The organism is Pseudomonas sp. MYb13 (assembly GCF_002980075.1).
Classification (GTDB): Bacteria; Pseudomonadota; Gammaproteobacteria; order Pseudomonadales; family Pseudomonadaceae; genus Aquipseudomonas; species Aquipseudomonas lurida.
This window is the reverse complement of sequence record NZ_PCQI01000005.1, coordinates 1-230,686: the sequence shown is the minus strand read 5'-3', so window position 1 is coordinate 230,686 and position 230,686 is coordinate 1. Positions and strand designations below refer to the sequence as shown.

General features: G+C 61.8%; 198 protein-coding genes, 2 tRNA genes and 1 riboswitch (1 of these 201 cut by a window edge). Of the genes, 103 read left to right on the top strand and 97 right to left on the bottom strand.

Annotated elements, in window-relative coordinates; genetic code table 11:
• On the top strand, positions 1-43 hold the end of the coding sequence (locus CQ002_RS12545; RefSeq protein ID WP_105161550.1) for a lipopolysaccharide kinase InaA family protein. It extends 1,394 nt beyond the left edge of the window; the window shows 43 of its 1,437 coding nt (coding positions 1,395-1,437); its start codon lies beyond the left edge, outside the window; the stop codon is at positions 41-43.
• A gap of 727 nt (positions 44-770) precedes the next feature.
• Here CQ002_RS12545 and CQ002_RS12530 read toward each other — a convergent pair.
• Together CQ002_RS12530 and CQ002_RS12525 are read right to left on the bottom strand one after the other, a co-directional pair.
• On the bottom strand, positions 771-2,159 hold the full coding sequence (locus CQ002_RS12530; protein ID WP_098465645.1) for a surface-adhesin E family protein: 1,389 nt from the start codon (positions 2,157-2,159) through the stop codon (positions 771-773).
• Positions 2,160-2,233: 74 nt separating this feature from the next.
• Positions 2,234-4,327, bottom strand: a complete 2,094-nt coding sequence (locus tag CQ002_RS12525) for a TonB-dependent receptor (RefSeq protein ID WP_105161552.1) — start codon at positions 4,325-4,327, stop codon at positions 2,234-2,236.
• Positions 4,328-4,474: 147 nt separating this feature from the next.
• Between CQ002_RS12525 and CQ002_RS12520 the strand changes: the two genes are divergently transcribed.
• The 6 genes from CQ002_RS12520 to CQ002_RS12495 all read left to right on the top strand — a co-directional run bounded on the left by CQ002_RS12520 (position 4,475) and on the right by CQ002_RS12495 (position 11,107).
• Positions 4,475-4,816, top strand: coding sequence for a YceK/YidQ family lipoprotein (locus CQ002_RS12520; RefSeq protein ID WP_034105790.1), 342 nt, complete (start codon positions 4,475-4,477; stop codon positions 4,814-4,816).
• Positions 4,817-4,969: 153 nt separating this feature from the next.
• Complete coding sequence (locus tag CQ002_RS12515; RefSeq protein WP_034095562.1) at positions 4,970-6,727, top strand: carbamoyltransferase; 1,758 nt, start codon at positions 4,970-4,972, stop codon at positions 6,725-6,727.
• Complete coding sequence (locus CQ002_RS12510) at positions 6,728-7,624, top strand: antimicrobial resistance protein Mig-14 (RefSeq protein ID WP_105161553.1); 897 nt, start codon at positions 6,728-6,730, stop codon at positions 7,622-7,624.
• A complete protein-coding gene (locus tag CQ002_RS12505; protein ID WP_034105785.1) occupies positions 7,621-9,021 on the top strand; it encodes a PIG-L deacetylase family protein in 1,401 nt (466 codons plus the stop codon). The genes CQ002_RS12510 and CQ002_RS12505 overlap by 4 nt, the downstream gene beginning before the upstream one ends.
• Positions 9,022-9,080: 59 nt before the next feature.
• The gene (locus tag CQ002_RS12500; RefSeq protein ID WP_034105783.1) at positions 9,081-10,229 is read left to right on the top strand and encodes a glycosyltransferase; all 1,149 of its coding nucleotides are present in this window, start codon (positions 9,081-9,083) and stop codon (positions 10,227-10,229) included.
• The gene (locus CQ002_RS12495) at positions 10,226-11,107 is read left to right on the top strand and encodes a glycosyltransferase (protein WP_105161554.1); all 882 of its coding nucleotides are present in this window, start codon (positions 10,226-10,228) and stop codon (positions 11,105-11,107) included. The genes CQ002_RS12500 and CQ002_RS12495 overlap by 4 nt, the downstream gene beginning before the upstream one ends.
• 54 nt (positions 11,108-11,161) lie before the next feature.
• On the opposite strand, the gene CQ002_RS12490 is transcribed toward CQ002_RS12495, so the two are convergent.
• Positions 11,162-13,024, bottom strand: a complete 1,863-nt coding sequence (locus tag CQ002_RS12490; RefSeq protein ID WP_105161555.1) for a bifunctional O-antigen ligase/aminoglycoside phosphotransferase family protein — start codon at positions 13,022-13,024, stop codon at positions 11,162-11,164.
• Between the two features lie 158 nt (positions 13,025-13,182).
• Here CQ002_RS12490 and msbA point away from each other — a divergent pair, with 158 nt between their 5' ends.
• From msbA to CQ002_RS12475, 3 genes are all read left to right on the top strand, one after another.
• Positions 13,183-14,988, top strand: coding sequence for a lipid A export permease/ATP-binding protein MsbA (gene msbA, locus CQ002_RS12485; protein WP_034105777.1), 1,806 nt, complete (start codon positions 13,183-13,185; stop codon positions 14,986-14,988).
• Between the two features lie 113 nt (positions 14,989-15,101).
• On the top strand, positions 15,102-16,526 hold the full coding sequence (gene hldE / locus CQ002_RS12480) for a bifunctional D-glycero-beta-D-manno-heptose-7-phosphate kinase/D-glycero-beta-D-manno-heptose 1-phosphate adenylyltransferase HldE (RefSeq protein WP_105163095.1): 1,425 nt from the start codon (positions 15,102-15,104) through the stop codon (positions 16,524-16,526).
• Positions 16,519-17,454 carry an NAD-dependent epimerase/dehydratase family protein gene (locus tag CQ002_RS12475; RefSeq protein ID WP_034105773.1) on the top strand — a complete coding sequence of 312 codons (936 nt, stop codon included), beginning with the start codon at positions 16,519-16,521 and terminating at the stop codon, positions 17,452-17,454. Before hldE ends, CQ002_RS12475 begins: the two co-directional genes overlap by 8 nt.
• A gap of 128 nt (positions 17,455-17,582) precedes the next feature.
• Here CQ002_RS12475 and CQ002_RS12470 read toward each other — a convergent pair whose 3' ends face one another.
• From CQ002_RS12470 to CQ002_RS12455, 4 genes are all read right to left on the bottom strand, one after another.
• Entirely contained in the window at positions 17,583-18,542 is a 960-nt protein-coding gene (locus tag CQ002_RS12470; RefSeq protein ID WP_034105771.1) for a hypothetical protein, read from the bottom strand.
• 41 nt (positions 18,543-18,583) lie between these two features.
• Positions 18,584-19,396 (bottom strand): aldo/keto reductase, encoded by an 813-nt coding sequence (locus CQ002_RS12465; protein ID WP_034105769.1) that lies wholly within the window; start codon positions 19,394-19,396, stop codon positions 18,584-18,586.
• The gene (locus CQ002_RS12460; protein WP_034105767.1) at positions 19,393-20,562 is read right to left on the bottom strand and encodes an FAD-binding oxidoreductase; all 1,170 of its coding nucleotides are present in this window, start codon (positions 20,560-20,562) and stop codon (positions 19,393-19,395) included. Before CQ002_RS12460 ends, CQ002_RS12465 begins: the two co-directional genes overlap by 4 nt.
• A 142-nt stretch (positions 20,563-20,704) precedes the next feature.
• Positions 20,705-21,040, bottom strand: a complete 336-nt coding sequence (locus CQ002_RS12455; protein ID WP_105161556.1) for a multidrug efflux SMR transporter — start codon at positions 21,038-21,040, stop codon at positions 20,705-20,707.
• A 102-nt stretch (positions 21,041-21,142) separates the two neighbouring features.
• Here CQ002_RS12455 and CQ002_RS12450 point away from each other — a divergent pair, with 102 nt between their 5' ends.
• Both CQ002_RS12450 and waaA read left to right on the top strand, forming a co-directional pair.
• Positions 21,143-22,033 carry a LysR family transcriptional regulator gene (locus CQ002_RS12450; protein WP_034105763.1) on the top strand — a complete coding sequence of 297 codons (891 nt, stop codon included), beginning with the start codon at positions 21,143-21,145 and terminating at the stop codon, positions 22,031-22,033.
• Positions 22,034-22,056: 23 nt separating this feature from the next.
• Positions 22,057-23,334 (top strand): lipid IV(A) 3-deoxy-D-manno-octulosonic acid transferase, encoded by a 1,278-nt coding sequence (waaA, locus tag CQ002_RS12445; protein WP_105161557.1) that lies wholly within the window; start codon positions 22,057-22,059, stop codon positions 23,332-23,334.
• Positions 23,335-23,392: 58 nt separating this feature from the next.
• On the opposite strand, the gene CQ002_RS12440 is transcribed toward waaA, so the two are convergent.
• Positions 23,393-24,832 (bottom strand): TolC family outer membrane protein, encoded by a 1,440-nt coding sequence (locus CQ002_RS12440; RefSeq protein WP_105161558.1) that lies wholly within the window; start codon positions 24,830-24,832, stop codon positions 23,393-23,395.
• Between the two features lie 196 nt (positions 24,833-25,028).
• Positions 25,029-25,134: riboswitch (TPP riboswitch) on the top strand.
• 148 nt (positions 25,135-25,282) lie between these two features.
• Between CQ002_RS12440 and thiC the strand changes: the two genes are divergently transcribed.
• Together thiC and cytX are read left to right on the top strand one after the other, a co-directional pair.
• The gene (gene thiC / locus CQ002_RS12435) at positions 25,283-27,187 is read left to right on the top strand and encodes a phosphomethylpyrimidine synthase ThiC (protein ID WP_105161559.1); all 1,905 of its coding nucleotides are present in this window, start codon (positions 25,283-25,285) and stop codon (positions 27,185-27,187) included.
• Between the two features lie 165 nt (positions 27,188-27,352).
• Positions 27,353-28,642, top strand: coding sequence for a putative hydroxymethylpyrimidine transporter CytX (gene cytX, locus CQ002_RS12430; protein WP_105161560.1), 1,290 nt, complete (start codon positions 27,353-27,355; stop codon positions 28,640-28,642).
• Here the strand turns inward: cytX and CQ002_RS12425 are convergent.
• Positions 28,611-29,357: an RsiV family protein gene (locus tag CQ002_RS12425; protein ID WP_034105755.1), complete on the bottom strand. Its 747-nt coding sequence runs from the start codon at positions 29,355-29,357 to the stop codon at positions 28,611-28,613. The genes cytX and CQ002_RS12425 overlap by 32 nt on opposite strands.
• Before the next feature lie 193 nt (positions 29,358-29,550).
• On the opposite strand from CQ002_RS12425, the gene CQ002_RS12420 reads away from it, so the two are divergent.
• The 8 genes from CQ002_RS12420 to CQ002_RS12385 all read left to right on the top strand — a co-directional run bounded on the left by CQ002_RS12420 (position 29,551) and on the right by CQ002_RS12385 (position 38,633).
• Positions 29,551-30,168, top strand: coding sequence for an NUDIX domain-containing protein (locus tag CQ002_RS12420; RefSeq protein ID WP_034105753.1), 618 nt, complete (start codon positions 29,551-29,553; stop codon positions 30,166-30,168).
• Positions 30,159-30,608, top strand: a complete 450-nt coding sequence (locus CQ002_RS12415; protein ID WP_012721893.1) for a DUF1249 domain-containing protein — start codon at positions 30,159-30,161, stop codon at positions 30,606-30,608. Before CQ002_RS12420 ends, CQ002_RS12415 begins: the two co-directional genes overlap by 10 nt.
• A gap of 97 nt (positions 30,609-30,705) precedes the next feature.
• Positions 30,706-31,521, top strand: coding sequence for a 3',5'-cyclic-AMP phosphodiesterase (gene cpdA, locus CQ002_RS12410; RefSeq protein WP_034105750.1), 816 nt, complete (start codon positions 30,706-30,708; stop codon positions 31,519-31,521).
• Between the two features lie 204 nt (positions 31,522-31,725).
• Positions 31,726-32,334, top strand: a complete 609-nt coding sequence (locus CQ002_RS12405) for a YqiA/YcfP family alpha/beta fold hydrolase (RefSeq protein WP_105161561.1) — start codon at positions 31,726-31,728, stop codon at positions 32,332-32,334.
• Between the two features lie 45 nt (positions 32,335-32,379).
• Positions 32,380-34,287: a DNA topoisomerase IV subunit B gene (gene parE / locus CQ002_RS12400; RefSeq protein WP_034105746.1), complete on the top strand. Its 1,908-nt coding sequence runs from the start codon at positions 32,380-32,382 to the stop codon at positions 34,285-34,287.
• Complete coding sequence (locus tag CQ002_RS12395; protein WP_105161562.1) at positions 34,287-35,282, top strand: esterase-like activity of phytase family protein; 996 nt, start codon at positions 34,287-34,289, stop codon at positions 35,280-35,282. The genes parE and CQ002_RS12395 overlap by 1 nt, the downstream gene beginning before the upstream one ends.
• A gap of 73 nt (positions 35,283-35,355) precedes the next feature.
• Entirely contained in the window at positions 35,356-37,620 is a 2,265-nt protein-coding gene (gene parC / locus CQ002_RS12390) for a DNA topoisomerase IV subunit A (protein WP_034105742.1), read from the top strand.
• Positions 37,621-37,922: 302 nt separating this feature from the next.
• Positions 37,923-38,633, top strand: a complete 711-nt coding sequence (locus tag CQ002_RS12385) for a membrane integrity-associated transporter subunit PqiC (protein ID WP_034105740.1) — start codon at positions 37,923-37,925, stop codon at positions 38,631-38,633.
• 184 nt (positions 38,634-38,817) lie between these two features.
• Here the strand turns inward: CQ002_RS12385 and CQ002_RS12380 are convergent, their stop codons facing one another.
• On the bottom strand, positions 38,818-40,320 hold the full coding sequence (locus tag CQ002_RS12380) for an AhpA/YtjB family protein (protein ID WP_034105738.1): 1,503 nt from the start codon (positions 40,318-40,320) through the stop codon (positions 38,818-38,820).
• A gap of 133 nt (positions 40,321-40,453) precedes the next feature.
• Between CQ002_RS12380 and serB the strand changes: the two genes are divergently transcribed.
• Entirely contained in the window at positions 40,454-41,668 is a 1,215-nt protein-coding gene (gene serB, locus CQ002_RS12375; protein WP_034105736.1) for a phosphoserine phosphatase SerB, read from the top strand.
• Positions 41,669-41,729: 61 nt separating this feature from the next.
• Here serB and asd read toward each other — a convergent pair whose 3' ends face one another.
• The 3 genes from asd to CQ002_RS12360 are packed head-to-tail and all read right to left on the bottom strand — an operon-like array spanning position 41,730 to position 45,014.
• Positions 41,730-42,590 carry an archaetidylserine decarboxylase gene (gene asd / locus CQ002_RS12370; protein WP_034105734.1) on the bottom strand — a complete coding sequence of 287 codons (861 nt, stop codon included), beginning with the start codon at positions 42,588-42,590 and terminating at the stop codon, positions 41,730-41,732.
• A gap of 15 nt (positions 42,591-42,605) precedes the next feature.
• On the bottom strand, positions 42,606-43,421 hold the full coding sequence (locus CQ002_RS12365; protein WP_034105732.1) for a rhodanese-like domain-containing protein: 816 nt from the start codon (positions 43,419-43,421) through the stop codon (positions 42,606-42,608).
• Positions 43,422-43,478: 57 nt separating this feature from the next.
• Entirely contained in the window at positions 43,479-45,014 is a 1,536-nt protein-coding gene (locus CQ002_RS12360; protein ID WP_034105730.1) for an HDOD domain-containing protein, read from the bottom strand.
• 166 nt (positions 45,015-45,180) lie between these two features.
• Here CQ002_RS12360 and motA point away from each other — a divergent pair, with 166 nt between their 5' ends.
• Together motA and motB are read left to right on the top strand one after the other, a co-directional pair.
• The gene (gene motA, locus CQ002_RS12355) at positions 45,181-46,032 is read left to right on the top strand and encodes a flagellar motor stator protein MotA (protein WP_034105728.1); all 852 of its coding nucleotides are present in this window, start codon (positions 45,181-45,183) and stop codon (positions 46,030-46,032) included.
• 3 nt (positions 46,033-46,035) lie between these two features.
• The gene (motB, locus tag CQ002_RS12350) at positions 46,036-47,055 is read left to right on the top strand and encodes a flagellar motor protein MotB (protein ID WP_034105726.1); all 1,020 of its coding nucleotides are present in this window, start codon (positions 46,036-46,038) and stop codon (positions 47,053-47,055) included.
• Between the two features lie 60 nt (positions 47,056-47,115).
• Here motB and rsgA read toward each other — a convergent pair whose 3' ends face one another.
• On the bottom strand, positions 47,116-48,147 hold the full coding sequence (gene rsgA / locus CQ002_RS12345; RefSeq protein ID WP_105161563.1) for a small ribosomal subunit biogenesis GTPase RsgA: 1,032 nt from the start codon (positions 48,145-48,147) through the stop codon (positions 47,116-47,118).
• Between the two features lie 108 nt (positions 48,148-48,255).
• On the opposite strand from rsgA, the gene orn reads away from it, so the two are divergent.
• Both orn and CQ002_RS12335 read left to right on the top strand, forming a co-directional pair.
• Entirely contained in the window at positions 48,256-48,798 is a 543-nt protein-coding gene (gene orn, locus CQ002_RS12340; RefSeq protein ID WP_034105723.1) for an oligoribonuclease, read from the top strand.
• Positions 48,799-48,977: 179 nt separating this feature from the next.
• Positions 48,978-49,595: a trimeric intracellular cation channel family protein gene (locus CQ002_RS12335; protein ID WP_174555870.1), complete on the top strand. Its 618-nt coding sequence runs from the start codon at positions 48,978-48,980 to the stop codon at positions 49,593-49,595.
• Here CQ002_RS12335 and queG read toward each other — a convergent pair.
• Positions 49,592-50,656, bottom strand: a complete 1,065-nt coding sequence (queG, locus tag CQ002_RS12330; RefSeq protein ID WP_034105718.1) for a tRNA epoxyqueuosine(34) reductase QueG — start codon at positions 50,654-50,656, stop codon at positions 49,592-49,594. The genes CQ002_RS12335 and queG overlap by 4 nt on opposite strands.
• A gap of 63 nt (positions 50,657-50,719) precedes the next feature.
• On the opposite strand from queG, the gene CQ002_RS12325 reads away from it, so the two are divergent.
• The 12 genes from CQ002_RS12325 to CQ002_RS12270 all read left to right on the top strand — a co-directional run bounded on the left by CQ002_RS12325 (position 50,720) and on the right by CQ002_RS12270 (position 65,069).
• The gene (locus CQ002_RS12325; protein WP_069021530.1) at positions 50,720-51,580 is read left to right on the top strand and encodes an NAD(P)H-hydrate dehydratase; all 861 of its coding nucleotides are present in this window, start codon (positions 50,720-50,722) and stop codon (positions 51,578-51,580) included.
• Entirely contained in the window at positions 51,568-52,038 is a 471-nt protein-coding gene (tsaE, locus tag CQ002_RS12320) for a tRNA (adenosine(37)-N6)-threonylcarbamoyltransferase complex ATPase subunit type 1 TsaE (RefSeq protein WP_034105714.1), read from the top strand. Before CQ002_RS12325 ends, tsaE begins: the two co-directional genes overlap by 13 nt.
• A gap of 15 nt (positions 52,039-52,053) precedes the next feature.
• Positions 52,054-53,475, top strand: a complete 1,422-nt coding sequence (locus CQ002_RS12315) for an N-acetylmuramoyl-L-alanine amidase (RefSeq protein ID WP_098465660.1) — start codon at positions 52,054-52,056, stop codon at positions 53,473-53,475.
• Positions 53,475-55,391 carry a DNA mismatch repair endonuclease MutL gene (gene mutL / locus CQ002_RS12310; protein WP_034105710.1) on the top strand — a complete coding sequence of 639 codons (1,917 nt, stop codon included), beginning with the start codon at positions 53,475-53,477 and terminating at the stop codon, positions 55,389-55,391. The genes CQ002_RS12315 and mutL overlap by 1 nt, the downstream gene beginning before the upstream one ends.
• Complete coding sequence (miaA, locus tag CQ002_RS12305; RefSeq protein WP_098465662.1) at positions 55,391-56,362, top strand: tRNA (adenosine(37)-N6)-dimethylallyltransferase MiaA; 972 nt, start codon at positions 55,391-55,393, stop codon at positions 56,360-56,362. Before mutL ends, miaA begins: the two co-directional genes overlap by 1 nt.
• A 94-nt stretch (positions 56,363-56,456) precedes the next feature.
• On the top strand, positions 56,457-56,717 hold the full coding sequence (gene hfq, locus CQ002_RS12300; protein WP_034105706.1) for an RNA chaperone Hfq: 261 nt from the start codon (positions 56,457-56,459) through the stop codon (positions 56,715-56,717).
• 12 nt (positions 56,718-56,729) lie between these two features.
• Entirely contained in the window at positions 56,730-58,031 is a 1,302-nt protein-coding gene (hflX, locus tag CQ002_RS12295) for a ribosome rescue GTPase HflX (protein WP_034105704.1), read from the top strand.
• A 96-nt stretch (positions 58,032-58,127) separates the two neighbouring features.
• A complete protein-coding gene (gene hflK, locus CQ002_RS12290) occupies positions 58,128-59,303 on the top strand; it encodes an FtsH protease activity modulator HflK (protein ID WP_028615515.1) in 1,176 nt (391 codons plus the stop codon).
• Positions 59,303-60,169 carry a protease modulator HflC gene (gene hflC, locus CQ002_RS12285; protein WP_010213607.1) on the top strand — a complete coding sequence of 289 codons (867 nt, stop codon included), beginning with the start codon at positions 59,303-59,305 and terminating at the stop codon, positions 60,167-60,169. Before hflK ends, hflC begins: the two co-directional genes overlap by 1 nt.
• Before the next feature lie 294 nt (positions 60,170-60,463).
• Positions 60,464-61,651 (top strand): ATP phosphoribosyltransferase regulatory subunit, encoded by a 1,188-nt coding sequence (locus CQ002_RS12280; protein WP_105161564.1) that lies wholly within the window; start codon positions 60,464-60,466, stop codon positions 61,649-61,651.
• Positions 61,652-61,705: 54 nt separating this feature from the next.
• On the top strand, positions 61,706-62,995 hold the full coding sequence (locus CQ002_RS12275; protein WP_034105699.1) for an adenylosuccinate synthase: 1,290 nt from the start codon (positions 61,706-61,708) through the stop codon (positions 62,993-62,995).
• A gap of 139 nt (positions 62,996-63,134) precedes the next feature.
• Entirely contained in the window at positions 63,135-65,069 is a 1,935-nt protein-coding gene (locus CQ002_RS12270; protein ID WP_034105697.1) for a methyl-accepting chemotaxis protein, read from the top strand.
• 90 nt (positions 65,070-65,159) lie between these two features.
• Here CQ002_RS12270 and CQ002_RS12265 read toward each other — a convergent pair whose 3' ends face one another.
• The 4 genes from CQ002_RS12265 to CQ002_RS12250 all read right to left on the bottom strand — a co-directional run bounded on the left by CQ002_RS12265 (position 65,160) and on the right by CQ002_RS12250 (position 68,249).
• Positions 65,160-66,725, bottom strand: coding sequence for an iron ABC transporter permease (locus tag CQ002_RS12265; RefSeq protein ID WP_034105695.1), 1,566 nt, complete (start codon positions 66,723-66,725; stop codon positions 65,160-65,162).
• On the bottom strand, positions 66,725-67,750 hold the full coding sequence (locus CQ002_RS12260; RefSeq protein ID WP_034105693.1) for an iron ABC transporter substrate-binding protein: 1,026 nt from the start codon (positions 67,748-67,750) through the stop codon (positions 66,725-66,727). The genes CQ002_RS12265 and CQ002_RS12260 overlap by 1 nt, the downstream gene beginning before the upstream one ends.
• Positions 67,751-67,923: 173 nt before the next feature.
• Positions 67,924-68,010 (bottom strand) — tRNA-Leu (locus tag CQ002_RS12255).
• Between the two features lie 152 nt (positions 68,011-68,162).
• Positions 68,163-68,249, bottom strand: a tRNA-Leu gene (locus tag CQ002_RS12250).
• A 225-nt stretch (positions 68,250-68,474) separates the two neighbouring features.
• On the opposite strand from CQ002_RS12250, the gene rnr reads away from it, so the two are divergent.
• The 14 genes from rnr to CQ002_RS12180 all read left to right on the top strand — a co-directional run bounded on the left by rnr (position 68,475) and on the right by CQ002_RS12180 (position 87,508).
• Positions 68,475-71,111 (top strand): ribonuclease R, encoded by a 2,637-nt coding sequence (gene rnr / locus CQ002_RS12245; protein WP_034105691.1) that lies wholly within the window; start codon positions 68,475-68,477, stop codon positions 71,109-71,111.
• On the top strand, positions 71,108-71,866 hold the full coding sequence (rlmB, locus tag CQ002_RS12240; protein ID WP_034105689.1) for a 23S rRNA (guanosine(2251)-2'-O)-methyltransferase RlmB: 759 nt from the start codon (positions 71,108-71,110) through the stop codon (positions 71,864-71,866). Before rnr ends, rlmB begins: the two co-directional genes overlap by 4 nt.
• Positions 71,867-72,170: 304 nt before the next feature.
• Entirely contained in the window at positions 72,171-72,593 is a 423-nt protein-coding gene (gene rpsF, locus CQ002_RS12235) for a 30S ribosomal protein S6 (RefSeq protein WP_003236224.1), read from the top strand.
• A 28-nt stretch (positions 72,594-72,621) separates the two neighbouring features.
• Entirely contained in the window at positions 72,622-72,852 is a 231-nt protein-coding gene (gene rpsR, locus CQ002_RS12230) for a 30S ribosomal protein S18 (protein ID WP_002551829.1), read from the top strand.
• 36 nt (positions 72,853-72,888) lie between these two features.
• Positions 72,889-73,782, top strand: coding sequence for a hypothetical protein (locus CQ002_RS12225; protein ID WP_034105687.1), 894 nt, complete (start codon positions 72,889-72,891; stop codon positions 73,780-73,782).
• Positions 73,783-73,800: 18 nt separating this feature from the next.
• Positions 73,801-74,247, top strand: coding sequence for a 50S ribosomal protein L9 (rplI, locus tag CQ002_RS12220; RefSeq protein WP_003171376.1), 447 nt, complete (start codon positions 73,801-73,803; stop codon positions 74,245-74,247).
• 110 nt (positions 74,248-74,357) lie between these two features.
• The gene (gene dnaB / locus CQ002_RS12215; protein WP_105161565.1) at positions 74,358-75,752 is read left to right on the top strand and encodes a replicative DNA helicase; all 1,395 of its coding nucleotides are present in this window, start codon (positions 74,358-74,360) and stop codon (positions 75,750-75,752) included.
• A gap of 184 nt (positions 75,753-75,936) precedes the next feature.
• Positions 75,937-78,246 carry a YgiQ family radical SAM protein gene (locus CQ002_RS12210; protein ID WP_105161566.1) on the top strand — a complete coding sequence of 770 codons (2,310 nt, stop codon included), beginning with the start codon at positions 75,937-75,939 and terminating at the stop codon, positions 78,244-78,246.
• 211 nt (positions 78,247-78,457) lie between these two features.
• Complete coding sequence (locus CQ002_RS12205; protein ID WP_034105683.1) at positions 78,458-79,378, top strand: hypothetical protein; 921 nt, start codon at positions 78,458-78,460, stop codon at positions 79,376-79,378.
• The gene (locus CQ002_RS12200; protein ID WP_105161567.1) at positions 79,375-79,824 is read left to right on the top strand and encodes a hypothetical protein; all 450 of its coding nucleotides are present in this window, start codon (positions 79,375-79,377) and stop codon (positions 79,822-79,824) included. The genes CQ002_RS12205 and CQ002_RS12200 overlap by 4 nt, the downstream gene beginning before the upstream one ends.
• Before the next feature lie 218 nt (positions 79,825-80,042).
• Positions 80,043-80,492 carry a hypothetical protein gene (locus tag CQ002_RS12195; RefSeq protein ID WP_105161568.1) on the top strand — a complete coding sequence of 150 codons (450 nt, stop codon included), beginning with the start codon at positions 80,043-80,045 and terminating at the stop codon, positions 80,490-80,492.
• A 187-nt stretch (positions 80,493-80,679) separates the two neighbouring features.
• Entirely contained in the window at positions 80,680-83,970 is a 3,291-nt protein-coding gene (locus tag CQ002_RS12190) for a DUF2126 domain-containing protein (protein ID WP_105161569.1), read from the top strand.
• Positions 83,971-84,131: 161 nt separating this feature from the next.
• Positions 84,132-86,618, top strand: a complete 2,487-nt coding sequence (locus CQ002_RS12185) for a circularly permuted type 2 ATP-grasp protein (RefSeq protein ID WP_105161570.1) — start codon at positions 84,132-84,134, stop codon at positions 86,616-86,618.
• Entirely contained in the window at positions 86,618-87,508 is an 891-nt protein-coding gene (locus tag CQ002_RS12180; RefSeq protein WP_105161571.1) for a transglutaminase family protein, read from the top strand. Before CQ002_RS12185 ends, CQ002_RS12180 begins: the two co-directional genes overlap by 1 nt.
• Positions 87,509-87,554: 46 nt before the next feature.
• Here the strand turns inward: CQ002_RS12180 and CQ002_RS12175 are convergent, their stop codons facing one another.
• The gene (locus CQ002_RS12175) at positions 87,555-87,737 is read right to left on the bottom strand and encodes a hypothetical protein (protein ID WP_034105670.1); all 183 of its coding nucleotides are present in this window, start codon (positions 87,735-87,737) and stop codon (positions 87,555-87,557) included.
• A 333-nt stretch (positions 87,738-88,070) separates the two neighbouring features.
• Here CQ002_RS12175 and azu point away from each other — a divergent pair, with 333 nt between their 5' ends.
• Positions 88,071-88,517: an azurin gene (gene azu, locus CQ002_RS12170; protein WP_010213586.1), complete on the top strand. Its 447-nt coding sequence runs from the start codon at positions 88,071-88,073 to the stop codon at positions 88,515-88,517.
• A 136-nt stretch (positions 88,518-88,653) separates the two neighbouring features.
• On the opposite strand, the gene nadE is transcribed toward azu, so the two are convergent.
• The 3 genes from nadE to CQ002_RS12155 form a co-directional block, all read right to left on the bottom strand.
• Positions 88,654-89,481 carry an ammonia-dependent NAD(+) synthetase gene (gene nadE / locus CQ002_RS12165; protein ID WP_034105668.1) on the bottom strand — a complete coding sequence of 276 codons (828 nt, stop codon included), beginning with the start codon at positions 89,479-89,481 and terminating at the stop codon, positions 88,654-88,656.
• 3 nt (positions 89,482-89,484) lie between these two features.
• Positions 89,485-90,699 carry a nicotinate phosphoribosyltransferase gene (gene pncB / locus CQ002_RS12160; protein ID WP_034105666.1) on the bottom strand — a complete coding sequence of 405 codons (1,215 nt, stop codon included), beginning with the start codon at positions 90,697-90,699 and terminating at the stop codon, positions 89,485-89,487.
• Between the two features lie 213 nt (positions 90,700-90,912).
• Positions 90,913-91,800 (bottom strand): LysR family transcriptional regulator, encoded by an 888-nt coding sequence (locus CQ002_RS12155; RefSeq protein ID WP_034105664.1) that lies wholly within the window; start codon positions 91,798-91,800, stop codon positions 90,913-90,915.
• Between the two features lie 154 nt (positions 91,801-91,954).
• Between CQ002_RS12155 and CQ002_RS12150 the strand changes: the two genes are divergently transcribed.
• The 9 genes from CQ002_RS12150 (at position 91,955) to CQ002_RS12105 (ending at position 103,093) form a co-directional block, all read left to right on the top strand.
• Positions 91,955-93,445 carry an aldehyde dehydrogenase family protein gene (locus tag CQ002_RS12150; protein ID WP_069021513.1) on the top strand — a complete coding sequence of 497 codons (1,491 nt, stop codon included), beginning with the start codon at positions 91,955-91,957 and terminating at the stop codon, positions 93,443-93,445.
• Between the two features lie 173 nt (positions 93,446-93,618).
• Entirely contained in the window at positions 93,619-94,902 is a 1,284-nt protein-coding gene (locus CQ002_RS12145; protein ID WP_105161572.1) for an FAD-binding oxidoreductase, read from the top strand.
• Positions 94,903-95,276: 374 nt separating this feature from the next.
• Positions 95,277-96,413, top strand: a complete 1,137-nt coding sequence (locus tag CQ002_RS12140; RefSeq protein ID WP_025857342.1) for a branched-chain amino acid ABC transporter substrate-binding protein — start codon at positions 95,277-95,279, stop codon at positions 96,411-96,413.
• A 231-nt stretch (positions 96,414-96,644) separates the two neighbouring features.
• Positions 96,645-97,559: a branched-chain amino acid ABC transporter permease gene (locus CQ002_RS12135; protein ID WP_034105661.1), complete on the top strand. Its 915-nt coding sequence runs from the start codon at positions 96,645-96,647 to the stop codon at positions 97,557-97,559.
• A gap of 2 nt (positions 97,560-97,561) precedes the next feature.
• On the top strand, positions 97,562-98,839 hold the full coding sequence (gene livM, locus CQ002_RS12130) for a high-affinity branched-chain amino acid ABC transporter permease LivM (protein ID WP_025857341.1): 1,278 nt from the start codon (positions 97,562-97,564) through the stop codon (positions 98,837-98,839).
• Complete coding sequence (locus tag CQ002_RS12125; RefSeq protein ID WP_034105658.1) at positions 98,836-99,711, top strand: ABC transporter ATP-binding protein; 876 nt, start codon at positions 98,836-98,838, stop codon at positions 99,709-99,711. Before livM ends, CQ002_RS12125 begins: the two co-directional genes overlap by 4 nt.
• Positions 99,708-100,424 (top strand): ABC transporter ATP-binding protein, encoded by a 717-nt coding sequence (locus CQ002_RS12120; RefSeq protein ID WP_025857339.1) that lies wholly within the window; start codon positions 99,708-99,710, stop codon positions 100,422-100,424. The genes CQ002_RS12125 and CQ002_RS12120 overlap by 4 nt, the downstream gene beginning before the upstream one ends.
• An 804-nt stretch (positions 100,425-101,228) precedes the next feature.
• Positions 101,229-101,996, top strand: a complete 768-nt coding sequence (locus tag CQ002_RS12110; RefSeq protein ID WP_105161574.1) for an SDR family oxidoreductase — start codon at positions 101,229-101,231, stop codon at positions 101,994-101,996.
• 191 nt (positions 101,997-102,187) lie between these two features.
• On the top strand, positions 102,188-103,093 hold the full coding sequence (locus CQ002_RS12105; protein WP_105161575.1) for a cation diffusion facilitator family transporter: 906 nt from the start codon (positions 102,188-102,190) through the stop codon (positions 103,091-103,093).
• 119 nt (positions 103,094-103,212) lie between these two features.
• Here the strand turns inward: CQ002_RS12105 and CQ002_RS12100 are convergent, their stop codons facing one another.
• The 5 genes from CQ002_RS12100 to ureE all read right to left on the bottom strand — a co-directional run bounded on the left by CQ002_RS12100 (position 103,213) and on the right by ureE (position 106,901).
• Positions 103,213-104,322, bottom strand: coding sequence for an AGE family epimerase/isomerase (locus CQ002_RS12100; protein WP_034105652.1), 1,110 nt, complete (start codon positions 104,320-104,322; stop codon positions 103,213-103,215).
• 174 nt (positions 104,323-104,496) lie between these two features.
• Positions 104,497-105,069 carry a HupE/UreJ family protein gene (locus CQ002_RS12095; protein WP_105161576.1) on the bottom strand — a complete coding sequence of 191 codons (573 nt, stop codon included), beginning with the start codon at positions 105,067-105,069 and terminating at the stop codon, positions 104,497-104,499.
• Positions 105,070-105,091: 22 nt separating this feature from the next.
• Positions 105,092-105,706 carry an urease accessory protein UreG gene (gene ureG, locus CQ002_RS12090; RefSeq protein ID WP_065874333.1) on the bottom strand — a complete coding sequence of 205 codons (615 nt, stop codon included), beginning with the start codon at positions 105,704-105,706 and terminating at the stop codon, positions 105,092-105,094.
• Between the two features lie 23 nt (positions 105,707-105,729).
• Positions 105,730-106,404, bottom strand: coding sequence for an urease accessory protein UreF (locus CQ002_RS12085; RefSeq protein ID WP_105161577.1), 675 nt, complete (start codon positions 106,402-106,404; stop codon positions 105,730-105,732).
• Positions 106,401-106,901, bottom strand: a complete 501-nt coding sequence (ureE, locus tag CQ002_RS12080; RefSeq protein WP_034105644.1) for an urease accessory protein UreE — start codon at positions 106,899-106,901, stop codon at positions 106,401-106,403. The genes CQ002_RS12085 and ureE overlap by 4 nt, the downstream gene beginning before the upstream one ends.
• A 277-nt stretch (positions 106,902-107,178) precedes the next feature.
• Between ureE and CQ002_RS12075 the strand changes: the two genes are divergently transcribed.
• A complete protein-coding gene (locus CQ002_RS12075) occupies positions 107,179-107,676 on the top strand; it encodes a C40 family peptidase (RefSeq protein ID WP_034105643.1) in 498 nt (165 codons plus the stop codon).
• 5 nt (positions 107,677-107,681) lie between these two features.
• Here the strand turns inward: CQ002_RS12075 and CQ002_RS12070 are convergent, their stop codons facing one another.
• Both CQ002_RS12070 and CQ002_RS12065 read right to left on the bottom strand, forming a co-directional pair.
• Complete coding sequence (locus tag CQ002_RS12070; protein ID WP_012721951.1) at positions 107,682-108,314, bottom strand: TetR family transcriptional regulator; 633 nt, start codon at positions 108,312-108,314, stop codon at positions 107,682-107,684.
• Positions 108,315-108,467: 153 nt separating this feature from the next.
• A complete protein-coding gene (locus CQ002_RS12065; protein ID WP_069021499.1) occupies positions 108,468-108,917 on the bottom strand; it encodes a hypothetical protein in 450 nt (149 codons plus the stop codon).
• A gap of 359 nt (positions 108,918-109,276) precedes the next feature.
• Here CQ002_RS12065 and CQ002_RS12060 point away from each other — a divergent pair, with 359 nt between their 5' ends.
• On the top strand, positions 109,277-111,346 hold the full coding sequence (locus CQ002_RS12060; protein ID WP_069021497.1) for an AsmA family protein: 2,070 nt from the start codon (positions 109,277-109,279) through the stop codon (positions 111,344-111,346).
• 132 nt (positions 111,347-111,478) lie between these two features.
• Here CQ002_RS12060 and CQ002_RS12055 read toward each other — a convergent pair whose 3' ends face one another.
• Positions 111,479-112,009: a bacterioferritin gene (locus CQ002_RS12055; RefSeq protein ID WP_034105637.1), complete on the bottom strand. Its 531-nt coding sequence runs from the start codon at positions 112,007-112,009 to the stop codon at positions 111,479-111,481.
• Between the two features lie 171 nt (positions 112,010-112,180).
• Between CQ002_RS12055 and CQ002_RS12050 the strand changes: the two genes are divergently transcribed.
• Entirely contained in the window at positions 112,181-113,071 is an 891-nt protein-coding gene (locus CQ002_RS12050) for a triacylglycerol lipase (protein ID WP_034105635.1), read from the top strand.
• Between the two features lie 113 nt (positions 113,072-113,184).
• On the opposite strand, the gene CQ002_RS12045 is transcribed toward CQ002_RS12050, so the two are convergent.
• Positions 113,185-114,072 carry a DMT family transporter gene (locus CQ002_RS12045; RefSeq protein ID WP_034105633.1) on the bottom strand — a complete coding sequence of 296 codons (888 nt, stop codon included), beginning with the start codon at positions 114,070-114,072 and terminating at the stop codon, positions 113,185-113,187.
• Between the two features lie 97 nt (positions 114,073-114,169).
• Between CQ002_RS12045 and CQ002_RS12040 the strand changes: the two genes are divergently transcribed.
• The 5 genes from CQ002_RS12040 to CQ002_RS12020 all read left to right on the top strand — a co-directional run bounded on the left by CQ002_RS12040 (position 114,170) and on the right by CQ002_RS12020 (position 117,810).
• Positions 114,170-114,958 carry a helix-turn-helix transcriptional regulator gene (locus CQ002_RS12040; protein WP_034106009.1) on the top strand — a complete coding sequence of 263 codons (789 nt, stop codon included), beginning with the start codon at positions 114,170-114,172 and terminating at the stop codon, positions 114,956-114,958.
• 71 nt (positions 114,959-115,029) lie between these two features.
• Entirely contained in the window at positions 115,030-115,329 is a 300-nt protein-coding gene (locus tag CQ002_RS12035; RefSeq protein WP_017849707.1) for a PsiF family protein, read from the top strand.
• A 205-nt stretch (positions 115,330-115,534) separates the two neighbouring features.
• Complete coding sequence (locus tag CQ002_RS12030; protein ID WP_034105630.1) at positions 115,535-116,548, top strand: AI-2E family transporter; 1,014 nt, start codon at positions 115,535-115,537, stop codon at positions 116,546-116,548.
• Positions 116,549-116,608: 60 nt separating this feature from the next.
• Positions 116,609-117,187: a hypothetical protein gene (locus CQ002_RS12025; RefSeq protein ID WP_034105628.1), complete on the top strand. Its 579-nt coding sequence runs from the start codon at positions 116,609-116,611 to the stop codon at positions 117,185-117,187.
• A 23-nt stretch (positions 117,188-117,210) separates the two neighbouring features.
• On the top strand, positions 117,211-117,810 hold the full coding sequence (locus tag CQ002_RS12020) for a hypothetical protein (protein WP_069021491.1): 600 nt from the start codon (positions 117,211-117,213) through the stop codon (positions 117,808-117,810).
• Positions 117,811-117,871: 61 nt separating this feature from the next.
• On the opposite strand, the gene CQ002_RS12015 is transcribed toward CQ002_RS12020, so the two are convergent.
• Positions 117,872-119,140 carry an Hsp70 family protein gene (locus CQ002_RS12015; protein ID WP_034105624.1) on the bottom strand — a complete coding sequence of 423 codons (1,269 nt, stop codon included), beginning with the start codon at positions 119,138-119,140 and terminating at the stop codon, positions 117,872-117,874.
• A gap of 238 nt (positions 119,141-119,378) precedes the next feature.
• Between CQ002_RS12015 and CQ002_RS12010 the strand changes: the two genes are divergently transcribed.
• Positions 119,379-120,317, top strand: a complete 939-nt coding sequence (locus CQ002_RS12010; RefSeq protein ID WP_034105623.1) for a DnaJ C-terminal domain-containing protein — start codon at positions 119,379-119,381, stop codon at positions 120,315-120,317.
• A gap of 55 nt (positions 120,318-120,372) precedes the next feature.
• On the opposite strand, the gene ureC is transcribed toward CQ002_RS12010, so the two are convergent.
• The 11 genes from ureC to urtA form a co-directional block, all read right to left on the bottom strand.
• Positions 120,373-122,073, bottom strand: coding sequence for an urease subunit alpha (gene ureC / locus CQ002_RS12005; RefSeq protein WP_034105621.1), 1,701 nt, complete (start codon positions 122,071-122,073; stop codon positions 120,373-120,375).
• A gap of 112 nt (positions 122,074-122,185) precedes the next feature.
• Positions 122,186-122,491 carry an urease subunit beta gene (locus tag CQ002_RS12000; protein WP_012721964.1) on the bottom strand — a complete coding sequence of 102 codons (306 nt, stop codon included), beginning with the start codon at positions 122,489-122,491 and terminating at the stop codon, positions 122,186-122,188.
• A complete protein-coding gene (locus CQ002_RS11995; protein ID WP_069021489.1) occupies positions 122,488-123,021 on the bottom strand; it encodes a GNAT family N-acetyltransferase in 534 nt (177 codons plus the stop codon). Before CQ002_RS11995 ends, CQ002_RS12000 begins: the two co-directional genes overlap by 4 nt.
• A gap of 4 nt (positions 123,022-123,025) precedes the next feature.
• A complete protein-coding gene (locus tag CQ002_RS11990; protein ID WP_034105617.1) occupies positions 123,026-123,538 on the bottom strand; it encodes a GNAT family N-acetyltransferase in 513 nt (170 codons plus the stop codon).
• 9 nt (positions 123,539-123,547) lie between these two features.
• Positions 123,548-123,850, bottom strand: coding sequence for an urease subunit gamma (gene ureA, locus CQ002_RS11985; protein WP_003171437.1), 303 nt, complete (start codon positions 123,848-123,850; stop codon positions 123,548-123,550).
• Between the two features lie 3 nt (positions 123,851-123,853).
• Complete coding sequence (locus CQ002_RS11980) at positions 123,854-124,693, bottom strand: urease accessory protein UreD (protein WP_034105616.1); 840 nt, start codon at positions 124,691-124,693, stop codon at positions 123,854-123,856.
• A gap of 30 nt (positions 124,694-124,723) precedes the next feature.
• Positions 124,724-125,422, bottom strand: a complete 699-nt coding sequence (gene urtE / locus CQ002_RS11975; protein ID WP_027607728.1) for an urea ABC transporter ATP-binding subunit UrtE — start codon at positions 125,420-125,422, stop codon at positions 124,724-124,726.
• 140 nt (positions 125,423-125,562) lie between these two features.
• Complete coding sequence (urtD, locus tag CQ002_RS11970; protein WP_177431169.1) at positions 125,563-126,396, bottom strand: urea ABC transporter ATP-binding protein UrtD; 834 nt, start codon at positions 126,394-126,396, stop codon at positions 125,563-125,565.
• Positions 126,393-127,460 (bottom strand): urea ABC transporter permease subunit UrtC, encoded by a 1,068-nt coding sequence (urtC, locus tag CQ002_RS11965; RefSeq protein ID WP_034105610.1) that lies wholly within the window; start codon positions 127,458-127,460, stop codon positions 126,393-126,395. Before urtC ends, urtD begins: the two co-directional genes overlap by 4 nt.
• The gene (gene urtB / locus CQ002_RS11960; protein ID WP_034105608.1) at positions 127,460-128,962 is read right to left on the bottom strand and encodes an urea ABC transporter permease subunit UrtB; all 1,503 of its coding nucleotides are present in this window, start codon (positions 128,960-128,962) and stop codon (positions 127,460-127,462) included. Before urtB ends, urtC begins: the two co-directional genes overlap by 1 nt.
• 141 nt (positions 128,963-129,103) lie before the next feature.
• Positions 129,104-130,369: an urea ABC transporter substrate-binding protein gene (urtA, locus tag CQ002_RS11955; protein WP_025857306.1), complete on the bottom strand. Its 1,266-nt coding sequence runs from the start codon at positions 130,367-130,369 to the stop codon at positions 129,104-129,106.
• Between the two features lie 259 nt (positions 130,370-130,628).
• On the opposite strand from urtA, the gene CQ002_RS11950 reads away from it, so the two are divergent.
• On the top strand, positions 130,629-135,218 hold the full coding sequence (locus CQ002_RS11950) for a DUF4329 domain-containing protein (protein WP_105161579.1): 4,590 nt from the start codon (positions 130,629-130,631) through the stop codon (positions 135,216-135,218).
• Positions 135,219-135,229: 11 nt separating this feature from the next.
• On the opposite strand, the gene CQ002_RS11945 is transcribed toward CQ002_RS11950, so the two are convergent.
• The 11 genes from CQ002_RS11945 to cbiE all read right to left on the bottom strand — a co-directional run bounded on the left by CQ002_RS11945 (position 135,230) and on the right by cbiE (position 147,345).
• Positions 135,230-136,240: an iron ABC transporter permease gene (locus CQ002_RS11945; protein ID WP_034105604.1), complete on the bottom strand. Its 1,011-nt coding sequence runs from the start codon at positions 136,238-136,240 to the stop codon at positions 135,230-135,232.
• Positions 136,237-137,184 (bottom strand): ABC transporter substrate-binding protein, encoded by a 948-nt coding sequence (locus CQ002_RS11940; protein ID WP_105161580.1) that lies wholly within the window; start codon positions 137,182-137,184, stop codon positions 136,237-136,239. Before CQ002_RS11940 ends, CQ002_RS11945 begins: the two co-directional genes overlap by 4 nt.
• Positions 137,181-137,969: an ABC transporter ATP-binding protein gene (locus tag CQ002_RS11935; RefSeq protein ID WP_034105600.1), complete on the bottom strand. Its 789-nt coding sequence runs from the start codon at positions 137,967-137,969 to the stop codon at positions 137,181-137,183. The genes CQ002_RS11940 and CQ002_RS11935 overlap by 4 nt, the downstream gene beginning before the upstream one ends.
• Entirely contained in the window at positions 137,969-140,077 is a 2,109-nt protein-coding gene (locus CQ002_RS11930; protein WP_034105598.1) for a TonB-dependent siderophore receptor, read from the bottom strand. Before CQ002_RS11930 ends, CQ002_RS11935 begins: the two co-directional genes overlap by 1 nt.
• Positions 140,078-140,231: 154 nt before the next feature.
• Entirely contained in the window at positions 140,232-141,614 is a 1,383-nt protein-coding gene (locus CQ002_RS11925; RefSeq protein WP_105161581.1) for a PepSY domain-containing protein, read from the bottom strand.
• Between the two features lie 115 nt (positions 141,615-141,729).
• Entirely contained in the window at positions 141,730-143,799 is a 2,070-nt protein-coding gene (locus CQ002_RS11920; RefSeq protein ID WP_034105596.1) for a TonB-dependent copper receptor, read from the bottom strand.
• Between the two features lie 93 nt (positions 143,800-143,892).
• Positions 143,893-144,309 (bottom strand): DUF2946 domain-containing protein, encoded by a 417-nt coding sequence (locus tag CQ002_RS11915; RefSeq protein WP_034105594.1) that lies wholly within the window; start codon positions 144,307-144,309, stop codon positions 143,893-143,895.
• A gap of 11 nt (positions 144,310-144,320) precedes the next feature.
• A complete protein-coding gene (locus CQ002_RS11910) occupies positions 144,321-144,803 on the bottom strand; it encodes a copper chaperone PCu(A)C (protein WP_034105592.1) in 483 nt (160 codons plus the stop codon).
• A 47-nt stretch (positions 144,804-144,850) separates the two neighbouring features.
• Positions 144,851-145,246, bottom strand: a complete 396-nt coding sequence (locus tag CQ002_RS11905) for a DUF2946 domain-containing protein (protein ID WP_105161582.1) — start codon at positions 145,244-145,246, stop codon at positions 144,851-144,853.
• A gap of 177 nt (positions 145,247-145,423) precedes the next feature.
• Positions 145,424-146,143: a cobalt-precorrin-6A reductase gene (locus tag CQ002_RS11895; RefSeq protein WP_105161583.1), complete on the bottom strand. Its 720-nt coding sequence runs from the start codon at positions 146,141-146,143 to the stop codon at positions 145,424-145,426.
• The gene (cbiE, locus tag CQ002_RS11890; RefSeq protein ID WP_105161584.1) at positions 146,140-147,345 is read right to left on the bottom strand and encodes a precorrin-6y C5,15-methyltransferase (decarboxylating) subunit CbiE; all 1,206 of its coding nucleotides are present in this window, start codon (positions 147,343-147,345) and stop codon (positions 146,140-146,142) included. Before cbiE ends, CQ002_RS11895 begins: the two co-directional genes overlap by 4 nt.
• Positions 147,346-147,440: 95 nt before the next feature.
• Between cbiE and cobG the strand changes: the two genes are divergently transcribed.
• The 5 genes from cobG to CQ002_RS11865 all read left to right on the top strand — a co-directional run bounded on the left by cobG (position 147,441) and on the right by CQ002_RS11865 (position 152,733).
• Positions 147,441-148,730 (top strand): precorrin-3B synthase, encoded by a 1,290-nt coding sequence (gene cobG, locus CQ002_RS11885; protein ID WP_280523401.1) that lies wholly within the window; start codon positions 147,441-147,443, stop codon positions 148,728-148,730.
• Positions 148,723-149,349 (top strand): precorrin-8X methylmutase, encoded by a 627-nt coding sequence (locus tag CQ002_RS11880; protein ID WP_034105581.1) that lies wholly within the window; start codon positions 148,723-148,725, stop codon positions 149,347-149,349. The genes cobG and CQ002_RS11880 overlap by 8 nt, the downstream gene beginning before the upstream one ends.
• Positions 149,349-150,080, top strand: coding sequence for a precorrin-2 C(20)-methyltransferase (locus tag CQ002_RS11875; protein ID WP_034105579.1), 732 nt, complete (start codon positions 149,349-149,351; stop codon positions 150,078-150,080). The genes CQ002_RS11880 and CQ002_RS11875 overlap by 1 nt, the downstream gene beginning before the upstream one ends.
• Entirely contained in the window at positions 150,080-151,717 is a 1,638-nt protein-coding gene (cobJ, locus tag CQ002_RS11870; protein WP_105161585.1) for a precorrin-3B C(17)-methyltransferase, read from the top strand. Before CQ002_RS11875 ends, cobJ begins: the two co-directional genes overlap by 1 nt.
• Positions 151,718-151,953: 236 nt before the next feature.
• Entirely contained in the window at positions 151,954-152,733 is a 780-nt protein-coding gene (locus tag CQ002_RS11865; RefSeq protein WP_034105575.1) for a hypothetical protein, read from the top strand.
• Here the strand turns inward: CQ002_RS11865 and CQ002_RS11860 are convergent.
• The 13 genes from CQ002_RS11860 to CQ002_RS11795 form a co-directional block, all read right to left on the bottom strand.
• On the bottom strand, positions 152,730-153,326 hold the full coding sequence (locus CQ002_RS11860; protein ID WP_034105573.1) for a MarC family protein: 597 nt from the start codon (positions 153,324-153,326) through the stop codon (positions 152,730-152,732). The two genes, CQ002_RS11865 and CQ002_RS11860, sit on opposite strands and share 4 nt — an antisense overlap.
• A 165-nt stretch (positions 153,327-153,491) precedes the next feature.
• Positions 153,492-156,263 (bottom strand): hybrid sensor histidine kinase/response regulator, encoded by a 2,772-nt coding sequence (locus CQ002_RS11855; RefSeq protein WP_034105570.1) that lies wholly within the window; start codon positions 156,261-156,263, stop codon positions 153,492-153,494.
• Between the two features lie 114 nt (positions 156,264-156,377).
• Positions 156,378-157,670, bottom strand: coding sequence for a phosphoribosylamine--glycine ligase (gene purD / locus CQ002_RS11850; protein ID WP_034105567.1), 1,293 nt, complete (start codon positions 157,668-157,670; stop codon positions 156,378-156,380).
• 168 nt (positions 157,671-157,838) lie between these two features.
• Positions 157,839-159,446: a bifunctional phosphoribosylaminoimidazolecarboxamide formyltransferase/IMP cyclohydrolase gene (purH, locus tag CQ002_RS11840; protein ID WP_034105566.1), complete on the bottom strand. Its 1,608-nt coding sequence runs from the start codon at positions 159,444-159,446 to the stop codon at positions 157,839-157,841.
• 81 nt (positions 159,447-159,527) lie between these two features.
• Positions 159,528-159,848, bottom strand: coding sequence for a DNA-binding transcriptional regulator Fis (gene fis, locus CQ002_RS11835; protein WP_002555375.1), 321 nt, complete (start codon positions 159,846-159,848; stop codon positions 159,528-159,530).
• Positions 159,845-160,858 (bottom strand): tRNA dihydrouridine synthase DusB, encoded by a 1,014-nt coding sequence (gene dusB / locus CQ002_RS11830; protein WP_034105564.1) that lies wholly within the window; start codon positions 160,856-160,858, stop codon positions 159,845-159,847. The genes fis and dusB overlap by 4 nt, the downstream gene beginning before the upstream one ends.
• 185 nt (positions 160,859-161,043) lie before the next feature.
• Entirely contained in the window at positions 161,044-162,276 is a 1,233-nt protein-coding gene (locus CQ002_RS11825; protein WP_034105563.1) for a DUF3426 domain-containing protein, read from the bottom strand.
• 30 nt (positions 162,277-162,306) lie between these two features.
• Positions 162,307-163,185, bottom strand: coding sequence for a 50S ribosomal protein L11 methyltransferase (prmA, locus tag CQ002_RS11820; protein ID WP_034105562.1), 879 nt, complete (start codon positions 163,183-163,185; stop codon positions 162,307-162,309).
• 277 nt (positions 163,186-163,462) lie between these two features.
• On the bottom strand, positions 163,463-164,824 hold the full coding sequence (accC, locus tag CQ002_RS11815; RefSeq protein ID WP_105161586.1) for an acetyl-CoA carboxylase biotin carboxylase subunit: 1,362 nt from the start codon (positions 164,822-164,824) through the stop codon (positions 163,463-163,465).
• Positions 164,825-164,841: 17 nt separating this feature from the next.
• Positions 164,842-165,303 carry an acetyl-CoA carboxylase biotin carboxyl carrier protein gene (accB, locus tag CQ002_RS11810; RefSeq protein ID WP_017136744.1) on the bottom strand — a complete coding sequence of 154 codons (462 nt, stop codon included), beginning with the start codon at positions 165,301-165,303 and terminating at the stop codon, positions 164,842-164,844.
• Positions 165,304-165,327: 24 nt separating this feature from the next.
• Positions 165,328-165,783, bottom strand: a complete 456-nt coding sequence (gene aroQ, locus CQ002_RS11805; protein ID WP_003171482.1) for a type II 3-dehydroquinate dehydratase — start codon at positions 165,781-165,783, stop codon at positions 165,328-165,330.
• A 273-nt stretch (positions 165,784-166,056) separates the two neighbouring features.
• Entirely contained in the window at positions 166,057-166,605 is a 549-nt protein-coding gene (locus CQ002_RS28825; RefSeq protein WP_371919450.1) for a methyl-accepting chemotaxis protein, read from the bottom strand.
• 1,466 nt (positions 166,606-168,071) lie between these two features.
• Complete coding sequence (locus tag CQ002_RS11795) at positions 168,072-169,742, bottom strand: PleD family two-component system response regulator (protein WP_069021453.1); 1,671 nt, start codon at positions 169,740-169,742, stop codon at positions 168,072-168,074.
• 388 nt (positions 169,743-170,130) lie between these two features.
• Here CQ002_RS11795 and CQ002_RS11790 point away from each other — a divergent pair, with 388 nt between their 5' ends.
• The 5 genes from CQ002_RS11790 to CQ002_RS11770 all read left to right on the top strand — a co-directional run bounded on the left by CQ002_RS11790 (position 170,131) and on the right by CQ002_RS11770 (position 175,318).
• Positions 170,131-171,108 (top strand): DUF2333 family protein, encoded by a 978-nt coding sequence (locus CQ002_RS11790; protein ID WP_370636181.1) that lies wholly within the window; start codon positions 170,131-170,133, stop codon positions 171,106-171,108.
• A 2-nt stretch (positions 171,109-171,110) separates the two neighbouring features.
• Positions 171,111-171,647, top strand: a complete 537-nt coding sequence (locus tag CQ002_RS11785) for an NUDIX hydrolase (protein ID WP_034103234.1) — start codon at positions 171,111-171,113, stop codon at positions 171,645-171,647.
• 193 nt (positions 171,648-171,840) lie between these two features.
• A complete protein-coding gene (locus CQ002_RS11780) occupies positions 171,841-172,212 on the top strand; it encodes a translation initiation factor Sui1 (RefSeq protein WP_025857628.1) in 372 nt (123 codons plus the stop codon).
• A 144-nt stretch (positions 172,213-172,356) separates the two neighbouring features.
• A complete protein-coding gene (gene speA / locus CQ002_RS11775; protein WP_016977003.1) occupies positions 172,357-174,270 on the top strand; it encodes an arginine decarboxylase in 1,914 nt (637 codons plus the stop codon).
• 154 nt (positions 174,271-174,424) lie between these two features.
• Positions 174,425-175,318 (top strand): alpha/beta hydrolase, encoded by an 894-nt coding sequence (locus CQ002_RS11770; protein ID WP_034103230.1) that lies wholly within the window; start codon positions 174,425-174,427, stop codon positions 175,316-175,318.
• Here the strand turns inward: CQ002_RS11770 and CQ002_RS11765 are convergent.
• Positions 175,263-176,600 (bottom strand): MATE family efflux transporter, encoded by a 1,338-nt coding sequence (locus tag CQ002_RS11765; RefSeq protein ID WP_105161588.1) that lies wholly within the window; start codon positions 176,598-176,600, stop codon positions 175,263-175,265. The genes CQ002_RS11770 and CQ002_RS11765 overlap by 56 nt on opposite strands.
• 214 nt (positions 176,601-176,814) lie before the next feature.
• Here CQ002_RS11765 and CQ002_RS11760 point away from each other — a divergent pair, with 214 nt between their 5' ends.
• Positions 176,815-181,713: an alpha-2-macroglobulin gene (locus CQ002_RS11760; protein WP_105161589.1), complete on the top strand. Its 4,899-nt coding sequence runs from the start codon at positions 176,815-176,817 to the stop codon at positions 181,711-181,713.
• A gap of 140 nt (positions 181,714-181,853) precedes the next feature.
• Here the strand turns inward: CQ002_RS11760 and CQ002_RS11755 are convergent, their stop codons facing one another.
• Positions 181,854-182,147 carry a hypothetical protein gene (locus CQ002_RS11755; protein WP_029297627.1) on the bottom strand — a complete coding sequence of 98 codons (294 nt, stop codon included), beginning with the start codon at positions 182,145-182,147 and terminating at the stop codon, positions 181,854-181,856.
• A gap of 188 nt (positions 182,148-182,335) precedes the next feature.
• Between CQ002_RS11755 and pbpC the strand changes: the two genes are divergently transcribed.
• The 6 genes from pbpC to CQ002_RS11725 all read left to right on the top strand — a co-directional run bounded on the left by pbpC (position 182,336) and on the right by CQ002_RS11725 (position 189,182).
• Positions 182,336-184,696 (top strand): peptidoglycan glycosyltransferase PbpC, encoded by a 2,361-nt coding sequence (gene pbpC, locus CQ002_RS11750; RefSeq protein WP_371919449.1) that lies wholly within the window; start codon positions 182,336-182,338, stop codon positions 184,694-184,696.
• A 93-nt stretch (positions 184,697-184,789) separates the two neighbouring features.
• The gene (locus tag CQ002_RS11745) at positions 184,790-185,098 is read left to right on the top strand and encodes a MazG-like family protein (protein ID WP_016977009.1); all 309 of its coding nucleotides are present in this window, start codon (positions 184,790-184,792) and stop codon (positions 185,096-185,098) included.
• Positions 185,091-185,840, top strand: coding sequence for a methyltransferase (locus CQ002_RS11740; RefSeq protein WP_069021445.1), 750 nt, complete (start codon positions 185,091-185,093; stop codon positions 185,838-185,840). The genes CQ002_RS11745 and CQ002_RS11740 overlap by 8 nt, the downstream gene beginning before the upstream one ends.
• A gap of 24 nt (positions 185,841-185,864) precedes the next feature.
• The gene (locus CQ002_RS11735; protein WP_105161591.1) at positions 185,865-186,467 is read left to right on the top strand and encodes a DUF4136 domain-containing protein; all 603 of its coding nucleotides are present in this window, start codon (positions 185,865-185,867) and stop codon (positions 186,465-186,467) included.
• 45 nt (positions 186,468-186,512) lie between these two features.
• Positions 186,513-187,070, top strand: coding sequence for a DUF4136 domain-containing protein (locus CQ002_RS11730; RefSeq protein WP_069021441.1), 558 nt, complete (start codon positions 186,513-186,515; stop codon positions 187,068-187,070).
• A gap of 165 nt (positions 187,071-187,235) precedes the next feature.
• Complete coding sequence (locus CQ002_RS11725; RefSeq protein WP_098465694.1) at positions 187,236-189,182, top strand: pilus assembly protein TadG-related protein; 1,947 nt, start codon at positions 187,236-187,238, stop codon at positions 189,180-189,182.
• Here CQ002_RS11725 and CQ002_RS11720 read toward each other — a convergent pair.
• Both CQ002_RS11720 and CQ002_RS11715 read right to left on the bottom strand, forming a co-directional pair.
• A complete protein-coding gene (locus CQ002_RS11720; protein ID WP_105161592.1) occupies positions 189,167-191,905 on the bottom strand; it encodes a PAS domain-containing protein in 2,739 nt (912 codons plus the stop codon). The genes CQ002_RS11725 and CQ002_RS11720 overlap by 16 nt on opposite strands.
• Complete coding sequence (locus tag CQ002_RS11715; protein WP_098465696.1) at positions 191,902-192,345, bottom strand: TadE/TadG family type IV pilus assembly protein; 444 nt, start codon at positions 192,343-192,345, stop codon at positions 191,902-191,904. The genes CQ002_RS11720 and CQ002_RS11715 overlap by 4 nt, the downstream gene beginning before the upstream one ends.
• A gap of 72 nt (positions 192,346-192,417) precedes the next feature.
• On the opposite strand from CQ002_RS11715, the gene CQ002_RS11710 reads away from it, so the two are divergent.
• Positions 192,418-192,867: a prepilin peptidase gene (locus CQ002_RS11710; protein WP_069021436.1), complete on the top strand. Its 450-nt coding sequence runs from the start codon at positions 192,418-192,420 to the stop codon at positions 192,865-192,867.
• A 126-nt stretch (positions 192,868-192,993) separates the two neighbouring features.
• On the top strand, positions 192,994-193,782 hold the full coding sequence (locus CQ002_RS11705; RefSeq protein WP_034103210.1) for a response regulator transcription factor: 789 nt from the start codon (positions 192,994-192,996) through the stop codon (positions 193,780-193,782).
• Between the two features lie 11 nt (positions 193,783-193,793).
• On the opposite strand, the gene CQ002_RS11700 is transcribed toward CQ002_RS11705, so the two are convergent.
• Genes CQ002_RS11700 through cpaB form a run of 8 tightly spaced genes read right to left on the bottom strand, consistent with a single transcriptional unit; the run spans position 193,794 to position 201,212 of the window.
• Entirely contained in the window at positions 193,794-194,063 is a 270-nt protein-coding gene (locus CQ002_RS11700; protein WP_034103208.1) for a DUF3613 domain-containing protein, read from the bottom strand.
• A gap of 10 nt (positions 194,064-194,073) precedes the next feature.
• Complete coding sequence (locus CQ002_RS11695) at positions 194,074-194,784, bottom strand: tetratricopeptide repeat protein (protein ID WP_105161593.1); 711 nt, start codon at positions 194,782-194,784, stop codon at positions 194,074-194,076.
• Between the two features lie 10 nt (positions 194,785-194,794).
• Positions 194,795-195,682: a type II secretion system F family protein gene (locus CQ002_RS11690; RefSeq protein ID WP_034103204.1), complete on the bottom strand. Its 888-nt coding sequence runs from the start codon at positions 195,680-195,682 to the stop codon at positions 194,795-194,797.
• A gap of 1 nt (position 195,683) precedes the next feature.
• A complete protein-coding gene (locus CQ002_RS11685) occupies positions 195,684-196,565 on the bottom strand; it encodes a type II secretion system F family protein (RefSeq protein WP_105161594.1) in 882 nt (293 codons plus the stop codon).
• A 10-nt stretch (positions 196,566-196,575) separates the two neighbouring features.
• On the bottom strand, positions 196,576-197,847 hold the full coding sequence (locus CQ002_RS11680) for a CpaF family protein (protein WP_034103202.1): 1,272 nt from the start codon (positions 197,845-197,847) through the stop codon (positions 196,576-196,578).
• Positions 197,844-199,037, bottom strand: coding sequence for a pilus assembly protein (locus tag CQ002_RS11675; RefSeq protein WP_034103201.1), 1,194 nt, complete (start codon positions 199,035-199,037; stop codon positions 197,844-197,846). The genes CQ002_RS11680 and CQ002_RS11675 overlap by 4 nt, the downstream gene beginning before the upstream one ends.
• The gene (locus CQ002_RS11670) at positions 199,034-200,251 is read right to left on the bottom strand and encodes a type II and III secretion system protein family protein (RefSeq protein WP_034103200.1); all 1,218 of its coding nucleotides are present in this window, start codon (positions 200,249-200,251) and stop codon (positions 199,034-199,036) included. The genes CQ002_RS11675 and CQ002_RS11670 overlap by 4 nt, the downstream gene beginning before the upstream one ends.
• A gap of 19 nt (positions 200,252-200,270) precedes the next feature.
• Positions 200,271-201,212 carry a Flp pilus assembly protein CpaB gene (gene cpaB / locus CQ002_RS11665; protein ID WP_105161595.1) on the bottom strand — a complete coding sequence of 314 codons (942 nt, stop codon included), beginning with the start codon at positions 201,210-201,212 and terminating at the stop codon, positions 200,271-200,273.
• Between the two features lie 331 nt (positions 201,213-201,543).
• On the opposite strand from cpaB, the gene CQ002_RS11660 reads away from it, so the two are divergent.
• A complete protein-coding gene (locus CQ002_RS11660; RefSeq protein ID WP_034103197.1) occupies positions 201,544-201,735 on the top strand; it encodes a Flp family type IVb pilin in 192 nt (63 codons plus the stop codon).
• Between the two features lie 58 nt (positions 201,736-201,793).
• Entirely contained in the window at positions 201,794-202,198 is a 405-nt protein-coding gene (locus CQ002_RS11655) for a response regulator (RefSeq protein ID WP_034103195.1), read from the top strand.
• An 80-nt stretch (positions 202,199-202,278) separates the two neighbouring features.
• On the opposite strand, the gene CQ002_RS11650 is transcribed toward CQ002_RS11655, so the two are convergent.
• The 4 genes from CQ002_RS11650 to CQ002_RS11635 form a co-directional block, all read right to left on the bottom strand.
• Positions 202,279-203,961, bottom strand: a complete 1,683-nt coding sequence (locus CQ002_RS11650) for a ShlB/FhaC/HecB family hemolysin secretion/activation protein (protein ID WP_098465699.1) — start codon at positions 203,959-203,961, stop codon at positions 202,279-202,281.
• A gap of 185 nt (positions 203,962-204,146) precedes the next feature.
• Positions 204,147-205,646, bottom strand: coding sequence for a collagen-like triple helix repeat-containing protein (locus CQ002_RS11645; RefSeq protein WP_105161596.1), 1,500 nt, complete (start codon positions 205,644-205,646; stop codon positions 204,147-204,149).
• 301 nt (positions 205,647-205,947) lie between these two features.
• A complete protein-coding gene (locus CQ002_RS11640) occupies positions 205,948-206,796 on the bottom strand; it encodes a MaoC family dehydratase (protein WP_105161597.1) in 849 nt (282 codons plus the stop codon).
• A gap of 2 nt (positions 206,797-206,798) precedes the next feature.
• Positions 206,799-208,142, bottom strand: a complete 1,344-nt coding sequence (locus tag CQ002_RS11635; RefSeq protein ID WP_105161598.1) for a 3-oxoacyl-ACP reductase — start codon at positions 208,140-208,142, stop codon at positions 206,799-206,801.
• Positions 208,143-208,256: 114 nt separating this feature from the next.
• Here CQ002_RS11635 and CQ002_RS11630 point away from each other — a divergent pair, with 114 nt between their 5' ends.
• Both CQ002_RS11630 and CQ002_RS11625 read left to right on the top strand, forming a co-directional pair.
• Entirely contained in the window at positions 208,257-209,534 is a 1,278-nt protein-coding gene (locus tag CQ002_RS11630) for an acetyl-CoA C-acetyltransferase (RefSeq protein ID WP_105161599.1), read from the top strand.
• A gap of 134 nt (positions 209,535-209,668) precedes the next feature.
• Positions 209,669-210,568, top strand: coding sequence for a PA4780 family RIO1-like protein kinase (locus tag CQ002_RS11625; RefSeq protein WP_014716761.1), 900 nt, complete (start codon positions 209,669-209,671; stop codon positions 210,566-210,568).
• Between the two features lie 144 nt (positions 210,569-210,712).
• Here the strand turns inward: CQ002_RS11625 and cueR are convergent, their stop codons facing one another.
• From cueR to CQ002_RS11605, 3 genes are all read right to left on the bottom strand, one after another.
• Positions 210,713-211,114 (bottom strand): Cu(I)-responsive transcriptional regulator, encoded by a 402-nt coding sequence (gene cueR / locus CQ002_RS11615; protein WP_034103183.1) that lies wholly within the window; start codon positions 211,112-211,114, stop codon positions 210,713-210,715.
• Positions 211,111-213,312 carry a cation-translocating P-type ATPase gene (locus tag CQ002_RS11610; protein ID WP_105161601.1) on the bottom strand — a complete coding sequence of 734 codons (2,202 nt, stop codon included), beginning with the start codon at positions 213,310-213,312 and terminating at the stop codon, positions 211,111-211,113. The genes cueR and CQ002_RS11610 overlap by 4 nt, the downstream gene beginning before the upstream one ends.
• Before the next feature lie 110 nt (positions 213,313-213,422).
• Positions 213,423-213,803, bottom strand: coding sequence for a hypothetical protein (locus tag CQ002_RS11605; RefSeq protein ID WP_034103178.1), 381 nt, complete (start codon positions 213,801-213,803; stop codon positions 213,423-213,425).
• Between the two features lie 147 nt (positions 213,804-213,950).
• Between CQ002_RS11605 and CQ002_RS11600 the strand changes: the two genes are divergently transcribed.
• Both CQ002_RS11600 and CQ002_RS11595 read left to right on the top strand, forming a co-directional pair.
• Positions 213,951-214,148 (top strand): heavy-metal-associated domain-containing protein, encoded by a 198-nt coding sequence (locus CQ002_RS11600; protein WP_034103176.1) that lies wholly within the window; start codon positions 213,951-213,953, stop codon positions 214,146-214,148.
• A gap of 85 nt (positions 214,149-214,233) precedes the next feature.
• A complete protein-coding gene (locus tag CQ002_RS11595; protein WP_034103174.1) occupies positions 214,234-215,427 on the top strand; it encodes a Bcr/CflA family multidrug efflux MFS transporter in 1,194 nt (397 codons plus the stop codon).
• 8 nt (positions 215,428-215,435) lie between these two features.
• Here the strand turns inward: CQ002_RS11595 and CQ002_RS11590 are convergent, their stop codons facing one another.
• From CQ002_RS11590 to CQ002_RS11580, 3 genes are all read right to left on the bottom strand, one after another.
• Positions 215,436-215,618 (bottom strand): hypothetical protein, encoded by a 183-nt coding sequence (locus tag CQ002_RS11590; RefSeq protein ID WP_010213424.1) that lies wholly within the window; start codon positions 215,616-215,618, stop codon positions 215,436-215,438.
• A 145-nt stretch (positions 215,619-215,763) separates the two neighbouring features.
• Positions 215,764-216,777 carry a zinc-binding alcohol dehydrogenase family protein gene (locus tag CQ002_RS11585; protein ID WP_034103172.1) on the bottom strand — a complete coding sequence of 338 codons (1,014 nt, stop codon included), beginning with the start codon at positions 216,775-216,777 and terminating at the stop codon, positions 215,764-215,766.
• A gap of 23 nt (positions 216,778-216,800) precedes the next feature.
• Positions 216,801-217,094, bottom strand: a complete 294-nt coding sequence (locus CQ002_RS11580) for a putative quinol monooxygenase (RefSeq protein WP_032887109.1) — start codon at positions 217,092-217,094, stop codon at positions 216,801-216,803.
• 118 nt (positions 217,095-217,212) lie between these two features.
• On the opposite strand from CQ002_RS11580, the gene CQ002_RS11575 reads away from it, so the two are divergent.
• A complete protein-coding gene (locus CQ002_RS11575) occupies positions 217,213-218,139 on the top strand; it encodes a LysR family transcriptional regulator (protein ID WP_105161602.1) in 927 nt (308 codons plus the stop codon).
• 136 nt (positions 218,140-218,275) lie between these two features.
• Positions 218,276-218,983: a helix-turn-helix transcriptional regulator gene (locus tag CQ002_RS11570; protein WP_105161603.1), complete on the top strand. Its 708-nt coding sequence runs from the start codon at positions 218,276-218,278 to the stop codon at positions 218,981-218,983.
• Positions 218,984-219,120: 137 nt separating this feature from the next.
• On the opposite strand, the gene CQ002_RS11565 is transcribed toward CQ002_RS11570, so the two are convergent.
• Positions 219,121-220,074 (bottom strand): adenosine deaminase, encoded by a 954-nt coding sequence (locus CQ002_RS11565; protein WP_027607950.1) that lies wholly within the window; start codon positions 220,072-220,074, stop codon positions 219,121-219,123.
• Positions 220,075-220,268: 194 nt separating this feature from the next.
• On the opposite strand from CQ002_RS11565, the gene CQ002_RS11560 reads away from it, so the two are divergent.
• Entirely contained in the window at positions 220,269-221,360 is a 1,092-nt protein-coding gene (locus CQ002_RS11560; protein ID WP_034103162.1) for a calcium:proton antiporter, read from the top strand.
• 74 nt (positions 221,361-221,434) lie between these two features.
• On the opposite strand, the gene CQ002_RS11555 is transcribed toward CQ002_RS11560, so the two are convergent.
• The 6 genes from CQ002_RS11555 to CQ002_RS11530 form a co-directional block, all read right to left on the bottom strand.
• On the bottom strand, positions 221,435-222,793 hold the full coding sequence (locus CQ002_RS11555; RefSeq protein ID WP_034103160.1) for an 8-oxoguanine deaminase: 1,359 nt from the start codon (positions 222,791-222,793) through the stop codon (positions 221,435-221,437).
• A 183-nt stretch (positions 222,794-222,976) separates the two neighbouring features.
• Complete coding sequence (locus CQ002_RS11550) at positions 222,977-223,663, bottom strand: SDR family oxidoreductase (protein WP_034103158.1); 687 nt, start codon at positions 223,661-223,663, stop codon at positions 222,977-222,979.
• A gap of 50 nt (positions 223,664-223,713) precedes the next feature.
• Entirely contained in the window at positions 223,714-224,295 is a 582-nt protein-coding gene (locus tag CQ002_RS11545; protein WP_034103155.1) for a YigZ family protein, read from the bottom strand.
• 12 nt (positions 224,296-224,307) lie between these two features.
• Complete coding sequence (locus CQ002_RS11540) at positions 224,308-224,967, bottom strand: TetR/AcrR family transcriptional regulator (protein ID WP_034103153.1); 660 nt, start codon at positions 224,965-224,967, stop codon at positions 224,308-224,310.
• 87 nt (positions 224,968-225,054) lie between these two features.
• The gene (locus CQ002_RS11535; RefSeq protein WP_034103151.1) at positions 225,055-226,449 is read right to left on the bottom strand and encodes a uracil-xanthine permease family protein; all 1,395 of its coding nucleotides are present in this window, start codon (positions 226,447-226,449) and stop codon (positions 225,055-225,057) included.
• Between the two features lie 88 nt (positions 226,450-226,537).
• A complete protein-coding gene (locus CQ002_RS11530; RefSeq protein WP_034103149.1) occupies positions 226,538-227,458 on the bottom strand; it encodes a LysR family transcriptional regulator in 921 nt (306 codons plus the stop codon).
• Between the two features lie 125 nt (positions 227,459-227,583).
• Here CQ002_RS11530 and CQ002_RS11525 point away from each other — a divergent pair, with 125 nt between their 5' ends.
• Together CQ002_RS11525 and CQ002_RS11520 are read left to right on the top strand one after the other, a co-directional pair.
• The gene (locus CQ002_RS11525; protein ID WP_098465708.1) at positions 227,584-228,933 is read left to right on the top strand and encodes an aspartate aminotransferase family protein; all 1,350 of its coding nucleotides are present in this window, start codon (positions 227,584-227,586) and stop codon (positions 228,931-228,933) included.
• A 39-nt stretch (positions 228,934-228,972) separates the two neighbouring features.
• Entirely contained in the window at positions 228,973-230,466 is a 1,494-nt protein-coding gene (locus CQ002_RS11520; protein WP_034103145.1) for a CoA-acylating methylmalonate-semialdehyde dehydrogenase, read from the top strand.
• Positions 230,467-230,686 lie beyond the last annotated feature (220 nt).

Here is a 230,686-nt window from a genome sequence, read left to right as displayed (position 1 = left end):
CGCACTCTACCAACTGATCGATCAGCGGCTGCCAACACTGTAGGCGCCGGCTCGCCGGCGATAGTCGTCTCACCGTCAACGCCATAGAGGCTGCACAACCGCTATCGCCGCACAGGCACCAAAAAGCGCTACCCACGATGCGAAGCGAGCCGGTCTCGATCCTGTTTTTGATCCTGTTTTTGATCCTGTTTTTGATCCTGTTTTTGATCTTGATCTTGATCTTGATCTTGATCGTGCTTTTGATTTCAGGCGCCCCATCAAACACGCTGGCCGGAATTCGACAGGGATTTGGGGGGTAAACCGGCAGGGATGCCGGTTTAGCCGCCCTGCGCCATGGAGGGCGCGTGGCGGCGGCCCCCCAAATCCCTGTCGGATTACGGGCACACCGAGCGTGAGCGAGGTGCCGAGTGTTGGGGCAAGAGCCTTTTGGTTACTTTGGGGCTCTTTTCCAAAGTGACCCGCTGTAAGAGCGGAACCCATAGCAGCCGTTGCCTAGATAACGGATATGTACTCAGTCTGATCCAACACCCAGGTCGGCTGTCAGGCCGCCTTCGCGGGCAAGCCCGCTCCCACATTTTTGGATCGCGGGGTGACAGTTAGAGAGTGGTCGGCTGTCGGGACGCTTTCGCGGGCAAGCCCGCTCCCACATTTTTGGATCGTGGGGTGACAGTTAGATAGCGGGCGGCTGTCGGGGCGCCTTCGCGGGCAAGCCCGCTCCCACAGTTTTGGATCGCGGGGTTGCAGTTAGAGAGTGGTTGGCTGTCAGGGCGTTATTGCGCGTTGATCAGCGTCGTACGGGTTTTGTATTTGCCCTGGATGACGTCCTCGCTGGCGAAGAAATACCCGTAGTCCTGCAGGTACATGACGGTGCTGGTCGCCTGGTAGTTATCCCCCGTGGCCGTGCAATTGAGCGCCTTCGCATTGCCACTCAGCGTCGAGTTGATGTTGCTGGCCGGCAGTTCGCGGGTTACGACACAGGTCGAATCGCGAGACAGCACGCGATCCTCTTCAGCGGTGTTTCGATTGAGCTCCTTGAGCTTGAACCCCAGCGTGGCGCCGATCGGCATCTGCTTCCAGTCGCCGGTGAAACTGAGTTGCTCGACGTTACTTGCCGCCGACACCTTCATTCCGCGTAAGTCGAAATCGCCTTGGAAGGTCAGGCTGAACAAGCCTCGGAATGTCGTGATGTTGCTGCTTGAGAATTGCGTCGCCCGGCGGATTTTAAGCGGGGTGTTTCCAGCGTCGGGCTCGATGAACACGTCAGTGCGCAAACTGGATGAACCCAGGTCGCGTTTCTCCATAAGATGGCGCAGGGGCTTGGTTGCAGCAGGCATTCCCAGTGCGGTGATGGCCTTCGTCACTGCTGCCGGGACCGGTTCGGGTGTCAGGGTTTGCTGGAGCTTGGTACGCGCAACGGCTACCGGCAACTGCGCAGTCGTCGGCGAGCACGCGGCCTTGAGCAGGGCCTGGGTGTCTGCCTCGGCGGCGCTGAAGGGCTGGTCTACGGGGACGGCGACCACATCGCCGAAGGTCACCGTATTTTTCGGCGTGAGGCTGAACGTAGCCAGCGTGCGATAGGTCTGGTGGCTGCAACTGACTTCCCAGTGCATGCGCGTCTGGGCGTAGGGCATCTTCTTGAGTTTGTTGGTCAGGATGAGCGGCTCATCGTAGGCGCCCCAGAGCTCCACTTTCTCGCCTACTTTCTTGAGGCTGGCATGGTCGATCAGCAACTGGCGTTGGGTGTCTGTCGTGCTGACGAGGCGCCAATCCGGGCGCGGCGTGCGGGCGCAAGCCTCGGTGAAGCTGGCGTTCTGTTGCAGTTCGCCAATCACCTCCGGCGTCAGGTTGCGCATGACGGTAATGCGCGTGGGTTGGCCGTCAGGGCCTGGGGTCCCGGGAGCCTCCATATACAACAGGCTCCCGCTCGGGGTGGCACAGGACGCCTGAAGCTGCGCGATATCCGGCACGGAGACGTTGTTGGTCAGCGTGACGTGAACCTGGTAACTGAGGTCGTCGCCGTCACGCATGATCGAGTCGGCCAGCAATGGCTTCTTGAGCATGTCTTTATACGGGGCATCGGCCGTGCCGCCGTTCTTCATGCCTTGCGCACCGCAACCACTGAGCAGGCCCAGGGCGACGAAAACCGCGATATGTTTCATGAGCGTTCCTTGCAGGGAGGCGAGGTGATCAGGGGATTTCGACCGCCCGCAGCGTTTTTTGTGCGGGGGGCTGATCAGAATTGGTACTCCGCGCCTGCCCCTGCATACCATGAGCGCCCGGGTGCTGCTTCGTAGTAGCGGTTGTTGCCGTCGCCGACGATCACCGAGCCGACGTACTGACGGTCGAGCAGGTTATCCAGGCGCAGGGTCTGGTGGAAGGTCCAGTGCTCGACTTTCTGCTCGAAGCGGGCGCGCCAGTTGAACACGCTGTAGCCCGGCGCGGCATGTTGGCTGTTGGTGTCCTCGACGTAGACCTTGCTGCGGTACAGGCCTTCGATTGCGGTACTGACCCAGTCGCGGGGTTTCCAGTTCAGCTCGGCGAACAGCGTGGTCTGCGGCACGCCGGGCAGGTAGTTGCCCTTGTCGACGGCGGTGCTGCCGCCGCTGATGAAGTCGCTGTCGTAGGTGGCTTGCAAGCGGGTGTAGGCGAGATGGGTGCTCCACTGTTCGCTGAGTTGGCTCTCGATGCCCAGTTCGAAGCCTCGGCGCAGGGTGCGGCCGGCATTTTGGTAACTGGTGCGGCCACCCAGGGATTGATAAACCACCAATTCATCCTCGGTGGTGATCTGGAAGACGGCGGCGTTGATCCGCGTGTTGTTGAGCTGGGCTTTCAATCCCACCTCGTATTGGGTGCTCTGCGACGGCTTCAGGCCGAAGTTGAACCCTTCGACGCTGCCCGGCGCGTAGGCCAATTCGGCCTGGGTCGGTGTTTCGAAACCTTTGCCGGCGCTGATATAACCGTGCAACTGCGGGGTGAAGGCGTACATCACGCTCATCGACGGCGTGTTCTTTTGATAGGTTTTGTTGCCGCTGGAATCGCCGTTGCTGAGGAATTGGTCGTCGACGTCCAGCTCCATCGTGCTGTGCCGGACGCCGGCTTGCAGGGTCCAGCGGTCGAGGGCCCAGTTAGCCTGAATGTACGGGTCCAGGCTGCGGGCGGTGTCGATTTCATCGCGGCGCAGCTCACCCTTTACCCCCAGGGCGCTGCCACTGTAGTTCTGATAACCGTGGCGACTGTCTTCGCTCTGGTCGAAGTCCAGGCCGGTGATGATCATCAAATCACCCGGGGCGCTCTCGATGGGTTGCATCCAGCGCACGCTGCCGCCGTAGAACTTGCGGTCAAATTGCACCACGCCACCGCCACGTTCGTTAGCGGGAGTGCCCCTGGGTATCGACAAGTACTGAATCACACTCCGCCGCCCCGTATACGCATTCACCTGCAGTGTCGCATCGCCGATATAGCGCTCGTAATTCATCCCCAGCTGCTGATGGTCGATGCTTTTTCGCGTGTTGTAGGTCAGTGCATTGGCGCTCACCGAGCGCGGATCGGCCTTGTACGCCGCCCACGTCTGCCCCAGTGGGTCCTGCGTGCCGTTCTGCTCCAGGCTGCTGTAGATCAGCGCCAGCTTGCTGTCGTCATCCGGCTGGAAGTTGAGCTTGGCAAAGGTCTGGTCGCGACGGGCGCTGCTGTGGTCGCGATAGCCGTTGGTGTCCATGCGCGAGGCATCGAGTACAAAACCCGCACCATTGGCGGCGCCCTCGGCGGTCAGGTGGTTCTTGTTCAGGCCGTCGCTGCCTACCAGGGTCTCGGCGCCGATGCGCGGTGGGCCTTCGCCGTCGCGGGAGAACATCTGGATCACGCCGCCGGCATTACTGCCATACAAGGTAGCGGCAGGGCCGCGCAGCACCTCGATGCGCTCGGCAGTATCGAGGTTGAACGTGGCCGCCTGGCCCTGGCCGTCCGGCGTGCTGGCGGGAATGCCATCGGCGATCAGCTTGATGCCGCGCACGCCAAAGGCCGAGCGGGCGCCGAAACCTCGGGAAGAAATCTGCAGGTCCTGGGCATAGTTCTGACGGTTCTGCACCACCAGGCTGGGCACGCGGGACAAGGCTTCGGAAGCATTGATGCCCAGTTGGCCATCGCTGATCTGCTCGCGGCGGATGCCATCCACCGAGTACGGCAGGTCGAACGCCGGGCTGGCGCTGCGCGAACCGGTGACCACGCTGGGGTCGAGCACCAGCGGTGCCTCGTCGGCGTGGGCGCCGTTGTACAGCCCCAAAATACCGGGGAGCAACAACATTAAACGAGTAGGGGCAACAGCTTTCATGAGCAAACCAACATCCATAGAGCGCGCAAAAGCGCGCGAGTTTAACGATTCAGCGGCCCTTTGCCGAATCTTCCCGCCGTTTGCCGACGCCTGTGTGTGTGATAGCCCTGGGTTAAGCTATTTCGCTTCTGCCAAAGGGAATTGCCCGTGAATCCTACAAAGAATCTTCTGCTCGCCGCCATTGTCCTTTCGACCGCAGGCTGCGGCACCATCAATACGGTATTTAGAGAAGACGCGGTGGCGAGCCAAAACCTCAAGGACTTGCGCAGCCATTGTGAGAACGTGCCGCGTGTTTACAGCGGCGTGGTGTATGACTTCTGCTTGCTCAATGGCGAACCCAACCCCAGAAAAAGCCTGAAGGACCAAGAGATCGCCACGCTTCCTTTCGTGTTCATCGATTTTGCGCTGTCGGGCGTGCTCGATACGTTGGTGCTGCCCTACACGGTCTATCGGCAGAACCAGGACGGCAGCATCGAGATTTTCCGTTAGTCTGCAGTGACAACCGGTCACCACATTCCCTAGATCATCCCGCTGCGTGTTTACGCTATAATCCCGCCCTTTAGCTGTTTCCTGCCCAGGCAGGAGGCACACTTTTTTCAGGCGCGACCCGCCTGCATGCAGACTAAAAGAGGCTAGACCCCTGTGGCATTGACGATTCTTGGCCTGTCCGGCGCCCTTAGCCATGATCCTTCCGCAGCCCTGTATATCGACGGCAAGCTGATCGCGGCCGCCGAAGAAGAGCGCTTCGTACGCGACAAACATGCAAAGAACCGCATGCCCTACGAGTCGGCGAAGTTCTGCCTGGAACAGGCTGGCATCAAGCCTTCCGACGTTGATGTGGTAGCGATCCCGTTCGCCCCGATCAGCCTGTTCGGTGAGGCGCGCTGGCACTACGCCAAGCGTTACTGGTACGCCCCGGACCGCGCCCTTGACGCGATCCTGATGGGCAACCGTCGCTACAAGCGCTATCGCAACAAGATCGTCTGGTGCCTGGAGCAACTGGGCTTCGATCCGAAGAAAATCAAGATCGAGCCGGTGGAACACCACCTGGCGCACGCTTCCAGTGCCTACCACTGCTCCGGCTTCCAGGAGAAAACCGCGATCCTCGGTATCGACGGTAAAGGTGAGTACGCCACCACGTTCTTCGGCTACGGCGAAAACGGCAAGATCCACAAGATCAAGGAATTCTACGATCCGGACTCCCTGGGCGGCCTGTACGGCGCAATCACCGAGTTCCTCGGTTTCGAGATGCTCGACGGTGAGTTCAAGGTCATGGGCATGGCGCCGTACGGCGATGCCAGCAAGTACGATTTCTCGCGCCTGGCTTCTTTCGAGAACGGTGAGCTGGTGATCAACACCGACTACGCCAACGTCATTGGCCTGCGCCGCTATAAAGAGAAAGGCAAGGGGTTCTACTTCTCGCCAAAACTGATCGAGTGGCTGGGCCCCAAGCGCGAAGGCGATATCGCCGACGAGCCTTACATCCACTACGCCGCCAGCATGCAGGCACTGTTCGAGAAACTGGCCCTGCAGATGATCGACCACTACCTGGGCGACATCCTGAAAGACACCGGCAAGCTGGCCTTCGCCGGCGGCTGTGCACTGAACGTCAAGCTCAACCAGAAGATCATCGCGCGTGACGACGTGAAGGAGCTGTTCGTACAGCCCGCGTCCGGCGATGCCGGCACCGCGGTGGGCGCGGCGGCCTACGTATCCCACGCCCGTGGTGTACCGGTCGAGAAGATGGAACACGTCTACCTCGGCCCGTCCTACAGCAACGAAGACGTGATTGCCGCGTGTGCCAAGCACGAGAGCAAGCCGAACTGGCGCAAGATCGAAAACATGCCCCAGCGCATCGCCAAGATCATGGTCGATGGCAACCCGGTGGCCTGGTTCCAGGGCCGCATGGAGTTTGGCCCGCGTGCCTTGGGCGGTCGTTCGATCATCGGTTGCCCTAGTGCGACCGGCGTGGCGGACCGCATCAACCACCAGATCAAGTTCCGTGAGCGCTGGAGGCCTTTCTGCCCGTCGATGCTCGACACCGTGGCGCCACAGATGATCAAGGTCGACCACCCCGCGCCGTTCATGACCTTCACCTTTGAAGTGGCGGAAGAATGGAAAACCCGCGTGCCGGAAGTGGTCCATGAAGATGGCACCTCCCGGGCCCAGGTGCTCAAGCGCGAATACAACCCGCGCTACTACGACATGATGAAAGAGCTGGAAGTGCTGACCGGCAACGGTGTGTCCCTGAACACCTCGCTCAACCGTCGTGGCGAAGCGATGATCTGTTCGCCGACCGACGCGTTGAACATGTTCTTTGGCTCCGACCTGCAGTACCTGATCATGGAAGACATCCTGGTCGTCAAGGACGGCGTGGACCCTTATGACGCCGTGGTCTAAATGCTGAACCGCTTCCAGGGTTGGCGTGAGCGTGGCTGGACGCCTGTCGAGGCCGAGGTTTACGCCCAGGCCTGGCAGCGGTTTGGCGGCAGCGTGGCGACCCATCCGCAGATTGTCGAGCGGTTGGCGCACCTGGCGCAGATTCCCGTGCGTTACCTGGGTTGGGAACAGGACGGCGAACTCAAGGGGGCGATTGCCACTTGGGGGCGCGACCTGGCCCTGTCCAAGGACGTGCTCAAACGCAGCGGCAAGAAAGGCCTGTTTGACTTGGGCAATGCCGAGATCATCCTGCCGATCGTCGCCGCTGCGCAGCTGCCCGTACGCCACCGTGGCCGCTACCTGTCAGCGTTGAACGAGGGCCGCATCAGCACCCTCAAGCCCCAGGCCGAGCAATTGGCCATGGCGCGTACCCCCGAAGAGCTGTCGAAGAAGTTTCGCTACAACCAGCGCCGCGAATTGCGCCTGCTGGAAGAAGCGGGCGGTGTGGTGCAGGCGGTGGGCGAGTTTTCCAGCGTGGAACTGGCGGCGATCTACTGTGATCTGTTCCAGCGCCGCTGGGGTTTTCCGGCCACGGGTGCCGAGCGCCTGGCCGAGGTGCTGGCCCTGCTCAAGGAGTTCCTGATCGGCTCGGTGCTGTTTCTCAACGACGCCCCGATTGCGGTACAGCTGGTGTACCGCGTCGAGGCGCCCGAGTGGATCAGCATCGAGTACGTCAACGGCGGTGTCGACCCTGAAACCCGTGCGTTCAGCCCCGGTAGCGTGCTGAGTTTCCTCAACACGCAAAGCGCCTGGGAACAAGCGCGGGCCGTGGACAAACCGCTGCGGTTCTCCTTCGGTCGTGCCGACCGCGAGTACAAGGAGCGCTGGTGCAACCCAGTGCCGGTGTTCAGCGTATGAGCCGCAAGCAGCAACTGCTCAAGCGCCACCGGCGCAATAAACGCATTGCGCTGCTGGTGGGTCTGCTGCTGTTGGTCGCGGCCGGTGTGCTGGTGGCCTGGTGGCTGCCACTGATCCTGGCGGTGGTGTTGTGGGTGGCCCACGAGGCCTGGTTTGCTGACCACCTGTTTTATTCGCCCAAGGATGACTACCAGTACAGTTTCTCGCCGAGTGGCCAGCAGGTCGGGTTGCGTCTGGAAGGCGGCAGGTTGCTGGCCGATACGCCGCTTGAACTGGCGGGCGATGAAACGCTGATCGTCGAGGTACAGCTCAAAAGCAACCTGTGGGGTCGTTTCTTTGATCCTGCGGTTGAGTGCCTGGACGATCGCCAGGCGTTCGAGCGCGGTGTGGCCGGCAAGCGTTACCTGAACCTCACAGGCTCGGCGCCAGCATTGGCTGCGGGTGAGCTGCGCCTGCGCGGTCGTTTTTGCCGCGTGATCGGCCAGCCTGTGTTGTGGGTATTTCGCCAGCCAGACGCTGCCCGCCAGCGGGTGATGGTGATCGCGCCCCATGCCGACGATGCCGAGTTAGCCGCCTTCGGCCTGTATGGCCAGGCGGATGAGAGCTGGATCGTGACCCTGACGGCAGGTGAAATCGAGGCCGAGCACTATCAAAAGATGGGCATGGCCAAGGCTGAAGCGGCGCGGATCAAAGGGCGCCTGCGCGCCTGGGACAGCATTGCCGTGCCGCGATGGGCCGGTGTGCCCGAGGCACAATGTGTGCAACTGGGCTACTTCTGCCTGCAACTGCCGGCCATGCGTGACGCTCCCGATCAACCCCAGGCATCCCGCGAAGCGCAGCTGGACGATACGCGGCTGTTCCGTCAGTTCAATGCCTTGGCGCTGCCAGGCGATGCGGACGGCGCTCCGACCTGGCACAACCTGATTGCCGACCTGCGCACGCTGCTGCTCAAGGCGCGCCCCGAGGTGATTGTGTTGCCGACGCCGGTGCTCGATCCGCACCCGGACCATATCTGCGCGCACACCGCCGTGGTGCAAGCATTGCAGGGGTTGGAGTGGCAGCCGACCACCTTGCTCGGCTATGCCAATCATCTGCATGATAACGACCGTTGGCCCATGGGGGATTCAGGCACCGGTGTTGCCTTGCCGCCGCAGTTCGATGCCGCTCAGGTACTTGAGCCCTATTGCCGCGTGCTGAGTCTGGGGCAGCAGCAGGACAAGGCCATGGCGCTGGGCATGATGCATGACTTGCAGCCCCGTGCACCGTTCAAGCGCCGGGTACGTCGCCTGTTGCAGCAATGGCTGGCCGGCCGTGGTCCATCGCCTTACGGCGAGAACGAATTTTTCCGCAAGGCCGTGCGCCGTCACGAGCTGCTTTGGGTGCTGAAGCAGGACTGAAATTGACTTTTTTCGTCGGGCTGCCCGCGTGTAGCAGCCCGATTGCCTCATGGAGTGATATGAAGCCTCGTTTCAAGGTTTTGCAGTTGCAGCCTGACTACAACGTCAAGCTCAATGATTTCGCCGATCTCGGCGAGCAGATCGTCAAGGCGTTGCCGACCGAGCGGTTCGAGGTGACGTCGGCCTTTCTCAGCGGGCGACCGCAGCCTGGCCAGCCGTTGAGCGTGGCCGATCATTCCAAATATTTCGAATTTCCCGAAAAGGCCCTCAAGGGCATTCGCCTGGGCGCCATGTGGGAAATCTACAAATATTGCCGCGAGCAGAAGTTCGACGTGGTCATCTGTAACCGCTTCAAGTCGGTGAACATGATGCTGTCGCTCAACCGCTGGTTGAAGATCCCGTTGTGCATCGGTATCTCCCACGGTTTCGGCGAGTACGAGCGCGCGTATCGCCGGCGCCAGACGCGTCGTTTGGTCAGCCCGGCCTGGCGCTTTGTCGGGGTGTCGGCGGCGGTCAGGGATTACTTGGTCGGCCTCAACTGCGGTTTTACGCCCCAGAACACCACCTTCGTCACCAACGCCATCGATATTCCGCAGGCCGAGGCCTTGCAATTGCCACGCGAGCAGGCGCGCCAGGCGCTCGGGTTGCCGCTCGACGCGCGGATCATCGGCGCATTGGGGCGCCTGGTGCCGATCAAGGGCCATACGCACCTGTTGCAAGCGTTCGCCCGCCTCAAGGACAAATACCCCAACGCCCAGGTCGGCATTATCGGCTCCGGCCGTGCCGAGGCGGATTTGCGCGCGGACATCGAGCGCCTTGGTCTCACCGGCCGGGCCCATCTGCTGGGTTTTCGCGAGGATGGCCTCAAATATGTGCGTGCCTTCGATATCTGGACCATGCCTTCCTTGCTTGAAGGCCTGGGCCTGGCGCTGCTGGAAGGCATGAGCGGACGCTTGCCGGTGATTGCCTCCAACGGGCCGGCCATGCTGCCGCTGGTTGAAGGGGCGGGCGGTTTGTCCCACGAGCCCGGTAATGTCGAGCAACTGACAGCGGCCCTGGACACGTACCTGGCCATGAGCGATGAGCAATTGCGCGCCAAGGGTGAACAGGTGTTCCGTTACCTGGAAGAAAACCACGCACTGGCTGAATTCCAGCAGAAGTACCTGAACCTCATCGAAACCGGTTTGAAAGAAGTAGGTAGAGCATGATAGCGCAACAACCCCTGGTCTCGGTGATTATCGCGTCCTACAACCACGGCCGTTACATCGAAGAGAGCATCCTCAGCGTGCTCGGCCAGACGTACCCGAATATCGAGCTGCTGGTGGTGGACGACGGCTCCAAGGATGACAGCGTCGAGCGCATCCAACGTCTGCAGGCCGAGCACGGCTTTGATTTCCAGGTACAGCAGAACCAGGGCCTGACCGCCACGCTCAACGGTGCTATCGCCCGCGCCAAGGGCAGCCTGATCGCACCGTTCGGTTCCGATGACATCATGCTGCCGGACCGTATCGCGACCCAGGTGGCCTATATGGTAGACAAGCCGAAGGTGGGCATGTGCGCCGGCAACATCGAACTGATCGATGGTGACGGCAACCTGCACCCGGAGAAAAAGCAGCGCCGCGACGTACCGTTTCGCAGCCTGGACTTCGACGACATGTTCATGGATCGCAAGCCTTTCCCGCCGGCACCGACCATGCTGATCCGCCGCGAAGTGCTGGAGCAGGTTGGCGGCTTCGACCCGTTGATTCCCCTGGAAGACCTGCTGATCCAACTGAAGATCACTGCTGCCGGCTACACGATCGACGCCCTCGGCGTGGTGATGGCGCAGTACCGGCAGCACGCGAATAACACCTACAAGAACCACCGCTACATGATCCAGAATATTCTCAAGACCTATGCCCAGTTCAGCGACCACCCGGCCTATGACGCGGTGCGCTACAACTTCCTGAACTCGATGTTCCTCAAGACGGCCGACCGTGATCGGCCACTGGCGCGGGAAATCCTCAAGCAGATCCCGCTGAAGTTCTGGGGGCGCAAGACCCTGCGCGGCTTGGTGCGGTTGTATCTGGCGCCTCTGAGGAAGTGAGGCGTTAGCAGAAATGAAAAAGGCGACTATCAGCAGTGATAGTCGCCTTTTTTATCAGGTGGCGGGGTTGGCCAGCGCCAGCACGTGCTCGCGGAGTTTTGCCGTGGCGCCTTGGCTGGCAACGGACGCATAGCCTTTGGCCAACTGCTCGAAATGGGTCTCGAACAACCAGGCGCGGTCCTGCGGGTAACGCTGCATATGGCGCAGGTTGCGCTGGCGCAAGGCGTTGCGCAGCGGTGACGGGAAGATGCGCAGGTCGGCGATATCGATCAGGCCGAACTCGCCGTCATCCATCAGCAGCACATTGCCCAAGTGCAGCGAGCGGAAGTACACGCCGCGCTCATGCAACTGGGCCATGAACTGGCCGAAACGCTCGATCAGTGACTCGCGCAGGCTGTTGTCCAGGCTTTGCAGCGCCTGGCGCAGGGTCAGGCCGGGCAGTGGCGTATAGCTGACGGCGCTGCTGGCGTCGTGCAGGCGGTAGAGGTCCAGAATCTGCGGTGTGGGGATGCCCAGGGCGCGCAATTGCTCGGCGTTGCTGGCAAACCGTTCGGCGTAGGGGTTGAAGCTGCCCGAGGTGTACCAGCGGCGCGCGCGGAAAACCTTGAGGAAGCGGCCGTCGGCCAGGCGCAGGACTTTGGGGCCGAGGCCGTCGGCTTCGATCACCTGGGCGTTGCTGCACAGTTGGTCGAACGCCTCGGGCTTGATCATGTGCACCGGCTTGCGCAGCACGCTGCGACGGCGCTGGGCAATGCTCAGGCCGGCAATGATGGCCAGCGGGATCCACAGCAGGAACCAGTGTTCCTTGGGCCGCGACAGGATGCCGCCACCTTCGGTCAGCCCGGCGCCGATACCGTAGGTGAGCAGCGACGAGGCCAGGATAAACAGTGGTTGCGCGCGTTCTTTCAGGCCTTTGTACAGTCCCCAGCCGATCATGAAGATCCACGGGATAAAGCCGATGATACCGACGTAATACAGTACGCCCAGGGCAAAGCTGTGCGGCTCGCGCAGCTCATAGCCGTCGGCCAGGGTCAGGTACAACTCGGAGTCGTAGCTGTGGCCGATCCATGGGTGTTCGGCGATGCGTTGCAGCGACATGCCCCACAGCTCAAAGCGGAACGAGCTGCCACGGTTGGTGATCAGTTCCGGATAGAACAGCAGGAGCCCCGCGCCGCCCAGGACCATGCCCGCTATCAACAAGGCCGAGCGGCGGTTGCGGCTGACGAAGGTCATCCAGAGGATCGTCAGGGTCAACGCTACCAAGGGCGTGCGCGAACCGGTGGCCAGCACCGTCAGGGTCATGATTGCCAGGGCCGGGATGCTGAACCACAACACCTGCAGGCGCTGGGTCGTCATGCAGATATACAGCCAGTAGACGCAGAAAAAGCCGAACACGTGGGAGCTCAGCAGCGGGTTGTCGAGGGCGCCTCGACCGCCAATCATGCGCATGCCCGTGCCGGGTTCAAAACCCTTGGAAAACGCCACGAGGTTACACACGCACACCACCAGCGCAATCACCGCCGCGCTGAAGAACACCGGCTTGAACAGGTCGTTGCGGTAATGCAGCAACAGTCCGCAACCCGCAAACAGCATGAAGGTGTGCAGGGGGCGCTTGAACAGGTCAGTGTCCGGGTGATGCTCGGGGCTCCAGAGCAGGCTGGTCAGCGCCCAGGCGGAAAATACCAGGAACGCGATCGCCAGGGGCTCGCGCAGCAGTTCCTTGATTTCCCTGGGGCGCAGGCACAGCAACAGCAACGTCGGGGCGCTGAAAAGGCCGTAGTAGAACTTGTGCAGCACATTGCGATTGGTAACAAAGAACAGCGAGCTCAGCAGCAACAACAAGCCGATGGGCAAAATCCACAGGACCAGGAAGTCGAAAACGCGATTTGAGCCATAGATCAGGCGCTTGGAGTGCATACAGTAAAGCCATTCCATTTTGAGAAAGCCGACCATCTTAAAGTAGTGGCTATATAATGTCGCTGGTTGGATCCAACCAGGCTGTGGGTCATGCAGGGTGCAAGTACAACAGAGAAGCTGTGCTAAAGTCAGCCTCCTTTTTCAAAACGCCGCGTGATATGACCGACTCCAGTCCGAGCGCAAGCCCTTCGAGCTTGAAAATATACTTCCGCCTGCTCAGTTACGTTAAGCCCTACGCCGGCTTGTTCGCGATGAGTATCGTCGGATTTCTGATTTTCGCGTCGACCCAGCCGATGCTGGGGTACATCCTCAAGTACTTCGTCGACGGTCTTTCCAACCCTGAAGCCGTGCTGTTCCCGACTGTGCCATTTCTTCGGGACCTGCAATTGCTGCAAGCCGTGCCGTTGCTGATCATCCTGATCGCCGCCTGGCAGGGCCTGGGTTCGTTCCTGGGCAACTACCTGCTGGCCAAGGTGTCCCTGGGCCTGGTCCATGACCTGCGCGTGCAGTTGTTCAACAACTTGCTGACGCTGCCCAACCGCTATTTTGACAATCACAACTCCGGGCACCTGATTTCACGCATCACCTTCAACGTGACGATGGTCACGGGGGCGGCGACCGATGCGATCAAGGTCGTGATCCGTGAAGGCATGACGGTGATCTTCCTGTTCGCCTCGCTGCTGTACATGAACTGGCGCCTGACGCTGGTGATGATCGCCATCCTGCCGTTGATCGCAGTGATGGTGAGCACGGCCAGCAAGAAATTCCGCAAGCAGAGCAAGAAGATCCAGGTGGCCATGGGCGACGTGACGCACGTGGCCTCGGAAACCATCCAGGGCTATCGCGTGGTGCGCAGCTTCGGTGGTGAAGTCTACGAGGAAAAACGCTTCCTCAAGGCCAGCCAGAGCAACACCGACAAGCAACTGCGCATGACCCGCACCGGGGCGATCTACACGCCAGCCCTGCAGTTGGTGATCTACACCGCCATGGCGGTGCTGATGTTCCTGGTTCTTTATCTGCGCGGCGATGCATCGGCCGGCGACATGGTGGCCTACATCACCCTGGCCGGCCTGTTGCCCAAGCCGATTCGCCAACTGTCGGAAGTCAGCTCGACGATCCAGAAGGGCGTGGCGGGCGCCGAGAGCATTTTCGAACAGCTGGACGAAGAGGTCGAAGTCGACAACGGCACCGTTGAGCGCGACAAGGTCAGCGGTCGCCTCGATGTACGCAACCTGAACTTCACCTACCCCGGCACCGAACGCCACGTGCTCAAGGACATCAGCTTTACTGCCGAGCCGGGGCAGATGATCGCCCTGGTTGGGCGCTCGGGCAGCGGCAAGTCAACCCTGGCCAGCCTGATCCCGCGTTTCTACCACCATGAAAGCGGCGAAATCCTGCTGGATGGTGTCGAGATCGAAGACTACAAATTGCTCAACCTGCGCAAGCACATCGCCCAGGTGACCCAGCACGTGACCCTGTTCAGCGACACCGTGACCAACAACATCGCCTACGGTGACCTGTCCGGTGCGCCACGGGCAGACGTTGAAGCGGCTGCGGCGGATGCCAATGCCAAGGACTTCATCGACCAGTTGCCCAAGGGCTTCGATACCCAGGTCGGCGAGAACGGTGTGCTGCTGTCCGGCGGCCAACGCCAGCGCCTGGCGATTGCCCGTGCCCTGCTGAAGAACGCACCGTTGCTGATTCTCGACGAGGCCACCTCGGCCCTCGACACCGAATCCGAGCGTCACATCCAGGCGGCGCTGGACAAGGTCATGCAAGGTCGCACCACCCTAGTGATCGCCCACCGGTTGTCCACCATCGAAAAGGCCGACTTGATCCTGGTGATGGACGATGGCCGGATTGTCGAGCGGGGCACCCACAGTGAGCTGCTGGCACAGAACGGCTATTACGCTCGCCTGCATGCCATGGGCCTGGATGCGCCGATTTCCGCCGACATTACCTGAACCTCCCTGTAGGAGCCGGCAAGCCGGCTCCTACATTGCAAAACCCTCCCGCAAACCTCCCACAACCCTGTGCTAATATCGCGCCCCTGTTCATTTTGTATGTGGGTTGCTCCATGAAGTTGTCCATGCCGCGATTCGATCAAGCCCCTGTCTTGGTGGTCGGCGATGTCATGCTCGACCGTTACTGGCATGGCGGTACCTCACGGATTTCCCCTGAGGCGCCGGTACCGGTAGTCAAGGTCGAGCAAATCGAAGACCGTCCAGGCGGCGCTGCCAACGTTGCGCTCAATATTGCCGCCCTGGGCGCCCCGGCGTCCCTGGTCGGTGTGACCGGCGATGACGAAGCCGCCAACAGCCTGGCCAACAGCCTGCGCGGTGCTGGCGTGCGCGCGCTGTTCCAGCGCATTGCCCATCAGCCAACCATCGTCAAGCTGCGGGTCATGAGCCGTCACCAGCAACTGCTGCGTATCGATTTCGAAGAACCCTTCGCCACCGACGCCCTGGCCCTGAGCGGCCAGGTCGACGCGCTGCTCGAAGGCATCAAGGTGCTGGTGTTGTCCGACTACGGCAAAGGCGCCTTGAAGAACCACCAGGAATTGATCCAGGCCGCCAAGGCCAAGGGTATCCCGGTATTGGCCGACCCCAAGGGCAAGAACTTCTCGATTTACCGCGGAGCCAGCCTGATCACGCCTAATCTCAGCGAGTTCGAAGCCATCGTCGGCGGTTGTGCCGATGAGCACGACCTGGTGACCAAGGGCGCGGCGCTGATGGCCGATCTCGACCTGGGCGCCTTGCTGGTGACCCGTGGCGAGCATGGCATGACTTTGCTGCGTCCTGGCCACCCGGCGATGCACCTGCCGGCACGCGCCCGTGAAGTGTTCGACGTCACCGGCGCCGGCGACACGGTGATTTCCACCCTGGCCGCCTCGATTGCAGCGGGTGAAGAGCTGCCCCATGCCGTGGCCCTCGCCAACTTGGCGGCGGGCATCGTGGTGGGCAAGTTGGGTACTGCGGCCATCAGCGCGCCTGAATTGCGCCGTGCGATCCAGCGTTCCGAAGGTTCGGAACGCGGAGTGCTGAGCATCGAGCAGTTGCTGCTGGCGATTGACGATGCCCGTGCCCACAACGAAAGCATTGTGTTCACCAACGGTTGCTTCGACATCCTGCACGCCGGTCATGTGACCTACCTGGAGCAGGCGCGTGCCCAAGGCGATCGCCTGATCGTTGCGGTCAACGACGACGCCTCGGTAAGCCGACTGAAAGGCCCGGGTCGTCCGATCAACAGTGTCGACCGTCGCATGGCGGTACTGGCTGGCCTGGGCGCGGTGGACTGGGTGATCAGCTTCCCTGAAGCGACCCCGGAAAACCTGCTGGCCCAGGTCAAGCCGGACGTGTTGGTCAAGGGCGGCGACTATTCCGTCGACCAGGTCGTGGGAGCGGATATCGTCAGCGCCTACGGTGGCACGGTCAAGGTGCTGGGCCTGGTCGAGAACAGCTCGACCACCGCCATTGTCGAGAAGATCCGCAACAATGAGTAACGCTGATAAGTGGGTCCTGATCACCGGCGGTGCCGGTTTTATCGGCTCGCACTTGGTCGATGCGCTGCTTGCCAAAGGCTACGGCGTGCGCGTGCTGGATAACCTGTCCACCGGCAAACGCAGCAACTTGCCGCTGGACAACTCGCGTGTCGAACTGCTGGAAGGTGATGTGGCCGATGCCGAGCAGGTAGCCCGCGCCGCCGTCGGTGTAGCCGCGGTGGTGCACCTGGCGGCGGTGGCCTCGGTGCAGGCCTCGGTGGACGACCCGGTCAGCACGCACCAGAGCAATTTTGTGGGCACCTTGAATGTCTGCGAAGCCATGCGCACGGCTGGCGTCAAACGTGTGGTGTATGCCTCCAGTGCCGCGGTGTATGGCAACAATGGCGAAGGTGCTTCGATCGACGAGGAAACCACCAAGGCGCCGTTGACGCCCTACGCGTCCGACAAATTGGCCAGTGAGTACTACTTCGATTTTTATCGCCGCCAGCATGGCCTGGAGCCGGTGATCTTCCGTTTCTTCAATATCTTCGGGCCACGCCAGGATCCGTCATCGCCGTACTCCGGCGTGATCAGTATCTTCAGCGAGCGCGTGCAGCAGGGCGTGCCGATTGCCGTGTTTGGTGATGGCGAGCAAACCCGTGACTTCATGTACGTGGAAGACCTGGTAGACGTGCTGGTGCAGGCCATTGAAGCGCCGGCCGCGCCGCTGGGTGCGATCAATGTGGGTTGGAACCGCACCACCACGCTCAAGCAAGTGCTGCAGGCGTTGGAGGAAGTGGTGGGTCAGTTGCCGGCTATTACCTACGGGCCGGCACGCTCCGGGGACATCCGGCATTCGCGGGCGAACAACCAGCGCTTGCTGGCAAGCTTCACGCTGCCCGAGCCGACACCGTTGAAGGTTGGGCTGGAGCGCTTGCTCGAAGGCTGAATGCAATCAAATGTGGGCGTTGGCTTGCCTGCGATAGGGGCTCCTCGGTCTACATGATGCACCAAGGTCCCCGCATCGCAGGCAAGCCAGCTCCCACAAAAGCCAGCCCCCCCCACATCAGTTTTGTTTCAAGCCTTTGCCTTCTTCTTCGGCACAATCTTGCGCAACACTCGCTGTGCCAGGCGCTTCAATTTCGATTCTTTCTCCGGCGCTGCCAGGCCCTGCTGGCGTAGCCAGTCCTTCCAGCGGATCCGCTCCTCACGCACCAGCCACCCTTCCTGCTGGGCGAAGCTTTCCGCCAGGTACAAGCCCCGTGTGCTCGCGGGGTACAACTGGTCTTTCTTGACGGTGTACAACTCGGCCTGCGGCTGGCCGTCTTTGAGCGGCATCAGGTACAGGTCCGGGCGCTGGCGGTCGAGGCGGGCGACCAGTTGGTCGCCTTCCAGGCGTTCATCCACATGGAACAGGCTGAGGGATTTGGCTTCCTTGGGTACTTCCAGGCGCAGGTCGTAAATCAATTGCAGCGATGCGGTGGGCAGGTGCACATAGGCGCGCGGGCGTTCGATCAGTTGGGTAGTGGCGCACCGCACCGGGCGGGCGGCGCCGGACAGCGGGCTGAGACGGAAGGGCAGGGCTTCGCGGTAATGCAACGCGGCAGAGTAGGGCGCCGGCAACCAGGTGTCATTGAAGCGGCCGCCGAGCCAGCCTTCCGGCGTCTCCAGCAGGCATTCTTCGGCAATTTCCTGGATGGCGGTGTGCAGCGGCAGGTTCAGTTCATGGGCGGGCACATAGCCGGAGATCAACTTGAGCACCACGTCGCCACGGTCCTGGCGGCGCTGGCGTACCAGCACCCAGTAATCCTTGTTTTGCCAATGCAGGGTCAGTCGTACCGACACGCCGAGGTTGGCCAGTTCCAGTGCGAAACGTTCGGGGTCGGACACCTCCACTGGCTTGCGCCGTTGCAGGGTCTGGGCAAAATTGAGCGGCATGCCGACGCTCTGGTAGCTCAGGCCCTCGGGGGTGGCTTCGACGTGCAGCGGCAGTGTTTTAAAGTTGCTGGGGTTCTTTCTTATGAGCGTTCGCGGCATGTCGGCTCCTTCTTGCGACGGGGTCGGCCGCGTCGGCGGCATCAGAGTTGACGAATGACCTGGGCAGCGGTCGCCACGTTATGGGCCAGGTGCAGCGGATTAATGGTCCCGACAATAGCACTGGCGACGCCCGTTTGCGCAAACAACAACGTGAAACTGGCCCGAATTGGATCCATTCCCGGCTCCAGGCACACATGGCCGCTGGCCAGGGCTTTTTTCACCAGGATGCCCTTGCCGTGTGCCGCTGCATAATCAATGACGGCTTTCTCGGCCTGTTCGTTCAGATTGTAAGTGACCATGGCGCAATCACCTTGTTCCAGAGCCTTCACGCCGCCCTCCACGGTTTTGCCGGAGAAGCCGAAACCGCGGATCTTGCCTTCCTGTTTCAGCGCCGCCAGGGTCTGGTAGACCTCGCAGTCGTTGAGGATGTGCAGGTCGTTGCCGTCGGAATGCACCAGCACCAGGTCGATAAAATCAGTTTCAAGTCGTTTCAAGCTGCGCTCGATGGACATTCGCGTGTGCGCTGCGCTGAAGTCGTGGCTGGACGCGCCATTTTCGAACTCTTCGCCGACCTTGCTCACGATCACCCAGTCCTTGCGCTGGTCACGCAGCAGCGGCCCCAGGCGCTCCTCACTCATGCCATAGGCCGGTGCGGTATCGATCAGGTTGATCCCCAGCTCGCGGGCCTGGCGCAACAGCATGCGCGCTTCGTCGTCACCGGGGATCTGGAAGCCGCTGGGGTATTTGACCCCTTGGTCGCGACCCAGCTTGACGGTGCCCAGGCCCAGCGGTGACACCATCAGGCCGGTGCTGCCCAGGGGGCGATGCAGGTCGTGCAGGGTGGGCAGGCTCATGGCAACAGTTGCTCCCAGGCAGGTACGCCGATGGCGGGTTTTGGCAGGTCGGGCAGGGGCTCACTGGCGCTTGGGCGGATGCCATCACGCTCTAGATGGGTGATGACTCGGTCGGCGAAGTCCGGCGCCAGCGCCAGTTTGGTCGGCCAGCCCACCAGCAGGCGGCCCTCCTCGGCGATGAAGGCGTTATCGGGACGGGTGAGGCCCGATTGCAGTGGCTCGGCACGGTCGACGCGCAGGGTGGCCCATTGGGTCTGGCTCATGTCGATCCACGGCAGCAATTGCGCCAGCTCTTTCTGGGCCGTGGCGATCTGTTCCTGGGGTGTGCGCGCCACGCCATCGGCTTCGGCAATGTCGCCGCCCATGTACCACACCCAGTTGCCATCGGCCGCCGGGTGGGTGGTGACGGTAATGCGCGGCTTGGTGCCGCCGCCCAGGCAGTGCGCATACAGCGGCTTCAGGCCGGGGCCCTTGGCGATGATCATGTGCAAGGGACGCTTCTGCATGGCCGGCTGGCTCAGGCCCAGCGCGGCGAGCAGTTCAGCCGTGCCTGCGCCGGCACTCAACACGATGCGCTGGGCGCGAATCTCGCGACCGTCGACCTTCAGGCCCACCAGTGTGTCGCCGTCGTGCAACGGTTCGATCTGTTGCCCGGCGAGCAAGCCGTCGCCGGCCAGTTGCGCCAGGCGAGCGATCAGGCTCGGTACATCGATGACCAATTCCGCCAGGCGATAGACCTTGCCCTTGAAGCGGCGGTCTTGCAGCGCTGGGGGCAGGTCGTCGCCCTTGACCTGATCCACGCGACCGCGCACAGCCTTGCTGGCGAAAAAGCTGGTGAGGTTGCCTGCGAGAGTGCCGGGGGACCACAGGTAATGCGCTTCGGACAGCAAGCGCACGCCAGACAGGTCCAGCTCGCCGTTACCCGCCAGCGCTTCACGCCAGCGGCGCGGCATATCGGCAATGGCTTCGGAGGCGCCGGTGAGGGCGCCGTGCAGGGCGTATTTCGCACCGCCGTGGATGATGCCCTGGGACTTCACGCTTTGCCCGCCACCCAAGGTGGCGCTTTCCACCACCACGGTGGAAAACCCCTGGCGGCGCAGGCGCGCATTCAGCCAGAGGCCGGCAACTCCGGCGCCGACAATTAGAACGTCGGTGGAAATAGGCATGCGCGCTGGACCTCATGGGTAGAAAAGGGGGCCTAGTATAGCGCGCAGCGACAAGGTGTTAGCTGCAAGTGCCACGTTGGAGGCGAGTCGTGTTGCTTTTTTCGTGTGGCATGTAGCGTGAGGCTCGAGGCTGGCAATTGCCTCAATGTCCTACTGTTTTCGAGAAAAGCTGTATCACCACGACCCCAAGCACAATGAGGCCCATCCCCAGCATCGCCGGAATATCCAGCTTCTGCCCGTAGATAAACAGCGCCGCGATGCTCACCATGACAATGCCCATCCCGGCCCACACCGCGTAGGCGACGCCCACCGGCACGGTGCGCACCACCAGGGTCAACATCCAGAACGCCACGCTGTAGCCGACGATCACCAGCAGCAGCGGGATCGGTGTGCTCCAGCCCTTGATGGCTTTCATGGAAACGGTGGCGATCACTTCCGAGCAGATGGCAATGGCCAGGTAGCAGTAAGCGGCGTTCATGGGGCAATCCTCGGGGTAGGGCAATCAGTCAAGGCTGGCATTCTAGAGTTTACTCAGATGGGGTAAAGTCATTACCTATCCGAATTAGAGATGGGTTAAGCCATGAGCGTGCAGTGGGATCTGGAGCAGATGCGCCTGTTTGTCAGCGTCGCCGAGCAGCGTTCGTTCTCCGCGGTGGCGCGCCAGCAGCGCAAGGCCCAATCGGCGGTCAGCAACGCGATTGCCATGCTGGAGGCGGACCTGGGCGTGAGCCTGTTCGAGCGTAGCAGCGGCCGCCAGCCGCGACTGACCGAGGCCGGCAGCGTGCTGCTGGAGGAGGCGCGCGAAGTGTTGCGCCAGTGTGAACGGCTCAATGGCCGGGCGCTGTCATTGACGCGCGGCGAGGAGGCTTGCCTGCGCCTGGCCCAGGATGAAGCCATGTTGTTCCAGCCGGTGCTCGACAGCCTGGAGGCACTGGCGGGGCAATACCCATTGTTGGAGGTGCAGTTATCCAGCGCGGCCCAGGGCGATGTGGCCCGCAAGTTGGTGGAGCGCAAGGCTGACCTGGGCTTGCTGTTCTATCACGATCAGATCCCCGAAGCCCTGGAGCGGCGCGTGGTCGGCAGCGTCGAGATGGTCACGGTGTGCGGTGTGAACCACCCGCTGGCCCGGGAAAAGTACGTGGATTGCCAACGGCTGGCGCAGTTCCGCCAGTTGCTGATGTCGACCCAGACCAGCGTCTACCCCGGCAGCGAAGCGGCAAGCCCGTTGGTGTGGCGCGCCGACAGTTTCTACGTGTTGGCCGAATGGCTGATGAGTGGCTTGGGCTGGGCCTGGCTGCCCCGGCATATCGTGCAGTATCCGACCTATCAGCAACAGATGGTGGAGCTGGACAGCGAATGGACGCCGCCGGCCCTGGTGGTCGAGTTGGTCTGGCGGCGCGATGAGCACCTGGGGCCCGCCGCACGCTTCCTGGCCAAACGATTTGCCGAGTGCTTGCAGGCGATCGACTGAAAAAGCCGATAAACTCCGCCGCCATGAATAGAACTCTCTACAGCTGTCTGTTTTACCTGGCGCTGCCGTTGGTGGCTTTACGTCTGTGGCTGCGTGCACGCAAGTCGCCGGCCTATGCCAAGCGCGTCAGCGAGCGCTTCTCCTATGGCTTGCCGGTGATGCAGCCGGGCGGGATCTGGGTGCATGCCGTGTCGGTGGGCGAAAGCATTGCCGCCGCGCCGATGGTGCGCGGGTTGCTGGCGCGTTATCCGACGTTGCCGATCACCATCACCTGCATGACGCCGACCGGTTCCGAGCGTATCCAGGCGTTGTTTGCCAATGAGCCACGTATCCAGCACTGCTACCTGCCGTATGACTTGCCGTGCGCCGCCAAGCGTTTCCTCGATCGCGTGCAGCCGAAACTGGCGGTGATCATGGAAACCGAACTGTGGCCCAACCATATTCATGCCTGCGCCCAGCGCGGGATCCCGGTGGCGCTGGCGAATGCGCGCTTGTCCGCGCGCTCGGCCAAGGGCTACGCGCGCTTTGCCAAGCTGACCGCGCCGATGCTGTCGCAAATGAGCCTGTTCGCCGTACAGACGCAGGCCGAAGCCCAACGATTCCTGAGCCTCGGTGCTCGACCGGAAACCGTCGAAGTCACCGGCTCGATCAAGTTCGACCTGACCATTGACCCAGGGTTAACGGCGCGTGCTGCTGCGTTGCGTGAGCAATGGGGTGCCAGCGAGCGTCCGGTGTGGATCGCCGCGAGCACCCATGAGGGTGAAGATGAGGTGGTGCTGGCGGCCCACCGTCGGTTGCTCGAGAGCTACCCCAACGGGCTGTTGATCCTGGTGCCGCGTCACCAGGAACGCTTCGGCCCGATGTTCGACCTGTGTGAGCAGCAAGGCTTTGCCACGGTGCGTCGCTCCACTGGCGAGCCCGTCACTGCGAACACGTCGGTATTGCTCGGCGACACCATGGGTGAGTTGCTGTTTCTGTACGCGTTGGCCGACAGCGCCTTCGTGGGTGGCAGCCTGGTGGCGACCGGTGGGCATAATCCGCTGGAGCCGGCAGCGCTGGCCCTGCCCGTGATCATGGGGCCGCACGTGTTCAACTTCCTCGAGATCACCGCGATGATGCGTGAAGCGGGTGCGTTGCGAGAGGTGGACGACGCTGAAGGGTTGGCCGAAGCCGTACGGCAATTGTTCGAGCTGCCGCAGGATGCGCGCACGATGGCGCAGGCAGGTCTCAAGGTGATGCAGGCCAACCAGGGCGCGTTGCAGCGTTTGCTGGAGGGCTTGGGAAAACTTCTCAATCACTGACATCAGGCATCAAATGAGGGAGCGAGCAAGCCCGCTCCCCTATGGGTGTGCAGTGTGCTCAGTAACCTGGGCGGGCCTTGAGTTGTTCGGCGGCTGCTTTGGCCAGGTCCGGCGGCAGGAAGTCGCGGTCCGGGTTGTAGTCAGCCTTGAGATAGCGCGCCAGGTCCTGCAGATCGCCTGGGTTCAGGGTGCCTGCCGCTTGCTTCAAGCGCAGGTTGTCGAGGATATAGTCGTAGCGGCTGTTGTTGTAGTTGCGCACCGACGCATAGAGCTGGCGTTGTGAGTCCAGCACGTCGACGATATTGCGCGTCCCCACCTGGTAACCGATTTCCGTGGCTTCCACCGCGCTCTGGTTGGAGATGATCGACTGGCGGCGTGCCTGTACCTGTTCCACATCGGTGTTCACCGCGCGGTGCAGGTTGCGGGTGTTTTCCACCACCTGGCGCCGCAGGCCTTCGCGCTGCTGCTCGGTCTGGCCCAGACGCGAGTAGGATTCGCGCACTTGTGAGCTGGTCAGCCCGCCGCTGTAGATCGGGATGTTCAGGCGCAGGCCAATGGTGCGTTGTTCCACATCGCCGCGATAGGGCGTGCCGAAGGCATTCGGGTTGCTGAACCCGAGGGCGTCGTTATCGCCATTCTCATATTGCGCCACCGCATCAAGCGTCGGGGCATGCCCGGCCTTGCGTTGCTTGAGGGTTTCTTCGGCGGCGGTGACGGCGTAGTTGCTGGCGAGCAGGTTCAGGTTCTGGCGGCCGGCGGTTTCAACCCAGGCCTTGGCGTCGTTCGGCAGCGGCGGCAACACCGGCAATGTGTGGACAATGCCCTGGATCGAGTTGTACTGGCGATTGGTCAGGGTGATCAACGCTTCGAAGGCGTCTTCCACCTGGCGCTGGGCCAGGATCCGGTTGGCGCGCGCGGTGTCGTAGCTGGCCTGGGACTGCAGTACGTCGGTCTTGTCCGACAGGCCCACGTCGAAGCGCTCGTTGGACTGGTCCAGCTGGCGCTTGAAGGCGTTTTCTTCGGCCTTGGTCGAGGCCAGGTTGTCCTGGGCGCGCAGCACGGCGAAGTAGCTTTCGGCGCTTTGCAGGATCAGGTTCTGCTCGGTGGCCGACAGTTGCAGCGCAGCCTGCTCGTTGGTGGCCTCGGCCGCCTGCAACTGGAACCAGCGATCGGCGCGGAACAGCGGCTGGCTCAAGGTCGCGCGCCAGGAGTGGGCGTCGCGGTTGGCGGTGGCGGCCGGCGTGTCGATCTGGGTGCGCACGTTGTTGATATCGGCACCGCCCGACAGGTTGGGCAACAAGCCGGCGCGGGCCTGGGGCACCACTTCCTTTTGCGCGCCATACTGGGCGCGGGCAGCCGCCAGGTCGGCGTTGTTGTCCACCGCTTCCTGGTAGACGCTGACCAAGTCAGTCTTGGCGGACAAGGGCGCTTCAGCTGCCCAGACCATTCCGTTGGTCGCACAAGACACGGCAAGAGCCAGTGAAAGTTTGCGCAGCATGAGGCGATCCCTAGTTTGAATATTACGGTGATAATTTAGCGCCCAAGGCTAAGGCTGGCCATTCCTGGCGTCAAGCATTGTGGCGGCAACCGAGTGTAGTGGCGCTGACCCGGCGCAACAATCCCGCAATCACGCCATTCATCACGCTGAATGCACCGGTATTGGCAATTTGCCCGCGGCATGGTCTAGACTGGCTCCGTTCTTGTCGGGGTGCCTTGTTGGAAGGCTGAGATCGGTAAATACCGGATCCCGTTGAACCTGATCAGGTTAGCGCCTGCGTAGGGAACAAGATTTCTCGTCACCCGGCGAGTCCTCTTGTGCTTCGTCCGGGATGTTGTTCGACAATTGAACAACCCTCGTGCGCCAAGCACAGCACTGCTTTCAGTGCGTCCATCCGTCACAGGTTCGCTCCGACAAAAATCCACCGCCTGGATAGTTGGAGAGCCCGTGATGAGCACCGAATTAAAAAGCCAAAAATCAAAAAATACCGTGCACCTGAGTGAATCGGCCAAGGTCGACTCCGGCTCTGTACAGCCGTTTACCCGTTCGCAGAAGATCTACGTAGAAGGCACCCGTCCGGACATTCGTGTACCGATGCGACAAATCAGCCTGGACGTAACGCCTACCGATTTCGGCGGTGAATTCAACGCGCCAGTCACCGTGTACGACACTTCCGGCCCCTATACCGACCCCGATGTGATCATCGACGTGCGCAAAGGCTTGGGCGATGTGCGCTCGCCGTGGATCGAGGTGCGTGGCGACACCGAGCGCCTTACGGGGCTCAGCTCGCACTTCGGCCAGCAGCGCCTCAGCGATGCCGAACTGACCGCGTTGCGCTTCGCCCACGTGAAAAACCCGCGTCGTGCCAAGGCCGGTGCCAACGTCACGCAGATGCACTACGCGCGCAAAGGCATCATCACCGCCGAGATGGAATACGTCGCCATCCGCGAAAACATGAAGCTCGAAGAAGCCCGCGCCAGTGGCCTGCTCGACCAGCAACACGCCGGCCACAGCTTCGGCGCCAGCGTGCCGAAGATCATCACCCCGGAATTCGTGCGCGAAGAAATCGCCCGAGGCCGCGCCATTATCCCGGCCAACATCAACCACACCGAACTGGAACCGATGATCATCGGCCGTAACTTCCTGGTGAAGATCAACGGCAACATCGGCAACAGCGCCCTGGGTTCGTCCATCGAAGAAGAAGTGGCGAAACTCACGTGGGGCATTCGCTGGGGTTCAGACACGGTCATGGACCTGTCCACCGGCAAGCACATCCATGAAACCCGCGAGTGGATCATCCGCAACTCGCCCGTGCCGATCGGCACCGTGCCGATCTACCAGGCCCTGGAAAAAGTTGGCGGTGCCGCAGAAGACCTGACCTGGGAGCTGTTCCGCGACACCCTGGTCGAACAGGCGGAGCAGGGCGTTGACTACTTCACCATTCACGCCGGCGTGTTGCTGCGCTACGTGCCGCTGACTGCCAAGCGCGTCACTGGCATCGTGTCCCGTGGCGGCTCGATCATGGCCAAGTGGTGCCTGGCGCACCACAAAGAGAACTTCACCTACACGCATTTCGACGAAATCTGCGAAATCATGAAGGCCTACGACGTCAGCTTCTCCCTCGGTGATGGCCTGCGCCCTGGCTCGATTGCCGACGCCAACGACGCGGCACAATTCGGCGAGCTGGAAACCCTCGGCGAACTCACCAAGACCGCCTGGAAGCACGACGTGCAAACCATGATCGAAGGCCCGGGCCACGTGCCGATGCAGTTGATCAAGGAGAACATGGACAAGCAGCTCGAGTGCTGCGACGAAGCACCGTTCTACACCCTCGGCCCGTTGACCACCGACATCGCACCGGGCTATGACCACATCACCTCCGGCATCGGCGCGGCAATGATCGGCTGGTTCGGTTGCGCCATGCTTTGCTACGTCACGCCCAAGGAACACCTGGGCCTGCCGAACAAGGATGACGTGAAGACCGGCATCATCACCTACAAGATCGCTGCGCACGCGGCGGACCTCGCCAAAGGCCATCCGGGCGCGCAGATTCGCGATAACGCCTTGAGCAAGGCGCGCTTCGAGTTCCGTTGGGAAGACCAGTTCAACCTCGGCCTGGACCCGGACACCGCGCGCTCGTACCACGATGAAACCCTGCCGAAGGACTCGGCGAAGGTCGCGCACTTCTGCTCGATGTGCGGGCCGAAGTTCTGCTCGATGAAGATCACCCAGGAAGTGCGTGAGTACGCGGCCAACCAGCGAATTGAAGCCGTGGACGTGGACGTGGCCAAGGGGTTGGCCGAGCAGGCGCAGCGGTTCAAGCAGGAAGGTAGCCAGCTCTACAAGAAGGTCTGATTCGAGGCGGCGGTGCCTGCACCGCCGTCATCGCGGGCAAGCCCGGCTCCCACCGTTGATCAAGTTGTCCGCCGCTTTTGTGTCCACAGCTTGTCCCCTGTGGGAGCCGGGCTTGCCCGCGATAGCGATCTCCCAAACAAAAAATGTTCCTCAGAGATAACACCCTTGAGCATTCAACCGAGCACTTACTCCCCCGATATCGCCGTGCCGAGAGACAAACGAGTCTTCGGCGCCCGCGACCTCTTTTCCCTGTGGTTTTCCCTCGGCATCGGGCTGATGGTCCTGCAAACCGGCGCACTGCTCGCGCCGGGCCTGGGTTTGTCCGGGTCTCTACTGGCGATCTTCCTCGGCACCCTGGTTGGCGTCTTGTTGTTGGCCGCCGTCGGCGTGATCGGTAGCGACACCGGCCTGTCCGCCATGGCCGCCCTCAAACTCAGCCTGGGCGCCAAGGGCGCGAGCCTGCCGGCGCTGCTCAACCTGCTGCAGCTGATCGGCTGGGGCTCTTTTGAAATCATCGTGATGCGCGACGCGGCCAGCCTGTTGGGCACGCGGGCATTCAACGACGGCAGCCTGTTGGCCAGCCCACTGTTGTGGACCCTGTTCTTTGGTGGCCTGGCCACTTTGCTCGCCGTCAGTGGCCCACTGACCTTCGTGCGCCAGATCCTGCGCAAATGGGGGATCTGGCTGTTGCTCGCCGCGTGCCTGTGGCTGACCTGGAATCTGTTCGCCAAGGCTGACCTCGCGGCACTCTGGGCCCGGCCCGGTGACGGCTCGATGCCGTTTGCGGTGGGCTTCGATATCGCCATTGCCATGCCGCTGTCGTGGCTGCCGCTGATTGCCGATTATTCACGCTTTGGCAAACGCGCGAAAAACGTGTTCGGCGGCACCGCCCTGGGCTTTTTTATGGGTAACTTCTGGCTGATGAGCCTGGGCGTGGCCTACACCCTGGCGTTTGCGCCGAGCGCAGAGGTGAATGCGCTGTTGCTGGCCTTGGCCGGCGCGGGCCTGGGCATTCCGCTGTTGCTGATCCTGTTGGACGAGTCGGAAAACGCCTTCGCCGATATCCACTCGGCGGCGGTGTCCAGCGGGATACTGTTGCGCTTGAAGGTCGAGCACCTGGCCCTGGCCATCGGTGTGATCTGCACCCTGATCGCCTGTTTTGCACCGTTGGCCCAGTACCAGAACTTCCTGCTGCTGATCGGTTCGGTGTTTGCGCCGTTGTTCGGCGTGGTGCTGGTGGATCACTTCATTGTGCGTCGCCGAGGCCAGGGCGCGATCGCCAGTCTGCGTTGGCCGGCGTTATTGGCCTGGCTGGGTGGGATTGCGACTTACCACCTGCTGGCCAACCTGTACCCGGACATCGGCGCGACCCTGCCGGCACTGGTGCTGGCAGGGCTGTTGCAGTTCATCCTGGGGCGGCGCTTCAGCGGCGCGTCGGCACCAGCTCAGGCTTGAGGATGCCTTCCAGGCGTGAGTACGGGATCTGCAGCTCGACGTGGCCCAGGGCGTACGGCGCGATGGTGCTGGTGGGGTACTTGAGGATGACGCCACCATAGGTCAGTGCCACGTTCGGGGTTTTCTGGAAGGGGTAGGTCTTCACGTACTCCGGCTCCAGGCTCAGGCGGGTGCTGATCAGCCAGCTGTTGTGGGCCACCTGGGCGGCTTTCCAGAACGCGTCTTCCTTGCCGGGCAACAACATGTCGGTGAGGGTCAGGGCTTTTTGCTGCTGGCGCGAATAGTTGATGAACGCACGCCCTGGCTCACCATGAGTAGCGCCCTGGTCCAGGTAACTCGACAATTCGATGATCACCAAGCCGTCATGCTGCTCGCGTACCTTGGCCTGCAAGTACATGCTGTTACGCGGGGCGGCGGTTTGCAGGAACTGCTCGCGGTAGGTTTCCAGGCTTGTCGGCAGCGGCGCGCTTGGGGAAGTGCGGGTCATTTCCAGCAGGCGCTGTTCGATCAGGGCGTCGAGCTTGGGTTCCTTGGCAAAGTGCACGGTGTCGATGTTCACCAGTGGGCAGTCGGCGCTGGCGCAGTCGGGCTTGCTTTGCTCAGTGGCGTCGCGAGTGGCTTCCAGCGGCGCGCGATAGCTCGGTTGAAACAGGCTTTGGCAGGCACCCAGGGTCAATGCGATGCAGGCCACAGAGGCGATTTTTAAGAGCGACATGGATGTCCTTCGTCTAGCGATAAGAGCGAAATTTGTGCAGCTTCGACTACCGGCAAGGCAGTCAGTTCGCCGCTAAGCTGATTAGAGAGAGTTTGACGCCCGCCGTCTATCCCGGCAACTGGAAAGGGGCTGCATCTAGAGGCTTGAGCGCGTTAGGATGGCGCCCATTGCGCAGGCTTAACGAGGATGGGACATGACGGACTTAGCTAAATCGACGCCGAGCAAGATCGAGATTGTTCAGCGCGATAATGCCTACCAGGGTTTCTACAAGCTTGACCGCGTGCAACTGCGCCATGAGAAATTCGAGGGGGGCATGAGCCGGGTGATCAATCGTGAAGTCTTCGTTCGTCACGATGCCGTGTGCGTGCTGCCCTATGACCCGCAGCGTGATGAAGTGGTGTTGATCGAACAGTTTCGCGTGGGTGCCATGGGCCGTACCGACAACCCATGGCTGGTGGAAATGGTCGCCGGCCTGATCGACAAGGATGAGGAACCGGAGGAGGTTGCACACCGCGAAGCCGAGGAGGAAGCTGGGCTGACGTTCTCCGCGCTGTGGCCGATCACCCAGTATTTTCCGTCACCCGGTGGCAGTACCGAATTCGTACACTTGTACCTGGGCCGTTGCGACAGCTCGGGCGCGGGTGGCGTCCATGGATTGGAAGAAGAAGCTGAAGATATCCGCGTCACCGCATGGGCGTTCGAAGACGCCCTGCAAGCGGTGCGTGACGGCAAAATTTCCAATGCAGCCAGCATCATCGCCCTGCAATGGCTTGCGCTTAATCGCGCGGAAGTGAGGGGGTTATGGCAGTAAAGGCACGGGAACGTTATCGAGTCGACCTGATCGGGCTGCAAGCGGCTTGCGAGGCCAACTATGCGCGGTTGATGCGCCTGCTCCCCGACATGCGTCACGCCCCCGAGGCGCGGCGCATCGGCGTGACCCACGGCGACCAGATGCTCGGCGTGCTCGCCCTGGAAGTCATCGTCAACTGCCCCTATACCACGACCCTGCGCGTGCGCCAGGAGCACAGCCTGCCGTGGCTGCCGGTGCCGCAACTGGAAGTGCAGGTGTACCACGACGCGCGCATGGCCGAAGTGATCAGCGCCGAACATGCGCGCCGCTTTCGCAGCATCTATCCTTACCCGAACGTGTTCATGCACCAGCCCGATGAGAAAGCACAGCTCAATGTGTTCCTCGGTGAATGGTTGAGCCACTGCCTGGCCCTCGGCCACGAGTTCGAAGCTGTGCGGTAGATGTGAACTGTGTCTGCTTCCCGGGTTTCCTCTTTGTGTCCTGCCCAGCATAATCACGCCGAACGACCATTTCCTGTGATTGCCTTGGGAGAGCGCCTTGTCGAGCGTATCCACCGTAAGTCCCGATGCACCGGCATTGCTGGTGCAATTGTCCGACAGCCACCTGTTTGCAGAAGCTGAAGGCACGCTGCTGGGCATGAACACACGTGAGAGCCTGCAGGGCGTCATCGAGTTGGTGCGCACGCAGCAGCCCCGGATCGACCTGGTCTTGGCCACGGGGGATCTGTCCCAGGACGGCACACTGGCGTCGTACCAGCAATTTCGCGACATGACCGCGCCCATTGGTGCCCCGACGCGCTGGATCCCCGGTAATCACGATGAACCGCAGATCATGGCCCACGCCGCCGTGCACAGTGATCTGCTGGAGCCGGTGGTCGATATCGGCAACTGGCGCGTCACCCTGCTGGACTCCGCTGTACCCGGCTCTGTGCCCGGTTACCTGCAGGATAGCCAGTTGCAACTGCTGGCCCAAGCCTTGAGCGAGGCGCCAGGCCGCCATCACCTGGTGTGCTTTCACCATCACCCGGTGTCCATTGGCTGCGCGTGGATGGAGCCTATTGGGCTGCGCAATCCGGAAGCCTTGTTTGCCGTGCTCGACCGCTTTCCACAGGTCAGGGCCGTACTGTGGGGCCACGTGCACCAGGAAATCGACCGCGAGCGCAATGGCGTGCGCTTGCTGGCGTCGCCGTCCACCTGCATCCAGTTCGCGCCGGGCAGCGAAGCGTTCAAGGTCAGTGACCAGGCGCCGGGTTACCGTTGGCTGCGCCTGCATGCCGACGGACGGTTGGAGACTGGGGTAGAGCGGCTCCAGGGCTTCACCTTCACCGTCGATTACGGCAGCAACGGCTATTAACGGCTGTACACCCTGACCTGAATGTGAGCGCTGGCGTGCCTGCGATAGCGGTGTGCCAGTCTGTACGTGTGTCATGGAGCCACCGCCATCGCAGGCAAGCCAGCCCCCACGGTGGATCTTGTATGTCCTTCAGATAGAGGGCGTCACACACCTCTCCGATCCCTGTAAACTGCGCGTTTTTGGCGCAAGCATGGAGAGCCCGGCATGTCCGCTTCGATCCTGTATATCCACGGTTTCAACAGTGCGCCGGCGTCGAACAAGGCCAGCCAGGTGATGACGGTGATGGACACCCTCGGCCTAGCCGATCAACTGCGCGTTCCGGCCTTGCATCACCATCCCCGCCAGGCGATTCCCCAGCTCGAGGCGGCAATCGCTGAACTGGGGCGGCCACTGCTGGTCGGCAGCTCACTCGGCGGCTACTATGCAACCCATCTTGCCGAACGCCATGGCCTCAAGGCGCTGCTGGTGAACCCGGCGGTCAGCCCTCACCGGATGTTCGACGGTTACCTGGGCACCCAGAAGAACCTCTACACCGATGAAACCTGGGAACTGACCCACGACCACGTCGCGGCGCTGGCCGAGCTGGAAGTACCGGCTCCCCAGGATGCCGCGCGGTACCAGGTGTGGTTGCAGACCGGGGATGAAACCCTGGATTATCGCCTCGCCCAACAGTATTACCGGGCCTGTGCCTTGCGCATCCAGGCCGGTGGCGACCATGGTTACCAGGGGTTCGCCCAGCAATTGCCGGCGTTGTTGAGCTTTGCCGGCATTGGCGCAGATCAGTATCAATCCTTCGATTTTTGCTCATTGTAAAAATCGCAGGTCACTTTTTAATCGAACGACTCACGACGAGACCCCATGGCCACTCCCAGCGCTAGCTCTTATAACGCCGACGCCATCGAAGTCCTCTCGGGCCTCGACCCGGTGCGCAAACGCCCCGGCATGTACACCGATACCAGTCGGCCGAACCACCTTGCCCAAGAAGTCATCGACAACAGCGTCGACGAAGCCTTGGCCGGGCACGCCAAGTCGGTGCATGTCATTCTTCACGCAGACCACTCCCTGGAAGTGTCCGACGATGGTCGCGGCATGCCGGTGGATATCCACCCGGAAGAAGGTGTGCCGGGTGTCGAGCTGATCCTCACCAAGCTGCACGCCGGCGGGAAGTTCTCCAACAAGAACTACCAGTTCTCCGGTGGCCTGCACGGTGTGGGTATTTCCGTGGTCAACGCCCTGTCCACGCTGGTACGGGTGAAGGTCAAGCGCGACGGCAACGAGTACCAGATGACCTTTGCCGATGGCTACAAGGCCACGGACCTGGAAGTGATCGGCACCGTTGGCAAGCGCAACACCGGCACCAGCGTGTACTTCGCCCCGGACCCGAAATACTTCGATTCGCCAAAATTCTCCATCAGCCGCCTCAAGCACGTGCTCAAGGCCAAGGCCGTGTTGTGCCCGGGCCTGCTGGTGACCTTTGAAGACAAAGGCACCGGCGAGAAAGTCGAGTGGCACTACGAAGACGGCCTGCGCTCGTACCTGGAAGATTCCGTCAGTGAATTCGAGCGCCTGCCCAACGAGCCGTTCTGCGGCAGCCTGGCCGGTAATAAAGAAGCTGTGGACTGGGCGCTGCTGTGGTTGCCGGAAGGCGGCGATAGCGTGCAGGAAAGTTACGTCAACCTGATCCCGACGGCCCAGGGCGGCACCCACGTCAACGGTTTGCGCCAAGGCTTGCTGGATGCCATGCGCGAATTCTGCGAATACCGCAGCCTGCTTCCGCGTGGCGTGAAGCTGGCGCCGGAAGACGTGTGGGAGCGTATCGCCTTCGTGCTGTCGATGAAAATGCAGGAGCCGCAGTTCTCCGGCCAGACCAAGGAGCGCCTGTCGTCCCGTGAAGCGGCGGCGTTTGTCTCCGGTGTGGTCAAGGATGCCTTCAGCCTGTGGCTCAACGAGCACCCTGAACTGGGCCTGGCCCTGGCGGAGCTGGCGATCAACAACGCCGGCCGACGCCTGAAGGCCAGCAAGAAGGTCGAACGCAAGCGCATCACCCAGGGCCCGGCATTGCCCGGCAAACTGGCGGATTGCGCTGGCCAGGACCCGATGCGCTCCGAGCTGTTCCTGGTGGAGGGTGACTCCGCCGGCGGTTCCGCCAAACAAGCGCGGGACAAGGAGTTCCAGGCGATCCTGCCGTTGCGCGGCAAGATTCTCAACACCTGGGAAGTCGATGGCAGCGAAGTCCTGGCCAGCCAGGAAGTGCACAACATCGCCGTGGCCATTGGCGTTGACCCAGGCGCGGCGGACATGAGCCAGCTGCGCTACGGCAAGATCTGCATCCTCGCCGACGCCGACTCCGATGGCCTGCACATCGCCACGCTGCTGTGTGCGCTGTTCGTCCAGCACTTCCGCCCGCTGGTGGACGCCGGTCATGTCTATGTCGCCATGCCGCCGCTGTACCGTATTGACTTGGGCAAGGAGATTTTCTACGCCCTGGACGACGCCGAGCGCGATGGCATCCTTGATCGCCTGGTGGCCGAGAAGAAGCGTGGCAAGCCACAGGTCACGCGATTCAAAGGCCTGGGTGAAATGAACCCGCCGCAACTGCGCGAAACCACCATGGACCCGAACACTCGGCGCCTGGTGCAATTGACGTTGGGCGAAGACTTCGCCGAAACCTCGGAAATGATGGACATGCTGCTGGCGAAGAAACGCGCGCCCGACCGTAAGTCCTGGTTGGAATCCAAAGGCAACCTGGCCGAGGTTCTGGGCTGATGCGCACAGGTTTCGCCCTGGCGATCCTGATGTTGAGCGGGTTGGTGACCACCGAAGTGGTCGCCGTGCCCGTGGCTGAGCTCAAGCGGGTGTCCGAACACCCGGTGGACGGCATGCGCGGCGGCAACCTGTCGGGCCTGGCACTGTGTGGCAAGGAATTGTGGACGGTCTCCGACCGTGATGACGACCAGATCTATCGCCTGGATGTGAGTGCACCGACCTGGCAGGCCGAAGCGGTGCAGATCGAGGTGCCGCCGGTGCCGGAGTCGGGGTTGCCATGGGGTTTGCGTTCGCGCACCAAGGCGGCCTCGTTCATTCGCGGTGGCGACCTGGATTTTGAAGGCATCACCTGCGATGCCGCCGGTAATCGCTACCTTGTCAGCGAAGCCCATGCGGCGGTGCTTCAAGTGCCAGTCACAGGGGCGCCTGAGTGGTTGAAGATCGCGCCGGGCATGGTGCGAGAGGCTCGGGCCAGCGGCATGTTGCTGCACTTCAATGCTTTGTTTGAAGGCCTGGCGATCAACCCTGAGGGCAATCAGATCTGGCTGGCGGCCGAACGCGAGCGACGCGGGTTGATTTCGATCAAGCGTCCGCAGAGCCTGTGGGACTGTGAGGGCCCCTGCGTACTGCTGAGTGAGGCGGGCCAGGAGATGCAGCCGGCCAAGTTCACCAATCCCAAGGCCGTGTCCAAGGATTTTGCCGACCTGTCGTTGTTCAACGGCAAGCTGTTTACCCTTGAACGCAATGCGTTCCAGATTTGCCGGCGTGATGCGGTCACGGCCAAGGTCGAGCTGTGTTGGTCGTTTGCCGATGAAACGCTGACGCCCGAGCGGCGTTACCCCCAGGCTTATGGCCTGGCCGAAGCCCTGGTAGTGGACGCCGACGGTGCCTGGCTGGGCATCGACAACAATTTCGGCCCGCGTGCCGATGGTGAAAAGCGCCCCGTGGTCTACCGTTTCGCCGCCCCTGCTGGCGGCTGGAGCGCCCAGCCATGAGCCATCCCTTTTTTGAATTGACCCGGTGCAGCGGCAGTCCCGTTGCGCCTTACCCGACAATGATGAGGCCCGCATGAGTGACATCCTCGCAGACAGCTTAGATGGCGTAGAACGCCGGTCGCTGGCTGACTTCACCGAAAATGCCTACCTCAACTACTCCATGTACGTGATCATGGACCGTGCCTTGCCGCATATCGGCGACGGCCTGAAGCCCGTGCAACGGCGCATCATTTACGCCATGAGTGAGTTGGGCCTGGACGCCGATTCCAAGCACAAGAAATCGGCCCGTACCGTCGGTGACGTGCTCGGTAAGTTCCACCCCCACGGCGACTCGGCGTGCTACGAAGCCATGGTGCTGATGGCCCAGCCTTTCAGCTACCGCTACACATTGGTAGACGGCCAGGGTAACTGGGGTGCGCCGGATGATCCCAAATCCTTCGCCGCCATGCGCTACACCGAAGCCCGCCTGTCGCGGTACTCGGAAGTGCTGCTTAGCGAGCTGGGCCAAGGCACTGCGAACTGGGGGCCGAACTTTGACGGCACCCTCGAGGAACCGCTGGTGTTGCCGGCACGTTTGCCGAATATCCTGCTCAATGGCACCACCGGCATTGCAGTCGGCATGGCCACCGACGTGCCGCCGCACAACCTGCGGGAAGTCGCCAGCGCCTGCGTACGCTTGCTGGATGAGCCCAAAGCCACGGTCGAGCAGCTCTGCGAGCATATCCAGGGCCCGGATTACCCGACCGAAGCAGAAATCATCACGCCGCGTGCCGACCTGCTGAAGATGTACGAAACCGGCAAGGGCTCGGTGCGCATGCGTGCCGTGTACCACATCGAAGACGGCGACATTATTGTCACCGCGTTGCCGCACCAGGTGTCGGGCGCCAAGGTGCTGGAGCAGATCGCCGCGCTGATGCAGGCCAAGCCGTCGAAACTGCCGCAGGTTGCCGACCTGCGTGACGAGTCCGACCACGAAAACCCATGCCGCATCGTGATCATCCCGACCAACAGCCGGGTCGACCACGAAGTGCTGATGCAGCACCTGTTCGCCAGCACGGACCTTGAGTCCAGCTACCGGGTCAACGTCAATATCATCGGCCTGGATGGCAAGCCGCAGCTGAAAAACCTGCGCAACCTGCTCGTGGAGTGGCTGGAGTTCCGCGTGCAGACCGTGCGTCGCCGCCTGCAATTCCGCCTCGACAAGGTCGAGCGCCGCCTACACCTGTTGGACGGTTTGCTGATCGCCTACCTCAACCTGGATGAAGTGATCCACATCATCCGTACCGCCGAGCACCCGAAAGCCGAGCTGATCGCGCGTTTCGAGCTGAGCGAGATCCAGGCCGACTACATCCTCGACACCCGCTTGCGCCAGTTGGCGCGACTGGAAGAAATGAAGCTGCGCGATGAACAGGACGCGTTGCTCAAGGAGCAAGCCAAGCTGCAAGCCTTGTTGGGCAGCGAAGCCAAGCTCAAGAAGCTGGTGCGCAGCGAACTGATCAAAGACGCCGAAACCTACGGCGATGACCGTCGGTCGCCTATCGTCGAGCGTGCCGAAGCTAAAGCGCTGACTGAAACGGAGCTGCTGCCAAACGAGAAAATTACCGTCGTTCTGTCGGAAAAGGGTTGGGTTCGCTCCGCCAAAGGGCATGATATTGACGCCACTGGTTTGTCATACAAGGCCGGCGATGGGTTCAAGACTGCCGCGGCCGGGCGTTCCAACCAGTTTGCGGTGTTCATCGACTCCACAGGGCGCAGTTATTCGGTGCCGGCCCACACCTTGCCTTCGGCGCGAGGTCAGGGCGAGCCGTTGACCGGGCGCCTGACGCCGCCGCCAGGGGCGAATTTCGAGTGCGTGCTGCTGCCGGATGATGACGCGCTGTACGTGATTGCGTCCGACGCGGGTTACGGTTTCGTGGTCAAGGGTGAAGACCTGCAGGCCAAGAACAAGGCGGGCAAGGCTCTGTTGAGCTTGCCTAACAACGCCAAGGTGATCCTGCCGCGGCCGGTGGACGACCGTGAGAGCAACTGGCTGGCATCGGTAACCACCGAAGGGCGCTTGCTGGTGTTCAAGATCAGCGACCTGCCGCAGCTGGGTAAAGGTAAGGGCAACAAGATCATCGGTATTCCCGGCGAGCGGGTGGCCAGTCGCGAAGAGTACGTGACCGACATCGCGGTGATCCCGGAAGGCGCGACCCTGGTGCTTCAAGCCGGTAAACGCACGTTGTCGCTGCGTCCTGACGACCTTGAGCACTACAAGGGCGAGCGCGGTCGGCGTGGTAACAAATTGCCACGTGGTTTCCAGCGAGTGGATGCTTTGTTGGTCGAAACGCCGGTTTAAGGCTAACAGGGGGCGTCTCAGTGTGCTGCGTTGCAGGTCGTGGAAAGGGAAAAACCATTCCCGGCGGCCTGCGCCTTGCCTGGCCCGCTTTAGGGTGACAACGCGGTGAGGAAACTCACTGAGAACGCCTCCTGGAGCCCTCGATCTACGATTTAACCCGTAGATCGACGCTTTGGCGCTGGAGTCATGGCGCATATTCACGGATGATATGGCCTTTCCAGCGCCGGCGTGGCCGAGCGTGTTTAGGTTATTTTTAAGTATTACATTGTGGTTCGCCTTGTGGCAGCCACCTGGATGGGATGATGACTGCTCCACGCCTTCCTTTTATTTTCATGCTCGCTGGCCTTTTGGGGCTGGCGGGTTGCAGCACACATCAGCCGGTGTCGCTGTACCAGCTGGACAGCGGAAGTCCGGCTCAGCCAGCACAGACCGCCGGCATGGCCGTCTTGTTGGGCCCGGTGGTCGTCGCAGACTACCTGCAACGCGAAACGCTGCTGCAACGTCAGAACGACGGCAGCCTGCAAGGTTCCACCGATGGTCGCTGGGCGGGCAGCTTGTCCTCTGACATCAACCAGTTGATGTTGCGGCAGGTGGCCGGCCAATTGGACAGCCAGCGCGTGGTGCTTGCGCCCGCACCTACCGGCTTCACCCCGGATGTGCAGGTTTTGCTGACCATTACCCGGCTCGACTCCGGGACCTCGCAGCCGGCGATCCTCGATGCGCAATGGCGCTTGATCGACCGTCGTGGCCAGGTTCGCGATAACCGTATCGTGCACCTGCAGGAGCAACACTCCGGCACCACCGCGTCCCAGGTCCAGGCCCAGGGCGTGTTGTTGCAGCATTTGGCGCAACAGTTGTCGGTGGCGCTCAAGCCATTGGCCAACCAGCCGCCGATTGCCGAGGCACCCCGCAAGCAGACCGCTCCGGCACAGGCCAAGCCGGCAGAGCCGCAGAAGCCGAAAATGCCGATGGCCACGCCGATCCGTACGGATATGGAAGTGTTCAGGTTCTAATCTGAATGGCAGACAAAAAAAGGCCCGCTTACTCAGCGGGCCTTTTGTTTGGCCATGCCTTGGGGCCTGGCACCTTTCCACTGTAGGAGGGGGCTTGCCCCCGATAGCGGTGGTTCAGTCAGCGATGTGCTAACTGATACTCCGCTATCGCGGGCGAGCCCGCTCCCAGATGGGTCGCGCCGTGTTATTTGGCGCGGGTCTCGTGCATCCGTGCCAACTGCCGTTCCAGCATCGATGGGTACGGTTCCATCAACCGTTCCACGCAACTGGCGCCCTCAGGGCTGGCAATCGGGCGGATCCGCGCGCGTTGGCGGATCAGCGTGTCTTCACTGATCTTGCGCTCGACCAGCAGCAGGTTGCGGCTGTGTTGGGACAAGGCGAGGGCATCCTGGGCGATCTCGGTGAGCAGCAGGTCGATCTGGCTCATGCCGAACAGATCGTCGCCGACCGTCAGGCCAAGCTGCAATTGCAGGGTGATGCCGCTGTCCGCCACTTCGATTTGCAATTCATGGCCCAGGGCGCGCAGCAACTCGCCGCAGCAGATAGCGTTGGTCAGGTAGTCTTCGCCGCTGTCTTCGCTGTGGAACAGCATCAGCGTGCTGCCATCGTTCAGGGTGTGCAGTTCGCTCTGGTACAGCGATGCGGCCTGGTCGAGGCAGTCACGGTAGCGTTCCAGCAACTCGGTCAGGCGCGCGCGCGGCAGGCGACGCAGTTGGTCCTGGGCACCCAATTGCACCGCCAGTACGGCGCTGTACTGGGGCTCGGCGCTCTTCACCGGGGCCGGTTTGGCGGCAACGGCCGGGGCGCTGGCCGAGGTGTCGCGCAGGTCGGCGAACGGGTCTTCGTCGTCCAGTTCGTCTTCTTCGGCCTTGAACGCCTGGCGGGTGGCCGGCTTCAGGCCCGCCACCGGAGCGTCTCGCACTTCAAACTCGGGCTCGTCGTCGTAGTCGGTGTCGTCGAACTCAGGCTCGGGTTCCACTTCGCGCACGACTGGTTCTGGGGCGAAGCTGGCGTGAAGCTGGCGCGCGAGGTCGCCAATTTCATCCTGGCGGTCCGTCGCCGGGGTGTGCTCGTCGATGTCCCGCAGCCAGATACGCAGTTGCATCAGTGGCGTGGAGATATGTCGGCCCAGGCGCAAGCTCAGGGCCAGGGCCAATGCCAGCAGGATCGCGCTGAGGATGCCCATGCTTTGCAGGCTGATGGTCATCGGCTGCTGGAATTGCTGCATATCGAGGCTGATACGCAGTTGGCCTGCCTTCACATCCTGAAACGTGATATTGCTCTGATAAAGCCCTTCGGCTTCACCCAGCAGGCCGTTTTTCGGGCGCTGCCCGGCCTCGGCCATGATCCGGTTGTCCACGCTGTAGATGGCGGCGTGGGCCACCAGCGGGTTCTTGGTCAGGTTGTTGAGCAGCACGTTGAGGCTGAGGATGTCGTTGGACACCAACAGCTCAGTCGCCGAGGTGGCGGTCTGGGTAGTCAGGCTCTCGCCCAGGGCGTCGGCTTGCTCGTGCATGGCCTGCTTGAACTGCAATCCCATCACGCAGGCGTAGATCACCAGGGCCAGGGCGACCAGGATCACGTTATGGCTGGCGATGCGTAATGCGATCGGTACACGGCGGTGGCGCAGTGCCCGGAAGATCAGCAGGAAGAAATTATCGGTTTTTACTGGCGTGGGCCGGTTCACTTGCGCTCGGCTCTTGGTCCGTGAAGTTGACGCGCAGTATAGCGACAGCCCTAGGACCGGCAAAGCGCTGGCTGTGCCCGATGGTCACTGAAAGTGGGTAGAATGCGGTTTTTTTCCAGCCTGGGGGTGCGCCTTGCGCGAAATTGTCCTGATTAACATCACTGGGGAAGACCGCCCAGGTCTTACCGCTGCCATTACCGGTGTTCTGGCCCAGGGTGGTGTGAACATTCTCGACATCGGCCAGGCGGTGATCCACGACACCCTGTCGTTCGGCATCCTGGTCGAGATCCCGAGCACTGAACAGGCGTCTTCGGTACTCAAGGACATCCTGTTTACGGCGTACAAGCTGGATCAACAAGTACGTTTCACCCCTGTGTCCGAAGAGGACTACCAGCATTGGGTGTCCGGGCAGGGCAAGAAACGCCACATCGTGACACTGCTGACCCGCAAGGTCACCGCCGAGCAGCTGCAGCGCGTCAGCTCCATCACCGCTCACTATGGCTTGAATATCGATCACATTGACCGCCTGTCGGGTCGTATGCCGCTGGACACGCCGGCCGATAAAGGCAAGGGCTGCATCGAGTTCTCCGTGCGCGGCGAACCGGCCGACCCGCAAGCCTTGCGTGCCGAGTTCCTCAGCGTGGCCCAGGAGCTGAACGTCGATATCGCCTTCCAGGAAGATTCGCTGTTCCGTCGTAACCGCCGCCTGGCGGTGTTCGACATGGATTCCACGCTGATCGAAGCCGAGGTCATCGATGAGTTGGCCAAGGCGGCGGGTGTCGGCGAGCAGGTTTCCGAAATTACCGAGCGTGCCATGGCCGGTGAGCTCGACTTCCGCGCCAGCTTCAAGGAGCGTCTGGCGTTGCTCAAGGGCCTGGACGTGAGTGTGCTGGACTCCATTGGCGCCTCCCTGCGCCTGACCGAAGGCGCCGAAACCCTGTTCGCCGAACTCAAGCGCCTGGGCTACAAGACGGCGATTCTGTCCGGCGGCTTCACTTACTTCGCCAAGCAATTGCAGGCCAAGCTGGGCATCGACTACGTGTTCGCCAACGAACTGGAAGTGGTAGATGGCAAGGTGACTGGCGTGGCGGTAGAGCCGATTGTCGATGCACAGCGCAAGGCGGATCTGCTGAAGGAGTTGGCGCACAAGGAAGGTTTGCGTCTGGAGCAAACCATCGCGGTCGGCGACGGTGCGAATGACCTGCCGATGCTGGCGATTGCCGGTTTGGGCGTGGCGTTTCGCGCCAAGCCGTTGGTGAAGCAGTCGGCCAAGCAGGCAATTTCGACACTGGGGTTGGACGGCGTGTTGTATCTGCTCGGCTTTCGCGATCGCGATGGGCAGCTGTAACTGACGAAATGCGCTAAAAAATGTGGGAGCGGGCAAGCCCGCTCCCACATTGGGTTCTGCGTCAGGCTTTTGGCAGTGCGATGCCCTGGCCCATCTGTACCGGCGAACCTGCCACCAGTTCTTCTGCCCACTTCACCTGGTCCGGCCCGAACAGCACGATCGCGGTCGAACCGAGCTTGAAGCGACCCAGCTCGGCACCCTTTTCCAGGTGGATCGGCGCACGTGCGGCTTCGTCGTAGCGGACCGTTTTCAGTTCGCGCTTCGGCGGCGTCACCAGCCCGGCCCACACGGTTTCAATCGAAGCCACGATCATCGCGCCTACCAACACAACGGCCATTGGGCCGCGTTCGGTGTCAAACAGGCAGACAACACGCTCGTTACGCGCGAACAGCTCCGGCACGTTTTCAGCCGTGGTCTGGTTGACCGAGAAAATCCGGCCCGGCACGTACACCATCTCCCGCAGGGTGCCCGCCAGCGGCATGTGCACGCGGTGGTAGTCCTTTGGCGACAGGTAAATGGTGGCGAAATCGCCGCCCATGAACGGCGCGGCTACGGCCGCATCGCCCCCCAGCAGTTCCAGCACGCTGAAGCTGTGCCCCTTGGCCTGGAATACACGGCCGTGCTCGATCGGGCCAAGCTGGCTGACCGCGCCATCGGCTGGGCTCAATACTGCGCCGGGGGTTGGATCCAGCGGGCGAGCGCCGTCTTTCAATGCGCGGGTGAAGAAGGCGTTGAAGTGCTCGTAAGCGGTCACGTCTTCAACCAGGGCCTGGGACATGTCCACTTGATAGCGCTTGGCGAACCAGGTGGTGAAGGCATTCTTGAACCAGCGCACGCGGCACTCCGCAATGCAGCCGGCCAGGCGCGACAGCAAGTGGTGGGGCAGCAAGTACTGGCTGAGTATAAACAACTGCTTTTTCATAACTGTCCTTAAACCTTAAATCTCGACGGGGGTGTCGGGGTGGTTGCCCCATTCGCCCCAGGAACCGGCATAACCTTTGACTCGCGGATAACCGAGCGCCTTGGCCACCAGGTAGGTGAAGCCAGAGCGGTGATGAGTCTGGCAGTGAGTGATGATTTCTTTGTCTTTGGTCAGCCCGAGGTCTTCGAGGATCTGCGGCATGTCACGACGGATGCGCAGGTGGCGCGCCTTGTCCATGCCGGCCGTCCATTCGAAGTTCACCGCGCCGGGAATATGTCCGCCTTTGGCCGCGAGCACTTTTTCGCCGGAATACTCCAGCGGCCCGCGTGCGTCCCAGATGCCCAGGTCGGCCGCACCGAGGCGGCTTTGCAGGTATTCGCGGGTAGCGGTGGGGCCGTCGTGCAGGGTGAGGCTGACCGGGCCGCCGACGGGCGCGGGCACGTCGGTGGCGACGGGGTGTTTTTCTCCCAGCCAGGCCAGCAGTCCACCGTCAAGGTAGTGGTATTTCTGGTGGCCGATCACGTCGAGTATCCAGATAAAGCGCCCGGCCCAGCCGCCGCCTTCGTCGTCATAGACCACGTAGGTCGCATCCGGGGTGTGGCCCAGTTCGCCGAACAGTTTTTCCAGGTCGGCCTTGCTGGGCAGCAGGCCGGGAGCCGGTGGCTGGCCCAGTTGGGTGCGCTTGGGGTCAACGAAGTGCGCGCCGGGGATATGCCCTTCGGCGTAGCGGGCGGCACTGGTGAGGTCCACCAGGATCAGGTGTTCGGCATCAAGGCGGCCGACCAGGTCGCTGGATTCGATCACCAGCGGCAAGCCAGAGAAGTCAGGCATGTGAGGTCTCCTGGGCACAAATGTTGGTGATAAAAGAGGGCGATTGTAGCGCAAGCATCAGGCGCTGCGGTTGGTAAAGCTGTGCAGGGCTTTCTCGATGCATTGGGCCGTTTTGCCGAAGGCTTGCACGGTCGTTTCCGAGAACGGCCCGCCGCCCTGGTCCGCCACCATCAGCATCACCACCTTGCCATTGCAACTCAGGGAACGCAGTAGCAAGTGTTCGCCGGTGAACAGGCGGCGCAGGACCGGTGGCAGCAGCGCCGAGAACTGGGCGTGGTTGTCCGGCGTAAGGCGCACCTGGGCCGACTTCTCCAGCAGGCGCTGCAGCAATGTGCTGTTGACCACGTCCAGGCTCAGGTTGGCGGCGTCCTTCGGCAGGCCATCGACCTGGTGCACTCGCAAGGTGCTCAGCGCCCGATCGGCCATCAACAGCATGACCCGCTGCATGCCGCTGGCGACCAGGGCCTCCTTGGCGCAGGTGGTCAGGTGCATGGCGTTGGCAAAGCGGCTCGGCTCCACCAGCAGTTCGGTGCAGCGCTTGCGCCACACGGCCAGGGCCTCGGCGGTAGGCGGCGGCGCTGGCAGCAGGCCGCGATGAATTTTTTGTACGTGCCACGGCCAGATCAGCGACAGCGCCGGGTGCCAGAGGTCCGGCATCAGGGTGGTGCGGGCGCTGGTGACGGCTTGCTGGTGGGCCTGTTGCTGCACCTCGCCCAGGGGCTGTTGCAGGTAGAGCGCTGTAAGGCGCTGCCAGCGTTCGGTGTGCGGGCAGGTCCAGGACTCCTGGGCCGACATCGCTAGGCCGTTGGCCAGCAATACGGTATTGGCCGGCTGGTTGAGCCAGCGGCGCAGGTTGGGTTCGGCGTCGAGCAATTGCTGGTGACGCAGTGGGTCGTCTTCGCGGCCGATATGCAGAGCCTTGACCAGCAGGCGCTGCTCGCTCAGCAGCAGCTTGTAGCCCTGGGATACCCAGATCGGCAGGTGCCAGGCCTCGGTCAGGCCAACGCACAGGTCCAGCAGGCGTATGCCGAACAGTTCCTGCTCGACCTCGCGGGCTGATTGACCTTTGTGGATTACCCGCAGCTCCCATTCTTCCAGGAGCTTGGGGTAGGCGACCGCCATCGGCCACAGCGGCGACAGAAACAGCAGGCTGCCCCAGTGGATGTCCTGCCACAGGCGCGCCAGGCGGCTGCCGAACAAACCGTTGGCTTGCTGCGAAGCGTGCTGGCTGACGAGCAACAGCTGGCGCAACGCCACCGGTATTTCATTGGCCGGCACCGAGGGCAGGCGCGCCAGCAGTTCCTCGGCGCGCTTGAGGCCCAGGCGGTTGAGCGCCACTTCGAGGTTTTCCGCCGGTTCTGCCAGGCTGCCATGGGTGTGGCTGTTGGCCTCACGCATGACACTGAGCACGAGGGCCGGGCTGTTTTGCATCAGCTCGGCAATATCTCGCAACGAACTGCGGTTATCGCGGATGCCTTTGCACACACGGTCGTGGCTGGCCTGGGGGACAGGCAGCAGTACATCGTCCAGGCGCTTGATCCAAGCGGCGAGAGAGTTGGGTTTTGCAGTTGGGACTGTCGTTTCATTAGCCATGATTGGGGCGCGATCATCACTTGCGGTCTACACGCCCGGAGCGGGCCGAACTGGCTTTTCGCCTTAACGGCCTATAGTCTGGCGCAGTTTTGCCGATAAGTAGAACAAGAGTTTTCTGCTACACCCAATATGTCCATGAACCCGACGGCGCAAGTACTCATCTCCTATGGCTAAAATTATCGGCATCATCGTCGTCTTCGCAAGCGTGCTCGGCGGGTACGTCCTGTCCCACGGTAAAATTGCTGCGCTGATCCAGCCTTTCGAGGTGATGATTATCGGCGGTGCGGCACTGGGTGCATTCCTGCAAGCGAACCCCGGCTACATGACCATGCACGTGATCAAGAAGTCGTTGAGCATGTTCGGTTCGCGCTTCACCCACACCTTCTACCTGGAGGTGCTGGGCCTGGTCTACGAGATCCTCAACAAGAGCCGCCGCGAAGGCATGATGGCCATCGAGGCCGACATCGAAGACGCTGCGGCCAGCCCGATTTTCGCCAAGTACCCGGCCGTGCTCAAAGATGAGCGCATGACCGCCTATATCTGTGACTACCTGCGCATCATGTCCTCCGGCAACATGGCCCCCCACGAGCTGGAAGGCCTGTTCGACATGGAGTTGTTCAGCCTCAAAGAAGAGCTGGAGCACCCGTCCCACGCCGTGACCGGCATCGCTGACGGTATGCCGGGTTTCGGTATCGTCGCGGCGGTACTGGGTATCGTGGTGACCATGGCGTCCCTGGGTGAGGGCGACCAGGCCGCGATCGGTATGCACGTTGGCGCGGCACTGGTGGGTACCTTCTTCGGTATTCTCGCGGCCTATGGTTTCTTTGGCCCGCTGGCCACCTCCCTGGCCCATGACGCCAAGGAAGAAATCAACCTGTACGAGTCGATCAAGGCCAGTCTGGTAGCCTCCGCGTCCGGCATGCCGCCGTCGCTGGCGGTGGAATTCGGTCGCAAAGTGCTGTACCCCAAGCACCGCCCTAGCTTCGCCGAGCTGGAACAAGCGGTCCGTGGTCGCTAAGCCATGGAAAACAACCAGCCGATAATCATCAAGCGCGTCAAGCGCTTCGCTGCGGGGCACCATGGTGGCGCCTGGAAAATCGCCTTCGCTGACTTTGCGACGGCGATGATGGCGTTCTTCCTGGTGCTGTGGCTGATGTCCACCGCCACGCCCGAACAGAAGATCGCCATCGCCGGCTACTTCAAAGACCCGATTGGCTTTTCGGAGAGCGGTACGCCTTTTGTGATCGACCTGGGTGGCTCGCCGCAATTGGCGCCTGAGCGCACCATCAACCCGGAAGTCAAAACCGAGGCGCCCCAGGAGAAAATCCCGATCGAGCGCGATACCGTCGAGGCCATGGCTGACCAGGTCGAGCAGGAGCGCCTGGAGCTGTTGCTGCAAGAGTTGCAGACCAAGGTCGAGGAAAACCCGCAGCTGTTGAAGTTCAAGGACCAGATTTCGTTCGAGATTACCCCGGACGGCTTGCGCATCCAGATCACTGACGCGGCCAACCGGCCGATGTTCGACTCCGGCAGTGCGCGCCTCAAGCCCTACTTCGAAGACATCCTGCTGGCCATGGCCGACACCATCAAGGCGGTGCCGAACAAGATCAGCATCAGCGGCCACACCGATGCCAAGCCGTATGCGGGGCAGGGCGACTTCGGCAACTGGGAGCTCTCGGCCAACCGTGCCAACGCGGCACGTCGTGCGCTGGTGGCCGGCAGCTACCCGGACCCGCAAGTGGCGCGCGTGGTGGGGTTTGCGTCGTCGCAGCTGTTTGACCACAAGGATCCGTTCAACCCGATCAACCGCCGCATCGATATCGTGGTGCTGACCAAAAAGGCCCAGCGTGCGATCGAAGGTGACCAGCCGCCTGCGCCGCAGCCCACTCCGGGGGCAGGCGCGCCGGGTGAAGTACCGGCCGATCCGAACGCTATCCCGCCAGGACAGGAACCGTTGCCGGCGCATGAACTGCGCCAGAAGCTGAACCTGTTTGATGACGGTGGGGTGAAAGATCCTACGGTGCCTGGTACAGGATCGTAGACACCCAGGGACTTCGTGGTGAGTGGGTTTGCCCACTCACCACACTATTGTCTACGCGACTCAATAACTGCTTTCGGGCAAGCTCGCGATAATCGACCGATAGCTGTTCATCCGCTGCTGCTGCACGCGGCCGTCTTCCAGCGCCTTGAGTAATGCACAGCCCGGCTCGCGGTCGTGTTTGCAGTCGCGGAAGCGGCAGGTGCCGATCAGGTCGTTGAATTCGATAAAGCCCGCTTCCACATCGCTGCGGCTGACGTGACCGAGGCCGAATTCGCGAATGCCTGGGGAGTCGATCAACTCACCGCCACCTGGGAAGTGGAACAGTCGCGCGGTGGTGGTGGTGTGGGTACCCTGGCCGGACAGCTCCGACAGCGGGCCCACGCGAGTGTCGACTTCCGGCAGCAGGCTGTTGACCAGCGACGATTTACCCACGCCCGACTGGCCGACGAACACACTGATGCGCCCGTCCAACTGCTGTTGCAGCTGTTCCATGCCATTGCCGTGATGTGCCGACACTTCCAGCACCGGGTAACCAAGGGTGCGATACACCGCCAGCAAGGCATTGAGCGCCGGGGCGTTCTTTTCGTCGATCAGGTCGAATTTGTTCAACAGTAGCAACGGACGGATGCCGGCATGCTCGGCCGCCACCAGGTAGCGGTCGATCAGGTTGGCATGGGGCTCAGGCAGTGGCGCGAAGACGATGACGATCATGTCGACGTTGGCTGCCACCGGCTTGAGCTGGCCGCGGCTGTCGGGGCGGCGCAGTTCGGTGGTGCGCGGCAGTTGGGCGACGATGACGCCGATGCCCTGGTTGCCGGCACGCCATACCACTTTGTCGCCAGTGACCAGCGCAGGCAGATTGGCGCGCAAGTGGCAACGGGACACCGAACCTGCAAGTTCGCCTTCCAGTGCCTCGACTTCGACCTGCACACCAAAGTGCGCGATCACCAGGCCCGTTTGTTCGGGCCCCAGGTCGCCGCCCTCAAGTGCTTCCACTGCGGAGGATTCACGTTTGGCGGCGCGCGCGGCGCGTTCACCTTGAATCTTTTCGATGCGCCAGTTTTGGCGACGGTTGAGCTGGCGTTTGGCCATTGGTGTTCCGTGTCGATAATGCAAAGGTTAGGTAAAACGGTCGCGAGTCTAGCACGGCCCTGCCTGCTAAACTGCGCAGCTAAGCCAAGGTGCCAAGAGAATCAAGCCATGCAAAACCCACAGAACCTGATTTGGATCGATCTGGAAATGACCGGTCTGAACCCCGACACCGACGTCATCATCGAGATGGCGACCATTGTCACCGACAGCAACCTCAACACCTTGGCCGAAGGTCCGGTGATCGCCATCCACCACAGCGACGCCGTGCTCGCCACCATGGACGAGTGGAACACCCGCACCCACGGCAACTCCGGCCTGACCCAGCGTGTACGCGACAGTCGCATCAGCATGGCCGAGGCCGAAGCGCAAACCATCGCCTTCCTGGAAAAATGGGTGCCCAAGGGCAAGTCGCCGATCTGCGGCAACAGCATCTGCCAGGACCGTCGTTTCCTTTATACGCACATGAAGGCGTTGGAGAGCTATTTCCACTACCGCAACCTGGATGTGTCCACGCTCAAGGAGTTGGCCGCACGCTGGGCGCCGGAAGTGAAGGACAGCTTCCACAAAGGCAGCACGCACCTGGCGCTGGATGATATTCGCGAGTCGATCGCCGAGTTGCAGCATTACCGCAAGCATTTCATCAAGGCCTGAAGGTGTAGCGCCTGGTCCGGCGCTTTCGCGAGCAAGCCCGCTCCCACTTGCGTCATGACAGCGCGGTCAAGTGTGGGCGCCGGCGGGCTCGCGAAGGGGCGACTTGGTCTTTCGCCAAGCGCCCCCTTTTGGTGCCATCAGCAAATGATTAGACTGCCGGCCTCTTTGCAAGGATCGCCATCATGTTGCTGATGCTCTACCTCATCGCCATCACTGCCGAAGCCATGACCGGCGCGCTGTCCGCCGGCCGGCGTGGCATGGATTGGTTTGGTGTAGTGCTGATCGCCTGTGTGACAGCGTTGGGCGGTGGTTCGGTGCGCGACGTCCTGCTGGGGCATTACCCGCTGACTTGGGTCAAGCACCCGGAATACCTGGTGCTGACCTCCGTCGCGGCGCTGGTGACGATCTTCATCGCCCCGTTGATGCGCCACCTGCGCTCGCTGTTCCTGGCGCTGGACGCCGTGGGCCTGGTGGCGTTCACCCTGATCGGCTGCATGACCGCCCTTGAGATGGGCCACGGTATGCTGGTGGCCTCGGTCAGTGGCGTGATCACGGGGGTCTTCGGCGGGATCCTGCGGGACATTTTCTGCAACGACATCCCACTGATCTTCCGCCGTGAGCTGTACGCCAGCGTGTCGTTCCTCGCTGCCTGGTTCTACATGCTGTGCCTTTATCTGGAGTTGCCCAGCGAGCAGGCGATCCTGCTGACCCTGTTCAGTGGCTTCCTACTGCGCCTGTTGGCGATCCGTTTTCACTGGGAAATGCCCAAGTTCGTCTATAACGACGACGTGCACTAGCGTGTAGCGTGCTGGTTGAGTGCCCATTCCACATGCTCGCGCACCAGCTCGGACGGGTAATCCCGGCGTGCCTTCAAGGCTTCCAGCACGGGAATGCTTGACGGCGCGTTGCCCAGGCCTACCGCGAGGTTGCGCAGCCAGCGCTCATAGCCGGCGCGGCGCAGGGGCGAGCCTTCGGTGCTGCTGAGGAATGTATCCTCGTCCCACATAAACAGCTCGGCCAGTTCGGCGTTATCCAGGTTGTGGCGTGGCTTGAAATCACTTTCGGCGGTGGCGCGCGCGAAACGATTCCACGGGCAAACGATCTGACAGTCATCGCAGCCGAACACGCGGTTGCCGATCAATGGGCGCAGGTCTTCGGGGATGGCGGTCTTGAGCTCGATGGTCAGGTAGGAAATGCAGCGGCGGGCGTCCAGTACGTAAGGGCCGACGAAGGCATTGGTGGGGCAGATGTCCAGGCACGCAGTGCAGCGTCCGCAATGTTCGGTGCTGTGGGGCGCGTCGATCGGCAGCGGTAAGTCGACAAACAGTTCGCTCAGGAAGAAGTAACTGCCGGCCTTGCGATTGAGTACCAGGGTGTTTTTACCGATCCAGCCCAGCCCGGCTTTTTCGGCAATGGCTTTTTCCAGCACTGGCGCGCTGTCGACGAAGGCACGGAAACCGAATGGGCCGATCTGCGCTTGAATGCGGTCAGCCAATTGCTGCACGCGCTTGCGGATCAGCTTGTGGTAGTCGCGGCCCAAGGCGTAGCGCGAAATATAGGCTTTTTCCGGCTTGGCCAGCAGTTGCGCCATTTGCGTGTCGCCGGGCAGGTAATCCATGCGCAGCGAGACCACGCGCAATGTGCCTGGCACCAGCTCATCGGGATGGGAGCGTTTGCTGCCATGGGCGCCCATGTATTCCATCTCGCCGTGGTAGCCCGCGTCGAGCCAGCGTTGCAGGTGCTGTTCATGCTCGGCCAGGTCCAGGCCGCTGATGCCGACTTGTTGAAAGCCCAGTTCGCGGCCCCAGTCTTTGATCGATTGGGCGAGGGCGGGCAGATCGGTGGTGATGGCAGGCATGAGACAAGGGAAACCGCAGGTTAGATAGGTATAATTCTGCCAGACATCGGAGCTTGAAGACGCATGCCGCAGACAAAACACGCAATAACCGACGTACAGCCCCTGTTGCACGGCCATTTGCCGCAACTGGCCGCACGTTCCCCGGACGCCCATAAAGGCCAGTTCGGCCACCTGCTGGTCATCGGTGGTGACCGTGGCTTCGGCGGCGCAGCCCTGCTGAGCGCCGAAAGCGCCTTGCGCAGTGGTGCTGGCATGGTTTCCCTGGCGACGCGCCTGGAGCATGTGCCTGCTGCCCTGGCTCGCCTGCCGGAAGTCATGACTGTCGGCGTCAGCTCGGCCAATCAGCTGATGGGGCTGCTGGAAAAGATCTCGGTCATTGTGATCGGGCCCGGGCTCGGTGACGCGTCCTGGGGCAAAAGCCTGCTTTCTGTGGCCGCCAACGCCGGCCTGCCGCAGGTATGGGACGCCGACGCCTTGAATCAACTCGCCACCGGCAGCGTCAGTTTGCCGGCCGACTGCGTGATCACCCCGCATCCGGGTGAGGCGGCGCGCCTGTTGGGTATTTCGACAGCCGAAGTTCAGGCCGATCGGCTTAAGGTAGCGCGCGCGTTGAGCCACAAATTCAACGCAGTGGCTATCCTCAAGGGTGCTGGCAGTTTGATTGCCAGCCCGGACGGTCGTGTTTCGCGATGTGACCAGGGCCATCCGGCCATGGCGACGGCTGGACTGGGTGATGTACTCGCCGGCCTGGTTGGCGCGCTGATGGCCCAGGGTATGCCGGCCTATGAGGCAAGCTGCCTGGCCGTGTGGTTGCACGCCACTGCCGGGGATCGCCAGGGCACCTTTGGTCGCGGGCTGGCGGCGAGCGACCTGATACCCGCCATTCGTCAATTGCTGGAGGAACAGTCGCCGTGTCTGAAGTAATCCTTTTCCTGGCCGATGAAGAGTCCATGGTCAGCTTCGGCCAGCGCATTGCCCAGGTCACCGCCGGGGCAGGGTTGATCTTCCTGGAAGGCGACCTGGGGGCAGGCAAGACCACGCTGTCTCGAGGCATCATTCGCGGATTGGGCCACACCGGGGCGGTAAAAAGTCCGACGTTTACGTTGGTAGAACCCTATGAAATCGGCGGCGTGCGAGCGTTCCATTTCGACCTCTATCGCCTGGTGGACCCCGAAGAGCTGGAATACATGGGTATCCGGGATTACTTCGATGAAGAGGTGTTGTGCCTGATCGAGTGGCCAGATAAAGGCACAGGCTTTTTGCCAAAGCCGGACCTGACCATTACCATTACGCCGCATGAGCACGGACGTCAGCTGAAGTTGTTGCCCCAGAGCGCGCGTGGCCAGTCGTGGTGCGCCGCTTTGGCATTGGAATTCAAATAATTGGTGGGGTTAGGTATGCGCTTTCGCGCGTTGGTTGCTGTCGTGGGGGTGTTGCTTGCGGCAATGACTGTCAATGCTCTGGCTGCTTCACAGGTGAAAAGTGTTCGCCTGTGGCGAGCGCCGGATAACACGCGACTGGTGTTCGACCTGTCTGGCCCGGTCCAGCACAGCGTCTTTACCCTGACGGCACCTGATCGCCTGGTGATCGACATCAATGGCGCGACCTTGGCCGCGCCGTTGAAAGTCTCCACCGCCAATACCCCGATTACCGCCATGCGCTCGGCCCAGCGTACGCCGACCGATCTGCGCGTGGTGATCGACCTGAAAAAGGTCGTGACCCCGAAAAGCTTCTCCCTGGCGCCAAACGCCCAGTACGGCAACCGGCTGGTGGTCGACCTGTTCGATAACGCCGCCGATGCCGCGCCGCCGCCTGCGCCAACCCCGAGCGTGGCAACGGTGCCTGCGGTGCCGGTCAACCCATCGCAACCGCAGGTCAAGCTGCCACCTCCGCCACCGGCCCCGGCCGGCAAGCGCGACATCATCGTGGTGATCGACGCCGGTCACGGTGGCGAGGACCCGGGGGCTTCGGGTTCGCGCGGCCAGCATGAAAAAGACGTGGTACTGGCCATCGCTCGCGAATTGCAGCGCCAGGTCAATGGGATGAAAGGCTACCGTGCCGAGCTGACCCGTACCGGCGACTATTTCATTCCCTTGCGCGGCCGTACCGAGATCGCTCGCAAGAAAGGCGCCGACCTGTTTGTGTCGATCCACGCCGACGCCGCGCCTTCGGCCGCTGCCTTCGGCGCCTCGGTGTTCGCCTTGTCGGATCGCGGTGCTACGTCCGAGACCGCGCGTTGGCTGGCCGACAGTGAAAACCGGTCCGACTTGATCGGTGGGGCCGGCAACGTGTCCCTCGATGACAAAGACAAAATGCTCGCCGGCGTATTGCTCGACCTGTCGATGACGGCCTCGCTGACCTCCAGCCTGAACGTGGGCCAGAAGGTCCTGAGCAACATCGGCCGGGTCACCTCATTGCACAAGCAGCGGGTGGAGCAGGCCGGGTTCATGGTGCTGAAATCGCCGGATATCCCATCGATCCTGGTGGAAACCGGGTTCATCTCCAACGCCAACGAAGCTTCGAAGCTGGCCAGCGCCAGCCACCAGCAGGCGCTGGCGCGGTCCATCAGTGCCGGTGTTCGCCAGTTCTTCCAGCAGAACCCACCGCCTGGCACCTACATCGCCTGGCTGCGTGACTCGGGGAAAATCGCCCAGGGCCCGCGTGACCATCGTGTGCAACCGGGTGACACCCTGGCCATGCTGGCGGTGCGTTTCCAGGTGTCGGCCGCTACATTGCGCAGCGCGAATAACCTGAAGACGGATGAACTGAAAGTCGGCCAGGTGTTGACCATCCCTGGTACTGAATTGGCGGCGCAGTAATGAGTGAATCACTGCTGAACAGCGGATCCCGCATCGAGCTGCTGAGCCCTCGCCTTGCCAACCAGATTGCGGCGGGCGAGGTGGTCGAGCGCCCGGCATCGGTGATCAAGGAACTGCTGGAGAACAGCATCGACTCCGGTGCCAAACGCATCGATGTCGATGTGGAGCAGGGCGGCGTCAAGCTGTTGCGCGTGCGTGACGACGGCAGCGGCATTTCCTCGGATGATCTGCCGCTGGCCCTCGCGCGTCACGCCACCAGCAAGATTCGCGACCTGGAAGACCTTGAGCGGGTGATGAGCCTGGGCTTTCGCGGTGAGGCCCTGGCCTCCATCAGCTCCGTGGCGCGCCTGACCCTGACGTCCCGTACCCGCAGCGCCGAGCAGGCCTGGCAAGTAGAAACCGAGGGTCGCGACATGGCGCCTCGGGTCCAGCCGGCGGCACATCCCGTCGGTACGTCGGTGGAAGTGCGCGACCTGTTCTTCAACACCCCGGCGCGGCGCAAATTCCTCAAGGCCGAAAAGACCGAATTCGATCACCTTCAAGAAGTCATCAAGCGCCTGGCGTTGGCCCGCTTCGACGTGGCTTTCCACCTGCGCCACAACGGCAAGACCATTCTCAGCCTGCATGAAGCCAATGATGATGCCGCGCGTGCTCGCCGTGTGTCGGCAATTTGCGGCGCGGGCTTCCTGGAGCAGGCGCTGCCGATTGAAATCGAACGCAATGGCCTGCGGCTGTGGGGGTGGGTGGGGTTGCCGACCTTTTCCCGTAGCCAGGCTGACTTGCAGTATTTCTTCGTCAATGGCCGTGCGGTGCGCGATAAGCTGGTGGCTCACGCGGTGCGCCAGGCGTATCGCGATGTGCTGTTCAACGGGCGCCACCCGACGTTTGTGCTGTTCTTCGAGGTCGACCCGTCGGTGGTAGACGTCAACGTGCACCCCACCAAGCACGAAGTGCGCTTCCGTGATGGGCGCATGGTGCATGACTTCCTCTATGGCACCTTGCACCGCACCTTGGGCGATGTGCGTCCGGATGATCAGTTATCTGCACCGATTGTGACGGCGGTGGTTCGGCCAAGCGGCCCGGAAGCCGGCGAGTTCGGCCCTCAGGGCGAAATGAGCCTGGCGGCCAACCTGCTGCAATCGCCGCAGCCGCAGCCTTCGTACACCGCGCCGAATTCGGGCTCCGGTTCCGGTTATCAGTACTCATACACCCCGCGCCCGCAGTCGGCGGTGCCTGTGGCCGAGGCCCAGGCTGCGTATCGCGAATTTTTTGCACCGCTGCCGGGGGCCGAGTCGGGTGCACCTGTCGCCTTGCCCGAAGGCGGGGGGGATATTCCGCCACTGGGTTACGCGTTGGCGCAGCTCAAGGGCATCTACATCCTGGCGGAAAACGCCCATGGCCTGGTGCTGGTGGACATGCACGCCGCCCATGAGCGGATCATGTACGAGCGCCTCAAGATTGCCATGGCCAGTGAAGGCCTCAGCGGCCAGCCGCTGCTGGTGCCGGAGTCCCTGGCAGTGAGCCAGCGTGAGGCCGACTGTGCCGAAGAACACCACAGTGTGTTCCAGAAGCTGGGCTTCGAACTGCAGCGCCTGGGCCCGGAAACCCTGGCCATCCGCCAGATTCCCGCGCTGCTCAAGCAGGCCGAGGCCAACCGGCTGGTGGCCGACGTGCTGGCGGACCTGATGGAATACGGCACCAGTGACCGTATCCAGGCCCACATCAACGAACTGCTCGGCACCATGGCCTGCCACGGCGCCATCCGCGCCAATCGCCGCCTGGCCCTGCCGGAAATGAACGGCTTGCTGCGCGACATGGAGAACACCGAGCGCAGCGGGCAATGCAACCATGGCCGACCGACCTGGACCCAGATGGGCCTGGACGATCTGGACAAACTGTTCCTGCGCGGCCGTTGATGAGTGCCTTGCCCCCTGCGATCTTCCTGATGGGCCCCACGGCCGCCGGCAAGACCGACCTCGCCATCGAGCTGACCAAGGTATTGCCATGCGAGCTGATCAGTGTCGACTCTGCCCTGGTTTACCGGGACATGGACATCGGCACCGCCAAGCCTTCGAAAGAGCTACTGGCCCAATATCCGCACCGTTTGATCGACATCATCGACCCGGCGCAGAGCTACTCGGCAGCAGATTTCCGTGCCGATGCCCTGGCCGCCATGGCCGACATCACCGCACGGGGCAATATTCCGCTGCTGGTGGGCGGCACGATGCTCTATTACAAGGCTTTGCAGGAAGGCCTGGCGGACATGCCGCCGGCCGACGCCCAGGTGCGCGCCGAGCTTGAGGAAGAGGCTGCACGCCTTGGCTGGCAAGCCCTGCACGACCAGTTGGCGGCGGTAGACCCGGTATCCGCCGCGCGCATTCACCCCAATGACCCCCAGCGGCTCACTCGCGCCCTGGAAGTCTGGCGCGTAAGTGGGCAGACCATGACTGAACATCGGCTGAAACAAAGTGCGCAAAGTGCTGACGCAGGCGCATCTGGACAGTCACAATTGCCCTATACTGTGGCGAATCTGGCCATCGCTCCGGCAAGCCGCCAGGTGCTGCATGAACGAATTGCACAAAGATTCACAATTATGTTGGAACAGGGGTTTGTGGACGAGGTCGTAGCTCTGCGTTCCAGAGGTGACCTGCATCCAGGGTTACCTTCGATACGTGCTGTAGGCTATCGCCAAGTCTGGGATCATCTGGATGGCAAGCTGACGTCAGCCGAAATGCAGGAGCGCGGCATCATTGCCACGCGCCAATTGGCGAAACGCCAGTTCACCTGGTTGCGCAGCTGGAGCGATTTGCACTGGCTGGACAGCCTGGACAGCGACAATCTGTCACGCGCCTTGAAATACTTGGGAACGGTCTCCATATTGAGCTGAGTCCTTGCAATTGCCGTCTATCCTTGGGGGTGTGACGGCCATAAGCTATCTATTTTCCGATTTTTTATTATTGATCCTTAAAGGAGTGCGGCACATGTCAAAAGGGCATTCGCTACAAGACCCTTACTTGAATACTTTACGTAAAGAGAAAGTGGGGGTTTCCATCTACCTGGTCAACGGTATCAAGCTGCAAGGCACGATCGAGTCGTTCGACCAGTTCGTGATCCTGCTGAAAAACACCGTCAGCCAGATGGTCTACAAGCACGCTATCTCGACAGTCGTTCCAGTTCGTCCAATCCGTCTGCCTAGCGCAGCGGGTGATGATGTAGCTGACGCTGAGCCAGGTAACGCCTGATAGGAGTCTCCTTTGTTCTTTGAGCGCCACGGTGGTGGTGAGCGAGTGATCCTCGTTCACTTGGATGGACAGGACCCTGAGGCGCGCGAAGATCCGCAGGAGTTTCAGGAGTTGGCAAATTCGGCCGGCGCCGAGACCGTTGCGTTTTTTAACGTACCGCGTCATCGGCCAACCGCCAAATTCCTGATTGGCAGCGGCAAGGTCGAGGAACTGCGCGACCTGGTCCACGCCGAAGAAGCCGATCTGGTGATCTTCAATCACGTCCTCACGCCCAGTCAGGAACGTAACCTCGAACGTGTTTTCGAGTGTCGCGTGATCGACCGTACCGGTCTGATTCTCGATATTTTCGCCCAGCGCGCCCGTACCCATGAAGGCAAGCTCCAGGTCGAACTGGCCCAGCTTGACCACATGAGCACGCGCCTGGTCCGCGGCTGGACTCACCTTGAACGCCAGGGTGGCGGTATCGGCATGCGTGGCCCGGGTGAAACCCAGCTCGAAACCGACCGACGTCTGCTGCGGGTTCGCCTGCGCCAGATCAAGGGTCGCCTCGAGAAAGTCCGCAGCCAGCGCGAGCAATCGCGTCGAGGCCGTTCACGTGCGGATATCCCTACCGTGTCCCTGGTGGGCTATACCAACGCCGGCAAATCCACACTCTTCAACAACGTGACGAAATCGGACGTGTACGCGGCCGATCAGCTGTTCGCCACCCTCGACCCGACCCTGCGCCGCCTGGACCTGAACGACCTGGGTCCAATTGTCCTGGCCGATACAGTGGGTTTCATTCGGCACTTGCCGCACAAGCTGGTCGAGGCATTTCGGTCTACGCTCGAAGAGTCGAGCAATTCCGACCTGCTGTTGCATGTGATCGATGCGGCAGAACCGGATCGCATGCTGCAGATTGAGCAGGTGATGCTGGTGCTGGGCGAGATTGGCGCCCAGGACTTGCCGATCCTCGAGGTCTATAACAAACTCGATCTGCTTGAAGGCGTAGAGCCACAAATACAGCGCGATGAGAACGGCAAGCCCCAGCGGGTCTGGCTGTCGGCGCGTGATGGCAGTGGTCTTGAGTTGCTTGAACAAGCCATTGCCGAGTTGCTTGGCAGCGATTTGTTCGTCGGCACCTTGCGATTGCCCCAGCGTTTTGCTCGACTGCGTGCACAGTTTTTCGAGTTGGGCGCGGTACAGAAAGAAGAACATGACGAAGAAGGTGTCAGCTTGCTGGCCGTTCGATTGCCGCGCTCGGAGCTGAATCGGCTGGTTAGCCGTGAAGGCGTTGTACCGACAGAGTTCATCGAACAACACACTTTGCAATAAAAGCCTCCTAAAGCGGTTGTGCCGCAGTGGCAGGCATTCTGTAGCATTGGTCGGCGCGCCGTGGGTGCGTCTTTGCTTTATCAGATGGAGAGCGCTATGGCTTGGAATGAGCCGGGTGGCAACTCGAATAATCAGGATCCTTGGGGTGGTAAACGCCGCAATAATGGCGACCGCAAGGGGCCACCAGATCTCGACGAGGCCTTCCGAAAGCTGCAGGAAAGCCTGAATGGGTTGTTCGGTGGTGGAAAAAAACGTGGTGGTGACGACGGCGGTCGCACAAGCAAGGGCGGTGGCTATGGCCTGCTGGGCCTGGGTCTTGTCGTGCTGGCGGCCGTATGGCTGTACAGCGCCGTTTACGTGGTGGACGAGCAGGAGCAGGCCGTGGTGCTGCGCTTCGGCAAGTACTACGAAACCGTAGGCCCGGGCTTGAACATCTATTTCCCGCCGATCGACAAGAAGTACATGGAAAACGTCACGCGTGAGCGTGCCTACACCAAGCAGGGCCAGATGCTGACCGAAGACGAGAACATCGTCGAAGTGCCGCTGACCGTGCAGTACAAGATCAGCAACCTGCAGGACTTCGTGTTGAACGTCGACCAGCCGGAAATCAGCCTGCAACACGCTACTGAAAGTGCCCTGCGCCATGTCGTCGGTTCTACCGCGATGGACCAGGTGCTGACCGAAGGTCGTGAGTTGATGGCCAGCGAGATCAAGGAGCGCCTGCAGCGGTTCCTCGATACCTACCGCACCGGTATCACCGTCACCCAGGTGAACGTACAGAGCGCTGCCGCACCGCGTGAAGTACAGGAAGCCTTCGACGACGTGATCCGTGCCCGTGAAGACGAGCAGCGTTCGCGCAACCAGGCTGAAACCTACGCCAACGGCGTCGTGCCGGAAGCCCGTGGTCAGGCCCAGCGCATCCTCGAGGATGCTAACGGTTACCGCGACGAAGTGGTCTCGCGCGCCAAGGGTGAGGCAGATCGCTTTACCAAGCTGGTCGCCGAGTACCGCAAGGCGCCGGAAGTCACGCGTGAGCGTCTGTACCTGGACACCATGCAGGAAGTCTTCAGCAACACCAGCAAGGTTCTCGTGACTGGCAGCAAAGGTGGGCAGAACAACCTGCTGTACCTGCCGCTGGACAAGATGATCGAAGGTGGTCGTAGCAGCACCAGCGCACCGTCCACCGGTTCCAATGCCGCTGCCAACGAAGCGAGCGCCCGCGCGGCCGCTGACTTGCTGCAACAGCAAACACGTACCAGGGAGAGTCGTTGATGAGCAATAAATCGCTGACCGCCCTGATTGTGGGCGTCGTCGTGGTCATCGCTGCCTGGAACTGCTTCTACATCGTGGCTCAGACCGAGCGCGCGGTGCTGCTGCAATTCGGTCGTGTGGTCCAGGCGGATGTCCAGCCGGGCCTGCATGTGAAAGTCCCCTACGTCAACCAGGTGCGCAAGTTCGACGCCCGCCTGATGACCCTGGATGCACCGACACAGCGCTTCCTGACCCTGGAAAAGAAAGCCGTGATGGTTGACGCCTACGCCAAGTGGCGCGTCAAGGATGCCGAGCGCTTCTACACTGCGACCTCCGGCCTCAAGCAGATTGCTGACGAGCGCTTATCGCGCCGTCTGGAATCGGGCCTGCGTGACCAGTTTGGTAAGCGCACCCTGCACGAGGTGGTATCCGGTGAGCGTGACGCGCTGATGGCTGACATCACGCGTTCGCTGAACACGATGGCGGAGAAAGAGCTGGGCATCGAAGTGGTCGATGTTCGGGTCAAGGCCATCGACCTGCCGAAAGAAGTGAACCGCAGCGTGTTCGAGCGCATGAGCACCGAGCGTGAGCGTGAAGCCCGTGAGCACCGTGCCAAGGGTAACGAGTTGGCTGAAGGTATCCGTGCGGATGCCGACCGTCAGCGCCGTGTATTGCTGGCCGAAGCCTATCGCGAGTCTGAAGAGGCCCGTGGTGATGGCGACGCTCAAGCCGCGGCGATCTACGCCAAGGCCTACGGTCAGGACCAGGAGTTCTACGCGTTCTACCGCAGCCTGCGTGCCTACCGTGAAAGCTTCGCGAACAAAACCGACGTCATGGTGCTGGACCCAAGCAGCGACTTCTTCCGCTATCTGGAAAAGTCCAAGTAACCAGCCTGTGATTCTGTAGGTGTCACTCCCGTCGGGCGGCTAAAACGCCTGGCGGGGTGATCCTTTCGGAAAACGGGTGTATGATGCGGCAGCCGGGAAATTCCCGGCTTTTTTGCGTCTGCATGTTTGATTCGGCAGACGTGACAGGTTTTTCGAGGAAAGTGCCCGACGAGGCCGTTTGCAGGCCGTTCGTCACGTCGCTCTTGCGCGTGGTTTATGCAGGGGGCGGGTATTTTCTGCTTCACTCAAGGCTCGGCCGAGGGCTGGCCGCCCGGATCAAAGGGGAATGGCGTAATGGCAACGGTAGACCGCTGGCTGCTGCCAGATGGCATCGAAGAAGTACTGCCACCAGAAGCTGCGCGCATTGAAGTAGCGCGTCGCCAGGTGTTGGATCTGTTCCAGAGCTGGGGTTACGAGTTTGTCGTGACCCCTCATATCGAGTACCTGGAATCCCTGCTGACCGGCGCGGGCCAGGACCTGGATCTGCGCACCTTCAAGGTCATCGACCCGCAATCGGGCCGGCAAATGGGTTTCCGTGCCGACATCACGCCGCAAGTGGCGCGCATCGATGCGCACACCCTGCGCCGCGAAGGTCCTAGCCGCCTGTGCTACGCCGGCAGCGTGCTGCATGCACAGCCGCGTGCGTTGTCGTCATCCCGTAGCCCGATCCAGTTGGGCGCCGAGTTGTACGGCGATGCCAGCCCGAGCAGTGACGTCGAAGTGATCAGCTTGATGCTGGCCATGCTGCAACTGGCCGATGTGCCAGATGTCCACATGGACCTGGGTCACGTCGGTATCTACCGTGGCCTGGCCCGTGCGGCCGGTTTGTCCGGTGAAGTGGAGCAGCAGTTGTTCGATGCCCTGCAACGCAAGGCCATTGACGAAGTCATCGCCCTGACCGCTGGCGTGCCCGCCGATCTGGCCGACATGCTGCGTGCGCTGGTGAGCCTGTGTGGCGGTCGCGAAGTGCTGGTCGCTGCCCGTGAGCGCCTGGCCAATGCGCCGGCGCCGGTGCTGGCCGCACTGGACGACGTGCTGGCGATTGCCGAACAGTTGTCGGCGCGCTTCCCGGAGTTGCCGTTGTACTTTGACCTGGGTGAGTTGCGTGGCTACCACTACCACACCGGTGTGGTATTTGCCGTGTTTGTACCGGGTGTTGGCCAAGCCATCGCCCAAGGCGGTCGTTATGACGATATCGGCGCCGACTTCGGTCGTGCGCGTCCGGCCACCGGCTTTTCCACCGATTTGAAAACCCTGGTGACCCTGGGGCGTGCTGAGGTCGAGCTACCGTCTGGTGGCATCTGGATGCCCGACAGTACGGACGCAGCACTCTGGCAGCAGGTTTGCCAGTTGCGCAGTGAGGGTCAGCGTGTTGTCCAGGCCTTGCCCGGACAACCATTGGCCGCCGCCCGTGAAGCGGACTGCGACCAACAATTGATTCTGCAGAACGGGCTTTGGCAAGTATCGCCACTGGCTTCTTGAGTTTTCCTGCCGGCCATCGCCGGCACCAAGTTTGCGCGAATGAGGACAAGTGTTATGGGTAAGAATGTCGTAGTCCTGGGCACCCAATGGGGTGATGAGGGCAAAGGCAAGATCGTTGATCTGCTGACCGAACATGCTGCCGCCGTAGTGCGCTACCAAGGTGGCCACAACGCTGGCCACACCCTGGTCATCGATGGCGAAAAAACCGTCTTGCACCTGATCCCGTCGGGTGTGCTGCGCGAAGGCGTGCAGTGCCTGATCGGCAACGGCGTCGTAGTTGCACCTGATGCCCTGCTGCGCGAGATCACCAAGCTGGAAGAGAAAGGCGTACCCGTGCGTGAGCGCCTGCGTATCAGCCCGTCCTGCCCGCTGATCCTGTCCTTCCACGTTGCGCTGGACCAGGCCCGTGAAAAGGCGCGTGGCGAGCTGAAGATCGGTACGACCGGTCGCGGCATCGGCCCTGCCTACGAAGACAAGGTTGCACGCCGTGGCCTGCGTGTCGGCGACCTGCTCAACATGCCGCGCTTTGAAGACAAGCTGCGTGAACTGGTGGACTACCACAACTTCATGCTGGTGGGTTACTACAAAGAGCCAGCCATCGAGTTCGAAAAGACCCTGGCCGAGTGCAAGGAATACGCTGAGCTGCTCAAGCCGCTGATGCTGGATGTGACTGCCGAGCTGCACGACCTGCGTCGCGCCGGCAAAGACATCATGTTCGAAGGCGCCCAAGGTTCGCTGCTGGACATCGACCACGGCACTTACCCGTACGTGACCAGCTCCAACACCACCGCGGGTGGTGTTGCGACCGGTTCGGGTGTCGGCCCGATGTTCCTGGACTACATCCTGGGCATCACCAAGGCTTACACCACCCGCGTTGGCTCGGGTCCGTTCCCGACTGAGCTGTTCGATGACGTCGGTGCACACCTGGCCAAGCAAGGTCACGAGTTCGGCGCAACCACCGGCCGTGCTCGTCGTTGTGGCTGGTTCGACGCGGTCATCCTGCGTCGTGCTATCGATGTGAACAGCATCTCGGGTATCTGCCTGACCAAGCTGGACGTACTCGACGGTCTGGAAACCATCAACATCTGCATCGGCTACAAAGACGCAGAAGGCCAGGACGTTGCCCCAACGGACGCAGACAGCTACGTGGGCCTGCAGCCTGTGTACGAAGAAGTGCCGGGCTGGACCGAATCGACCGTGGGCGCCAAGACCCTGGAAGAGCTGCCGGCCAACGCCCGTGCCTACATCAAGCGTGTTGAAGAGCTGATCGGTGCGCCGATTGACATTATTTCGACAGGTCCGGACCGCAACGAAACCATCGTTCTGCGTCATCCGTTCGCTTAATAAGCTGTTGATGTAAAAAGCAAAGGGCTCCTTCGAGAGCCCTTTGTCGTTTCTGCCGCCCGAGCGGCACGACCCTTGCTTCGGTTCTCTCTTTCGCGGTGCTATCAAATTAATGGCACCCGTGGTGGAGGGATTACCGATGTCTGCCGTTCTCTCATTGTTACAAAGTCGTCTGTTGCGGCCGGTGTTCGTTACCCTAGGTATCGCTCTTTTGGTGCAAGTGCTGGTGGCGGTTGCCCTCACACGCAGCACGGTCACAGCGCTGGAAGCTGATTTGGGCAATCGCCTGGGTATCGATAGCCAGAAACTGTCTGGCGAACTGGCGCAGGCTGGCAAGGAAGTCACGTCCAGTCTCGATAGCTTGTCTACGAGCACCCGTCAGCGCCTGACAGCCGGTCTTTCGACCCGCTTGCAGGAAGAGCAGAAGCAACTGCGTGCGACCCTGGAAAAAGACCTGCAGGACTCCGCCAATGATATGGCGCAACTGCTGGCCTCGGTGGCACCCCGCGCCATGTGGGACAGCGACGTGCCGACGCTGTCGGAGTTCGCCCGGCGCGCGCAACGCAATCCCAATGTGCTGTTTGTGGTCTATGACGACGCGGCGGGTGAGCACCTGACCCGCTACCTGAATCGGGAAAACCCGATCAACCAGGCGCTGCTGGCAAAGGGCGCGGGTGACCGTGCCCTGGATAAAGTGCTGGACGCGGCCAAGAGCGATCCTGCTGTGTACTACGTCGAAGCCTCCATCAGCCCTAATGGAGTAGAGATCGGCAAGGTCCGCATGGGGGTTTCGACAGCGTCGGTTGAAGCCGACCTGCAAGCGCTCGACAAGCGTTTCGCCGCGCTGATCGCCAGCGGCGACCAACTGGTCGGCGACAGCCTCAAAGGTGCAGCGGCCGATAGCGCTGCCGCCATGGGCGCCCGTCTGCAATCTGCACAGGCCACCGCAACCCAGATGACGGCCAACACCACCAGCGCCGTCCAGGACGCGGCTGGCACCTTGCGCTGGCGCATTGGCATGGGGCTCGCGCTGGTCGGTCTAGGCGTTTTGCTGTTGATAGCCATCGTGCTGGGGCGCCGGGTCGTCAACCGCCTGAAGCTGCTGATTGCGGCCATGGATGACTTGGCGGCGGGCGAGGGCGACCTCACTAAACGCGTGCAGATCAGCAGCAAGGACGAAATTGGCGACATGGCTTCGGCCGTCAATCGCTTTGTGGATAAGTTGCAGCCGATTGTGCGTGAGGCGGGGGATGTGGCCCAGCGTACCGGCGTGGAAATCGGTGCCATGACCTTGCGCAATGCCGGTGCTGACGCGGCGGCTGGGTTGCAGCGCGATGAAGTGGCCGAAAGCTTGCGCGCACTGTCGCAAATGGCCGACGAGGCGCAGGCCGAAAGCCATGCGATGCAAGCGGCGTTGCAGCAGGTGGTGGATATTCGTCAGGCCACGGATGAGAACTCGCGCACTTCAGCCGAAGTGGGCAGCCTGATCGAGGCATTGGCCGGCCAGGTGCAGGCAGGCTCACAGGTCATCGAGCGCCTGGCCCAGCAAAGCGAGCAGATCGAGGTGGTGCTGACTGTGATTCACGGCATCGCCGAGCAAACCAACCTGCTGGCGCTCAATGCGGCCATCGAAGCGGCGCGTGCCGGCGAAACCGGGCGCGGCTTTGCCGTGGTGGCAGACGAAGTGCGGGCGCTGGCGAGCAAGACGCAAAGCTCCACGGGGGATATCCAGGCGCATATCGTGGCGTTGCAGCAAGGTGCGCGGGAGGCGGTGGAAACCATCGGCAAGGCCGGGCGCCAGGCCAGCGAAGGCTTGCTGGTTCTGCGCGATAGCGTGCGTTTGCAGCAGACGGTGCAGGCTTCGGTGGAGCAAGTGCATGCGGCGATAGGCTTGGCCACGCGCGCGGCCGAGCACCAGGCCCAGGGCGCGCATGCGGTGCGTGGGCGGGTGGAGGTGATCCACGCCCAGGCCGAGCGTGCGGCGCAGGCGGTGGTGGAGACTACCGCCAGTGGCAAGGTGCTGGATGGGTTGGCGGCGCAGTTGAAGGCGAGCCTGGGGCAGTTCCGGGCATAGTGTTGCCTGCCAAGGCCTCTTCGCAGGCACGCCAGCTGCCCCATTGGATGCATTCCAAATGGGCTGGCTGGCGTGCCTGCGATAGCGGTTTCAGCGGCTCAGGTACATCCGCGTTGTCAGCAAATACACCGGTAACCCCGACACCAGAATCAATAGCGCCGCATAGGGCGCCGCCGCCGCGAATTCCACATTCGAGGTATGTGCCCACACCGCGGTTGCCAAGGTGTTCAGCCCCGTCGGGCTCAGCAGCAGCGTGGCGGTCAATTCCTTCATCGCATCCAGGAACACCAGCGCAAACGCCGCGCCCAATGCTGGAAAGATGATCGGCAGCGTCACCCGGCAAAACGCGCTGAACGAGGAGGCCCCCAGCGTGCGTGCGGCTTCTTCCAATTGTGGGGCGGCCTTGTTCAGCGCTGTGCGAATCGGCGCCTGGGCCAGAGGCAGGAACAGCAACGCATAGGCAATCAACAGCAGCGCCGAGGTCTGGTACAGCGCCGGCACGTAATGCAGCGCGAAGTAGACCAATGTCAGCGCAATCACCAGGCCGGGCAGTGCATGCAGCAGGTACGGCAAGCGTTCAGCCCAGAGTGCCAGTTGGCCTTTGTAGCGCACCACCAGCAGTCCCACCGGCACCGCCAGTACCAGGCACAGTGCGGCGCCACCCAGCGACAGTGCCAGCGAAGACAGCAGCGCCTCCCCGATCTCGGCCACCGGGAACGCAGCCGACGAACCGACTGCCAGCCAATACCCGAGCATGCCCAGGGGGATGCCGCTGCCGATGATCGCGAGTGCCAGGCAGTACACTTGGCCCAGTGGAGTCCATTTGCCCAGTCGTACCTGCTCGGCGTGGCGGGCCGCGCCCTGGCCGATGCGTACATGCCGGCCCTTGCCGCGCACGCGCAACTCCAGCCACAGCAATGTCAGGCACATCACCAGCAGTACCGCCGACAGCATCGCGGCGTTGGCATTGCTGAATTCCAGTTCGAATTGCTGGTAGATCGCAGTGGTAAACGTCTGCAGGCCGATGATCGACAGTGCGCCGAATTCCACCAGCATGTGCAGGGCGATCAATAGTGCCCCGGCCAATAGCGACGGCCACAGCAGCGGCAATGTAATGCGAAAGAATACGCCCCAGCGGTTCAGGCCCAGGGTGCGGGCCGACTCTTCCAGGGACGGGTCGAGATTGCGCAGTGTCGCCGCGACCGGCAAAAACACCAGCGGGTATTTGGACAGGCTCATCACCAGGATGGCGCCGCCAAGCCCTTCGAAACTGGCGCTCAGCGACACCCAGGTAAAGCTGCTGACAAACGCGGGTACCGCAAACGGCAGGCACAGGATCACACCCCAGATGCGCCGCCCCGGCAGGTTGCTGCGTTCCAGCAACCAGGCCAGCGACAAGCCAATCACGCCACACGCCACCGTCACCCCGACCATCAACGCCAAGGTGTTGCGCAGCAACCCGAACACATAGGGCCGCCACAGCAGGTGCACCGCCTCTGCCCAGCCGGCTTGCCAGGCCTTGAGCCCGACATACGCCAGTGGCAGCAGGCTCAAGCCCACCAGCAACACTACGGGAAGCAACAGCCAGATCGAAGGGCGCTTGCGCCTTGGGCTCAAACCCCTGCGCAAGGCGGGGGCGGGTAGCGGAGGGTTCATCAGTTCAGGCCAACATCACGTTCCAGGTCCAGGGCTTCTTCGGCGTTGCCAAGGTCCGCTGGGGTGACTTTCGGCGGCTGCAGCTCGTTGAAAGGCTTGAGGCCGCGGTTGGATTCCATGCCTTTGCGCAACGGGTATTCGGCCGAGGTGTTGGTGATCACGCGCTGGCCCTCTTCACTGGCCATGAATGCCAGCAGTTGCTGGGCTTCCTTGGGGTGCTTGCTGGATTTGAGCGCTGCAGCCGAAGACACTGTGATCAAGCCGCCGGCGTCGCCGTTGGTGAAGTAGTGCAGCTGGGAATCCAGGTTGGTTTTTTCTTTCTTCAGGGCGAACCAGTAGTAATTGTTCACCAGTACAGTGGCGACCTCGCCGTTTTCCACGGCTTTTAGGGCGACCATGTTGTTGCTGTATACCTTGCCGAAAGCGCGCAGGCCGGTCAGCCATTCTTCGGCGGCTTCGCGGCCGTGCAGCTTGATGATCGCCACGGCCTGTTCCTGGAACGCGCCACTGGTAGGCACGAAGCCCACTTTGCCTTGCCACTCGGGGCCGGCGAAATCCAGCACTGATTTCGGCAGGTCTTTTTCAGCAATCAGCTTCGGGTTGAACGCCACGACGCGGGTACGTGCGGTCACGCCCATCCAGTCGCCATTGGCGCCCACGTAGTCCTTGGGCAATACATCGAGGGTGCTGGCGTCGATCTTGGCCAGCAGCCCTTGCTCGCCGAGCTTGTTAAGCGGTGGCGATTCTTCGGTGTAGATCACATCGGCAGGGGAGCGGTCACCTTCTTCGACGACCTGGCTGGCCAACTGGTTGCTGCTGCCTTTGCGCACGTTGACGTGGATGCCGGTCTTGGCTTCGAAGGCCTTGGCGAGTTCATCGCCGACTTCCTTGTGCTGGCCGTTGTACAGGGTCAGGGAAACCTTGTCGGCGCAATAGGCGCTGGGAGAGATCAGGGTCAGGCCGAGCAGAGTGATGGTCAGGCCACGCAGAAGGGATGTCTTGAGACGAGTATCGCGGATCATCATCCGGGGTTTTCCTCACTTGAGTGCAACAAATCATTGCAAGGATAAACGATAAAGTTTCTCAGGTGCGGACGCGGGGTCAAATCGACAGGAAAGTTTCCAGGCCAAACTTCCCAGGCGAGGTTTTTTAAACCCCGGAAACGAAAAAACCCGCTTTCGCGGGTTTGATCTGAATTTGGTGCCCAGGAGAAGACTCGAACTTCCACGACCTTGCGATCACCAGCACCTGAAGCTGGCGTGTCTACCAATTTCACCACCTGGGCATTATCAACAACGCTTGCGCTGTTGATGGAGCGAACTATACGGAGGGCTTTTTGATCTGTAAACCCCTGATTCGAAAAAATAAATCAAGATTTACGTTAAAAATCAGAGGCCTGAAACGAAAAAACCCGCTTTCGCGGGTTTAATCTGAATTTGGTGCCCAGGAGAAGACTCGAACTTCCACGACCTTGCGATCACCAGCACCTGAAGCTGGCGTGTCTACCAATTTCACCACCTGGGCATTATCCGACAACGTTGCCGTCGTCGATGGCGCGCACTATACGGAGGGGATTTTGAGCTGTAAAGCCCTGCTATGAAAAAAGCCTGGAAAATTTCGCCAATGGTCGTGCAAGGTGCTCGCCGGGGGCTGCAAAGGGCTTTAAAAGGCTTGTTGACGTCTGAAATTTCCCGTTTCAATACGCGTATGCCAAACTAACCCGCATATAGACAAGGTGAAAACTCTCTAATGGCCGATTGGCAGTCCCTCGATCCCGAGGCCGCTCGTGAAGCGGAAAAATATGAAAACCCTATTCCTAGCCGTGAACTGATCCTGGCGCATCTCGCCGATCGGGGTTCGCCTGCTAGCCGCGAGCAGCTGGTTGAAGAGTTCGGTCTGACCACCGAAGACCAGCTCGAAGCCCTGCGCCGCCGCCTGCGCGCCATGGAGCGCGATGCTCAGTTGATCTACACCCGCCGTGGCACGTATGCGCCGGTAGACAAGCTCGACCTGATCCTGGGCCGCATTGCCGGTCACCGTGACGGGTTTGGCTTCCTTATCCCGGACGACGGCAGCGACGACCTGTTCATGAGCCCGGCGCAAATGCGCCTGGTGTTCGACGGCGACCGTGCCCTGGCCCGTGTTTCCGGCCTGGACCGTCGTGGTCGCCGTGAAGGCGTGATCGTCGAAGTGGTTTCCCGTGGTCACGAGACCATCGTGGGCCGCTACTTCGAAGAAGGCGGCATCGGCTTTGTCGTACCGGATAATCCCAAGGTGCAGCAGGAAGTGCTGATCACCCCGGGCCGCAACGCCAACGCCAAGGTCGGTCAGTTCGTCGAGGTGAAAATCACCCACTGGCCAACCCCGCGCTTCCAGCCGCAGGGCGATGTGATCGAAGTGGTCGGCAACTACATGGCGCCGGGCATGGAAATCGATGTCGCGCTGCGGACCTACGACATTCCTCACGTATGGCCTGAAGCTGTCGTGAAAGAAGCGCGCAAGCTCAAGCCCGAAGTCGAAGAGAAGGACAAAGAGAAGCGCATCGACCTGCGCCATCTGCCGTTCGTCACCATCGACGGCGAAGACGCGCGCGACTTCGACGACGCGGTCTACTGCGAAGCCAAGCCGGGCAAGCTGCGCCTGTTCTCCGGTGGCTGGAAGTTGTTCGTGGCGATTGCCGACGTCTCCAGCTACGTGAAGATCGGTTCGGCCCTCGACAACGAAGCCCAGGTGCGTGGCAACTCGGTGTACTTCCCTGAGCGCGTGATTCCGATGCTGCCGGAAGAGTTGTCCAATGGCTTGTGCTCGTTGAACCCGAAAGTCGACCGTTTGGCCATGGTGTGCGAGATGACTATCTCGAAAACCGGCGAGATGACCGACTACCAGTTCTACGAAGCGGTGATCCACTCCCAGGCGCGCCTGACCTACAACAAGGTCAGTACCATCCTGGAACAGCCGAAAACCAGCGAAGCGAAAGCCTTGCGCGGTGAGTACGGCCACGTCGTACCGCACCTCAAGCAGCTTTACGCGTTGTACAAGGTGCTGTTGGGCGCTCGTCACGTACGTGGCGCGATCGATTTTGAAACTCAGGAAACCCGGATTGTGTTCGGCTCCGAGCGCAAGATCGCGGCGATCACGCCGACCACTCGCAACGATGCGCACAAGCTGATCGAGGAATGCATGCTGGCGGCCAACGTGGCCACTGCTGAATTCCTGAAGAAGCACGAGATTCCTGCGCTCTACCGTGTGCACGATGGCCCGCCGCCGGAGCGCCTGGAGAAACTGCGCGCGTTCCTCGGTGAGCTCGGCCTGTCCCTGCACAAAGGCAAGGACGGCCCGACGCCGAAGGACTACCAGGCTCTGCTCGCCAGCATCAAGGACCGTCCGGATTACCACGTGATCCAGACCGTGATGCTGCGCTCCCTGAGCCAGGCGGTGTACAGCGCTGACAACCAGGGTCACTTCGGCCTGAATTACGAGGCGTACACCCACTTCACCTCGCCGATTCGCCGTTACCCGGACCTGCTCACGCACCGCGCGATCCGCAGCGTCATCCATTCCAAGCAGAACACCCCGCACGTCAAGCGCGCCGGCGCCATGACCATTCCGAAGGCACGGATCTATCCGTACGACGAAGCGGCCCTGGAACAGCTGGGCGAGCAGTGCTCCATGAGCGAGCGCCGCGCCGACGAAGCCACCCGTGACGTGGTGAACTGGCTCAAGTGCGAGTTCATGAAGGATCGCGTGGGCGAGTCGTTCCCGGGTGTGATCACTGCCGTGACCGGCTTTGGTCTGTTTGTGGAGCTGACCGACATCTACGTCGAAGGCCTGGTGCACGTCACGGCCTTGCCGGGTGACTACTACCACTTCGACCCTGTGCATCACCGCCTGGCGGGTGAGCGCACCGGTCGCAGCTTCCGCCTGGGTGACACCGTGGAAGTGCAGGTCATGCGCGTCGATCTCGACGAGCGCAAGATCGACTTCGGCATGCCCGACAAACCCGCAGAAGCGCCGGGCAGCCGCAAAAAGCGCGGCAGCGAAACCACAGCGCCGGCCTCGAAGGGCAAGGGCGCGCCTGCGAAAGCAGCGGTCGCCGAGCCTGCACCGGCCAAGGCCGGTCGCCGTTCGTCTGCCAAGGACAAGGCGCCTGAAGCCTACCGCCCAAGCGACGCAGCGGCGAAAAACGCCGAACTGCGCAAGAGCCGCGAGTTGAAGCAGCAGTTGCTCAACGAAGCCAAGAGCGGTGGTAAAGCGGCGTCTGGGGGAAAGTCCCAAGGGGCGGAAAAACCGTCGAGCAAGCCAAGTAAACACCGTAAAGGCCCGCCGAAAGCGGGTTCGGCTCCCGCGAAAAGCGGCGGGTCGCGCAAACCTAAGGCCAAGTCATGAGTCTGGAAAAAATCTACGGCGTCCACGCCGTAGAAGCATTGCTGCGTCACCACCCTAAACGCGTCAAGCAGGTGTGGTTGGCCGAAGGCCGTAGCGAGCCCCGCGTGCAGGCGCTGGTCGAGCTGGCCACCCAAAACAAGGTTGCCATCGGCCAGGCCGAGCGTCGTGAAATGGACGTGTGGGTGGAAGGTGTCCACCAGGGCGTGGTCGCGGACGTCAGCCCGAGCCAGGTCTGGGGCGAGGCGATGCTCGATGAATTGCTCGATCGTACCGAGGGCGCACCGCTGTTGCTGGTGCTGGACGGCGTGACCGACCCGCACAACCTCGGCGCTTGCCTGCGTTCGGCGGATGCTGCCGGTGCGCTGGCGGTGATCGTGCCTAAAGACAAATCGGCGACCTTGACGCCGGTCGTGCGTAAAGTCGCCTGTGGCGCGGCGGAAGTGATTCCACTGGTGGCCGTGACCAACCTGGCACGCACCCTGGAGAAACTCCAGCAGCGCGGCCTGTGGGTCGTGGGCACGGCGGGGGAGGCGGAGGTCAGCATTTATGACCAGGACCTCACCGGCCCGACCATCCTGATCATGGGGGCCGAAGGCAAGGGCATGCGCCGCCTCACTCGTGAGCACTGCGATTACCTGGTGCACCTGCCGATGGCCGGTAGCGTCAGCAGCCTCAACGTGTCGGTGGCAACGGGCGTCTGCCTGTTCGAAGCCCAGCGCCAGCGTGGCGCCAAAAAGGGCGTGAAGAAAGGCTGATAACACCGCAGTACCCGGTGGGAGCCGGGCTCGCCCGCGATGACGGTGTGTCAGTCGGCAGCGATGTGGCCGACGCCGCCATTGCAGGCAAGCCAGCTCCCACGGTTGTTTGGCGTCTGTGCGGGTGCTGCGCTGTTCAAATAATCACCAATCACCTTGCACGCTTCCTCCCCCTTCTCTACAATTGCGCCCCTTGCCTTCCTGGCAGGCACCGATGTGCCTCCCTGCGGCAAGATCCATAAGTGTCATTCACTCCTTGTCTGACCGTTTTTGAGCGGCAGGCTACAACCCGTAAGGAGCATTCATGCGTCATTACGAAATCATCTTTTTGGTCCACCCGGATCAAAGCGAGCAAGTCGGCGGCATGGTTGAGCGTTACACCAAGCTGATCGAAGAAGACGGCGGCAAAATCCACCGTCTGGAAGATTGGGGCCGTCGTCAACTGGCCTACGCAATCAACAATGTTCACAAGGCTCACTACGTGATGCTGAACGTTGAGTGCACTGGCAAGGCCCTGGCCGAGCTGGAAGACAACTTCCGCTACAACGATGCAGTGATCCGTAACCTGGTCATCCGTCGCGAAGAAGCCGTTACCGGCCAATCCGAGATGCTCAAGGCTGAAGAAAACCGCAGTGAGCGCCGTGAGCGTCGCGACCGTCCTGAGCACGAAGGCGCTGATAGCGCTGATAGTGATGACAGCGACAACAGCGATAACGCTGACGAGTAATCCACGGACCTTTTAAGGAGCCTATCAAATGGCACGTTTCTTCCGTCGTCGTAAATTCTGCCGCTTCACCGCTGAAGACGTGAAAGAGATCGATTACAAAGATCTCAACACTCTGAAAGCCTACGTATCCGAGACCGGCAAAATCGTTCCAAGCCGTATCACCGGTACCAAAGCACGTTATCAGCGTCAGCTGGCCACCGCTATCAAGCGCGCCCGCTTCCTGGCCCTGCTGGCCTACACCGACAGCCACGGCCGCTGAGACCGGGCAGTCGACAAGTAGTAAGGGATTGAATGCATGCGCGCCTTAGCTGAGTTCATCATGCGCGGTCGCGTGCAGGCCACTCTGGTAGTGGCTGGATGTGCAGCATTGCCGTTGTTGTATTGGTTGGGTGCTGCCGCTGGATGCCTTGTGCTCCTGCGGCGCGGTTTACAGGATGCCGTTGGTGTCCTGGCCCTGGGAGTGCTGGCTGCCTTGATCTGGTGGCTGCAACTGGGCGAACCCAAGGTACTTCTGGTACTGCTGGGGTCGTCGAGCCTTGCGTTGGTTTTGCGCGCAAGTGAGTCCTGGGCCCGTACGCTGCTAGTCAGCGTGGCATTGGGGTTGGTGTTTTCGGTGTTGATTGACGCGGCTTTCCGCCCGCAAATCGAGGCGCTGTCGCAGGAGATCGTCAAGATCCTGCCGATGGCCCTCGGGGAACTCTACCAGCAGCTGTCGGTAGAAGAGCGAGCGCGACTGGCAACACTGATTGCACCGGCCCTGATCGGCCTGATGGCGGTAATGATGCAGATCGTCAGCGTGCTGAGCCTGATGCTTGGGCGATATTGGCAGGCGTTGTTGTACAACCCGGGTGGTTTTGGTCGCGAGTTTCGCAGTATCAGAATCCCCGTGGGCCCGGCGATGTTGCTGCTGGCACTCATGGTGGTCGGACCGTACTTCGGTTCACAGGCGACCTTGCTCGTGCTGTTTTGCAGCGTACCGCTGGTGTTTTCCGGGCTGGCCCTGATTCACGGGCTGGTCGCGCAGAAGCGCCTGGCCAGGTTTTGGCTGGTGGGGATGTACGTAACGATGTTGGTGTTCATGCAGCTGATCTATCCGTTACTCGTGGTTTTGGCCATTGTCGACGGCCTGATTGATTTTCGCGGTCGTCTGGCGCCGAAAGACGCCGATAACGCGAACGGTGAAGGTTAAAAGTTAGAGGATTTTCACATGCAACTGATCCTTCTGGAAAAAGTCGCCAACCTGGGCAACCTGGGCGACAAAGTGAACGTTAAGGCCGGCTACGGTCGTAACTACCTGCTGCCATACGGCAAAGCCACCGCTGCAACCGCTGCCAACCTGGCTGCGTTTGAAGAGCGTCGTGCTGAGCTGGAAAAAGCAGCAGCAGACAAAAAAGCTTCGGCCGAAACTCGCGCTGCCCAACTGGCTGAGCTGGAAGTGACTATCACTGCCACCGCCGGTGACGAAGGCAAGCTGTTCGGTTCGATCGGCACCCACGACATCGCTGATGCACTGACCGCCTCCGGCGTTGAAGTGCAGAAGAGCGAAGTTCGTCTGCCGAACGGCACCATCCGCAACGTAGGCGAATTCGACGTAGCCGTGCACCTGCACGCCGAAGTTGAAGCCACCGTACGCGTTGTCGTGGTAGCAGCTTAAGCAATACCTAACTGACTGGCACCTCGCGTGCCAGGCAGTTAACATCGGGCACGATCCTGTTTACAGGTCGTGCCTTTTGTTTTTCTACACACCCCTAATTTCAAGTGGCCATGAACGATATTTCAGCTCCTGAGCAATACGATCTGCAAACCGCTGCCCTGAAGGTGCCGCCGCATTCCATCGAGGCCGAACAGGCCGTGCTCGGTGGTTTGATGCTGGACAACAACGCCTGGGAACGCGTGCTGGATCAAGTCTCGGACGGTGACTTCTATCGCCATGACCACCGCCTGATCTTCCGCGCCATCGCCAAGCTGGCCGACCAGAACTCGCCGATCGACGTGGTGACCCTGGCCGAGCAACTGGACAAGGAAGGCCAGACCTCCCAGGTCGGCGGCCTGGGCTACCTGGGTGAGCTGGCGAAAAACACGCCGTCGGTCGCCAACATCAAGGCCTATGCCCAGATCGTTCGCCAGCGGGCCACGCTGCGCCAATTGATCGGCATCAGCACCGAGATCGCCGACAGCGCCTTCAACCCGGAAGGGCGCACGGCCGAAGAGATCCTCGACGAGGCTGAGCGCCAGATCTTCCAGATTGCCGAAGCGCGGCCGAAAACCGGCGGCCCAGTGGGCGTCAACGAGCTGTTGACCAAGGCCATCGACCGCATCGATACCCTGTTCAACACCGATGCGGCCATTACCGGTATTTCCACCGGTTATGCCGACCTCGACGAGAAAACCAGTGGCCTTCAGCCCTCCGACCTGATCATCGTCGCCGGTCGTCCGTCCATGGGTAAGACCACCTTTGCGATGAACCTGGTTGAAAACGCCGTGTTGCGCAGCGACAAGACGGTATTGGTGTACTCCCTCGAGATGCCTGGTGAGTCGCTGATCATGCGTATGCTCTCGTCCCTGGGTCGTATCGACCAGACCAAGGTGCGTTCCGGCCAACTGGAAGACGACGACTGGCCGCGCCTGACCTCGGCGGTCAACCTGCTCAACGACCGCAAGCTGTTCATCGATGACACGGCGGGCATCAGTCCTTCGGAGATGCGCGCGCGGACTCGTCGCCTGGTGCGTGAGCACGGCGACATCGCCTTGATCATGATCGACTACTTGCAGTTGATGCAGATCCCAGGCTCCAGCGGTGACAGCCGTACCAACGAGATTTCCGAAATCTCCCGGTCCCTCAAGGCCCTGGCCAAAGAATTCAATTGCCCGGTGGTGGCGCTGTCCCAGCTCAACCGTTCCCTGGAGCAACGCCCCAACAAGCGCCCAGTGAACTCCGACTTGCGCGAATCCGGAGCGATCGAGCAGGACGCCGACGTCATCATGTTCGTGTACCGCGACGAGGTGTATCACCCCGAGACCGAGCACAAAGGCATTGCCGAAATCATCATCGGTAAGCAGCGTAACGGTCCCATCGGCTTTATCCGCCTGGCGTTCATCGGTAAGTACACGCGCTTCGAAAACCTTGCGCCAGGCAGCTACAACTTCGACGACGAGTAGTTTCAAGCGCCTGTAAGGGCGTCATCGCAGGCAAGCCAGCTCCCACCTTTGGAATGCGTTCCCCTGTGGGAGCTGGCTTGCCTGCGATGGCGTCACCACAATTCCGACTACTGCCGTCGGAATTGGTCAAAATTTGTGCTATATTCCGCGCCCGCGATTTTTCATCTCAACACCGGTCACCGTCATGCAAACAGCCAAGCCGTTATTTGACTATCCCAAGTACTGGGCCGAATGTTTCGGCCCTGCGCCATTCCTGCCGATGAGCAGGGAGGAGATGGATCAGCTTGGCTGGGATTCCTGCGACATCATCATCGTCACCGGTGATGCCTACGTTGACCATCCGTCGTTCGGCATGGCGATCATCGGCCGGCTGCTGGAGTCCCAGGGCTTCCGCGTCGGGATCATTGCCCAGCCGAACTGGCAGTCCAAAGACGACTTCATGAAGCTCGGTGAGCCGAACCTGTTCTTCGGTGTCGCGGCCGGCAACATGGACTCGATGATCAACCGCTACACCGCCGACAAGAAAATCCGTTCCGACGACGCCTATACCCCCGGCGGCATGGCTGGCAAACGCCCGGACCGCGCGAGCCTGGTCTACAGCCAGCGTTGCAAGGAAGCCTACAAGAACGTGCCGATCGTACTCGGCGGCATCGAGGCCTCCCTGCGCCGCATTGCCCACTACGACTATTGGCAGGACCGCGTGCGCAACTCGATCCTGATCGACGCCACCGCCGATATCCTGCTGTACGGCAATGCCGAGCGGGCCATCGTCGAAGTTGCCCAGCGCCTGTCGTGGGGGCACAAGATCGAAGACATCACTGACGTGCGCGGCACTGCGTTCATCCGTCGCGACACGCCGGCGGGCTGGTACGAAGTCGACTCCACGCGCATCGACCGTCCGGGCAAGATCGACAAGATCATCAACCCGTACGTGAATACCCAGGACACCCAGGCTTGCGCCATCGAGCAGGAAAAAGGCCCGCAGGACGATCCGGAAGAAGCCAAGGTCGTACAGATCCTGGCGAGCCCGAAGATGACCCGCGACAAGACCGTGATCCGCCTGCCTTCGGTGGAAAAAGTCCGTGGCGATGCAGTGCTCTATGCCCACGCCAACCGCGTGTTGCACCTGGAGACCAACCCAGGTAACGCCCGCGCACTGGTGCAGAAACACGGTGAAGTGGACGTGTGGTTCAACCCGCCGCCCATTCCCATGACCACCGAAGAAATGGACTACGTGTTCGGCATGCCGTACGCCCGTGTGCCGCACCCGGCGTACGGCAAGGAAAAAATCCCGGCCTACGACATGATCCGCTTCTCGGTGAACATCATGCGTGGCTGCTTCGGCGGCTGCACCTTCTGCTCGATCACCGAGCACGAAGGCCGCATCATCCAGAACCGTTCCGAAGAGTCGATCATTCGCGAGATCGAAGAGATCCGCGACAAGGTGCCAGGCTTTACCGGCGTGATCTCCGACCTTGGCGGCCCGACCGCGAACATGTACCGCATCGCCTGCAAGAGCCCGGAAATCGAATCCGCCTGCCGCAAGCCGTCGTGCGTGTTCCCTGGCATCTGCCCGAACCTGAACACCGACCACTCGTCGTTGATCCAGCTGTACCGCAGCGCCCGTGCCTTGCCGGGTGTGAAGAAGATCCTGATCGCTTCCGGCCTGCGCTATGACCTGGCTGTCGAGTCGCCGGAATACGTGAAAGAGCTGGTGACCCACCACGTCGGTGGCTACCTCAAGATCGCCCCGGAACACACCGAGGAAGGTCCGCTCAACCAGATGATGAAGCCGGGCATTGGCAGCTATGACAAGTTCAAGCGCATGTTCGAGAAGTACACCAAGGAAGCGGGCAAGGAGCAGTACCTGATTCCTTACTTCATCGCCGCCCACCCGGGCACCACCGATGAAGACATGATGAACCTGGCCCTGTGGCTCAAGGGCAATGGCTTCCGCGCCGACCAGGTGCAGGCGTTCTACCCGTCGCCGATGGCCACTGCCACCGCGATGTACCACTCGAGCAAGAACCCGCTGCGCAAGGTCACCTACAAGAGCGACGCGGTGACCATCGTCAAGAGCGAAGAACAGCGCCGTCTGCACAAGGCCTTCTTGCGCTACCACGACCCGAAAGGCTGGCCGATGCTGCGTGAAGCGTTGACCCGCATGGGCCGTGCCGACCTGATCGGGCCGGGCAAGGACCAACTGATTCCGCTGCACCAGCCGAGCACTGACAGCTACCAGAGCGCGCGTCGCAAGAACTCGACGCCGGCCGGCAGCCATAAGGTCGCCAAGGAAACCACCACGAAGATCCTCACCCAGCATACCGGCCTGCCGCCCCGTGGCAGCGACGGCAGCAACCCATGGGACAAGCGTGAGCAAGCCAAGGCCGCGGCCCAGGCGCGCAATAAACAGGCAGCCAAGGACCGCGCTGATGCGGCCAAGGGCAAGGGCAAGGGCGGCAAGCCTGCGCGCAAGCCGGTCGTGCCGCGTTGAAGGCAGCCTGAACATGTAAAACGCCAGCCGTGTGCTGGCGTTTTGCTTTCTATTCGGTGGCGAGCCTGTTTGTTAAGGTAGCGACCATTAAATCGCCTTCGCGAGCAAGCCCGCTCCCACACTTGAATGTATTCGCAAATCAAAATGTGGGCGGGGGCTTGCTCGCGAAGGCGTCAGTTCAGTCACCACCCATTTCAAGGAAGAACACCCCATGGGTAGCCCCCTGGCCGGCATCGGCATGGACTCCAACCGCTCGCAGTTCATGGCGCGCCAGCGCATCGAAAGCCAGATCAACCTGCCGCGCCTGTTTGCGGCCATCGACGCCGATCCAGGTATCGTTGGCGCAGGCGTCGTATACATCGACGCCGACTTCAACGTCATTACCCTGCGCGAATTCAAGCCCATCTGCAGCATCAAGCCCAAGCGCATCATTTTGCGTGAAGCGCAGAAGTACATTGCGCCAACGCAGTTTGCTCAACATGTCGTGAGCAATCCTCGAGAGTCGCGACTGATTGGCGAAGCCGTGAACACCGGAATCTCCTGCTTGGGGGCGGTCATCAGTTGGGCTGCGATCGCCAGTGGAACCATTCTGGTGCCTTTCAGCGCTGGCGCCAGTTCCGTCATCGTTGTAGTGGGGTATGCGGCTGCCGGCGCGAGTACGCTTCAGTGCTTTAACGGCATTGCCCGAACAGCGCTGGAAGTCGCCAAACCTGAGGTCAAGGATTCGCTCGACAGTGAAGGCTGGTACCAGAATGCGTCCATTGTGCTGGACGCCGTATCACTGGCAGGCGTGGGCGCTTCGGCCCTGACGACGGTCAAGCTGGTCAGGGCCGCCAAAGCATCGACGGGCAAGAGCCTGCGTGATGTGCTTCGCGGTTTGAATCGCCAGGAAAGAGCCAAGCTGACGAAAGAGCTGCTGAGCATCAACCATCCCAGCTTGACCGCGAAGATGATCAAATTGAGGCAGGCGTCGGGCGAGCTCACCAAGCGTTTCACCCCTACGCAGCTCAAGCACAGCACCACTACCCAGATCAAAGACGTCCTGGGCGCAAGCGTTGGGTTTGGCGGGAGTGCCTACTCCGGAAACGTCAACACCATCGCGATTGGACTCTACGAGGAGGTAAACGAATGAGCGAATTGATGACGCTACGCGACTTTTTCAGGCAATACTTTCTGACGTTTATGGGCGGCGTATTTGCCGCATGTTTTTCTTTGGCATTGGCTGTGGCGTTGGCGTTCATTACCTACTTTCGTGATGCGCCCCTTGCCCAAGTGGGGCTCAAGATTATGTCTGTCGGGGCGCTGCTGGTTCTGTTGACGGTCCACAGCAACTTTATGATTTTGCGAGGCCGACCCTCCTGGGTTTGGGTGATGGTGGGAATCTACGTCGGCTGCCTGCTGTTTGTGTTTCCAATGGTTCAATACCAGCCTCAAAAGGTTCTCTTTGGGTTGGCTCTGTTATTCCCATTGCTCGGATTATTGACACTTAACAGCAAGGTTCAACGAGAGATGCGCCAAAAACTGCTGGAGATCCGCTATCTGCGCCAGGCCGTTATAGCGGCGGATAAAAAGCGTTAGCTCCACTGGTCCGTGCCAGCACCAACCCTGTGGTAGTTTTTTAGTTGTATTCAGTGGCGAGTCCGATGGTTAAAGCTGTGCTCCTTAAGTCGCTTTCGCAGGCAAGCCAGCTCCCACAGTTGACCGCGTTCTTACTTTGAACTCCGGCCAACTGTGGGAGCCGGGCTTGCCCGCGAAGGGGCCAGGTTGGTCAGTAGGACTGTATGAGGAAATCAGCGATGAGTGAGCTACCTGGCATTCGCAGTTTCCTGGCGCAGTATTTTCCGGTCTTCATGGGCGCGATTTTCGCGGCGGTGTTCAGCCTTGTGTTTGCGGTGCCGCTGATTTTCGACAGTTACTTCCCACGCTTGCCGATGGACGACAACCTCAAGTGTTCCTTCCTGGGTGGCCTCGCGCTGACATGGGGCGTCGTGCAGTGCAATTTCATGATCGCGCGCGGGCGGCCGCAGTGGGTCTGGCCGCTGGCGGCGCTGCTCGCATTTTGTGTGGTGGCGGTACTGCCCACTGTCGCCTTTGGTCCGCATCCGCTGTCCTATGGATTGAGCCTGCTGTTCCCGCTGCTGGGGTTGCTGCTGCTCAACAGCAAGCGCCACCGCGAAATGCGTCAGAAACTGGTCGAAGTCCGCCGCCTGCGCCAGGCGATGATTGCCCAGCACAAACACCGTTGACTGGGTAGATTCACCACCCACCCTCATGCACGCGCCACAAATATGTGCGTCACTTGCACCACGGCACCCCCGCTGGCGCCGTTTTGGTGCTGTACTGCACCGGGTCTTACGATAAAGCGCAATGACTGCCGCTCTGGCATAAGTCTTGCGCGCTTTGTGCCCATGCCCTGGCTCGCAGGAGGCCGCCGTGTCGATTCATGTCGCGTTGCACCACGTTACGCATTACCGCTACGACCGCGCTGTCGAACTCGGCCCACAGATCGTGCGGTTGCGTCCGGCTGCCCATAGTCGGACGCGGATTCTGTCCTACGCACTGAAAGTGCTGCCCGAACAGCACTTCATCAATTGGCAGCAGGACCCCCAGGGCAATTACCTGGCGCGGTTGGTGTTTCCGGAAAAGACCGATCAACTGCGTATCGAGGTCGACCTGGTCGCCGAGATGGCGGTGTTCAACCCGTTCGACTTTTTCCTCGAGCCTTACGCCGAAAAAATCCCTTTCAGCTACGCCGCCGATGAACAGCGCGAGCTGGCGCCGTATCTGGAAACCCTGCCGCTGACGCCGAAGTTCGCCGCGTACCTGGCGGGTATCGACCGCACGCCGTTGCCGGCCGTGGACTTTCTGGTGGGCCTCAACCAGCGTTTGGCGGCCGATATCGGCTACCTGATCCGCATGGAACCGGGGGTACAGACCCCGGAATTCACCCTGGAAAACGCCTCCGGCTCCTGCCGCGATTCAGCCTGGCTGCTGGTGCAATTGCTGCGCAACCTGGGTTTGGCGGCGCGGTTTGTGTCCGGCTACCTGATCCAGTTGACCGCCGACGTCAAGGCCCTTGATGGTCCATCCGGCACTGAAGTGGACTTCACCGACCTGCACGCCTGGTGCGAAGTGTATTTGCCCGGTGCCGGCTGGATCGGCCTGGATGCAACCTCCGGGCTGTTCGCCGGTGAAGGCCATATCCCGTTGGCCTGCAGTCCGGATCCATCTTCCGCCGCCCCTATCAGTGGGCTGGTGGAGCCGTGCGAGTGCGAATTCACCCACGAAATGTCGGTAGAGCGGATTTGGGAAGCCCCAAGGGTTACGAAGCCCTACACCGAAGAGCAATGGCTGGCGATCCAGGCACTGGGTCGGCAGATCGACGGCGACCTGCTCAAGGATGACGTACGCCTGACCATGGGCGGTGAGCCGACCTTCGTCTCCATCGATGACCCCGACGGCGCCGAGTGGAACACCGCCGCGCTTGGGCCGGATAAGCGCCGCCTGTCCGCCGAGCTGTTCCAGCGCATGCGCAAGCACTACGCGCCCAAGGGCCTGGTGCACTTCGGCCAGGGCAAGTGGTACCCCGGCGAGCAACTGCCACGCTGGTCGCTCAATTGCTATCGGCGCCGCGACGGCGTGCCGATCTGGCACAACAGCGCGTTGATCGCCGATGAGCAGCAAGACTATGGCGCGGACGGCGCCCTGGCCGGGCGTTTTCTGGCCAGCGTCGCTGAACGCCTGAAACTGCCGGCCCGCTTTGTGTTCCCGGCCTTCGAAGACAATTTCTACTACCTGTGGCGCGAAGGGGCGTTGCCGCAAAACGTCACTGCCCAGGACCCACGCCTGAGCGACGACCTGGAGCGTGAGCGCCTGCGCAAGGTATTCGCCCAGGGCCTGGACAAGATCATCGGCCAAGTGCTGCCCCTGGCACGCACGGCGGCCAATGACCGCTGGCAAAGCGGGCGCTGGTACCTGCGCGACAACCATTGCCGCCTGGTGCCGGGTGATTCGCCGCTGGGCTATCGCTTGCCATTGGCCTCGCAGCCTTGGGTGACGGCGGCGGAGTATCCGTTTGTGCACCCGACTGACCCTAACCAGGACCAGCCGGAGCTGCCGACGACCGCCCAATTGCAAAGCCACGGTGAACCCGCGCCAAGTGATGAGCGCGTGCCGAAGGTGGACGAGTCCGCCGATTGGTTGACCCGCACCGCCCTGTGCGCCGAAGCGCGTGAAGGCCGCCTCTATCTGTTCATGCCGCCCCTGGAGCGCGTCGAAGACTACCTGGAACTGGTGGCTGCCATTGAGGCGACTGCCGAGGAACTGCACTGTCCGGTATTACTGGAAGGCTACGAGCCGCCGGCGGATATGCGCCTGAGTAATTTTCGCGTCACGCCGGACCCTGGCGTGATCGAGGTCAATGTGCAGCCGTCCGCCACCTGGGACGAGTTGGTGGAACGCACCGAATTCCTCTATGAGCAAGCACGACAAACCCGCCTGACCACCGAAAAATTCATGATCGACGGACGCCACACCGGCACCGGTGGCGGTAACCACTTTGTGCTCGGTGGCGCGACACCCAAGGACTCGCCGTTCCTGCGTCGGCCGGATCTGCTGCGTAGCTTGATCAGCTACTGGCACAATCACCCCTCGTTGTCCTACCTGTTCTCCGGCCTGTTCATCGGTCCGACTTCACAGGCACCCCGGGTGGACGAGGCACGCAACGATGCGCTGTACGAGCTGGAAATCGCTTTTGCGCAAATGCCCGAACCCGGCGAAGAATGCCCGCCATGGCTGGTGGACCGTCTGCTGCGCAACCTGCTGATCGACGTGACCGGCAATACTCATCGCGCCGAATTCTGCATCGACAAACTCTACTCACCGGATGGCGCCACCGGCCGCCTTGGCCTGCTGGAGCTGCGCGCGTTTGAAATGCCACCCCATGCACGCATGAGCCTGACTCAGCAACTGCTGCTGCGGGCGCTGGTTGCGCGCTTCTGGCGTGAACCCTACGCGCCGCCGAAGCTGGCGCGCTGGGGCACCGAACTGCATGACCGTTTCCTGTTGCCGCACTTCATCGCGCAAGACTTCGCCGACGTGATCGTCGAACTCAACGCGGCCGGCTACCCGCTGCGCGCCGAATGGTTCGCCGCGCACCTGGAGTTCCGTTTTCCCAAGGTGGGCGACTACGCCGTCAGCGGTATCGAGCTGGAACTGCGCCAGGCCCTGGAGCCCTGGCACGTATTGGGCGAAGAGGGCGCGGTAGGTGGCACGGTGCGCTATGTGGACTCATCACTGGAACGCTTGCAGGTGAAGGTGAGCGGCCTGGCGCCACAACGCTATCTGCTGACCTGCAACGGCATTGCGGTGCCGTTGCAGCCCACTGGGCGCGTCGGTGAGTTCGTTGCCGGCGTGCGCTACCGCGCGTGGCAACCCGCCAATTGCCTGCAACCGACGATCGCGGTGCATGCGCCGTTGGTGTTCGACTTGCTGGATACCTGGATGCAACGCTCGTTGGGCGGCTGTCAGTACCACGTCGCCCATCCGGGTGGACGCAATTACGACAGTTTGCCGGTGAATGCCAATGAAGCCGAAAGCCGGCGCATGGCACGGTTTTTCCGCTTGGGGCATAGTCCTGGCAAGCTCCCCGTGCCAAGCCTGGTCATCAACGACGAGTTACCGATGACCCTGGATTTACGGCGCCACCCCAATAAAAATGACTGAACGCAATCCAATGTGTGGGCGCGGGATGGCTCGCGAATACGGTGAATTGGTCGATACATCAGTCGACTGATCCGCCGCCTTCGCGAGCAAGCCCGCTCCCACAGGGGATTTGCCGTGTTTGTTAGGTTAATCTGAGCCCCCTTGCCCCTGCCGAGCGTTCCATGTCCGACTTGCTCGACCGTTACCCGCTGACCGCGGGCACCTATCACGAACTGCTGGACGACAGTGGCGCGGTACGTGCCCATTGGCGGCGCCTGCTCGACCATCTGCAACGCAGCACACCCGCGCAATTGGCCCAGCGCCAGGCGCTGCTGACCCGGCAGATCCAGGAAAACGGCGTGACCTATAACGTCTACGCCGACCCCAAGGGCGCGGACCGTCCCTGGGAGCTGGACCTGCTACCCCATGTGCTGGCCGCCAATGAATGGCAGCAGCTGTCGGCGGGTATCGCCCAGCGTGCGCGCCTGCTCAATGCCGTGTTGGCCGACCTGTACGGCCCGCAACGCCTAATCAAGGAAGGCTTGCTGCCGGCCGAGCTGGTGTTCGGGCATAACAACTTCCTGTGGCCGTGCCAGGGCATTCAGCTGCCGGACAGTGCGTTCCTGCACCTGTACGCCGTGGACCTGGCGCGCACGCCGGATGGCCGTTGGTGGGTCACCGCCGACCGTACCCAGGCGCCATCCGGTGCCGGTTATGCGTTGGAAAACCGTACCATCGTGTCGCGGGCGTTCCCGGATCTTTACCGGGACCTGCAAGTTCAGCACCTCACCGGTTTCTTCCGCACCTTGCAGGAAACCCTGGCCCGCCAGGCGCCCGCTGATAACCAGCCCCCGCTGATCGTGTTGCTCACGCCAGGCCGCTTCAACGAAAGCTATTTCGAGCACCTGTACCTCGCTCGCCAACTCGGCTACCCGCTGGTGGAAGGCGGCGACCTCACCGTGCGCGACAGCACCGTATTCCTGAAGACCCTCAGCGGCCTACGCCGGGTGCACGCGATCATGCGCCGCCTGGATGACGACTTCTGCGACCCGCTGGAACTGCGCACCGACTCGGCCCTCGGCGTGCCCGGCCTGCTGGACGCCGTGCGCCAAGGCAATGTGCTGGTGGCCAATGCCTTGGGCAGCGGCGTGCTGGAGTCCCCCGGCTTGCTGGGCTTCCTGCCCAAGATCAATGAGTTCCTGTTTGGCGAAGAACTGATCCTGCCGTCCATTGCCACGTGGTGGTGCGGTGAAGCGCCGGTGCTCGCTGAAGCCCTGGAGAAACTGCCGGAACTGCTGATCAAGCCGGCGTTTCCGTCGCAGAGTTTTGCGCCGGTATTCGGCCGTGACCTGGACGACGAACAACGCCAGGCCCTGGCCGAGCGCATGCGCGCCCGGCCCTACGCCTATGTCGCGCAGGAGCTGGCGCAACTGTCCCAGGCGCCGGTGTGGCACACCGTGGATGACCACCTGCAACACCGCGCCATCGGCATGCGCGTGTACGCGGTGGCCAGCGACGACGGCTACCGCGTGCTGCCCGGCGGCCTGACGCGGGTGGCCGCCGAAGCCGATGCCGAAGTGGTGTCGATGCAACGTGGCGGCGCCAGCAAGGACACCTGGGTGCTGGGCGAACGCGCCGCCGGTAGCGAGCACTGGCGTGCCCAGCGGGCGATTGGCGCCCATGACTTGGTGCGCCGCGATCCTTATCTACCGTCCCGCGTGGTGGAAAACCTGTTCTGGTTCGGGCGTTACTGCGAGCGCTGCGATGACAGTGCACGCTGGCTGCGCATCGTGCTGGCGCGCTACGTGGACGGTGACGACCCGCTGGCCTTGCAGGCGGCGGTCGAGCTGGGCGAAAACCTGCGGCTGTTGCCGGAGGAGGGCGAGTTGCCCGAACGCCTGCTGGCGGCGCTGCTCGGTGATGACTGGCCTTCGAGTCTGCGCGCCAACCTGCAACGCTTGCAGTGGGCGGCGTCTCAGGTGCGCGGCAAGTTGTCCCGGGAGAACTGGCAAGCCCTGGTGGAGCTGCAACGCGAGGCCATTGAGCTGGAAAGCGACACCCCGGATTTTGGCGAGTTGCTGGATTTTCTCAACCGCCTGGTGATGTCCTTGGCGGCACTGTCCGGGTTTGCCCTGGACGACATGACCCGCGACGAAGGTTGGCGCTTCTTGATGATGGGCCGGCGCATCGAGCGCCTGCAATTTCTGAGCAGCAGCCTGGCGGCGTTCCTGCGAGGCGTGGCGGTGTTCGACCAGGCGGGGTTGGAGTGGTTGCTGGAGCTGGGCAACAGCAGCATCACCTATCGCTCACGCTACCTGGCGGTGCCACAGTTGATCCCCGTCCTCGACCTGCTGCTGCTGGACGAGCAGAACCCCCATGCGGTGCTGTTCCAGCTCAAATTGGTGAGCCGCACCCTGCGGCGTCTCAACGACGATTTCGGCGTGGCGCGGGAAACCGGCCTGGCCCCATTGGTCGAGCGCCTGGCGCGATTCGACCTGGGCTGCCTGGAGAACCCGTTGTTTGGCGAAGCCAGCGTGCGTGCCGCGCTGGATGGCTTGGCTGACCTGCTGCAAGCCGTCGCCGATGAGAGTGGGCAAGTGTCGGACCGCCTGGCCTTGCGCCACTTTGCACATGTGGATGATGTCAGCCAGCAAACGGTGTCGGTGTGATGAGCGCGCGCTATCAGATTTTCCACGATACTCATTACCACTACGACAGCCCGGTGTCCCTGGCCCAGCAGTTGGCGCACTTGTGGCCACGGCCGTGCGCCTGGCAGCGTTGCAGCTCGCAACAACTGGATATCAGCCCGGAGCCGACGTCGCGCCGCGATGAGCTGGACGTGTTTGGCAATCCCATCACTCGCCTGGCGTTCGAGCGGCCCCATGATGAGCTGCTGGTGAATGCCGGGTTGACCGTGGAAGTGCTGGCGCGGCCGGCGCTGGACTTCCAGCAATCGCCGGCCTGGGACCAGACCCGCGACAGCCTGACCTACAGCAGCCAGGCCATGCCGCCAGAGCTGATCGAAGCCTGCCGCTACCGTTTCGAATCGCCCTATGTGCACCTGAAGAAAACCTTCGTCGAGTTCTCCGAAAGCTGCTTTCCTCCTGGCGAGGCGCTGTTGTTGGGCGTGCAGGCATTGATGGAGAAGATCTTCAGCGAGTTCACTTTCGATGCCGAAGCCACCCAGGTCGCCACACCGCTGGTGGAAGTGCTGGAGCGCCGACGCGGCGTGTGCCAGGACTTTGCTCACCTGATGCTGGCCTGCCTGCGCTCGCGGGGGCTGGCGGCGCGTTACATCAGCGGTTACCTGCTCACCCAGCCACCGCCCGGCCAACCACGGCTGATCGGCGCGGATGCGTCCCATGCGTGGGTGTCGGTGTATTGCCCGGTATCGGGCTGGGTGGACTTCGATCCGACGAACAATGTGCAGCCGGCACTGGAGCACATCACCCTGGCCTGGGGCCGGGACTTTTCCGATGTGTCGCCGTTGCGAGGGGTGATCCTGGGGGGAGGGAGCCATGACCCTGAGGTGCGGGTGACGGTGATGCCGCTGGAATAACGGTTGATTGTGCCGAGCCGGAGGGGCCGGCTCAGCACAAAGGAAATTATTCAGCCGGATCTTTTGGTGTTTCGGTCTCGTCGCTCGTTACTTCAGCATCGGCATCCGGGTTCAGTGCACCGGCCTCTTCATCGGCAGCGGCTTTCTTGCGCTGCAGTTTTTCCTCTTTCTTCTGTTCCTTGGCCAAGTCTCTCTGACGTTTGGCGAAGGAGTAATTAGGTTTGGCCATGGGCGATCCTCTAGGGTCGAAGGTGAGGGTGGCGGCGCGCAGCTGCCTTGGGACGACATGGTAGCAGCTTCGAGGTGCGCTTGGCCTTCACTTACCGCAGGCGTAGGCAGCCAGCAGGCCGTTGAACAGTTGATTAAGGTGCATGGCTCGGACTCCGGTGGGTGATGAGCCGATCATAGGCAGGTCGCAGTACTTTGGCTGGTAGATTGTGTTGATCAGTCTGATAGCCTAAAGTTGTATACAATCTGTTGATTCAGATCATAAGAATTTCTGCCTGCTTCAGGCACCCTTTGTCGCAATACGCGTTTTCTAAACCCTGCCTTGGAGATTCACATGTTTGCCAAACTCGTTGCTGTTTCCCTGCTGACTCTGGCGAGCGGCCAGTTGCTTGCTGCAGAGTGCAAGGTCACCGTCGACTCCACTGACCAGATGTCCTTCAACACCAAAGCCATTGAAATCGACAAGAGCTGCAAGACATTCACCGTCGAGCTGACTCACTCCGGCAACCTGCCGAAAAACGTCATGGGCCATAACTGGGTGCTGACCAGCGCCGCCAACATGCAGCCTGTTGCCACTGACGGCATGGCCGCGGGTATCGACAAGGACTACCTGAAACCAGGTGACGATCGGATCATCGCCCACACCAAAATCATCGGTGCTGGCGAGAAAGACTCGGTGACCTTCGACGTGTCGAAGCTGGCGGCCGGTACTGACTATGCATTCTTCTGCTCGTTCCCAGGCCACATCTCGATGATGAAAGGCACTGTGACCGTCAAGTAAGACCGCGTCATCGTTCATCGCAGGCAAGCCAGCGCCCACACTCGACCGCGTTCTCATGTTGGACATCGGTCAACAGTGGGAGCTGGCTTGCCTGCGATGGCAATCTAACGATCAATACAACACGCTCCGGCTCACCTCACGGCGCAAACGGCATGACCCGCTTGTGTTCGGTCTTGCGGTACGTGTCGCAGATAATCCTGAACGCTTCCTCGCGCACCGGCTCGCCATGCAGGAACGCATCGATCTCGGCGTAGGTCACGCCATGTGACGCTTCGTCCGGCTTACCTGGCGACAGGTCTTCCAGGTCGGCAGTCGGAATCTTCTCCACCAACGACTCCGGCGCACCAAAGTGCCGCGCAATCGCGCGTACCTGGTTCTTCACCAGCCCGCTCAACGGCGCCAGGTCGCAGGCGCCGTCACCGAACTTGGTGAAAAAGCCCATCACCGCTTCCGCTGCGTGGTCGGTGCCGATCACCAGGCCACCGGCCGCGCCGGCGATGGTGTACTGGGCGACCATGCGCATGCGCGCCTTGGTGTTGCCCAACACGAAATCGCGGGACACCGCGGCCTTGCCTTCAAATGCCGCCACTTCATTGGCCAGGGATTTAACCGCCGGGCCGATGTTCACTGTGTGGCGTTCGTCCGGTTCGATAAAGTCCACCGACGCCTGGGCATCAATCTCATCGAACTGGGTTTCGTAGGGTAGGCGCACGGCGATAAAACGGTAGGCTTCATCGCCGGTGCTGGCGCGCAGCTCCTGCATCGCGCGTTGGGCCAACAGGCCAGCGGTCAGGGAGTCGACACCGCCGCTGATGCCCAGCACCAACGCTTTGAGCCCGGAATTGCGCAGGCAGTCCTGGATAAAAGTCACGCGGCGGGCGACTTCGGCCTCAAGGGCGGCCTGGTCTTTGAACGGCGCTTGGACCTTGAGCTGTTCAGCAATCTCACGCTGTACGGCTTGCATGATTCACTCCTTGCTAGAAATGGCAGGTACTTTGAAAACATGACGCAAATAGGCGACGAAATTCGGGTCGGTGCAGTGGGTCTTGCCCGCTTCATCGGAGATCTTCGCGACGGGCTGGCCATTGCAGGCGGTCATTTTAAGCACGATGCTCATCGGCTCGACACCTGGAATGTCGCAGGTCAGGTTGGTGCCAATGCCAAAGCTCACGTTGATTCGACCACGCAACGCGCGGAATATTTGCAGGGCCTTGGGCAGCGACAGGCTGTCGGAGAACACCAGGGTCTTGCTCATGGGTTCGATGCCGAGCTTGTGGTAGTGGGCGATGGCTTTCTCCGCCCACTGCACCGGGTCCCCGGAGTCATGGCGCAGGCCGTCGAAGAGCTTGGCGAAATACAGGTCAAAATCACCCAGGAACGCGTCGGTGGTGATGCAGTCGGTCAGGGCAATACCCAGCAGGCCGCGGTATTCGCGGACCCAGCAGTCCAGTGCGGCGATCTGGCTGTCGATCAGGCGCGGGCCAAGTTGTTGATGGGCCATGATCCATTCGTGGGCCATGGTGCCCAGCGGCTTCATATCGAACTCGCGGGCCAGGTGTACGTTGCTGGTGCCGACAAAGCGCCCGGGGAAGTCATGCTTGAGCACGCTGACCACTTCTTCCTGCACGCGGTACGAGAAGCGCCGACGCGTGCCGAAGTCGGCGACTTGCAGCTCGGCCAACTCGTCGCTGCTGGCGTTGGCGGTCAGCCAGTCGAACTTGCGGTACAGCTGCTCGCGGGCCTGCTCGAGGATCACGGTCTGGTAGCGGTAGCGGTTACGCACCTCGCTGACGATGGCCAGCATCGGCACTTCAAACAGGATCACATGCAACCACGGCCCGCGCAGGCGGATGAACAGCTCGCCGTTCTCGATGCCAGTCTGCACGTAGCGCAGGTTGAAGCGGAACAGCCCGAGGAAGCGCAGGAAGTCTGGCTTCATGAAACTGATGCGTTCCAGGAAACCCAGTTGGTCCGGGCTCAGGCTCAGCTCGGCGAGGCGCTCGATCTGGTAGCGGATCTCAGCCAGGTACGGGCGCAGGTCTTCGCTGTTACGGCAACGAAACTCCCATTCAACTTCCACGTTGGGGTAGTTGTGCAGCACCGCCTGCATCATGGTCAGCTTGTAGAAGTCGGTGTCGAGCAAGTTCTGCACGATGCGATCGGCAAACACACTCTCGCTCATAACGGGAATCTCCAGACGGGTCGGCGATGGGCGCCGACCTTTACGCACAATTAAGGAAGGGGGCTAGTGGCGCATAGACCCGTGGGGTTTTGCCAGTGATTTTTTTGGAATGGCTGCAGACGCCGTCGCGGGCAAGCCTGGCACTCACAGGTGAATGCATTCCAAATGTGGGAGTTGGCTGGCCTGCGATGACGGTAGTGCAGTCAAAAAGCGCTAAACCTGTTCCATCATCCACTTCACGAAATCGCGCACCTTTGGCACCTCCGCCGAATGCTCCGGGTAGGCCAGGTAATACGCGTCCTGGCTGGGCATCGCATGCTGCCAGGGGATGACCAGCTTGCCGTCGGCCAGTTCTTCTTCCACCAGGAACCGTGGCAGCAGCGCCACGCCACAGCCCACTTGCGCGGCTCGGATGCACATATAGAAGGTGTCGAAGCGCGGCCCGTGATAGCTGTGCTCGGTGTGGAAGCCCTGGCTGGCAAACCAGTCGTGCCAGCCCTGGGGCCGCGAGGCGTTTTGCAGCAGCACCAGGTCGCTCAATTGTGTGGGGTCGGTGAACGGCTGCGCCGGCAGGCTTTCCGGCGCACAGACAGGGACGAGCTCTTCGCTGAACAATTTCAGGCTCTCGGTGCCGGGGCGTGAGCCCTGGCCGAAGTAGAAGGCCATGTCGGCCTTGCCTTGCAACAACTCGTCCGGCTCCTGCTCGTTGCACAGGTCCAGGTGGATCTGCGGGTGACGCAGGCGCCAGCCCTTGAGGCGCGGCACCAGCCAGCGCGCGCCGAAGGTGTAGGGCGTGGACACGCGCAGCACTTCGGTCTCGCCGCCGTAGGAGCGCAAGTAGTGGGTGGACATCTCCACCTGGGTGAGGATCTTGCGCACTTCCACCAGGTACAGGTCGCCTGCCGGGGTCATCTGCAAGCGACGGCGCACCCGGCGAAACAGCAGGTGTTGCAGCAGCTCTTCCAACTGCGCCACCTGTTTGCTCACCGCGCTTTGCGTGAGGTTCAGCTCCTCGGCTGCACGGGTGAAGCTCAGGTGGCGGGTGGCGGCTTCGAAACACTGCAGGGCAGTGATCGAGGGCAAATGTCTTTTGTTCAGCACGGCACGCCTCTTTTTATTCTTTGCATGAATAAACGGAATGATATCTCGCCTAATCGTCGTTTGTTGGCAAGTCTTGGGCCAGCTACAAATAAGGTCTGGATCGCCGTGCGGGCCGCGGCGCAATTTTTCTGTCTGTAGATTGAAGGAGTGACCCATGGTTGCCGCATTGCTTGATCGTCTCGGGGTAGACCCGGCGCTGTACCAGTCGGGTAAACAGCCTGTGCATTCGCCGATTGATGGCAGCCGCATCGGCAGCGTGCACTGGGAAGGTGCCGCCGAGGTGGAGCAACAGGTCAGTCGCGCCGAGCATGCATTCGAGGCCTGGCGCAAGGTGCCGGCACCGCGCCGTGGCGAGCTGGTGCGTCAATTTGGCGATGTATTACGCGAATACAAGGCTGACCTGGGCGAACTGGTGTCCTGGGAAGCCGGCAAGATCACCCAGGAAGGCCTGGGTGAAGTGCAGGAAATGATCGACATCTGCGACTTCGCCGTCGGCCTGTCGCGCCAGCTGTACGGTTTGACCATCGCTTCCGAGCGTCCGGGCCACCACATGCGTGAAACCTGGCACCCGCTGGGCGTGGTCGGCGTGATCAGCGCGTTCAATTTCCCGGTGGCGGTGTGGGCGTGGAACACCACGCTGGCGCTGGTGTGCGGCAACGCCGTGATCTGGAAACCGTCGGAAAAGACCCCGCTCACCGCCCTGGCCTGCCAGGCGTTGTTTGAGCGCGTACTGAAGAAGTTCGACGGCGCTCCCGAGTACCTGAGCCAGGTGATTATCGGCGGTCGTGATGCGGGTGCCGCGCTGGTGGATGACCCGCGCGTGGCCCTGATCAGTGCCACTGGCAGCACGCGCATGGGCCGCGAAGTGGCCCCTAAAGTCGCCGCGCGCTTTGCCCGCAGCATCCTTGAGCTGGGCGGCAATAACGCGATGATCCTCGGCCCAAGCGCCGACCTGGACATGGCCGTGCGCGCCATCCTGTTCAGCGCCGTCGGCACCGCCGGCCAGCGTTGCACTACGCTGCGCCGCCTGATCGCGCACGAATCGGTCAAGGAAGAAATCGTCACCCGCCTCAAGGCGGCCTATTCCAAAGTGCGCATCGGCCACCCCCTGGAAGGCAACCTGATTGGCCCGCTGATCGACAAGCACGGCTTCGAGAATATGCAGGATGCGCTGGAGCAAGCCTTGAGCGAAGGCGGCAAGGTGTTCGGCGGCAAGCGCCAGTTGGAAGACAAATTCCCCAACGCCTACTACGTATCGCCGGCGATCGTGGAAATGCCCGAGCAGAGCGACGTGGTATGCACCGAGACCTTTGCGCCGATTCTCTACGTGGTCGGCTACACCGATTTCGCCGAGGCCCTGCGCCTGAACAACGCCGTGCCGCAAGGGTTGTCGTCGTGCATCTTCACCACCGACGTACGTGAAGCCGAGCAGTTCATGTCGGCCGTGGGCAGCGACTGCGGCATCGCCAACGTCAACATCGGCCCGAGTGGCGCGGAAATCGGCGGTGCGTTTGGCGGTGAGAAAGAGACCGGCGGCGGGCGTGAATCGGGCTCGGATGCGTGGCGCGGGTACATGCGTCGCCAGACCAATACCGTGAACTACTCGCTGGAGTTGCCGCTGGCCCAGGGCATTACCTTCGACTGATCCCGCCCGTCGCAGCGCGGCCAATGTGGGAGCTGGCTTGCCCGCGATAGCATCACCGCGGTGTAAACGATGCACCGCGGTGCCTGCATCGCAGGCAAGCCAGCTCCCACGGTTGATTGGGCTTGCACATCAAAACAATAGTTGTTTGTTAGGTTTCATCCCGGAGTCTGGCAATGGCACTACGTGAAACATGTTTGTGGGAACACCTCACTCCCGGCCGGCCGGAGCACGCTGCGCTCAAGGGCGAGGTCAAGGTCGATGTGTGTGTGATCGGCGCCGGGATCACCGGGCTGTCGGCGGCTGTTCATTTGCTGGAACAGGGTAAAAGCGTCGCCGTGCTGGAGGCTCACCGCACCGGCCATGGCGGTTCGGGGCGCAACGTCGGGCTGGTCAACGCCGGCATGTGGATCCCGCCGGACGAGATCGAAGCCGGTTTTGGCGAGGCAGTCGGCAGCCAGCTCAACCGCATGTTGGGCGCGGCGCCGTCGCTGGTGTTCAGCCTGGTCGACAAATACAACATCGATTGCCAATTGCGCCGCGAGGGCACCTTGCACATGGCGCACAATGCCCGTGGCGAGGCGGATTTGCGCAGTCGCGAAGAACAATGGAAGCGCCGTGGAGCGCCGGTGGAGTTGCTCACCGGCCTGGCTTGCGAGCAAGCCACCGGTACCAAAAAGATTGCGGCCGCCTTGCTGGACCGGCGTGCTGGCACACTGAATCCGATGGCCTACACCAGTGGTTTGGCCAACGCGGCAGTCGGTCTGGGCGGGCAGTTGTTCGACCATTCTCCCGTCACCCAGCTCGAGCGCCAAGGCTCGCACTGGTCGGTGCAAACCGCGCAGGGTTCAGTGCAGGCTGCACAGGTGGTGATCGCCTCCAACGCCTACACCGAAGGCGAGTGGACCGAACTGCGACGCAATTTTTTCCCTGGTTACTACTACCAGGTCGCGTCGGCCCCGCTGACGGACGAGGCTGCCAAACAGATCTTGCCCGGTGGCCAAGGCTCCTGGGACACACGCCAGGTTCTGAGCAGTATCCGCCGCGACGCCGATGGCCGCTTGTTGCTCGGCAGCCTGGGCAATGGCAACCAAAAACCGACATGGTTCCTCAAGGCGTGGGCCGATCGGGTGCAGCAACATTACTTCCCCTACCTCAAATCGGTGCAGTGGGAATTCACCTGGACCGGCTGTATCGCGTTCACGCCGGACCACTTGATGCGGCTGTTCGAGCCTGCCCCCGGGTTGGTGGCAGTCACGGGCTATAACGGCCGTGGCGTGACCACTGGCAGTGTGGTCGGCAAAGCGTTTGCCGACTACCTGTGTAACCAGAATGCCCAGGCGTTGCCGATTCCGTTTGCGCCCATGCAACCGTTGGCCGGGGTGGGCCTGCGCAGTTGCCTGTATGAAGCTGGCTTCTCGCTGTATCACGCAGGGCAATGCTTGCGGATCGTGATCTGATCAGCGAAATACCGCTCAGAACCCTGCATTTTCTTAGCAGGCTACTAATCTGTATTGGTGCAAGTTGTAGCAATCACGCACTGTAAATGTGCAGTTCCGTTACGCAGTCTGTTACAGGTTCAACAACTGTCGTTTATAGCGTTGGTTGCAGGTGCGACCTGCCAAGGTTGTACTTTTTGGGTTCATCGGTTGCACCTTCTGATGCTAGAGGGTTGCACGTCCTGGCGAATGGAGGCGAAACGCCTGCAATAACAATGACACCGTGTCTTTTTGAAGAATAAAAACGTAATGGCACGCGCCTTGCTCTGGGCTTTCAGTGAAAAGTTTGAACGCAAGTTGTCGTGCCAAAAATCAAAAATATCGGAGCACCACTCATGTCCCAGACGTTTTACAAGAAAGGTTTTCTGGCCCTCGCCGTTGCAGCGGCGCTGGGTGTTTCTGCGTTTGTTCAAGCTGATGTGAAGATTGGCGTAGCGGGGCCGATGACCGGTGCCAACGCCGCTTTCGGTGAGCAGTACATGAAGGGTGCCCAGGCGGCAGCCGATGTGATCAACAAGGCCGGCGGCATCAACGGCGAGAAAATCGTGCTGGTTGCCGGCGACGATGCCTGCGAACCCAAACAGGCCGTTGCCGTGGCCAACCGCCTGGCGGACCAGGACAAGGTGATCGGTGTGGTCGGTCACTTCTGCTCCTCCAACACCATCCCGGCGTCCGAGGTGTATGACGAAGCAGGCATCATCGCAATCACGCCAGGTTCCACCAACCCTCAAGTGACCGAGCGCGGCCTGGGCGCCATGTTCCGTATGTGCGGGCGTGACGACCAGCAAGGCATCGTGGCCGGCGACTACATCGTCGACGTACTCAAGGGCAAGAAAGTCGCCGTCATCAACGACAAGGACACCTACGGCAAAGGCCTGGCTGATGCCACCGCGGCCCAGTTGACCAAGCGCGGCGTCAAGCCGGTGCTGGAAGAAGGCCTGACCCGTGGCGAGAAAGACTTCAGCGCCCTGGTCACCAAGATCCGCTCCACCGGTGCCGACGTCGTTTACTTCGGCGGCCTGCACCCGGAAGCCGGCCCACTGGTTCGCCAGATCCGCGAAGCCGGCCTCAAGGACGTCAAGTTCATGTCCGATGACGGTGTGGTTACCGACGAACTGGTTGCCACGGCTGGCGGTGCGCAGTACGTCGATGGCGTGTACATGACCTTCGGCGCTGACCCGCGCCTGCTGCCAGACAGCAAGGCCGTGGTGGAAGAGTTCCGCAAGAACGGCACCGAGCCTGAAGGCTACACCCTGTACGCCTACGCTTCGGTCCAGGCCCTGGCCGCCGGCTTCAACGGTGCCAAGTCCAACAAAGGCGAAGACGCTGCCAAGTGGCTGAAGGCTCACCCGGTGAAAACCGTCATGGGCGAGAAAGCCTGGGACTCCAAGGGCGACCTGAAGATCTCCGACTACGTGGTTTACCAGTGGGATAAAGACGGCAAATACCACCAGCTGGAAAAGCAGAAGTAAGACTTAGCACCCCAAGACCTTGTGGGAGCAGGGCTTGTGTGGGAGCTGGCTTGCCTGCGATTGCATCACCTCTGTAGTGCTGAAGTACCGAGGCGTCTGCATCGCAGGCAAGTCAGCGCCCACCCAAGCCCGCTCTCACAGGGAAGTGGTGTCGTGATGAATATCTGTTTTTTCCTCCAGAAGCGCCGCACACCCACCGGTGTGCAGGTGCTCACCGCGTGAGATTGCGTTATGGATGGTATTTTCCTGCAGCAACTGGTCAACGGCCTGACCCTCGGGTCGGTCTATGGCCTGATCGCCATCGGCTACACAATGGTCTATGGCATCATTGGCATGATCAACTTCGCCCACGGCGAGGTTTATATGATTTCCGCTTACCTCGCGGCGATCAGTCTGGCACTGCTGGCTTACTTCGGCATCGAATCCTTCCCGCTGCTCATTCTCGGCACCTTGATCTTCACCGTGGTCGTCACTGGCGTGTACGGGTGGGTCATCGAGCGTGTTGCCTACAAACCGCTGCGCAACTCCACCCGCCTGGCACCGCTGATCAGCGCCATCGGGATCTCCCTGATCCTGCAGAACTACGCGCAGATCGCCCAGGGCGCCAAGCAACAAGGTATCCCCACCCTGCTGGCCGGGGCCTGGCGTGTCGACATCGGCACCGGGTTCGTCCAGCTCACGTATACCAAGGTCTTCATCCTGGTCGCCGCCTTCGCCGGCATGGCCCTGCTGACCTACGTGATCAAGTACACCAAGCTGGGCCGCATGTGCCGCGCGACCCAGCAAGACCGCAAGATGGCGTCGATCCTCGGTATCAACACCGACCGGGTGATCTCCTATGTGTTCGTCATCGGTGCCGCCATGGCTGCATTGGCCGGCGTGCTCATTACCCTCAACTACGGCACCTTCGACTTCTATGCCGGCTTCATCATCGGCATCAAGGCATTTACCGCAGCGGTACTCGGCGGCATCGGCTCCCTGCCTGGGGCGATGCTGGGCGGGATCATCCTCGGTATCTCCGAGTCGCTGTTCTCGGGGTTGATCAACTCTGACTACAAAGACGTGTTCAGTTTCTCCCTGCTGGTGGTGATTCTGATTTTCCGTCCCCAGGGCCTGCTTGGTCGCCCACTCGTGGCGAAGGTGTAAACATGTCTGCTGCCAAACCCATCGATATCAAGAAAAGTGTGGTCGATACGGTCCTCGCCGGGCTGATCTCCCTGATCGTGTTCGGTCCGATCGTCGGCGTTGTACTCGACGGCTACAGCTTCAACCTGGAACCGGCCCGCGTGGGCCTGCTGGTGGCCATCGTGATGGTCGGCCGCTTTGCCATGAGCCTGTTCCTGCAAACCCCCAAGGGCCTGAAGATCCTGCAGGGCTTCGAGAGCAGTGGCTCTGGTGTGCATGTGCTGGCACCGGACTACAAGTCGCGGCTGCGCTGGATCATCCCGGCGCTGATCGTGATCGCCATCGTGTTCCCGATCTTCGCCAACAAGTACCTGCTGACGGTGGTGATCCTCGGGCTGATCTACGTGCTGCTGGGCCTGGGCCTCAACATCGTGGTGGGCCTGGCCGGCTTGCTCGACCTCGGTTACGTGGCGTTCTACGCCATCGGCGCCTATGGCCTGGCACTGGGTTATCAATACCTCGGCCTGGGCTTCTGGACCGTGCTGCCCCTGGCGGCCATCGCCGCGGCCCTGGCGGGGTGCATACTCGGGTTCCCGGTGCTGCGAATGCACGGTGACTATTTGGCCATCGTGACGTTGGGCTTTGGTGAAATCATTCGCCTGGTGCTCAACAACTGGCTGTCGTTCACGGGCGGTCCGAATGGTATGCCGGTGCCATCGCCGACCTTCCTCGGCCTGGAGTTCGGCAAGCGCGCGAAGGATGGCGGGATTCCGTTCCATGAATTCTTCGGCATCGACTACAACCCCAACATCAAATTCCTGTTCATCTACATCGTGCTGTTCCTGGTGGTGCTGGCTGTGCTGTATATCAAGCACCGCCTGACCCGCATGCCGGTCGGCCGCGCCTGGGAAGCCCTGCGCGAAGATGAAATCGCCTGCCGTTCCATGGGCCTGAACCATGTGCTGGTCAAGCTCTCGGCGTTCACCATCGGTGCATCGACTGCCGGTTTGGCCGGTGTGTTCTTCGCCAGCTACCAGGGCTTCGTCAACCCGTCGTCGTTCACCTTCTTCGAGTCGGCGCTGATCCTGGCCATCGTGGTGTTGGGCGGCATGGGCTCGACGGTGGGCGTGGTGATCGCAGCCTTCGTATTGACCGTCGCGCCAGAATTGCTGCGCAGCTTCTCCGAATACCGCGTCCTGCTGTTTGGCGTGTTGATGGTGGTGATGATGATCTGGCGACCGCGCGGGCTGATCCGCATCAGCCGTACCGGTGTGACCCCACGTAAAGGAGTGGCGCCATGAGCAAGGAAGTCGTGCTCTCCGTGGAACACCTGATGATGCACTTCGGTGGCATCAAGGCCCTGAGCGATGTGAGCCTCAAGGTCGAACGCAACTCGATCTTCGCCCTGATCGGCCCCAACGGCGCCGGCAAGACCACGGTGTTCAACTGCCTGACCGGCTTCTACAAAGCCAGTGGCGGCAAGATCGAACTGAACATCCGTGGCCAGCAGACCAACGTGATCCAGCTGCTGGGTGAGCGCTTCAAGGCCACGGACTTCGTGTCGCCCAAAAGCTTTTTCAGCCGCGTGTACTACAAGATGTTCGGCGGCACCCACCTGGTCAACCGGGCCGGGTTGGCGCGGACTTTCCAGAACATTCGCCTGTTCAAGGAAATGTCGGTGCTGGAAAACCTGCTGGTCGCCCAGCACATGTGGGTCAACCGCAACATGCTGGCCGGCATCCTCAACACCAAGGGGTACCGCAAGGCCGAAAGCGATGCCCTCGACCACGCCTTCTACTGGCTGGAAGTGGTGGACCTGGTGGACTGCGCCAACCGCCTGGCCGGTGAACTCTCCTACGGCCAGCAACGCCGCCTGGAAATCGCCCGCGCCATGTGCACCCGGCCGCAGATCATCTGCCTGGACGAACCCGCTGCGGGCCTCAACCCGCAGGAAACCGAAGCCCTCAGCGCGATGATTCGCCTGTTGCGCGACGAACACGACCTGACGGTGGTGCTGATCGAACACGACATGGGCATGGTGATGAGTATTTCCGACCACATCGTGGTGCTGGACCACGGCAACGTGATCGCCGAGGGCGGGCCGGACGCGATCCGCAACGACCCGAAAGTGATTGCCGCCTACCTGGGCGCGGACGAAGAGGAGCTGGTATGAGTGCACCTATCCTCGAAATGAAGGACCTGGATGTGTTCTACGGCCCCATCCAGGCCTTGAAGAAAGTCTCGCTGCACATCAACGAAGGCGAAACCGTCAGCCTGATCGGCTCCAACGGCGCCGGTAAATCCACGTTGCTGATGTCGATCTTCGGCCAGCCACGGGCCGAGTCGGGGCAGATCATCTACAACGGCGTCGACATTACCCACAAGTCGTCGCACTACATCGCCTCCAACGGCATTGCGCAATCGCCGGAAGGGCGGCGGGTGTTCCCCGACATGACCGTCGAGGAAAATCTGCTGATGGGCACCATCCCGATTGGCGACAAGTTTGCCCAGGAAGATATGCAGCGCATGTTCGAGCTGTTCCCGCGGCTCAAGGAGCGCCGTAACCAGCGCGCCATGACCATGTCGGGTGGCGAGCAGCAAATGCTCGCCATCGCCCGCGCGCTGATGAGCCGGCCCAAGCTGTTGCTGTTGGACGAGCCGAGCCTGGGCCTGGCGCCGATCGTGGTGAAGCAGATCTTCTCGACCCTGCGCGAGCTGGCGTCTACCGGGATGACTATCTTCCTGGTCGAGCAGAACGCCAACCACGCGCTGCGCCTGTCGGACCGGGCGTATGTGATGGTCAACGGCGAGATTCGCCTGACGGGTACCGGTAAGGAGCTGCTGGTCAACGAGGAAGTGCGCAACGCCTACCTCGGCGGTCACTGATGTAAAACGCAATGCAGGCCCTCCTGTAGGTGCCTGCTTTATGTGGGAGCGGGCTTGCCTGCGGTGCAGACGCCTCGGTCGATCAGTTGGACCGAGCAGATGCCATCGCAGGCAAGCCCGCTCCCACCTGTGTTTTTGTGCTGGCCACAAGGCCGATGCCAAATTGTGGAAAACAAATCCAGCCTGCCTCCAAAGCGCGACATATAGCCGCCGCAAATCCCTGTTTTGTCACAGTTTTGACTTGTCCCCATCCGCTGTGGAACCGGCTGTGGGTAACGTGGGAGTAGCTGGCTGAACGTCAATAAATACGTGGCCTGCAGCGTGATGAGTGTTTTTTGACCAGCGGGTTTTTGCGACCCGGCGGCGCCTTTTGTCAACCTGTTTAAAGACACAGGTATATGACCAAAATATGTCTCGCCAGCCTGTGGATAAGTCTGTGACTAAACTCTGGAAAGACGGCCGCAAAGGCCGGAATGACTGGCCTGGAGCCATCGTTCTGGTTTTCCGTTTGTCCTGGGGCCTACATACGCTTCGGCCAAGGTCAAGCAAAAAACTTTCTAAAATCGTCTGTAACCCTTGTGTATAAAGGCCTGGCGCATTTTGCACTTGCCCCCAAAGACTGTGGGCGCAACTGTGGATAACCTGCGCGCATATAGCTGCAAGCCACGGTGTATATGGCTTTGCTCCTAGTGGTTAATAAATGATCAGCTGTGTGGGGCGTTGCATGCTTAGCGGTTGCCGCCACCGCGGCGTAAGGGCATTCTGCTGGCTGATTTTTTCCCCGATGCCCGCAAGGAGACCACCATGTCCAACACGCTGTTTATTACTGGCGCAACCTCAGGTTTTGGCGAGGCCTGCGCTCGTCGTTTTGCAGAAGCCGGCTGGAAACTGGTGCTCACCGGCCGTCGCGCCGACCGCCTGAATGCGCTGGTCGAAGCGCTTTCCCAGCAGACCGAGGTGCATGGCCTGGTCGTGGACGTGCGTGAACGCAAGGGTATGGAGGACGCCATCGCCAACCTGCCGCCATCGTTCGCCACGTTGCGCGGGCTGATCAACAACGCCGGCCTCGCCGTGGGCACCGACCCCGCGCCCAAGTGCAACCTCGACGATTGGGAAACCATGGTCGACACCAACATCAAGGGCCTGCTGACCACGACCAGCCTGCTGCTGCCGCGCTTGATCGCCCACGGCCGTGGCGCCGGCATCATCAACCTCGGCTCCATCGCCGGCAGCTACCCTTACCCGGGCAGCCACGTGTATGGCGGCTCCAAGGCGTTCGTGAAGCAGTTCTCGCTGAACCTGCGCTGCGACCTGCAAGGCACTGGCGTGCGCGTCACCAACATCGAACCAGGCCTGTGCGAGAGCGAGTTCTCGCTGGTGCGGTTCGGCGGTGACCAGGCGCGTTATGACGCGACTTACGCGGGGGCCGAGCCGATTCAGCCGCAGGACATCGCCGATACGATTTTCTGGGTGTTGAACACGCCGGCGCACGTCAACATCAACCGGTTGGAATTGATGCCGGTGAGCCAGACCTGGGCCGGGTTTGCGATCGAGCGTGGCGCCAAGGGCTGACACCGCGTTGCCTTCTTCGCGGGTAAGCCCGCTCCCACACTTGACCCTGTTACAGCCTGACAAAGGCGTCGAGTGTGGAAGCGGACCTGCTCGTGAAGGCGGCAAAATGGCCAAAAACAGGCCATAAGGTACACTCCCTCCCTGAAAAACCCTCCGCATTGTGCGGTTTAAAGGTTTTGACAGGAGGAAATGTGAGTAACCGAGGTGAGCAGGCACTGCTCAAACAATCGACCATCCTGATGTTCGCCGTGGCGATCGCCGGGATTGTCACGGGTGTGGTATCTGGCGCCCAATCCATTCTGTTCGACGGCTTTTTCTCGCTGATCGCCACCGCCATCAAGGTGTTGATGCTGATCACGGCCAAGCTGATCGCCAAGAAAAGCAACGAGCGCTTCCAGTTTGGCTACTGGCACCTGGAGCCCATGGTGCTGCTGATCGAAGGCAGTTTCCTGTTGCTGATCGCTATCTATGCGTTCCTCAATGGTGTGTTCGGCATTATCAATGGCGGGCGCGAGATCGAGTTGGGGCTGGTGATCATTTATGCGGCGGTGTTTACCGTCGTCGAGTTCGCCTATTTCTTCTATGTGCGCTACCGCAATCGCACGCTGAAATCATCGCTGATCCAGTTCGACAACATCAGCTGGCTGGTGGACGCGATGCTCTCCGTGGGCTTGCTCATCAGCTTTTTGGCGGCACTGTTGCTCAAGTCCCAGGGCTACGGCGAGTGGGCCGTGTACGTCGACCCGTTGATCCTGATCCTGCTGGCCCTGAGCATGCTGGCTCCGGCGTTCAAGATCCTGCGCCCGGCGTTGCGCGAGGTGCTGGGGATTGCGCCGGACCACCTGGACGACAAGGTGCGTGAAGTGATGGACGCGGCACAGGCCAGGCATGGATTCGACGATTATGTGCCCTACGTGCAAAAGCACGGGCGGGCGCGATTTATCGAGATTCATGTGGTGCTGCCGGCGAATTACCCGCTGGATAATGTCGCCACCCTCGACGGGCTGCGCGAAGAAATATCCACAGGGCTCGGCACCCCAGATGCGGCGCGCTGGTTGACGATCAGCTTTACCGGGGACCGCAAGTGGATTGCGTGAGGGCAGTTGCACCGAGGTGACGCTTTCGCGAGCAAGCCCGCTCCCACATTTATCCGTGTCCTGCCTTTGGAATGCGGTCGAATGTAGCAGCGGGCTTGCGCGCGAAGAGGCCCTGAATGTCAGCCAAGATGCTGGGCGAGCCCCTGGTAACACGTCGCCAAATGGTACGGCGTGGTCGATGGCATATCCCGTCGACTCACCACGCCTTGGGCATCCAGGCATTCATTCCAGCCTTTTGCATGCAAGAAGTGCTGCTGCAGCGCCAGCAACTGGCGCTGCAGCACGGCTTCGCTGTCTGGCCGCAAGGTCAGTGCCCGCAGGTACTCGGCCTGGGCCCAGATTCGTTGTGTGCCGTCGCGCACGGTGCCATCCAGCGCCAGCATGCCACTGACGGCACCGCTGGTGTTATCCACACCCTTGAGCTCGGCGTAGGCGAAAGCCCGCGTCAGCGACCCATGCAGCGGCGTACCGCGCAGAACATCCGAGGACTCCAGCAAAAAGAACCATTCGAACTGGTGACCCGGCTCGAACCAGTTATCCACAGCCCCCAGCGGTTTTTCCATCATCACGCCGCTCTGGTGGTCAATGAAACGCTGCTGCATGGCCTTCGCCAAGGCCAGCAGGGCCGCCTGTACCTGCGCGTCTTCACGCACGGCGAGGGTGGCGAGAAAACCTTCGGCCAAGTGCATCAATGGGTTTTGCAGCGGGCCGGAATTAAGCGATGACCAGTTGCGCTCCAGTACCGCTTCATACAGACCGTTGCCCGTGGCGAACCGCTTGGCGACCACTTCCAGTGCCGCATTGAGCACCGACTCCACCAGCGGCTCATGCACCTTGGCCCAGTAGTGGGCACAGGCGAAGATGATGAACGCGTGGGTGTAGAGGTCTTTGCGTGTGTCCAGCGGCTGGCCGGCCGGGTCGATGCTGTAGAACCAGCCACCATGCTCTGCGTCGTGGAAGTGCCGTTGCAGGGAGCGGAACAATGCCGCAGCGCGTTCTTCTGCAAACGCTGCACCGGGCTCGCCGATCAGGCTTGCGAACAGGTACAGCTGCCGGGCGCAGGCCATGGCGCGGTAGCGTTGTGGGGGCAGCGGTTGGTGATCGGCGTCCAGCGCCTCATAGGGCAATGCCAGGTCGGCATTCCAGCCTGGGCCCTGCCAGAGTGGCACGATCAGGCTGTTGAAGTGCGTGAGCACGGTGTTGAAGGCGGGTTGGGAAGCGCTGGGCATTGGCTGGCGTCGTCACGGCAGGGGTGTAGGCGCGCATGGTATCAGGCTTGAGGTGGGTGGTGGCTTTGAGTCCGCCATCGCGGGCAAGCCCGGCTCCCACATTTTTGACGGGCAAACCCGATCAAATGTGGGAGCTGGCTTGCCTGCGATGAGGCCTTACACGCTCGACAAAACTCAGCCCGCGAGCAACCAGGCCCCGGTCGCCGCCGAAGCCGCCCCGGCAATCCGCACCAACGGCGCGGCCGCGGCCGGCAGGAAGCGCACCACCGCGTAACCGGCCGCATGCAGCGCCGCCGTTGCCCCGACAAACCCTGCCGCGTAGGCCCAAGGGCTGGACATGTCTGGCAGCTCCAGGCCATGGGCCACGCCGTGGAACAGCGCAAACAAGGCCGTCGCCCCGACCGCCACGAACAACGGTGGACGCACCGCCAGCGCCACCGCCAAGCCCAAGGCCAGCACCGACGCCGCAATCCCGCTTTCCAGTGCCGGCAACGCCAGGCCTTCAAAGCCCAGCATGCCGCCGATCAACATGGTGCCCAGGAAGGTGCACGGCAGTGCCCAGCGCGCGGCGCCTTTTTGTTGGGCGGCCCACAAGCCGACCGCGACCATGGCCAACAGGTGGTCGATGCCGCCCAAGGGATGGCTGATGCCGGCAGCCAGGCCGTTATCGCCGTGGCCCGGGTGAGCGAAGGCCAGCGCAGGGGCCAGCAGCAGGGCCGCAGCAGTGAAGAGTTTCTTGAGGCTCATGGACAGGTTCCTTATGGGTTGATCAGGCGGCGGTCAGCAGGCCTTGGCGTTCGATGAAGGCAACAATGTCGTCCAGGCCGACACCGGTTTTCTGGTTGCTGAACACAAAGGGTTTACCGTTGCGCATGCGTTGGGTGTCGCTGTTCATCAGCTCCAGCGAAGCACCGACCAGCGGTGCCAGGTCGATTTTGTTGATCACCAGCAGGTCGGATTTGCAAATACCAGGCCCGCCCTTGCGCGGCAGCTTGTCACCGGCGGACACGTCGATCACGTAGATGGTCAAGTCGGACAACTCCGGGCTGAAGGTCGCCGAAAGGTTGTCGCCGCCGGATTCCACCAGGATCAGGTCCAGGCCGGGGAAACGGCGGTTGAGTTGATCCACGGCTTCCAGGTTGATCGAGGCGTCTTCACGAATCGCCGTGTGCGGGCAGCCGCCGGTTTCGACGCCGATGATGCGCTCCGGTGCCAGGGCCTGGTTGCGTACCAGGAAGTCGGCGTCTTCACGGGTGTAGATATCATTGGTGACCACTGCCAGGTTGTAGCGATCGCGCAGCGCGAGGCACAGGGCCAGGGTCAGGGCGGTCTTGCCGGAGCCCACCGGGCCGCCGATGCCGACGCGCAGGGGTTGTGAGTTCATGTGCTTCTCCAAAATTAAGAGCCCTAGGAACGGAACAGGCGGCTGTACTGGCGCTCATGGGCCATGCACGCCAGGGACAGGCCAAACGCGGCGCTGCCGAAATGGTTGGGGTCGATGCGGCTGGCATCCTGCTGGGCTTGCTGCAGCAGGGGCAGCAGTTCGCTGGTCAGGCGTTGGGCAGCTTGCTGGCCCAGGGGCAGGGTTTTCATCAACACGGCCAATTGGTTTTCCAGCCAGCTCCACAGCCAGGCGGCGAGGGCGTCGGCGGGACTGATGCGCCAGGCGCGGGCGGCGAGGGCCCAGCCCAGGGCGAGATGGGGTTCATCACGCTGTTGAAGAAATGCGCGGGCGTCATCGTCGAGTTCGGGCAGGCCATTGAGCAGTTGTTGCAGGGAGTAGCCCATCTGCCGGCTCTCCTGGTACAGCTCGCGAGTCTCGCGGCTGGCACGGTGTTCTTCACACAGCTGCGCCAGGCGTGACCAATCCGCATCCAGTGCGGCCTGGCAATGCGCGAGCAGCACCGGCGCCTCGAAACGCGCAAGGTTGAGCAGCAACTGATCGCTGATCCAGCGTCGCGCACTGGCCGCGTCAACGACGCGGCCGTTCTCCACCGCCATTTCCAGGCCTTGGGAATAGCTGTAGCCGCCAATCGGCAATTGCGGACTGGCCAGACGCAGCAGCGCCCAGGCTGGGTTCATAGACGCACGCCGAACTGGTGCAGCTTGGGCGGATAGTTGAAGTCTTCGTCGCCATGGCGCGAGTGATGGTGCCCGCCACCGTAGGCACCATGCTCCGGCTGGAACGGCGCCTCGATGGTCTCGGTCTGCGCCCCCAACTGTTCGAGCATGGCCTTGAGCACGTAGTCATCGAGCAGCCGCAACCAGCCGTCTCCCACTTGCAACGCGACGTGGCGGTTGCCCAGGTGATAGGCCGCGCGGGTCAGTTCGAACGCACTGCTGCACGTCACGTGTAAGAGTTGTTCAGGTCGAGCGCATACGCGTACGACGCGTCCGTCTTCGGCTTGCAGGAATTCGCCATCGTGCAGCGGTGGCTGGCCACGCTCCAGGAAAAGGCCGACGTCTTCACCGTCGGCACTGAAACAGCGCAGGCGGCTTTTGCTGCGTGCTTCGAAATTCAGCAGCAGCTCGGCGGCCCAGAGGGCTTGTGGGGCGATTCGGCGGTGGATCACCAGCATCAGGAAGCTTCCAGCTATGAGCGATGAAACAGCTAGAGCAAGGGGCTTGCCAACCTGGTTGGGGAGTAGGAATCGCCTGTAGTCATGTGGGATGGCGCCACTAAATAGGGCGAGAGGAAATGACGTGGGTGCGCCAAAGTGGTGCGAAGTGTTGCTTGTTGCACACGTGGTGTGCGTTTTCGGATTTTCCCTACAGGGTGTCAGGAAAAGGCGTTCATCGGGTTACCTGCCAGATCATTAGTCTGTGCGCCGTGTTTAACCCACTGCGACGTTCATCATGTTCAAGCCACTTTGCTATCTGATTATTGCCTGCCTGTCTTTTGTGTGTTCATCGGCCTCTGCCAATCTTCAGCCCCAGGCCTCGTTTTCCGCCTCACTGAAACAAGCGTCCATCGATGATGTGATCGACCGCGCCCACGAGCTGCTGGGTACGCCTTACAAGTGGGGCGGCACCTCGGCGGACCAGGGCTTTGATTGCAGCAGCTTCCTGGTCTATCTGTTCAAGACCGAAGCCAATATCCAGATACCGCGCACCACGGCCGCCATGCACCGTTCAACCGCCGCGACCATCAAACGCACGGCGCTCAAGCCCGGCGATGCAGTATTTTTCAAAGGCAATGGACGCGGCCAGGTCAGCCATGTGGGGCTTTATATCGGTGAGGGCAAGTTCATTCATTCGCCACGTACGGGAAAGAGCGTGCGCATCGACTCGTTGAGCAACCGTTACTGGAACAAGCACTACACCACGGCCAAGCGTTTCCACTCGGCTGGGTGATGCCGTTATTCGGTGCTGCCCAGGCCTTGCCAGTGCTTCAAGCCGATGAAGATAAAACGCAATTGCTGGGTGATTTTTGCCTGGGGCGTGAGGTGGTCAGGCAGGGCCTGGGCAGGCGGATCGATAATATCGGGAAGGGTGGCGAACACACTTTTGACGATCAGGTCGGCCATCACATGCAAGCCTTCGGGATCCAGGTGCTGCAGCTTTGGCATCAGCGTCAGGTCGGCGGCCAAGTCGCGGGTGATGTCTTCGCGCAAGGCGCCGATCGCTTGGCGCACGGCCAGGCAGCCACCATATTGCTCGCGGGCCAGGAACAGGAATTGTGAACGGTTGGCCGACACCACATCGAGAAAGATCCGTACGGAGGCATCGATAATGCCGCCCATCACGAATTCGTTATGGCGCACCAGGCGAATCGTCGCGCGGAAGGTCTGGCCCACTTCACTCACCAGGACGAGGCCAAGCTGGTCCATGTCGGCAAAATGACGATAGAAACCGGTGGGCACGATGCCGGCGGTCTTCGCCACTTCGCGCAGGCTCAGGCTGCCAAACCCACGGCCACACTCCATCAGATGGCGGGCTGCATCCATCAGGGCGAGGCGGGTCTGTTGCTTCTGTTCGGCGCGGGGCAGCATTGGCGGGCGGGCTTTGTCGGCAAGTACAGCGATGCACTCTAGCAAAACAGCTTTGCTGGCGTCGAACTTGGCGGGGAGGGCATGCGTGATAGGGTCTACAGAAAGTCAAAAGCCCGATCGGCGGATCGGGCTTTTTTATGGGCCACCACGGGGTTAGCTCTGTGCTTGATGCAGTTCTTGCAGACGGTCTGCACCGCCTTCGGCAACACCTTCGGCGTAGGCGCGTTTGTTGGCTTGCTCAGCACCGCCTTCAACCAGGCCTTTCTGTTCCAGACGATCACGGCCACCTTCGGCCACCGCGTTGCGTTCCAGCAGGCGATCAGCACCGCCTTCAACCAGACCTTTTTGTTCCAGGCGGTTGCGACCGTTTTCGGTCAGGCCTTCGGTGTAGGCGCGTTTGTTGGCTTGTTCCGAACCGTTTTCAGCGACGCCCTTGGCGTAGTCACGGTTCTCTTCTTCTTGCGAACCGCTACGAGCGACGGTCTGGCTGAAGTGAACGGCGTCGGCTTTGACTTGTGGGGTGGCCTGTTCGGAGGCTGGCAGGGCAAAGGCACTGGAAGCCAGGATGGATAACAGGACGGTAGCGAGTACTTGGCGTTTCATGATGGGTTGCTCCTTGGGAGGGCGATAAAGTGGGTACAGGGATAATGCTACTCTCGATAAGTCGATATAAAAGTTCATAAACACAATGGTAATAATCAACAGAATTGATTGTTCTAGGCGGAGGCTCTAGAACGGGCCTCTCAAGCACGCGGTTTTGCACCGGTGTGGGTATTTTCGACACGCGCATGGGTAACATTGGTGCGCCATCGCCGTGGGAATCTGTCGGAGTGGTCAGCAATCGAGGTTTTTCCGGGCAAATCCGGGATTGGGTTAAACCCCCGAGCCGTTTGCCAGTCGTAGTTCTATAAGCTGTCCTTAAAGGCTGTCACCCAGCCAGTCGTATTCAGGAGTCCTGTGCAATGACGCGCACTCGTAAAATCATCGCTTGGAGCTGCGCCAGCTTCGTTCTGTTAATCGCCATCGTGGTGGTGGTCCTGGTGTTCTTTGACTGGAACCGCATCAAGCCGCCGCTCAATGCCAAGGTTTCCGAAGAACTGCATCGACCCTTCGCCATCAACGGCAACCTGGCGGTGGTGTGGGCGCGTGAGCCCGATGAAGGCGGGTGGCGCGCCTGGGTGCCGTGGCCCCACGTGATTGCCGAAGACCTGACCCTGGGTAACCCCGATTGGTCGAAAAACCCGCAAATGGTCACGCTCAAAAAGGTCGAATTGCGCATTTCACTCCTGGCGCTGCTGGTGCAGCGCGTGGTGATTCCGCGCATCGACCTCACCGAGCCGAGTGCTCAATTGCAGCGCCTGGCAGACGGGCGCGCCAACTGGACGTTCAAGTTCGACCCCAAGGACCCTAGCGCCGAGCCTTCCAACTGGGTGGTGGACATCGGTGCCATCGGCTTCGACAAGGGGCACGTGACCCTCGACGACCAAACCCTCAAGACTCAGCTCGATGTGATCATCGATCCGCTGGGCAAGCCTATTCCGTTCGGCGAAATCGTCGGCGACGCCGATGCCAAGAAGGCGTTGGAAAAAGGCTCGGCACCCCAGGACTACGCGTTCGGCCTCAAGGTCAAAGGCCAGTACCACGGCCAGAAACTCGATGGCAGCGGCAAGATCGGCGGCCTGCTGGCCCTGCAGGACGCGGCCAAGCCGTTCCCGTTGCAAGCCCAGGTCAAGATCGCTGACACCAGCATCGCCCTCGCCGGCACCCTCACGGATCCACTCAACCTGGGGGCCCTCGACCTGCGCCTGAAACTCGCCGGTTCCAGCCTGGGCAACCTTTACCCACTGACCGGCGTGACCTTGCCTGATTCGCCGGCCTACTCCACCGATGGTCACTTGATCGCCAAGCTGCACGAAGCCAACGGTGCGTCGTTCCGCTATGAGAATTTCAACGGCAAGATCGGTAACAGCGATATCCACGGCAACCTCGCCTACGTCGCCAGCCAGCCACGGCCCAAGCTCAGCGGTGCGCTGGTGTCCAACCAACTACTGATGACCGACCTTGCGCCGCTGATCGGCGCCGACTCCAATGCCAAGCAAAAAGCCCGGGGCGGAGACAGCAAACAGCCAGCCACCAAGGTGTTGCCGGTGGAGGAGTTCCGCACCGAACGCTGGCGTGTCATGGATGCTGACGTGGAGTTCACCGGCAAGCGCATCGTGCACAGTGCCGAGCTGCCGTTCACCGACCTCTACACCCACTTGGTGCTCAACGACGGCGAGCTGAGCCTCGAGCCCCTGCGCTTCGGCGTGGCCGGTGGCAAGCTAGACGCGCAGATTCGCCTGAACGGCCGCACCGTTCCGATGGAAGGCCGCGCCAAACTCACCGCGCGTAACTTCAAGCTCAAGCAGCTGTTCCCGACCTTCGAACCGATGAAGACCAGCTTCGGTGAGCTCAACGGCGATGCCGACATTTCCGGGCGCGGTAATTCCGTGGCGGCGCTACTGGGCTCCTCCAATGGTGACCTGAAGATGCTGATCAACGACGGCGCCATCAGCCGTGGCCTGATGGAAATCGCCGGGCTCAACGTGGGCAACTACGTGGTGGGTCGCCTGTTTGGTGACAAGGAAGTGAAGATCAACTGCGCGGCGGCGGACTTCGGTATCAAGACTGGCCTGGCGACGTCGCGGTTGTTCGTGTTCGATACCGAGAACGCCATCATCTACATCGATGGCACCGCGAACATGGCCACGGAGCAGTTGGACCTGACCATCACCCCGGAATCGAAAGGCTTCCGCCTGTTCTCCCTGCGCTCACCGTTGTACGTCAACGGGCCGTTCATCAAACCGAACGCCGGGGTCAAAGCCATTCCCCTGGCGCTGCGCGGCGCCGGCATGGTGGCATTGGGTGTGATCGCCGGGCCGGCTGCCGGGCTGCTGGCACTGGTTGCTCCGAGCGGCGGCGAGCCGAACGAGTGCGCACCGTTGCTGCAACAGATGAAGGAAGGCAAGGCGCCGAAAACCGTGAAAGGTTAAGCGACCTTTTATACAGACAAATAGGGGAGGGGGCTTGCTCCCGATAGCGCCGGATCAGTCAATTGAGAGGTCGACTGATTTACCGCTATCGGGGGCAAGCCCCCTCCCACATGGGCAGTGCGTGTAGCAGGCTTACAGGCTTTCTAGAATGTCGGCCATATCGTCGGCATGCTCTTCTTCCTGGGCCAGGATTTCTTCGAAGAGGCGGCGAGTGGTCGGGTCTTTGTCACCGATGTACTGAATGATTTCGCGGTAGCTGTCCACCGCAATGCGCTCGGCCACCAGGTCTTCGTAAACCATCTCCTTCAACGAGTTGCCTGCCACGTACTGAGCGTGGGAGTTCTTCGACAGCAGGTCCGGGTTGAACTCCGGCTCACCGCCCAATTGCACGATACGCTCGGCGAGTTTGTCGGCGTGTTCGGCTTCCTGGGTGGCGTGCTCCAGGAATTCCTCGGCGGCGATCTGCGCCTTGACGCCGCTGGCCATGAAGTAGTGGCGCTTGTAGCGCAGTACGCAGACCAGTTCGGTGGCCAGCGAGGCGTTAAGCAGGCGAATGATCTCTTCGCGGTCGGCATCGTAGCCTTCGGTCACTGCACCGTTTTCGACGTTCTGGCGGGCGCGGCTGCGCAGGGTCGCAACGTCAGTTAAGTTTGCTTCAGTCATCTCAATCTCCTGGGGCTAATCCGGTTTTGCGCCACGCTCTGCCGGCGTGATCGCTCCTAGTTGTGAGTCCCGGGCAGCGCAAAAAGTTTTATCGGATTTTCCAGCGGCGTCATGAGCCGGACTTGAGGCTGGGCTAGGCTTTAGGGATCAGATTGAGAGGATGCCCGGTTCATGCCGCAGTCGTTGGTCACGCGTTACCCCCTGGTTTTAGTGCCCGGCATGCTCGGTTTCGTGCGCCTGGGAGTGTTCCCGTACTGGTATGGCATCGTCCCGGCGCTGCGGGCGGGTGGGGCACAGGTGTTTCCCGTGCAGGTGGCGCCACTGGACTCCAGTGAGGTGCGGGGGGAGCAATTGCTGGTGCAGATCGAACGCATTCGCCGCGAAACCGGGGCCGACAAGGTCAACTTGATCGGTCATAGCCAGGGCGCGCTCACCGCGCGGTATGCGGCGGCCAAGCGCCCGGACTGGGTGGCGTCGGTGACCTCGGTGGCCGGGCCGAACCATGGGTCCGAACTGGCCGACCATATACACCTGCATTACCCCGTCGACGGTGCCAAGGGCCGGATCATGAGCGCGCTGTTTCATCTGGTCGCCTGGGTCATGGGCGTGATGGAAACCGGTTATCGCGGGCCGCGCTTCAAGGCGGATTTGCAGGCATCCCACCATTCGCTGACCAGCGCCGGTGTGGCGCTGTTCAATCAGCACTATCCACAGGGTTTGCCGCAGACATGGGGCGGGCACGGCGCGGAAGTGGTCAACGGCGTGCGCTATTACTCGTGGTCCGGCACCTTGCAGCCGGGCATCACCGACCGTGGCCGCAACCTCTTCGACGGCACGAATCGCAGCTGCCGCGTGTTCGCCCGCCGCTTCGTGCGGGAAAAGGGCCAGTGCGACGGCATGGTCGGGCGCTACAGCTCACACCTGGGGGTGGTGATTGGCGATGACTACGCCCTGGATCACTTCGATATCGTCAACCAGTCCATGGGCCTGGTGGGCAAGGGGGCCGAGCCGATCAGGCTGTTTGTCGAGCATGCGCAGCGGCTAAAGGCTGCCGGGGTGTAGTCGGGAGGCCGCGTTATCGTTTTTCGCAGGCAACCCAGCTCCCACAGTTGACCGAGTTCGTCCTGACGGCTGGGTCCCCTGTGGGAGTCGGGCTTGCCCGCGATGGCGGTTGTTCAGGCGACGCTGGCTTTCCGACTAAATGGGGTGGTCCAGCGCTCCGACAAGACCACCCCGCCCAAGGTCAGGAGGCCGCCCACCAGGTGATACAGCGCCAGTTTTTCCTTCAACACCACGGCAGCAATCAGCGCGGTGATCAGTGGCAGCAGGTTGAAAAACAACGTGGTGCGGCTCGGGCCCAAGGTCTTTACCGAATGCATCCACGCCAGCGGCGCCAACATCGAAGCCAGCAGGCACGCATACAGCACCAGCGGGACGTTGGCCCAGCCCAGGCCAGCCTTCGCCGAGAACAGGAACAGCGGAAACAGCACCACCACGGCCACCAGCACCTGCAAGTACAGCAGCACCAGCGGCGGCAGGCGCAACTGCCATTTTTTCAGCAAGGTGCTGTAGACCGCATACGCCAGGGTCGCGACCAGCATCATGCCGTCACCCAGGTTGACCCCATGTTGCAGCAGCGCGCCGAGGCTGCCGGCCGACACCACCACGACCACGCCGGCGAACGACAGCACCGCGCCGGTCAGGGCACCGTAGGTCAGGCGCTGGCCGAGGCTGATGATGGCCGCCGTCAACGCCATCAACGGCATCAGCGACAGGATGATGCCCATGTTGGTGGCGCTGGTCAGTGTCGCGGCGTAGTACGCCAGGCTCTGGTAGACCGCCATGCCCAGCACGCCGAGGATGAACACCTTGCCCAGGTTCGGGCGGATCAACGCCCAGTTGGCGATCACCGGCTTGATCATGAACGGCGTGAACAGCAGCGCCGCCAGCAGCCAGCGGTAAAAGCCGATCTCCGCCGGGAAGATCGAGCCCACGGCCAGCTTGTTGACGACGGTGTTGCCGGCCCAGATAAAAATGGCCAGCAAGGGATAAGCGTATTGCATCGAAAGTAACCAGATGTGTTGATGAGGCAGGATTATCCATTGTCTGGATCGAAGCTTATACTGCGATCCAGACAAACGACCTTTGTATCCAGACAACATGGCCAAGCACAACGTACGCCTTGCGGATTTCCCCCGGCTGCCGAGCCCGGTGTATTTTCGCTACTCGGATTTCGCACCGGACACCGAGTGCACGCCGCACCAGCATTGCTGGGGCTCACTGGATTACTCAGCCAGCGGCGTGATGCGCATGGAAGTGGCCGGCAACCGCTTCATGTCACCGCCGCAATACGCGGTGTGGGTGCCGCCCCATACCGAGCACAGCTCCTACAATGCCGAGGCGATCGTCTACCACTCGGTCGGGTTGGCGCCGGAACTCTGCGAGCAACTGCCGCAGCGGCCTTGCACGCTGGCCATCAGCGACATCCTCAAGGCCATTCTCAGCGATTTCGCCCAGCGCGACGTGAACAGGCCGCAGACCGAGCCTGATATTCGCCTGGCCCAGGTGCTGGTGGACCAACTGAGGCAGGCGCCGATCCACGAGTGCTTCCTCCCCTACGCCCGTCACCCGGGCCTGCTCGGTGTGCTGGAGGGCATGCAGGCCGACCCCGGCGACAACCGTCCGCTGGCGCACTGGGCCGAGCAGGTGCATGTGAGCGAACGCACCCTGGCGCGCCAGTTTGTCCGGGAATTGGGCATGAGCTTCGGAGAATGGCGCCAGCGCCTGCGCTACCTGGCGGCCATCGAAGCCCTCGACAGCGAGCGCAGCGTGCAACATGTGGCGTTCGACCTGGGCTACAGCACCGCCTCGGCGTTCATTGCCATGTTCCAGCGTCAAGCGGGCTGTACCCCCGAGCAGTACCGTCGAACACATATCCGTGGTCGATGAAGATGTAACAAGCTTTGACTACACTGCTGGGTAGGCCGTGCCCCCCGGTACGGTAACAGGGAGAAAACTCCATGAAGATGCTGCGCATTCCGCTGTTGATGATGGGCCTGCTGTTGTGTTCCCAAGGTTTTGCCGCCACCGCCCAGCAAAACAAAATGACCACCTGCAATGCCGAAGCCACTACCAAGACGCTCAAGGGGGACGAGCGCAAGGCCTTCATGAAGACCTGCCTGTCGGCCCCGGCGGCCAATGACGCCAAGACCCTGACACCCCAGCAGCAGAAAATGAAGGATTGCAATGCGTCAGCGAAAACCAAGGCGCTGACCGGTGATGCGCGCAAAACCTTCATGAGCACCTGCCTGAAAGGTTAACCACGAATTCACGGGCACTGAAGATCAAATGTGGGAGCCGGCTTGCCTGCCAATGCATCACCTCGGTTTGACTGATACACCGGGGCGCCTGCATTGCAGGCACGCCAGGTCCCCCACTTGATCGTATTAGCACCCTGGCCTCTCGCTTGATTCCCTCAAGGCTGGCAGACTGCCCATCCTTTAACGCCGTTCGTTTTGAGGCTGTATGCCAACGTTTTCTCAACGTCACGTGATATTGCTGGCCAGCTACATCATCATTTTCGGCGGGTTGCTGCTGGTACTGCCGCTGAAATTGCTGCCCAGCCTGCTGGCCGGCTTGTTGGTCTTTGAACTGGTCAACATGCTCACCCCCCAACTGCAGCGATTGATCGAAGGCCGGCGTGCGCGTTGGCTGGCGGTGGCGTTGCTCGGCACCCTGATCGTCAGCGTGCTGACCCTGATCTTTGCCGGTGCCATCAGCTTCCTGTTGCACGAAGCGGAAAACCCCGGGGCGTCCCTCGACAAATTCATGGGCGTGGTCGACCGCGCGCGCGGCCAATTGCCGCCGTTCCTCGACGCCTACCTGCCCGCCAGCGCCGCGGAGTTTCGCGTGGCCATCGGCGACTGGCTGAGCAAGCACCTGAGCGAACTGCAGCTTGTGGGTAAGGATGCTGCCCACATGTTCGTCACTTTGCTGATCGGCATGGTGCTCGGTGCGATCATCGCCCTGCAGCGCGTGCCCGACCTGACCAAACGCAAGCCCCTGGCCGCCGCGCTGTTCGACCGCTTGCACCTGCTGGTCCAGGCGTTTCGAAACATCGTCTTCGCGCAAATCAAGATCGCCGCGCTCAATACCGCCTTCACTGCCATATTCCTTGCCGTGGTGCTGCCGCTGTGTGGCATTCACCTGCCGCTGACCAAAACCCTGATCGTGCTGACCTTCCTGCTCGGCTTGCTGCCGGTCATCGGCAACCTGATGTCCAACACCCTGATCACCATCGTCGCGCTGTCGTTGTCGATCTGGGTCGCAGTGGCGGCGCTGGGTTACCTGATTGTGATCCACAAGGTCGAGTACTTCCTCAACGCGCGGATCGTCGGCGGGCAGATCAGTGCCAAGTCGTGGGAATTGCTGCTGGCGATGCTGGTGTTTGAAGCCGCCTTCGGCTTGCCGGGCGTGGTGGCGGGGCCGATTTACTATGCGTACCTGAAAAGCGAGTTGAAGCTCGGCGGGATGGTTTGACGCAATAACTGAAGTGCTGTTGCTTCGTGGACTTTAAAGGGACTTAGAGGGATACAAGCTGTGAGCGACAATATCTATGCTCCGCCAACGGCAGAGTTGTCTGAGGCGGTAAAGCCCGCTGCCGAGTTTTATGTCATTTCCCAGAAAAAGCTGCTGATTCTGAGCCTGCTCAGTTTTGGGCTGTACACCTATGTCTGGGCGTATAAAAACTGGAGCCTGTACAAGAAAGCCAACCAAGCCGATATCTTGCCGTTGGCGCGTGCGTTCTTTTTTATCTTCTTTGTGCACAAGCTTTACCGCCTTGCCTACCGGCGGGTGGTCGAGAGCGGCCGAAAATTCGATTTCGATTTTGAGCAATGGGCGACGGTGTTTGTGGTGGTGACTGTGGGCGCCAACGTGTTCGACGCCGTGGCTGCGCGCGTCGAGGCGTTGTTTGCCTATAAAAGCCTGACGCTCCTGGCGCTGCCTCTTTGTGCCTACATCCTTCAACAATCCCAGGCCCTGATCAATTTTGCCGCCGGCGACCCGGAAGGTCAGAGCAACGCTCGGTTCAATCCGTGGAACTACTTGGTGATCGTGCCCGGTATTGTCATGTGGGGCCTGACATTTCTTGGGCTGTGGGCGATCTATTTTCGCTAGCCCCCCGCAAAAAGGACTGCTCCATGAACAAGGAATTAAGCGTCGTACTCCTCGCCATCGGCTTTTCGGCACTGGTCGGCTGTTCCGCAGCCGGTGTCGTGGCCAGTTCCGATCCCCAGCAAAAGTTGGCTGACGCCGACGCGTTACTGGATCAGGGGCGGCCACTGCCGGCCGAGCGCTTGATTGCCGAGGCCGTGCAACGGTGCACGGCGGCCGGGGATCAGTTGTGCCTGGCGGACGCTTATCGCGGGTATGGATTGTTTTTCATGTCGTCGGCGTTGGCCAGCCAGAAGGACCGCTATACGACCCAGGGCTTTCGTGACACCACGGCGACCTACGAACAGCGCTACGTGAAAGCCAATGAGTACCTGGAGAAGTCTCGGGCGATCTATGCCCATGCCGGGCGGTTTGAGGTGGTGACCAATCTCAATTTGAACCGAGGCTTTGCCTACGAGATGGCGGGGGATAAGTCGGCGGCTTGCCAGGCCTATGTTGATAGCCTGGCGGCAAGTCGGGAGAACGCGCGGCTTAAGCCGGGCGCCGTGATCCAGGTGCCGGCCAAGTACGGGACATTTGAGCAGTACATCGGCGTGCAAAAAGCGCGGGTGGGGTGTGGCGTTTAGCGTCTTGGGGCGAACTGAGTCTTTGTGGTGAGCGGGGTAAGCCCACTCACCACTCGACAGATCAGTTTCCGTAACGCTTGCTGGCCTCAATCGCCAAGCCGCTGCCGATACTGCCAAAGATATTGCCTTCCACATGCCGCGCGTTCGGCAACATCGCCGAGATGCTGTGGCGCAGTGCCGGAATGCCGCTGGAGCCGCCGGTAAAGAACACCGTATCGACCTGCGCCACGCTCACCGACGCATCGTTGAGCAACTGCGTGACGCTATTGCGCACGCGCTCCAGCAAGCCATCGATGGCTGATTCGAACAACGCCCGGCTCAGTTCCACGCTCAAGCCCGGTTCAACCCGGTCCAGCAGCACGTGGCGGCTGTCTTCGTGGGTCAGTTGGATCTTGGTTTCTTCTACTTCCATCGCCAGCCAGTGGCCCGCGCGCTGTTCGATCAACTTGAACAGGCGGTCGATGCCACCGGTGTCTTCGATGTCGTAGCGCATGCTGCCCAACGCCAGCTGGGATTTCTGCGAGTACACCGAGTTGATGGTGTGCCAGGTGGCGAGGTTCATGTGGTGGCTGGTGGGCATATAGGCGCCGCTTTTCATGCGGCTGCCATAGCCGAACAGCGGCATCATGCCTTGCAGGCTCAGCTGTTTATCGAAGTCGGTACCGCCGATGTGCACGCCGCCGGTGGCGAGGATGTCGCTCTGGCGGTTGTCGTTGTGACGGCGGTCCGGGGACAGGCGCACCAGGGAGAAGTCAGACGTACCCCCGCCGATGTCGACGATCAGTACCAACTCTTCTTTTTCGATGGTGGACTCGTAGTCGAACGCGGCCGCAATCGGCTCGTACTGGAACGAGATGTCCTTGAAGCCGATCTTGCGTGCCACGTCGACCAGGGTGTTCTCGGCTTCCTGGTCGGCCATCGGGTCGTCATCGACGAAGAACACCGGGCGGCCCAGCACCACTTCTTCGAACTCGCGGCCGGCGTTGGCTTCGGCACGGCTCTTGAGTTGGCCGATGAACAGCGCCAGCAAGTCGGTGAAAGGCATCGCGGTGCCCAGCACGCTGGTGTCGTGCTTGATCAACTTGGAACCGAGCAGGCTCTTGAGCGAGCGCATCAGCCGGCCTTCGTAGTTTTCCAGGTATTCGTGCAGGGCCAGGCGACCGTACACCGGGCGGCGCTCCTCGAAGTTGAAGAACACCACCGATGGCAACGTGATCTTGTCGTCCTCCAGCGCGATGAGCGTCTCCTCGCCGGGACGGATCCAGCCGACGGTGGAGTTGGACGTGCCAAAGTCGATGCCGCAGGCACGGGCTGGGGATGGGTTTTTCATGTCTATCGGGTTCCGGTTGAAAAACGGCCGCGCAGTGTATGCCAGTCGAAGGCGGATGCGTAGGCCGACTATCCGCTAAATCGTGCTTGAAAGTTGGGTATTTGCCCCCACATCTGTTGCATACGGCTAGTGCCGATAACACTTTGACGCACCCCCAGGCCACAAGACTCAACAAGTGCAAAGCAGCGCACGTTGTGCCCTGGGCTGTGCGATCTCGATTAAGGATGGTGAACCGCCGATGGATTTCAAAGACTACTACAAGATATTGGGTGTCGAGCCGAGCGCCGATGACAAGGAAATCAAGGCTGCCTACCGCAAGCTCGCACGCAAATATCACCCGGATGTAAGCAAGGAAAAAGACGCCGAAGAGAAGTTCAAGGACGCGTCCGAAGCCTATGAAGCGCTTAAAAGTGCCGATAAGCGTGCTGAATACGACGAACTGCGCAAATACGGCCAGCATGGCCAGCCGTTCCAGGGGCCGCCGGGCTGGCAGAGCCGTGGCGGTTTTGGCGGGGGTGGCGGTGGCGAGGACTTCTCGGACTTCTTCAGCTCGATCTTCGGCTCGCGTGGCGATGCCTTTGGTGGCGGCCAGCGCCGTCCGGCCGGGCGTAAGGGGCAGGATGTGGAGATGCAGCTGTCGGTGTTCCTCGAAGAGACACTGTCCACCGAGTCCAAGCAGATCAGCTTCCAGGTGCCGCAATACGACGCCTCGGGCCGCCACGTCAGCAACACTACCAAGAGCCTGAACGTGAAGATCCCCGCCGGTGTGACCGACGGCGAGCGCATCCGCCTCAAAGGCCAGGGCGCGCCGGGTATTGGCGGTGGAGCCAATGGCGATCTGTACCTGATCATCAAGTTTGCACCGCACCCCAAGTTTGAAGTCGAAGGCGAAAACCTGGTGATCACCCTGCCGCTGGCGCCGTGGGAGTTGGCGTTGGGCGCTGAAATCGCCGTGCCGACGTTGACCGGCAAGATCAACCTCAAGGTGCCAGCCGGCAGCCAGAACGGCCAGCGCATGCGCGCCAAGGGCCATGGTTTGCTGAATAAGGCCGGGCAGCGTGGCTTCCTGTACGTGCAGCTCAAGGCGGTGATGCCACCGGCGGGCGACGATGACGTGAAAGCGTTGTGGCAGGAGCTGGCGCAGAAAGCTGCGTTTAACCCGCGCGAGCAGTTCTGAGGCAAATACTTTCCCTGCGGTGAGGGAGCCACGCTCCCTCGCCACCGGTTTTCAGCTAGAACAGGAAATACCGCTGCGCCATCGGCAACACCTCGGCCGGCTCACACCACAGCAACACACCGTCGGCCTTGACCTGATAGGTCTGTGGGTCAACCTCGATGTCCGGCAGGTAATCGTTGTGGATCAGGTCGGTTTTCTGCACGTTGCGACAGCCCTTTACCACGCCAATCTGTTTCTTCAGGCCCAGCGCTTCCGGCAAGCCTGCGTCCATGGCTGCCTGGCTGATAAAGGTCAGGCTGGTAGCGTGCAGCGAGCTGCCGAAGCTGGCGAACATCGGCCGGTAGTGCACCGGCTGCGGCGTGGGGATCGAAGCGTTCGCGTCGCCCATCAGGCTTGAGGCAATCGCCCCGCCCTTGAGAATCAAGGTAGGTTTTATGCCGAAAAACGCCGGGCGCCACAGCACCAGGTCGGCCCACTTGCCCACTTCGATGGAGCCGACGATGTGACTCACGCCGTGGGTGATCGCCGGGTTGATGGTGTACTTGGCGATGTAGCGTTTGGCGCGGAAGTTGTCGTTGCCAGGGCCATCGCCGGGCAGCGGGCCGCGTTGCTTTTTCATCTTGTCGGCGGTCTGCCAGGTGCGTGTGATCACCTCGCCCACTCGGCCCATGGCCTGGCTATCCGAGCTGATCATCGAGAACGCGCCGAGGTCGTGCAGGATGTCTTCGGCGGCTATGGTCTCGCGGCGGATACGGCTTTCGGCGAAGGCCACGTCTTCGGCAATGCTGGGGTCCAGGTGATGGCAGACCATCAGCATGTCCAGGTGCTCGTCGATGGTGTTGCGCGTGAACGGCCGGGTCGGGTTGGTCGAGCTGGGCAGCACGTTGGGGAAGCCGCAGGCCTTGATGATATCTGGCGCGTGACCGCCCCCTGCACCTTCGGTGTGGTAGGTGTGGATGGTGCGGCCCTTGAGCGCGGCCAGCGTGGTTTCGACAAAGCCGGATTCGTTGAGGGTGTCGCTGTGGATCGCCACCTGCACGTCGTACTGGTCGGCAACGCTCAGGCAGTTATCGATACTCGCCGGTGTGGTGCCCCAGTCCTCATGCAGCTTGAGGCCAATGGCACCGGCCTTGACTTGCTCGATCAGCGGCTCGGGCAGGCTGGCGTTGCCCTTGCCGGTAAAACCGATGTTCATCGGAAAAGAATCGCTGGCCTGGAGCATCCGCGCCAGGTGCCAGGGACCTGAGGTGCAGGTGGTAGCGTTGGTGCCCGTGGCCGGGCCGGTGCCGCCGCCGATCATGGTGGTGACGCCGCTGGTCAGCGCCTCTTCGATCTGCTGCGGGCAGATGAAGTGCACATGGGAGTCGATGCCGCCGGCGGTGAGGATCATGCCTTCGCCGGCAATCACTTCGGTGCTGGCACCGATGGCCATCGTCACGCCGGGTTGGATATCCGGGTTGCCGGCTTTGCCGATCGCGTGGATGCGGCCGTTTTTCAGGCCGACGTCAGCCTTGACGATGCCCCAGTGGTCGATGATCAGCGCGTTGGTAATCAGCGTGTCGACCACTTCATGGGCGAGCAACTGGCTCTGGCCCTGGCCATCGCGGATCACCTTGCCGCCGCCGAATTTCACCTCCTCGCCGTAGACGGTGAAGTCTTTTTCGACCTCGACGAACAACTCGGTGTCGGCCAGGCGGACCTTGTCACCGACGGTGGGGCCGTACATGTCGGCGTAGGCTTGGCGGCTGATTTTCATGTGTGTGAGCCCTGAAAAAGTAAGTTGAATGTGAGATCGCTATCGCGGGCAAGCCCGCTCCCACAGATGGAATGCGTTCCCGTGTGGGAGCGGGCTTTCCCGCGATGAGGCCTTAAAGGTCACCCATGATCCGTCCGGCAAACCCGAACACCCGCCGTCCACCGCTCAAATCCACCAACTCGATTTCACGACTCTGCCCCGGCTCGAAGCGCACCGCCGTCCCCGCTGGAATATTCAGGCGCATGCCACGGCTCGCCGCGCGATCAAAGGTCAGCGCGTCATTGGTCTCGAAAAAATGGTAATGCGAGCCCACCTGGATCGGCCGGTCGCCGCTGTTGGCCACGCTGAGTGTGACGGTGCGGCGACCCACGTTGAGTTCGATGTCGCCAGGCTGGATCTGATATTCACCAGGAATCATGCAGGTTGCCCCAGGGTCTTGAAGTAGATGGCGGTCGGGCTGTAGCGCCCGTCCGGGCTTTGGCAGTAGTCGGGCAACTCACCGATCTTGGTGTAGCGCAGCGACTGGTAGAAGGCCTCGGCCGGGGAGCCGGCTTCGGTGTCCAGGTACAACAGGCCGCGCTTGTGCTGGCGCGCGGCGAGTTCCAGGGTGTTCATCAACTGTTGGCCCAGGCCGTGACGTCGGGCGCTGCTGTGCACCAGCAGCTTTTGCACTTCGGCGCGGTTGAGGCCGTTGGCTTTCTGGCACAGCGCCAGTTGCACGCTGGCAATCACCTGTTCGTCGCGCACCACGACCCACAGCAGCAGGCTGGCGTCTTCGACGCTGGCTTGCACCCCCTTCAGGTAAGCGCGGGCCTGGGCTTCGTCGAAGTCAGCCATGAAGCCGACCGATGCACCGTGCTTCACCGCGTCCAGCAACAGCTCGATCAAGCCCAGGCGGTAGTGGGCAAAACTTTCTGCATTCACTCGACGCAGTTGCGAAGCGCTCATCGACTCACTCCTTGGGCGGTTCGGCGCCCGGGTTCAGGTTCAGTTGCATAAACGTCAGGTCCAGCCAGCGGCCAAACTTGATGCCCACTTGGGGCATCTGGCCGGTGGTAATGAAGCCCAGGCGCTCATGCAGGTGGATCGAAGCGTGGTTGCCGCTTTCGATGGCGGCGACCATCACATGTTTGCCGCCGGTGCGGGCGCGTTCGATCAGCGCCTCCATCAGGCGCGGGCCGAGGCCTTTGCCGCGTTGGTCGTTGCGCACGTACACCGAGTGCTCGACGCTGTAGCGGAAACCTTCGAACGGTCGCCAGTCGCCGAACGAGGCGTAGCCGGTGACTTCACCGTTTTCCACGCAGACCAGGACCGGATAGCCCTGGGCATGCCGCGCACTGAACCAGGCCTGGCGATTGCCCAGGTCCACCGGTTGTTCGTTCCAGATCGCCGTCGTGTTGAGTACCGCGTCGTTGTAGATATCGCGGATCGCCGGCAAATCGTTTTGAGTTGCGTCACGAATCATGGCCGGGCCTCAGGCGATGGGTTGGTGGACGGTGACCAGCTTGGTGCCGTCGGGGAAGGTGGCTTCCACCTGGATGTCCGGGATCATCTCCGGGATGCCTTCCATCACCTGTTCACGGCTGAGCAGGGTGGTGCCGTAGTGCATCAGGTCAGCGACCGTGCGGCCATCGCGGGCCCCTTCCATCAGTGCGGCGGAGATGTAGGCGATGGTTTCCGGGTAGTTGAGCTTCACGCCGCGCGCCAGGCGCCGCTCGGCCACCAGGCCTGCAGTGAAGATCAGCAGTTTGTCTTTTTCCCGTGGGGTCAGATCCATGGTTCAGGTGCTCCAGATTCGCGGTGAAACGGCTTCACGGCCCAGCACCGCCGGGCGCAGCAACCGCCATAAATCAATCAACCATGCCCGCGCCAGCAGCGCTTCGCTGGCCAGGCAGCGCGCGACCAGCAGGCCAGGCAGTTGAGTCAGGTCGCCGCGCACCGCGTGGGGCAGGGCACGGCAGGTTTCGAGTAATTCAGGGGCGATGTCGGCGGTCAGCAGCAACGTCGCAAACACCGGCTGACCGTCCAGGCCTATGGGCGAGTCCAGCAAGCCGTCGGCGCCGACAATGCGTTGGCGCTCGTGCCAGAGCAACTGGCCGTCGCGGCGAATGTCCAGGTGTGACTGAAAGTGGCCGAGGTCGAAACGTTCAGCGCTGGCCGGGCGACCCAGGGCGACCACATCCCAGTAGAACAGCCGCGCATCGCCTTGCAGCGCGATGCGCGTAGTGAGCTCGGCCTGGGCGGCACTGAATACGATGGTTTCCTGGGGCAGCCATTCCAGGGTGGCGCCGGCTTCCACGGTGAGGTCCACCTGCTGAAAGGCGGGGCCGCTGGCGCGATACCATTTGGCCGCGCCGGGGCTGGTCAATTGCGCCCAGGCACCCGCGCCGACATGGGCGCTGATGTCCAGGCGATCACCACCGGCAATCCCGCCGGGCGGGTGCACGATAATGTGCTGGCACACCTCGGGGCCTTCGGCGTACAGGTGCTTTTGCACCCGCAGCGGGCCAAGGTGGCGGCGCATCACCGGGCGCGTGGTGTCACCGAAACGCGCATAGCCGAGTTCCAGCTCGGCGTGCCAGCTGGGGGTGAACAAGGCGGGGGGAACGGGCAGGTTCATGGCGTGTGCTTATCGTTAGGAGGCTACAGATTAGATGGTTACGAGACCACGCACACCTTCACTTTCCATATTTTCACCTCGGCCTTGCTGCACGATTTCACCACGGGACATCACCAGGTATTGGTCGGCCAACTCGGCCGCGAAGTCGTAGAACTGCTCCACCAGCAGGATCGCCATATCACCGCGTGCCGCGAGTTTCTTGATCACCGCGCCGATCTCCTTGATGACCGAGGGCTGGATGCCTTCGGTGGGCTCGTCGAGGATCAGCAGGCGCGGGCGGCTGGCCAGCGCACGACCAATCGCCAGTTGCTGTTGCTGGCCGCCGGACAAATCGCCGCCACGCCGGTGTTTCATTTGCAGCAACACCGGGAACAGTTCGTAGATGAAGGCGGGCACTTCCTTGGCCTCGGAACCCGGAAAGCGCGAAAGCCCCATCAACAGGTTTTCTTCCACCGTCAGCCGTCCAAAAATCTCCCGGCCCTGCGGCACATAGGCAATCCCCGCATGCACACGCTGGTGCGGCTTGAACCCGGTGATCGCCTTGCCTTCCCAATTCACCGCGCCCTCTTTGGCCGGCAGCAGGCCCATCAGGCATTTGAGCAGGGTGGTCTTGCCCACGCCGTTACGGCCGAGCAGGCAGGTGACCTCACCGATCTTCACGTCAAAGGACAGCCCGCGCAGGATATGGCTACCGCCGTAGTACTGGTGCAGCTTGTCGACTTGCAGCATTCTCAAAACCTCCACGATTCCCCTGTGGGAACCGGATCAAATGTGGGCGCTGGCGTGCCGGCGATAGCGCTGTACCCGCTACACCGAGTTGCCTGCATCGCCGGCAAGCCAGTGCCCACATGAAGCAGTCCTTGTCAGGCTCAGCGACCGAGGTAAACCTCGATCACCCGCTCATTTTCCTGCACCTGTTCCAGTGAGCCTTCGGCCAGTACGCTGCCCTGGTGCAACACCGTCACGTGGTCGGCAATCGAACCGACAAACCCCATGTCGTGTTCCACCACCATCAGCGAGTGCTTGCCCGCCAGGCGCTTGAACAGTTCGGCGGTGAACTCGGTTTCGGCGTCGGTCATGCCCGCCACCGGTTCGTCCAGCAGCAACAGTTGCGGGTCCTGCATCAGCAGCATGCCGATCTCCAGGAACTGCTTCTGGCCGTGGGACAGCAGGCCTGCCTGGAGATGCTCCGAGGCGGTGAGGCGGATGGTATCGAGCACTTCATCGATTCGGTCCTTCTGCTCGCCGCTCAAGCGTGCGCGCAGGCTGGCCCACACCGACTTGTCGGTCTTCTGCGCCAGCTCCAGGTTTTCGAACACGCTCAAGGCTTCGAACACCGTGGGTTTCTGGAATTTGCGGCCGATGCCAGCCTGGGCGATCTGCACTTCGCTCATGCTGGTCAGGTCCAGGGTTTCGCCGAACCAGGCCTTGCCGTGACTGGGCCGGGTCTTGCCGGTGATCACGTCCATCAAGGTGGTCTTGCCCGCGCCATTGGGGCCGATGATGCAACGCAGTTCGCCGACGCCGATGTAGAGGTTCAGGTTGTTGAGGGCCTTGAAACCATCGAAGCTGACGCTGATGTCTTCCAGGGTCAGGATGGTGCCGTGGCGAGTATTCAGGCCCTTGCCCGCGGCTTGGCCAATGCCGATCGCATCACGGCCGCTGCCTGCATCGAAAATAGGTTCAAGCATGACGTTCCTCATTTCTTCAGCAGGCCGATGACGCCCTTGGGCAGGTACAGGGTGACGATGATGAACAGCGCCCCGAGGAAGAACAGCCAGTATTCCGGGAAGGCCACGGTGAACCAGCTCTTCATGCCATTGACCACACCAGCGCCCAGCAGCGGGCCGATCAGCGTGCCGCGCCCACCCAGGGCGACCCATACGGCGGCCTCGATGGAGTTGGTCGGCGACATTTCGCTGGGGTTGATAATGCCCACCTGCGGCACATACAACGCTCCCGCCAGCCCGCACAACACGGCGCTCAAGACCCAAACGAAGAGCTTGAAGCCACGCGGGTCGTAGCCGCAGAACATCAGGCGGTTCTCGGCATCACGCAGCGCCGTGAGCACGCGGCCGAACTTGCTTTGCGCCAGGCGCCAGCCGATGTAGAGGCTGGCGACCAGCAACAGCACCGTGGCCACGAACAACACCGCGCGCGTGCCCGGCTCGGTAATGCCAAAGCCCAGGATGCTGCGAAAATTGGTGAAACCGTTATTGCCGCCGAATCCGGTCTCGTTGCGGAAAAACAACAGCATCCCCGCAAACGTCAGGGCCTGGGTCATGATCGAGAAATACACGCCCTTGATCCGCGAGCGGAAGGCGAAGAACCCAAACACCAACGCCAGCAGACCTGGCGCCAATACCACCAGGCACAGGGCCCAGAGGAAGTGGTCGGTGCCCACCCAGTACCACGGCAGTTCGGTCCACGACAGGAATGTCATGAACGCTGGCAGTTCATCCCCCGAGGCCTGGCGCATCAGGTACATGCCCATCGCATAGCCCCCGAGGGCGAAGAACAGGCCGTGGCCTAGGGACAACATCCCGGCGTAGCCCCACACCAGGTCCAGTGCCAGGGCGACGATGGCGTAGCAGAGGATCTTGCCCACCAGCGTCAGGGTGTAGGCCGATACATGAAAGGTGTTTTCCGGCGGCAGCAGCGACAGCAACGGCAGCGCCAGCAACACGACAAGGATCAGCGCGCCGACGGCAATCGTCACCTTGGGGCCGGCCTTTTGCGCGGCCGTGAGCATCAATGGCTGGTTCATCAGTCGATCACCCGTCCTTTCAGTGCGAAGAGTCCCTGCGGGCGTTTCTGGATAAACAGAATGATCAGCGCGAGGATCAGGATCTTGCCGAGCACGGCGCCGATCTGGGGCTCCAGGATCTTGTTGGCGATACCCAGCCCGAAGGCGGCCATGACGCTACCGGCCAACTGGCCGACGCCGCCGAGTACCACCACCAGGAACGAGTCGATGATGTAGCTCTGGCCCAGGTCCGGGCCGACGTTGCCGATCTGGCTCAACGCCACGCCGCCAAGGCCAGCGATGCCTGAGCCGAGGCCGAACGCGAGCATGTCCACGCGGCCGGTAGGCACGCCGCAGCAGGCGGCCATGTTGCGGTTCTGGGTGACCGCGCGCACGTTGAGGCCCAGGCGCGTCTTGTTCAGCAGCAGCCAGGTCAGCACCACCACGAACAGTGCGAAGGCGATGATGACAATGCGGTTGTAGGGCAGTACCAGGTTGGGCAGCACCTGGATGCCGCCGGACAGCCAGGCGGGGTTGGACACCTCGACGTTCTGCGCGCCGAACACCAGGCGCACCAACTGGATCAGCATCAGGCTGATGCCCCAGGTGGCGAGCAGGGTCTCCAGCGGCCGGCCGTACAGGTGACGAATCACGGTACGCTCCAGGGCCATGCCGATGGCGGCGGTGACAAAAAATGCCACCGGCAGCGCGATCAGCGGGTAGAACTCGATGGCCGCGGGCACGTAGCGCTGCATCAGCAGTTGCACCACGTAGGTGGAGTACGCGCCGAGCATCAGCATCTCGCCGTGGGCCATGTTGATCACGCCGAGCAGGCCGAAAGTGATCGCCAGGCCCAGGGCTGCGAGCAGCAGGATCGACCCAAGGGACATGCCGCTGAACGCCTGGCCGAGGACCTCGCCGACCATCAATTTGCGTTTGACCTGGGCCAGGCTTGTCTCGGCGGCGGTGTGCACGGCAGCGTCGGTTTCGACGCCGGGCGCGAGCAGGGCTTCTAGGCGCGTGCGGGCCAGCGGGTCGCCGGTGCTGCCGAGCAAACGCACGGCGGCCAGGCGCACCACCGGATCGTTATCGACCAGCTGCAGGTTGGCCAGGGCCAGGCTGAGGGCGGTGTGCACGTCCTCGTTGGTCTCGGCGGCGACCCGCTGGTCGAGGAATGCGAGCTGCGCAGGTTGGGCGGTTTTTTGCAGGGTCTGCGCGGCGGCCAGGCGTACCTTGGGGTCGGCGGCGAGCAGTTGCTGGCTGGCCTGCACGTTGTCGATCAGGCCACGCAGACGGTTGTTCAAGCGTACGGTCTTGGTCTCACCGTTGACGGTGAGTTGGCCTTGTTGCAGGGCGTCTACCAGCTCGATGCGCGCCGGGTCGGGCTGGGCAGCCCAGTCTTGCAGGAGCTTGGCTTGTTGGGTCGGGTTGGCAGACAGGAAGTCTTCGGCGTCGCTGGCGTGTGCGGCGAAAGGCAGCAACAGCAGCGTAGCCAGGATGAAGCGGTAGAAGGCAGTGGGCATATTCGTGGGCCTTGCTCGAACTAATGTGGGAGCTGGCTTGCCTGCGATAGCGGTGCATCAGACACACCGAGTCGTCTGCATCGCAGGCAAGCCAGCTCCCACAGGGTGTGTGTCGGCACTCAAGTGCCGACACCCCTCGGATCAGTTGCTCTTCACGGCATAGTCCGGCTTCTTGTCATTGCCAGGAATGTACGGGCTCCATGGCTGGGCGCGGATCGGCTCTTGGGTCTGCCACACCACCGAGAACTGCCCGTCGGCCTGGATCTCGCCGATCATCACCGGCTTGTGCAGGTGGTGGTTGGTCTTGTCCATGGTCAGGGTGAAGCCCGACGGTGCAGCGAAGGTCTGGCCGGCCAGTGCTTCGCGCACTTTGTCGACGTCGGTGGACTTGGCTTTTTCCGCCGCCTGGGCCCACATATGGATGCCCACGTAGGTGGCTTCCATCGGGTCGTTGGTCACGGCTTTATCCGCGCCCGGCAGGTTGTGTTTCTTGGCGTAGGCTTTCCAGTCCGCGACGAACTTCTGGTTCACCGGGTTCTCCACCGACTGGAAGTAGTTCCAGGCCGCGAGGTTGCCCACCAACGGCTTGGTGTCGATGCCGCGCAATTCTTCTTCACCCACCGAGAACGCCACCACCGGTACGTCGGTGGCTTTCAGTCCCTGGTTGGCCAGCTCCTTGTAGAACGGCACGTTGGAGTCGCCGTTCACGGTGGAGATCACTGCAGTCTTGCCGCCCGCGGAGAACTTCTTGATGTTGGCAACGATGGTCTGGTAGTCGGCGTGGCCGAACGGGGTATAGACCTCTTCGATGTCTTTGTCCGCGACGCCTTTGGAGTGCAGGAACGAACGCAGGATCTTGTTGGTGGTGCGCGGGTACACATAGTCGGTGCCGAGCAGGAAGAAGCGCTTGGCACTGCCGCCTTCTTCGCTCATCAGGTATTCCACCGCCGGGATCGCCTGCTGGTTCGGCGCTGCACCGGTATAGAACACGTTAGGTGACATCTCTTCGCCTTCGTATTGCACCGGGTAGAACAGCAGGCCGTTGAGCTCTTCGAACACCGGCAGCACCGATTTACGCGACACCGAGGTCCAGCAGCCGAACACGACTGCGACCTTGTCCTGGGTCAGCAACTGGCGGCCTTTTTCAGCGAACAGCGGCCAGTTCGATGCGGGGTCAACCACCACCGGCTCAAGCATCTTGCCGTTCACACCGCCTTTGGCGTTGATCTCGTCGATGGTCATCAGCGCCATGTCTTTGAGCGAGGTCTCGGAGATCGCCATGGTCCCGGACAACGAGTGCAGGATGCCGACCTTGATGGTCTCGGCGGCCTGCACGGTCCAGGTCAGACCCATGGCGGCAATGGATGCCGAGAGAGTGAAAGCCTTGATCAAGCTGCGACGCTTCATGGTGCGGTCTCCAGGAACTCGATGTTGTTATGTGGGCGTTGCACTGGCTTTTGCAAAGGCTGTGCCGAGGTGCGCGGCGGCGCTTGTCTGCGGTGCAGGCGGGGGGCTGGCGTAAACGGTTGCGCACCAGATCGGCGCGTTGACGGGGCGTCGGTGCATCGGCTGCGCTGAAGTGGTGCCTGGCCGACAACTATCTAGCGCCCGTGCGTGCCGGGTTGACGTGACAGTAGGCATTCCCCACTTTTCCAGGAGTCCCTGTATGTCTCGCACGCCACGAGCCGCTAACGCCACGCCCATCCTGCCGGCCTTGAGCCCGCCCTTTATCACCGCCGACGATGCTGCCCGTTGGGCTCACGACCAAATCGATCACCCCGTGGCTGACAAGGAATACGGCGGGGCTATTCTCAAACAGGGCAATCGCTACTTTGCTACGACGCCCCTTGCAGACCAACAGGTCTCGTTCGATCATCGAATCCTGCTGGCGACCGACGCCGACGATAATTTCATCGCCCCCGGTGGCTATATCTGCGAGGCGCTCTACCATTCGCACCCGCTGAACACGGCCCAGGTGAAAGCCCACAACCCAGGCATGAGCGATGAGCAGGCTTCGGTATTCGTCAGCTTTTTTTCCCCCGCCGACCTGAGTTTCATCATTGAGCACCGGCGTTCGGTGAAGGCCCATTATTTGTGCGGCCCAGAGGGCTCCTTGCTCAAGTACACGAGCAGTGGCTCGGCGCTGGAGAGCCTGCTTAGAAAACGCATTCTCGGCGAAGAGCCATTTGCGCCTTCCTCCGATTTCGAATCATTGATCTGGCAGGCCGTGCAGGCCGGTGACTTGCGGGTGGTGGTGGCCAACGCTCACTGGGGGGGCGTGCGCGGTCGGGTCAAGCAAGGCTGGCGCATCAATACGGCCGTCGCTCAGGTGACAGAGGAGCAGCCGTTCTTCACACAGATCTTCGAGCAGGCTGATGCGGCGGTGCTGGCGGCGCGGGCGTTGTTCCCGGCAGGCGCGGCCCAGGGTTTTGTGCTCAAGCACACGCGGGACGAAAGCTATGTGGCGACCTACCCCGAAGCGCTGAGCGCGCCGTTGTTCTCTCCAGTGGCACGGTTCCCTACGCGCGCCGACGGCCAGTTACGGCTGCCGTCGAATGTTAGGCTGGAGGCGATCTACTACCGCTCCTCGCCCGCGGCCCTCGACCTGCCTGCGCACGAACCCTGGCTGTATTCCACATTCTTTACGCCGACTGAAGTGGCGGCGGCCATCGCTCAAGCCAGGACCACCGCGTCACTGCAGGACAAGGCCCGTGGACTCCGCTTGTACCTGCAGGCATCGGATGGTGCGTTGCTCGAACTTGATGTGCCGGGCGCCACGACCGCCCTGGCCAGTGAGCCCGCGGCGGGCACCATTGAGGATAATGGCGCCCAGGCCGCACTGCTGGCCGGTACCCTGAGCCCGCGCAACTATGTGCGCCGGGTCATCGCCTCGACGAGCGTGTCGGTGGTGGAGGCGGGCTTGCTGTGGCGAGACGTCGGCCCGGTGGATGAGCGTTCGACGGTGTTGGGCGGTCCCTCGCGGGCAGTATTGAGTCGTTTCTTCATTTCTGCCCACGACGCGGCCGTTTATGCCCACGAGCAAATTGGCCGCAAGCGCCAGCATGCCTACGGCGGGTACGTGCTCAAGGACGACGAAGGAGGCTTCTTGATCACCGAGCCGCAGGCGAGCAACGCCAACCCGTTCGCCCATCTGCTGTTCATGCCTGCAGATGGAAAGGGCCCGTCGATTCCGCCCGAGCCATACCAGATACATGCGCGCTACGGTTCTCACGTGGCCTTGTCGATGGTTGACCCGAGTTGGGTCGAGCAGCGGCGCTGGACGCGGGAAGAGGCAGAAATCAATCTGCAGGTGTTCTCTGCCGAGGAAATCCATGACGTGATCCTGCACAAGCGCCCGGCTTATTTGTCGGGGAGCGAAGACTGTCTACTGGTCTACACACCGAGCGAGTCCGATTCGCAGACGCGGCTTTTGCGCCTCACCGCGCCGCAGGCGGGTGGCAGTGAGGCGCAGAAGCAACTGGGCAGCGGGCAGAGGAAGCCAGCGCAGTGGGTGGTCAGGTTGGCCGAGGCCGGTGACTTGCAGGTTATCCAGGGTAATCCACTGTGGGGGCCGCGCTCGCCAATCTATACCGATTGGACACCCAACTTTGACTACGCGCCGAGGTTTGGGCCGCCCAACTATGTCACCTACGGCGCCGTGTACTACAGTGCCGATGACGCCGCCCGCGACCTTCATGCTCGGGTTCATGGACGCAACCTTGCTGAGCAGGCGTACTTCGGTTTTATTCTCCGGCACAAGGACAAGCCGCATTACCTCGCCACCGAAGTAGTGGGCGTTGATGAACGCAACGCTCTGTTCAGCCTGAGCAGTTTGTTCGAAGCGACGGATGACCGTGATTATCGTTTTCCTGCGGGGTTCGTGCCCTGTGGGCTGTTCCGTTCACAGCAATGGCAGCCCATGGGGCTGGCGACGCAAAGCGCCTGGTTAACCCGCTATTTCGTGCGGCCTGCGTTGCTATATGGCGCGATTTACGACAGCAAGCGTGGCGGTGACAAATACGCTAACGGCAAGTACCTCCCGGTTTATTTTTCAACTGAAGACGGCGCTCTATTGAGGTATGTATCGCTGCCTTACAACGTGGAAAGCGGCGGCCCGCTGGACAGGCTGTTGGCAGCCGATGATGAGGCAGTGGTGTCCGGTAAAAAGACGCCGCAGACCTTTGTCGGTGAGTGCGCCAACCGGGGCGGGCTCTATGTCGTGCGTACCAGCCAGTGCTGGGACAAGCAAGGGGGTGTGCCGCGTACCTGGTCCGGCTACGAGCGCCCTACCCGGCGACGCCTCAGCCCGGTGTTTGCCAACCCGGACGATGCGGCGCGCTACGTCGCTGCGATAGTGGGCAAGGGGCGTCAACGGGCCTACGGCGGTGTGGTGCTCAGGATGACCGATGACAGGTTCGTGGCGACTCTGCCGCTGGTGGTGCCTCCTCGAGGCTTTACCATTGACTGGATTTACCCCAATTCGGTGATTGCGCGGGGGTTATACCCGCAGGGGGCCACGATCGTCGCGCGTTATCGTTCGGTGGTCGGGCATGAAGTACGGATGCTGTTGTCGGCCACTCAAAAAGCGATCTACCAAAGCATGCTGCCCACCGGAGTAATGGCGAGCCTGTTGCAGCGCGAGGTCAACATTTTGCGTGAATACCTGATCGGGCCCCAAGGCTCGGTCCTGAGTTACCAACTGACGGGCTCTACGGACGAGGAGGCGCTCAAGCAGAAACTGCAGCCGTTGGATTCGCGCAAGGGCGACCTTTGGGACAATGACATCGAGCGCCAGTTACGCAACGGAACCCTGCTCCCCGGTGACTTTGTCACGCAGGTGGCCAAGGCCGGTAATCTGCAGGTGGTCCAAGGCAATTCACTGTGGGGGGACGCGCGCGCCCTGCGTGGACCCTTCGTTGCGAACATGGTGTCGCCGGCACCTCTGGAGATCAATCAGGTGTTTGCCGATGCGCCGTGCAGCCCTCTTTTTACCCAAGCCTACGATGCTGTGCGTCATGCACAGCTGCGCTCATCGCCACAGGCGCAGGTGCAATTCGGTTATGTGCTCAAGTCCGTAAAAAAGACGCTGTACATGACGACCTTGCCGTTGGTACGTGCCAATTATTCCGACTTCAGGCAGGTCTTTCTCGATGGCCAGTTGCCTCAGGGCTATACGTTGGCGGCCTTGTACTTGTGCGCCTCCACGCAGGCGGTTGCGCCCACGCGCGATAGCATGGCGGCCAGCTTCTTCGCGCCCGGGGCATTGGCCAATGGTGTCGCGTTTGTCAGCAACCTGGCCAAAAACGGCGTTCTGCCGCTTTACCTGCTGTGTGCCGACGGTGCCCTGCTCAGGTATTCATTCAGGAAAGACGGGCCTGAGGCCCTGTATGCGTTGATCTCCCAGGCCTCTGTCGCCGAACGGCAATTGCTGGAAGGCACCTTGCGTGTCGTCGACTATGTGCGCGGGCTCGCGACCCAGGGCGAGTTGTATGTGCGCGTGAGGAGCACGGTGTGGGGAAGGGAACAAGTCGTGACTGCGCAATGGTTGCCCCATGCTGCTGCCTGGCCGGTGGAAGACAACCCGCACTTTCTTTCCTTTTGCGGGCCGCTGTTCAGTCATGCCGATGATGCCGCGCTGTGGGCCGGCGCGCTGTTGGCCGGCTACAAGGGCCGTGAATACCTCGGGGCGGTGTTGGCCGCTCCGGGTAATGTGGGATTTGTGTCACTGGACCCTGTGGAAGACCACCACGCCTGGTTGCAGGACACGATTGCGCAACTATTTCAGTTTGAGCATTTCGGCTTCGACATCAAACCTGACCATCCCCTGTTCCTCTACACCATTCACGCGGTCCAGGCTTTTTACAAAGTCATCGCCTCGACCATTAGCTCGCGGCCACTGGACCGAGCGCTACTGGAAAATTTTGTATCGAGGGACGATTTGAGCCTGTATCAGGACATTGTGAAAATCAACCGCCCGACCGCCCAGAGTGTGTACTTGACCTGTCGAGGCGGCGCGTTGCTCAAGTATGTGCCCAGTTTCTCGGCAGAGGAGGTACGACTGCTGAGTATCGGCCCTGTGCTTACGCCCAGCGTGCTGGTCAGCCGCTTGCGGGAGAACGGCCAATTGTCTGTGCTGCAAATCGATGCCTTCTGGACGCGCCTGGGGCTACTGGGTAACGAGTGGGAACTCAAGGATGTGCAGGCCGCACCCGATCCGCAGGCCGTACAGTACGGTCGAGACAAGGACGAACTGTAATCTGCTGGAGGTCAGCGCTTGCGCATCAGGCCGATAAAAAACAACCCGCCAATTGCCGCCGTTGCCACGCCTATGGGCAGGTCTTCGGGGGCGATCAGGGTGCGTGCAGCAACATCTACCCACACCAGGAACAGGCTGCCCAGCAGCACGCACACCGGCAGTAACCGTCGGTGCTCGGCGCCCACCAGGCGCCGGGCAATGTGCGGCACCATCAGCCCGACAAAGCCGATGGAGCCGCTGATCGACACCAGTACGCCGGTCATCAGGGACGCGACCAGGAACACCTTCAGCCGCACGTTGCGCGCATTCAGGCCCAAGGTCACGGCGGTCTGCTCGCCGGCCATCAAGGCGTTGAGCGGGCGCGCCATGCCCAATAGCAAGACCAACCCCAGCAGTACCGTGGCGGCGGGGATGGCCAACAACTCCCAGCGCGCGAGCCCCAGCCCGCCGAGCATCCAGAACATCACCGCCGAGGCCGCGCGATGGTCGCCCATGAACAGCAACAGGTTGGCCGCCGCCATCATCACAAACGACACGGCTACCCCGCACAGCAGCAGGCGATCACTCTCCAGCCGGCCGTTGCGGCTGGCCACTGCCAGCACCACCAACATGCTCAGCAACGCGCCGATGAACGCGGCGGCGGGCAGCGTGAGCAGGCCGATGATCTCACCAACGTGCAGCACCACGATGACTGCGCCGAGTGTCGCGCCGGAGGTCACGCCGAGCAGGTGCGGGTCGGCCAGCGGGTTGCGCGTCACCGCTTGCAATACCGCGCCGATCAGGGCCAGCCCGGCGCCTACCAATGCACCGAGCAGCATGCGCGGCACACGGATCAGCCACACAATGTGTGCCTGCCCGGTGCTCCAGTTCACCTCACCCAGGCCGAACACCTTGTTCAGCAAGATCCGCCACACCACGTCCACCGGCACCCGCGCCGAGCCGAACCCCAGCGAGAGCACGCAGGAGACCAGCAACAGCGCGCCAAGGGCGACCAGCAGCAAGGCGTAGCGACGGGTGATCATTCGCCGTGGAACCCTTTGGCCAACGTTTCCACCGCGAGCACGTTATCGATGCCCGGCGTCGCCTGCACGTAGGGAATCACGATAAAGCGCTGGTTCTTGATGGCGTCTACCGATTGCAGGGCCGGGTTGTCGAGCAGGAATTGCACTTTTTGATCGGCAGTGATTTCGCTGTAGTCGACGATCACGATCACCTGGGGGTTGCGCTCCACCACGGTCTCCCAATTGACCCGGGTCCAGCTGGCATCGATGTCATCGAGAATATTGCGCCCGCCGGCGGCATCGATCAGCGCCTGCGGCATGCCCAGCCGGCCAGAAGTCATGGCGCGGTCTTCGCCGCTGTCGTAGAGAAATACCCGTGGTTTGTCGGCGGGCAGGTCTTTCTGCACCTCGGCGACCTGGGCCTGCATCTGTGCGATCAACGCATTGGCGCGGTCCTGCACGTCGAAGATCCTGCCCAGGTTGCGCAGGTCGTTGTAGGTGTCTTCCAGGGTGGCGGCGGGGCGTTTCATCACGAATGCGCACGACTCGGTCAGCTCATACACGTTGATACCCAGCGGCTGCAGGGTGTTCGGCGTGAGGTCGCCGCCCACGCGCATGCCGTAGTCCCAGCCGGCAAAGAAAAAGTCGACGTTGGCGTCCAACAGGGTTTCCACCGACGGGTACTTGCTTGCCAGCTCCGGCAGGCCGTCGAGCAGGTGCGCCATCTCAGGCGTCACGGACTTCCAGCCGGTGACGCCGCTGTAGCCGGCCATGCGTGACTTGAGCCCCAGCGCGAGCATCATCTGCGTCATGTTGATGTCATGGCTGACCGCGTGTTGCGGGGCTTGCTGGAAGGTCACGTCGCGGTTGCAGCTTTTGACGGTCACCGGGTAATGGGTCGCTTCGGCGAACGCAGACGTCGCAGCGAGGAGCAGAGCAACAGCGGAGCAGGCGCGCAGGATCATGGTTGGGTTATCCAAGTGATTCGGGGGTAGCCGGACAGGGGATGGGTGTCGATCAAGGCGTCGACGCCAAAGACGTCGCGCAGCAGCTCGGCGGTCAGTACTTCATGGGGCGTGCCGCTGGCAACGATGCGGCCATGGTCGATCACATAGAGACGATCACAAAAGGCGGCAGCCAGGTTCAGGTCATGAATACTGGCCAGGGTGCCGATGTTCAGGCGCTTGACCAGCCGCAACAGCTCCAGCTGATAGCGCGGGTCGAGGTGGTTGGTCGGCTCGTCGAGGATCAGCAGTTGCGGTTCCTGGGCCAGTGCACGGGCAAGAATCACGCGCTGTTTTTCACCGCCGGACAGGTTCGCGAACGCATGGTCTTCGAAGCCCTGCATGCCGACCGCCGCCAGCATGTTGTGAACGCGCTGCTGGTCCTGCAGTGTGTCGCCATCGAACAAACCCTTGTGGGGCGTGCGGCCCATGGCGACCACTTCATCCACGCGCAGTCCGAACGCATCGGGGAACTCCTGCAGCACCACGGCAATGCGTTGTGCGCACCATTTCGCGCTGTGTTTCCACACGTTCTGATGCGCCAGTTGCACGGTTCCCTGAGCGGGTTTGCTGAACCGGTAGGCACAGCGCAACAGGCTGGTCTTGCCGCTGCCATTGGGGCCGATCAGCCCGACAAACTCTCCTGCGCCGACCTGCAGGCTGGCGTCACGCAGTTGGAACTGGTGATGGCAGTGGCCGTGACCCGATGGGCTCCAGGCCAGGTCGTTGAGGGTGAGTGAGGTCATCAGAAGGTGTAGTCCGCCGTGACGAAGAACGAGCGCGGCTCCCCGAGAATCCATTGCTGGCCGTCGTTGTACTGGCTGACGGCGTACGTGCGGTCGAACAGGTTGTTCAGTTGCAGGCCCAGGGTGGTGTTGCGCAGGGCCTTCCATGACACGTTGGCATCGACCACGGTGTAGCTTGGCAGCTCGTTCTGGTTGGCCATGTCGGCATAACGTGCATCGACATAACGCACGCCGGCACCGGCGCGGATGTCGTCGGTCACGGCCTTGCTCAACCACAGGTTGGCGGTGCGGCGTGGTACGTCCACCGGGCGGTTACCGTCACGGGACACCTGCACGCCGCCGACGTCCTGCTTGAAGTCGTCGTACTGCGCGTGCACCCACGCCGCGTTGGCTTGCAACTGCCAGGCATTCGGCAGTTGCAGATCAAGGCTAGCTTCCAGGCCACGCGAGGATTGCTGGCCGACTTGCTGCTTGAGTTCCGGGTCGCCCGGCACATCGGTGAGCAGTTTCTTCTTGACGATGTGGTAGGCCGCCAACGTCCACTCACCGCGTTGGTCCCAGAACGCCTGCTTGATGCCGATTTCGGTCTGCTTGGCAGTGGACAGGTCAAACTGTTGCTGGCTCGGGCTCAGGGAAATCAGGCCGCCGACGCCGTCGGTGCTAGTGGAATACTGGCCGTAAACCGACGTGTCCGGTGTGATGGCGTAGACCAGGCCGGCCTTCCAGTTGTTGCCGGTGAGGGTCTTGCCGGTTCGGCTGCCATTGCGCAAATCATCCCGCTCGACCTGGGCATAGTCACGGCGGATGCCGGTGATCAGCGACAACTGGTCGGTAAGTTGCAGGCGGTTTTCCGCGAAGCCGGCGACGGTTTTGGTGGTGGTGGCGAACAGCGGCTTGAACGGGTCATTACTGGCGAACTGGCCGGGCGCCGGGTGGTGGATGTCGATGGGTTGGCCACCGGTAAAGGTGTCCCCGAACGGCGAGTTGCTGGCCAGGCGGAAGCGGATACGGTTGTATTCCACCCCGGCCACGGTCTGGCTGTCGAGGCCGAACAGCGTGTGCTTGAAGGTGAAGGTCTGGCGGTCGCCCACTTGTTCTTGATTGTGCTTGATGCCGAAGTTGCCGCTGCGGGTCAGTTGGCCGTTGGTGAAGTTGTAGTTCTCGGCGTTCTGCCAGCGGCGCTGGTTTTTCAGGTAGAACAATTCGTTGGTGGCACTGACGCTGTCGTTGATCTGCCACTCGCTGGTCAGGCGCGTCCACTGGTCGTTGTAGTGCTGGGTATCGTTGCTGACGTTGTAGTTCTTGTCGCGCAGGCCTTTGTGCAACTGGCCGTTGATCAGCGGCGTACCGAAGTAGTTTTGCGGGCGCTGGTCACCGTAGTCGCTGGCCAGGGTAAAGCTCAGGTTGTCCGCCGCCTGCCAGCGCAGGGCTCCGCTGACAAAGTCGCTGCTCGAGTCGCCACGGTCGATGAAGCCGTTGCTGCGAAGGCGATTGACGTTGAGGCGATAGCTCAGGGTGTCGGTCAGCGAGCCGCCGCTGTCCAGGGCTTCTTGCTGGCGGTCATAGGCGCCATAGCCCAGGCGGATGTGGTTTTCGATCTCGCCTTCAAACGGCTTTTTCGGCACGGTATTGATCACCGCGCCGGTGGCGCCTTCGCCGTACAGCACTGAGGCTGGGCCGCGCAGGACGTCCACGCGTTCCACCGACCAGGTGTCGACGGGAAAGGTCGAGGTGCCCATGCCCATGTACATGCGGTTGCCGTCGTACAGCTGCATCACCGAGCCCTGGCCGGTAAACCCACGGGCCGACAGCGAAGTACCACCGTCGCCCGGCGAACCGGTCCGGCTGATGCCGGTGGCGCGGGAAATCGCGTCCTGCACGCTGGCATCGCCACGCTCGCGGATCTGCGCGCCGGTCTGGCTTTCGACACTGCCTGGGGTTTGCAAGGCCGTGAGGTTCAGGCGCGAACCGGCGGTGGTCGGGGTCTTGAGGTCGACGCGTTCATCGTCAACGGCGCTAGCGGTGACGGGGCTGGCGGGCAGGGTCAGGGCCTGGGCATGGTTATGCAGGGCGAGCAGGCACAGGCCAGACGCAAGGTACTTGTTCATCGGTCGATCGATCGCTTCTTGGAGAGGTGCTCGCCGCGAGGGGCACGGCGAGCAACGATAACGCAGAAAGTGTTATAAGTTAACACTTATCGGCTGCGGGACAAAAGTCCGCGCAAGGCTACAGAAAGGCTCTGTGCCGGGCATCTCACTGGTTTCACGCCGAACCTGAGGCAGATTCATGTTGGCCAAAAAAGCGCGACAGCACCAGGCGGTCCAACGCCCAGACGAGGATCAAGGAAGCGCCCACGAGAGGAAAAATGATCGCCAGCCCGAGCATGACCAGCATGGCGGTTTTCCACTTCGGCAGGTCATGGCGCAATGGCGGAACACCCAGGCCGCCCTGGGGCCGACGCTTCCACCAGATCACCACGCCGCTGACCGCACTCAGCAGAATCATCAGGCAGATCAGCAGCACGAGCAGTTGATTGACCCAGCCGAACATCTTGCCTTCGTGCAGCATCACGCCGGTTTCGGTGGCGCGTGCAACGAGGTTGTAGTGCTCCCAGCGTACATCCGCCAGGACCTTGCCGGTGTACTGGTCCACGTGCAGGGTGGCGTCGTTGCGTGGGTCGTTGGCAAACACCGCAACGGTGAATACACCCTCTGCGGTGGTGGGGAAGGTGATGCTGTAGCCGGGCTCGACCTTGCGTGCAGTGGCCAGGTCGACCACCTCTTGCAGGCGCACTGCGGGTGCTGCGGGGGCCGCGTGCATCGCACCGTGATTCATGTGCTCGGCATGGTCGCCAGACATCGGCATTGGCGTGTTTTCCATGGCCCATGGCACCGTCTGCTGGGCAGCGGTATTGAGCACGCGCGCCTGTTGGTCCGACTGCGGCACCTGGTTCCACATCGCTGCCGGGAACGTGTTCCACAAGTCGGCGTATTGCTTGCCCCAGAAGCCGGTCCAGGTCATGCCGCTGAGCAGCATCACCAGCAGCAGCGACGCGCCCCAGAAGCCAGTCACCGCATGCATGTCGCGCCAGAACACCCGGCCGCGACTGCTGAATCTTGGCCATAGAATGCCCGCCGAGGATTTGCCGCGCGGCCACCACAGGTACAGGCCCGACACCACCAGCATCACGCCCCAACCGGCGGCGAGTTCCACCAGGCGATCGCCGACGTTGCCGATCATCAGCTCCCCATGCAGCGCACGGGCAATGGCCTGCAGGTTGTATTTCGAGTCCTGCTCGCCCAATACCGTGCCGCGGTACGGATCAACGAACACGGTCACTTCGCGCCCGTCGTTATGCATCACGAACTGCGCGCTACTGGTAGCGTCGGCCGGTGGCAGGTACTTGCTGACCGCGGCCTTGGGGTAGGCCGCCTGGGCGCGTTGCAGTTGCTCGTCGGCGCTCAGGGCGTGCTCGGCGGCTTGAACCTTGAGCAGGTCGCCGTACATCAGCGGGTCGAGTTGGGGTTTGAACAGGTAGATGATACCGGTCAGGGCCAGCAGGACCATGAAAGGGGCGACGAAGAGGCCGGCATAGAAGTGCCAACGCCAGGCCAGGTTGTAGAAGGACATTTTTTGAGTGGTCATCATTGGGCTCCGCAAGGCTTTGAATTTTTTGTGTGGGTGACGCCGCTGTCGCAGGCAAGCCCGCTCCCACAGGGAGGCAGTTGAACTGTGGGAGCGGGATTGCCCGCGATGCTTTTTAGAAGCTCATGTCCACCTTGGTCCAAAGGGTTCGCCCTGGCTCCTTGATGGCCTGCGGGTCATTGGCCGGGTAGCCGAAGCCAGCGTTGCCGGCGAGGTTCAGGTGTTCGGCATAGGCCTTGCCGAACAGGTTGTCGACGCCGGTACTGACCTTGAAGTGTTTATTGACGCGATACGCCGCATTCAGCGAGAACACGCCAAAACCACCGCTCTTGTCGAAGTCCTTGCCGACCACGTTGCCCTTGTTCTGGTCGATGCGGTTTTGCGCCGCGACCACACGCCACAAGGCACCGGCACTCCAATTGTCTTCGCTGTAGGTAAGGCCCAGGCGTGCATCCAGCGGCGGCATCTGCGGCAAGGCCTTGCCGTCGCTGCTGTTCTTGCCCCAGGCGTAGGCGAGGGTGGCGTCGGCCTTCCAGTTGTGCGTCAGCTTGTACGCCGCGCCCATTTCGCCGCCCATGATGCGGGCATCGACGTTACGGGCCTGGGAGGTGGTGCCCATCATGCCGGGCCTGTAGTCGAACAGGATGAAGTCCTGCACCCGGCCGATGTAGCCGGAGGCCCAGGCTTCAAGGTTCTCGGCTTTGTATTGCGCGCCAAAGTCGAGTTGGGTGGTTTTCTCCGGCTTCACGCCATCGAAGGCATTCACCGAGCCGACCGCGCCAGTGTTGGGCGAAAACAGCTCCCAGTAATCCGGGAAACGCTCCGAGTGGCCCAGGCCTGCGTAGAGAGTGGTGGGGCTGTCGGCCAGGTCGTGCTCATAGCGCATGAAGCCCGAGGGCAAGGTGTCGGCGCGCGTGTCGTCGGCGGTCGGGTTGGCGCGGGTGCTCATGCCCGAGCCGGTGGTTTGCCGGAAGTCCTTGGCCGAGGCGCGGTCCAGGCGCGCGCCGGTGATCAGGCGGTCGCGGTCGGCGGCGTACCAGGTGAGTTCGCCGAACACGCCGTAGTTGTGGAAGTTGGCGTCCTTGTTGCGTGGCAGGTCCTTGTAAGTGTCGATGCCCATGCTGCTGCGCTGGCGGTGTTCGTTGGTCTGCGCGTCCAGGCCGCTGATCAGCTGCACATCGGCCCAGCGCCAAGTGGCCTTGATACGCGCGCCGAGGGTGCGGCGGTCGACGTTGGAGGCCATGGGGCCGGCCATCATCCCGGTGCCCGAGGGCGTGCGCAGGCTGTAGTTGTCCATCACATGGTCGGCGTAGTTGTAGTAGACCTGGGCCTCGACCTTATCCAGCACCTCGCCGAGGTTGGACTTTTCGAAACGCAGGCCCAGGCTTTCGCGCAAAAACTGCGAGCCATCCATGCCGCGCCCGGCGTAACGCGCTTCGCCATCGCCACGGCCAGCGGTGAGTTCCAGCAAGGTGTCGGCATCGGGGGTGAAGCCGACCGCCACATCGCCATTCCACTTGTCGTAGCGCGAGGCGACGGTGTCGTTGTTGCCGTCCTTGTAGTCATCGGCATGTGCCTGGTTGCCGATCACCCGCACATAGCCCAGCGGCCCGCCGGCGGCGGCATCGATGACTTTGTCGAAGCGCCCGTTGGAGCCGGCCAGCACGCTGGCGTTGACCCGCGTGCCCAGCTCGCCGAACTGCTCCGGTTCACGGTCGAACAGGATGGTGCCGGCCGAAGCGCCAGGGCCCCACAGCACGGTTTGCGGGCCTTTGATCACGGTGAGTTTGTCGTAGGTTTCCGGCGAGATGTACGAGGTGGGGGCGTCCATACGGCCGGGGCAAGCGCCCAGCATCATGCTGCCGTTGGTGAGGATGTTCAGGCGTGAGCCGAACATGCCGCGCAGCACCGGGTCGCCATTGGTGCCGCCGTTACGCACCAGGGCGAAGCCGGGGATGGTCTTGAGGTAATCGCCGCCGTCGCTGGCGGGTACGGGTTGGCGTGGGTCTTTCGGGTTGGTGACCACGGTCAGCGGCGAGCTGGGCGCGATGGCCGTGATCACGGTGGGGCTTAGCTCGTGCTCGGCATGCTCATCGGCCTGAGCGTGGGGGGCGAGCAACGCGCCGCACAGGGCAGCGAGCACGGGGGTATATCCCAAACGGGTGTCAGCAGAAAACCTGGACATGACAAATTCCATCAATCAATCGTAAACAACACGGCCAGCAGCCTGCGGCTGTCTGTCTAAAGTCGGCCGGTGTGAAGTAATGGTGTTAAGTGCTTACGAGGCGATTGGCGGGGCGCGGCTGCGGGCGCCGGGGAAGATGCTCTGCCGGGCATGGCCCAGGCGCGTGGCGGGGGTGAGGGCGTTGGCCGGTGGTGGGCTGCTCAGGGTAAACGTTGAAATGCCGCCGGGCAGGGCGGGGCAACTGTAGAGCAGGTCGCAATAGCCGCACTTGGACCAGAGGGCGTGGTGTTCGTCGGGGGCTTTAGGGTGATGGCCTTCGCCATGGTCGCCAGGCATGTCCATGGACATGCTCATGCTGGCGCCATTGGCCGGCATACCGGCGTGATGATCCATCGGCATCGCTTGGGAAATCAGCGGACCGATAAAAATCATCAGCATGGCGAACAGGCTGATCCAACTGCCGCGCTTCACGCGGTGGTGTGGGGATAGCCTGGCGCGAGGGGCGCCCATCTGGAGTCAGTCTATTGAGGGTGCTTGTGCTCGTGGCCGGCCATGGGCGGTACTTTCTGTACCGACACTTCCACCTCGACCTTGCCGGCTTTTTCAAAGGTCAGGGTCAGCGGGAACTGCTTGCCGTCGGCCAACAGGCTGCGGTCCTTGAGGCCCAGCAGCATCACGTGATACGCCATGGGCGCGAACGTCAGGTCACCCTTGGCCGGCACGGCAACGCTGGGCACTTGTTGCATCTTCATCAAGTCGCCCTGCATCACGTGCTCGTGCAGTTCGGCCTTGTCCGCCACCGGCGTGTCGACGCCGAGCAGGCGGTCCGACGTTTCACCGGTGTTGTGAATCACGAAATACGCCGCGACGGTGGGCGCGTTCGGCGGCAGCTCCTGGGACCAGGGTCCACGGATTTCCAGTTCGCCGACCTTGTAGTCGTCGGCATTGGCAGCACTGAACACCGGCAGCAGCAACGCAGCCAGAAGCAGGGAAGATTTGAGCATGGCAGTTCTCCAGAACGGTTCTAAACGCAGTTCACTTGCGAAGAAAATCAGGCCGCTGGAGAGGCGCGGGGGTTAAGGCTCGGCCATTGCTGGCGCGGAGTGGGTTGCTGGAGCGCAGACAGCGTCAGGTTCTGGAATGCATCGAACCGCGTGACATACAACTGCGGCACGTGCCCCGGCAACGCCACCAGCGGTGCTGAACCCGAGCAGCACCAGCAATGCTGCATGGTGGAGTGATCATCCTGCTGCGGCGCCGGAATTTCCAGCTTGCCCAGGGCGATGGTCTTAAAGCTCGCGCCATTGGACGAGCAGAAACTGCCCCAGAGCAACTGCTGAACCGGGTCCTGGGACGGTTGCATCGCGCTGGCCATCGGCATGGCAAAGGCGTTGAACAGCACTGCAAGGCAGGCGATCCAGGCAATTGCAAAGCGTTGACGGGCCATGGCGGACAATCCGTAGGGTTAAACGATCAGGTGGGTATTTAGCCTGATCGGGGGGGATAAGTAAAAAACGGCGGTGTGGTTTGGTGTCGCAGTGCTACCAGGTTGCTGTGGCGTGACGCTTGAGACCTAAAGCTTTCATGACGTTCATGATAGTCGCAAATTCGGGATTGCCAGCGCCTACAGGGATTGCAGTGACTTCAAAAGCGTTTCGATACGGGTGAACTCCCGGTCGACTGGCGCCAACACCGGCCGCTTCAGCACCAACACCGGCACACCTCGTTCCCTCGCCACTTCCAGCTTCGGCTCGGTGGCCGTACTGCCGCTGTTCTTGCTGATCAGCACATCAATCGCGCGCCGTTCAAACAGCTCGCGTTCGGCTTCGATCAAAAACGGTCCACGTGCGCCGATCACTTCGCACCGCTCATTTGCGGGGTACACATCCAGCGCGCGCAGCGTCCAGAACTGGTCAGCGGGGATTTCATCGAGGTGCTGCAACGGTTCGCGGCCCAACGTGAACAAGGGGCGCTTGAAGGGTTTCAGGGCTTGGATCAAGTCGGCCCAATCGTTGACCTCGCGCCAATCATCCCCGGCCTGCGGCTGCCACGCGGGACGCCGCAGTGCCCAGCAAGGAATGCCACTCAACTGTGCAGCCTGGGCGGCATTGCGGCTGATCTGTGCGGCGTAGGGGTGGGTCGCGTCGAGGATCAGGCCAATCCCCTCGTTCCGAACAAACGCCGCCAAGCCTTCGGCCCCGCCGTAACCGCCGACCCGCACCTGGCACGTGAGGTCGGTAGGCACACGGCCAACCCCGGCCAAACTGTAGATATGCTGCGGCCCCAAGGTGCGCGCGACGGCCAGCGCTTCGGTCACTCCGCCCAGCAACAGGATGCGTTTCATAACGGCTTGATCACTTCCAGCAAGGTAATCGGCAACGCCTGGCGCCAGGTGTCGAAGTCGCCCAGCGGCTGCGCCTGGGCCACATGGATGCGTGTCAGCTCGCCACCGTATTGGGCACGCCAGTTCATCAGGGTCATTTCGCTTTGCAGGGTCACGGCATTGGCGACCAGGCGGCCACCGGGTCGCAGGTGCTGCCAGCAGGTATCGAGCACACCCTCGCGGGTAACGCCGCCGCCGATGAAGATGGCGTCCGGTGCTTCCAACCCGTGCAACACATCCGGAGCCTTGCCACGGACCAGTTGCAGGCCGGGCACGCCGAGGGCATCGCGGTTATGTTCGATCAGGCCTTGGCGACCTGCGTCAGCTTCAATTGCCAACGCGCGGCAACTTGGGTGCGCACGCATCCATTCGATGCCGATGGAGCCACTGCCCGCACCCACGTCCCACAACAATTCGCCGGGCATCGGCGCGAGGCGGGCGAGGGTCATGGCACGTACATCGCGCTTGGTCAGTTGACCGTCGTGTTTTAAGGCAGAGTCGGGCAGGCCAGCCAGACGCGACAGACGCAGTGTTTCGCTGGAGGCCAGGCACTCGATGGCGACCAGGTTCAAATCGGCGACCGAGGCGTGTTGCCAATCCGCAGCCAGCCCGTCGATGCGCAGTTCATTCGCACCACCCAGGTGTTCAAACACGCTCAACCGGCTGGGCCCAAACCCGGATTCAGCCAACAGCGAGGCAATCAACGCCGGACTGCGACCATCATTACTCAACACCAGCAATCGCACGCCACTGGCCAGATGCGCATTCAGCGCCGCCAATGGCCGGGCCACCACGGATACCGTCATCACCTCCTGCAACGGCCAGCCCAACCGCGCTGCCGCCAGGGACACCGAGGAAGGTGCCGGCAAAACCAGCAGCTCTTGCGCCGCCACTCGTCGCGCCAGGCTGGCGCCCACGCCATAGAACATCGGATCGCCACTGGCCAGCACGCACACCGGCTCCCCGCGTCGCGCCAGTACCGGCTCCAGGGAGAACGGGCTCGGCCACAGCTGGCGCTCGCCACGAATACACACCGGCAACAGGTCCAACTGACGCTGACCTCCTATAATCCGAGTGGCGCGCAACAGGGCATGCCGGGCATTCCTGCCCAGCCCCTTGAAGCCGTCTTCACCGATGCCTACAACCGTCAGCCAGGGCGACATATGGATTCCTTGAACGACATCCGACGGGCAGGCTTTTCATGCCGCCGGACAAAGCAGGCATAATACCGCGCCTTTACCTGTGAACCGGTAGCCCCGTGAACCCAACGCCCGCTGTGAATACCTTGCGCCCCTCGGCTTGTCCGGGGTTGCTGCGTATCGTCCAGGCGTTGGATGGTGGTATCTGCCGGATTAAATTGGCCGGTGGTTCGATCACCGCCGCGCAAGCCCAAGCGGTGGCAGATGCCGCCCAGGCCCATGCGGGTGGGGTGATCGAGGCGACCAACCGCGCCAACCTGCAGATTCGCGGGGTCGGCGCCGAAGAGAACGCATTGATCGCCCTGTTGCTGGCCGCCGACCTCGGGCCCAGCAATGCCGCCGGTGACGATGTACGCAACCTGATGCTCAGCCCCAGCGCCGGCATCGACCCGCAGATGCTGTTCGACACCCGCCCGCTGGCCGACGCAATCCTCGCCACCTTGCAAACCCATCCGCGTTTCCAAGAGCTGTCGGCCAAGTTCGCCGTGCAACTGGATGGCGGTGAAGCCCTGGCGATGCTTGAACATCATCATGACCTGTGGCTGTCGGCCTTCGTACGCAATGGCGAGACGCTCCTGGCGTTCGGCCTGGCGGGTTGCCCAGGGTTGGATGCGCCGCTGGCGGCCGTGCCGTTGGAGCAGGGGCATGCGCTGGTGGTGGCGGTGCTGGAGGCGTTCCTTGACCTTGCCACTCCCGAACAAACCCGCATGCGTCATCTGCCTGTGGATAACGTGTTGAGCCGCCTGCACCTGGAGCTGCTGCCCGTCGACGGCTTCAATCGCCCGCCCAGTGGTGCTCTGTTGCACCTCGGGACTTATCCACAGTCGCAAAACAATCAGTTCTACGTCGCGGCCATCGCACCCTTGGGTCGCCTGGATTCGACGATGCTCAAGGGCGCGGCACAACTCGCCAGCCAGTACGGCGACGGCACCTTGCGTTTCACCCCGTGGCAGGGGCTGCTTCTGCCCAACGTCGAAAAGCCTCACGCCGTGACCGAGCGCCTGGCGCAACTGGGCTTTCTCTGCTCAGTCGACCAGCCCCTGGCACGCATGATCGCCTGCACCGGCTCCAGCGGCTGTGGCAAAGGCCTGGCCGATACCAAGGCCGACGCCCTGCAACTTGCCGCCCTGGACCCAGGCGTCGAGGTGCACCTGTCTGGCTGCGCCCGTTCCTGTGCCGCCGCGCACACAGCACCGGTCACCCTGTTGGCGGTGAGCCCCGGCCACTACGACCTCTATTTTCGCGATGCCGCCCACCCGGGTTTCGGCCGGCTGCACGCGCGCACTCTTTCCATTGAAGCGGCGGGCGCCCTGTTGCGCGCTCGTCCACGGAGCTACACCGATGATTGATTACATCCGCGACGGTCAGGAGATCTATCGCAACTCCTTCGCTATTATTCGCGCGGAAGCCAAGTTGGACCGCATCCCGGCCGACCTGGAAAAACTCGCGGTGCGCGTGATTCATGCCTGCGGCATGGTCGAGGCCATCGACGGCCTGCAGTTCTCCGAAGGTGCGGGCAAGGCCGGGCGTGATGCGCTGGCCGCCGGCGCGCCGATTCTGTGCGATGCGCGGATGGTCTCCGAAGGCGTGACCCGCGCGCGCCTGCCGGCCAACAACGAAGTGATCTGCACCCTGCGCGACGACAGCGTACCGGCGTTGGCGCGTGAGTTGGGCAACACCCGTTCCGCTGCCGCCCTGGAGCTGTGGCGCCCGCACCTGGAAGGCAGCGTAGTGGTGATCGGCAACGCGCCGACCGCCCTGTTCTACCTGCTGGAAATGCTCGACGCCGGCGCGCCGAAACCCGCCTTGATCCTCGGTTTTCCGGTTGGGTTCGTAGGCGCTGCCGAATCCAAGGCGATGCTTGCGGCCGATAGCCGTGGCGTGCCGTTCGTGATCATGCAAGGCCGCCTGGGCGGCAGTGCCATGGCCGCCGCAGCGGTGAATGCCCTGGCCACGGAGGTCGAATAATGCAGGCACGCGGACGTCTGATCGGCCTGGGCGTAGGCCCCGGTGACCCGGAACTGATCACCCTCAAGGCCCTGCGCCTGCTGCGCGAATCGCCGGTGGTGGCGTACTTCGTGGCCAAGGGCAAGAAAGGCAACGCTTTCGGCATCATTGAAGACCACCTTGTGCCGCAACAGACCCTGATGCCGCTGGTGTACCCGGTGACCACCGAGGTATTGCCGGCCCCGATGTCCTACGAGCAAGTGATCAGCGATTTCTACGACGCCGCCAGCGTTGACGTCGCAGCGCATCTGGATGCCGGCCGCGATGTGGCGGTGATCTGTGAAGGTGACCCGTTCTTCTACGGTTCCTACATGTACCTGCATGACCGCCTGGCTGAGCGCTACGAAGCCCAGGTCATCCCGGGGGTGTGCTCGATGCTCGGCGGCGCCTCGGTGCTCGGCGCGCCGTTGGTGTATCGCAACCAGAGCCTGTCGGTGCTCTCGGGCGTGTTGCCCCATGAGGACCTGAAGCGCCGCCTGGCGGACGCTGATGCGGCGGTGATCATGAAGCTGGGGCGCAACTTCCCGAAAGTGCGCCAGGTGTTGGCAGAACTTGGCTTGGCCGAGCGCGCGCTGTATGTGGAGCGCGCGACCATGGCCAACCAGAAGATTGTGCCGCTCGATGAGGTGGAGCCGATGTCCTCACCGTACTTCTCGCTGATCATCGTGCCGGGTGAACGGTGGCAAGGTTGATGACCCCGGCGATTGTTATCCTCGGCCAGGGCAGCCTGGCGACTGCGCGCAGGATCCAGCAGGTGTACCCCGACGCGCTGATCCACGGCCTGGCCGGGCGTGTTGAAGGTGCGGACCAGACCTACAGCGAGTTCGGCACGACCCTGCGCCAGCTCTATCAACAAGGCACGCCGCTGATCGCCCTGTGCGCCGCTGGCATTGTCATCCGCACCCTGGCGCCGCTGCTGCTGGAAAAAGGCGAAGAGCCCGCCGTGCTGGCCGTGGCCGAAGATGGCAGCGCAGTGGTGCCACTGCTCGGTGGCCTGGGCGGTGTGAATATCATGGCGCGGGACATTGCCGCTGCGCTGGACGTGGCGGCGGCGATTACCACCAGTGGCGAGCTGCGTTTCGGCACCTGCCTGCTCAACCCGCCGACGGGTTACGAGTTGGCTGATCTGGAGCTGGGCAAGCGCTTTGTCTCGGACCTGCTGGCCGGCGAAAGCGTGCGTATCGAAGGCGCGGCGCCATGGCTCGACCAGGCCAATCTGCCCCAGGATCAACAGGCACGCCTGGCGATCCACGTGGGCAGTGCCGAGCGCACACCCGCAGCCAATGAGTTGCTGATCTATCCCAAGAATGTGTGCGCGGTGTGCAAGCCAGGTGCGCAACTGCCCGAGCGTGTGCGCACGGCACTGCATGAGGCGAGCATCGCCGTGCAGTCCCTGGCCTGCCTGCTGGCCAGCGACACGCAGATGGCGGACGCGTCTTTGCACGAAGCTGCACTGGCACTCGGCGTACCACTGCGTTTTGGCCGCGTTGCCCAGGACGCCGATATCGTCATCAATATTGCTGACGAGCCCCTGGACCTGTCGCACGTGGGTCGCCCCCGTGGTCGACTCGCCGTGATCGGCCTGGGCCCGGGTGCCGCCGAATTGATGGTGCCGGCGGTCAAGGCCGAACTGGCGCGCTGCACCGACGTGCTCGGCTACGAAACCTATGTGCGCATGGCCGGTCCGTTCCGCGACGACCAGGTACAGCACTGCACCGACAACCGTGAAGAAATGCAGCGCGCGCGGCACGCCTTCGAGCTGGCGGCCCAAGGTCGCTCGGTGGTGGTGGTGTCGTCCGGCGACCCGGGCGTGTTTGCCATGGCTGCCGCAGTGATCGAGGCCTTGCACGAGTCCGACGACCCGGCCTGGCATCAGGTCGACCTGGAAATTCTACCGGGCGTTTCGGCGTCCCTCGCTACCGCCGCCCAGGCGGGCGCGCCGTTGGGGCATGACTTCTGCGTGATGTCGCTGTCGGACAACCTCAAGCCCTGGTCGATCATCGAAAAGCGCCTGGACCTCGCGTCCCAGGCTGACCTGGCCTTGGCGTTCTACAACCCGATCTCGCGTTCGCGACCGTGGCAATTGGGGCGTGCACTGGAAATCGTCGCCCTGCATCGCACGCCGCAAACGCCGGTGGTGTTGGGTCGCGATATCGGTCGCCCGGGGCAGACCCTGCGGGTGACCACGCTTGGGCAACTGACGCCGGAGCAGGTGGACATGCGCACCATGGTGCTGATCGGCTCCTCCACCACCTGCACATTCCCCCGTGCCGGTGGCGGTGAGTGGGTGTACACGCCACGTTGGTATGGCGAGAAACCCGCGTCCTGAAAACGGCCTGTTGGCCGCCTGAAAGCTCCGAATGACCCAGGGATTTTCCTGGCGTTGTCCGGAGCTTTTTCTTTTTTGCGCGATGAAATCCGGAAGCCTGCCAGGCACGCTGCGTTATTGCTGGGCGCAAGGGTTTGACGTGCGGCGCCAAGGGATTTTTGTCGCCTGGAAAACCCGCCGGCCAGTGGACTAGGGTGGACATAAGCCTCGAGTTGGGGTGCTTGTGGAGAGTCAAAATGGAGCGACATCACAGACGGATCAACAATACAAAACGGCGCAAGTTGATTGCCGCCTACAAGTTGCCGGGGGCGCCCGGCGCACAGAAGGCCTTGCCGCTGGACACGGAGGATGACTTCAACGCAGCCGTGGTCAACAACAGCGTGATTTCGTTTGCCGAAGGCCTGTCTGGCCTGAACCGCGAATACATCCGTAAAAGCTATTTACTGGCCAGCAGCTACGTCAGCGACGTGTTGAAAATGCACCGTGGTACCGAGGATTGGTATGACGAATTCATCAAGGTGATGATCAGCCTGGGATGGCTGCCGGTACGCAGTCGCTTCGAGCGAGTCTCACGCTCGGGCAAAGGCCTGACCGTGCAAGTGGCAGCGCTGAATATCATCGCCACCCTGCTGGCGTCGACGTCGTTGTCTGCGCCGCTGCTTGCCTTGTTGCCCAAGCTGGCGGCGGACGCATTGGAGGCATTGAAGCAGACGCCAGCGTCGTTCGAGCTGTTCAAACGCAACAGCTCCGTGCACCAGGGCGGTGATTTCGGCCTGGCCTCGTGCGCTGAAACAGACGGTGAGCTGATGATGGTGCTGGTGACCTACAGCACCCACGGTGTGAGCAAACAGCTGGGGTTGCCTTTCCTTGAATGGGACAGCTCGTCCTTCGAGGCCTTCAGCGGGCAGACGTGCCTGGTGTTGAATACCTCGGTGGTCAACGAAAAAACGATCCAGCTGATGCGCGAGAGCGCGGGAGACAAGGTGCAACTGGCGATTGCCAAGTACCGGATCTAGGGCACCAGGTAGCCGCGCACCCCGGTGAAAATGATTTGCGCGGCCAGGGCACACACAAACAATCCCATCAACCGACTGACAATCTGCAAGCCCTGGTCGCCGAGGATGCGTTCGATACGGTTGGACAGGTACAGCACCACGCCCACCGTGAGGCTGGCCAGGGCAATGCTGAGGATAGCGGTGATCTTGTCATCCCAGTGCGGTTGGCTCACACCCATCACCAACAGTGCACCAATGGTACCCGGGCCGACGGTGAGGGGGATGGTCAGCGGCACGATGGTCACGTCCTGCTGCACATTGTCGGTCTGCACCGCCGACTTGCCTTGGGCCATACCCAGGGCAGAGATGAACAGTACGCTGCCGGCGCCGATGCGGAAGGCGTCTACGGTGATGCCGAACACACTGAAAATCACCCGACCGAACAGGTAGAGCAATACGCTCGATATCAGGGTCGCCAGCGCCACTTTCCACGCCAGTCGCCGGCGTTCCTTGCTGGAATAGCCACGGGTCAGGCTGATGAAGCAGGACAGCACGAAGAACGGGCTGTAGAGCACCAGCATTTTCAGGTAGACGCTGAATAACACGTGGAGCATGAGGGGCGGCTCGCGGCAGGGAAAGAGTGGGGGAAGTCTATCAGGCGACACGGTGCAAATGTGGGCGCTGGCTTGCCCGCGATAGCGGTGTGTAGGGCAACAGCTTTGTAACTGATACACCGCTATCGCAGGCAAGCCAGCTCCCACAAGGGAACGTATTTCAGGTTATGAAGGGGCGTGCTCGGGGCGCTGTTGGCGTTGCGCGACCCAGAATTCCACCAGCTCGCGCAACTGCGACAATTCCACCGGCTTGGCCATGTGCCCATCCATCCCGGCCTGGCGTGCGCGTTCCTTGTGTTCCGACAGAATATGCGCTGTCAGCGCCACCACCGGTGTGCGAATGCGCTGGTGGCTGACTTCCCACGCGCGCAATTGCTGGGTCGCGGAGAAACCATCGAGGATCGGCATTTCACAATCCATCAACACCAGGTCATAGCGCTGGGCCTTCATCGCTTCCAGGGCTTCCTCGCCATTGCTGGCGGTGTCCGGGTTGAGGTTGAGCTTGCCGAGCATGCCGCGAATGACCTTGGTGGAGATGCTGTTGTCTTCCGCCACCAGGATGCGGAAGTCAGCGGGCACCGTGACAGCTGCTGGCACGGGCAGCACCGGGCGCGGTTGCAGCGTGCCTTTGCTGCGCTGGGTCAGTTCGTCGGCCAACGTGGTCTTGAGCGTGTAGCCGGCCACCGGCTTGGCGAGGATGCGCTTGATCCCGCAATTGCGCGCGATGATCTTGCTCGGCGCGTTGCTGATGCCGGTGAGCATGATCAGCAGGATGTCGTGGTTCAGGCTCGGGTCTTCCTTGATCTTCGCCGCCAGTTGCATGCCGGTCATGCCGGGCATGTTCTGGTCCAGCAGCACCACGTCGAAGTAATCACGCAGGTGCGCCTTGGTGCGCAGCAACGCCAGGGCTTCCTTGCCCGATGGCACCGCGCTGACGTTGAGGCCCCAGGCCGAGCATTGCTGCACCAATACCTTGCGGCAGGTGTCGTTGTCGTCCACTACCAGCACCCGTGCGCCTTTGAGTGGGCCGTCGAGGTCGGAGGTCGGGTGTTCCAGGCGTTCCGGGTCCAGCGGCAGGGTCAGCCACAGTGTGCTGCCTTGATGGCTGCCGCTCTTGATGCCGAATTCACCGTTCATCAACAGGATCAGTTGGCGGGCGATGACCAGGCCCAGGTGGCCGTTCAGGCGAGTGGCCGAGAAGAAGTTCTTGCTGTGCAGTTCGCTGTGCAGCAGGGCGTCGCGCTCGGCTGCTTCCATCGGCAGGCCGCTGTCTTGTACGGCAATGCGCAAGCGCGGCTTGGTGCTGCGGTCGTCCAGGGCGACGACGATCAGCACTTCGCCTTCATCGGTTTTTTGCAGGGCGTTTTCCAGCAGGCTCAACATCGCCTGGCGCAGTCGCGTTGGGTCGCCGCTGATCACGCGGGGCACCTGTGGCTGGATAAAGCTGATCAGTTCAACGTTCTGCTGCTCGGCCTTGGCGCGGAAAATACTCAGGCAGTCTTCGATCAGCGCATTGAGGTCGAACTGCACGTCATCCAGTTCGATCTGGCCGGACTCCAGCTTGGAGATATCCAGGATTTCGTTGATCAGCGTGAGCAGTTCGTTGCCGGCGCTGTGGATGGTCTGCACATAGTCGCGTTGTTTCACCGACAGCGGCGTGCCCAGCAGCAGCTCGGTCATGCCCAGCACGCCGTTCATGGGCGTGCGGATCTCATGGCTGATCTTGGCCAGGAACTCGGCCTTGGCGGCGATCTCGGCATTGCTCGCCGCCAGGTCCCGGCTGAGGCTGAAGCGCGCCTCGACAATCGCGCGCTGGCGTTCGCCCAGCGCCAGGCTCATCAACAGGCCGCTGAGGCAGATAAAGGCCAGCAGCGTGACGATCAGGCCCTGGGGCGAAACCATCGTCAGGCCCAGCAACGCGGGCAGGATGATCAGCGTACCGATGTTGAACACCACCATCGCCGCCACGAACAGGCGCGCCGGACGGTAGCCTTTCTGCCAGTGATAGGCCGAGACAAACAGCATGCTCAAACCGGCCAGGGCCACGAGGGCGTAGGTGATGATGTTCAGCGGCAGGGTGTTGACGAATAACAGCAGCAGGCCGCACAGCACGATGAACAGGATATCGGCCATCAACAGTTTGTTCAGCGGGTGCGGGCCCAGGGGCATGAAGAAACGGTAGGCAAACATCAGCCCGCACGGTGCGGTCAGCAGCAGCGCCAGGTAGGCGCCGGGCGTCTGGATCGCGTGCCAGTTCGGCAGCCATGGGCCCACCAGGTTGAGCAGCAGTGCCAGGCTGAGCATCAACAGCACTTCGCAGGCCGCCAGCCACAGGCTGCTGCGCGAGCGGTGGTAGGCGAAGCGGGTCAGGTTGTGCAGGATCAGCATCAGCAGGCAGCCGAACAGCAGGCCGTAGATCAGCGTCTGGGTCTGGTCGGCGGCGGCGAGTACGGCCGGTTCCAGGGTGATGTAGGGGCGCAGTTCGTGCTCCGAGACCAGGCGCAGGTAGACCTCGAGGGGCTTCTGGCTCTGGGGCATCGGCAACATGAAATCGCTGCTGGGCAGCGGCCGTTCAGCCTGGGGCTGGCGTGTGCCGGTGCTCTGTTGTTCCACCAGGGTGTCACCGTCCAGCACGTAGAGGCTCAGGTGCGACAGATCCGGGGCGAACACCCGCAGCACTTGCTCGTGCTTGCCGGGTTGCAGCTTGAAACGTACCCACAACGCACCGTCGGGTTCCGCAGCGGTAATGCGGTCCAGTTCGATGGGGCTGAATTGATTGGTGTAGCGCGAGGAACGGATGTCGCTCAGCTGCAGGTCGGCCTGTTCATCAAGCAATACTGCCCAGCCACTGCCTTGCGCGGCGGCCTGGGCCGGGAGCAAGCAGAGCAGTGTCAGCAGGCTGACAGTAAAACCTATGGCGATCCTGAGCCAGCGCACGGCGAAATCCCTTCGTAGGTTGATGCACGGGTTAACTATGCGCGGGTCGGGCTGCATACGGCAAGGGCCTGAGGCCCTTGCCTAGCCGAACGGATAGCTACTGACGGCGGCTGCTTAGCTGTTCTCGCCCCGTTCACGGGCGATCGCGCGGTAGCCGATGTCCTTGCGGTAGAAGCAGCCTTTCCAATCGATCTTCGCGGCCAGCTTGTACGCCTGTTGCTGCGCGGCGTCGACACTGGCGCCCATGGCAGTAGCGCACAGTACGCGGCCACCGGCAGTCACGACCTTGCCATCCTTGAGCGCGGTGCCCGCATGGAACACTTTGCCCTCCAGCGTAGCCGCAGCGTCGAGGCCCTCGATGACGTCGCCCTTGGCGTAGTCGGCAGGGTAACCACCGGCCGCCAGCACAATGCCGACGCTCGGACGTGGGTCCCACTGCGCTTCGACCTTGTCCAGGGCCTGGGCCAGGGCGGCTTCTACCAGCAGCACCAGGCTCGATTGCAGGCGCAGCATCACCGGTTGGGTTTCCGGGTCGCCGAAACGGCAGTTGAACTCGATGACTTTCGGGTTGCCGGCCTTGTCGATCATCAGGCCCGCGTACAGGAAGCCGGTGTAGACATTGCCTTCGTCAGCCATGCCGCGCACGGTGGGCCAGATGACCAGGTCCATGACGCGCTGGTGCACATCGGCGGTGACTACCGGGGCAGGGGAGTAAGCGCCCATGCCGCCGGTGTTCGGGCCGGTGTCGCCGTCGCCGACGCGTTTGTGGTCCTGGCTGGTGGCCATTGGCAAGACGTTCTTGCCGTCGACCATCACGATGAAGCTGGCTTCTTCGCCGTCGAGGAACTCCTCGATCACGACGCGTGAACCGGCGTCACCAAAGGCGTTGCCGGCGAGCATGTCGCGCACAGCGTCTTCGGCTTCTTGCAGGGTCATCGCCACGATCACGCCCTTACCGGCGGCCAGGCCGTCGGCCTTGATCACGATCGGCGCACCTTTTTCACGCAGGTAAGCCAGGGCCGGCTCGATCTCGGTGAAGTTCTGGTAGTCGGCCGTCGGGATCTTGTGGCGGGCCAGGAAGTCCTTGGTGAACGCCTTGGAGCCTTCCAGCTGGGCAGCGCCGGCGGTTGGGCCAAAGCAGTCCAGGCCACGGCTGCGGAACAGGTCCACGACACCGGCAACCAGCGGGACTTCCGGGCCGACGATGGTCAGGGCGACGTTCTTTTCAGCAAAGTCTGCCAGTTGCTCAAGGGCCAGCACGTCGATGGCGACGTTCTCGCACTTGGCTTCAATGGCGGTACCGGCGTTGCCGGGTGCTACGAAAACTTTTTGGACGCGCGGGTCCTGGGCTACTTTCCAGGCCAGGGCGTGTTCACGGCCACCGCTGCCAATGATCAAAACATTCATTTCAAAAACCTCGGATGACGCACATTCTTGGGAACACGGTGGGCCGCGTTTCTGTCGGCGCTGGCTTGCCTGCGATGCTGGCGCCTCGGTGTATCAAGTGCACCGAGGTGATGCGATCGCAGGCACGCCGGCTCCCACAGAAGCCAGTGCCCACTGGGCAATGTTGGATCAGTGACGGAAGTGGCGCATGCCGGTGAAGACCATGGCGATGCCGGCTTCGTCAGCGGCGGCGATCACTTCAGCATCACGCATCGAGCCACCCGGTTGGATCACGGCGGTCACGCCAGCTTTCGCGGCATTGTCCAGGCCATCGCGGAATGGGAAGAATGCGTCGGAAGCCATCACCGAACCCACTACCTGCAAACCGGCGTGCTCAGCCTTGATCGCGGCGATACGCGCCGAGTTCACGCGGCTCATCTGGCCGGCGCCGACACCAATGGTCTGGCGGTTCTTGGCATAGACAATGGCGTTGGACTTAACGTACTTGGCCACTTTCCAGGCGAAGATCAGGTCGTTGATCTCTTGCTCGGTCGGCGCGCGCTTGGTCACCACTTTCAGGTCTTCGCTGCCGATCATGCCAATGTCACGGCTCTGTACCAGCAAGCCGCCGTTGACGCGCTTGTAGTCCCAGGCCGCCGCGCGGTCGGCCGACCACTCGCCGCACGCCAGCAGGCGTACGTTGGCTTTGGCCGCCACGATGGCGCGGGCTTCCTCGCTGACGGAGGGTGCAATGATCACTTCAACGAACTGACGCTCAACGATCGCCTTGGCGGTCTCGGCATCCAGTTCACGGTTGAAGGCGATGATGCCGCCAAAGGCCGACTCGGTGTCGGTGGCATAGGCCAGTTCATAGGCCTGGCGGATACCGCCTTCCGCGTCCGGGCTCACGGCCACGCCGCAGGGGTTGGCATGCTTGACGATCACGCAGGCTGGCTTGACGAAGCTCTTCACGCATTCCAGCGCGGCATCGGTGTCGGCCACGTTGTTGTACGACAGTTCCTTGCCTTGCAGTTGGGTCGCGGTGGCAATGCCGACTTCGGCTGGCTTGGCCTCAACGTAGAACGCCGCGCTCTGGTGCGGGTTCTCGCCGTAGCGCATTTCCTGGGCCTTGATGAACTGGCTGTTGAAGGTGCGCGGGAACTGGCTGCGGCCTTCGGTGCTCAGGGTTTCGGCGGCCTGGTTCACGGTGCCCATGTAGTTGGCAATCATGCCGTCGTAGGCGGCGGTGTGTTCGAACGCCTTGAGCATCAGGTCGAAACGCTGGGCGTAGGTCAGGCCACCGGCCTTCAGGTTTTCGAGCACGTGGGCGTAGTCGCTGGCGTTGACCACGATGGCCACGTCCTTGTGGTTCTTGGCGGCCGAGCGAACCATGGTCGGGCCACCGATATCGATGTTTTCGATGGCGGTCGGCAGGTCGCAGCCTGGCTTGTTGATGGTGGCTTCGAACGGGTAGAGGTTAACGGCCACCAGGTCGATCGGCTTGATGCCGTGCTCGGTCATGATGGCATCGTCGACACCGCGACGGCCGAGGATGCCGCCGTGGATTTTCGGGTGCAGGGTCTTGACCCGACCGTCCATCATTTCTGCGAAGCCGGTGTAGTCCGCCACTTCCACTGCGGCCACGCCGTTGTCCTGCAGCAGTTTGAAGGTCCCGCCCGTGGAGAGGATTTCCACGCCCAGGGCTTCCAGCTCCCGGGCAAATTCGAGGATCCCGGTCTTGTCGGAAACACTGATCAAGGCGCGGCGGATCGGCAGGCGGGTAGTCTGGTCGGTCATTTCAATTTCCATCAAAAGCAAAGGAGTCAGCAAAAAAGGCGACCGTTTTTACGCGGGCGCCTTTCTGGTTTGATTGAATGCTTACAGCAAATCGTATTGCTTGAGCTTTTTGCGCAAGGTGCCACGGTTGAGGCCCAGCAGCTCACTGGCTTTGGTCTGGTTGCCCTTGACGTAGTTCATCACGCTTTCGAGCAAGGGCGCCTCGACTTCGGAGAGCACCAGGTTGTACACGTCCGTGACGGAAGCGCCCTCAAGGTGGGCGAAATAATTGTGCAGCGCCTTCTCGACACTCCCGCGAAGGGTCTGGCCTTCTTCGCTCGGCGTGTTGAGGTGCTGTTTCAAATTGACGTTGTCGCTCACGGGTGTTGTTCCACTCACTAAAGTCTCGGTCATCATCGTCATGCGGCCACCCCCTCTCCGTCCCCTGTCCTCAGGCTCTTGTAACGCTCGCTGAAGAACTCACGAACGTTGGCGCACTGTGCTTCCGTATCATCCAAACGATTGAAGTGGGCGCGAAACTCCCTGGCGCCCGGCAGGGTTGCGAGATACCAGCCGACATGCTTGCGAGCAATGCGTACTCCCATCACGTCCCCATAGAAGGCGTGCAGGGCGGCCAGATGCTCTAGCAGAATACGTTCCACCTCGATCAACTCCGGTGCCGGCAACACTTCACCGGTACGCAGAAAATGCTCGATTTCACGGAAAATCCACGGCCGCCCCTGGGCAGCCCGGCCAATCAACAGGCCATCGGCGCCGGTGGCGTGCAGTACGCGCCGGGCTTTCTCGGCCGAATCGATGTCGCCATTGGCAAACACCGGCATCGACACCGCCTGCTTGATCGCAGCGATGGTGTCGTACTCGGCTTCACCGGTGTAAAGGTCGGCGCGGGTGCGGCCATGCACCGCCAGCGCTGTAATTCCAGCCTGTTCGGCGATCTTCGCCACCGTCAGGCCGTTCTTGTTGTCCCGGTCCCAGCCGGTACGAATCTTCAGGGTGACCGGCACATCCACTGCGGCGACAACGGCCTGCAGGATCTCGGCAACCAACTGCTCATCTTTCAACAGCGCAGAACCGGCGGCCTTGTTGCAGACCTTCTTGGCCGGGCAGCCCATGTTGATGTCGATGATCTGCGCCCCCAACTCCACGTTGGCCCGGGCCGCATCCGCCAGCATCTGTGCATCCCCACCGGCGATCTGTACCGAGCGGGGCTCGGGATCACCTTCGTGGATCATGCGCATCCGCGATTTGCGGGTGTTCCACAAGCTCATGTCGCTGGTGACCATTTCCGAGACTACTAGACCCGCGCCCAAACGCTTGCACAGCTGACGAAAGGGCTGGTCGGTGACGCCCGCCATCGGGGCGAGAATCAAGCCGTTCTGCAATATGTATGGGCCGATGCGTACCGCCGACATAGGACTTCCCTGTTGTGGGGCCGGATCATTAGAGTTCGAAAAAGGGTTGGCATGATACCCGCTCTCGATGACTGGATAAAGGCTGAATTGGATAAAATCTGAACAGTTATTTCTTTATCGCCGCCGGTTTGGTTGCGCCGGGCTTAGTCAATAACCCGCCGTCAAACCTCAAGGGTTGACCGGATTCACTCGGGTGAGTGAAAGCTCAGGCTGTAATTCACGGCTTTGTTGCCCGGATCAAGGATGTCCAGGGAGATGTGGATTGGGGTTTGCGATGGCATTTCGCTAACACCGGCCAACTCACCGCTGAGGTATTCGGCGGGTTTGAAGCGACGACTGGCAATCAGGCCGCCGTTCAGGTCGGCAAAACGCAGTTCCAGCAGCGGGAAGGGCTGGGAGAAAGTCGCACGGTTATAGATGATCGCGTCCACTACCAGCGCCCCGGCGAAGTCCGGGTGGCTGCGCACCACCAGGTTGCTGCTCTTGATGTGGGCGATATCCACCCGTGACGGTACCGTGCAGCCCAGCGTAGGGCACAGTTGCTGGAACCATGGGCGATAAGCGTCCTGGCGAGCCAGGTCGTCGAATTGGTAGGCGATGTACTGCCCTGCCAGGCCGGCGGCGGCGATCAGCACCAGCAACAGCCAGATCAGGCGGCGGCCCCAGCCCGACGGGCGTTTTTGCGCGTAGAGGTGCAGCGGGTCGTCTTCCAGGTCCTGGAGCAGATCGTCGTGGACGCTGGCTTCAGGGCGCGGGCGCTTGCGACGCAGTGGGGGGCGCTCATTGGGATCGGCTGCTTCGGCGGCTTTGGTCAGCGGCGTGAAGGGCGGATCGACGTCGTCATCGTCCGGGGTGGAGCGCAGTGGCGGTTCGTCGTCTATGTCGTCGGTGTGGAACGACATGGATGGCTCTGTGCGCTGCCGGGTCGCAGGCGCAATGGTCGGTTCGGGTTCGTCTTCAGTGGCAAGGGGGCGCTCTTCAGGCGGTTCGCTGAACAGGCTGGCGGCCCATTTTTCCTCTTCGGCCTTGAGCGTGTCACGGCTGGCGCTGAGGGCCTCTTCCTTCTGGCGACGGTCATGTCCCGCCTGGCGGCGTTCTGCACTGACAGGCAGCGTGTGCTGAATCTCGCGGCGCTCCAGCTTGGCCAGCTCTTCGTCCAGGTCCAGGTTGTCCAGGTCCAGCTCTTCGGCCGTCCACTGTTTCTGACTGATTGCCCGTGGCGGCTCTGGTTCAACCGCGGCCGGCAGCTCAGGCGGCGCTGAGCCCGCCGCGCGCTGATCGAGCAACTGGCGAGCGGCATTGAACACTTGCAGGCACGAACCGCAGCGAACCACGCCACGGGCCACGCTCAATTGAGCATGGCTGACGCGAAAGCGCGATTGGCAATGCGGGCACTGGGTGACGAAACTGTCGGTCATGCGGCCATCCGATTCAGGCAAGCGCTCATTCTAGCGCCGACGACCGCTGATGCGTACCCAGCCATCGCGGTTGGCGATCGGATCCAGCTCGAAATCCTTCGCGTAGGCGGCAGCGACGTCTTCACCCTGTTCGGCAAGGATGCCCGAAAGCGCCAGGCGGCCGCCCGGCTTGACCAGGCTCGACAGCTGCGGTGCCAGTGACACCAGCGGGCCGGCGAGGATGTTGGCCACCAGCACGTCGGCCTGCACCTGGGGCAATTGCTCCGGCAGGTAGAGTGGGAATTTGCCTTCAGGGATGTTGTTGCGCCCGGCGTTGTCGCGGGAGGCTTCCAGCGCCTGCACGTCGATGTCGGTGCCCACGGCTTCCTTGGCGCCCAGCAACAGGGCGGCAATCGCCAGGATCCCCGAGCCGCAGCCGAAGTCCAGCACGTGGCTGTCGGTCAGGTCCTGGCCGTCCAGCCATTCCAGGCACAGCGCGGTGGTCGGGTGGGTGCCGGTGCCGAACGCCAGGCCCGGGTCCAGCAGCAGGTTGACGGCCTCCGGCTCAGGCGCGGCGTGCCAGCTCGGCACGATCCACAGGCGCTGGCCAAAACGCATCGGCTGGAAATTGTCCATCCAGCTGCGTTCCCAGTCCTGGTCTTCGATGATTTCGCTGTGATGCTCTGGCAGCGGGCTGCCGGTGAGCAACTCCATGTGGGCCAGCACGGCGGCGGCATCGGTGCCGTCTTCGAACAGGGCCAGCAGGTGGGTGTGGGACCACAACGGCGTGGTGTTGAGTTCCGGTTCGAAGATCGGTTGGTCTTCGGCGTCCATGAACGTTACCGAGACGGCGCCTACTTCGAGGAAAGCGTCTTCATAGGTTTCGGCTTGTTCTGGGCTGATGGCGAGACGGACTTGCAGCCAAGGCATGGCGGGCACCTTTGAAAAAATGAGTGTGCGACTGCTGGGTCGCGAAAGCGCGCAAGTTTACGCGAGCGAACAGCAGAAGACGACTGTGCTGAGTGAACACGGACCAAATGTGGGAGGGGGCTTGCCCGCGAATACGGTGTGCCAATCGACGCCTCCATTGCTGACACGCCGCCTTCGCGAGCAAGCCCGCTTCCACAGGGGGAATGCATCCATCCAGGAAAGTCGGGCGGTCAGAAACAACAAAGCCGCCCGAAGGCGGCTGTGTTGGGTGGAGCACTTACTGATTGGCCAGCTTGTGTTCCAGGTAGTGAATGTTCACACCACCTTCGCAGAAGCCTTCATCACGGACCAGGTCCCGGTGCAGCGGGATGTTGGTCTTGATGCCGTCGACGACGATTTCGTCCAGGGCGTTACGCATGCGGGCCATGGCCTCGTCGCGGGTGGCGCCCCAGGTGATCAGCTTACCGATCAACGAGTCGTAGTTGGACGGAACCTTGTAGCCGCTGTACAGGTGCGAATCCACACGTACGCCGTTGCCGCCGGGCGCGTGGAAATGCTTGACCAGGCCAGGGCTTGGGATAAAGGTTTTCGGGTCTTCGGCGTTGATGCGGCACTCCAGGGAGTGGCCGTGCATCTTCACGTCGTCCTGGGCGAAGGACAACGGGTTGCCGGCGGCGATGCTCAGCATCTCCTTGACGATGTCGATACCGGTGACCATCTCCGAAACCGGGTGCTCTACCTGCACACGAGTGTTCATCTCGATGAAGTAGAAACGACCGTTCTCGTAGAGGAACTCGAAAGTACCGGCGCCACGGTAGTTGATGTCGATGCACGCCTTGACGCAGCGCGCCAGGACTTCCTGGCGGGCTTTTTCATCCAGGCCCGGTGCCGGAGCTTCTTCCAGTACCTTCTGGTGACGGCGCTGCAGCGAGCAGTCGCGGTCGCCCAGGTGGATGGCGTGGCCCTGGCCGTCGGACAATACCTGCACTTCCACGTGACGTGGGTTGGTCAGGTACTTCTCCAGGTAGACCATCGGGTTGCCGAACCAGGCGCCCGCTTCGGAGCGAGTCTGCTTGGCGGCTTCGATCAAGTCTTCTTCCTTGTGCACCACGCGCATGCCGCGACCACCACCGCCACCGGCGGCCTTGATGATCACCGGGTAACCGACTTCGCGACCAATGCGCAGGGCAGTTGCCTCGTCTTCAGGCAGCGGGCCATCGGAGCCAGGAACGGTTGGCACGCCGGCGGCGATCATGGCGTCCTTGGCCGAGACCTTGTCGCCCATCAGGCGAATGGTTTCGGCTTTAGGGCCAATGAAGGCAAACCCGGATTTTTCCACCTGTTCGGCGAAATCGGCGTTTTCCGCGAGGAAGCCGTAGCCCGGGTGGATGCCATCAGCGCCGGTCACTTCTGCGGCGGCGATGATGTTCGAGACTTTCAGGTACGAGTTCGTGGCCAGTGGCGGGCCAATGCAGATGCTTTCGTCCGCCAGTTTCACGTGCATCAATTCGGTATCGGCCGTCGAGTAAACAGCGACGGTCTTGATGCCCTCTTCCTTACAGGCGCGCAGGATACGCAGCGCGATCTCGCCGCGGTTGGCGATCAGGACTTTTTGCAGTTTCTTCGCAGGTTTCAACATCGAAGGCGCTCCGCGGTTCAAACGATGGTGAACAGCGGCTGGTCGTACTCAACCGGCTGACCGTTTTCTACCAGGATGGATTCGATGACGCCGGCTTTTTCAGCCGTGATGTGGTTCATCATCTTCATCGCTTCCACGATGCAGATGGTGTCGCCCACTTTCACGGTTGCGCCGACTTCAACGAAGGCTGGCGAGGTCGGTGCCGGGGTGCGGTAGAAGGTACCGACCATTGGCGACTTGACCACGAAGCCGTTCAGCGCAGGCGCGGCTGGGGCGGCAGGTGCGGCGGCGGCAGCAGGCGCGGCGGCAGGTGCAGCAGCCGGGGCCGGTGCTTGCATCTGTGGCGCGTAGAACTGTTGGGCCGGGGTCTTGCTGTGACGGCTGATCCGTACGGACTCTTCGCCTTCCTTGATTTCCAGCTCGTCGATACCGGATTCTTCCAGCAGTTCGATCAGTTTCTTAACTTTACGGATATCCATGAATCATCAACTCCCAAGGGTCGGTCAGGGGCGCTTGGCCTGTTCTTCAAGCTGTTCCAGGGCGGCCTCCAGGGCCAGTCGGTAACCGCTGGCGCCAAGGCCGCAGATCACTCCTACCGCTACGTCGGAGAAGTAAGAGTGATGGCGGAAAGGTTCGCGTTTGTGCACGTTCGACAAATGCACTTCGATGAATGGGATGCTCACCGCCAGCAACGCGTCACGTAATGCAACGCTTGTATGCGTAAAAGCGGCGGGATTGATCAGGATAAAGTCCACGCCTTCGCCACGCGCGGCATGGATACGATCAATCAATTCGTACTCGGCATTGCTTTGCAGGTAGAGCAGATGGTGGCCGGCTTCACGCGCCCTGCGTTCAAGATCGAGGTTGATCTGATCGAGGGTGACTGCCCCGTAGACGCCCGGTTCGCGGGTGCCAAGCAGGTTCAGGTTGGGTCCGTGAAGAACCAGTAAGGTCGCCATCGGCTGTTCCTTGTTATTGATGTGGGTACGGCAGAACTCGGCGACTATGCCGCAAAGCCTTTGTGACTGTCCAGTTCTATGCAGTAGGCGGCACGATTAGCGAGGATTGCGCAAAATTTATGACTGTGGCCCTTGATCCAGTCATAGGCAGATCCCTGAAGGTGCTGGCTTGCCTGCGGCTGCAGTGGGTCAGGCAACCTCTCCTGCCCTGGCAGGCCGCAATCGCGGGCAAGCCAGCGCCCACCGTTGATCTCCATCCAGGCTGAGATCGGGTCAGACGCGGAACGCCTGTACGGCCGTATTGAGCTGCCCGCCCAGCACTAGCAGATGTTCGCCCTGGCGACGGCCCTGGCCAATGCGCAGCAGATTATCCTCGCCCAACTGGTGAATCCGCTCACTGTTATCGCGAATCTCACTGACGGCACCGCTTTGCTGCGCGGTCACATCGGCGATACGCACGGCGGTGTCGGAAATGGTCTGGATCGCGCCGACGATTTCATCCAGCGCACCGTCCGCGGCCTGGGCCTGTTCGGCGGTGGCCTCGGCGTGCTCGACCTGGGTGCGCATACCCTGCACCGATTGGTGGGCGGCGTTTTGCAGGCCGGCGATCAGGGTCTGGATCTCTGCAGTGGCGCCAGCCGTACGCTGGGCCAGCGAGCGGACCTCGTCGGCGACCACGGCAAAACCACGCCCGGCTTCACCGGCGCGGGCGGCCTCGATGGCGGCGTTGAGGGCCAGCAGGTTGGTCTGGTCGGCAATCGCTCGAATCACCGTCAGCACGCCGCCGATAGTGGCGGACTCTTCAGCGAGTTTTTCGATCATCTGTGCGTTTTGCTGCACTTCGCCGACCAGGGCATGCAGCCCGGTCAGGCTCAGGCCGATAACCCGCTGGCCTTGCTCCACCGCTTGGCCGGCACTGCGGCTGGCGCCCGCTGCCTGGCTGGCATCACCGGCAACTTGTTGGATGGTTGCTTCCAGTTCGCCCAGCGAATCACGGATCTGCGCGGTATCGCCGGCCTGGCGTTCGGCGCCGTCGTGCAGGCCGCTGCTCAGTTCGGCGAGGGCGCGGCTGCTGCCGGCGACTTCCTCGGCGTTGCCGCGGATCGTGCCCACCAGGTCCACCAAGTAGGCACGCAGGCGGTTCAACGAGGCCTCTATATCGTGCAGTTCTCGGTTGGTCTTGCCCAGGGCAATCGGCTGGCTGAAATCGCCTTCCGCCCAGGTCGACAGCGCCGGCGCCAGGTTGGTCAGCACCCGTGCCAGGCGCCGTTGCAGGGTGTCGATGAGCAGCGCGATCAACAGGATAAGGCCGATCATCACGCCTTGTATCAGGCGCACTTCGCCCTGGATCTTGCCGTGCTGCGCACGCACGGCCGGCTCCAGGCCCGCGATGGCTTCCTGCACGGCGTTGATTTTCAGGTGGGTGCTGGTGGCCAGGTCCGCGCGTTGCTGGATCTGTTCGCGGGTGCGCTTGAGTTCAGCGGGGTAGCGGGTCAGCAGGCTGTTGAGCTCGCGCTTGAGGTCGACGCCGGTGTCCTGGGCTTCGGTCTTTTCAGTGTTTTCCAGGCCCATCAGCGCGGAAAAGTCGTCGGCACTGGATTCGGCGCTGGCCTTCACCCCAAGCAATGGCAACTGCTCCAGGAGGTCAGCCTGGCTGCGGATGTTGCCGACTTCACGTTCCACATCATCGGCCAATTCTGCGCGACCGCTGCTCACCAGTTTATCGCGGGCCAGGGACAGTTTGCCCAGGTGCTGGGAGGCGGCGAGCAAGGGGGGGAGATAGCGTGCGGCGTCAGGGGTGTTCACCCCGATGGCGTACTGGCCCAGTTGCTCCAGGTTAGCGCCCAATTCACGTTCGGCTTGCAGCAGCAAGGCTTGTGGGTCGCCTGCAAGCTTGCCGGCCGCCAGTAAGTCGGTTTTGCTGAACGTGTCCAGTTCCACCAGGCTGGGGCGCAGGTTTTGCGCAAGGTTCGCAGGCAGTTCATCCAGATGCTGCAGCAGGCCTTCCAGGCTCTGGCTGGCGCTGCTCAGGCGCAGCGCATCGCCGCTGGCCAGGTAGTCGTCGATATTGCGCGCGGCCTGGTTTTGAAAGGTCTGTGACAGGCCCAGGTAGCGCTCCATCAGTAAATAAGGCCGTTCCAGGGCGCGTTGCGACCACCACAGCGTCGCTCCCAGCGCCAGGCACACGGCCACCAGCAGAAGAGTATTGAGATTGGTCAGCAGCTTCAGGCGCATGCGTGGTTTCAACCGACAGCAGAAGATAAGTGCCTGAAGTTATTGCGTTTTCATTACAAGGTTATGACCGAATCAGTGGATTCCGGTGAAAAGGTGGCACTTTGCTTTGATGTGCGCGCCGCTTGCACACGGTTACGCCCGGCATCCTTGGCGCGGTAAAGCGCCTCGTCGGCCTGGGCGGCCATCATCAGGCTGTCGGAACCGTCGCACAGCTCCACCAGCCCGGCGCTGAACGTGCACCACAAATCCTGGGGCTGGGCCGGGTAGTGGATTTCGGCAAAGCGTCCGCGAATCTCGTCCAGCACCTGGCACGCCGATTCCAGGTCGGTATCGGGCATCACAATGGCGAACTCTTCACCACCGTAGCGCCCGATGTAGTCGGTCTTGCGCAGGCGCTGCTTGAGGAACAGTGCCAGGCTCTTGATCACGCGGTCACCCATGGGGTGGCCGTGGCTGTCATTGACGCGCTTGAAGTGGTCGATATCGAGCATGGCAAAGCTCAGCGGCTTGTTCTCGCGACGGGCGCGGAAGCTGCAGTCTTCAAGCAATTGCAGGATGTGGGTGTGGTTGTACAGGCCGGTCAGGCTGTCGCGCACCATCCGTGCCTTGAGGTTGCGCGCGCGGGCCGCACGGTTGCGTACGGTGGTGATCAGGTGGCGCGGCTTGATCGGTTTGGTGAGGAAGTCGTCGCCGCCTTCGCTCATGGCGTCCAGTTGCTTGTCCAGGTCGTCCTCGGCCGACAGATAAATGATCGGCACGCTGACATAACGGTCGTTGTGGCGGATCACCTTGGCCAGTTCAGTACCGGTACAGGCGGGCATATACATGTCGAGGATGATCAGGTCGGGCTGGAAGTCCGCCAGTTCGGCCATCGCCTGGATCGGCTCGATCAACGTGCGGGTGACGATGCCGGCACTGTTGAGCAACCGCTCGGTGTGCAGTGCCTGGGCCCGCGAGTCGTCGATGATCAGCACTTTATAGGGCTCGTACTGGGCGACGCAGGTCAGCACTTCGATCTTCTCCAGCAGGCTGGAGGCTTCCAGCGTACCGGTCAGGAACTCCTGGCCCCCGGCGCGCACGGCGGCCAGGCGAGTGGGGGTGTCGGTTTCGTGCAAGCTGAAAAACAGCAGCGGTAGTTTCTGCTCCAGGCCTTCCTGGGCTTCGGCGGCGAGTTTCAGGCCCAGGCCAGTGCCGCAGAAATCCACATCCATCACGATTGCCGAAGGCAAGCGCTCGGCCATCGACGCACGAAACGCCGCCACGCTGTCGAGGGATTGGGCGCTCATGCCAAAAAATTCCAACTGCTTGGCCAAGCGCTCGGCGCGGTCATGATCGGCCAGCATCACGTAGATCGGCTTGCGCATCGGCGGCAGGAAGGTTTGTTCCAGTTGGTCGCCCTGGCGCAGGCCGGTGCGCGACAGGCGCTGCATCAAGCGGTTGAGTTCGGTGATCAGGTGGCTGCTCAGGCGCCCCCGGTTCTCGTCCACGGCCCTGAGGGATTCGCCGATGTGCTGCGCCAGTTGGCTGTGTTCCGGTTGTTCGAAACGCTCGGCAAACCGCAGCAGGCGCAAATTGGCCTCGCTGAGTTCGGAAAGGTCGGTGCCGGACCACTCGCTGCGTTGCAGGCGCTGCCAGATCTCAAGAATTTGACGTGCCTGATGAATTACCCGCTGGGCAAAATGCTGCTTGAGACGCTCACGGCTGGGGTCTTCTGGCTCGGTCATATCCTGACTACTAGTTAGGGTGCATGCTGAGGTCGACTGATGGCTCTATGCTAGCACCTCTTTTCCATGGGATGAGTGTCATGCATCAATAAACTGCGTGTTCCGAGCATTCAGTTGCTGACCTGCTGGTCGCGCAGCGTAAAAAGCGTGCATCCTTTATAGTCCAATACCTGCTCTGCGCCAGTTTGGTGAAAAGCCCCGCATGTGCGGGCACGATGGGGTAGGGTTGTGGTCGGAGTGTTTGAACGCACGCCATCAATTCAAGTGCATGAACTCAAGTGATTGAAAGGATATCGCCATGCTGGACTGGAAAAACCGTGCAGGCAGTGCCAAAGGCCCCGCCCCTGAGCCCAAGTCGGCCAACCGCAGCTATCTTCGTACCGTGCTGATGAGCCGTGCAGTGCTCAGCGTGCTCGGCCTGTACCTGTTGGTCACCGGCGCCCTGGGCTGGTACTGGAGCGAAGAGCCGGCGTTGTTCCCGGTCCAGCAAAACGCGCAGATTGCCGCCGAAAAAGACGGCAAGCAGATGGTGGTGGGCTTTACCACTGTCGAAACCCTCAAGACGGTGGTCGGCACCTTGCTCAACAAGCCCGGTGGCTACATCTCCAACGACCGCTTCCCGCCAGGCTTGTGGATGGACAACATGCCGAGCTGGGAGTACGGCGTGCTGGTGCAGGTTCGCGACCTGACCCGCGCCCTGCGCAAGGACTTCGCTCGCTCCCAGTCGCAGTCGGCTGAAGACGCCGACCTGGCCAAGGCCGAGCCGCGCTTCAACTTCGACAACAAGAGCTGGGTGCTGCCGTCCAGCGAGTCGGAGTACCAGGAGGGCATCAATTCCCTGAGCCGCTATGAAGCGCGCCTGTCCGACCCGAACCAGCGGGGCGCGCTGTTCTATGCGCGTGCTGACAACCTGAATAACTGGCTGGGCGATGTTGCCACGCGCCTGGGTTCGCTGTCGCAGCGCCTGTCGGCCAGCGTTGGCCGGGTAAAACTGAACACCGCGCTGAAAACCGAGGCCCTCGCGCCGGGTGAAGTGCCGCAGGTCGATGAAGAAGTGGTGGAAACCCCATGGATGCAGATCGACAACGTGTTCTACGAGGCTCGCGGCCAGGCCTGGGCCCTGTCGCACCTGCTGCGCGCCATCGAAGTCGATTTTGCCGATGTACTGGCCAAGAAAAACGCCACCGTCAGCGTGCGCCAGATCATTCGTGAGCTGGAAGCCTCGCAGGAACCAGTGTGGAGTCCTATGATCCTTAATGGCAGTGGCTTCGGCGTACTGGCGAATCACTCGCTGGTGATGGCCAACTATATCTCCCGGGCAAACGCTGCAGTGATCGACTTGCGTCAGCTCCTCAACCAGGGGTGATGATGGACGCTACTCAAAAGGAGGCTGCGCACCGCGCGGCCTCTGATGCTGAACTGATCTGCTGGGTCGACGAGCAGGACAACCTGCTCGGCACCCTTGTCAGGTCCGACCTCCGCCAGCGCGGCCTGATCGGCCGCTGCACCTTTATCTTCCTGTTCAATTCGGCCGGCCATCTGTGCGTGCATCGACGCACCCTGAGCAAAGCCATGTATCCCGGTTTCTGGGACACGGCGGCGGGTGGGATGGTGGCGGCAGGTGAGACTTATGCCCTGTCGGCCGCTCGCGAGCTGGAAGAGGAACTGGGTGTCGGCGGGGTGGACTTGATCGAACATGATCATTTCTATTTCGAGGATGGTGACAGCCGGCTCTGGTGCAAGTCCTACTCCGCCGTCTGGGACGGGCCGCTGCGCCTGCAGCCGGAAGAGGTGATGGAGGCGCGGTTTTTACCTATAGAAATAGTCCTGCAGGAAGCTGAACAAAAGCCTTACTGCCCGGACGCCCAGGAGGGCCTGCGCCGCTATCTGGCCTCGCGTCGCTAAACTTGCATAAATTGGCGCCATTTGGCTCTTAGCAAGTCGCCTTTTTGTGGTTACACTGCGCGACTTTTCACCCGAACTGCCTTGGTGGTTCGGTAGCGCTGCCCCTGCCTGAGTGGGGCTTCGCGGTCGGTGGCTCGCCTTTTTTACAGGAGCCGAGCGCTGGCCAGTCTTTGTCCTCCCAAGAGGATTGCCGGTGGCCAAAAAAGCCGCATCCTTCGCCGCCCTTGGTGGCCTGGTATTTTCCACCGATGCAGGTCGACACTGCCCGGACTGTCGTCAGCCCGTGGATTCGTGTACCTGCAAACAGACCCTGATCCCTGAAGGCGACGGTATTGCCCGCGTGCGACGCGAGAGCAAAGGCCGTGGCGGCAAGACGGTGACCACCATCACCGGCGTGCCGCTGGCAGAAGACGCGCTGAAGGAGCTCGCCACTGCGCTGAAAAAGCGCTGTGGCACCGGGGGCGCGTTGAAAGACGGCGTCATCGAGATCCAGGGCGATCACGTCGAGTTGCTGTTGGCCGAGCTGATCAAGCTCGGGTACAAGGCCAAGAAGTCCGGCGGCTGAGAGCCTCTTCCCGACCTGTGTCTAAACTCTGTCCTGTGCGTGGGGTCCTACCTTGCACGCAGGCAAATCGTCATTTTCATTCTTTAGACTGCGCCAGCCTCGAACGAGGGGCGGTGCCTTCGACTTCATTTATAGGGGACTTCGATGTCCGTACGACGCACACGCAAAGACGATGGCAGCCAATGGACAGTTGCGGACAGCCGCAGTGTTTACGGGATTCGCCATTGGGGGGCCGGGTATTTCGCGATCAATGAAGCCGGTCGCGTAGAAGTCCGTCCGAACGGTCCGAACAGCACGCCGGTCGACCTGTACGAGCAAGTCGACGAACTGCGCAAAAGCGGCCTTTCGTTGCCGCTGCTGGTGCGCTTCCCCGACATCCTGCAAGACCGCGTGCGCCAGCTCACCGGTGCGTTCGACGCCAACATCGAACGCCTGGAATACCAGAGCAAGTACACCGCGCTGTACCCGATCAAGGTGAACCAGCAGGAGGCGGTGATCGAGAACATCATCGCCACCCAGAATGTGTCCATCGGCCTGGAAGCCGGCTCCAAGCCTGAGCTGCTGGCGGTATTGGCCCTGGCGCCGAAGGGCGGCACCATCGTCTGCAACGGTTACAAGGACCGTGAGTTCATCCGCCTCGCACTGATGGGCCAGAAGCTTGGCCACAACGTGTTCATCGTGATCGAGAAGGAATCCGAAGTTGAGCTGGTGATCGAAGAGGCCGCCAGCCTCAAGGTCAAGCCACAGGTCGGCCTGCGCGTGCGCTTGTCGTCCCTGGCGTCGAGCAAGTGGGCGGACACCGGTGGCGAGAAGTCCAAGTTCGGTCTGTCGGCGGCGCAGTTGTTGTCTGTGGTCGAACGCTTCCGCGCGGCGGGCCTGGACCAGGGCATCCGCCTGCTGCACTTCCACATGGGCTCGCAGATCGCCAACCTGGCCGACTACCAGCACGGCTTCAAGGAAGCGATCCGTTACTACGGCGAACTGCGCAACCTTGGCCTGCCGGTAGACCACATCGATGTGGGCGGCGGCCTGGGCGTGGACTACGACGGTACGCACTCGCGTAACGCCAGCTCGATCAACTACGACATGGATGACTACGCTGGCGTGGTCGTGGGCATGCTCAAGGAGTTCTGCGACGCGCAGAGCCTGCCGCACCCGAATATCTTCTCCGAAAGCGGCCGTTCCCTGACCGCTCACCATGCCATGCTGGTGGTACAGGTAACCGACGTCGAGAAGCATAACGACGAAATCCCGACCATCGAAAACAAGGAAAGCCTGCCGGAAACCGTGCAATGGCTGGTGGACCTGCTGGGCCCGACCGATATCGAGATGGTCACCGAAACCTACTGGCGCGCCACCCACTACATGAGCGACGTGGCCACCCAGTACGCTGACGGCAAACTGACCCTGGCCGAGAAAGCCCTGGCCGAGCAGTGCTACTTCGCCGTGTGCCGTCGCCTGCACAACTCGCTCAAGGCTCGCCAGCGCTCGCACCGCCAGGTGCTGGACGAACTCAACGACAAGCTGGCAGACAAGTACATCTGCAACTTCTCGGTGTTCCAGAGCCTGCCGGACACCTGGGCCATCGGCCAGGTACTGCCGATCCTGCCACTGCACCGCCTCGACGAAGAGCCGCTGCGCCGTGCCGTGCTGCAAGACCTGACCTGCGACTCCGACGGCAAGATCAAGCAGTACGTCGACGAGCAGAGCATCGAGACCAGCTTGCCAGTACACGCCTTGAACGAAGGTGAGGACTACTTGCTGGGTATCTTCCTGGTCGGTGCCTACCAGGAAATCCTCGGCGACATGCACAACCTGTTTGGTGACACCGACTCGGTGAACATCTACCAGCGTGAAGACGGTTCGGTGTACAGCGCGGGTATCGAGACCCACGACACCATCGAAGACATGCTGCGCTATGTGCACTTGTCGCCGGAGGAGTTGATGACTCATTACCGTGACAAGTGTGCCAGTGCGAAGATCAGTGCCAGCGAGCGCACGCAGTTCCTCGATGCGCTGCGCCTGGGCCTGACGCGGTCTTCTTACCTGTCTTCGTGATCTAGGCTGACAGCAATCTAATGTGCGAGCGGGCTTGCTCGCGAAAGCGGTGTAGCAGTTACATAGCTGTTAACTGACCCACCGCATTCGCGAGCAAGCCCGCCCCCACATTTGGATCTTCACTTTGCGGTGCCTTCTGTGTGGGGGCTGGACGATGTCGAGCAAATGGCTGCAAGTATTGACCCTGGCATTCGCCACGCTTATCTCCGCCTGTTCCCCAGTCAAAGTGCTCAATGCACTGACCCCTTCGAATACGTTTACCAAAACCGCTTCGATCGCCTACGGCGATGATCCCCGCCAGCGACTCGATGTCTACCGCCCGGCCGTAGCAATATCCCACGCTCCGGTGGTGGTGTTCTTCTACGGTGGCAGCTGGAATAGCGGCTCAAGGGACGACTACGGTTTCGTCGGCGAAGCGCTGGCCTCACGTGGCATCGTCGTGGTGATCGCCGATTACCGCCTCTACCCGCAAGTGCGTTATCCCGCCTTCCTCCAGGACAGCGCCAACGCGGTCGCCTGGACCCATCGGCACATCGCCGACTACGGTGGCGACCCCCAGCAGCTCTACCTGATGGGCCACAGTTCCGGCGCCTACAATGCCTCAATGCTGGCACTGGACGCGCGTTGGTTGAACGCCGTTGATTTGTCGCCGTCGATGCTCAAGGGCTGGATCGGCCTGGCCGGGCCTTATGACTTCCTGCCGATTGAAAACCCGGACGTAAAACCGGTGTTTTTCTTCCCCGATTCACCGCCGGACTCTCAACCGATCAACCACATCAGCGCCGGTGCGCCGCCGAGCCTGTTGATCGCCTCGACGGACGACAAACTGGTCAACCCCACGCGCAATACCGGTGGCTTGGCTAACAAGTTGCGCGCCGCGGGAGTGCCAGTCGAGTCGTTTTACTTCGGCAAGACCAATCACCAGACGCTGGTGGCGGCCATGGCCAAACCCTTGCGTTGGCTGGCGCCGGTACTGGATCGTGTGACCGCGTTTATCCAAGCCACTGGTCCTGCCGGTTCAAGCGCCAGGCAATCGCCCACAAAGTAAGGCTGCGCACGGCCATGAACAGTAGGAAGGTTATCCACAGCCCGTGGTTACCCAAACCTTGCAACGCCCAGGCGAAGGGCAATGTCAGCAACACGGTCAGCAGCATGCCGTTGCGCATTTCCCGCGCGCGGGTGGCACCGATGAACAGGCCGTCCAGCAGGTAACTCCACACCGCAATCAGCGGCAGCACTGCCAAGTAGGGCAAGTAGGTATCGGCGGTTTCGCGCACACTGGGGATATCGGTCTGCATGGCGATGAACAGGTGGCCGGCGACGGTGAACAGCAGGGCGAAACCGACGCTGGCGATCAGCGACCAGCCGCCGGCCACCACCAGTGAGCGGCGCAGGGATTGGCGGTCATGCGCGCCGATCGCGTGACCGCAGAGGGCTTCGACTGCGTGGGCCAAGCCATCCAGGGCGTGGGCGGTCAGCAACAGGCCGTTGAGCAGCAGTGCATTGGCGGCCACAGTGGCGTCGCCCAGGCGCGCGCCTTGTACGGTGATCATGAAGAACACCGATTGCAGCGCGAGGCTACGGATAAAAATGTCGCGGTTGACCGCCAGCAGGGGGCGCCAACTCGCCCACCGTTTCAGCACGACCCAGGCGATGTGGCCGGGGTAGGCGCGCAGGGCTTTTTGCGTCATCGCCAGGCCGAGCAGTGCGCCCGTCCATTCGGCGACAACGGATGCCCGTGCCGAACCGACCACGCCCCAATCCAGGCCAAGTACGAACCACAGGTTGAGGGCGATGTTGACCAGGTTGGTGGTCAGCAGGATCGCCAGGGGCGCGCGGGCGTTCTGCGTCCCGAGGAACCAGCCGACCAGCGCATAACTGGCCAGCGCGGCGGGCAGCCCGAACAGGCGGGTCTGGAAAAATTCGCGCGTCAATTGATTCAGTGCGGGAGAAGGCTGCATCCACTCCAGGGCCAGATGGCTCAGCGGGATCCCCACCGTGCCCAATAGCATCGCCAGGCCCAGCGCCAGCAGCAGGCCTTGCAGCAGGATCTGCCGAAGCCCGGCGCCATCATTGCGCCCGGCGGCCTGGGCGGCGAAACCGGTGGAGCCCATGCGCAGGAAGCCCATGGCCCAGGCAAGAAAGGTATACAGGCTGGCGCCAACGGCCACGGCGCCCAGTTGGTGGGCGTGGGGCAGGTGGCCGATGACCATGCTGTCGACCAGGGCCACCAGTGGCACCGAGATATTCGACAGGATCATCGGCGCGGCCAGGGCCCAGACGCGGCGGTGGGTGGGACGATGGCGCCAGTCGGTGAGTAGGGTCGGCATGCGGGCTCCTTCAGAGGAGCGGCATTGTACCTATCCATACGTTACGCAGCAGAACCAATGCGGGCGACCTCTTTTGCTCGTGGGATTTGGCTGGCTGGCTATCCCTGCCCAGAACCGAACTGCACTCCGTCGGTCAATGTGACCAGTGCCACATCGGCCTCACTCAGGCTGATATATAGTTCACCCTTCGGATCCCTCTCACGACGAGTGCCCCATGTTTAACAAAGGACTGTTCCTTGCCTGTGCGCTGGCCCTGCTGAGCGCCTGCGATTCCTCCGATAAACCGGCAGCCCCGACCGCTCCCCCAGCGGTGACCGTGGCACCCAAACCGGTCAAGGCGGCGGTGGATGTGGCGGCGCTGAAGCAGCGCTACGCCGGGCGTGAGTTGAGCGTGGTGGACGTGTCCGAAGTGCAACTCGATGGCGCCAGCACCTTGTCGGTGAGCTTCTCGATTCCGCTGGATCCCGATCAGAAGTTCGCCGACAAACTCCATCTCGTGGACAGCAAGTCGGGCAAGGTCGATGGTGCCTGGGAAATCTCCGACAATCTGATGGAGCTGCGTCTGCGCCACTTGGAGCCGCAGCGCAAACTGGTGCTCACGGTGGATGCCGGTGTGAAGGCCGTGAATAACAACCTGCTGCCCGCCGAGTACATCGCCCGTCTCGAAACCCGTGACCTGCAAGCCACTGTCGGCTTCGCCAGCCGTGGCACCTTGCTGCCGACCCGTTTGGCCGAAGGCCTGCCCGTGATCGCGCTGAACGTCGACAAGATCGACGTCGAATTCTTCCGTATCAAGCCCGAATCCCTGCCGTCGTTCCTGGCGCAGTGGGGGCGCAACACCAGCCTGCAAAGCTATGAGTCACGCGAACTGTTGCCGATGGCCGACCTGGTCTACGGCGGTCGCTTCGACCTGAACCCCGCGCGAAACACCCGCGAAACCCTGCTGCTGCCAATCGCCGGTCTCAAGCCATTGCAGCAGCCAGGCGTGTACCTGGCGGTGATGCGTGCCTCGGGCACCTACAACTATTCGCAACCGGCCACGCTGTTCACCTTGAGCGACATCGGCCTGTCGGTGCACCGCTACGCCAATCGCCTGGATGTGTTTACCCAGGCGCTGGAAGGCGGCAAGGCGCTGGATGGCGTCGACCTCGAAGTGCTCGACGCCGAAGGCCGTGTGCTGGGCCAGGGCAAGACCGAGAAGGGCGGTCACGCCGAGTTGCCATTGCCGAAAAAGGCCCAGGTGCTGCTCGCCAAGCAGGGCGAACAGACCAGCCTGTTGCGCCTCGACAGCGCGGCACTGGACCTGGCCGAGTTCGACATCGGCGGCCAACCGTCCCACCCCTTGCAGTTCTTTGTCTTTGGCCCGCGCGACCTGTATCGCCCTGGCGAAACCGTGCTGCTCAACGCCTTGCTGCGGGACAAGGATGGCAATGCCGTCAAGCCGCAACCGGTGAGCGTCGAAGTGCGTCGCCCGGATGAACAGGTCAGCCGCAAGTTCGTGTGGGATGCCGATGCCTCCGGCCTCTACCAATATCAACTGCAATTGGCCGGCGAAGCACCGACCGGGCGCTGGCAATTGGTGTTCGACCTGGGTGATGGCAAGCCGCAGCTGTACGAATTTCTCGTCGAAGACTTCCTGCCCGAGCGCCTGGCGTTGGAACTCAAGGGCAGCGACATGGCATTGAGCCCGGCAGACGACGCGGTGATCCAGGTCAACGGCCGTTACCTGTATGGCGCGCCCGCGTCGGGCAACCGGGTCAGTGGCCAGGTGTATGTGCGGCCGTTGCGCGAAGCGGTCAAGTCGCTGCCGGGCTACCAGTTCGGCTCCGTCACCGAAGAAGAGCTGAGCCAGGATTTCGAGCTGGAAGAAAGCGTACTCGACGCCAAGGGCCAGGAAGCATTGACCCTGGAAAGCAAGTGGGCCGAGGCCAAGTCGCCGCTGCAACTGATCGTGCAGGCCAGCCTGCAGGAGTCGGGCGGTCGCCCGATCACCCGGCGCCTGGTGCAGCCGATCTGGCCGGCCGAGCAACTGCCTGGGTTGCGCGGATTGTTTGACGGCACGGAAACCAATGGCGATGGCCCGGCAGAGTTCGAAGTGCTGCTGGCCAACCAGGACGGGCAGAAACTCGCTGCGCAGAACCTCAAGGTGCGCCTGGTGCGCGAGCGCCGTGACTACTACTGGAACTACTCCGAGAGCGATGGCTGGAGTTACCACTTCAACGAGAAATTCCTCAACCTCGACGAGCAGACCTTGAGTATCAAGGCCGGCGATACGGCCAAGGTCAGCTTCCAGGTGGAGTGGGGCCCGTACCGCGTCGAAGTGGAAGACCCGCAGACCGGGCTGGTCAGCAGCCTGCGCTTCTGGGCTGGCTACCAGGCCCAGGACAACACCGAAGGCGGCGCCGTGCGGCCGGACCAGGTCAAGTTGGCGCTGGACAAGCCCGCGTATGGCGACGGCGATACCGCCAATGTCACCGTGACGCCACCGGCGGCCGGCAAAGGTTACCTGCTGGTAGAGTCGGCCGAAGGGCCACTGTGGTGGCAGGAAATCGATGTGCCGGCCGAAGGTAAAAGCTTCGCCGTGAAGCTCGATCCGAAATGGTCGCGCCATGATCTGTACGTGAGTGCACTGGTGATTCGCCCGGGCGAGCGCAAAGCCAATATCACCCCCAAGCGCGCCGTAGGCCTGTTGCATCTGCCCCTGGATCGCACGCAGCGCAAACTCGGCGTGACCCTCACCGCACCGGAAAAAATGCGCCCCAAACAGCCGCTGACGGTGAAAGTCGCCGCCAGGAATGCCGATGGCAGCGTGCCGAAACAGGTGCACGTGCTGGTCGCGGCGGTGGACGTGGGTATCCTCAATATCACCGAGTACCCGACGCCAGACCCGTACTCCAGCCTGTTCGGCCGCAAGGCCTATGGCGTGGACCAATTCGATATCTACGGCCAGTTGATCGAAGCCGGCCAGGGCCGCCTCGCCAGCTTGGCATTTGGGGGCGACGCGGCATTGGCCAAGGGCGGCAAGCGCCCGGACACCAGCGTGACCATCGTCGCCCTGCAAAGCGCGCCGGTGACGTTGAACGAGCAAGGCGAGGGCGAAGTCAGCGTCAATATTCCCGACTTCAACGGCGAACTGCGCCTGATGGCCCAGGCCTGGAGTGATGATCGCTATGGCATGGCCGAAGCGAAGACGGTGATCGCTGCACCGCTGATTGCGGAGCTGTCGGCACCGCGCTTCCTCGCCGGGGGTGACCAGACGACGTTGGCGCTGGACCTGTCCAACCTGTCGGGCAAGGCGCAGAAGCTCGATGTGCAACTGAGCGCCGACGGGCAGTTGGAGTTGGTCGACAATGGCGCGCAAACCGTGGAGCTGAAACAAGGCCAGCGCACCACCCTGCGCATTCCGGTGAAAGCCTGGGGCGGGTTGGGGCAGGGCAAGATCAAGGTGACGGTGAATGGCCTGGATCTGCCGGGCGAGAGCCTGCCACCGTTCACCCGTGAATGGACCCTGGGCGTGCGGCCTGCGTATCCGGCGCTGCTCAAGCATTACCGTGCGGTGCTCAAGGATCAGCCATGGACCCTGCCGGTGGGCACCCTGGAACAGTTCGATGCCTCGGGGCGCCAGGCGCTGCTGAGCCTGTCGAGTCGGCCACCGCTGAACCTCGGTGCGCAGATCAGCGCACTCAAGGCCTACCCGTACGGTTGCCTGGAACAGACGGCGAGCGGCCTGTACCCGTCGCTGTATGCCGATGATGCGTTGCTCAAGCGCCTGTCGATCAAAGGTGAGTCCGACAGCGAGCGCAAACGCAAGATCGAGCTGGGCATCGAACGCTTGCTGGGCATGCAGCGCTACAACGGCAGCTTCGGTTTGTGGGGCGCTGATGGCGAAGAAGAATACTGGCTGACGGCTTATGTCACCGACTTCCTGCTGCGTGCCCGCGACCAGGGCTTCGCCGTGCCGCCTGAAGCGTTGAAGAAGGCCAGCGAGCGCCTGCTGCGATACGTACAGGAACGCAACCTGATTGACGTCGACTACAGCGATAACGCCGACCACACCCGTTTTGCCGTGCAGGCCTACGCCGGCATGGTGCTGGCGCGCAGTCAGCAGGCGCCGTTGGGCGCGCTGCGCAGCATCTTCGAACGACGCAGCGATGCGCGCTCCGGTTTGCCGCTGGTGCAGTTGGCCATCGCATTGCAGAAAATGGGCGACCAGCCGCGTGCTGACCAAGCCTTGCTCGCCGGGTTGGCGGCGCAACGCAATGCCAATGAATGGCTGGCCGATTACGGCAGCCCGCTGCGGGACCAGGCGATGATCCTGGCGTTGCTGGAAGAGAATGACCTGGCCAAGGGCAAGCGTGAGGAGCGCTTGTTCACACTGTCGGATCAATTGGCGGCCAGCCCGTATCTGTCGACCCAGGAGCGTAACTCGCTGTTCCTGGCGGGGCGACTCGGGTTCGCCAAGCCTGACTCGAACTGGCAGGTGTCGCTCACCGGCAGTGGCGGGGTGCAGGAATTGAACAATCAGCAACCGACGCTGGCGTTGGAGGGCAAGGCGCTGTCCAGCGACTTGAGCCTGAGCAATCAGGGCGAGACGCCGGTGTACCAGCAACTGACGATCTCGGGTTATCCACAGGTGCCTCCGGCGCCTGGCGGTGACAACCTGAGCATCCGCCGCGAATACCTGGGCATGAACGGCCAGCCGCTGAACCTGCGCAACCTCAATAGCGGTGACCTGGTGTTGGTGCACTTGGCGGTGAGCGCCAAGCAGCGTGTGCCGGACGCCCTGGTGGTAGACCTGCTACCGGCCGGGCTGGAGTTGGAAAACCAGAACCTGGCACAAAGTGCCGCCAGCCTGGAAAACGCCAGCAGCCAGGTGAAGGAGTGGCGTGAATCAATGCAGAACGCGTCGCTCAAGCACCAGGAGTTCCGCGACGACCGCTACGTGGCGGCGATCAATCTGGAAGGCTCTGGCACTACGCACCTGCTGTACTTGGCGCGTGCCGTGACGCCGGGCACCTACCGTGTGCCGCCGCCGCAGGTGGAGTCGATGTACCGGCCGAACTGGCAGGCAGTGGGGGAGACGCCGGCGGATCTGGTGATCAAGGGGCGTTGAAGCTCTTGCTCTGAAAGTGGGGACCCCATGCGGGAGGGGCTTGGTCGCGAAGGCGGTGTTGTCAGTCAGCTTATACGGCAACTGATACGCCACCTTCGCGAGCAAGCCCGCTCCTACAGGGGATTTGTGGTGTCTTGGGGTTAGTGGACGACCCAGCTGAGGAGCCATAGGCCCAGCAGCAACCAGATGATGCCCATGATGATCGACGCGCGCATGAAGGCGCGCACGGCCGAGTACAGCAGCATCAGGCCGATGATCAAGGTGATGATGCTGATGATCGAAGTGTCCATGCCCAAGGTGCGGGACAGGCCGTCGATGAAGTTGCCTCCGGCGTTGGTCAGGGCACCGAACAAGCCGCTGAGACCATCGACGATAAAGCGGATGACGGAACCGAGCGCCTGGCCCAACCATTCGAAAAAGCTTTCTACCTGCATGTGTGTGTCCTGATGAGAAGGTGGGCGAATCTGTGCCTTTGGTTGTTATTGCGACAGGCTAGTTCCCTACAAGCATAGAGGTTTGCCGGTTTGAGTTTGCGATTAATGATGCGTTGCGTAAGTTGCAGGTGTGCGCGGTTCACTGTGGGAGCTGGCTTGCCCGCGATACCGGTGTATCTGTGACCTATATGCCAACTGACCCACCGCTATCGCCGGCAAGCCGGCTCCTGCAGGGTTTGCGTTGGGGCCTGGGAATCGTGGTGGTGGTTGTTGCGCTGATTTGGCTGGCTGATCGGATTTGGCCGTTGCCCCTGCCCAAGGATGACTTGGCGCGGGTGGTGCTGGCTGAGGATGGTACGCCGTTGTGGCGGTTTGCCGATGCCAATGGGGTGTGGCGTTATCCCGTGCAGACGAGCGAAGTATCACCCTATTACCTGGACGCGCTGCTGACCTATGAGGACCGTTGGTTCTATCAGCACCCCGGCGTAAACCCGCTGGCGCTGGCAAGGGCGACGTGGCAGAACCTCTCGGGCGCACGGGTGGTGTCGGGTGGCAGTACTTTATCGATGCAGGTGGCGCGGTTGTTGGACCCGCATTCGCGGACGTTCCATGGCAAGTTGCGCCAGTTGTGGCGCACGGTGCAGCTGGAATGGCATCTGTCCAAGGAGGAAATCCTCAACCTCTACCTGAATCGCGCACCCTTTGGCGGTACGTTGCAGGGTGTGGCGGCCGCCAGTTGGGCGTACCTGGGCAAATCGCCCTCGCAACTCACCCATGCTGAAGCCGCCCTGCTCGCGGTGCTGCCCCAGGCGCCGAGCCGTCTACGCCCCGATCGGCATCCACAGCGCGCCCAGGAAGCCCGCGACAAAGTGCTGCGCCGTCTCGCCGAGTTCCAGGTGTGGCCGCACGCCGCCGTCGATGAAGCCCTGGAAGAGCCGCTGCTGCTTGCCCCGCGCCTGGAACCGAGCCTGGCGCCGTTGCTCGCGCGCCGCCTCAACCGTCCTGACAGCCCACCGCTGATCCGCACCACCCTGGACGCCACCCTGCAACGTCGCCTCGAAGACCTGCTGCTGGGCTGGCGTGCACGCTTGCCCGAGCACACTTCTGCCGCGATCCTGGTAGTAGAGGAAGAAACCATGGCCGTGCGCGCCTACCTTGGCTCGGTGGACATCAATGATGCCAAGCGTTTTGGCCATGTGGACATGATCAGTGCCCTGCGTTCGCCGGGTTCCACCTTGAAACCCTTCCTGTACGGCATGGCCCTGGACGAGGGGCTGATACATTCCGAATCGCTGCTGCAGGACGTGCCCCGGCGTTATGGCGACTACCGGCCGGGCAATTTCTCCATGGGCTTTACCGGTGCCGTGCCGGCGAGTACGGCGCTGTCCAGTTCGCTCAACCTGCCGGCGGTGCAGCTGCTGGAAGCCTATGGGCCGAAACGGTTCGCCGCCGAGATGCGTATGGGGGGCGTGCCTTTGGCTTTGCCCGCATTGGCCGAGCCGAACCTGGCGCTGATCCTGGGCGGCGCAGGCAGTCGCCTCGAAGATTTGGTGAGCGGCTACAGCGCGTTCGCCCGGGACGGCAAGAGTGCCACCCTTCGATTACAGCCGGACGATACGCTCAGAGAACGCCCCTTACTGTCGCCAGGGGCTGCCTGGATTGTGCGGCGTATCCTCAGTGGCCAGGCCCGGCCGGATCGCGATCCGCGTGCGGAGCTGGTGCAACGCCCGGTGTTGGCCTGGAAAACCGGCACCAGCTACGGTTTTCGCGATGCCTGGGCGATTGGCGTCGGCCCCCGTTATTTGATCGGCGTGTGGATCGGCCGCCCGGACGGCACGCCGGTGCCGGGGCAGTTCGGCCTGGCCTCGGCAGCGCCGTTGATGTTGCAGGTGCACGATGTACTGACCAACCGCGACAGCCAGCGCGGCATCAGCGCGCCGGTCAAACCGGTGCCGGCCAACGTCGGCGTGGCGGCGATCTGTTGGCCACTGGGACAGCCCATGAGCCGAAGCGATCCCAATTGCCGTCGCCAGCGCTTCGCCTGGACGCTGGACAACACCACGCCGCCGACCTTGCAGGCCCTGGACCAACCCTTGAGCGTGGGCTTGATGGAAAGCGTGTGGGTCAATGCCAAGGGCCTGCGGGTAGACGCTCACTGCCCTGGCGCCGAGCGCAAGAACATTGCCCTGTGGCCCGCGCCCCTGGAGCCCTGGCTGCCCAGGGCCGAGCGACGTGAAGCGCGCATCCCCGCGGCTGACCCCGATTGCCCGCCACCGGCACTGGCTGCGTCTTCGCCGCTGTCGATCGTCGGCGTCCGTGAAGGCGACCAACTGCGCCTGCCCGCCGCCAGCCAACAGGCACTGCGGCTGAAAATCTCCGCCCTGGGCGGCAGTGGCCGGCGTTGGTGGTTTCTCAACGGTGCGCCCCTTGGCGACAGCGCCAACCAGGACTTTATCAGCGCCAGTTTCGAACAGCTCGGTCGCTACCAGCTCAGCGTTCTCGACGAGGCAGGCCAAACCGCCAGGCTAGAGTTCAGCGTCGTCGACTGAATCGCCATCGCCGGCAAGCCTTAAGGGCATCCAGAGATTCACTTGCCTTCACGTCTAATCCCCCCGAAGCTATCCACCTTCAGGAGCCCCCGCATGAACCTCGAACACCTCACCGAACGCCTGCACCGCATCCGCGATAACAACGACTGGAAGCAGTTCCACAGCCCGAAAAACCTGGCCATGGCCGCCAGCGTGGAAATGGCCGAGCTGGTGGAAATCTTCCAATGGCTGACCGAAGACCAATCGCGCCAGCTGCCGGCCGACACACTCGCCCATGCCGGGCAGGAAGTCGGCGATATCGTGTTGTACCTGCTGTTGCTGTGCAGCGAGCTGGGCCTGGACATGAACGAGGTGGTGCGCGCCAAACTGGCCGACAGCGAACGGCGGTTTGCCCATGAGTGATCGTCATTTCGACCAGCTCGCCACGCGCTTCGCCGAGAAGATCTATGGGGGCGCCAAAGGTGCTATCCGCCTGGCGGTGCTCCAGGCCGACCTGACCGAAGCCCTGCCAAAACGTCCGTTGCGAGTACTGGATATCGGCGCGGGCCTGGGGCACATGTCGCTGTGGCTGGCCGAGCAAGGCCATGACGTCACCCTGGCCGAACCTGCCGAACCGATGCTCGAGGGCGCGCGTCAACGTTTCGCCGACGCCGGGCAGGCCGCCACCTTCATCCATGCGCCCTGGCAAGACCTGCTCGGCCAGCTCACCGAACCTTACGACTTGGTGCTGTGCCACGCGGTGCTGGAGTGGCTGGCCGAACCCCATGCGATCCTGCCGGTGCTGCACCAGCTCACGGTGCCCGGTGGCTGGTTGTCGTTGGCGTTCTACAACCGCGATGCGCTGATTTACCGCAACCTGCTCAAAGGCCACTTCCGCAAAATGCGCAAGAACGACATGGCCGGTGAAAAGCAAAGCCTCACGCCGCAGCAACCGCTCGACCCTCGTGAGTTGGCGGCGCAACTCGACGGGCTTTGGCAGGTCGAAAGCCAAAGTGGTGTGCGGGTATTCCACGACTATATGCCGGTGGAGTTCCAGGCCCGCGCGGATGTGCAGGACCTTTTGGAGATGGAACTCGCTCACCGTCGTCACCCAAGCTTTGCCGGACTTGGGCGTTATTTGCACTGGATCTGCCGTCCGGTTTAAGCGGCCCAGTCTGCGGAGGTCGAAATGCGTCGTCTCTGTTTGATCCTGTTGTCCCTTGGGCTGGCCGCGTGTTCCAGCCCTAATCCTTATGTGGCCGCCTCGGCACCGATCCCGCCGGCGCCGCCCCAGGCCGCCAACACCTTTGATGCCAGCGCCTACCCGGCGCCCGTGCGCGATTATGGTGCCTACCGCAATTGGGCCTGGCGTAACGGCCAACTACCCGCGGGCACGGCCTGGGCGGATTCGGCGCAGGTTGCCGAAGCCGTCAGCGGCGCCCTCGACCAGCGCGGCCTGCGCCCCCTGCACGACAACCGTCCGGCAGACCTGCTGGTGAGCGCGGACGTGCGCTTGGAGAAGCGTCTCAAGCAAGTGCAGGACGACTATGGCTACGGTTATCGCGGCTATAACCGTTATGGCAATGGCTACGGCATGTACAACTCGGTGCCCATCGTGCGCACCTATGAAGTCCAGGTCGTGGTGGTTCGCGTCAACTTGTTCGATGCGCGCACCGGTCAGCCAGTGTGGAGTGCCAGCGCGGAGACGGGCAGCCAGGGAAGCCTCAGCGAGCGAGGAGACGCCTTGCGCCAGGCGGTGCAAAAGGCAATGACGGCGTATCCTCCCAGTTAACAGCTATTCTCATTTAAAGCGCTGGTCGCTCTCTGGAGAAAAACCATGTTTCGTCGTATCGCTACACTCGCCTTTGTCGTGCTGCTGGGCGGTTGCCAGACCAGCCAGGTGAACCACGATTTTGATGCCAGCCGGGATTTCGGCGCCTATCGGAATTGGGCCTGGAAAGACCCGGCGCTGCAGTATCGCCCCGATGATCCGCGCATCAAGAGCGACCTCACCGAACAGCGCATTCGCCAGGCCGTGACTGAACAACTCGACCAGCGCGGCCTGCGCCCGGCGGCGCCCGGCACCAAGGCTGACCTGAATGTTCAGGCCTACCTGATCGTCGAAGAACGCCAGCAACAAGTCACTACCAACTACGGTGGCGCCTGGGGCGGGCCGTGGAATGGCTACTGGGGCGCGCCGATGTACAACGAAACGCGCAACATCACCTACAAAGTCGCGACCATCCAGATTGACCTGCTCGACGGCAAGGACGGCAAACTCGTGTGGCGCGGCAGCGACGAGCAAATGATGGCCACCTCGCCCAACCCCCAGGATCGTGACAAAGCCATCCGCACCACCGTCACCCGCGTCCTCTCCAGTTACCCGCCACACTGACCCCTGTGGGAGCTGGCTTGCCTGCGAAAGCATCACCTCGGTATTACCGACCCACCAAGGTAATCGTCTCGCAGGCAAGCCAGTTCCCCCATTGATTTGTGGCGACTGGCCAGCCCTTGTCTACACTCCAAGCAACTACGGAGAGTAAGCGCTAAGGAGTGCCAGATGTCTCCCGGACTTCCTTCCAGGCAGCGTGGTGCGATTGGCTTGATGGCAGCAGGCACCCTGGCGGTGGCCTTGGTGTTCATGTTGCTTGCAGTGGACAGCGGTCGCCTGTACCTGGAAAAGCGTAAGTTGCAGTCCATAGCCGACACCGCGGCCCTTGAGGCGGCCAGCCGTGGCGGCCTGTGCACCCCTACCACCTCGGCCAACGACTACGCCAAGGAAAACGCCGCGCGCAATGGCTTCACCGTGGTCGCCGGCGACAACAGCCGGGGCCTGGCTGTGACCTGCGGCTCACTGGTGACCAATGCCAGCAATGTTCGCGTATTCACCCCTGACGCCAGCAAAAACGATGCAGTCCGGGTGGTGGCCACCCGCAGCGTGATGACCAGCATCGCCAGTGGCATTTGGAACATGTTCAGTGGCGCGCCCATGGCGACAGAAACACTCCTGAGTGCAACCGCTGTGGCAGCCTATGCGCCACCGGTCGCGCAGCTGACGATTCGCAGTAGCTTGGCCACGGTCGACTCCACAAAGTCTCCCCTGCTCAACGCCACCATTGGCGGTTTATTGGGCGGCAGTCTTTCGCTCACTGCGGCGGGGTGGAATGGGTTGATCCAAACCAACTTGAACCTGCTCAGCTACCTTGATCAATTGGCGATTCAATTAAGCGTCAAGGCGGGCGACTACGACGCATTGCTCAATACTGCCGTGTCCGCGACCCAGTTGATCGACGCCGCGGTGAAAGTGTTGCAAAAGAACGGCGCGGTGGCCACGGCGATCATCAACGATGTGATTTCATTGAAAGCCATTGCGCCCAATACCCAGCTTTTGAAAGTTGGGGATCTACTCAAGGTCGTGACTGGAACCCCGGCAGCGGCCTTGAATACCAACGTGCAGCTGTTTCAGCTGCTTGAGGCCGTCGCACAGGTGTCCAGCAGCAAGAGCGCGGTGAGTGCGGCGGTCCAGTTGAATATTCCGCTGATTGGCAATGTTTCGATTCAAACCAAGGTGATCGAGCCGCCGCAGATGTCTGCCATAGGCAATCCAGCGAAGGCGAAGGCGGGATTGTTGAATACCCCGCAGACGGATCAGATTTACGTTCGCACGGCGCAGGTCAGGACGTTGGTTTCCATCGACATGTCCGTGTTGAAACTGGTCTCTGGGCTGGCCTCGACAGTCACCAGTCTTGCCACTCCCGTTGCAGGTGTGGTCAATAATTTGCTGCACTTGAATCTTGCGGGGGTCGTCAGTTCAGTATTGTGTGCGGTCGCGTGCGATTCCACCGATGTCGAGATCGCTAACAAGTTGGATATCCTGATTGAAGCGGGTGGCGCGGAAAGCCGCGTGACCGATTTCAGTTGCGCCAGTAGCACCACCAAGTCGCTCACTGTGCAAGCCACAACCACCGTCGCCACGCTGGCGGTCGGGAGTATTGATGCGACCTCCGCGTTCTCTTCTTCGGCACCGATTGCTGTGCAGCCCATACGCCTGATCGATATCGGCTCCAGGCATTGCCTGCTGGTGGTCCTGTGCGGGCCGCGCACGCCTAACGTGGGCGGCGGGCTGATGTTGAAGGCCCAATCCACCCTCGGTTCTCAAACAGGCACGCTGTTCTATTTACCGGTCGCAGAGATGAATCTGGCACCGACCTACAAGACGCTCCAGCCCGCCGGAGATATTGTTGCGAGCCTGAGCGCGACCCTGAGCGGTCTTCAAGTGACTTATGTACCGCCCAGTGGTTCGGTTTCAAGCGGTGCGCTTGCTGGCGTCGCAGGCCTTTTGACGACGATCACCACGACGCTCGTGGGGGCGATTCAGAATCTGCTGGCGCCGATCCTGGATCCCATCATCAACACCTTGTTAAAGGCCCTGGGCATCAGCCTCGGCAACGCTGAAGTCGGCGCCAACCTCACCTGTCGCATGGGGTATGCCTACCTGGTGATCTGATCCACCGGCAACTCCACGCAAAACCGCGCACCTTCCTGCCCGTTGACGACGCTCAGGCGTCCGCCCATGTTTTCCACAATCCCATAGCTCACCGACAGCCCCAACCCTGTGCCTACGCCGATGGGCTTAGTCGTAAAGAACGGTTCGAAAATCCGTTCCAGCAACCGGGGGTCAATGCCGCCAGCGTTGTCTTCGACCCAGATCCGCACATGGCGGCTGTCATGCTCGCAATGCACCGCGATCCAAGGGCGAAAGGCCGAATCCTTGTCCCGTTTGCTCAACAGCGCATCACGCGCATTGACCATCAGGTTGATCAATACCTGCTCAAGTTGGTCGGCATACCCTCTGACTTGCACCGTAAAGTCCGCCGGGGTGATTCGCAACTCCACGCCCTTGCCGCGCAGGCCTTCGCTCAGCAGCGACAGCGTGCCTTCCACGGCCTGGTAGGGGTCGAAGGGCTGCTGTTCGATTTCCGAGCGGCGGCCGAATACGCGCATGTGGTCCACTACCCGCGCCGCGCGCTGTACCTGGGTGTCGATGCGCTGGAGTTTTTCGGTGAGGTAGTCGATCTGTGCATCGCCGTTGCCCAGGCGCTTGAGCACATTGACGACGGCCATGCGCATCACATTCAGCGGCTGGTTGATTTCGTGGGCCAGGCCGGTGGCCATTTCGCCGAGCGTGGCCATCTTGGCGCTCTGGGTCAGTTGTTGCTGGGAGCGGCGCACTTCAGTGTTGTCGCGGCCCACCGCTTGCACCTCCACCAGCGTGCCGTGTTCGTCGAACACGCCGCGGTCCGACCACACCCACCAGGCATGCTCGCGCCCGGGCAATTGCAGGCTGATTTCGGCGGTGCTGACCGGGAATTCCGGGGTCAGCTGGCCGATGCGTTGCACAAATGCCTGGCGTTGTTCCTGCGACAACCAATGCCCCAGGTTCAATCCTGGCAGTTGCGCGGGCAGGCATTCCAGGTAGTTGGCCAGCGGCGTGTTACCGAAGGTCAGGGTCAGGTCGGGACGATAACGGCAGATCATGGCCGGTGAGTCTTCCACCAGGATGCGGTAGCGTTCTTCGCTCTGCTTGATCTGTTCGGCGGCCAGGGTTGCTTCGGTCACATCGAGCCATAGCCCGACCGCTTCCACCGGCAGGCCGAGGTCATCGCGCAGCAACTTGGCTTCGTCGAGCAGCCAGTGGTAATCGCCCTGCTTGTCCCGCACCCGGTAGCGGCTGCGCACGCTGCCTTCGCGCAGCAGTTGGCGGGTACGCTCGAAGTACAGGTCGCGGTCTTCGGGGTGAACCAATGACGCCAGGCTGTCGTGGCAGCAGTCGTCCAGGGTCCAGCCCAGCAGCGGCACCAGGCTGGCGCTGAAGAATGCCGGGTGCAGCGCACCGCTGGCATAGCGCTGCACGTAGATCACTGCCGGCGAGCTGGCGATCAGGTTATCCAGGCGCGCGTGTGCGGCGGCGGCTTGGAGTTGCTGATTCTTGATGTCGCTGATGTCGAGCATGAAGCCGATCCAGCGCCGGCTGTCGCCCACGCCCAGCACTTGGCCCTGCACCCGATACCAGAGGGGGTTGTGCTCGGCGTCGGTGCGTTGCAGGCGCACGTTGGTCAGTAGCGGTCTGCCGAGGGCTTGCAGGTCGTGCAAGCGGCTGTGCAATTCCTCGCGATCGGCAGGGTGGATCCGTTCCAGCCAGAGGTCCAGCGGCTGGCGTGCCGCCCCGTCTTCCTGGCCAAGGCTGTGCAGCAACTGCGGGGCCAGCTGGACTTCCTGAGTGGCCGGCAGCAGCTCCCACCAGCCAGTGCCGAGCAGGCCTTGCAGGGCTTCCATGCGCTCCAGGTGTTGGTGGTTGCGTTGTTCGCGCAGGCGGCTGAGCAGCGGCGCGGCGAGGGCGGCGGTGAGGTCCAGCCAGTCGCGTTCGCGGGTGTCTTGCGGGCCGCTGTAGAGGCCGCAAAGTAGCCAGGCGGCGACGCCCTGGCTGTCACGGTAGGGCACCAGCAATCCGTCGGTATTGCCGAAGACGCTGTGCAGGCGCGGGTTGTCGCTGAGCGCTCGGGCCAGGCCAAGCGGCGCGTTGCCATGGGCACTGTCCAGTCGGGTGCCGAGGTGCTGGCCCGTCTGCCACAAGGCCGGTGCGTCGTGTGCAGCGTATTGACCGTAGATCCGCCACCCCAGGTCTTCTTCATCGAGCAACGCCAGGGCGATACAGGGGACTCGCCAGCGCTGCGCCAGGTCGCGCAAACGCTCGCCGGTCACCTCGGCTAATCGGCTCAGGCTGCACACTCGCAGTTGCTCGCTCATCCGGCAGGCGAGTTGATGATTCTGCTCGCGGTGTTCGGCCAGTTGCCTGTCGCCGAGCAAGTCGCTGACGTCCAGCAGGCGCAGGAGCCAGCCGTCACCCTCGGGTTCGACCCAGCCACGCGTGTGCAAGATCCGCCCGGTCGCGCCCTGGAAGTCCAGGTCCAGGTGCTGGTGCTGCCAGTCGGCGGGGTTGCCTTCGATACTCAGGGCACTGCTGGCGCACAGCAGTTCACGCAGCGACGGCCGGTGCTCGCCTACCCCGTGCGGAACAAGCTGCGGATGCAGGGTGCCGCTGATGCTCAACACATGGCCCTGACCATCCAGTTGCAGCTGCAGCCCTGGCGTCGGCGCGGCTGGCATGTCGAGGGCAAGGGTGCTGGTGCGGCCGAGCAGGCGCCCGAAGAGCTTATCCCCCGAGGTCAAAACTGCAGACTCGAACGGGCGATCAGGTTTGCTGGCAGGTTCGGAACCGGACCGATGCCAGGCACCATCAGGGCCGGGAATACCGAATAGATATTGGTGGTGGGATACCTGATCTCCACGGTCAGCAATGTGCCGTTGTAGGTGGCGGTGATGAAGTCGGGGGAGAATTGAAAGCTGGGTGGAATCCAGCTCAATTGGTTGATCACCGTGGTTTTAGCGCGGTCTCGCACCTGGGTGGAATAAGCGGTGCCGGCGGCCACCGGGTCCACCGCCATGGCCTGGCGCACGGCTTCGGCTGCCGCCTGGTTGAACGACTGCATCAGCAGCAATGGCAGGCTGTAGCTGATCAACCCATAGAACACCGCAAAAAAGATCCCGAAGACCAGGGCGAATTCGATCGCCGCGGCACCTTTTTGCTTTCTCGGGAGGCCTGTTTTCATGACTGCGTCTACCCTGACGGCTACTACTTGATATCAGCATAGAATCATTCAGCGAAAAGGGATGTTTTTTACGTGATCCATAGCGTGGCAATGCTGCTCTGGCTGGGGCTCTGTGCGGTGCAGGATGGGCGTCAGCGGCAGATCGCCAACAGCTTGACCCTGGGGGCGGCCCTGCTGGCGCTGATCTACCTGCTGTGGATGGGCACTACCTGGCTGGGAGCGCCCGCCAGCGAAGGGGGATGGGCCTTTGCCGTGGCACTGCTGCTGACCTTGCCCGGCTATGCGCTGGGCCGCTTTGGCGCGGGGGACGTCAAGCTGCTGGCTGCCCTGGCCCTGGCCAGTTCGCTGGACGTTTTGTTGTGGTCGCTGATCGGTGCCGCGGTGTTCCAGGGCGCCTGGGTGCTTGTCAGTCAAAGGCTTAGCGTGCGCCGACAACGGTCGGAGACGGGGGTGTCAACAAAGCAGCCTTTTGCGCCGTTTGTATTGACAGGGTTCGCGCTGTACTGGTTTTGGATCCATTAGTCGCAGCAGGTCGCTATCGCTATGTACATAGTCTGAAAGTACGTCTACGTTTATTGGGTAGATCTATAGGATTCTTCGTCAAAAGGGATAGGTCAATCTTTTGGCTTGCCAGGCATGGAGTAGCGCGTGAACAAGCTTACCTCGGCGGTGAAAGTGCTCGTGGTCGACGATCAGCCGTTGATCGTGGAAGAGCTCTGCGAATTTCTTGAAGGCAGTGGTTACCGCTGCGTCCCTTGTGAGTCCAGCCGGCACGCCTTGCAGCGTTTCAGTGAGGACGCCGAGATCGGCCTGGTGCTGTGCGACCTGCATATGCCGGACATGGACGGCATCGAGCTGGTGCAAGCCATGCAGAAAGTGGCTGGCAAGCAACGGGCGTTCGAGGCGATCATGCTGACCGGGCGTGCCGACAAACAGGACGTGATCAAGGCCCTGCGTGCGGGGATCTCGGATTACTACCAGAAGCCGATCAACCTCGATGAATTGCTCGAAGGCCTGCAACGCCAGGAAGCGGCATTGGAGGAGCGGCAAAAAGAGCTGCAACTGGGGCACCTGAACCAGAAGCTGCAGTACCTCTCCGAATCCATCAATGACCTGTACCAGGACCTCGACAAAGTACGTCGCAGCCCGAGTACTGGGTCAGCGGATGAGGGCGAGCTGGCCACCGAAGAAGCCGGTCCGGTGGAAATCCCGACCATCTTCAACCAACTGTCACCCCGCCAGCTGGACGTTGCGCGCTTGGTGGGCAAGGGCCAGACCAACTACCAGATCGCCTGTGAGCTGGGGATCACGGAAAACACGGTCAAGCTGTACGTGTCCCAGGTATTGCGCCTGACGCATATGCATAACCGTACCCAACTGGCACTGGCCTTGTCGCCGAACAACGTCGCGATGCGCCAGCGGATGACGGCGCACTGAAGCACCAGGCACTATTGACTTTTACCGCCGTTGGACGACCCACCGGATTGTGATTCAAAAAACTCCGGAATCGGGTGCTTGTGAGTGTCCAGCCAACGCTGCAAGGCCTGCTCCCGTTCCGCGGGGGTGGTCCTTTGCGGCGTGGGCGAAGCGACACGCCCATCGACCTGCACGGCCAGCCAGTTTTCCGTTTCCGCCTGCTGCGGGGACGACGGGCCGGGTTCGATGGCCAGTGCGCTCAGCGGCAGCAACGCCAGGCCGACAAGGTAATGTGCTTTCATCGATCACTCCTCACTTGATGGTCATCGGCAGGGCATCGCGGACCGCCGCGACTTTGCGAGCCGCCACACGGGTTCCTTTGAGCTTCTTCGCGCGAGCCTGGGCATCGGTGACTTGTTCTGGGCTCAGGCCCAATTGGCTGACCACCTTCGCCGCTTGCCCCCAGTCTTCCTGATAGATCAGCAAGGTCACCAGGTTGACGGCGGCCAAGGGGTCGCTTTGCTTGAGCTCGATGGCGGTCATGAATTCAAAGCGCGCGTCCTCCATGCGCAGTTGGTTGAGGTACACCACGCCCAGGTCATTGCGGATCTTTTCGTCGGTGGGCGCCAGTTGCGCTGCCCGTTGCATATGCGCCACGGCCTCACCGTTGTCGCCCCTGGCCGCCGCCAGTTGCCCCAGGCCGTGCTCGCCTTCGGCGGTCATGCAGGTGCCGAGCAGGCTGCGGTACAACGGCTCGGCCTCGCTGCGCCCGAGCAGGCGATAGTTACGGGCCTTGCGCTGGCGTACCTGGGGCAAGGCCTCGGGCAGGTTTTGCAGGTTGGCCAGGCTGGCGTGCAGCTTGCCTTCGCTGGCGAGGTCATCGGACAGGTTGAGCGCCAACTCCTGTTCCGAACTCGGCTTGGCGCAACTGCCGGGCGTGGTCAACGCCGCCCACGGTGATTGGCCATTGGTGGCGCAGCCGCCGAGCATCAGCAGGGCCATACCGGCGATCAGTGCTTTCATCAATGACTCCTTAAAAGTGACTCAACGCGCGGGCGATGCCGATGAAGGCCGGGCCGCCGAGCACGATCAGCAAAGCAGGGAATAGAAACACCATCATCACCACCGACATTTTGGCCGACATCTTCGAGATGTATTCCTGCAAGCGGGTCAGGCGTCGGTCGTCCAGCAGTTGCTTGAGGGCCAGCAGGGACTTCATCGCGCCGCCGCCCTGGTGGATCAATTGCTGCAGGATGATGCAGGTGTCGGTGAATTCATCCACTTCCAGCAATCGCGCGGTCTTGCCCAGTTCTTCGCTCAACTCCAGCCCGGAATCGACCCGCGCCAGGATCAGGCGCAGTTCATGCGTGAGGTTGGGGAGTAAACGCTGGGCTTCATTGCCCAGCACGCGCAGCGACTGCTCGACCGCCATCCCCGACTCGAACAGGATGCGCAGCAGCGGAATGAACGTCGAGATTTCCTTGGCAATGGCTTGCTGGCGATGTTTGGCGGCAGCGGCCAGCACGCGTTTGGGCAGCAGGTAGCCAATGCCCAAGGCAAACATCGGCGCGATCCATGCGGGGTCCGCGTGAGGAAAAAGTATCTGCTGGCTGAGGAGGGTCAGGCCCAGTAGCACGATGGGCGTACCGATCTGGAAGGCCGCAAACAGTGAGCGTTGACTTGCCTTGCGCCAGCCAACCCGGTTGAGCAGGGTCTGGGACTCGTTGTCCAGGCTGACCGAGCGCTGTGCCAGGGCGCTACTCCCGAGTTGGCGCATGAGCGTGCCGAGTCGGTCGTCGCTGCCCATTCGCCCTTGCAAGCGCTCAGCCACCCTGCGCTCGCGCCGGCGGTTCTCGAGCAACTGGCCCCCCACCATTACCGCAGCGGCAAGCAACAACAGCGCGCAGGCCAGAAGTGCCATTTCAGACACTCCTCAGCATGCGCCACATCACGAAGGTGCCACCCAGGTCCATCGCCAGCGCGCTGAACAGCATGATGCGCCCCGTGCCGTCATTCCACATGGTCATCAAGTAGCTCGGATTGACCAGCATGAAATAGCCCACGATCAGCACCGGCAGCCCACCCAGCACGTAGGCGGTCATGCGTGTTTCGCCAGTCATGGCCTTGAGTTGACGGGCACCCTGTTCGCGCTCGCGAATCATCTTGATCAAATTTTCCAGCAGCTCGCTGGCGTTGCCGCCGTAACGGTGATTGACCTTCAGCCCCAGGGCGAACAGGCGGAATTCATCCTGTTCGTAGAATTCCGCAAAGTCGTTGACTGAGTCCGGCAGGCTGACCCCCATGCGTACGTTGCGCTGCACGCGGGCCATGGCGTCCTTGAGTGGGTTCTCGACACCCTCGACACCTCCCAGAACCGCATCTGCCAAGGTTCTGCCGGACTTGAGGCTACGTACACTGTGGTCCAGCAGTTGCGGCAGCTGCTCGACCATGCGCTGTACGCGACGTTGGTAACGCCAGCTGATGTACACGCGCAGTACCAGGGGCGGTCCTATGATCATCGTCATCAAGCCCAGCCCGTCGGCGAGTAGCCAGCCGAGCAACGCGCCGATCACCCAGGCGCTTAGCCACAGGCCCAGGCGGTCCGTGGGTTTGCCCAGCCCGGCGCGTTGGAACATGCGCTCCAGGCCCGTCCACGTGGTGTTGGGTTCCTGGGTCTCGGGCTGGCCGTCACCGAGCCGCTCCAGCACACGGTCCGTCCGGGCCTTGCGCAGGCCATGATGAAACTGCCAGAACGACAGGCCGATCAGCAGCAGGCAGATGAGCAACAACACCGGTCCGGTCATCAAGCACCCCCTAAGACTGCAACGTCGATTCGCGGCGCAGCTTGTCGCCGGCTGGGTTGAGGGCCTCGCGCAGGAAGCCGAACCCGGTGCGCCGGTCCAGCCGGAAGAGCGTATTGGTGACATACACGTCATCGCGCACGCCGACCACTTCGACCACTTCGCTGACGCAGCGCCGGCCATCGGGCATTCGCGTCAACTGGATAATCACGTCCAGTGCGGCGCAGATCATCTGGCGCAGGGTTTTCTCCGCGACCACGCGGCCGGTCAGGCCCACCAGGGTTTCCAGGCGCAGCAAGGCATCCTGGGCATTGTTGGCGTGCACGGTGCTCATGGAACCGTCGTGGCCGGTGTTCATTGCCGTCATCACGTCGAGCACTTCCACGCCACGGATCTCCCCGAGGATGATGCGGTCCGGGCGCATCCGCAGGGCATTGCGGATCAGGTCGCTGGACCTGACCTCGCCGTGGCCTTCGGCATTCGGCGGGCGGGTTTCCAGGCGCACGACGTGGGGGTGGCCCAGTTGCAGTTCGGCCACATCCTCGATAGTTACCAGGCGCTCGTGCGGGTTGATCAACTGGCTGAGGATATTCAGCAGCGTGGTCTTGCCGGTGCCGGTACCGCCGCTGATCAGGATGTTGCAGCGCTTGCCCACGGCCTCCTGGAAGAATTCGAAAATGCTCTGGTCGATGGTCTGCATGGCCACCAGGTCACTGCTCTTGAGCATGTCCTTGCGAAATTTCCGAATCGACAGGCACGGCCCGTCCAGGGCAATCGGCGGGATAATCGCGTTGACCCGGCTACCGTCGGGCAGGCGCGCGTCCACCATCGGCGAGGACTCATCCAGGCGTCGGCCCAATGGCGCGAGGATACGTTGCATCACGCGTTCGACATGGTGGTCGTCGATGAAACGCAGGTCGCTCTGGTGCAGCAGGCCGTCACGTTCGATAAATACCCGGTGCGGTCCGTTGACCAGGATCTCGGTCACCGAGGGGTCGCGCAGCAGCACTTCCAGGGGACCGAAGCCGGTGAGTTCGTCGACGATCTCTTCGGCCAGGCGCTCCATCTCGTAGCGGGAGATCGCCAAGCGCATGCGCGTGATGTATTCCGAGACCTTGTCGATGACAAACTGGGCCAGGGATTGGCGCGTGCCTTCGAGCAGGTTTTTACCCGACTCCTCGATGGCGTCGATGATGTAGCGGTGCAGCACCAGTTTCAGGCCGTCGTGATCGCTGTTGCCACTGGCACTGCGCGCCGGGCCGCCAAACAGTTTTTCGCCGCTCATCGTCCCGACCCCAGGAAGCGCTCAAACCAGCGCATGGAGGGTTTTGCAAGGCCCTCGGAGCGTTTTGCCAGGCGTTCGCCCAGGGTACGCACGGCTTGGGTCAAGGGTTCTCGTGGGGCCAGGGCAAACAGGGTCTGGCCCTGGTTTTTTACATTCAGGCGCAACTCGGCGCTCAGGGGCAGTACGGCGATGCATTCGAGGCCGAAGCTTTTTTCCAGGGCCTCGGTGTCGGGTGCACAGGCCTTGATGTAGCGGTCCACCACCAGCTTGGCGTGATCGAGCTTCATGCCTTTTTCACGCCAGCGGTTGATGACCGCCAGGTTGCGGCGGCAGTCCAGCACGCTCTGGTCGGTGCACCACAGCAGCTTGTCGCAGTGGCTGACAAAGGTGCGCAGTGCTTCGCTGTCCGGCTGCCCGGTAATATTCACGACGATGTGCTGGAAGTGTTGGCGCAGGGCACTGAGCAACATGAACAACTCGGCAGCGCTGGTGAGCTTGAGCGGTTCGTCGCCGGTGGCGTACGCCAGGATGCGCAGGCCATCCAGGGCGGTGGTGAAGGCACTGTTGATCAAGGTCGTGTCGAGGCGGCGCAAATGCCGCAAGGCATCACCGAAATTGAACGTGCTTTCCAGGCCCAGCAGCGCCAGGCTGTCGCTGCGCGGCAGGCCCAGGTCGAGGAGCAGTGTCTGCTGGCCGCTCCGCTGTACCACCAGCGCCAGGTGGGTAGCCAGCATCGCCCCATCCGCGTTGCTCTGGGTACCAAACAAGACGGTCAGGCCACCCAGCTGGGCATTGGGCGTGACCGTCGGCAGGCGCTTGCTCAGGCGCCGCACCAGCCCTGCCACTTCACTGGAGCGCGAGCCGTAGGCAACGAAGTCGCGGGCACCGGCACGCATGGCGTTCAGGACAAGCTGGTTGTCCATGCCATCGCCGAGAGCCACCACCGCGAGCATCGGCTTGGCTTCCAGGGCGCCTTCGATCAGCGCGCTCTGGGCCACCACGTTTTCCCGGTCCAGGCCGACAAACACCAGGTTGGCAAAGGTCACGTCGACCAGTGCCAGCAGTTCGTCCAGGCTGCCGGTGCCGGCGCTCACGACTTGGCCCAGGGGCGCGAGTGCACCCTGCAGCCACTCCAGGTCAGTGGTGTTGCGGGTGATGGCGAGGAAGGTCTGGCTTAGGCTATCGCTCATTGGGAAAGTCCACTGCGACGGTCAAAGTTGCCGTTTTCCAGGAAGAACAGGCGGTACCAGTTCGGGTCGTAGTTGCGCAGTTTTTCGCCGGGCAAGGAGGGCAGTTGGGCGTTGGCGGCCAACGGCTGCACCAGGTGCGGCGTAACGATCATCAACAGTTCTTTTTCCTCGCGGCTGATAGTGGAGTCGCGGAAAAACGCGCCGAGGATCGGGATGTCGCCCAGCCCGGGAAACTTGCTGATGGTGGAGCGGTTGTTGGTGCTGATCAGGCCGCTGATCACGAAGCTTTCGCCATCGGCCAGGGACACGCTGGTGTCGGTGCGGCGTACGGTCAGCGCCGGCACTTGAATGCCTTGGATCTGCACGGCGTTGCTGTAGTCCAACTCGCTGACTTCCGGCGCCACCTTGAGGGTGATGCGGTTACGGTCGATCACCGTGGGGGTCAGGGTCAGGCGGATGCCGAACTCCTTGTACTCGATGGAGATGGTATCGCTGCCGGCGCTGGGCACCGGCACCGGCACCTCGCCGCCGGCCAGGAAGGAGGCACTCTGGCCGCTCATCGCCACCAGGCTCGGGCGTGCCAGGGTGTAGGCGAAGCCACTGCGCTCCAGGGCGTTGATCATGGCCGAGACCCGCCCGCCGCCAAAACCGATATTGAAGTTGCTGCTGCTGATCTGCAGCGCCTGGGTGGTGGGCGTGGGGAACAGCAAATTAGGGCTGCCGAAAAAGGCGTTCTTGGCGGTACCGAGAATCGTGGTGCTGGCTTCCTTGAGCTTGGTGCGGCTGACTTCCACAAAACGGATATCGGTCTGCACCTGGCTGGGCAGCAGTGGATCTTCCGACGGCGACAGCGACAGGCTGGTCAGTGCCGAGGTGGCCTTGCCCTTGACGAACACCATGCTCTGGCGCGGCGCGCTGGCGCAGGCGGTCCAGACCATCAGGCTGGTGGCGCCGGACGCGACACCGGTCAGCAGGAAATTACGGTCGCCGTTGACCCGCACATCGGCGATTTTCGGATCGCCGATGGCCAGGCGCGTGATAGCTACCGGCGATTGCAGCTCCTGTTGCAGGCCTTCTCCCACTTCAACGACGGCGGGCAACTGGCCGAGCGCGCTGCAGTTGCCCGGCGCCGCCAGCGCCATGCCGACCGGCAGGCTCGACAGCATCAGGGCCCAGGCCAGTTGCGTGAACAGGGGTGCGTAGCGATGGCTCATTCAAGGCATCCTTGCTCGGTCACGGAGTTTGTGGCGCCGATTGGGCGCCGCGAATCACTTCAACACCACGGCGTACACCAGGCTGACCACCCGCTGCGGCGACTCGTTTGGGCGGGCCGGTCAGGGCCAGTTGAGTAAATTGGTAGAGGTCGCGGTTGGCACTTTCCAGTTTTTCCGGCGCATCGCTTTCACCGGCCAAGTAGCGACTGAGCAGTTGCTCTTCGGCGCTGCGTACGGCCAGGCGCAACACACCCGCTTGCGCCGCGAGCATCAGGCGGCTTAATAGAGGCTCCGGCACGGCCAGCACGACGGTGCGTGCGCTCGCCCGACGTTGGGCGGCCTGGGCGCGCTCTTCGGCCGTGGCCGGCGGTGGGACAGCCGGCCGGCCATCGTTGGCCAGGCCCAATTGGTCGCCGACGCTGAGCAGGCGCATGGCGGGCAGCACGATCTGGGCCGATGGCTCGGCATTGCTGGTGTCCTGACGCAGGAACAACAGCACATCCACGTAATCGCCTGGGCTGAGTTGGCCTGCGGCGCCGATCACCTCATCCACGGCCACGGCCAGGGCGCGTTCGTCGGGGCGAATCATGCGGGCGAGCGGGCCGCCGCCGGTGAAGCTTTCTTCGGTGAGCCAGGTGCCGGCACCGAGGGTGCGCAGTGGCGTGCGGCCGATGGCTTGGTCAAGCTGAGTCAGGCTGCCAGCGGGCACGGTGCGCAGTTTTTCCACGGCCAGGTCAGCGGCGGTCAGCGGGATAAGGGCAGGCACGTCGTGCACCAGGACCACTACGGGTTGGCGGGTCTGGTCTTCGACGGTAGCGACGGTATTTTCCACGGAAACGACAGGTGCAGCGGGGGCGGCGACAGGCTCCGGCGCGCGGCTCAAGACCAGCCCCCAGTACCCGGCGATCAGCGCCCCGATCAGCAGCAACCCGGCCAGGACCATGCTGATACGACTGTTCATGACGGCTCTCCCTATCCCGTTGCACTGCGCGCCCGTTTAATCCAAACGGGTTAATCCGCAACCTGGCTGTGATGAACATCTAACGATTTCGCTATTTGAAGGTAGCTCAGCTAGGACGAAATGCCATTACCGTGGGAAAAATTTATCTGAACTAGAGCAGCAGCTGTTTAGCGTGCGGTTTTGTGGCGTCAACGTTGTGACTAATACTTTGTGATTAATCCGTTATTACAGTTGTGAGGGTGGGGTTTGTTGACAATGCTCTAGTAGCAAGCCGCGATCATCTGGTACTAGAGCCGTTCCGGCTTCCGGTAGCGTTTTTTGGAGAAGTCTTATGTTCATTGACCTGATGTTGAAACTGTATGTCCACACTCAACTATTCTTTCAACGCAAAGACGGTGCTTCAGGTATTGAATACGCGATTATCGTGGCGATGGTTGCACTGGTGATCGTGGGCGCTGGTTCTGGGCTTGGAACTAAGATCAAGTCCATTTTTGATAGCGTCGCGACCAAGATGACGACTTGATAGTCTGCTTGTAAATGTGGAAAACCCTCATTGACGTTCTTCAAGACCAGGTACAGCCATGAGCGCCTCATCGCTTTCCCGCCAACAAATTCTTTTGGTGGACGACGAAGAGGACGCCCTGATTGAACTCGCCGAATCCCTCGGGAACGAGGGGTTTGTCTGTTTTACCGCCAACTCCGTCACCTTCGCCCTGCAAGAATTGACACTTCACCCCGACATCGCCCTGGTCATTACCGACCTGCGCATGCCTGAGGAAAGTGGCATCTCTTTGATCAAGCGCCTGCGCGAGCACACCTCACGTTCTCACCTGCCGGTGATTGTGATGTCCGGTCATGCAGAAATGGACGACGTCAGCGACATGCTGCGCCTACAGGTGCTGGATCTGTTCCGTAAGCCGATCTACCTGGTGCGGTTGATCGATACGTTGAACAATCTGTTTCCTCTCCCTAAAGCCAGGCCCTAGGCGTCAGGCTTGTCGAATCGTCCTTGCGGCGATGGCGTCGATAAAATCGCCATCGCCGGGAAGCCGGCTCCTGCCGAAGGTTACAGCTGATAACTGAAACTCAACGAATACCGCGGCCGTCGATCGAAGCTGTCCAGCGCCACGTCCGACATCGGCTTGGCGACTTCCAGCGCGATGTTGTAGTACTTGGCGTCGCCGAAGCGCAGCCCCAGCGCTGCCGATGACATGTCGTTACCCTTGACTGGCAGGTCGTTGAACCAGGTCTTGGCGCGGTCGAACACCACATAGGGTTGCAGGATCCTTACCCAATCACCGGCGCGGTTGTAGCTGTAGTTGACCTCGTAGGCCACGCCCCAGCCCTTGTCGCCCGTGCCTTGGTCATCGGGATAGCCGCGGCCGAAACTTTGCCCGCCGAAGGTAGCGCGTTCGCTGTCAGGCAGGTCGTCGTTGCTCCAGTAGAGCGCGCCAGACAGCACGCCTTGCCAGTTATCGAACAGCTTGTTGCTCTGCACGCCAGACAAGCGCAGGCGGAAGAAGTCGAGGTCGGGTTTGAGGCCACCGAAATCCGTATGGGTCTTGGCGCCCATGCCATTGATGCCTTGGTACACACCGCCGCTGATGATGCGTAGTTGGGTGGTGTCAGCCTTGCGCCAGTCCCCTTCGAAGGCCAGGGCGCGCAGGTTGGTTTCCAGTTCAAACCGTTGGGGGAAACCCTCCAGTTTGTAACGGTTGGTCTGGTCGACGGCGTAGAGGCGCGTACCCAGGCTGAGCGACTCGCTGGGCGAGGCGATGAAGGGGTGGCTGATGCCAATGGAGTAACGGTCGATCTGCTGGTGCGGCTTGAGTTCCAGGCCGTCGCCCAATTGCAGGCTGGTGCTTGGATCGGCGCGGTAGCGTTCCCCCGAGAGTGCAAGCTGGGTGCCCTCGGCGTTGATGAACTGGCTATAGGCCGCGCGGTAGTAGTGCTCTTTGTCTTCGCCAGGCGGAAACAGGCCGCTGACGCTCAGTTGTTCACCCATGGACGTCCATGAATTACTGGTGCCAGTCAACAATGCCTGGGTACCGCCACGGCTGGCCTCGTTGAGGCTCATGCTGGTGGTGAAGGGCTTGCGGCTGGCACTGATTTGCATGTGGGTGCCGCCATCGGTGGTGCTTGGCGGTGGCACCTGGGCCTGCAAGGTCACGCCTGGAATGGCACTCATCAGTGTGGTGTAGCGCTCGAAGGTCTTGCGTGTGAGCGGGCGCTCGGCCTTGAGTTTTTCCGCCAGTTTGTCGACGTAGGACGAGACCGCGCCGATATCGCCTTGCAGTTGGTAATCACGGATGTAGCCTTCTACCAACACCACTTGCACCAGGCCGTCCTCGAAACGTTGTTCCGGCAGGAAAGCGTAGGACAGCAGGTAGCCGTCTTCCTGGTAGCGTCGGGTGATGCTGCGCGTGGCTTCGATCAGTTGCGCCAGGTTGGTTTCATGGCCAATCAGCGGCTCGAATACCTGGGCGACTTCCTTGAGCGGGTAGACCGTGCCGCCGTCGATCTGCAGTTTGCGGATGGTCACTTTGGTGTCCATCAGCAACGGCTGCCCGGCGGTGGGCGCCGGCGTCGGCACCTGGGTTGGCGTGGCAGCCGGCCGATAGGCGTCGGCGGGCAGGTTGGGCACGGGCAGGTTGCGGATGGTGTCGTTGCTATTGAGGAAGCTGGGTAGGGTATCGGCGTGAGCGTAAGCACTGAGGGTGAGCATTAACATCGGCGTCAAGGCGCGCATAGGACACTCCATGGTCATAACTGCAGCAGCATTCGCAGATTCCCGCCGGGCTCTGGGGGCGCGGTTCGGGTGTTTTCAGGGATCGATCATTGATCCATAAAAAAGACGAGAGACTTAATGGGGTCTCTCGTCTCAACCAAGCGTAGGCGCTGTAGGTGAGGCCGTCTAATCGGCCAGGTGCAATTCTATTTTTTGCCGCCCAGGCCACCCAACAGCCCGCCCAGAAGACCACCATTTGCGCTGCCGCTCGCCCCCGCAGAAGCCCCGGCGCCTGCACCGACACCCAGGTTCAGGCCACCACCGAGCAAGCCGCCACCGGTGTTGGTGCCGCCGGTGACCAGGCCACCGATCGACGCCACCGTGCCGCCCACTGCACTCACGGTACCGCCCAGGGCGTTGGTGACCGGGTTGGCGTTGGTGCCGCTGATTTTGCCGCCCAGGTTGCTGACGGCGCTGCCGACATTGGTTACCAGGCCATTGACCGGAGCACCCAGGCCGGTGGCGCCGCCGATGTTTTGAGTCAGGCTCTGTACGCCGCTGGTAACGGGGTTGAGTGCGTTGCCGATTGGGCCGGTCAACCCTGCAACGGGAACGCTTGTCTGGGTGCTTGGCGTGCCGCCTCCGAGTGCGGCCACGGTGGTGCCCGCTTTGACACCGGTCACCCCAGCTGCGCTGACCACGCCGTTGGTGCTGCCTGCATCCAGGCCGCTGCCAGCACCGGCGATCACGCCACCAATGAGTTCGGCCAGGTTCAGATTGCCGCTGCTACCGCCTGTACCACCGCCGTTGCCGCCACCACTGTTATCCGCATCCGGGTCGACGTAGCCACTGGCCTTGCCGGCCGCGGTGCCCACACCATTGAGCACATTGCCCAACGCGCCGGTCACAGGGTTGCCGGTGCCGCCGGTGTCGGCCACTTTATCGCCCAGGCCGTCGACGGTATCGCCGACTTTTTTCAGCAAGCCGCCTACCGGTGAGTCCAGGCCTGTCGCGGTGCCGACTTTACCGGTGGTTTTTTCCACCAGGGATACCACAGGCACCAGGACTTTTGCGCCGACGGTATTAGTGACCGAACCCAGCGGACCGGTGGTGCTGGCAGTGCTCAGGGTGTCGCCCAGCATGGTCACGGCATTGCCGACCTTGCCGACGGTATTGCCCACCAGCGGTGCAGCGCCGCTGACCACAGGCACTTTGCCCAACAGGGTGGCGACGTTAGTACCGGTAACGGTCACGCCGTCGCCCAGGTCAGAAACCCCGTTGGCCACGCCAGCGACGGTTTTGCCCAAGGCATTGCTGTCGGTACCCAGCGTACCCAGGCCATCAGACAGACCAGTGCCGATGCTGCCGACCGCGTTGCCGGTGGCGGTCACCAGGCCGCCAGCGGTTGCGCCAACAATCGGCAGGCTGCCGAGGGTGGTGCCCAGGCTCCTGACGGTGCCGCCGAGGCCTGTCACGGTATCGCCAACGGTGTCGACCACGGTCGCGGTGACCAGTGGCGTTGCAGTTCCCCCTGGGGTGCCAGGGTCGGTACCGCCACCGCCCGTGCCGCCGCCACCAGCGCCAGCGCTTGAGGAAGAACCACCACTCTTATGCCCACCACCACCGCTGCTGCAGCCGCCGAGTGCCAATGCTACTGCCAGGGCCAGCGCGGTACTTGCTTTCCAAAACACGACGTGAGTTTTCATGATTGAGTTCCCTGCACCTGTACAACCTTAGTTGTCTTCAAACGCTCACTATTTCTAGGGATAGCGATACGTTTGTCCGTGTGGCTATAACAGCCCCGGCGGTGCGTTCTCTCAATGCTCAACTTGGTATTAACGATTTATATATCGTGCGGATGTACCGTTTAAGTAACTAATACCAAGGGTGTGGTGTGAGGATGTATCAAGATGTATATCTGTTTAAAATCAAATAGTTGAATAAAAAAAGCGGACGTTAAAAAGTCCGCTATCACTTAGGTTGTATATATACAATTAATCGGTTTTTTCAGGCGATCGGCTGCCACTTGCCTACCATGTGTTCAATATCGCCTGCGCCTTTCAAGCACAACTCACCGCTGGAGCCGGCGGCGCTGGCCAGTAAGGTCACTTCACTGGGCAGGCGTACGGGTTTCCTGAACTCGACGTGTATCTCTATATTGGCGGCGGGCAAGTGTTCGCCAAGTGCGGCGAGGGTGTGTGCCTTGTTCCACAGGCCGTGGGCGATGGCTTGGGGGAAGCCAAACAGCTTGGCGGTCAGGGCGCTGAGGTGGATCGGGTTGTAGTCGCCAGAAACCCGTGCATAACGGCGGCCGATGTCGGCGGGAGCCTGCCAGCGGGACAATTCGCTGACCTGGGTGGGGGAGGGTTGGGCGGTATCTTCTGCCTCACCGTCCAGTTTCACGCCCCGGCACAGCATGCGGCTCTCGGCTTCCCACAGCAGGCCGAGGGCATCTTCGACGGTGGTGATGAGGTCGAAGGTCGCGCCCTTGGGGTGAGGCTTGAGGTTTTGCGCGCAGACACCGACGGACAGTTGGCTCACACCCCCCATCGGGCGGTGGATGCGGATTCGGTTGCTCAGGTGAATCAACCCCAGCAGCGGGAAAGGAAAGCCTTTATCGGTGAGCAGCTGCATCTGCAGGCCGAACGCCAAGACATGCGGATAAGTCGCCGGCAGGATCGGGCTGTCGGCAAAACCACAAACCTTGCGGTACGCGGCCACCTGCGTGGGGTTGATGCTCACCCGGCAGCGCAGTCCCTGCTCAGGCAGGGTGCTGCCGGTGATCTTGCGCTTGAGTGCGGCGCGCCAATACAGCGGCGGCAGAAACGGCGTATTGCCCAGTGTCTTCCATTGCATGTCTATGCTCCCAGGAGACTTTGCCCACACACGCGCAGCGCTTGCCCGCTGACCGCACCGGAACCCGGTTGACCCAGCCACGCCACCGCTTCGGCGACGTCCTGTGGCAGGCCGCCCTGGCCCAGCGAACTCATGCGTCGCCCGGCTTCACGCAAGGCGAACGGAATATGCGCGGTCATTTGGGTTTCGATAAAACCCGGCGCCACGGCGTTGATGGTGATGCCGCGCTCCTTGAGCAGCGGCGCCCAGGCCTGTGCCAGGCCGATCAACCCCGCCTTGCTCGCCGCATAGTTGGTTTGCCCACGGTTACCGGCGATGCCGCTGATGGACGCCAGCAACACCACGCGCGCGTTGTCGTGCAAAGAACCGCTGTCGAGCAGCGCCTTGGTCAGGACTTGGGGCGCATTGAGGTTGACCGCCAGTACCGCGTCCCAGTATTCAGGGGTCATGTTTGCCAGGGTCTTGTCACGGGTGATGCCGGCGTTGTGCACCAGGATGTCGAGGCCATCGGGCAGGTGCTCGATCAATTGGCTGGCGGCGTCCTCAGCGCAGATATCCAGTGTGACGGTGCGTGCTCCCAGGCGCGCCGCCAGGGCTTCGAGGTCGGCCTTGGCCTGGGGCACGTCGAGCAGGATCACCTCGGCGCCATCGCGGGCCAGGGTTTCGGCGATGGATGCACCAATGCCTCGGGCGGCGCCGGTAACCAGTGCCTTGCGTCCGGCGAGGGGCCGGGTCCAGTCTTCGACCGGCGTGGCGCAGGCTTCCAGGCGAATCACCTGGCCGGAGATATACGCGCTCTTTGGTGACAGGAAGAAGCGCAGGGCCCCCTCTAACTGAGCTTCGGCACCGTCGCCGACGTAGAGCAGTTGCAGCACGCCGCCATTGCGCAGCTCTTTGGCCAGCGAGCGGCTGAAACCCTCCAGGGCGCGCTGGGCGCTGGCGGCGAAAGGATCGCTGAGGCTTTCTGGCGCCCGCCCGAGGATTACCAGGTGCGCGCTGTTATCCAGGTTTTTCAGTAATGGCTGGAAGAATTCGCGCAGCTGCTTGAGTTGATCCGTGTGTTGCAAATCGCTGGCGTCGAACACCACCGCCTTGAGTTTGGGGCCGTGGCCGGGAATCCAGGTCGACGTCTCGGCGCCGTAGGTGTAGATGGCGTCGGTGAGCCGGTTGGCAAACGCCTGTACCTGAGTTGCCAGCGCACCGCCGCCCAGCAGCAACGCACCTTCCACCGGACGCAGGCGCCCGGCTTGCCAGCGTTCCAGGCGTACCGGTGACGGCAGGCCAATGGCGGCGACCAGGCGATGGCCGAGGCTTGAGTTGGCGAAGTCGATATAACGGTCAGACATGGAACGCTCTCCGAAGGCTGGGGTTCAAAGGGTTGACCACCCCGGGGTGGCAGTCGTTCGATTGAGCCTAGGCTAGGCTTGGTGATTCCACCCACAACCATCAGGGAGCTTTCCATGACTCAATTGCGCCGTGTAGCGATCATTGGCGGTAACCGCATTCCATTCGCCCGCTCCAATGGCCCCTATGCCACGGCGAGCAACCAGGCGATGCTGACCGCCGCCCTGGAAGGCCTGATCGAACGCTACAACCTGCACGGCCTGCGCATCGGCGAAGTGGCTGCCGGTGCGGTGCTCAAGCATTCCCGCGACTTCAACCTCACCCGCGAATGCGTGCTGGGCTCGCGCTTGTCCCCGCAAACCCCCGCCTATGACATTCAGCAGGCGTGTGGCACCGGCCTGGAAGCGGCGTTGCTGGTGGCTAACAAAATCGCCCTGGGGCAGATCGAATGCGGGATTGCTGGCGGGGTGGACACCACGTCCGATGCACCTATCGGCGTGAATGAAGGCCTGCGCAAGATCTTGTTGCAAGCCAACCGCAGCAAGTCCATGGCGGATAAATTAAAAGTCCTGTTACAACTTCGTCCCCATCACCTCAAGCCGGAACTGCCGCGCAACGGCGAACCACGGACGGGTTTATCCATGGGCCAGCACTGCGAATTAATGGCGCAGACCTGGCAGATCCCCCGCGCGGAGCAGGACCAGTTGGCCCTGGAAAGCCACCAGAAAATGGCCGCTGCCTACGCCGAAGGCTGGCACAACGATTTGCTCATGCCGTTCCTTGGCCTGACCCGCGACAACAACCTGCGCCCGGACCTCACCCTGGAAAAACTCGCTGCGCTCAAGCCCGCCTTCGAGCGCAGCGAAAAGGGCACGCTCACCGCCGGCAACTCCACGCCCCTCACGGATGGCGCGTCGCTGGTGCTGCTGGGCAGTGAGGAATGGGCCCAGGCGCGTGGCTTGCCGATCCTCGCGTATTTGCGCGATGGCGAGGCGGCGGCGGTGGACTTCGTCAACGGCGCCGAAGGCCTGCTGATGGCGCCGGTCTACGCGGTGCCGCGGTTGCTGGCCAGGAATGGTCTGGCGCTGCAGGACTTCGATTACTACGAGATCCACGAAGCGTTCGCTGCCCAGGTTTTGTGCACGCTCAAGGCGTGGGAGGATGCGGACTACTGCAAGACGCACCTTGGGCTGGATGCACCGTTGGGGTCGATCGACCGTAGCCGGCTCAATGTGAAGGGCAGCTCCCTGGCCGCCGGGCACCCGTTCGCCGCCACAGGGGGGCGTATCGTCGCCAATCTGGCCAAGTTGCTGGATGCGGCGGGCAAGGGCCGTGGTCTGATTTCGATCTGTGCCGCAGGCGGCCAGGGTGTTACGGCGATCATTGAACGATGATTGCGCCGAAAATTGGCCTATTGGATGCATTCTTGAGTGGTCAGAGGTCGGTAGCCTCTCCCACCGGCGAGCCGATTGCCGTATAACGAGTGCCATAAGCGTATTTGGTAATAAAGGACCCACAATAAAAGCTGATGAAGACTCCTAAACGCATTGAACCCCTGATCGAAGACGGTCTGGTCGACGAAGTGCTGCGCCCACTCATGAGTGGTAAAGAAGCAGCTGTTTATGTGGTGCGCTGCGGCAACGAATTGCGTTGCGCCAAGGTTTACAAGGAGGCGAACAAACGAAGTTTTCGTCAAGCGTCCGAATACCAGGAAGGCCGTAAGGTCCGTAACAGCCGGCAGGCCCGGGCCATGGCCAAAGGCTCCAAGTTCGGCAAGAAAGAAACCGAGGATGCCTGGCAGAACGCCGAAGTGGCGGCGTTGTTCCGCCTGGCCGGTGCGGGCGTTCGTGTGCCTCAGCCGTTCGACTTCCTTGAAGGCGTGCTGCTGATGGAGCTGGTGGCCGACGAGTACGGCGATGCGGCGCCGCGTCTGAACGACGTGGTGCTGGAGCCGGACCAGGCGCGTGAGTACCACGCCTTCCTGATTTCCCAGATCGTGCTGATGCTGTGTACCGGTCTGGTGCACGGTGACCTGTCCGAGTTCAACGTGCTGCTCACGCCAACGGGCCCGGTGATCATCGACCTGCCCCAGGCGGTGGATGCGGCGGGTAATAACCACGCGTTCAGCATGCTCGAACGGGATGTGGGCAACATGGCTTCCTATTTCGGGCGATTTGCCCCGGAGTTGAAGAAGACCAAGTACGCCAAGGAAATGTGGGCCCTGTACGAAGCCGGCACCTTGCACCCGGCCAGCGTGTTGACCGGTGAGTTCGACGAGCCGGAAGAGCTGGCGGATGTGGGCGGTGTGATCCGCGAGATCGAAGCGGCGCGGCTGGATGAAGAGCGTCGCCAGGCGATTCGGGCGGCGGACGACGCGCCACCGAGCAAGGTGCCGGACGAGCCACCGCCGCCGCCTTGGATGCAATAACGCAATCCAGTGTAGGAGCTGGCTTGCCTGCGATGCAGACGCCTCGGTATGTCAGTCACACCGAAGTAATGCTATCGCCGGCAAGCCAGCTCCCACAAAAGCCCGCTCCCACATTGGGTTGTTTGCCTGTCCAGCGAGGTTCGATCAGGTGCAACAGTGACCGGACGCCAATTCCTTGAGTATCGGACAGTCCGGCCGATGATCGCCCTGGCAGTGCTCCACCAGGTCCTGCAACGTATCGCGCAGTTGCCCCAGCTCCAGAATCTTCTGGTTGAGCGCATCGATATGCTGGCGTGCCAACGCTTTCACGTCGGCGCTGGCCCGTTGTCGATCCTGCCAGAGGGTCAGCAGCTTGCCGACTTCCTCCAATGAAAACCCCAGGTCCCGCGAGCGTTTGATGAACGCCAGGGTGTGCAAGTCGTCGCTGCCATACACGCGGTAGCCGCTGTCGGTACGGTGGGCGGCTTTGAGCAGGCCGATGGATTCGTAGTAGCGAATCATCTTGGCGCTGAGCCCGCTCTGGCGTGCGGCTTGGCCGATGTTCATGGACGTTGATCCTCCAAGTCCTTGGGTTTCCAAGTTTTCAACAGTAATGCGTTGCTGACCACGCTGACGCTGGACAAGGCCATCGCCGCGCCAGCCAACACCGGGTTGAGCAAGCCGAATGCCGCGAGTGGAATGCCGATCAAGTTATACACAAAGGCCCAGAACAGGTTCTGACGGATTTTTGCGTAGGTCTTGCGGCTGATCTCCAGGGCCGCCGGCACCAGGCGCGGGTCGCCGCGCATCAGGGTGATACCGGCCGCGTGCATGGCCACATCGGTACCGCCGCCCATGGCGATGCCGATATCGGCAGCAGCCAGGGCCGGGGCGTCGTTGATACCGTCGCCGACCATGGCCACCACACCGGTTTTTTTCAGTTCGGCGACGGTGGCGGCTTTGTCGGCGGGCAGCACTTCGGCGTGCACATCGTCGATGCCCAGGGCTTGCGCGACCACGCGGGCGCTGCCGCGATTATCGCCGGTGAGCAAATGGCTGGTGATGTGCTGGGCCTTGAGTTGCTGCACGGCGTCCAGCGCACCGGGCTTGAGGGTGTCGCCAAAGGCGAACAGCCCCAGCACACGCGGTTGCGCACCTTGCTCGATCAGCCAGGACAAGGTGCGACCCTCGGCTTCCCAGGCGTTGGCGGAGTCGGCGAGGTCGCCCGCGCTCAAGCCGTTTTCTTCCAGCAGCCGACGATTGCCCAGGGCCAGCGGTTGCCCATTGAGCGTGCCGGCAATGCCGCGCCCGGCCAGGGATTGGCTGGCCGTCACATCGGCTACGGCCAGTGCTTTTTCGTGGCATGTATTCAGCACCGCCTTGGCCAATGGGTGTTCGCTGCCGCGTTGCAGCGCGCCGGCTTGTTGCAGCAGTACATCTTCGTTGCCATCGACTGCCGCCAGGTGAGCAATTTTGGGTGTGCCGGAGGTGAGGGTGCCCGTCTTGTCGAACACCACGGCGCTCACTTCATGGGCACGCTCCAGCGCCTCGGCGTCCTTGATCAGGATACCGTGGCGCGCTGCAACGCCCGTGCCCGCCATGATCGCAGTCGGCGTGGCCAGGCCCAAGGCGCAGGGGCAGGCGATCACCAGCACGGCGACGGCATTGATGATTGCGGTCTCCACGGACGCACCATACAGCCACCAGCCCACCAGGGTGATCAGCGCCAGTAGCAGCACGGCCGGCACGAAGACCTGGCTGACTTTGTCGACCAGCTTCTGGATCGGAGCCTTGGCGGCCTGGGCGTCTTCCACCAGGCGGATGATCCGCGCCAACACGCTTTCTGCGCCGAGAGCCAGGGTGCGAACCAGCAGGCGGCCCTCGCCATTGATGGCGCCGCCGGTGACCTTGTCGCCCGGTTGTTTTGGTACGGGCAGGCTTTCGCCGCTGATCAAGGCTTCGTCGGCATGGCTCTGGCCGTCCACCACCTCACCGTCCACCGGGAAGCGCTCGCCAGGCTTGACCATGACCAGGTCACCCAGCTTCAACGCATTGATGGCGACATTTTCTTCACGCCCTGCAACGACCCGAATCGCCCGTTCAGGTCGCAAGGCTTCCAGGGCGCGGATGGCGCTGGCGGTCTGGCGCTTGGCGCGGCTCTCCAGGTATTTGCCCAGCAGCACCAGCGCAATCACCACCGCCGAGGCTTCGAAGTACAGGTGCGGCGCCATGCCTGGGTGAGCGGTGAGCCACTCATAGATACTCAGGCCGTAACCGGCGCTGGTGCCGATGGCTACCAGCAGGTCCATATTGCCGGCACCGGCACGTACGGCTTTCCAGGCGGCGATGTAGAAGCGTGCGCCGAAGATGAACTGCACCGGTGTGGCCAGCGCGAATTGAGCCCAGGCGGGCAGCATCCAGTGCAGGCCGAAGGGGGCGACCAGCATCGGCAGCACCAGCGGCAATGCCAGCAGGATCGCCAGCAGCAGCGCCCAACGCTCGCGGTGCAGGCGCTGGGCCTGGTTGGCCTCGGTGGTGGTTTCGCTTTGGGGCAGGGTAGCGGTGTAGCCCGCTTTGTCGACGGCGGCGATCAGCACGCCGGGGTCCATCTGGCCCAGCACTTCAACATGGGCGCGCTCGTTGGCCAGGTTGACGCTGACGCTTTGCACCCCCGGCACCTTGCCCAGCGCGCGTTCGACCCGGCCAGCACAACTGGCGCAGGTCATGCCGCTGATGGGCAGGTCAAAGGTGGTGGATCCATTCATGGGGCAGTCCTCCAGGAGAAGTCGCCCTTAGGATCAACCTTGACCTGTGGGGAAGGTCAAGCACCTGTTTATTGCAGGCATCGGCTTGCCGGCGCCTACAGGGTGGATACTTAATATTCGAGGGCGGCGGGTTTGAGGTACATGCCGTCCGGGCCTTGGGCAATGCGCAATTTGCGCACGTCACCGGCCTTGAGCGTGATGTTTTGCGCGGGCGGCGCCAGCAATCCCGGCAGGCAGCCTGGCGACTGGCCCGGCAGCAGCTTCAGGCGCAAGGACAGGTTGCCCGCCGGCAGGTTGAACGAAGTGGCTTGTTCCTGGAACAGCCGGCCTGCCAGCTGGTCATTCAGGTACAGGCCGATTTCGCAGTTGGTCGGCACTTCCAGGCGTTCCCGGGAAATGATCAGCACCGCATAGTCTTCGGCGGCGACAGCCGGCGGTGCAGCGGCAGACAAACTCATCAGGCCGAGAAGGGCAAAGAACGACCAGCGCATGGCGAATGCTCCGTGGTGTGAATCGAAGAGAGGTGAAGCTTGGCCGACGATGCCAACGATTACCAGCCCGGCAGCTATTCCAGGAACTTGACCTTGCCATCGTGGCAAGGTCGAGACTGGGTCCAACCTCATCAAAGGAGTCATGTCATGCAAGTATTCAGTGTTGACGGAATGACCTGCGGCCATTGCGTTCGAGCGGTGACCCAGGCGGTACAGAGCCAGGACCCGGCGGCCAGTGTGAAAGTCGACTTGGCGGCAAAGGAAGTGGGCGTCGAAAGCCGCCTTTCTGCCGAGCAAGTCATCCGCCTGATCACCGAAGAGGGCTACAGCGCCAAGCTTGCCTGACGCGGTAAAATAGTTAGCGAGCTATCGTATTCAATGCGCTCAAGCGCGGCTAGACTATCGGGCTGCCGTCTCACTTGGGTGCCCGATGAACCTCCGCATAATCCTGATTCTGGGTGCCTTGAGCGCCTTCGCGCCGCTGGCGATCGATTTTTACCTGCCGGGCTTCCCGGCGATGGCCAAGGCGTTCGCGACCGATGAAAAACACATCCAGTTGACCCTGGCGGTGTATTTCGGTGGCCTGGCCATCGGCCAACTGATCTACGGCCCGCTGGCTGACCGCTTTGGTCGGCGCGGCCCGTTGCTCAGTGGTGTCACGTTGTTCACCTTGGCGTCCTTTGCGTGTGCCTTCGCGCCATCGCTGGAGTGGCTGATCGCCGCGCGCTTTGTGCAGGCCCTGGGTGGGTGCGCGGGCATGGTGATTTCTCGCGCGGTGGTCAGCGACAAATGCGACGCAGTGGGCTCGGCCAAAGTGTTTTCCCAGCTGATGCTGGTCACCGGCCTGGCGCCGATCCTCGCCCCGCTGGCGGGTGGGTTGATGGTGGGGCTGTGGGGCTGGCAGTCGATTTTCCTGGCACTGTCGATATTCAGTGTAATGGCGGCCGTCGCCGTGGCGGTCGGGCTGCCGGAGACCTTCCCGGCTCATCAGCCGCGCCAGCCGTTGTCCGGCTCGCTGCGCCGCTACGCTGCATTGTTGTCAGACCGTGTCTACCTGGGTTACGCGCTGACCGGCGGTATCTCGATTGCCGGGATGTTTGCCTACATCGCCGGATCACCTTTTGTCTTTATCCAACTCTATGGCGTGCCTGCCGAGCATTACGGCTGGCTGTTCGGCTCCAATGCTGCTGGCTTTATTCTGGTCGCGCAGGTCAATGCGCGGTTGCTGTCCAAGCGTGGCCCGGCGTTTCTGCTGTCGCGCAGTGTATGGGTCTACCTGCTGGCAGCGCTGACGCTGCTTGGCATCGCTGCCTTGCGCACCGACGCGCTGTGGCCATTGCTGGTGCCGTTGTTTATCTGCATCGCCAGCCTGGGTTGCATTTTGCCGAACACCTCGGCATGCGCCATGAGCGGGCAGGGGGCACGGGCGGGTAGCGCTTCGGCGTTGCTCGGCTGCATCCAGTTTGGCGTGGCGGCGGGGGCGGCATCGTTGGTGGGGATCTTGCACGACGGCACGGCGATGCCGATGGCAATGGTCATCAGCTTGTGCGGTGTATTGGCGGTGACGATTGCGATGTCGACCCAGCGCCTGCAACGCAAACGGGCCTTGCAGGCGCAGGCCTGAAGCGCGGGTCAGCCAGCGGCGGAGCGTTGCTGGCTGTTCGGAAAGCGGTGAGGCGCCTGGATACGGGCTTGCAGGGTGTCGGCAAAGGCACGGGCCTCGGCTTCGGTGCGGAAGGTGAACGCGTCCTGGTCGAGACGTACCTGCCATTTATTGCCTGCGGATTTTGCTAACGCTTTTATCAGGATTTTCATTGCTGACTTCCTCACGTAAAAGAATCGTGGCAAAGGCGGCCAATATAAACCCGATAACGCTCACAAATGTGACAAGGATCAACTCTCTGACTAGCGGTGCCGTCCATTACTCAAATGAATAATGGACGGCACTGAAAACCGCCTCTCAGAACCCTTCGAGCACGATCTTGCCCTTGGCCTTGCCGCTTTCCAGCAGTGCATGGGCGCGGCGCAGGTTGGCTGCATTGATCACACCGAAGTGCTCGCCCACAGTGGTTTTCAGGGTGCCGGCGTCGATCAGCTCAGCCACGCGATTGAGCAGGTTGTGCTGTTCGATCATGTCCGGGGTCTCGAACATCGAGCGTGTGTACATGAACTCCCAGTGCAGCGACAGGCTCTTGCGCTTGAGCTTGCTGACATCCAGCGCCTTGGGGTCGTCGATCAATGCCAGCTTGCCTTGTGGTTGCAACGCTTCCACCAGTTGGTCCAGGTGATGATCGGTCTGGGTCAGGCTGGCGACGTGGGTCACTTGCGGGTGGCCAGCGGCTTTCAACGCGTCGCTCAGCGGTTGGCTGTGGTCGATCACCAGGTCGGCACCCAGGGCCTTGGTCCATTCCTGTGTTTCCGGGCGCGACGCCGTGCCGATCACTTTCAAGGCAGTGAGCTGGCTGGCCAGTTGGGTCAGGATCGATCCCACGCCACCGGCGGCGCCAACGATCAAAAGGCTCTGGCCTTCGTCCTGCTTGCCCTCACGCACGTGCAGGCGTTCGAACAGCAGTTCCCAGGCGGTAATGGCGGTCAGCGGCAGCGCGGCGGCTTCGGCAAAGCCCAGGCTCTTGGGCATGTGGCCGACGATGCGCTCATCCACGGTGTGCAGTTCGCTGTTGCCGCCCGGGCGCACCAGGGAGCCAGCGTAGAACACCTTGTCACCGGCCTTGAACAGCGTCACTTCGCTGCCGACCGCCTTGACCACACCGGCCACGTCCCAGCCCAGCACTTTGGCGGCGCCGTTTTCCGGGGCGACGTTCTGGCGCACCTTGGTGTCCACCGGGTTGACCGAGATGGCTTTGACTTCCACCAGCAGGTCGCGGGGGCCGGCGACGGGCGCTGGTAGTTCGATGTCTTGCAGGGCGCTTGGATCGTTGATCGGCAGTGAGGCGTAGTAGGCAATGGCTTTCATAGGGGCTCCGAAAGGGCGGGTGATCAGGCGAGAAATTTCAGGCGCTTGAGCTCGAAATGTTCGAGCACATCAGCGGCCTTGGCGCGGAAGCTCTGGATATGTGCGCTCTGGTCGTGGTCGGCCAGCGCCGCGTCGTCGCTCCAGCGTTCGAGCATGTAGAAGGTTTCGGGGTGTTGCAGGTCCTGGTGAAGGTCGTACTGCTCGCAACCGGCTTCCAGGCGCGTGGGTTCCAACAGGCCGCGTAGCAGGGTTTCCAGAGTGGCCTGTTGGCCGGGCTTGGCGATCAGCGTGGCGATGACGTTAAAGGCAGTGGGCATATTCAACTCCAGACACGTGATGAACGGGATGCACAGATGATTGGCTATTTCCCGGGCAGATAAAAGCGGCTAAAACAGCAGTCTGTTTCAACGAAATTTTGATAATGAGTGGGAAAGCATGCTGCGTTTTGATGATTTGCAGTTGTTTGTACGTGCGGCGGACCTGGGCAGCCTGTCTGCTGCGGCGCGGGTCATGGACCTGTCACCGGCCGTGGCCAGTGCGGCGCTCAAGCGTATCGAGCAGCAATTGGGCACGCGCTTGCTGGCACGCTCCACGCGCAGCCTGCGCTTGACCGCCGAAGGTGAAGGCTTCCTGGAATATGCCCGCGCTGCCTTGAGCTCGCTGGATGAAGGGCGACGCTTATTGGCCAACGGGCAAGACCATGTCAGCGGGGTGCTGCAGCTGTCAGCCCCTTCGGATTTCGGGCGCAACCAACTGCTGCCATGGCTGGACGAGTTCCAGCATGAGTACCCGCAACTTACGGTGCGACTGTTATTGGGCGATCGTATTGCCGACCTGTTCCGCCAACCGGTGGATATCGCCCTGCGTTACGGCGAGCCCGAGGACTCCAGCCTTATCGCGCTCCCCGTTGCGCCGGATAACGTCCGCGTGCTGTGTGCGTCACCCCGTTACCTCGCACGGTTTGGTGAGCCTCGGCATCTGGAGCAACTGGCCCAGCACAATTGCCTGCTGTATATGCTCGGCAGTCGGGTCCACGACCACTGGACCTTCCGCGACGGCAAGCGCGAAGTCAGCCTGACCGTCACCGGTGACCGCTTCAGTGACGATGCCGATGTGGTCCGTCGCTGGGCAGTGGCGGGTGTGGGGATTGCCTACAAGTCGTGGCTCGATGTCAGCTGCGACGTGCTGGCCGGGCGCTTGCGTCTAATACTGCCGGAGTTGCGTGGCGAGCGTACGCCGCTCAATTTGTTGTGTGCCCATCGTGCACAACTGAGCAAACCCATCAACTTGTTGCGGGAAATGCTCGTGTCCCGCTGTGCGACGTTGACTGCCCAGTTGCCGGAGCGATTGAGCACGACGTAACGGCCTCCATCACAACAGGAAATTTCACTCAGTTACTGTCCCTATCCGGACTGTCAGACGCCATGGAACCGGCAGTTTGCGCCCCTATACTTTGGCGCCAACCTCAGCAGAAAAATAATCAACAGGGAGTGAAAAGATGGAAGCAGCACTGTGCATCAGTCAAATCGCCAGCTTGCTCGCCGATCCCAAACGTACTGCGATGCTGTGGGCGTTGATGGATGGCTCGGCCAAGTCGCCGGTGGAGTTGGCGACACTCGCCGGGTTGTCGCCGACATCCGCCAACGCGCACCTGGCGCGACTGACCGCAGGGGGGTTGCTGCGCGTGGAGGCCCGGCGTGGCAAGCGTTTGTTTCGTGTGGCGGCGCCTGATGTCAGCGCGGCGATCGATGCCATGGCCAAGACCACCGTGGCCTGCGCCACACGCAATGCACCGAATACGTTGCCGCCCCCCTTGGTTGCACCGCCGTCGTTGCGCCATGCCCGATTGCGCCATGGGCACCTCGGCGGCGAGCTGGGCGCGCAGCTGTATCAACACTTGCTCGAGGCGGGTTGGATCGAGCGCTATGAACAGCGTACCGATGTCACACTCAAGGGCGCGCAGCGCCTGGCGGGCTTGGGTATTTTCACTCAGGCGCTGGCGTCGCCGTTGGTGTGCAACTGCTTCGACTGGAGCCAGGAGCAACCTCACTTGGGCGGTGCTTTAGGGGCAGGGTTGTTGCAACTGTTTTTGCAGTCGAACTGGATCAGTGTGATCAATGATTCCCAGGCGTTGCAGGTCAAAGCCCCCGGGCAGCTGGAAATCACCCGACTGGGCATGCCGGTGAGACCGGGGGCGGGTGCGTGATGGCGGTGCCGGGCGGGATGGGGATGAAGGCTTTGGGCGTCGACTGTGCTGGAACGGGCTTGCCGGCGATAGCATCACCTCGGTCATCCTGAAACACCGAGGGGGCTGCATCGCCGGCAAGCCGGCTTGCGTGGGTATTACGGTTTGACCAGTCGCGCATCCAGGCTGTTTTGCGCCAGGCGTTTGGCCTGGTCCTGGGTCATGCCCAGCGAGGTGTACAGCGCGTGGAAGTTCTCGGTGACATAACCGCCGAAGTACGCCGGGTCATCGGAGTTCACTGTGACCTTAACGCCGCGCTCGAGCATGTCGAGAATGTTGTGCTGGGCCATGTCATCAAACACGCACAGCTTGGTGTTGGACAGCGGGCACACGGTCAGCGGGATCTGCTCGTCGATGATGCGCTGCATCAGGCGCTCGTCTTCGATGGCGCGTACGCCATGGTCGATACGCTGGATTTTCAGCAGGTCGATGGCTTCCCAGATGTACTCCGGCGGGCCTTCTTCGCCGGCGTGGGCCACGGTGAGGAAGCCTTCGTGGCGCGCACGGTCGAACACGCGCTGGAACTTGCTCGGCGGGTGACCCATTTCCGAACTGTCCAGGCCCACGGCCACGAACGCGTCCCTGAACGGCAATGCCTGGTCGAGGGTTTTCTCTGCTTCGGCTTCGCTCAGGTGGCGCAGGAAGCTGAGAATCAAACCGCTGGTGATCCCCAGCTGCTGCTCGCCATCTTTAAGTGCAGCGGCGATGCCGTTGAGCACCACCTCGAACGGTATGCCACGGTCGGTGTGGGTTTGCGGATCGAAGAACGGTTCGGTGTGGATCACGTTTTGCGCTTTGCAGCGCAGCAGGTAGGCCCAGGTCAGGTCGTAGAAATCCTGGGAAGTGCGCAGCACATCAGCGCCCTTGTAATACAGGTCGAGGAACTCTTGCAGGTTGTTGAAGGCGTAGGCCTTGCGCAGGGTTTCGACGTCGTTCCACGGCAGCGCAATCTTGTTGCGCTCGGCCAGGGCAAACAACAACTCCGGCTCCAGCGAACCTTCCAGGTGCAGGTGCAATTCAGCCTTTGGCAGGGCATTGAGCCAATCGTACATTTTCTAAATTCTCATCAGGTGCAATGGCGGCATTCTACAGGCCATCGCCGAAATAATCGGCAAAACCTGACCAGCAGGAGAGTTTTGCTTTCATTCACGCAAGGGCCGCGTGAACTAAGGTGTAACGAAACGTTAGCGGCTTGGCGCAGTCTGTACCCCATCAATGACTGATTTGCCGTATTAAAAGGCCCGGAATGCTCACATCCCTCAAGCAAGAAAAATTCATGTTGCTGGCGCTGATTGCCGCCGTCGCCGCTTATCCATTGGAGCACTGGATGCTCCATAGCGGGCAAGCGGTGGCGTTGCTGTCGGGCGTGGTGCTCATCGGCTTTATCGTGGTGGCGTCGATGCGCGTGGCCCATCATGCCGAGCAACTCGCGGAAAAAGTCGGCGACCCCTACGGCACCATGATCCTCACCCTCGCCGCCGTGCTGGTGGAAGTGGTGATCCTGGCGATCATGATGAGCAATGAGCCGTCTCCCACCCTGGTGCGCGATACCATCTACTCGGCGGTGATGCTCGACATCAACGGGATTCTCGGCCTGGCAGCGCTGATGGGCGGCATCAAGCATGGAGAACAGTCCTACAACGACGATTCGGCGCGAACCTACAGCGTGATGATCCTCACTGCCATGGGCGTGTCGATGGTGGTGCCGGAATTCATCCCCGAAGCTGACTGGAAAATTTACTCGGCCTTCACCATTGGCGCGATGGTGGTCTTGTACACCCTGTTCCTGCGCATGCAGGTAGGGCCACACAGTTACTTCTTCAGCTACAGCTACCCGGAAAAGCGTCGCAAGAAGCAGCCCGAAGAAGAGCAGGCGCCATCGGTCAACCTGGCATTTTCCATCGGTACGCTGGTGTTCGGGGTGATTGTGATCGGCGCGCTGGCCGAGGTGATGTCCAAGACTCTGGACCTAGGCCTGGAAGGCACAGGCGCACCGCCGGTGATCACGGCGATTGTGGTCGCGGCCATTTCGGCAGCGCCGGAGATTCTCACCGCGTTGCGCGCGGCGTTGGCGAACCGCATGCAGTCGGTGGTGAATATCGCGCTGGGTGCTTCGCTGTCGACGGTGATCCTGACGGTACCGGTGATGGAGGCCATGGCGCTCTACACCGGCCAGCCGTTCCAGATGGCAATGACGCCAGTGCAGACCGTGATGGTGTTTATCACGCTGATTGTCAGTGCGATCAACCTTAACGATGGCGAAACCAACGCCATCGAAGGCATGACCCATTTCGTGTTGTTCGCGACCTTTATCATGCTGTCGCTGCTGGGTTTGTAACTGACCTGAACAGCACCGCATAGTCCATGTGGGAGCGGGTTTGCCCGCTCCCACATTCTTGATCGCTACTCGGCCTAGGTCCCGGCGATCAGTTCACGCGCCGCCTGGCGGTGATCGGCGATCAGGCCTTTCAGATCCAGGCCTTCCACTTGGCCGTCGATCACCCGCCATTGGCCGCCGATCATCACCCGATCCGCACGGTCCGCGCCGCACAACAGCAGCGCCGAGATCGGATCGTGGCTGCCCGAGAAGCGCAGTTCATCCAGCTTGAACAGCGCCAGGTCGGCCTGTTTGCCCACAGCCAATTCACCGATGTCCGTGCGGCCGAGCAACTGCGCCGAGCCTTTGGTAGCCCAGCCCAGCACGCCTTCGGGCGTGATCTTTTGCGCACCATAGCGCAGGCGCTGGATATACAGGGCCTGGCGGGTCTCAAGGATCATGTTCGACGCATCGTTGGAGGCGGAACCGTCCACACCCAGGCCGATAGGCGCGCCCGCTGCGAGCAGGTCCAGGGTCGGGCAGATGCCGGACGCCAGGCGCATGTTCGAGCTTGGGCAATGGCAGATGCCGGTGCCGGCGGCACCCAGGCGCGCGATTTCGTCCGGGTTGAAGTGAATGCCATGGGCCAGCCAGGTACGCGGGCCGAGCCAGCCGACGCTGTCGAGGTAATCCACGGTGCGCAGTCCGAAACGCTGCAGGCAGAAATCTTCCTCGTCGAGGGTTTCCGCCAGGTGCGTGTGCAGGCGCACGTCCAGGCGGTTAGCCAGTTCGGCGCTGGCCTCCATGATGTGCGGGGTGACGGAAAACGGCGAGCAGGGTGCCAGGGCAATCTGGATCTGCGCGCCGTCACCACGCTCGTGGTATTCGCGGATCAGGCGCTGGCTGTCGTCGAGAATGACTTGGCCTTGCTGCACGGTCTGTTGTGGCGGCAGCCCACCGTCGGCTTCGCCCAGGCTCATGGAGCCGCGAGTGAGCATGGCGCGCATGCCCAATTCGCGCACGCTGGCGACTTGCACATCAATGGCGTTTTCCAGGCCGTCGGGGAACAGGTAGTGGTGGTCTGCCGCTGTGGTACAACCCGAGAGCAGCAACTCCGCGAGGGCCACCTTCGATGCCAGCGCGAGTTTTTCCGGCGTCAGCCGCGCCCATACCGGGTACAGGGTTTTCAGCCAGGGAAACAACGGCTGGTTGACCACCGGTGCCCAAGCGCGTGTCAGGGTCTGATAGAAATGATGGTGGGTATTGATCAGCCCGGGTAGGACCACATGCTCGCGCGCATCGAACACTTGGGCGCAGGGCTGTGTGGGTGCTTGTCCAAGGGCCAGCACTTCGCTGATCACTCCGTCGTGCAGCACCAGGCCGCCACGGGCGTCGAGGTCGTTGGCAGTGAAAATCGCGAGGGGGTTTTTTAACCAGATACGGGTCGCAGGCATTGGCCGGCTCCTCTGAATGATGGGTTCAGGTTTGCCAGCTCAGTGTTGCCCTGTCTGCTGATCCAGGGTCGCCGGTGAGGGCGAGGGGCACAGTCTACTGCTAGTCGGTGCTCGGGTCTATTTGCAGGAGCGAGGTGCTCTTGAGAACATCGCGGGCAAGCCCGCTCCCACAGGGCCTTGCCCTTACCAGGCGATGGTGTCGCCTTTGTAGTCGATGAAATGATGACCGCCTTTGCCGGTGTAGGCATTGACCTGGTCAACCAGGCCGCGCACGCTGGTGTCGACGTCGATGTGCGCGTTTTCGCCGCCCATGTCAGTCTTCACCCAGCCCGGATGCAGTGACAGTACCGTCAACGTGTGATCACCCAGTTGGTTAATAAAACTGTTGGTCATGGAGTTGAGTGCGGCCTTGCTGGCTTTGTACAGCGCCAGGTCGGAGCCGTCGGGGATGGTCACGCTACCCAGTACCGAACTCATGAAGGCGAGTACGCCAGTGTCCTTGCGGATCTGCCCGACAAAACGCTGGGCCAGGTTGATCGGCGCAACGGCGTTGGTGAAGAACAGTTGGCCGACCTCTGCCAGGGTGGCGTGCCCCGGCTCCTGATTGGCGGGGCCCTTGACGCCCGCATTGACGAACAGCAGGTCGAAGGTGCGCGCCTTGAGCCGCTGGCTCAGGGCGATCACGGCTTGCTGATCGTCCATGTCGAGTTTCTCGATCTGTACCGGGCCGACTGCTTTCAGGGCATCGGCCTTGCTCGGATCACGCACGGTGGCGGTCACGTCCCAACCGTCCTGAAGCAGTTGCTTGACCAGGCCAAGGCCCAGGCCGCGCGAGGCACCGATGATCAATGCGATTTTTGGCGTAGACATGAAGGCTTCCTTTTAAGCGTCGCTGTTCAGGGAGTTCAACATTAGCAGTTTCAGCGTTGTAGCAGGATACGTCCACGGCTGAGGTCGGCGAGTTGGGTTTGCAGGGTATCGATATGCGCTTCGCCCACTGCGAGTTGCAACTCGACACCGTTGGCGGTGAAGGTTTCTTCGACCACCAGCCCACCCAGTTCAGCGACGCGAAGTTTCACCAGGTTCAGCTCGGCGAACCCACAGGCGCAACTCAACGGGACGCGGCTGATCAGTTCGATGCGTTCGGCACTTTGCAGGCATTTATTCGCGCCGCCACCATAGGCCCGGGCGAGGCCGCCGGTTCCCAGCTGGATGCCGCCGTACCAGCGAATCACCAGCACCGCGACCTGATCAAACCCCTGCGCCTCGATGGCGGCGAGGATCGGCCGCCCGGCGGTGCCACCGGGTTCGCCGTCGTCATTGCTGCGGTATTGGTCGGCAAGTTTCCAGGCCCAGCAATTGTGCGTGGCGTTCAGGTCGCTGTGTTGCTCGAAAAACGCCTGGGCGTCTTGCGGGCTAGTGATGGGGGCGGCGAGGGTGATAAAGCGGCTTTTGCGTATTTCTTCGCGAAACTCGCAAAGGCCGGTAAGCGTGAAAGGCATAAGTCGCTTCGTTTAATAGGCGGGCTTGATGCCACAGCCCTTGAGAATGATGTGGATCAAGTTGGTGCCGGCGTCTTCCATGTCTTGCTTGGTCAGCTTGGTGCGACCCGTGACGCGGCAGATCTGGGTGGCAAAGTCGGCGTAGTGCTGGGTGCTGCCCCACAGCAGGAAGATCAAGTGCACGGGGTCTATCGGGTCCATCTTGCCGGCGTCGATCCAGGCTTGGAACACGGCAGCGCGGCCACTGAACCAGGCGCGATAGTCCTGGCTGAAATATTCGGTAAGGCATTCGCCGCCGCTGATGATCTCCATGGCGAAGATCCGTGAAGCCTGGGGGTGGCGCCGTGAAAACTCCATCTTGGTACGGATGTAGCGCGTGAGGGCCACGGCCGGGTCATCCTCTGCAGTGAGCGCGTTGAAGGTGCTGTCCCACAGTTCGAGGATGTTGCTGAGCACCGCGATATACAGGCCCAGCTTGTTGGTGAAGTAGTAATGCAGGTTGGCCTTCGGTAGGCCGGCACTGGCAGCAATGGTGTTCATGCTGGTGCCTTTGAAGCCATGGCGCGCGAACTCATCTTCAGCAGCCTGGAGAATCGCTTGTTCGTTCTTTTGCCGAATGCGGCTGGCGGGTTTACCGGCTTGGTTGCTGTGGGCAGGAACTTCGAGGCTCATGGAGGTTTCCGTGCTGATCGATAGAGACGACGTGTGCACAGATAACCCACCCTCAAGCCTCAGACAAGTCCTGATGCAATAAAACCGTCAAAGCGGTTCCAGGCTGTCGCTTTCCGGCACTGTGTTTGCGGCAGCCGTGGCTACCTTGCTTTCCGGCAGCAGCAGGCACAACACGATCGCCGTCAGCCCGCCGCTGGTGATGGCCGAGTCAAACAGGTTCTGCACCAGCGCCGGCATCAGATGCAGCAGGTTCGGCTGGGCGGCGATACCCAGGCCCACGCCGAACGAGGTGGCGATGATCAACATGCTGCGACGGTCCAGCGGTGCCTGGGCGAGAATGCGTACGCCGGCGGCGGCCACACTGCCGAACATCACCAGGGTCGCGCCGCCCAATACCGGCTTGGGGATTTGCTGCAGCACCGCACCAATCAACGGAAACAGACCGAGACAAAACAGCACGACGCCGATGTAGAGGCCTACGTAGCGACTGGCCACGCCGGTGAGTTGGATCACGCCATTGTTCTGCGCGAAGGTGGTGTTGGGGAAGGCGCTGAAGGTGGCAGCGATCATGCAGCTCACACCATCGCCGAGTACGCCGCCCTTGAGTCGGCTTATATAGGAAGGGCCGCTGATGGGTTGGCGGGCGATCATGCAGTTGGCGGTGAGGTCGCCGACGGTTTCGATACTACTGATCAGATAAATCAGCGCGATCGGCAGGAAAGCGCTCCAGTCGAAGTTGAAACCGAAGCGGAAAGGTATCGGCAGGCTGACCAGCGGCAACTCAGGCAAGGCTTGGGGCACGAGCTTACCGCTGAACCAGGCGGCCAGGCTGCCGAGGGCAAGGCCGATGATGATTGCCGAGAGGCGCACCCAGGGCGTGTTGGAGCGGTTGAGCAAAATGATCGTCAGCACCACGAACAGGCCCAGCGCCAGGTTGATGGGCGCACCGAAGTCAGGTGCGTTGAAACCGCCTCCCAGGTCAGTGATGCCGACCTTGATCAAGCTGATGCCGATCAGGGTGATGACAATTCCGGTAACCAAAGGCGTGATGACCCGGCGCAGTTGACCGATGAACCGGCTCAGCACGATCTGTACCGCTGCGCCGAAGAAGCACACGCCAAAGATCATCGCCATGATGTCTTCCGGGCTACCGCCACGTTGCTTTACCAGAAAACCCGCCGACAGCACCGCGCCGAGAAACGCGAAGCTGGTGCCTTGCAGGCAGATCATGCCGGCGCCGATGCCAAATGGCCTGCGAGCCTGGATGAACGTACCCACGCCGGAAACCATCAGCGCCATGCTGATCAGGTACGGCAAGTGCGCGGTGAGTCCCAAGGTGGAACCGATGATCAGCGGCGGGGTGATGATGCCGACGAAGGCGGCCAGCACGTGTTGCAATGCAGCCAGGAAGGCCGGTGCAGGTTTCGGGCGGTCGTTGAGGCCGTAGATCAGGTCGCTGGGGCTGGAGGATTCTGGTGGCATGGCGGGCAAACTCGAGTCGGACGGTTCTAGGTCCTTGTGTGCTTGCAAAAAGCTGTCCAGTTGCTCAGCTTTTTGCGCGAGGCCCGGTTTAGCGCGTCGCGGCCAGGCTTTCGAGGAAACTTTCCAGCACCAAATGGGGGCGACGGCCCTTGCGCGTGACCGATGCGAGGCTTAAATCGTAGAACCGTGTAGCCGGTTTCAGCGCACGCAGCCGGCCTTGCTGTACCCACAGGCTGGCATAGTGATCGGGCAAGTAGCCGATGTAGCGGCCGGTGAGAATCAGGAACGCCATGCCTTCGCGGTCGGAGGCGCTGGCAGTGCAGTTGAGCGGCTGGTAATGGGCCTGGATATCGGCGGGTAGGCGGAATGTGGGGGCAATCGCGTCCTGGGCATCGATGCGTGCATCGTCCAGCTGTTTGTCTTCGGCGTAGAACAACGGGTGGCCCACTGCGCAGTAGAGCAATGAACGCTCGCTGTACAGCGGCTGGTATTCCAACCCCGACAGCGCGCTGGCCTGGGGTACCACACCGACATGCAGACGGCCGTCGAGTACGCCCTGTTCAACCTCGTTGGGCGCGATCATGCGGATCTGGATCTGCACATCCGGGCCGCGCTCCTTCAATTGCGCGAGCGCGTGGGTGATGCGCATGTGGGGCAGGGTGACGAGGTTGTCGGTGAGGCCAATGATCAGCTCGCCGCGCAGATGCTGGTGCAGGCCGTTGACCTCGGTGCGAAAGCTTTCCAACGCACTGAGGAGTTGCAGGACCGACTGGTAGACCTCGCGGCCCTCTTCAGTCAGGGAAAAACCGGCGCGGCCGCGCTGGCACAGTCTGAGTCCGAGCCGTTGTTCGAGATCGCTCATTTGCTGGCTGATCGCCGAGCGCCCGATGCCCAGTACGGTTTCTGCCGCCGAAAAGCCGCCGCACTCCACCACGCTGCGAAAGATGCGCAGCAGGCGAATATCGAAGTCGCTGACTTGGGCCAGGGGATCGGGTCGACGGCTGCTCATAGTTTAGTGAAGGCCTGACTGAAGGTTAGAAGAGTTGGATTTCACCGACTTTATCGCCGTGGCAATTTAGCTGCAACAACGCTTTTCAATCCCGACGCTGCCTTTTGCCTTGCGAGGTTTTGCTGATGAACATGCCCGAAAACGCCCCATCGTCCCTGGCCAGCCAATTGAAGCTGGACGCGCACTGGATGCCATACACCGCCAACCGAAACTTTCAGCGTGACCCACGCCTGATCGTGGCCGCCGAAGGTAGCTGGTTGACCGATGACAAGGGCCGCAAGGTGTATGACTCGTTGTCGGGCCTATGGACGTGCGGCGCCGGGCACACGCGCAAGGAAATCCAGGAGGCGGTTGCCAAGCAACTGGGCACGCTGGACTACTCCCCGGGCTTTCAATACGGCCATCCACTGTCCTTCCGACTGGCGGAAAAGATCACCGACCTGACCCCAGGCAACCTGAACCATGTGTTCTTCACTGACTCCGGCTCCGAGTGTGCCGATACCGCGGTGAAAATGGTGCGTGCGTACTGGCGCCTCAAAGGCCAGGCCACCAAGACCAAGATGATCGGCCGTGCCCGTGGTTATCACGGCGTGAACATCGCCGGCACCAGCCTGGGGGGTGTCAACGGTAACCGTAAGCTGTTTGGTCAGGGCCTGATGGACGTTGACCATCTGCCGCACACCTTGCTGGCAAGCAATGCCTTCTCCCGTGGCATGCCGGAGCAGGGCGGTATCGCGTTGGCAGACGAATTGCTCAAGTTGATCGAATTGCACGATGCGTCGAACATCGCGGCGGTGTTTGTCGAACCAATGGCCGGCTCCGCTGGCGTGCTGGTGCCGCCTCAGGGTTACCTCAAGCGCCTGCGTGAGATCTGCGACCAACACAACATCCTGCTGGTGTTCGACGAAGTCATCACCGGGTTCGGCCGTACCGGCTCGATGTTCGGTGCCGACAGCTTCGGCGTGACCCCGGACCTGATGTGCATCGCCAAGCAAGTCACCAACGGCGCGATTCCGATGGGCGCGGTGATTGCCAGCAGCGAGATCTATCAAACCTTCATGAACCAGGCGACGCCGGAGTACGCGGTGGAATTCCCCCACGGCTACACCTACTCGGCGCACCCGGTTGCCTGCGCGGCTGGCCTGGCGGCATTGGACCTGTTGCAAAAGGAAAACCTGGTGCAGAGCGTTGCTGAAGTCGCCCCGCACTTTGAGAATGCGCTGCATGGTCTGAAGGGCAGCAAGAACGTGATCGACATCCGCAACTACGGCCTGGCCGGTGCGATCCAGATCGCCCCGCGTGACGGTGATGCCATCGTGCGTCCGTTCGAGGCTGGCATGGCCTTGTGGAAAGCCGGTTTCTACGTGCGCTTTGGCGGCGACACCCTGCAGTTCGGGCCAACCTTCAACAGCAAGCCGCAGGACCTGGATCGCCTGTTCGATGCGGTCGGCGAAGTGCTGAACAAGATCGACTGATTTCTCCTTCTATATAGAACAACTTTTCAGGAGCCCTGCATGAGCCTTATCCAGCATTTGATCAACGGAGAGTTGGTCAACGACAGCGGTCGCAGCGCCGACGTGTACAACCCGTCCACCGGCCAGGTGATCCACCAGGTGCCGCTGGCCAGCCGTGAAACCATTCAACAGGCGATCGACTCGGCCAAGGCGGCGTTCCCGGCCTGGCGTAATACCCCGCCGGCCAAGCGCGCCCAGGTGATGTTCCGTTTCAAGCAGTTGTTGGAGCAGAACGAAGCGCGTATCTCGCAATTGATCAGCGAAGAGCACGGCAAGACGCTGGAAGATGCCGCCGGTGAGCTGAAGCGCGGTATCGAGAACGTCGAGTATGCGTGCTCTGCACCGGAGATTCTGAAGGGCGAGTACAGCCGCAACGTAGGACCGAACATTGATGCGTGGTCGGATTTCCAGCCTCTGGGCGTGGTGGCCGGTATTACGCCGTTCAACTTCCCGGCGATGGTGCCGCTGTGGATGTATCCGCTGGCGATCGTCTGCGGTAACTGTTTCATCCTGAAACCATCGGAGCGTGATCCGAGCTCAACGCTCTTGATCGCACAACTGCTGCAGGAGGCCGGCCTGCCTAAAGGCGTGCTGAGTGTGGTGCACGGTGACAAGGGCGCGGTGGACGCGCTGATCGAAGCACCGGAAGTGAAAGCGCTGAGCTTCGTGGGCTCGACGCCGATTGCCGAGTACATCTATTCGGAAGCGACCAAGCGCGGCAAACGCGTGCAGGCCCTGGGTGGCGCGAAGAACCACGCGGTACTGATGCCGGATGCGGATCTGGATAACGCCGTGAGTGCATTAATGGGCGCGGCATACGGTTCTTGCGGCGAGCGTTGCATGGCGATCTCGGTGGCCGTGTGCGTGGGTGATCAGGTGGCGGATGCGTTGATCGCCAAGCTGGTGCCGCAGGTCAAGGCCTTGAAGATTGGTGCGGGCACTTCTTGCGGCCTGGATATGGGGCCGCTGGTGACGGGGCAGGCGCGAGACAAGGTCAGTGGCTATATAGAAGACGGTGTGTCTTCGGGCGCCAAGTTGGTGGTCGATGGTCGCGGACTGAGCGTCGCGGGCCATGAAGAAGGTTTCTTCCTGGGCGGCAGTCTGTTTGATCATGTGACGCCTGAAATGCGTATCTACAAAGAAGAGATCTTTGGGCCGGTGCTGTGCGTGGTACGGGTCGATAGCCTGGAAGCGGCGATGCAGCTGATCAACGATCACGAATACGGTAACGGTACGTGCATCTTCACCCGTGACGGTGAGGCGGCGCGTCTGTTCTGTGACGAGATTGAAGTGGGCATGGTGGGTGTTAACGTGCCACTGCCGGTGCCAGTGGCCTATCACAGCTTTGGTGGCTGGAAGCGTTCGCTGTTTGGCGACTTGCATGCGTATGGGCCGGATGGGGTGCGTTTCTATACCCGTCGCAAGGCGATTACCCAGCGTTGGCCGCAACGGGCCAGCCATGAAGCGTCGCAGTTTGCCTTCCCTAGCTTGTAAGGCTGACTAGAAAGCCGGCCCCTTGGGGCCGGCTTTTGCGTTTTTAGGGCCTTTTTGACCGATATGACAGAAATGTGAAAAAAGGTGTTGACGGCAGATTCTAGAAGTCTATAATTCGCCCCACTTCCGGCGCAGTCGAAACGGAAAACTCCTTGGTAAACAAGTAGTTACGCAGAATTCGGCAGCGAGTTGCTTCAGTTCATCGAAGCCCAGAAGGAGT

Coding starts and splice junctions, on each gene's coding strand:
- CQ002_RS12530 (WP_098465645.1), bottom strand. CDS start 2,159: ATGAAACATATCGCGGTTTTCGTCGCCCTGGGCCTGCTCAGTGGTTGC.
- CQ002_RS12525 (WP_105161552.1), bottom strand. CDS start 4,327: ATGAAAGCTGTTGCCCCTACTCGTTTAATGTTGTTGCTCCCCGGTATT.
- CQ002_RS12510 (WP_105161553.1), top strand. CDS start 6,728: ATGCTGAACCGCTTCCAGGGTTGGCGTGAGCGTGGCTGGACGCCTGTC.
- CQ002_RS12505 (WP_034105785.1), top strand. CDS start 7,621: ATGAGCCGCAAGCAGCAACTGCTCAAGCGCCACCGGCGCAATAAACGC.
- CQ002_RS12500 (WP_034105783.1), top strand. CDS start 9,081: ATGAAGCCTCGTTTCAAGGTTTTGCAGTTGCAGCCTGACTACAACGTC.
- CQ002_RS12495 (WP_105161554.1), top strand. CDS start 10,226: ATGATAGCGCAACAACCCCTGGTCTCGGTGATTATCGCGTCCTACAAC.
- CQ002_RS12490 (WP_105161555.1), bottom strand. CDS start 13,024: ATGCACTCCAAGCGCCTGATCTATGGCTCAAATCGCGTTTTCGACTTC.
- msbA (WP_034105777.1), top strand. CDS start 13,183: ATGACCGACTCCAGTCCGAGCGCAAGCCCTTCGAGCTTGAAAATATAC.
- hldE (WP_105163095.1), top strand. CDS start 15,102: ATGAAGTTGTCCATGCCGCGATTCGATCAAGCCCCTGTCTTGGTGGTC.
- CQ002_RS12475 (WP_034105773.1), top strand. CDS start 16,519: ATGAGTAACGCTGATAAGTGGGTCCTGATCACCGGCGGTGCCGGTTTT.
- CQ002_RS12470 (WP_034105771.1), bottom strand. CDS start 18,542: ATGCCGCGAACGCTCATAAGAAAGAACCCCAGCAACTTTAAAACACTG.
- CQ002_RS12465 (WP_034105769.1), bottom strand. CDS start 19,396: ATGAGCCTGCCCACCCTGCACGACCTGCATCGCCCCCTGGGCAGCACC.
- CQ002_RS12460 (WP_034105767.1), bottom strand. CDS start 20,562: ATGCCTATTTCCACCGACGTTCTAATTGTCGGCGCCGGAGTTGCCGGC.
- CQ002_RS12455 (WP_105161556.1), bottom strand. CDS start 21,040: ATGAACGCCGCTTACTGCTACCTGGCCATTGCCATCTGCTCGGAAGTG.
- CQ002_RS12450 (WP_034105763.1), top strand. CDS start 21,143: ATGAGCGTGCAGTGGGATCTGGAGCAGATGCGCCTGTTTGTCAGCGTC.
- waaA (WP_105161557.1), top strand. CDS start 22,057: ATGAATAGAACTCTCTACAGCTGTCTGTTTTACCTGGCGCTGCCGTTG.
- CQ002_RS12440 (WP_105161558.1), bottom strand. CDS start 24,832: ATGCTGCGCAAACTTTCACTGGCTCTTGCCGTGTCTTGTGCGACCAAC.
- thiC (WP_105161559.1), top strand. CDS start 25,283: ATGAGCACCGAATTAAAAAGCCAAAAATCAAAAAATACCGTGCACCTG.
- CQ002_RS12425 (WP_034105755.1), bottom strand. CDS start 29,357: ATGTCGCTCTTAAAAATCGCCTCTGTGGCCTGCATCGCATTGACCCTG.
- CQ002_RS12420 (WP_034105753.1), top strand. CDS start 29,551: ATGACGGACTTAGCTAAATCGACGCCGAGCAAGATCGAGATTGTTCAG.
- CQ002_RS12415 (WP_012721893.1), top strand. CDS start 30,159: ATGGCAGTAAAGGCACGGGAACGTTATCGAGTCGACCTGATCGGGCTG.
- CQ002_RS12405 (WP_105161561.1), top strand. CDS start 31,726: ATGTCCGCTTCGATCCTGTATATCCACGGTTTCAACAGTGCGCCGGCG.
- parE (WP_034105746.1), top strand. CDS start 32,380: ATGGCCACTCCCAGCGCTAGCTCTTATAACGCCGACGCCATCGAAGTC.
- CQ002_RS12395 (WP_105161562.1), top strand. CDS start 34,287: ATGCGCACAGGTTTCGCCCTGGCGATCCTGATGTTGAGCGGGTTGGTG.
- parC (WP_034105742.1), top strand. CDS start 35,356: ATGAGTGACATCCTCGCAGACAGCTTAGATGGCGTAGAACGCCGGTCG.
- CQ002_RS12385 (WP_034105740.1), top strand. CDS start 37,923: ATGACTGCTCCACGCCTTCCTTTTATTTTCATGCTCGCTGGCCTTTTG.
- asd (WP_034105734.1), bottom strand. CDS start 42,590: ATGAAAAAGCAGTTGTTTATACTCAGCCAGTACTTGCTGCCCCACCAC.
- CQ002_RS12365 (WP_034105732.1), bottom strand. CDS start 43,421: ATGCCTGACTTCTCTGGCTTGCCGCTGGTGATCGAATCCAGCGACCTG.
- CQ002_RS12360 (WP_034105730.1), bottom strand. CDS start 45,014: ATGGCTAATGAAACGACAGTCCCAACTGCAAAACCCAACTCTCTCGCC.
- motA (WP_034105728.1), top strand. CDS start 45,181: ATGGCTAAAATTATCGGCATCATCGTCGTCTTCGCAAGCGTGCTCGGC.
- motB (WP_034105726.1), top strand. CDS start 46,036: ATGGAAAACAACCAGCCGATAATCATCAAGCGCGTCAAGCGCTTCGCT.
- rsgA (WP_105161563.1), bottom strand. CDS start 48,147: ATGGCCAAACGCCAGCTCAACCGTCGCCAAAACTGGCGCATCGAAAAG.
- orn (WP_034105723.1), top strand. CDS start 48,256: ATGCAAAACCCACAGAACCTGATTTGGATCGATCTGGAAATGACCGGT.
- queG (WP_034105718.1), bottom strand. CDS start 50,656: ATGCCTGCCATCACCACCGATCTGCCCGCCCTCGCCCAATCGATCAAA.
- CQ002_RS12325 (WP_069021530.1), top strand. CDS start 50,720: ATGCCGCAGACAAAACACGCAATAACCGACGTACAGCCCCTGTTGCAC.
- CQ002_RS12315 (WP_098465660.1), top strand. CDS start 52,054: ATGCGCTTTCGCGCGTTGGTTGCTGTCGTGGGGGTGTTGCTTGCGGCA.
- mutL (WP_034105710.1), top strand. CDS start 53,475: ATGAGTGAATCACTGCTGAACAGCGGATCCCGCATCGAGCTGCTGAGC.
- miaA (WP_098465662.1), top strand. CDS start 55,391: ATGAGTGCCTTGCCCCCTGCGATCTTCCTGATGGGCCCCACGGCCGCC.
- hfq (WP_034105706.1), top strand. CDS start 56,457: ATGTCAAAAGGGCATTCGCTACAAGACCCTTACTTGAATACTTTACGT.
- hflK (WP_028615515.1), top strand. CDS start 58,128: ATGGCTTGGAATGAGCCGGGTGGCAACTCGAATAATCAGGATCCTTGG.
- hflC (WP_010213607.1), top strand. CDS start 59,303: ATGAGCAATAAATCGCTGACCGCCCTGATTGTGGGCGTCGTCGTGGTC.
- CQ002_RS12280 (WP_105161564.1), top strand. CDS start 60,464: ATGGCAACGGTAGACCGCTGGCTGCTGCCAGATGGCATCGAAGAAGTA.
- CQ002_RS12275 (WP_034105699.1), top strand. CDS start 61,706: ATGGGTAAGAATGTCGTAGTCCTGGGCACCCAATGGGGTGATGAGGGC.
- CQ002_RS12270 (WP_034105697.1), top strand. CDS start 63,135: ATGTCTGCCGTTCTCTCATTGTTACAAAGTCGTCTGTTGCGGCCGGTG.
- CQ002_RS12265 (WP_034105695.1), bottom strand. CDS start 66,725: ATGAACCCTCCGCTACCCGCCCCCGCCTTGCGCAGGGGTTTGAGCCCA.
- CQ002_RS12260 (WP_034105693.1), bottom strand. CDS start 67,750: ATGATGATCCGCGATACTCGTCTCAAGACATCCCTTCTGCGTGGCCTG.
- rnr (WP_034105691.1), top strand. CDS start 68,475: ATGGCCGATTGGCAGTCCCTCGATCCCGAGGCCGCTCGTGAAGCGGAA.
- rlmB (WP_034105689.1), top strand. CDS start 71,108: ATGAGTCTGGAAAAAATCTACGGCGTCCACGCCGTAGAAGCATTGCTG.
- rpsF (WP_003236224.1), top strand. CDS start 72,171: ATGCGTCATTACGAAATCATCTTTTTGGTCCACCCGGATCAAAGCGAG.
- rpsR (WP_002551829.1), top strand. CDS start 72,622: ATGGCACGTTTCTTCCGTCGTCGTAAATTCTGCCGCTTCACCGCTGAA.
- CQ002_RS12225 (WP_034105687.1), top strand. CDS start 72,889: ATGCGCGCCTTAGCTGAGTTCATCATGCGCGGTCGCGTGCAGGCCACT.
- rplI (WP_003171376.1), top strand. CDS start 73,801: ATGCAACTGATCCTTCTGGAAAAAGTCGCCAACCTGGGCAACCTGGGC.
- dnaB (WP_105161565.1), top strand. CDS start 74,358: ATGAACGATATTTCAGCTCCTGAGCAATACGATCTGCAAACCGCTGCC.
- CQ002_RS12210 (WP_105161566.1), top strand. CDS start 75,937: ATGCAAACAGCCAAGCCGTTATTTGACTATCCCAAGTACTGGGCCGAA.
- CQ002_RS12205 (WP_034105683.1), top strand. CDS start 78,458: ATGGGTAGCCCCCTGGCCGGCATCGGCATGGACTCCAACCGCTCGCAG.
- CQ002_RS12200 (WP_105161567.1), top strand. CDS start 79,375: ATGAGCGAATTGATGACGCTACGCGACTTTTTCAGGCAATACTTTCTG.
- CQ002_RS12195 (WP_105161568.1), top strand. CDS start 80,043: ATGAGTGAGCTACCTGGCATTCGCAGTTTCCTGGCGCAGTATTTTCCG.
- CQ002_RS12185 (WP_105161570.1), top strand. CDS start 84,132: ATGTCCGACTTGCTCGACCGTTACCCGCTGACCGCGGGCACCTATCAC.
- CQ002_RS12180 (WP_105161571.1), top strand. CDS start 86,618: ATGAGCGCGCGCTATCAGATTTTCCACGATACTCATTACCACTACGAC.
- CQ002_RS12175 (WP_034105670.1), bottom strand. CDS start 87,737: ATGGCCAAACCTAATTACTCCTTCGCCAAACGTCAGAGAGACTTGGCC.
- azu (WP_010213586.1), top strand. CDS start 88,071: ATGTTTGCCAAACTCGTTGCTGTTTCCCTGCTGACTCTGGCGAGCGGC.
- nadE (WP_034105668.1), bottom strand. CDS start 89,481: ATGCAAGCCGTACAGCGTGAGATTGCTGAACAGCTCAAGGTCCAAGCG.
- pncB (WP_034105666.1), bottom strand. CDS start 90,699: ATGAGCGAGAGTGTGTTTGCCGATCGCATCGTGCAGAACTTGCTCGAC.
- CQ002_RS12150 (WP_069021513.1), top strand. CDS start 91,955: ATGGTTGCCGCATTGCTTGATCGTCTCGGGGTAGACCCGGCGCTGTAC.
- CQ002_RS12145 (WP_105161572.1), top strand. CDS start 93,619: ATGGCACTACGTGAAACATGTTTGTGGGAACACCTCACTCCCGGCCGG.
- CQ002_RS12140 (WP_025857342.1), top strand. CDS start 95,277: ATGTCCCAGACGTTTTACAAGAAAGGTTTTCTGGCCCTCGCCGTTGCA.
- CQ002_RS12135 (WP_034105661.1), top strand. CDS start 96,645: ATGGATGGTATTTTCCTGCAGCAACTGGTCAACGGCCTGACCCTCGGG.
- livM (WP_025857341.1), top strand. CDS start 97,562: ATGTCTGCTGCCAAACCCATCGATATCAAGAAAAGTGTGGTCGATACG.
- CQ002_RS12125 (WP_034105658.1), top strand. CDS start 98,836: ATGAGCAAGGAAGTCGTGCTCTCCGTGGAACACCTGATGATGCACTTC.
- CQ002_RS12120 (WP_025857339.1), top strand. CDS start 99,708: ATGAGTGCACCTATCCTCGAAATGAAGGACCTGGATGTGTTCTACGGC.
- CQ002_RS12110 (WP_105161574.1), top strand. CDS start 101,229: ATGTCCAACACGCTGTTTATTACTGGCGCAACCTCAGGTTTTGGCGAG.
- CQ002_RS12100 (WP_034105652.1), bottom strand. CDS start 104,322: ATGCCCAGCGCTTCCCAACCCGCCTTCAACACCGTGCTCACGCACTTC.
- CQ002_RS12095 (WP_105161576.1), bottom strand. CDS start 105,069: ATGAGCCTCAAGAAACTCTTCACTGCTGCGGCCCTGCTGCTGGCCCCT.
- ureG (WP_065874333.1), bottom strand. CDS start 105,706: ATGAACTCACAACCCCTGCGCGTCGGCATCGGCGGCCCGGTGGGCTCC.
- CQ002_RS12085 (WP_105161577.1), bottom strand. CDS start 106,404: ATGAACCCAGCCTGGGCGCTGCTGCGTCTGGCCAGTCCGCAATTGCCG.
- ureE (WP_034105644.1), bottom strand. CDS start 106,901: ATGCTGGTGATCCACCGCCGAATCGCCCCACAAGCCCTCTGGGCCGCC.
- CQ002_RS12075 (WP_034105643.1), top strand. CDS start 107,179: ATGTTCAAGCCACTTTGCTATCTGATTATTGCCTGCCTGTCTTTTGTG.
- CQ002_RS12070 (WP_012721951.1), bottom strand. CDS start 108,314: ATGCTGCCCCGCGCCGAACAGAAGCAACAGACCCGCCTCGCCCTGATG.
- CQ002_RS12065 (WP_069021499.1), bottom strand. CDS start 108,917: ATGAAACGCCAAGTACTCGCTACCGTCCTGTTATCCATCCTGGCTTCC.
- CQ002_RS12060 (WP_069021497.1), top strand. CDS start 109,277: ATGACGCGCACTCGTAAAATCATCGCTTGGAGCTGCGCCAGCTTCGTT.
- CQ002_RS12055 (WP_034105637.1), bottom strand. CDS start 112,009: ATGACTGAAGCAAACTTAACTGACGTTGCGACCCTGCGCAGCCGCGCC.
- CQ002_RS12050 (WP_034105635.1), top strand. CDS start 112,181: ATGCCGCAGTCGTTGGTCACGCGTTACCCCCTGGTTTTAGTGCCCGGC.
- CQ002_RS12045 (WP_034105633.1), bottom strand. CDS start 114,072: ATGCAATACGCTTATCCCTTGCTGGCCATTTTTATCTGGGCCGGCAAC.
- CQ002_RS12040 (WP_034106009.1), top strand. CDS start 114,170: ATGGCCAAGCACAACGTACGCCTTGCGGATTTCCCCCGGCTGCCGAGC.
- CQ002_RS12035 (WP_017849707.1), top strand. CDS start 115,030: ATGAAGATGCTGCGCATTCCGCTGTTGATGATGGGCCTGCTGTTGTGT.
- CQ002_RS12030 (WP_034105630.1), top strand. CDS start 115,535: ATGCCAACGTTTTCTCAACGTCACGTGATATTGCTGGCCAGCTACATC.
- CQ002_RS12020 (WP_069021491.1), top strand. CDS start 117,211: ATGAACAAGGAATTAAGCGTCGTACTCCTCGCCATCGGCTTTTCGGCA.
- CQ002_RS12015 (WP_034105624.1), bottom strand. CDS start 119,140: ATGAAAAACCCATCCCCAGCCCGTGCCTGCGGCATCGACTTTGGCACG.
- CQ002_RS12010 (WP_034105623.1), top strand. CDS start 119,379: ATGGATTTCAAAGACTACTACAAGATATTGGGTGTCGAGCCGAGCGCC.
- ureC (WP_034105621.1), bottom strand. CDS start 122,073: ATGAAAATCAGCCGCCAAGCCTACGCCGACATGTACGGCCCCACCGTC.
- CQ002_RS12000 (WP_012721964.1), bottom strand. CDS start 122,491: ATGATTCCTGGTGAATATCAGATCCAGCCTGGCGACATCGAACTCAAC.
- CQ002_RS11995 (WP_069021489.1), bottom strand. CDS start 123,021: ATGAGCGCTTCGCAACTGCGTCGAGTGAATGCAGAAAGTTTTGCCCAC.
- CQ002_RS11990 (WP_034105617.1), bottom strand. CDS start 123,538: ATGATTCGTGACGCAACTCAAAACGATTTGCCGGCGATCCGCGATATC.
- ureA (WP_003171437.1), bottom strand. CDS start 123,850: ATGGATCTGACCCCACGGGAAAAAGACAAACTGCTGATCTTCACTGCA.
- CQ002_RS11980 (WP_034105616.1), bottom strand. CDS start 124,693: ATGAACCTGCCCGTTCCCCCCGCCTTGTTCACCCCCAGCTGGCACGCC.
- urtE (WP_027607728.1), bottom strand. CDS start 125,422: ATGCTGCAAGTCGACAAGCTGCACCAGTACTACGGCGGTAGCCATATC.
- urtD (WP_177431169.1), bottom strand. CDS start 126,396: ATGAGGAACGTCATGCTTGAACCTATTTTCGATGCAGGCAGCGGCCGT.
- urtC (WP_034105610.1), bottom strand. CDS start 127,460: ATGAACCAGCCATTGATGCTCACGGCCGCGCAAAAGGCCGGCCCCAAG.
- urtB (WP_034105608.1), bottom strand. CDS start 128,962: ATGCCCACTGCCTTCTACCGCTTCATCCTGGCTACGCTGCTGTTGCTG.
- urtA (WP_025857306.1), bottom strand. CDS start 130,369: ATGAAGCGTCGCAGCTTGATCAAGGCTTTCACTCTCTCGGCATCCATT.
- CQ002_RS11950 (WP_105161579.1), top strand. CDS start 130,629: ATGTCTCGCACGCCACGAGCCGCTAACGCCACGCCCATCCTGCCGGCC.
- CQ002_RS11945 (WP_034105604.1), bottom strand. CDS start 136,240: ATGATCACCCGTCGCTACGCCTTGCTGCTGGTCGCCCTTGGCGCGCTG.
- CQ002_RS11940 (WP_105161580.1), bottom strand. CDS start 137,184: ATGATCCTGCGCGCCTGCTCCGCTGTTGCTCTGCTCCTCGCTGCGACG.
- CQ002_RS11935 (WP_034105600.1), bottom strand. CDS start 137,969: ATGACCTCACTCACCCTCAACGACCTGGCCTGGAGCCCATCGGGTCAC.
- CQ002_RS11930 (WP_034105598.1), bottom strand. CDS start 140,077: ATGAACAAGTACCTTGCGTCTGGCCTGTGCCTGCTCGCCCTGCATAAC.
- CQ002_RS11925 (WP_105161581.1), bottom strand. CDS start 141,614: ATGACCACTCAAAAAATGTCCTTCTACAACCTGGCCTGGCGTTGGCAC.
- CQ002_RS11920 (WP_034105596.1), bottom strand. CDS start 143,799: ATGTCCAGGTTTTCTGCTGACACCCGTTTGGGATATACCCCCGTGCTC.
- CQ002_RS11915 (WP_034105594.1), bottom strand. CDS start 144,309: ATGGGCGCCCCTCGCGCCAGGCTATCCCCACACCACCGCGTGAAGCGC.
- CQ002_RS11910 (WP_034105592.1), bottom strand. CDS start 144,803: ATGCTCAAATCTTCCCTGCTTCTGGCTGCGTTGCTGCTGCCGGTGTTC.
- CQ002_RS11905 (WP_105161582.1), bottom strand. CDS start 145,246: ATGGCCCGTCAACGCTTTGCAATTGCCTGGATCGCCTGCCTTGCAGTG.
- CQ002_RS11895 (WP_105161583.1), bottom strand. CDS start 146,143: ATGAAACGCATCCTGTTGCTGGGCGGAGTGACCGAAGCGCTGGCCGTC.
- cbiE (WP_105161584.1), bottom strand. CDS start 147,345: ATGTCGCCCTGGCTGACGGTTGTAGGCATCGGTGAAGACGGCTTCAAG.
- CQ002_RS11880 (WP_034105581.1), top strand. CDS start 148,723: ATGATTGATTACATCCGCGACGGTCAGGAGATCTATCGCAACTCCTTC.
- CQ002_RS11875 (WP_034105579.1), top strand. CDS start 149,349: ATGCAGGCACGCGGACGTCTGATCGGCCTGGGCGTAGGCCCCGGTGAC.
- cobJ (WP_105161585.1), top strand. CDS start 150,080: ATGACCCCGGCGATTGTTATCCTCGGCCAGGGCAGCCTGGCGACTGCG.
- CQ002_RS11865 (WP_034105575.1), top strand. CDS start 151,954: ATGGAGCGACATCACAGACGGATCAACAATACAAAACGGCGCAAGTTG.
- CQ002_RS11860 (WP_034105573.1), bottom strand. CDS start 153,326: ATGCTCCACGTGTTATTCAGCGTCTACCTGAAAATGCTGGTGCTCTAC.
- purD (WP_034105567.1), bottom strand. CDS start 157,670: ATGAATGTTTTGATCATTGGCAGCGGTGGCCGTGAACACGCCCTGGCC.
- purH (WP_034105566.1), bottom strand. CDS start 159,446: ATGACCGACCAGACTACCCGCCTGCCGATCCGCCGCGCCTTGATCAGT.
- fis (WP_002555375.1), bottom strand. CDS start 159,848: ATGACGATGATGACCGAGACTTTAGTGAGTGGAACAACACCCGTGAGC.
- dusB (WP_034105564.1), bottom strand. CDS start 160,858: ATGTCGGCGGTACGCATCGGCCCATACATATTGCAGAACGGCTTGATT.
- CQ002_RS11825 (WP_034105563.1), bottom strand. CDS start 162,276: ATGACCGACAGTTTCGTCACCCAGTGCCCGCATTGCCAATCGCGCTTT.
- prmA (WP_034105562.1), bottom strand. CDS start 163,185: ATGCCTTGGCTGCAAGTCCGTCTCGCCATCAGCCCAGAACAAGCCGAA.
- accC (WP_105161586.1), bottom strand. CDS start 164,824: ATGTTGAAACCTGCGAAGAAACTGCAAAAAGTCCTGATCGCCAACCGC.
- accB (WP_017136744.1), bottom strand. CDS start 165,303: ATGGATATCCGTAAAGTTAAGAAACTGATCGAACTGCTGGAAGAATCC.
- aroQ (WP_003171482.1), bottom strand. CDS start 165,783: ATGGCGACCTTACTGGTTCTTCACGGACCCAACCTGAACCTGCTTGGC.
- CQ002_RS28825 (WP_371919450.1), bottom strand. CDS start 166,605: ATGATCGAAAAACTCGCTGAAGAGTCCGCCACTATCGGCGGCGTGCTG.
- CQ002_RS11795 (WP_069021453.1), bottom strand. CDS start 169,742: ATGACCGAGCCAGAAGACCCCAGCCGTGAGCGTCTCAAGCAGCATTTT.
- CQ002_RS11790 (WP_370636181.1), top strand. CDS start 170,131: ATGAGCCGTGCAGTGCTCAGCGTGCTCGGCCTGTACCTGTTGGTCACC.
- CQ002_RS11785 (WP_034103234.1), top strand. CDS start 171,111: ATGGACGCTACTCAAAAGGAGGCTGCGCACCGCGCGGCCTCTGATGCT.
- speA (WP_016977003.1), top strand. CDS start 172,357: ATGTCCGTACGACGCACACGCAAAGACGATGGCAGCCAATGGACAGTT.
- CQ002_RS11770 (WP_034103230.1), top strand. CDS start 174,425: ATGTCGAGCAAATGGCTGCAAGTATTGACCCTGGCATTCGCCACGCTT.
- CQ002_RS11765 (WP_105161588.1), bottom strand. CDS start 176,600: ATGCCGACCCTACTCACCGACTGGCGCCATCGTCCCACCCACCGCCGC.
- CQ002_RS11760 (WP_105161589.1), top strand. CDS start 176,815: ATGTTTAACAAAGGACTGTTCCTTGCCTGTGCGCTGGCCCTGCTGAGC.
- CQ002_RS11755 (WP_029297627.1), bottom strand. CDS start 182,147: ATGCAGGTAGAAAGCTTTTTCGAATGGTTGGGCCAGGCGCTCGGTTCC.
- pbpC (WP_371919449.1), top strand. CDS start 182,336: ATGCCAACTGACCCACCGCTATCGCCGGCAAGCCGGCTCCTGCAGGGT.
- CQ002_RS11745 (WP_016977009.1), top strand. CDS start 184,790: ATGAACCTCGAACACCTCACCGAACGCCTGCACCGCATCCGCGATAAC.
- CQ002_RS11740 (WP_069021445.1), top strand. CDS start 185,091: ATGAGTGATCGTCATTTCGACCAGCTCGCCACGCGCTTCGCCGAGAAG.
- CQ002_RS11735 (WP_105161591.1), top strand. CDS start 185,865: ATGCGTCGTCTCTGTTTGATCCTGTTGTCCCTTGGGCTGGCCGCGTGT.
- CQ002_RS11730 (WP_069021441.1), top strand. CDS start 186,513: ATGTTTCGTCGTATCGCTACACTCGCCTTTGTCGTGCTGCTGGGCGGT.
- CQ002_RS11725 (WP_098465694.1), top strand. CDS start 187,236: ATGTCTCCCGGACTTCCTTCCAGGCAGCGTGGTGCGATTGGCTTGATG.
- CQ002_RS11715 (WP_098465696.1), bottom strand. CDS start 192,345: ATGAAAACAGGCCTCCCGAGAAAGCAAAAAGGTGCCGCGGCGATCGAA.
- CQ002_RS11700 (WP_034103208.1), bottom strand. CDS start 194,063: ATGAAAGCACATTACCTTGTCGGCCTGGCGTTGCTGCCGCTGAGCGCA.
- CQ002_RS11695 (WP_105161593.1), bottom strand. CDS start 194,784: ATGAAAGCACTGATCGCCGGTATGGCCCTGCTGATGCTCGGCGGCTGC.
- CQ002_RS11690 (WP_034103204.1), bottom strand. CDS start 195,682: ATGGCACTTCTGGCCTGCGCGCTGTTGTTGCTTGCCGCTGCGGTAATG.
- CQ002_RS11685 (WP_105161594.1), bottom strand. CDS start 196,565: ATGACCGGACCGGTGTTGTTGCTCATCTGCCTGCTGCTGATCGGCCTG.
- CQ002_RS11680 (WP_034103202.1), bottom strand. CDS start 197,847: ATGAGCGGCGAAAAACTGTTTGGCGGCCCGGCGCGCAGTGCCAGTGGC.
- CQ002_RS11675 (WP_034103201.1), bottom strand. CDS start 199,037: ATGAGCGATAGCCTAAGCCAGACCTTCCTCGCCATCACCCGCAACACC.
- CQ002_RS11670 (WP_034103200.1), bottom strand. CDS start 200,251: ATGAGCCATCGCTACGCACCCCTGTTCACGCAACTGGCCTGGGCCCTG.
- cpaB (WP_105161595.1), bottom strand. CDS start 201,212: ATGAACAGTCGTATCAGCATGGTCCTGGCCGGGTTGCTGCTGATCGGG.
- CQ002_RS11660 (WP_034103197.1), top strand. CDS start 201,544: ATGTTCATTGACCTGATGTTGAAACTGTATGTCCACACTCAACTATTC.
- CQ002_RS11655 (WP_034103195.1), top strand. CDS start 201,794: ATGAGCGCCTCATCGCTTTCCCGCCAACAAATTCTTTTGGTGGACGAC.
- CQ002_RS11650 (WP_098465699.1), bottom strand. CDS start 203,961: ATGCGCGCCTTGACGCCGATGTTAATGCTCACCCTCAGTGCTTACGCT.
- CQ002_RS11645 (WP_105161596.1), bottom strand. CDS start 205,646: ATGAAAACTCACGTCGTGTTTTGGAAAGCAAGTACCGCGCTGGCCCTG.
- CQ002_RS11640 (WP_105161597.1), bottom strand. CDS start 206,796: ATGCAATGGAAGACACTGGGCAATACGCCGTTTCTGCCGCCGCTGTAT.
- CQ002_RS11635 (WP_105161598.1), bottom strand. CDS start 208,142: ATGTCTGACCGTTATATCGACTTCGCCAACTCAAGCCTCGGCCATCGC.
- CQ002_RS11630 (WP_105161599.1), top strand. CDS start 208,257: ATGACTCAATTGCGCCGTGTAGCGATCATTGGCGGTAACCGCATTCCA.
- CQ002_RS11625 (WP_014716761.1), top strand. CDS start 209,669: ATGAAGACTCCTAAACGCATTGAACCCCTGATCGAAGACGGTCTGGTC.
- cueR (WP_034103183.1), bottom strand. CDS start 211,114: ATGAACATCGGCCAAGCCGCACGCCAGAGCGGGCTCAGCGCCAAGATG.
- CQ002_RS11610 (WP_105161601.1), bottom strand. CDS start 213,312: ATGAATGGATCCACCACCTTTGACCTGCCCATCAGCGGCATGACCTGC.
- CQ002_RS11605 (WP_034103178.1), bottom strand. CDS start 213,803: ATGCGCTGGTCGTTCTTTGCCCTTCTCGGCCTGATGAGTTTGTCTGCC.
- CQ002_RS11600 (WP_034103176.1), top strand. CDS start 213,951: ATGCAAGTATTCAGTGTTGACGGAATGACCTGCGGCCATTGCGTTCGA.
- CQ002_RS11595 (WP_034103174.1), top strand. CDS start 214,234: ATGAACCTCCGCATAATCCTGATTCTGGGTGCCTTGAGCGCCTTCGCG.
- CQ002_RS11590 (WP_010213424.1), bottom strand. CDS start 215,618: ATGAAAATCCTGATAAAAGCGTTAGCAAAATCCGCAGGCAATAAATGG.
- CQ002_RS11585 (WP_034103172.1), bottom strand. CDS start 216,777: ATGAAAGCCATTGCCTACTACGCCTCACTGCCGATCAACGATCCAAGC.
- CQ002_RS11580 (WP_032887109.1), bottom strand. CDS start 217,094: ATGCCCACTGCCTTTAACGTCATCGCCACGCTGATCGCCAAGCCCGGC.
- CQ002_RS11575 (WP_105161602.1), top strand. CDS start 217,213: ATGCTGCGTTTTGATGATTTGCAGTTGTTTGTACGTGCGGCGGACCTG.
- CQ002_RS11570 (WP_105161603.1), top strand. CDS start 218,276: ATGGAAGCAGCACTGTGCATCAGTCAAATCGCCAGCTTGCTCGCCGAT.
- CQ002_RS11565 (WP_027607950.1), bottom strand. CDS start 220,074: ATGTACGATTGGCTCAATGCCCTGCCAAAGGCTGAATTGCACCTGCAC.
- CQ002_RS11560 (WP_034103162.1), top strand. CDS start 220,269: ATGCTCACATCCCTCAAGCAAGAAAAATTCATGTTGCTGGCGCTGATT.
- CQ002_RS11555 (WP_034103160.1), bottom strand. CDS start 222,793: ATGCCTGCGACCCGTATCTGGTTAAAAAACCCCCTCGCGATTTTCACT.
- CQ002_RS11550 (WP_034103158.1), bottom strand. CDS start 223,663: ATGTCTACGCCAAAAATCGCATTGATCATCGGTGCCTCGCGCGGCCTG.
- CQ002_RS11545 (WP_034103155.1), bottom strand. CDS start 224,295: ATGCCTTTCACGCTTACCGGCCTTTGCGAGTTTCGCGAAGAAATACGC.
- CQ002_RS11540 (WP_034103153.1), bottom strand. CDS start 224,967: ATGAGCCTCGAAGTTCCTGCCCACAGCAACCAAGCCGGTAAACCCGCC.
- CQ002_RS11535 (WP_034103151.1), bottom strand. CDS start 226,449: ATGCCACCAGAATCCTCCAGCCCCAGCGACCTGATCTACGGCCTCAAC.
- CQ002_RS11530 (WP_034103149.1), bottom strand. CDS start 227,458: ATGAGCAGCCGTCGACCCGATCCCCTGGCCCAAGTCAGCGACTTCGAT.
- CQ002_RS11525 (WP_098465708.1), top strand. CDS start 227,584: ATGAACATGCCCGAAAACGCCCCATCGTCCCTGGCCAGCCAATTGAAG.
- CQ002_RS11520 (WP_034103145.1), top strand. CDS start 228,973: ATGAGCCTTATCCAGCATTTGATCAACGGAGAGTTGGTCAACGACAGC.